227 protein-coding genes and 4 pseudogenes are annotated in these 227,721 nt (G+C 65.6%); 120 read left to right on the top strand and 111 right to left on the bottom strand.

Going from position 1 to position 227,721, the window contains the following annotated elements; all coding sequences use genetic code 11:
- Positions 1-2: 2 nt before the first annotated feature.
- The 8 genes from SKC41_RS18505 to SKC41_RS18470 all read right to left on the bottom strand — a co-directional run bounded on the left by SKC41_RS18505 (position 3) and on the right by SKC41_RS18470 (position 11,646).
- Positions 3-2,090, bottom strand: coding sequence for a substrate-binding domain-containing protein (locus SKC41_RS18505; protein ID WP_442931705.1), 2,088 nt, complete (start codon positions 2,088-2,090; stop codon positions 3-5).
- A 68-nt stretch (positions 2,091-2,158) separates the two neighbouring features.
- Positions 2,159-4,357, bottom strand: coding sequence for a malate synthase G (locus SKC41_RS18500; protein ID WP_330979148.1), 2,199 nt, complete (start codon positions 4,355-4,357; stop codon positions 2,159-2,161).
- A gap of 285 nt (positions 4,358-4,642) precedes the next feature.
- Complete coding sequence (locus SKC41_RS18495) at positions 4,643-5,683, bottom strand: hemolysin family protein (RefSeq protein ID WP_330979147.1); 1,041 nt, start codon at positions 5,681-5,683, stop codon at positions 4,643-4,645.
- Entirely contained in the window at positions 5,680-7,050 is a 1,371-nt protein-coding gene (locus tag SKC41_RS18490; RefSeq protein WP_330979146.1) for a hemolysin family protein, read from the bottom strand. The genes SKC41_RS18495 and SKC41_RS18490 overlap by 4 nt, the downstream gene beginning before the upstream one ends.
- Before the next feature lie 183 nt (positions 7,051-7,233).
- The gene (locus SKC41_RS18485; RefSeq protein ID WP_330979145.1) at positions 7,234-8,670 is read right to left on the bottom strand and encodes a GuaB1 family IMP dehydrogenase-related protein; all 1,437 of its coding nucleotides are present in this window, start codon (positions 8,668-8,670) and stop codon (positions 7,234-7,236) included.
- Positions 8,671-8,697: 27 nt separating this feature from the next.
- Positions 8,698-10,164 carry an NADP-dependent phosphogluconate dehydrogenase gene (gene gndA / locus SKC41_RS18480; protein WP_330979144.1) on the bottom strand — a complete coding sequence of 489 codons (1,467 nt, stop codon included), beginning with the start codon at positions 10,162-10,164 and terminating at the stop codon, positions 8,698-8,700.
- 100 nt (positions 10,165-10,264) lie between these two features.
- On the bottom strand, positions 10,265-11,215 hold the full coding sequence (locus SKC41_RS18475) for a M56 family metallopeptidase (RefSeq protein ID WP_330979143.1): 951 nt from the start codon (positions 11,213-11,215) through the stop codon (positions 10,265-10,267).
- 38 nt (positions 11,216-11,253) lie between these two features.
- Positions 11,254-11,646 carry a BlaI/MecI/CopY family transcriptional regulator gene (locus SKC41_RS18470; RefSeq protein WP_090602292.1) on the bottom strand — a complete coding sequence of 131 codons (393 nt, stop codon included), beginning with the start codon at positions 11,644-11,646 and terminating at the stop codon, positions 11,254-11,256.
- Between the two features lie 335 nt (positions 11,647-11,981).
- On the opposite strand from SKC41_RS18470, the gene SKC41_RS18465 reads away from it, so the two are divergent.
- Positions 11,982-12,404, top strand: coding sequence for a PaaI family thioesterase (locus tag SKC41_RS18465; RefSeq protein WP_330979142.1), 423 nt, complete (start codon positions 11,982-11,984; stop codon positions 12,402-12,404).
- A gap of 11 nt (positions 12,405-12,415) precedes the next feature.
- On the opposite strand, the gene SKC41_RS18460 is transcribed toward SKC41_RS18465, so the two are convergent.
- Together SKC41_RS18460 and SKC41_RS18455 are read right to left on the bottom strand one after the other, a co-directional pair.
- Positions 12,416-13,804 (bottom strand): NAD(P)/FAD-dependent oxidoreductase, encoded by a 1,389-nt coding sequence (locus SKC41_RS18460; protein ID WP_330979141.1) that lies wholly within the window; start codon positions 13,802-13,804, stop codon positions 12,416-12,418.
- 293 nt (positions 13,805-14,097) lie between these two features.
- Positions 14,098-14,775 carry an SDR family oxidoreductase gene (locus tag SKC41_RS18455; protein ID WP_330979140.1) on the bottom strand — a complete coding sequence of 226 codons (678 nt, stop codon included), beginning with the start codon at positions 14,773-14,775 and terminating at the stop codon, positions 14,098-14,100.
- A 255-nt stretch (positions 14,776-15,030) separates the two neighbouring features.
- On the opposite strand from SKC41_RS18455, the gene modA reads away from it, so the two are divergent.
- The 7 genes from modA (at position 15,031) to SKC41_RS18420 (ending at position 20,812) form a co-directional block, all read left to right on the top strand.
- Positions 15,031-15,816, top strand: a complete 786-nt coding sequence (gene modA / locus SKC41_RS18450; protein WP_330979139.1) for a molybdate ABC transporter substrate-binding protein — start codon at positions 15,031-15,033, stop codon at positions 15,814-15,816.
- Positions 15,817-15,825: 9 nt separating this feature from the next.
- On the top strand, positions 15,826-16,620 hold the full coding sequence (locus SKC41_RS18445) for an ABC transporter permease (RefSeq protein WP_330979138.1): 795 nt from the start codon (positions 15,826-15,828) through the stop codon (positions 16,618-16,620).
- A 3-nt stretch (positions 16,621-16,623) separates the two neighbouring features.
- Positions 16,624-17,748, top strand: a complete 1,125-nt coding sequence (locus tag SKC41_RS18440) for a sulfate/molybdate ABC transporter ATP-binding protein (protein WP_330979137.1) — start codon at positions 16,624-16,626, stop codon at positions 17,746-17,748.
- Between the two features lie 98 nt (positions 17,749-17,846).
- The gene (locus tag SKC41_RS18435) at positions 17,847-18,893 is read left to right on the top strand and encodes an alanine and proline-rich secreted protein Apa (protein ID WP_330979136.1); all 1,047 of its coding nucleotides are present in this window, start codon (positions 17,847-17,849) and stop codon (positions 18,891-18,893) included.
- 77 nt (positions 18,894-18,970) lie between these two features.
- Positions 18,971-19,270: a GlsB/YeaQ/YmgE family stress response membrane protein gene (locus tag SKC41_RS18430; protein ID WP_330979135.1), complete on the top strand. Its 300-nt coding sequence runs from the start codon at positions 18,971-18,973 to the stop codon at positions 19,268-19,270.
- Positions 19,271-19,455: 185 nt separating this feature from the next.
- Positions 19,456-19,734, top strand: a complete 279-nt coding sequence (locus SKC41_RS18425; protein ID WP_096287812.1) for a GlsB/YeaQ/YmgE family stress response membrane protein — start codon at positions 19,456-19,458, stop codon at positions 19,732-19,734.
- 55 nt (positions 19,735-19,789) lie between these two features.
- Positions 19,790-20,812: a zinc-binding alcohol dehydrogenase family protein gene (locus SKC41_RS18420; RefSeq protein WP_330979134.1), complete on the top strand. Its 1,023-nt coding sequence runs from the start codon at positions 19,790-19,792 to the stop codon at positions 20,810-20,812.
- A 1-nt stretch (position 20,813) separates the two neighbouring features.
- On the opposite strand, the gene SKC41_RS18415 is transcribed toward SKC41_RS18420, so the two are convergent.
- From SKC41_RS18415 to SKC41_RS18395, 5 genes are read right to left on the bottom strand one after another with little or no spacing between them, the layout of a single operon-like run.
- Positions 20,814-21,584 carry a CPBP family intramembrane glutamic endopeptidase gene (locus SKC41_RS18415; protein WP_330979133.1) on the bottom strand — a complete coding sequence of 257 codons (771 nt, stop codon included), beginning with the start codon at positions 21,582-21,584 and terminating at the stop codon, positions 20,814-20,816.
- Between the two features lie 37 nt (positions 21,585-21,621).
- Entirely contained in the window at positions 21,622-24,009 is a 2,388-nt protein-coding gene (locus tag SKC41_RS18410; protein ID WP_330979132.1) for a phosphoketolase family protein, read from the bottom strand.
- Between the two features lie 46 nt (positions 24,010-24,055).
- Entirely contained in the window at positions 24,056-24,904 is an 849-nt protein-coding gene (locus SKC41_RS18405) for an SDR family oxidoreductase (protein WP_330979131.1), read from the bottom strand.
- 42 nt (positions 24,905-24,946) lie between these two features.
- Positions 24,947-25,417 (bottom strand): DUF427 domain-containing protein, encoded by a 471-nt coding sequence (locus SKC41_RS18400; protein ID WP_330979130.1) that lies wholly within the window; start codon positions 25,415-25,417, stop codon positions 24,947-24,949.
- Between the two features lie 28 nt (positions 25,418-25,445).
- Entirely contained in the window at positions 25,446-26,354 is a 909-nt protein-coding gene (locus SKC41_RS18395; RefSeq protein ID WP_330979129.1) for an undecaprenyl-diphosphate phosphatase, read from the bottom strand.
- 132 nt (positions 26,355-26,486) lie between these two features.
- Between SKC41_RS18395 and SKC41_RS18390 the strand changes: the two genes are divergently transcribed.
- The 3 genes from SKC41_RS18390 (at position 26,487) to SKC41_RS18380 (ending at position 32,643) form a co-directional block, all read left to right on the top strand.
- Positions 26,487-28,880 carry a CoA transferase gene (locus tag SKC41_RS18390; RefSeq protein ID WP_330979128.1) on the top strand — a complete coding sequence of 798 codons (2,394 nt, stop codon included), beginning with the start codon at positions 26,487-26,489 and terminating at the stop codon, positions 28,878-28,880.
- Between the two features lie 47 nt (positions 28,881-28,927).
- Positions 28,928-30,412, top strand: coding sequence for an acetyl-CoA acetyltransferase (locus SKC41_RS18385; protein ID WP_330979127.1), 1,485 nt, complete (start codon positions 28,928-28,930; stop codon positions 30,410-30,412).
- A gap of 107 nt (positions 30,413-30,519) precedes the next feature.
- Positions 30,520-32,643, top strand: coding sequence for an NAD(P)H-binding protein (locus SKC41_RS18380; protein ID WP_330979126.1), 2,124 nt, complete (start codon positions 30,520-30,522; stop codon positions 32,641-32,643).
- 44 nt (positions 32,644-32,687) lie between these two features.
- On the opposite strand, the gene SKC41_RS18375 is transcribed toward SKC41_RS18380, so the two are convergent.
- The 7 genes from SKC41_RS18375 to SKC41_RS18345 form a co-directional block, all read right to left on the bottom strand.
- Complete coding sequence (locus SKC41_RS18375; protein ID WP_330979125.1) at positions 32,688-33,422, bottom strand: DUF72 domain-containing protein; 735 nt, start codon at positions 33,420-33,422, stop codon at positions 32,688-32,690.
- Positions 33,419-34,063: an endonuclease gene (locus tag SKC41_RS18370; protein ID WP_330979124.1), complete on the bottom strand. Its 645-nt coding sequence runs from the start codon at positions 34,061-34,063 to the stop codon at positions 33,419-33,421. Before SKC41_RS18370 ends, SKC41_RS18375 begins: the two co-directional genes overlap by 4 nt.
- 36 nt (positions 34,064-34,099) lie before the next feature.
- Positions 34,100-34,432 (bottom strand): TfoX/Sxy family protein, encoded by a 333-nt coding sequence (locus tag SKC41_RS18365; RefSeq protein WP_330979123.1) that lies wholly within the window; start codon positions 34,430-34,432, stop codon positions 34,100-34,102.
- A gap of 40 nt (positions 34,433-34,472) precedes the next feature.
- The gene (locus SKC41_RS18360; protein WP_330979122.1) at positions 34,473-34,862 is read right to left on the bottom strand and encodes a nitroreductase family deazaflavin-dependent oxidoreductase; all 390 of its coding nucleotides are present in this window, start codon (positions 34,860-34,862) and stop codon (positions 34,473-34,475) included.
- Between the two features lie 216 nt (positions 34,863-35,078).
- Positions 35,079-37,397, bottom strand: coding sequence for an endopeptidase La (gene lon, locus SKC41_RS18355; RefSeq protein WP_330979121.1), 2,319 nt, complete (start codon positions 37,395-37,397; stop codon positions 35,079-35,081).
- A gap of 100 nt (positions 37,398-37,497) precedes the next feature.
- Positions 37,498-38,046: a CGNR zinc finger domain-containing protein gene (locus tag SKC41_RS18350; protein ID WP_330979120.1), complete on the bottom strand. Its 549-nt coding sequence runs from the start codon at positions 38,044-38,046 to the stop codon at positions 37,498-37,500.
- Positions 38,047-38,099: 53 nt separating this feature from the next.
- Entirely contained in the window at positions 38,100-39,335 is a 1,236-nt protein-coding gene (locus tag SKC41_RS18345) for an alpha-hydroxy acid oxidase (RefSeq protein ID WP_330979119.1), read from the bottom strand.
- 18 nt (positions 39,336-39,353) lie between these two features.
- Between SKC41_RS18345 and SKC41_RS18340 the strand changes: the two genes are divergently transcribed.
- Positions 39,354-39,788, top strand: coding sequence for a DUF1810 domain-containing protein (locus tag SKC41_RS18340; RefSeq protein ID WP_330979118.1), 435 nt, complete (start codon positions 39,354-39,356; stop codon positions 39,786-39,788).
- Here the strand turns inward: SKC41_RS18340 and SKC41_RS18335 are convergent.
- From SKC41_RS18335 to SKC41_RS18325, 3 genes are read right to left on the bottom strand one after another with little or no spacing between them, the layout of a single operon-like run.
- Positions 39,785-41,098: an alpha-amylase family protein gene (locus tag SKC41_RS18335; RefSeq protein ID WP_330979117.1), complete on the bottom strand. Its 1,314-nt coding sequence runs from the start codon at positions 41,096-41,098 to the stop codon at positions 39,785-39,787. The genes SKC41_RS18340 and SKC41_RS18335 overlap by 4 nt on opposite strands.
- A 9-nt stretch (positions 41,099-41,107) precedes the next feature.
- Positions 41,108-41,644 carry an alkyl hydroperoxide reductase gene (locus SKC41_RS18330; RefSeq protein ID WP_330979116.1) on the bottom strand — a complete coding sequence of 179 codons (537 nt, stop codon included), beginning with the start codon at positions 41,642-41,644 and terminating at the stop codon, positions 41,108-41,110.
- A gap of 25 nt (positions 41,645-41,669) precedes the next feature.
- Entirely contained in the window at positions 41,670-42,257 is a 588-nt protein-coding gene (locus tag SKC41_RS18325) for a peroxiredoxin (protein WP_330979115.1), read from the bottom strand.
- A 102-nt stretch (positions 42,258-42,359) separates the two neighbouring features.
- Between SKC41_RS18325 and SKC41_RS18320 the strand changes: the two genes are divergently transcribed.
- The 4 genes from SKC41_RS18320 to SKC41_RS18305 all read left to right on the top strand — a co-directional run bounded on the left by SKC41_RS18320 (position 42,360) and on the right by SKC41_RS18305 (position 45,333).
- Positions 42,360-43,295: a hydrogen peroxide-inducible genes activator gene (locus tag SKC41_RS18320; RefSeq protein WP_330979114.1), complete on the top strand. Its 936-nt coding sequence runs from the start codon at positions 42,360-42,362 to the stop codon at positions 43,293-43,295.
- Between the two features lie 87 nt (positions 43,296-43,382).
- The gene (locus SKC41_RS18315; protein WP_330979113.1) at positions 43,383-44,084 is read left to right on the top strand and encodes a hypothetical protein; all 702 of its coding nucleotides are present in this window, start codon (positions 43,383-43,385) and stop codon (positions 44,082-44,084) included.
- A 9-nt stretch (positions 44,085-44,093) separates the two neighbouring features.
- Positions 44,094-44,537, top strand: a complete 444-nt coding sequence (locus SKC41_RS18310; RefSeq protein ID WP_330979112.1) for a TIGR03618 family F420-dependent PPOX class oxidoreductase — start codon at positions 44,094-44,096, stop codon at positions 44,535-44,537.
- 37 nt (positions 44,538-44,574) lie between these two features.
- Positions 44,575-45,333, top strand: a complete 759-nt coding sequence (locus tag SKC41_RS18305) for an enoyl-CoA hydratase/isomerase family protein (protein ID WP_330979111.1) — start codon at positions 44,575-44,577, stop codon at positions 45,331-45,333.
- A 33-nt stretch (positions 45,334-45,366) separates the two neighbouring features.
- Here the strand turns inward: SKC41_RS18305 and SKC41_RS18300 are convergent, their stop codons facing one another.
- Positions 45,367-45,564, bottom strand: a complete 198-nt coding sequence (locus SKC41_RS18300) for a (2Fe-2S)-binding protein (protein WP_330979110.1) — start codon at positions 45,562-45,564, stop codon at positions 45,367-45,369.
- 227 nt (positions 45,565-45,791) lie between these two features.
- Between SKC41_RS18300 and bfr the strand changes: the two genes are divergently transcribed.
- From bfr to SKC41_RS18255, 9 genes are all read left to right on the top strand, one after another.
- The gene (gene bfr, locus SKC41_RS18295) at positions 45,792-46,280 is read left to right on the top strand and encodes a bacterioferritin (RefSeq protein WP_330979109.1); all 489 of its coding nucleotides are present in this window, start codon (positions 45,792-45,794) and stop codon (positions 46,278-46,280) included.
- A gap of 89 nt (positions 46,281-46,369) precedes the next feature.
- Positions 46,370-48,466, top strand: coding sequence for an MDR family MFS transporter (locus SKC41_RS18290; RefSeq protein ID WP_330979108.1), 2,097 nt, complete (start codon positions 46,370-46,372; stop codon positions 48,464-48,466).
- 42 nt (positions 48,467-48,508) lie between these two features.
- Entirely contained in the window at positions 48,509-49,003 is a 495-nt protein-coding gene (locus tag SKC41_RS18285; protein WP_330979107.1) for a carboxymuconolactone decarboxylase family protein, read from the top strand.
- Positions 49,004-49,033: 30 nt separating this feature from the next.
- Positions 49,034-50,377, top strand: a complete 1,344-nt coding sequence (locus tag SKC41_RS18280; protein ID WP_330979106.1) for a glutamine synthetase family protein — start codon at positions 49,034-49,036, stop codon at positions 50,375-50,377.
- Positions 50,378-50,379: 2 nt separating this feature from the next.
- Positions 50,380-51,501, top strand: coding sequence for an amidohydrolase family protein (locus SKC41_RS18275; RefSeq protein ID WP_330979105.1), 1,122 nt, complete (start codon positions 50,380-50,382; stop codon positions 51,499-51,501).
- Between the two features lie 68 nt (positions 51,502-51,569).
- Positions 51,570-53,048 carry a multicopper oxidase family protein gene (locus SKC41_RS18270; RefSeq protein ID WP_330979104.1) on the top strand — a complete coding sequence of 493 codons (1,479 nt, stop codon included), beginning with the start codon at positions 51,570-51,572 and terminating at the stop codon, positions 53,046-53,048.
- A 115-nt stretch (positions 53,049-53,163) separates the two neighbouring features.
- Positions 53,164-53,997, top strand: a complete 834-nt coding sequence (locus tag SKC41_RS18265) for a lysophospholipid acyltransferase family protein (RefSeq protein WP_330979103.1) — start codon at positions 53,164-53,166, stop codon at positions 53,995-53,997.
- Complete coding sequence (locus SKC41_RS18260) at positions 53,997-54,431, top strand: SRPBCC family protein (RefSeq protein ID WP_330979102.1); 435 nt, start codon at positions 53,997-53,999, stop codon at positions 54,429-54,431. The genes SKC41_RS18265 and SKC41_RS18260 overlap by 1 nt, the downstream gene beginning before the upstream one ends.
- A gap of 207 nt (positions 54,432-54,638) precedes the next feature.
- The gene (locus SKC41_RS18255; protein WP_330979101.1) at positions 54,639-54,953 is read left to right on the top strand and encodes an adenylate/guanylate cyclase domain-containing protein; all 315 of its coding nucleotides are present in this window, start codon (positions 54,639-54,641) and stop codon (positions 54,951-54,953) included.
- Between the two features lie 988 nt (positions 54,954-55,941).
- Here SKC41_RS18255 and SKC41_RS18250 read toward each other — a convergent pair.
- Positions 55,942-56,115 carry a 5'-phosphate oxidase gene (locus SKC41_RS18250; RefSeq protein ID WP_330979100.1) on the bottom strand — a complete coding sequence of 58 codons (174 nt, stop codon included), beginning with the start codon at positions 56,113-56,115 and terminating at the stop codon, positions 55,942-55,944.
- 1,916 nt (positions 56,116-58,031) lie between these two features.
- Positions 58,032-58,475: a limonene-1,2-epoxide hydrolase family protein gene (locus SKC41_RS18245; protein ID WP_330979548.1), complete on the bottom strand. Its 444-nt coding sequence runs from the start codon at positions 58,473-58,475 to the stop codon at positions 58,032-58,034.
- Between the two features lie 80 nt (positions 58,476-58,555).
- Here SKC41_RS18245 and SKC41_RS18240 point away from each other — a divergent pair, with 80 nt between their 5' ends.
- On the top strand, positions 58,556-59,470 hold the full coding sequence (locus tag SKC41_RS18240; protein ID WP_330979099.1) for a dienelactone hydrolase family protein: 915 nt from the start codon (positions 58,556-58,558) through the stop codon (positions 59,468-59,470).
- Here the strand turns inward: SKC41_RS18240 and SKC41_RS18235 are convergent.
- The 7 genes from SKC41_RS18235 to SKC41_RS18205 form a co-directional block, all read right to left on the bottom strand.
- Positions 59,467-60,789, bottom strand: coding sequence for a cytochrome P450 (locus tag SKC41_RS18235; protein WP_330979098.1), 1,323 nt, complete (start codon positions 60,787-60,789; stop codon positions 59,467-59,469). The genes SKC41_RS18240 and SKC41_RS18235 overlap by 4 nt on opposite strands.
- 55 nt (positions 60,790-60,844) lie before the next feature.
- A complete protein-coding gene (locus tag SKC41_RS18230; RefSeq protein ID WP_330979097.1) occupies positions 60,845-61,261 on the bottom strand; it encodes a lipoprotein LpqH in 417 nt (138 codons plus the stop codon).
- A 10-nt stretch (positions 61,262-61,271) separates the two neighbouring features.
- Complete coding sequence (locus SKC41_RS18225; RefSeq protein ID WP_330979096.1) at positions 61,272-62,105, bottom strand: SDR family oxidoreductase; 834 nt, start codon at positions 62,103-62,105, stop codon at positions 61,272-61,274.
- A 1-nt stretch (position 62,106) separates the two neighbouring features.
- On the bottom strand, positions 62,107-62,580 hold the full coding sequence (locus tag SKC41_RS18220; RefSeq protein ID WP_330979095.1) for an SRPBCC family protein: 474 nt from the start codon (positions 62,578-62,580) through the stop codon (positions 62,107-62,109).
- A 37-nt stretch (positions 62,581-62,617) separates the two neighbouring features.
- A complete protein-coding gene (gene rpfC, locus SKC41_RS18215) occupies positions 62,618-63,028 on the bottom strand; it encodes a resuscitation-promoting factor RpfC (protein ID WP_330979094.1) in 411 nt (136 codons plus the stop codon).
- A 133-nt stretch (positions 63,029-63,161) separates the two neighbouring features.
- Entirely contained in the window at positions 63,162-63,749 is a 588-nt protein-coding gene (locus SKC41_RS18210) for a chorismate mutase (RefSeq protein ID WP_330979093.1), read from the bottom strand.
- 13 nt (positions 63,750-63,762) lie between these two features.
- Positions 63,763-64,752, bottom strand: coding sequence for an esterase family protein (locus SKC41_RS18205; protein WP_330979092.1), 990 nt, complete (start codon positions 64,750-64,752; stop codon positions 63,763-63,765).
- Between the two features lie 638 nt (positions 64,753-65,390).
- Here SKC41_RS18205 and SKC41_RS18200 point away from each other — a divergent pair.
- Positions 65,391-66,512, top strand: a complete 1,122-nt coding sequence (locus tag SKC41_RS18200) for a DUF7159 family protein (protein ID WP_330979547.1) — start codon at positions 65,391-65,393, stop codon at positions 66,510-66,512.
- A 4-nt stretch (positions 66,513-66,516) separates the two neighbouring features.
- On the opposite strand, the gene SKC41_RS18195 is transcribed toward SKC41_RS18200, so the two are convergent.
- The 4 genes from SKC41_RS18195 to SKC41_RS18180 all read right to left on the bottom strand — a co-directional run bounded on the left by SKC41_RS18195 (position 66,517) and on the right by SKC41_RS18180 (position 70,443).
- The gene (locus tag SKC41_RS18195; RefSeq protein WP_330979091.1) at positions 66,517-67,446 is read right to left on the bottom strand and encodes a class I SAM-dependent methyltransferase; all 930 of its coding nucleotides are present in this window, start codon (positions 67,444-67,446) and stop codon (positions 66,517-66,519) included.
- A gap of 96 nt (positions 67,447-67,542) precedes the next feature.
- Positions 67,543-68,103 carry a YceI family protein gene (locus SKC41_RS18190; RefSeq protein ID WP_330979090.1) on the bottom strand — a complete coding sequence of 187 codons (561 nt, stop codon included), beginning with the start codon at positions 68,101-68,103 and terminating at the stop codon, positions 67,543-67,545.
- Positions 68,104-68,116: 13 nt separating this feature from the next.
- Entirely contained in the window at positions 68,117-69,130 is a 1,014-nt protein-coding gene (locus SKC41_RS18185; protein WP_330979089.1) for an alcohol dehydrogenase catalytic domain-containing protein, read from the bottom strand.
- Between the two features lie 26 nt (positions 69,131-69,156).
- Positions 69,157-70,443 (bottom strand): cytochrome P450, encoded by a 1,287-nt coding sequence (locus SKC41_RS18180; protein ID WP_330979088.1) that lies wholly within the window; start codon positions 70,441-70,443, stop codon positions 69,157-69,159.
- A gap of 301 nt (positions 70,444-70,744) precedes the next feature.
- Between SKC41_RS18180 and SKC41_RS18175 the strand changes: the two genes are divergently transcribed.
- From SKC41_RS18175 to SKC41_RS18165, 3 genes are read left to right on the top strand one after another with little or no spacing between them, the layout of a single operon-like run.
- On the top strand, positions 70,745-71,143 hold the full coding sequence (locus SKC41_RS18175; protein WP_090602432.1) for a hypothetical protein: 399 nt from the start codon (positions 70,745-70,747) through the stop codon (positions 71,141-71,143).
- The gene (locus SKC41_RS18170; RefSeq protein WP_330979087.1) at positions 71,140-71,439 is read left to right on the top strand and encodes a hypothetical protein; all 300 of its coding nucleotides are present in this window, start codon (positions 71,140-71,142) and stop codon (positions 71,437-71,439) included. Before SKC41_RS18175 ends, SKC41_RS18170 begins: the two co-directional genes overlap by 4 nt.
- 55 nt (positions 71,440-71,494) lie before the next feature.
- Positions 71,495-71,728 carry an Rv1893 family protein gene (locus SKC41_RS18165; RefSeq protein WP_330979086.1) on the top strand — a complete coding sequence of 78 codons (234 nt, stop codon included), beginning with the start codon at positions 71,495-71,497 and terminating at the stop codon, positions 71,726-71,728.
- A gap of 6 nt (positions 71,729-71,734) precedes the next feature.
- On the opposite strand, the gene SKC41_RS18160 is transcribed toward SKC41_RS18165, so the two are convergent.
- The 3 genes from SKC41_RS18160 to pstS form a co-directional block, all read right to left on the bottom strand.
- Positions 71,735-72,865 (bottom strand): nitronate monooxygenase, encoded by a 1,131-nt coding sequence (locus SKC41_RS18160; RefSeq protein WP_330979085.1) that lies wholly within the window; start codon positions 72,863-72,865, stop codon positions 71,735-71,737.
- A 117-nt stretch (positions 72,866-72,982) separates the two neighbouring features.
- Complete coding sequence (locus SKC41_RS18155; RefSeq protein ID WP_330979084.1) at positions 72,983-73,447, bottom strand: hypothetical protein; 465 nt, start codon at positions 73,445-73,447, stop codon at positions 72,983-72,985.
- Positions 73,448-73,621: 174 nt separating this feature from the next.
- Positions 73,622-74,731: a phosphate ABC transporter substrate-binding protein PstS gene (pstS, locus tag SKC41_RS18150; RefSeq protein ID WP_330979546.1), complete on the bottom strand. Its 1,110-nt coding sequence runs from the start codon at positions 74,729-74,731 to the stop codon at positions 73,622-73,624.
- Between the two features lie 245 nt (positions 74,732-74,976).
- Here pstS and SKC41_RS18145 point away from each other — a divergent pair, with 245 nt between their 5' ends.
- Positions 74,977-76,917, top strand: coding sequence for a flavin-containing monooxygenase (locus SKC41_RS18145; protein WP_330979083.1), 1,941 nt, complete (start codon positions 74,977-74,979; stop codon positions 76,915-76,917).
- Positions 76,918-76,944: 27 nt separating this feature from the next.
- Positions 76,945-77,970: an alcohol dehydrogenase catalytic domain-containing protein gene (locus SKC41_RS18140; RefSeq protein ID WP_330979082.1), complete on the top strand. Its 1,026-nt coding sequence runs from the start codon at positions 76,945-76,947 to the stop codon at positions 77,968-77,970.
- Here the strand turns inward: SKC41_RS18140 and SKC41_RS18135 are convergent.
- The 3 genes from SKC41_RS18135 to dtd are packed head-to-tail and all read right to left on the bottom strand — an operon-like array spanning position 77,967 to position 80,191.
- On the bottom strand, positions 77,967-78,758 hold the full coding sequence (locus SKC41_RS18135) for an HAD-IB family hydrolase (protein WP_330979545.1): 792 nt from the start codon (positions 78,756-78,758) through the stop codon (positions 77,967-77,969). The genes SKC41_RS18140 and SKC41_RS18135 overlap by 4 nt on opposite strands.
- Positions 78,759-78,781: 23 nt before the next feature.
- Positions 78,782-79,705 carry a class I SAM-dependent methyltransferase gene (locus tag SKC41_RS18130; RefSeq protein WP_330979081.1) on the bottom strand — a complete coding sequence of 308 codons (924 nt, stop codon included), beginning with the start codon at positions 79,703-79,705 and terminating at the stop codon, positions 78,782-78,784.
- Positions 79,706-79,759: 54 nt separating this feature from the next.
- Entirely contained in the window at positions 79,760-80,191 is a 432-nt protein-coding gene (gene dtd, locus SKC41_RS18125) for a D-aminoacyl-tRNA deacylase (protein ID WP_330979080.1), read from the bottom strand.
- A 38-nt stretch (positions 80,192-80,229) separates the two neighbouring features.
- On the opposite strand from dtd, the gene SKC41_RS18120 reads away from it, so the two are divergent.
- Together SKC41_RS18120 and SKC41_RS18115 are read left to right on the top strand one after the other, a co-directional pair.
- Positions 80,230-80,535 (top strand): MTH1187 family thiamine-binding protein, encoded by a 306-nt coding sequence (locus SKC41_RS18120; RefSeq protein WP_330979079.1) that lies wholly within the window; start codon positions 80,230-80,232, stop codon positions 80,533-80,535.
- 93 nt (positions 80,536-80,628) lie between these two features.
- Positions 80,629-81,909 carry a competence/damage-inducible protein A gene (locus SKC41_RS18115; protein ID WP_330979078.1) on the top strand — a complete coding sequence of 427 codons (1,281 nt, stop codon included), beginning with the start codon at positions 80,629-80,631 and terminating at the stop codon, positions 81,907-81,909.
- A gap of 1 nt (position 81,910) precedes the next feature.
- Here SKC41_RS18115 and SKC41_RS18110 read toward each other — a convergent pair whose 3' ends face one another.
- On the bottom strand, positions 81,911-83,182 hold the full coding sequence (locus SKC41_RS18110; protein ID WP_442931704.1) for an MFS transporter: 1,272 nt from the start codon (positions 83,180-83,182) through the stop codon (positions 81,911-81,913).
- Positions 83,183-83,238: 56 nt separating this feature from the next.
- Here SKC41_RS18110 and SKC41_RS18105 point away from each other — a divergent pair, with 56 nt between their 5' ends.
- The gene (locus SKC41_RS18105) at positions 83,239-84,306 is read left to right on the top strand and encodes an amidohydrolase family protein (RefSeq protein WP_330979076.1); all 1,068 of its coding nucleotides are present in this window, start codon (positions 83,239-83,241) and stop codon (positions 84,304-84,306) included.
- A gap of 70 nt (positions 84,307-84,376) precedes the next feature.
- Positions 84,377-84,778: a phage holin family protein gene (locus SKC41_RS18100; protein ID WP_330979075.1), complete on the top strand. Its 402-nt coding sequence runs from the start codon at positions 84,377-84,379 to the stop codon at positions 84,776-84,778.
- A 4-nt stretch (positions 84,779-84,782) separates the two neighbouring features.
- On the opposite strand, the gene SKC41_RS18095 is transcribed toward SKC41_RS18100, so the two are convergent.
- Positions 84,783-85,565 carry an enoyl-CoA hydratase/isomerase family protein gene (locus tag SKC41_RS18095; RefSeq protein WP_330979074.1) on the bottom strand — a complete coding sequence of 261 codons (783 nt, stop codon included), beginning with the start codon at positions 85,563-85,565 and terminating at the stop codon, positions 84,783-84,785.
- Between the two features lie 251 nt (positions 85,566-85,816).
- Here SKC41_RS18095 and SKC41_RS18090 point away from each other — a divergent pair, with 251 nt between their 5' ends.
- Positions 85,817-86,236 carry an anti-sigma factor antagonist gene (locus SKC41_RS18090; RefSeq protein ID WP_330979073.1) on the top strand — a complete coding sequence of 140 codons (420 nt, stop codon included), beginning with the start codon at positions 85,817-85,819 and terminating at the stop codon, positions 86,234-86,236.
- Here the strand turns inward: SKC41_RS18090 and SKC41_RS18085 are convergent.
- From SKC41_RS18085 to SKC41_RS18065, 5 genes are all read right to left on the bottom strand, one after another.
- Positions 86,220-87,185 carry an FAD-dependent oxidoreductase gene (locus SKC41_RS18085; RefSeq protein WP_330979072.1) on the bottom strand — a complete coding sequence of 322 codons (966 nt, stop codon included), beginning with the start codon at positions 87,183-87,185 and terminating at the stop codon, positions 86,220-86,222. The genes SKC41_RS18090 and SKC41_RS18085 overlap by 17 nt on opposite strands.
- A gap of 2 nt (positions 87,186-87,187) precedes the next feature.
- Positions 87,188-87,739, bottom strand: a complete 552-nt coding sequence (locus tag SKC41_RS18080) for a hypothetical protein (RefSeq protein WP_330979071.1) — start codon at positions 87,737-87,739, stop codon at positions 87,188-87,190.
- 71 nt (positions 87,740-87,810) lie between these two features.
- Positions 87,811-88,305 carry an SRPBCC family protein gene (locus SKC41_RS18075; RefSeq protein WP_330979070.1) on the bottom strand — a complete coding sequence of 165 codons (495 nt, stop codon included), beginning with the start codon at positions 88,303-88,305 and terminating at the stop codon, positions 87,811-87,813.
- Positions 88,305-88,946 carry a nitroreductase family protein gene (locus SKC41_RS18070; protein ID WP_330979069.1) on the bottom strand — a complete coding sequence of 214 codons (642 nt, stop codon included), beginning with the start codon at positions 88,944-88,946 and terminating at the stop codon, positions 88,305-88,307. Before SKC41_RS18070 ends, SKC41_RS18075 begins: the two co-directional genes overlap by 1 nt.
- Before the next feature lie 18 nt (positions 88,947-88,964).
- Positions 88,965-89,447, bottom strand: a complete 483-nt coding sequence (locus tag SKC41_RS18065; RefSeq protein WP_330979068.1) for a carboxymuconolactone decarboxylase family protein — start codon at positions 89,445-89,447, stop codon at positions 88,965-88,967.
- Between the two features lie 194 nt (positions 89,448-89,641).
- On the opposite strand from SKC41_RS18065, the gene SKC41_RS18060 reads away from it, so the two are divergent.
- From SKC41_RS18060 to SKC41_RS18050, 3 genes are read left to right on the top strand one after another with little or no spacing between them, the layout of a single operon-like run.
- On the top strand, positions 89,642-90,331 hold the full coding sequence (locus SKC41_RS18060) for a hypothetical protein (protein ID WP_330979544.1): 690 nt from the start codon (positions 89,642-89,644) through the stop codon (positions 90,329-90,331).
- Positions 90,332-90,338: 7 nt separating this feature from the next.
- Positions 90,339-91,784, top strand: coding sequence for a class I adenylate-forming enzyme family protein (locus tag SKC41_RS18055; protein WP_330979067.1), 1,446 nt, complete (start codon positions 90,339-90,341; stop codon positions 91,782-91,784).
- Positions 91,785-91,792: 8 nt separating this feature from the next.
- Positions 91,793-92,506, top strand: coding sequence for a hypothetical protein (locus SKC41_RS18050; protein ID WP_330979066.1), 714 nt, complete (start codon positions 91,793-91,795; stop codon positions 92,504-92,506).
- Here SKC41_RS18050 and SKC41_RS18045 read toward each other — a convergent pair.
- Together SKC41_RS18045 and SKC41_RS18040 are read right to left on the bottom strand one after the other, a co-directional pair.
- Positions 92,503-93,462 (bottom strand): NAD(P)H-dependent flavin oxidoreductase, encoded by a 960-nt coding sequence (locus tag SKC41_RS18045; RefSeq protein WP_330979065.1) that lies wholly within the window; start codon positions 93,460-93,462, stop codon positions 92,503-92,505. The two genes, SKC41_RS18050 and SKC41_RS18045, sit on opposite strands and share 4 nt — an antisense overlap.
- A complete protein-coding gene (locus tag SKC41_RS18040) occupies positions 93,459-93,851 on the bottom strand; it encodes a tautomerase family protein (protein WP_330979064.1) in 393 nt (130 codons plus the stop codon). The genes SKC41_RS18045 and SKC41_RS18040 overlap by 4 nt, the downstream gene beginning before the upstream one ends.
- Before the next feature lie 95 nt (positions 93,852-93,946).
- Here SKC41_RS18040 and SKC41_RS18035 point away from each other — a divergent pair, with 95 nt between their 5' ends.
- Positions 93,947-94,822, top strand: coding sequence for a LysR family transcriptional regulator (locus tag SKC41_RS18035; protein WP_330979063.1), 876 nt, complete (start codon positions 93,947-93,949; stop codon positions 94,820-94,822).
- Positions 94,823-94,898: 76 nt separating this feature from the next.
- Here SKC41_RS18035 and SKC41_RS18030 read toward each other — a convergent pair whose 3' ends face one another.
- Positions 94,899-95,498, bottom strand: a complete 600-nt coding sequence (locus tag SKC41_RS18030) for a TetR/AcrR family transcriptional regulator (protein ID WP_330979062.1) — start codon at positions 95,496-95,498, stop codon at positions 94,899-94,901.
- A 111-nt stretch (positions 95,499-95,609) separates the two neighbouring features.
- Between SKC41_RS18030 and SKC41_RS18025 the strand changes: the two genes are divergently transcribed.
- Positions 95,610-97,175, top strand: a complete 1,566-nt coding sequence (locus SKC41_RS18025) for a phytoene desaturase family protein (protein WP_330979061.1) — start codon at positions 95,610-95,612, stop codon at positions 97,173-97,175.
- Positions 97,176-97,179: 4 nt separating this feature from the next.
- On the opposite strand, the gene SKC41_RS18020 is transcribed toward SKC41_RS18025, so the two are convergent.
- Genes SKC41_RS18020 through SKC41_RS18005 form a run of 4 tightly spaced genes read right to left on the bottom strand, consistent with a single transcriptional unit; the run spans position 97,180 to position 99,621 of the window.
- Positions 97,180-97,725, bottom strand: a complete 546-nt coding sequence (locus SKC41_RS18020) for a YbhB/YbcL family Raf kinase inhibitor-like protein (protein WP_442931703.1) — start codon at positions 97,723-97,725, stop codon at positions 97,180-97,182.
- A gap of 41 nt (positions 97,726-97,766) precedes the next feature.
- A complete protein-coding gene (locus tag SKC41_RS18015; RefSeq protein WP_330979060.1) occupies positions 97,767-98,210 on the bottom strand; it encodes an SRPBCC family protein in 444 nt (147 codons plus the stop codon).
- A 44-nt stretch (positions 98,211-98,254) separates the two neighbouring features.
- Positions 98,255-99,259, bottom strand: coding sequence for a zinc-binding dehydrogenase (locus SKC41_RS18010; protein WP_330979059.1), 1,005 nt, complete (start codon positions 99,257-99,259; stop codon positions 98,255-98,257).
- Complete coding sequence (locus SKC41_RS18005) at positions 99,259-99,621, bottom strand: ArsR/SmtB family transcription factor (protein WP_330979058.1); 363 nt, start codon at positions 99,619-99,621, stop codon at positions 99,259-99,261. The genes SKC41_RS18010 and SKC41_RS18005 overlap by 1 nt, the downstream gene beginning before the upstream one ends.
- 21 nt (positions 99,622-99,642) lie before the next feature.
- On the opposite strand from SKC41_RS18005, the gene SKC41_RS18000 reads away from it, so the two are divergent.
- Complete coding sequence (locus SKC41_RS18000; RefSeq protein ID WP_330979057.1) at positions 99,643-100,353, top strand: MBL fold metallo-hydrolase; 711 nt, start codon at positions 99,643-99,645, stop codon at positions 100,351-100,353.
- On the opposite strand, the gene SKC41_RS17995 is transcribed toward SKC41_RS18000, so the two are convergent.
- On the bottom strand, positions 100,350-100,724 hold the full coding sequence (locus SKC41_RS17995) for a hypothetical protein (protein ID WP_330979056.1): 375 nt from the start codon (positions 100,722-100,724) through the stop codon (positions 100,350-100,352). The two genes, SKC41_RS18000 and SKC41_RS17995, sit on opposite strands and share 4 nt — an antisense overlap.
- A 313-nt stretch (positions 100,725-101,037) precedes the next feature.
- Between SKC41_RS17995 and aceA the strand changes: the two genes are divergently transcribed.
- From aceA to SKC41_RS17975, 4 genes are all read left to right on the top strand, one after another.
- Positions 101,038-103,338, top strand: a complete 2,301-nt coding sequence (gene aceA, locus SKC41_RS17990) for an isocitrate lyase ICL2 (RefSeq protein ID WP_330979055.1) — start codon at positions 101,038-101,040, stop codon at positions 103,336-103,338.
- Between the two features lie 260 nt (positions 103,339-103,598).
- Positions 103,599-103,829 (top strand): hypothetical protein, encoded by a 231-nt coding sequence (locus SKC41_RS17985; protein WP_330979054.1) that lies wholly within the window; start codon positions 103,599-103,601, stop codon positions 103,827-103,829.
- Between the two features lie 155 nt (positions 103,830-103,984).
- A complete protein-coding gene (locus tag SKC41_RS17980) occupies positions 103,985-104,371 on the top strand; it encodes a hypothetical protein (RefSeq protein WP_330979053.1) in 387 nt (128 codons plus the stop codon).
- Between the two features lie 191 nt (positions 104,372-104,562).
- Positions 104,563-105,729: an LLM class flavin-dependent oxidoreductase gene (locus SKC41_RS17975; protein WP_330979052.1), complete on the top strand. Its 1,167-nt coding sequence runs from the start codon at positions 104,563-104,565 to the stop codon at positions 105,727-105,729.
- Here SKC41_RS17975 and SKC41_RS17970 read toward each other — a convergent pair.
- On the bottom strand, positions 105,713-107,287 hold the full coding sequence (locus SKC41_RS17970; RefSeq protein WP_330979051.1) for an FAD-dependent monooxygenase: 1,575 nt from the start codon (positions 107,285-107,287) through the stop codon (positions 105,713-105,715). The two genes, SKC41_RS17975 and SKC41_RS17970, sit on opposite strands and share 17 nt — an antisense overlap.
- 125 nt (positions 107,288-107,412) lie before the next feature.
- On the opposite strand from SKC41_RS17970, the gene SKC41_RS17965 reads away from it, so the two are divergent.
- Positions 107,413-107,706 carry a hypothetical protein gene (locus SKC41_RS17965; protein ID WP_330979050.1) on the top strand — a complete coding sequence of 98 codons (294 nt, stop codon included), beginning with the start codon at positions 107,413-107,415 and terminating at the stop codon, positions 107,704-107,706.
- Positions 107,707-107,720: 14 nt separating this feature from the next.
- Here the strand turns inward: SKC41_RS17965 and SKC41_RS17960 are convergent, their stop codons facing one another.
- A complete protein-coding gene (locus SKC41_RS17960; protein ID WP_330979049.1) occupies positions 107,721-108,167 on the bottom strand; it encodes an SRPBCC family protein in 447 nt (148 codons plus the stop codon).
- 243 nt (positions 108,168-108,410) lie between these two features.
- Here SKC41_RS17960 and SKC41_RS17955 point away from each other — a divergent pair.
- Both SKC41_RS17955 and SKC41_RS17950 read left to right on the top strand, forming a co-directional pair.
- Positions 108,411-109,551 (top strand): annotated as a pseudogene (locus tag SKC41_RS17955) (serine hydrolase domain-containing protein).
- Positions 109,552-109,584: 33 nt separating this feature from the next.
- Positions 109,585-110,676, top strand: coding sequence for a serine hydrolase domain-containing protein (locus SKC41_RS17950; protein WP_330979048.1), 1,092 nt, complete (start codon positions 109,585-109,587; stop codon positions 110,674-110,676).
- Between the two features lie 26 nt (positions 110,677-110,702).
- Here the strand turns inward: SKC41_RS17950 and SKC41_RS17945 are convergent.
- The 3 genes and pseudogenes from SKC41_RS17945 to SKC41_RS17935 all read right to left on the bottom strand — a co-directional run bounded on the left by SKC41_RS17945 (position 110,703) and on the right by SKC41_RS17935 (position 114,123).
- Positions 110,703-112,248 (bottom strand): annotated as a pseudogene (locus SKC41_RS17945) (allophanate hydrolase).
- Positions 112,245-113,651, bottom strand: coding sequence for a TIGR00366 family protein (locus SKC41_RS17940; protein WP_330979047.1), 1,407 nt, complete (start codon positions 113,649-113,651; stop codon positions 112,245-112,247). The pseudogene SKC41_RS17945 and the gene SKC41_RS17940 overlap by 4 nt, the downstream one beginning before the upstream one ends.
- Positions 113,652-113,745: 94 nt before the next feature.
- The gene (locus SKC41_RS17935) at positions 113,746-114,123 is read right to left on the bottom strand and encodes a hypothetical protein (RefSeq protein ID WP_330979046.1); all 378 of its coding nucleotides are present in this window, start codon (positions 114,121-114,123) and stop codon (positions 113,746-113,748) included.
- A 94-nt stretch (positions 114,124-114,217) separates the two neighbouring features.
- On the opposite strand from SKC41_RS17935, the gene SKC41_RS17930 reads away from it, so the two are divergent.
- From SKC41_RS17930 to SKC41_RS17915, 4 genes are read left to right on the top strand one after another with little or no spacing between them, the layout of a single operon-like run.
- Complete coding sequence (locus SKC41_RS17930; protein WP_330979045.1) at positions 114,218-116,047, top strand: fatty acyl-AMP ligase; 1,830 nt, start codon at positions 114,218-114,220, stop codon at positions 116,045-116,047.
- A 40-nt stretch (positions 116,048-116,087) separates the two neighbouring features.
- The gene (locus SKC41_RS17925; protein WP_330979044.1) at positions 116,088-116,744 is read left to right on the top strand and encodes a hypothetical protein; all 657 of its coding nucleotides are present in this window, start codon (positions 116,088-116,090) and stop codon (positions 116,742-116,744) included.
- 20 nt (positions 116,745-116,764) lie between these two features.
- A complete protein-coding gene (locus SKC41_RS17920; RefSeq protein WP_330979043.1) occupies positions 116,765-117,229 on the top strand; it encodes an STAS/SEC14 domain-containing protein in 465 nt (154 codons plus the stop codon).
- 33 nt (positions 117,230-117,262) lie between these two features.
- Positions 117,263-118,015 (top strand): YqjF family protein, encoded by a 753-nt coding sequence (locus SKC41_RS17915; protein ID WP_330979042.1) that lies wholly within the window; start codon positions 117,263-117,265, stop codon positions 118,013-118,015.
- A gap of 4 nt (positions 118,016-118,019) precedes the next feature.
- Here the strand turns inward: SKC41_RS17915 and SKC41_RS17910 are convergent, their stop codons facing one another.
- Positions 118,020-118,787 (bottom strand): SDR family oxidoreductase, encoded by a 768-nt coding sequence (locus tag SKC41_RS17910; protein ID WP_330979041.1) that lies wholly within the window; start codon positions 118,785-118,787, stop codon positions 118,020-118,022.
- Between the two features lie 58 nt (positions 118,788-118,845).
- Here SKC41_RS17910 and SKC41_RS17905 point away from each other — a divergent pair, with 58 nt between their 5' ends.
- Complete coding sequence (locus tag SKC41_RS17905; protein ID WP_330979040.1) at positions 118,846-119,325, top strand: nuclear transport factor 2 family protein; 480 nt, start codon at positions 118,846-118,848, stop codon at positions 119,323-119,325.
- Here SKC41_RS17905 and SKC41_RS17900 read toward each other — a convergent pair.
- A complete protein-coding gene (locus tag SKC41_RS17900) occupies positions 119,322-120,077 on the bottom strand; it encodes a DJ-1/PfpI family protein (protein WP_330979039.1) in 756 nt (251 codons plus the stop codon). The genes SKC41_RS17905 and SKC41_RS17900 overlap by 4 nt on opposite strands.
- A gap of 30 nt (positions 120,078-120,107) precedes the next feature.
- Positions 120,108-121,058 carry a GlxA family transcriptional regulator gene (locus tag SKC41_RS17895; protein ID WP_330979038.1) on the bottom strand — a complete coding sequence of 317 codons (951 nt, stop codon included), beginning with the start codon at positions 121,056-121,058 and terminating at the stop codon, positions 120,108-120,110.
- 120 nt (positions 121,059-121,178) lie between these two features.
- Between SKC41_RS17895 and tpx the strand changes: the two genes are divergently transcribed.
- On the top strand, positions 121,179-121,676 hold the full coding sequence (tpx, locus tag SKC41_RS17890) for a thiol peroxidase (protein ID WP_090602569.1): 498 nt from the start codon (positions 121,179-121,181) through the stop codon (positions 121,674-121,676).
- Between the two features lie 7 nt (positions 121,677-121,683).
- Here the strand turns inward: tpx and SKC41_RS17885 are convergent, their stop codons facing one another.
- The 5 genes and pseudogenes from SKC41_RS17885 to SKC41_RS17865 all read right to left on the bottom strand — a co-directional run bounded on the left by SKC41_RS17885 (position 121,684) and on the right by SKC41_RS17865 (position 128,095).
- Entirely contained in the window at positions 121,684-123,318 is a 1,635-nt protein-coding gene (locus SKC41_RS17885; protein ID WP_330979542.1) for an AMP-binding protein, read from the bottom strand.
- 27 nt (positions 123,319-123,345) lie between these two features.
- Positions 123,346-124,767, bottom strand: a pseudogene (locus tag SKC41_RS17880) (AMP-binding protein); the annotation flags it as partial.
- Positions 124,768-124,824: 57 nt separating this feature from the next.
- Positions 124,825-125,901, bottom strand: coding sequence for an acyl-CoA dehydrogenase family protein (locus tag SKC41_RS17875; RefSeq protein ID WP_330979037.1), 1,077 nt, complete (start codon positions 125,899-125,901; stop codon positions 124,825-124,827).
- Positions 125,902-125,908: 7 nt separating this feature from the next.
- The gene (locus SKC41_RS17870) at positions 125,909-127,141 is read right to left on the bottom strand and encodes an acyl-CoA dehydrogenase (protein WP_330979036.1); all 1,233 of its coding nucleotides are present in this window, start codon (positions 127,139-127,141) and stop codon (positions 125,909-125,911) included.
- A 12-nt stretch (positions 127,142-127,153) separates the two neighbouring features.
- Complete coding sequence (locus tag SKC41_RS17865; RefSeq protein ID WP_330979035.1) at positions 127,154-128,095, bottom strand: enoyl-CoA hydratase; 942 nt, start codon at positions 128,093-128,095, stop codon at positions 127,154-127,156.
- A gap of 221 nt (positions 128,096-128,316) precedes the next feature.
- On the opposite strand from SKC41_RS17865, the gene SKC41_RS17860 reads away from it, so the two are divergent.
- The 5 genes from SKC41_RS17860 to SKC41_RS17840 are packed head-to-tail and all read left to right on the top strand — an operon-like array spanning position 128,317 to position 134,929.
- On the top strand, positions 128,317-129,426 hold the full coding sequence (locus tag SKC41_RS17860) for an LLM class flavin-dependent oxidoreductase (protein ID WP_090602582.1): 1,110 nt from the start codon (positions 128,317-128,319) through the stop codon (positions 129,424-129,426).
- A 28-nt stretch (positions 129,427-129,454) separates the two neighbouring features.
- Positions 129,455-131,989 carry an FAD-binding oxidoreductase gene (locus tag SKC41_RS17855; RefSeq protein ID WP_330979034.1) on the top strand — a complete coding sequence of 845 codons (2,535 nt, stop codon included), beginning with the start codon at positions 129,455-129,457 and terminating at the stop codon, positions 131,987-131,989.
- A gap of 22 nt (positions 131,990-132,011) precedes the next feature.
- A complete protein-coding gene (locus SKC41_RS17850; RefSeq protein ID WP_330979033.1) occupies positions 132,012-133,070 on the top strand; it encodes an alpha/beta fold hydrolase in 1,059 nt (352 codons plus the stop codon).
- A 15-nt stretch (positions 133,071-133,085) separates the two neighbouring features.
- Entirely contained in the window at positions 133,086-134,162 is a 1,077-nt protein-coding gene (locus tag SKC41_RS17845) for a 3,4-dihydroxy-2-butanone-4-phosphate synthase (RefSeq protein ID WP_330979032.1), read from the top strand.
- Complete coding sequence (locus tag SKC41_RS17840) at positions 134,159-134,929, top strand: SDR family oxidoreductase (RefSeq protein WP_330979031.1); 771 nt, start codon at positions 134,159-134,161, stop codon at positions 134,927-134,929. The genes SKC41_RS17845 and SKC41_RS17840 overlap by 4 nt, the downstream gene beginning before the upstream one ends.
- Before the next feature lie 11 nt (positions 134,930-134,940).
- Here the strand turns inward: SKC41_RS17840 and SKC41_RS17835 are convergent, their stop codons facing one another.
- Positions 134,941-136,134 (bottom strand): TetR/AcrR family transcriptional regulator, encoded by a 1,194-nt coding sequence (locus SKC41_RS17835; protein ID WP_330979030.1) that lies wholly within the window; start codon positions 136,132-136,134, stop codon positions 134,941-134,943.
- A 55-nt stretch (positions 136,135-136,189) separates the two neighbouring features.
- A complete protein-coding gene (locus SKC41_RS17830) occupies positions 136,190-136,582 on the bottom strand; it encodes a limonene-1,2-epoxide hydrolase family protein (RefSeq protein ID WP_330979029.1) in 393 nt (130 codons plus the stop codon).
- 548 nt (positions 136,583-137,130) lie between these two features.
- Here SKC41_RS17830 and SKC41_RS17825 point away from each other — a divergent pair.
- The 16 genes and pseudogenes from SKC41_RS17825 to SKC41_RS17750 all read left to right on the top strand — a co-directional run.
- Positions 137,131-137,304, top strand: a pseudogene (locus SKC41_RS17825) (cytochrome P450); the annotation flags it as partial.
- Positions 137,301-137,705 (top strand): nuclear transport factor 2 family protein, encoded by a 405-nt coding sequence (locus SKC41_RS17820; RefSeq protein WP_330979028.1) that lies wholly within the window; start codon positions 137,301-137,303, stop codon positions 137,703-137,705. The pseudogene SKC41_RS17825 and the gene SKC41_RS17820, both read left to right, overlap by 4 nt.
- Positions 137,702-137,899, top strand: coding sequence for a ferredoxin (locus tag SKC41_RS17815; RefSeq protein ID WP_330979027.1), 198 nt, complete (start codon positions 137,702-137,704; stop codon positions 137,897-137,899). Before SKC41_RS17820 ends, SKC41_RS17815 begins: the two co-directional genes overlap by 4 nt.
- Before the next feature lie 303 nt (positions 137,900-138,202).
- Positions 138,203-138,976 carry an MlaE family ABC transporter permease gene (locus tag SKC41_RS17810; protein WP_330979541.1) on the top strand — a complete coding sequence of 258 codons (774 nt, stop codon included), beginning with the start codon at positions 138,203-138,205 and terminating at the stop codon, positions 138,974-138,976.
- Between the two features lie 9 nt (positions 138,977-138,985).
- Positions 138,986-139,834, top strand: coding sequence for an ABC transporter permease (locus tag SKC41_RS17805; protein WP_330979026.1), 849 nt, complete (start codon positions 138,986-138,988; stop codon positions 139,832-139,834).
- 4 nt (positions 139,835-139,838) lie between these two features.
- Positions 139,839-141,194: an MCE family protein gene (locus SKC41_RS17800; protein ID WP_330979025.1), complete on the top strand. Its 1,356-nt coding sequence runs from the start codon at positions 139,839-139,841 to the stop codon at positions 141,192-141,194.
- A 40-nt stretch (positions 141,195-141,234) separates the two neighbouring features.
- A complete protein-coding gene (locus SKC41_RS17795; protein WP_330979024.1) occupies positions 141,235-142,263 on the top strand; it encodes a virulence factor Mce family protein in 1,029 nt (342 codons plus the stop codon).
- Complete coding sequence (locus tag SKC41_RS17790) at positions 142,260-143,531, top strand: virulence factor Mce family protein (protein ID WP_330979023.1); 1,272 nt, start codon at positions 142,260-142,262, stop codon at positions 143,529-143,531. The genes SKC41_RS17795 and SKC41_RS17790 overlap by 4 nt, the downstream gene beginning before the upstream one ends.
- Positions 143,528-144,817, top strand: a complete 1,290-nt coding sequence (locus tag SKC41_RS17785; RefSeq protein WP_330979022.1) for a virulence factor Mce family protein — start codon at positions 143,528-143,530, stop codon at positions 144,815-144,817. The genes SKC41_RS17790 and SKC41_RS17785 overlap by 4 nt, the downstream gene beginning before the upstream one ends.
- Entirely contained in the window at positions 144,817-145,962 is a 1,146-nt protein-coding gene (locus SKC41_RS17780) for a virulence factor Mce family protein (protein WP_330979021.1), read from the top strand. Before SKC41_RS17785 ends, SKC41_RS17780 begins: the two co-directional genes overlap by 1 nt.
- Entirely contained in the window at positions 145,963-147,390 is a 1,428-nt protein-coding gene (locus SKC41_RS17775) for an MlaD family protein (RefSeq protein ID WP_330979020.1), read from the top strand.
- A gap of 45 nt (positions 147,391-147,435) precedes the next feature.
- Positions 147,436-148,038, top strand: coding sequence for a mammalian cell entry protein (locus SKC41_RS17770; protein WP_330979019.1), 603 nt, complete (start codon positions 147,436-147,438; stop codon positions 148,036-148,038).
- A gap of 89 nt (positions 148,039-148,127) precedes the next feature.
- On the top strand, positions 148,128-148,610 hold the full coding sequence (locus SKC41_RS17765) for a hypothetical protein (RefSeq protein ID WP_330979540.1): 483 nt from the start codon (positions 148,128-148,130) through the stop codon (positions 148,608-148,610).
- Positions 148,611-148,620: 10 nt separating this feature from the next.
- On the top strand, positions 148,621-148,998 hold the full coding sequence (locus SKC41_RS17760; protein WP_330979018.1) for a DUF732 domain-containing protein: 378 nt from the start codon (positions 148,621-148,623) through the stop codon (positions 148,996-148,998).
- 89 nt (positions 148,999-149,087) lie between these two features.
- On the top strand, positions 149,088-149,681 hold the full coding sequence (locus tag SKC41_RS17755) for a CAP domain-containing protein (protein WP_330979539.1): 594 nt from the start codon (positions 149,088-149,090) through the stop codon (positions 149,679-149,681).
- Positions 149,682-149,964: 283 nt separating this feature from the next.
- Positions 149,965-150,276 (top strand): DUF4333 domain-containing protein, encoded by a 312-nt coding sequence (locus SKC41_RS17750; protein ID WP_239719835.1) that lies wholly within the window; start codon positions 149,965-149,967, stop codon positions 150,274-150,276.
- Here the strand turns inward: SKC41_RS17750 and SKC41_RS17745 are convergent.
- The 3 genes from SKC41_RS17745 to SKC41_RS17735 are packed head-to-tail and all read right to left on the bottom strand — an operon-like array spanning position 150,273 to position 152,506.
- The gene (locus SKC41_RS17745) at positions 150,273-151,232 is read right to left on the bottom strand and encodes an NAD(P)H-dependent flavin oxidoreductase (protein ID WP_330979017.1); all 960 of its coding nucleotides are present in this window, start codon (positions 151,230-151,232) and stop codon (positions 150,273-150,275) included. The genes SKC41_RS17750 and SKC41_RS17745 overlap by 4 nt on opposite strands.
- Complete coding sequence (locus SKC41_RS17740; RefSeq protein ID WP_330979016.1) at positions 151,229-151,609, bottom strand: NYN domain-containing protein; 381 nt, start codon at positions 151,607-151,609, stop codon at positions 151,229-151,231. Before SKC41_RS17740 ends, SKC41_RS17745 begins: the two co-directional genes overlap by 4 nt.
- A gap of 21 nt (positions 151,610-151,630) precedes the next feature.
- Positions 151,631-152,506 (bottom strand): alpha/beta fold hydrolase, encoded by an 876-nt coding sequence (locus SKC41_RS17735; RefSeq protein ID WP_330979015.1) that lies wholly within the window; start codon positions 152,504-152,506, stop codon positions 151,631-151,633.
- 88 nt (positions 152,507-152,594) lie between these two features.
- On the opposite strand from SKC41_RS17735, the gene SKC41_RS17730 reads away from it, so the two are divergent.
- Together SKC41_RS17730 and SKC41_RS17725 are read left to right on the top strand one after the other, a co-directional pair.
- The gene (locus SKC41_RS17730) at positions 152,595-153,041 is read left to right on the top strand and encodes a winged helix-turn-helix transcriptional regulator (RefSeq protein WP_330979014.1); all 447 of its coding nucleotides are present in this window, start codon (positions 152,595-152,597) and stop codon (positions 153,039-153,041) included.
- A 101-nt stretch (positions 153,042-153,142) separates the two neighbouring features.
- The gene (locus tag SKC41_RS17725) at positions 153,143-154,327 is read left to right on the top strand and encodes an acyl-CoA dehydrogenase family protein (RefSeq protein WP_330979013.1); all 1,185 of its coding nucleotides are present in this window, start codon (positions 153,143-153,145) and stop codon (positions 154,325-154,327) included.
- Between the two features lie 12 nt (positions 154,328-154,339).
- On the opposite strand, the gene SKC41_RS17720 is transcribed toward SKC41_RS17725, so the two are convergent.
- Together SKC41_RS17720 and SKC41_RS17715 are read right to left on the bottom strand one after the other, a co-directional pair.
- Positions 154,340-155,125 carry a PE domain-containing protein gene (locus tag SKC41_RS17720; RefSeq protein ID WP_330979012.1) on the bottom strand — a complete coding sequence of 262 codons (786 nt, stop codon included), beginning with the start codon at positions 155,123-155,125 and terminating at the stop codon, positions 154,340-154,342.
- 116 nt (positions 155,126-155,241) lie between these two features.
- Positions 155,242-156,063 (bottom strand): alpha/beta fold hydrolase, encoded by an 822-nt coding sequence (locus tag SKC41_RS17715; protein WP_330979011.1) that lies wholly within the window; start codon positions 156,061-156,063, stop codon positions 155,242-155,244.
- Positions 156,064-156,122: 59 nt separating this feature from the next.
- Between SKC41_RS17715 and SKC41_RS17710 the strand changes: the two genes are divergently transcribed.
- The gene (locus SKC41_RS17710; RefSeq protein WP_330979010.1) at positions 156,123-157,025 is read left to right on the top strand and encodes an NAD-dependent epimerase/dehydratase family protein; all 903 of its coding nucleotides are present in this window, start codon (positions 156,123-156,125) and stop codon (positions 157,023-157,025) included.
- Positions 157,026-157,031: 6 nt separating this feature from the next.
- Here SKC41_RS17710 and SKC41_RS17705 read toward each other — a convergent pair whose 3' ends face one another.
- Complete coding sequence (locus SKC41_RS17705; RefSeq protein WP_330979009.1) at positions 157,032-158,339, bottom strand: hydroxyacid-oxoacid transhydrogenase; 1,308 nt, start codon at positions 158,337-158,339, stop codon at positions 157,032-157,034.
- Positions 158,340-158,351: 12 nt separating this feature from the next.
- Positions 158,352-158,924, bottom strand: coding sequence for a TetR family transcriptional regulator (locus SKC41_RS17700; protein WP_330979008.1), 573 nt, complete (start codon positions 158,922-158,924; stop codon positions 158,352-158,354).
- A 71-nt stretch (positions 158,925-158,995) separates the two neighbouring features.
- Between SKC41_RS17700 and SKC41_RS17695 the strand changes: the two genes are divergently transcribed.
- The 4 genes from SKC41_RS17695 to SKC41_RS17680 all read left to right on the top strand — a co-directional run bounded on the left by SKC41_RS17695 (position 158,996) and on the right by SKC41_RS17680 (position 162,792).
- The gene (locus SKC41_RS17695; RefSeq protein WP_330979007.1) at positions 158,996-159,808 is read left to right on the top strand and encodes a class I SAM-dependent methyltransferase; all 813 of its coding nucleotides are present in this window, start codon (positions 158,996-158,998) and stop codon (positions 159,806-159,808) included.
- Positions 159,801-160,661, top strand: a complete 861-nt coding sequence (locus tag SKC41_RS17690; RefSeq protein WP_330979006.1) for a lysophospholipid acyltransferase family protein — start codon at positions 159,801-159,803, stop codon at positions 160,659-160,661. The genes SKC41_RS17695 and SKC41_RS17690 overlap by 8 nt, the downstream gene beginning before the upstream one ends.
- Positions 160,662-160,743: 82 nt before the next feature.
- Complete coding sequence (locus SKC41_RS17685; protein ID WP_330979005.1) at positions 160,744-161,214, top strand: hypothetical protein; 471 nt, start codon at positions 160,744-160,746, stop codon at positions 161,212-161,214.
- Positions 161,215-161,337: 123 nt separating this feature from the next.
- Positions 161,338-162,792, top strand: a complete 1,455-nt coding sequence (locus SKC41_RS17680; protein ID WP_330979004.1) for an aldehyde dehydrogenase family protein — start codon at positions 161,338-161,340, stop codon at positions 162,790-162,792.
- A gap of 64 nt (positions 162,793-162,856) precedes the next feature.
- Here SKC41_RS17680 and SKC41_RS17675 read toward each other — a convergent pair whose 3' ends face one another.
- The 3 genes from SKC41_RS17675 to SKC41_RS17665 all read right to left on the bottom strand — a co-directional run bounded on the left by SKC41_RS17675 (position 162,857) and on the right by SKC41_RS17665 (position 166,018).
- Entirely contained in the window at positions 162,857-163,111 is a 255-nt protein-coding gene (locus SKC41_RS17675; protein WP_330979003.1) for a hypothetical protein, read from the bottom strand.
- Positions 163,112-163,227: 116 nt separating this feature from the next.
- The gene (locus tag SKC41_RS17670; RefSeq protein ID WP_330979002.1) at positions 163,228-164,682 is read right to left on the bottom strand and encodes an amino acid permease; all 1,455 of its coding nucleotides are present in this window, start codon (positions 164,680-164,682) and stop codon (positions 163,228-163,230) included.
- Positions 164,683-165,004: 322 nt separating this feature from the next.
- A complete protein-coding gene (locus SKC41_RS17665) occupies positions 165,005-166,018 on the bottom strand; it encodes an NADP-dependent oxidoreductase (protein WP_330979001.1) in 1,014 nt (337 codons plus the stop codon).
- Between the two features lie 135 nt (positions 166,019-166,153).
- Between SKC41_RS17665 and SKC41_RS17660 the strand changes: the two genes are divergently transcribed.
- From SKC41_RS17660 to SKC41_RS17650, 3 genes are all read left to right on the top strand, one after another.
- Entirely contained in the window at positions 166,154-166,993 is an 840-nt protein-coding gene (locus SKC41_RS17660) for a class I SAM-dependent methyltransferase (RefSeq protein ID WP_330979000.1), read from the top strand.
- 159 nt (positions 166,994-167,152) lie between these two features.
- Positions 167,153-168,004, top strand: coding sequence for an LLM class flavin-dependent oxidoreductase (locus tag SKC41_RS17655; protein ID WP_330978999.1), 852 nt, complete (start codon positions 167,153-167,155; stop codon positions 168,002-168,004).
- 53 nt (positions 168,005-168,057) lie between these two features.
- A complete protein-coding gene (locus SKC41_RS17650; protein WP_330978998.1) occupies positions 168,058-168,717 on the top strand; it encodes a hypothetical protein in 660 nt (219 codons plus the stop codon).
- A gap of 9 nt (positions 168,718-168,726) precedes the next feature.
- Here the strand turns inward: SKC41_RS17650 and SKC41_RS17645 are convergent, their stop codons facing one another.
- The 3 genes from SKC41_RS17645 to SKC41_RS17635 form a co-directional block, all read right to left on the bottom strand.
- A complete protein-coding gene (locus SKC41_RS17645) occupies positions 168,727-169,554 on the bottom strand; it encodes a glycoside hydrolase family 16 protein (RefSeq protein WP_330978997.1) in 828 nt (275 codons plus the stop codon).
- Positions 169,555-170,115: 561 nt separating this feature from the next.
- A complete protein-coding gene (locus SKC41_RS17640; protein ID WP_330978996.1) occupies positions 170,116-170,811 on the bottom strand; it encodes a GntR family transcriptional regulator in 696 nt (231 codons plus the stop codon).
- Between the two features lies 1 nt (position 170,812).
- The gene (locus SKC41_RS17635) at positions 170,813-171,454 is read right to left on the bottom strand and encodes a carboxymuconolactone decarboxylase family protein (protein ID WP_330978995.1); all 642 of its coding nucleotides are present in this window, start codon (positions 171,452-171,454) and stop codon (positions 170,813-170,815) included.
- 248 nt (positions 171,455-171,702) lie between these two features.
- On the opposite strand from SKC41_RS17635, the gene SKC41_RS17630 reads away from it, so the two are divergent.
- A complete protein-coding gene (locus tag SKC41_RS17630) occupies positions 171,703-172,500 on the top strand; it encodes a glycerophosphodiester phosphodiesterase (protein ID WP_330978994.1) in 798 nt (265 codons plus the stop codon).
- Here the strand turns inward: SKC41_RS17630 and SKC41_RS17625 are convergent.
- On the bottom strand, positions 172,497-173,186 hold the full coding sequence (locus SKC41_RS17625) for a cutinase family protein (RefSeq protein WP_330978993.1): 690 nt from the start codon (positions 173,184-173,186) through the stop codon (positions 172,497-172,499). The two genes, SKC41_RS17630 and SKC41_RS17625, sit on opposite strands and share 4 nt — an antisense overlap.
- A gap of 110 nt (positions 173,187-173,296) precedes the next feature.
- Between SKC41_RS17625 and SKC41_RS17620 the strand changes: the two genes are divergently transcribed.
- Positions 173,297-173,980 carry a class I SAM-dependent methyltransferase gene (locus tag SKC41_RS17620; protein WP_330978992.1) on the top strand — a complete coding sequence of 228 codons (684 nt, stop codon included), beginning with the start codon at positions 173,297-173,299 and terminating at the stop codon, positions 173,978-173,980.
- On the opposite strand, the gene SKC41_RS17615 is transcribed toward SKC41_RS17620, so the two are convergent.
- From SKC41_RS17615 to SKC41_RS17600, 4 genes are all read right to left on the bottom strand, one after another.
- Positions 173,961-175,037, bottom strand: coding sequence for a prenyltransferase (locus SKC41_RS17615; protein WP_330978991.1), 1,077 nt, complete (start codon positions 175,035-175,037; stop codon positions 173,961-173,963). The two genes, SKC41_RS17620 and SKC41_RS17615, sit on opposite strands and share 20 nt — an antisense overlap.
- Complete coding sequence (locus SKC41_RS17610; protein WP_330978990.1) at positions 175,024-175,782, bottom strand: class I SAM-dependent methyltransferase; 759 nt, start codon at positions 175,780-175,782, stop codon at positions 175,024-175,026. The genes SKC41_RS17615 and SKC41_RS17610 overlap by 14 nt, the downstream gene beginning before the upstream one ends.
- Positions 175,776-177,032: a glycosyltransferase family 4 protein gene (locus SKC41_RS17605; protein ID WP_330978989.1), complete on the bottom strand. Its 1,257-nt coding sequence runs from the start codon at positions 177,030-177,032 to the stop codon at positions 175,776-175,778. Before SKC41_RS17605 ends, SKC41_RS17610 begins: the two co-directional genes overlap by 7 nt.
- A 328-nt stretch (positions 177,033-177,360) precedes the next feature.
- A complete protein-coding gene (locus SKC41_RS17600; RefSeq protein WP_330979538.1) occupies positions 177,361-177,984 on the bottom strand; it encodes a TetR/AcrR family transcriptional regulator in 624 nt (207 codons plus the stop codon).
- 61 nt (positions 177,985-178,045) lie between these two features.
- Between SKC41_RS17600 and SKC41_RS17595 the strand changes: the two genes are divergently transcribed.
- The 5 genes from SKC41_RS17595 to SKC41_RS17575 all read left to right on the top strand — a co-directional run bounded on the left by SKC41_RS17595 (position 178,046) and on the right by SKC41_RS17575 (position 182,719).
- Positions 178,046-178,858, top strand: a complete 813-nt coding sequence (locus SKC41_RS17595; RefSeq protein WP_330978988.1) for an SDR family NAD(P)-dependent oxidoreductase — start codon at positions 178,046-178,048, stop codon at positions 178,856-178,858.
- A gap of 1 nt (position 178,859) precedes the next feature.
- Positions 178,860-179,312, top strand: a complete 453-nt coding sequence (locus SKC41_RS17590) for an SRPBCC family protein (RefSeq protein WP_330978987.1) — start codon at positions 178,860-178,862, stop codon at positions 179,310-179,312.
- A 143-nt stretch (positions 179,313-179,455) separates the two neighbouring features.
- Complete coding sequence (locus tag SKC41_RS17585; protein WP_330978986.1) at positions 179,456-181,009, top strand: GMC family oxidoreductase; 1,554 nt, start codon at positions 179,456-179,458, stop codon at positions 181,007-181,009.
- 95 nt (positions 181,010-181,104) lie between these two features.
- Positions 181,105-181,896, top strand: coding sequence for an alpha/beta hydrolase (locus tag SKC41_RS17580; protein WP_330978985.1), 792 nt, complete (start codon positions 181,105-181,107; stop codon positions 181,894-181,896).
- Positions 181,897-181,918: 22 nt separating this feature from the next.
- The gene (locus SKC41_RS17575) at positions 181,919-182,719 is read left to right on the top strand and encodes a DUF1906 domain-containing protein (RefSeq protein ID WP_330978984.1); all 801 of its coding nucleotides are present in this window, start codon (positions 181,919-181,921) and stop codon (positions 182,717-182,719) included.
- On the opposite strand, the gene SKC41_RS17570 is transcribed toward SKC41_RS17575, so the two are convergent.
- From SKC41_RS17570 to SKC41_RS17555, 4 genes are all read right to left on the bottom strand, one after another.
- Complete coding sequence (locus SKC41_RS17570) at positions 182,692-183,603, bottom strand: alpha/beta fold hydrolase (RefSeq protein ID WP_330978983.1); 912 nt, start codon at positions 183,601-183,603, stop codon at positions 182,692-182,694. The two genes, SKC41_RS17575 and SKC41_RS17570, sit on opposite strands and share 28 nt — an antisense overlap.
- A gap of 194 nt (positions 183,604-183,797) precedes the next feature.
- Entirely contained in the window at positions 183,798-186,023 is a 2,226-nt protein-coding gene (gene katG / locus SKC41_RS17565) for a catalase/peroxidase HPI (RefSeq protein ID WP_442931728.1), read from the bottom strand.
- Positions 186,020-186,460: a Fur family transcriptional regulator gene (locus tag SKC41_RS17560; protein ID WP_330978981.1), complete on the bottom strand. Its 441-nt coding sequence runs from the start codon at positions 186,458-186,460 to the stop codon at positions 186,020-186,022. The genes katG and SKC41_RS17560 overlap by 4 nt, the downstream gene beginning before the upstream one ends.
- Before the next feature lie 72 nt (positions 186,461-186,532).
- The gene (locus SKC41_RS17555) at positions 186,533-187,792 is read right to left on the bottom strand and encodes a L,D-transpeptidase (RefSeq protein WP_330978980.1); all 1,260 of its coding nucleotides are present in this window, start codon (positions 187,790-187,792) and stop codon (positions 186,533-186,535) included.
- Between the two features lie 133 nt (positions 187,793-187,925).
- Here SKC41_RS17555 and SKC41_RS17550 point away from each other — a divergent pair, with 133 nt between their 5' ends.
- Both SKC41_RS17550 and SKC41_RS17545 read left to right on the top strand, forming a co-directional pair.
- The gene (locus SKC41_RS17550) at positions 187,926-188,708 is read left to right on the top strand and encodes a hypothetical protein (protein WP_330978979.1); all 783 of its coding nucleotides are present in this window, start codon (positions 187,926-187,928) and stop codon (positions 188,706-188,708) included.
- 59 nt (positions 188,709-188,767) lie between these two features.
- Positions 188,768-190,279 (top strand): FAD-dependent oxidoreductase, encoded by a 1,512-nt coding sequence (locus SKC41_RS17545; protein ID WP_330978978.1) that lies wholly within the window; start codon positions 188,768-188,770, stop codon positions 190,277-190,279.
- Between the two features lie 8 nt (positions 190,280-190,287).
- Here the strand turns inward: SKC41_RS17545 and SKC41_RS17540 are convergent, their stop codons facing one another.
- Positions 190,288-191,340: a class I SAM-dependent methyltransferase gene (locus SKC41_RS17540; RefSeq protein WP_330978977.1), complete on the bottom strand. Its 1,053-nt coding sequence runs from the start codon at positions 191,338-191,340 to the stop codon at positions 190,288-190,290.
- An 85-nt stretch (positions 191,341-191,425) separates the two neighbouring features.
- On the opposite strand from SKC41_RS17540, the gene SKC41_RS17535 reads away from it, so the two are divergent.
- Positions 191,426-191,830: a PPOX class F420-dependent oxidoreductase gene (locus SKC41_RS17535; protein WP_330978976.1), complete on the top strand. Its 405-nt coding sequence runs from the start codon at positions 191,426-191,428 to the stop codon at positions 191,828-191,830.
- A gap of 46 nt (positions 191,831-191,876) precedes the next feature.
- Complete coding sequence (locus SKC41_RS17530) at positions 191,877-192,689, top strand: MOSC domain-containing protein (protein WP_330978975.1); 813 nt, start codon at positions 191,877-191,879, stop codon at positions 192,687-192,689.
- Here the strand turns inward: SKC41_RS17530 and SKC41_RS17525 are convergent.
- Together SKC41_RS17525 and SKC41_RS17520 are read right to left on the bottom strand one after the other, a co-directional pair.
- Positions 192,686-193,426 (bottom strand): cutinase family protein, encoded by a 741-nt coding sequence (locus SKC41_RS17525; RefSeq protein ID WP_330978974.1) that lies wholly within the window; start codon positions 193,424-193,426, stop codon positions 192,686-192,688. The genes SKC41_RS17530 and SKC41_RS17525 overlap by 4 nt on opposite strands.
- 206 nt (positions 193,427-193,632) lie before the next feature.
- Positions 193,633-194,181: a thioredoxin family protein gene (locus SKC41_RS17520; RefSeq protein WP_330978973.1), complete on the bottom strand. Its 549-nt coding sequence runs from the start codon at positions 194,179-194,181 to the stop codon at positions 193,633-193,635.
- Positions 194,182-194,295: 114 nt separating this feature from the next.
- Between SKC41_RS17520 and SKC41_RS17515 the strand changes: the two genes are divergently transcribed.
- Entirely contained in the window at positions 194,296-195,228 is a 933-nt protein-coding gene (locus SKC41_RS17515) for a DMT family transporter (protein ID WP_330978972.1), read from the top strand.
- A 6-nt stretch (positions 195,229-195,234) separates the two neighbouring features.
- On the opposite strand, the gene SKC41_RS17510 is transcribed toward SKC41_RS17515, so the two are convergent.
- Positions 195,235-196,413, bottom strand: coding sequence for a glycosyltransferase (locus SKC41_RS17510; protein ID WP_330978971.1), 1,179 nt, complete (start codon positions 196,411-196,413; stop codon positions 195,235-195,237).
- Between the two features lie 91 nt (positions 196,414-196,504).
- A complete protein-coding gene (locus tag SKC41_RS17505) occupies positions 196,505-197,146 on the bottom strand; it encodes a cutinase family protein (RefSeq protein ID WP_330978970.1) in 642 nt (213 codons plus the stop codon).
- A gap of 184 nt (positions 197,147-197,330) precedes the next feature.
- Between SKC41_RS17505 and SKC41_RS17500 the strand changes: the two genes are divergently transcribed.
- Positions 197,331-198,185 (top strand): LLM class F420-dependent oxidoreductase, encoded by an 855-nt coding sequence (locus tag SKC41_RS17500; RefSeq protein WP_330978969.1) that lies wholly within the window; start codon positions 197,331-197,333, stop codon positions 198,183-198,185.
- Positions 198,186-198,232: 47 nt separating this feature from the next.
- Positions 198,233-199,732, top strand: a complete 1,500-nt coding sequence (gene zwf / locus SKC41_RS17495; protein WP_330978968.1) for a glucose-6-phosphate dehydrogenase — start codon at positions 198,233-198,235, stop codon at positions 199,730-199,732.
- Between the two features lie 10 nt (positions 199,733-199,742).
- On the opposite strand, the gene SKC41_RS17490 is transcribed toward zwf, so the two are convergent.
- Positions 199,743-201,374: an L-lactate permease gene (locus tag SKC41_RS17490; protein WP_330978967.1), complete on the bottom strand. Its 1,632-nt coding sequence runs from the start codon at positions 201,372-201,374 to the stop codon at positions 199,743-199,745.
- Positions 201,375-201,563: 189 nt separating this feature from the next.
- Here SKC41_RS17490 and SKC41_RS17485 point away from each other — a divergent pair, with 189 nt between their 5' ends.
- Positions 201,564-202,007 (top strand): nuclear transport factor 2 family protein, encoded by a 444-nt coding sequence (locus SKC41_RS17485; protein WP_330978966.1) that lies wholly within the window; start codon positions 201,564-201,566, stop codon positions 202,005-202,007.
- Between the two features lie 85 nt (positions 202,008-202,092).
- The gene (locus tag SKC41_RS17480) at positions 202,093-202,920 is read left to right on the top strand and encodes a class I SAM-dependent methyltransferase (protein ID WP_330978965.1); all 828 of its coding nucleotides are present in this window, start codon (positions 202,093-202,095) and stop codon (positions 202,918-202,920) included.
- 87 nt (positions 202,921-203,007) lie between these two features.
- On the opposite strand, the gene SKC41_RS17475 is transcribed toward SKC41_RS17480, so the two are convergent.
- Positions 203,008-203,574 (bottom strand): FKBP-type peptidyl-prolyl cis-trans isomerase, encoded by a 567-nt coding sequence (locus tag SKC41_RS17475; RefSeq protein WP_442931700.1) that lies wholly within the window; start codon positions 203,572-203,574, stop codon positions 203,008-203,010.
- 236 nt (positions 203,575-203,810) lie between these two features.
- On the opposite strand from SKC41_RS17475, the gene SKC41_RS17470 reads away from it, so the two are divergent.
- The gene (locus SKC41_RS17470) at positions 203,811-204,167 is read left to right on the top strand and encodes a DUF732 domain-containing protein (protein ID WP_442931699.1); all 357 of its coding nucleotides are present in this window, start codon (positions 203,811-203,813) and stop codon (positions 204,165-204,167) included.
- A gap of 20 nt (positions 204,168-204,187) precedes the next feature.
- Here SKC41_RS17470 and SKC41_RS17465 read toward each other — a convergent pair whose 3' ends face one another.
- Positions 204,188-205,000, bottom strand: coding sequence for an NlpC/P60 family protein (locus tag SKC41_RS17465; protein ID WP_330978963.1), 813 nt, complete (start codon positions 204,998-205,000; stop codon positions 204,188-204,190).
- A gap of 247 nt (positions 205,001-205,247) precedes the next feature.
- Here SKC41_RS17465 and SKC41_RS17460 point away from each other — a divergent pair, with 247 nt between their 5' ends.
- The 4 genes from SKC41_RS17460 (at position 205,248) to SKC41_RS17445 (ending at position 212,800) form a co-directional block, all read left to right on the top strand.
- Positions 205,248-205,526, top strand: a complete 279-nt coding sequence (locus tag SKC41_RS17460) for a hypothetical protein (protein ID WP_330979536.1) — start codon at positions 205,248-205,250, stop codon at positions 205,524-205,526.
- A gap of 286 nt (positions 205,527-205,812) precedes the next feature.
- On the top strand, positions 205,813-208,116 hold the full coding sequence (locus SKC41_RS17455; RefSeq protein ID WP_330978962.1) for a putative bifunctional diguanylate cyclase/phosphodiesterase: 2,304 nt from the start codon (positions 205,813-205,815) through the stop codon (positions 208,114-208,116).
- Between the two features lie 260 nt (positions 208,117-208,376).
- Positions 208,377-210,527, top strand: coding sequence for an EAL domain-containing protein (locus SKC41_RS17450; protein WP_330978961.1), 2,151 nt, complete (start codon positions 208,377-208,379; stop codon positions 210,525-210,527).
- Between the two features lie 227 nt (positions 210,528-210,754).
- Positions 210,755-212,800, top strand: coding sequence for a serine/threonine-protein kinase (locus tag SKC41_RS17445; protein ID WP_330978960.1), 2,046 nt, complete (start codon positions 210,755-210,757; stop codon positions 212,798-212,800).
- 125 nt (positions 212,801-212,925) lie between these two features.
- On the opposite strand, the gene SKC41_RS17440 is transcribed toward SKC41_RS17445, so the two are convergent.
- Positions 212,926-214,038, bottom strand: coding sequence for a quinone oxidoreductase family protein (locus SKC41_RS17440; protein ID WP_330978959.1), 1,113 nt, complete (start codon positions 214,036-214,038; stop codon positions 212,926-212,928).
- A gap of 21 nt (positions 214,039-214,059) precedes the next feature.
- Here SKC41_RS17440 and SKC41_RS17435 point away from each other — a divergent pair, with 21 nt between their 5' ends.
- The 3 genes from SKC41_RS17435 (at position 214,060) to SKC41_RS17425 (ending at position 216,042) form a co-directional block, all read left to right on the top strand.
- Positions 214,060-214,713 carry a TetR/AcrR family transcriptional regulator C-terminal domain-containing protein gene (locus tag SKC41_RS17435; RefSeq protein ID WP_330978958.1) on the top strand — a complete coding sequence of 218 codons (654 nt, stop codon included), beginning with the start codon at positions 214,060-214,062 and terminating at the stop codon, positions 214,711-214,713.
- On the top strand, positions 214,706-215,179 hold the full coding sequence (locus tag SKC41_RS17430) for a lipoprotein LpqH (RefSeq protein ID WP_330978957.1): 474 nt from the start codon (positions 214,706-214,708) through the stop codon (positions 215,177-215,179). Before SKC41_RS17435 ends, SKC41_RS17430 begins: the two co-directional genes overlap by 8 nt.
- A gap of 257 nt (positions 215,180-215,436) precedes the next feature.
- Positions 215,437-216,042: an LGFP repeat-containing protein gene (locus SKC41_RS17425; protein ID WP_330978956.1), complete on the top strand. Its 606-nt coding sequence runs from the start codon at positions 215,437-215,439 to the stop codon at positions 216,040-216,042.
- Positions 216,043-216,066: 24 nt separating this feature from the next.
- On the opposite strand, the gene SKC41_RS17420 is transcribed toward SKC41_RS17425, so the two are convergent.
- The 4 genes from SKC41_RS17420 to SKC41_RS17405 all read right to left on the bottom strand — a co-directional run bounded on the left by SKC41_RS17420 (position 216,067) and on the right by SKC41_RS17405 (position 220,069).
- Positions 216,067-216,891, bottom strand: a complete 825-nt coding sequence (locus tag SKC41_RS17420; protein ID WP_330978955.1) for a DUF1906 domain-containing protein — start codon at positions 216,889-216,891, stop codon at positions 216,067-216,069.
- A gap of 166 nt (positions 216,892-217,057) precedes the next feature.
- Positions 217,058-218,743: a GMC family oxidoreductase gene (locus tag SKC41_RS17415; RefSeq protein WP_330978954.1), complete on the bottom strand. Its 1,686-nt coding sequence runs from the start codon at positions 218,741-218,743 to the stop codon at positions 217,058-217,060.
- 238 nt (positions 218,744-218,981) lie between these two features.
- Positions 218,982-219,500: a MarR family winged helix-turn-helix transcriptional regulator gene (locus SKC41_RS17410; protein WP_330978953.1), complete on the bottom strand. Its 519-nt coding sequence runs from the start codon at positions 219,498-219,500 to the stop codon at positions 218,982-218,984.
- Positions 219,501-219,577: 77 nt separating this feature from the next.
- Positions 219,578-220,069 carry a beta-class carbonic anhydrase gene (locus SKC41_RS17405; RefSeq protein WP_330978952.1) on the bottom strand — a complete coding sequence of 164 codons (492 nt, stop codon included), beginning with the start codon at positions 220,067-220,069 and terminating at the stop codon, positions 219,578-219,580.
- 217 nt (positions 220,070-220,286) lie between these two features.
- Between SKC41_RS17405 and SKC41_RS17400 the strand changes: the two genes are divergently transcribed.
- The 7 genes from SKC41_RS17400 (at position 220,287) to SKC41_RS17370 (ending at position 224,769) form a co-directional block, all read left to right on the top strand.
- Positions 220,287-221,807, top strand: a complete 1,521-nt coding sequence (locus SKC41_RS17400) for an aromatic/alkene/methane monooxygenase hydroxylase/oxygenase subunit alpha (RefSeq protein WP_330978951.1) — start codon at positions 220,287-220,289, stop codon at positions 221,805-221,807.
- 5 nt (positions 221,808-221,812) lie between these two features.
- Positions 221,813-222,064 (top strand): toluene-4-monooxygenase system B family protein, encoded by a 252-nt coding sequence (locus SKC41_RS17395; RefSeq protein WP_330978950.1) that lies wholly within the window; start codon positions 221,813-221,815, stop codon positions 222,062-222,064.
- Positions 222,051-222,386 carry a Rieske 2Fe-2S domain-containing protein gene (locus SKC41_RS17390; protein ID WP_330978949.1) on the top strand — a complete coding sequence of 112 codons (336 nt, stop codon included), beginning with the start codon at positions 222,051-222,053 and terminating at the stop codon, positions 222,384-222,386. The genes SKC41_RS17395 and SKC41_RS17390 overlap by 14 nt, the downstream gene beginning before the upstream one ends.
- A complete protein-coding gene (locus tag SKC41_RS17385) occupies positions 222,383-222,694 on the top strand; it encodes an MmoB/DmpM family protein (protein ID WP_330978948.1) in 312 nt (103 codons plus the stop codon). Before SKC41_RS17390 ends, SKC41_RS17385 begins: the two co-directional genes overlap by 4 nt.
- 3 nt (positions 222,695-222,697) lie before the next feature.
- Positions 222,698-223,687 (top strand): aromatic/alkene monooxygenase hydroxylase subunit beta, encoded by a 990-nt coding sequence (locus SKC41_RS17380; RefSeq protein WP_330978947.1) that lies wholly within the window; start codon positions 222,698-222,700, stop codon positions 223,685-223,687.
- A 136-nt stretch (positions 223,688-223,823) separates the two neighbouring features.
- On the top strand, positions 223,824-224,390 hold the full coding sequence (locus tag SKC41_RS17375) for a dihydrofolate reductase family protein (RefSeq protein ID WP_330978946.1): 567 nt from the start codon (positions 223,824-223,826) through the stop codon (positions 224,388-224,390).
- 136 nt (positions 224,391-224,526) lie between these two features.
- Positions 224,527-224,769 carry a hypothetical protein gene (locus SKC41_RS17370; protein ID WP_330978945.1) on the top strand — a complete coding sequence of 81 codons (243 nt, stop codon included), beginning with the start codon at positions 224,527-224,529 and terminating at the stop codon, positions 224,767-224,769.
- Positions 224,770-224,938: 169 nt separating this feature from the next.
- Here the strand turns inward: SKC41_RS17370 and SKC41_RS17365 are convergent, their stop codons facing one another.
- Complete coding sequence (locus SKC41_RS17365) at positions 224,939-225,133, bottom strand: hypothetical protein (RefSeq protein ID WP_330978944.1); 195 nt, start codon at positions 225,131-225,133, stop codon at positions 224,939-224,941.
- Between the two features lie 419 nt (positions 225,134-225,552).
- Here SKC41_RS17365 and SKC41_RS17360 point away from each other — a divergent pair, with 419 nt between their 5' ends.
- Together SKC41_RS17360 and SKC41_RS17355 are read left to right on the top strand one after the other, a co-directional pair.
- Positions 225,553-226,347: an SDR family oxidoreductase gene (locus SKC41_RS17360; RefSeq protein WP_330978943.1), complete on the top strand. Its 795-nt coding sequence runs from the start codon at positions 225,553-225,555 to the stop codon at positions 226,345-226,347.
- A gap of 38 nt (positions 226,348-226,385) precedes the next feature.
- Positions 226,386-227,309, top strand: a complete 924-nt coding sequence (locus SKC41_RS17355) for a helix-turn-helix transcriptional regulator (RefSeq protein ID WP_330978942.1) — start codon at positions 226,386-226,388, stop codon at positions 227,307-227,309.
- Positions 227,310-227,721: the final 412 nt, after the last annotated feature.

Genomic DNA, 227,721 nt, shown 5'->3' with positions numbered 1-227,721 from the left:
CGTCAGCTCAAGAATGTGCTGAGCGCGTTGGCCAGGTCGGGGGAGGCCGAGGTCACCATGTTCTGATAGCTGCCACCGCTGAGCTGGGCGACCGCTTCCCAGGTGGGGCGGTCCGGGTCCGCGCCGAAGTCGATGACGTTGACGGCGATCGGCTTGGCCGGGTCGGTGCTGGTGCGGATGAAATTCTGCAGTCCGGGCCCGTCGAGGGATTGGTCGGTATGCGGCCCAGCCGTGATCAGCAGAATCGAATTCGATTGTCCAGCACGGTAATTGGTCTGCATGTCCTGGTAGAGCATGCGCAGCGTGGTGAACGAGACCGCCCCGCCGGCCGAGGAATACTGCTTGTCCAGCGCGGCCGCCAGGGCCGCCGTGCGGGGCTGGCCGTTGACCGGGTCGGACAGCGGGCCGGTCGCCACATCCGAGCGGCCCTCGTGGCCGTCGAACGTCCACAATCCCAATATCGTGGTCGGCGGTAGCGCTTTGATCCGGTCCTGCAGCGCCGCGATCACGTTGGCCAGCCGGGTTTTTCCGCCTTCATCGCCGGGCATGGACTGGTCCAGCATGATCGTCGCGGCCAGCCCGCTCGACGGCGCGGCCATCGCATCGGCCAGCGTGGCGCGCATGGCGTCGTCGCCCACCGACAGCGTGGCAGGCAGTGCGGCGAAACTCGTCACCGAACTGCTCGGCGATTTCACGCCGTTGACGCGGAAGCCGGCCTTAGCCAGCTTCGCGAGTTGATCGGGCTTGCGCATGAAGTGGGCGAACTCGCTGGCCGCCGAGGTCTGTTCCTTCGATAGCCATGAACCGCTGAGCAGCACCGTGGGGTAGTCGGCGACCGGCGCCGGCCCCTGCGGCAGCCAGGAAGCCAACGTGTTCTTGGCGTCCGACAGCGATTCGCCGCGCTGGAACAGCTGTTGCTCGGTGGTGATCACGGCATGCACCGGGGCGGTAGCGGGGTCACCCTGCTTCAGCAGTGCGTTCATTGCCTCGGTGAGCGTGTTGTCGGCCAGTTTGGGTTGGGCGCTCGTCAGCGCGCGCAGGGCGGCGATGCCCTGGGTGGGCGGTGCGCCGGAAGGTGCCGACGCGGCCGCCACCGCTTCACCCGCCAAATAGGACGCGTCGCTGTTGCCGCTCGTCGGCAACGCCAGTCGCAGCGATCCCCACGCCGGTAACTTCAAGCCCGCCAACGCGGTTGGATTGGTCTGCAGGCCGGGCAGGGCACCCCAGTTTTGGTTGGAGAGCGCCTGCTGCAGTTCGGGCCGAACGGCGAGCAACACCGGCGACGTCACCAGCGAACGGCTGTCGCTGATCGTCTTCTGGCCGGCGGCAGCGGCCAGTCGGGCGGCCGACACCGAGCTGCCCGGGATCCACAGCGCCGGTTGGGAACCCAAATCCGCCGGCCACTTGCCGATGAAGCCGGCGATGACGGCGTCCGAGCCGGCCGGTTTGACGTCCACCACCATGCAGTGGTCACCGACCGGGCCGGCCGAGGAGTTGTAACTTTCCGCGAACGGCCGCACCTGGTCGACGATCGACGGATCGACAACGACGGCAACGGTTTCCTTGCCTCCCACGCAGCGTGCGGCGGCATTGTGCGAGCGATGCGACAACGCGTCGCCGAAGAAACTCCACAGAATGACGGTGCCGACCACCACGATCACCGCGACCAGGGCCACGATCACGCCGATGCTGACTCCACGTCGCCCGCCGGCGCTGCGGTGCCCGCCGCGCCAATCGCCGAGGACGCGGCCCTGCTTCGGTTCCTCCGGCTCCGAACTGGCTGGCCGAGAAGGGAATTCGGGGTATTCGTCGTCGACGCGGTCGGCGCCATAGCGGTCATCGTCGTCGTCGGCGGCGGCGGCGGGGAAATCCTCGTCGGCATAGTCGTCGTCTTCGTATTTCTCGTCGTCCGCGAAGTGCGCGTCGACGTCCTGCTCATCCCCGTCGTCGTCGGAGTAGTCGTAGTCGTCGTCGTCGAGGTCCCGTGGGTCCGGCCTGTCCCGTTCTTCTTGGTAGCGAGACACCAGGTCACGGGCGGTGAACTTGGTCGTGGACTCGTCGGAAGGCTCGTCGGCCGATTTCCCGGGCATGCTGTGCCTACCCATTGCGGCGCCCGCTGCCTTTCCGTCGAATCGTCATCTGTCCCGGTGAGCCCGAATCAGGCACCGGCGCGGGCTTTGAGCTCACGCCGTCGCCGATGCAGGATCGGCTCGGTGTAGCCGCTGGGCTGCTGCGCGCCGGACAGGATCAGTTCTTGGGCGGCCAGGAACGCGATACTGTCGTCGAAGTTGGGCGCCATCGCGTGGTACGCCGCGTCGCCGGCGTTCTGCTGATCGACCAGCGGGGCCATCCGCTCCAGGCTGGCGCGGACGTCTTCGCTGGTGATGATGCCGTGGCGCAGCCAGTTCGCCAGCAGCTGGCTGGAGATCCGCAACGTGGCGCGGTCCTCCATCAGGGCCACGTTGTGGATGTCGGGCACCTTCGAGCAGCCGACGCCCTCGTCGATCCAGCGCACCACATAGCCCAGGATGGACTGGCAGTTGTTGTCGACTTCCTCGCGGATCTCCTCGGGTGCCCAAGCCAGTTCCTTGGCCAGCGGAATGGTCAGCAACTCATCGATCGTCGTGCGCTTCTTGCCCTCGAGCTCCTTTTGCACGGCGAACACATCCACCTGGTGGTAGTGCATCGCGTGCAAGGTGGCAGCCGTCGGCGACGGCACCCACGCGGTGGTGGCGCCGGCCTTCGGCTGGGCGATCTTCTGCTCGACCATGTCGGCCATCAGCTCGGTCATCGCCCACATGCCCTTGCCGATCTGGGCCTTGCCGGAGAATCCGGCCGCCAGCCCGATGTCGACGTTGGCGTCTTCGTAGGCCTTGATCCAGGTGGTGTTCTTCATCGCACCCTTGCGGATCATCGGACCGGCCTCCATCGAGGTGTGAATCTCGTCGCCGGTGCGGTCCAGGAAGCCGGTGTTGATGAACACCACCCGGTCGGCGGCCGCTTTGATGCAGGCCTTGAGGTTCAGGGTGGTGCGGCGTTCCTCGTCCATGATGCCGACCTTCATCGTGCCCTGCGGCAGGCCCAGCACGTCCTCGACGCGGCTGAACAGCTCGCAGGTGAACGCCACCTCGGCGGGTCCGTGCATCTTCGGCTTGACGATGTAGATCGAACCGGTACGGCTGTTGGCCAGCGGTCCGTTGGCGTCGCCGGTCTTGAGTCCGTGGATCGCGGTCAGACCGGTGAACAGCGCATCCATGACGCCCTCGAACACCGCGACTTCTTCGCCGTCGGCCTCGGTTCTGACGATCGCGTCGTTGGTCATCAGGTGCCCGACGTTGCGGACGAACAGCAGGCTGCGCCCGGGCAGGGTCAGCTCGCCGCCGTCCGGGGTGGCGTAGCTGCGGTCGGCGTTGAGCACGCGGGTGAAGCTCTTGCCGTCCTTGCTGACCTCTTCGGACAGGTCGCCTTTGTTCAGGCCCAGCCAGTTGCGGTAACCCAGCACCTTGTCGTCAGCGTCGACGGCGGCCACCGAGTCCTCGAAGTCCATGATCGTGGTGATGGCGGATTCCAAGACGACGTCCTTGATGCCCGCGGCGTCGGTCTTGCCGATCGGCGACTCGGGGTCGATCAGGATCTCGATGTGCAGCCCGTGGTTGACCAGCAACACCGACCAATTGGGCGAGCCGAGCTCGCCGCTGTACCCGACGAATTTCTCCGGGCTGGCCAGCTCCGTGGACTCCGCCCCGAGGGCGACCTTCAGCTGGCCGTCGTCGATACTCAAACCCGTGGCGTCCACCCACGAGCCCGACGCCAGCGGCGCCGCCTGGTCGAGGAAGTTGCGGGCGTAGGCGATTACTTTGTCGCCGCGAATCCTGTTGTAGCTACTGCCTTTTTCGGCGCCGTCGCTCTCCGGGATGACGTCGGTGCCGTACAGGGCGTCATACAGGGAACCCCAGCGGGCGTTGGCCGCGTTCAGCGCGAAGCGCGCGTTGAGGACCGGCACCACCAGCTGCGGGCCGGCGGTCGTGGTGATCTCGTCGTCCACCCCGGACGTGGTGATCGTGAAGTCGTCCGGTTCGGGCTGTAGGTACCCGATGTCGGTGAGGAATTGGCGGTAGGCCTCGGCGTCGAGCGGTTCGATGACGCGCTGCCGGTGCCACTTGTCGATCTGGGCCTGCAACTCATCGCGGGTGTTGAGCAAACTCTGGTTCTGCGGGGTGAGATCGGTGACCACCTTGTCGACGCCGGCCCAGAAGCTGTCGGGGTCGATGCCGGTGCCGGGCAGCGCCTCGTTGTTGACGAAGTCGTAGAGCACTCGGGCGACGCGCAAATTCCCCGCCGACACGCGGTCAGTCATTTTTCTCCTCCATAGTTGCCTCATTGGTCCCACTCGACTCCCGACTGGCCCCAACTAGCTACGCCGTCAGCCTACCGGCCGACGGCCCGATCGATCCCCGGCGTTCAACCCGCAGTCGCAGGTCACGGTGCGGTGGACGGGCTTTGCCGCGGGCTTCCCGATGGGCCCTGGGGAGCGCCTTCTGGCAACGCGTGTTCCGCCGCCGCACCCTGCCCTTCGCCCCTTCTTGGACTGGCGCCGTTCAATCATACGGGCTGGCCGGGGCCCCTTTGGCGGGCGGCGGTTTCAATGCGCGTCGCGCATGCTGCCGACCAGATCCTCCATCAGGTCCTCCATCGCCACCATGGCTACGACCCCGCGGCCGTCGGTCACCAGTGCCAGATGACTGTTGGTGCGACGCATCCGCGACAGGGCATCGGCCAGCGGCAACGTGATGCTCACCCGCGGCAGCGGGCGTACCAGCGAGAGGTCGATGACAGTCTGCGGATCGTCGCCGAGCGGCAGCATGTCCTTGATGTGCAGGTACCCGATGAATCTGCCGTCGGCGGCCGCGACGGGGAAGCGGGAGTAGCCGGTCTGCGTCAGGGCGCTTTCGACGTCGCCGATGGTCGGCCCGGACCCCGGGGCCGCCGCCGGCACCGCGCGGACTTCGTCGAGGGGGACGGCCACGTCGCCGACCACGCGACTGCCGATCTGCAGCGCCCGGGTCAGCCGGGTGTGTTCCTCGGGGTCCAGCAGGCCTTCGGACACCGATTCGGCGATCATCGCGCTCAGCTCGTCGGGCGAGACCGTGATGTCGAGCTCGTCTTTGGGTTCCACGCGCAGCAGGTGCAGGATCGCATTGGCGCATTTGTTGTAGAAGACGATGAACGGCCGGGCGACGCGCACGTACGCCAGGTAGGGCGGCACCAGCAGCATCGCGGTGCGCTCGGGGCCGGCCAGTGCGATGTTCTTCGGCACCATCTCGCCCAACAGCACGTGCAGTATCACCACCAGCCCCAGCGCGATCACGAATGACAACGTGTGTCGTAACGCCAGGGGAATCCCGGTCAGCCCGAAAGCCGAATGCAACAGGTTGGCGACCGCCGACTCACCGATGCGGCCGAGCAGCAACGAGGCCACCGTGACGCCCAGCTGCGAGCCGGCCAGCATCGAGGCCAATTGCTCACCGGCGCGGATCACGGTGACCGCTCGCTTCTTGCCCTGTTCGGCCAGGGCTTCGAGCCGGTCGCGCCGGGCGGAGATCAGCGAGAACTCCGCGCCGACGAAGAAGGCGTTGGTCGCGATCAGCAGGATCGCCAGCAGCACTCCGAGCGTGTCGTTCATCGCTGGCCCTGCTCGGCGTGTGTTTCCCGGTGGCTGCTCAGTTCGGTCAGCACGACCTGATCGATCCGTCGGCCGTCCATCCGGATCACCGTCGCCTGCCAGCGAATTTCGCTGTCCAACAAGCCGTCTCCGTCGAGCGCGGTCAGCTCGACGGTTTCGCCGACCACCGGGATGTGACCGAGTTCGCGCAGCACCAGGCCGCCGATCGTTTCGTACGGACCTTCCGGAGCCCGGTAGCCGGTGGCGGCGGCCACCTCGTCGGTGCGCAGCAGTCCCGAAACCTGCCAGCCGTTGCCCGCCGCGACGACATCCGGTGTGGCGTCGTCGTGCTCGTCGCGCACGTCGCCGACGATCTCTTCGATCAGGTCCTCGACCGTCACGATGCCCGCGGTGCCGCCGTATTCGTCGACGACCAGCGCGGTCTGCAATGGGTTGGCCCGGATCTCGGCCATCACCGCGTCCCCGTCCAGGGTCGACGGCACCACCGGCACCGACTGCACGAGCGTGGTCAGCAGCGTCGACGCGCGTTCGGCGCGCGGAACATTGAAGACCTGCTTGACGTGCACGATGCCGACGGTTTCGTCGAGATCACCGTCGACGATGGGGAAGCGGGAGAACCCGGATTCGGCCGCCGTGGCGATCAGATCCCGAACGGTGTCGTCGGTTTGCAGCGCCACGATCTTCGACCGCGGCGTCATCAGCTCCTCGGCGGTCCGGGAGCCGAACTGCAGCGACCGCCGGACCAGCGCGGCGGTGGCGGGATCCAGGGCTCCGGCGCGAGCCGAGCTGCGCACCAGCGAGAGCAGCTCCTGCGGCGAGCGCGCCGACCGCAACTCCTCGGCCGGCTCGATACCCATCTTGCGCACGATCCAGTTCGCCGCGCCGTTGGTCAGCCGGATCACCGGCGTGAACAGCAACGAGAACGTCAGCTGGAAACCGGCGACGGCACGCCCGGTCGACAGCGGCCGCGACACGGCCAGATACTTCGGGACCAGCTCGCCGAAGACCATCGACACCGAGGTCACGATCACCATCACCATGAACGCGGTGATCCCGTCGGCCAGCTGATCCGACATGCCAAGGGCGTCCAGCCAGGGGTGGGGTAGGTCGGCGACTATCGGATCGGTCAGATAACCGGTCACCAGGGTGGTGATCGAGATGCCCAGCTGGGCGCCCGAGAGCTGGAAGGACAGCCGATCCTGGGCGCGCTGAATGTAGCGGTCGCGCCGACCGCCCTTGCGGGCGTTGGCGTCGACGGTGGAGCGGTCCAGCGCGGTCAGCGAGAATTCGGCCGCCACGAAGACCGCATTGCCGAAGATGAGCAGCGCGATGGCGAGCACGCTGACGAGGGTGACGGTGAGGTTCATGGCGGGCGCGGCTATCGCGGTGGCCGAGGAGACGAAAGTCGAGCGGATTTCCGCTTTACCCGGATGCCGACGGGCTCGACGGGTGCCTGCGGCACGTCATCCCTTTCGGTTGATGCCGCGCAGCGCGCAGCTGCGGGCGTGCAGATCTAGAAATTCACATGGTAGCGAAGACATCTGGCCCGATTACCAGCCCAGTGGCAGCGGGTGGCCCTCGGCGAAGCCCGCGGCCGACTGCACGCCGACGACGGCTTGCTTGTGCAGCTCCGCCAGGGTCGTGGCACCGACGTAGGAGCAGGTGCTGCGCAGGCCCGAGGTGATGTGGTCGATCAGGTCCTCGACGCCGCCACGGTCGGGGTCCAGCCCCATCCGCGACCTCGAGATGCCCTCCTCGAACAACGCCTTGCGGGCACGGTCGAATGCGCTGTCCGCGGCGGTGCGCGCCACCACCGCCCGCTTGGACGCCATCCCGTAGCTCTCCTTGTACGGCTGGTCGTCGCGGTCGCGCATCAGGTCGCCGGGCGACTCGTAGGTGCCGGCGAACCACGACCCGATCATGACGTTCGACGCCCCGGCGACCAATGCCAGCGCGACGTCACGCGGATGCCGCACCCCGCCGTCGGCCCACACATGCCCGCCGAGTTCCCTTGCGGCAGTAGCGCATTCGAGCACAGCAGAGAACTGCGGGCGCCCGACACCGGTCATCATCCGGGTGGTGCACATCGCGCCGGGCCCGACGCCGACCTTGACGATGCCGGCCCCCGCGCTCAGCAGGTCACGGGTGCCCTCCGCGGACACGACATTGCCGGCCGCCAGCGGCAGACCCAGTTCCAGCGATGCCACCGTCTTGATCGCGTCCAGCATTCGTTGCTGATGCCCGTGCGCGGTATCGATGACGAGCATGTCGACGCCGGCTTCGGCGAGCGAACGGGCTTTGGCTCCCACATCACCGCTGATGCCGACCGCCGCGCCGACGCGCAACCGGTCCACGGCGTCGGTATTGGGGATATAGAGACCGGCACGCACCGCTCCGGTTCGGGTCAGGACGCCGGCGAGCTTGCCGTCCGCGGTGGTGATGACGGCGACCTCGATCGGCGCGTGATCCAACAGGTCGAAAATCTTGCGCGGCTCGGTGCCTAGCGGGGCGCTGACGAAGTCGGACACGGCCACGTCGCGCACCCGGGTGAAACGATCCACCCCGAAGCAGGCCGCCTCGGTGACCAAGCCGATGGGGCGGCCCTCGAAGACCACCACCGCGGCGCCGTGCGCCCGCTTGTGAATCAGCGCGAGCGCGTCGGACACCGAATCGTCGGGGGACAGCACGACCGGGGTGTCGAGCACCAGGTCCCGGCTCTTCACGAACTCCACGGTCCGTTGGACCGCCGTGATCGGCAGATCCTGCGGCAGGATCACGATGCCGCCGCGCCGCGCGACCGTCTCGGCCATCCGCCGCCCGGCCACCGCCGTCATGTTGGCGACCACCACCGGGATCGTCGTGCCGGAGCCGTCGCTGCTGGACAGGTCGACATCGAACCGCGACGCGATATCGGACCGGTTCGGCACGATGAACACGTCGTTATAGGTCAAGTCGTAGCCGGGCCGGTCGCCGTTCAGAAACTGCATCGCACTCGCCCCCTGGTATTTCTCCCGCTACGCCGGTACTTCGCTGCGATCGCCACTCCACAGCGTGTGGAAACGCTTGTCCGGGTCTTCGTCGATGCGCCCGTAGGTGTGGGCGCCGAAGAAGTCGCGCAGGCCCTGGGTCAGCGCGGCCGGCAGCCGCTCGGTGCGCAGGGCGTCGTAGTAAGACAGCGCCGAGGCGAACCCGGGGATCGGAATGCCCAGCTGCGTGGCCGTCACCACGACGCGGCGCCAGCTGTCGATCGATGCCTCGATGGCTTCGCGGAAGTAGGGCGCGACGATCAGCGACGGCAGGTCGGCGTTCTCGTCGAACGCCTCTTTGATGCGGTTGAGAAATTTGGCCCGGATGATGCAGCCGCCGCGCCAGATGGTGGCCATGTCGCCGGGGGTGATGTTCCAGTCGTACTCGATGCTGCCGGCCTGGACCTGGTTGAAGCCCTGGGCGTAGGCGATGATCTTCGACGCGTACAGCGCGCGGCGCACATCCTCGGTGAACTGTGGTGCGTCGGACGGCGTCTTGCCGAGATCACCGGAGGCCAGTCCCGTGGTGGCCTTGCGCTGAGCCACCGAACCCGACAGTGCCCGGGCGAAGACGGCCTCGGCGATACCGGTGACCGGCACGCCGAGGTCAAGCGCGGATTTCACCGTCCAGCGGCCGGTGCCCTTCTGCTCGGCCTCGTCCAGGATCACGTCCACCAGCGGCTTGCCGGTCTTGGCATCGATCTGTTTGAGCACCTCGGCGGTGATCTCGATGAGGTAGCTGTCCAGGTCGCCCTTGTTCCACTCGGCGAAGACGTCGGCGATCTCGGGTGCGGACTTGCCCAGTCCGTCGCGCAGCAGTTGGTAGGCCTCACCGATCAGCTGCATGTCGGAGTACTCGATGCCGTTGTGCACCATCTTCACGAAGTGCCCGGCGCCATCGGGGCCGATGTGGGTGCAGCACGGCACGCCATCGACGTGCGCGGAGATCTCCTCGAGCAGCGGCCCCAGCGATTTGTAGGACTCGGCCGGTCCGCCCGGCATGATCGACGGACCATTGAGCGCACCCTCCTCGCCGCCGGAGATACCGGCGCCGACGAAGTGCAGCCCACGCTCCCGGATCGCCTTTTCCCGGCGGATGGTGTCGGTGTAGAGGGCGTTGCCGCCGTCGATGATGATGTCGCCCTCTTCCATGGCGTCCGCGAGTTCGTTGATCACCGCGTCGGTGGGATCGCCGGCCTTGACCATGATGATGACCCGACGCGGCTTCTCCAGCGCGTCCAGGAACTCTTCGATGGTCTCCGAGCGCACGAACTTGCCCTCGTCGCCGTGTTCGGCGAGCAGTGCGTCGGTCTTGGCGATCGACCGGTTGTGCAGCGCCACGGTGTAGCCGTGGTGCGCGAAGTTGCGGGCGAGATTCGAGCCCATGACGGCGAGCCCGGTGACGCCGATCTGCGCGGTACCAGTCTTCGAATCCTCGGAGTCCGGGACACTCATGTCTTCGCCTCTCAGGTTGGAGAACTTCTGCTACACGGTTTCCGTCACACTGTGGCACAGCGGAGTTGCGGTCCGCCAAAGGGATTCGCGGTGGCCTGCGCTAGAGGTTGAACAGTCGCTTGAGTTCGGTGAGCCAGGGCACCGCGAGTGCGATGGTGGGCACCACCAGAACGGCCGCCGCGGCCAAGTACGCGGCCGCCGAAAGCAGCACGCTGTTGCCCCGCCCGGACAACCGGCGCACCCGCACCACGGTGCTGGGACCACCCGCGGCCAGCGCACCCGACGGTGCCCGCCCGGCTGCGCAGGCCACCAGTGCGCGGGCCAGGGGAGTGCGCCCGGCCGCGCGCACCGCGGCGTCGTCGGCGAGCAGCTCGACCAGCAGCTGCACCGCGCCCAGCGCATTGGAACTGCGGACCAGCCGCGGGAACGCGGCATGCACCGCGGTGAACGCCTCCAGAACCAGGTCGTGCCGGGCACGCAGATGCGCCCGCTCGTGGGTCAGGATGGCCGAGACTTCGTCGTTGTTGAGCTTGGTCAGTGTTCCTTCGCTGACCACGACCCGGCTGCGGACGCCCGGCAAGCAGTAGGCCAGGGGCTGGGCCACCTCCAACACACGCAGGTCGCGGGTGCGGGCACAGGGTTGGGCGAGGGCCGCGTCGTGCCCGACCCCCACAAGGTCGACCAGCATTCGGTGGTGAGCCCGCCGGCGGCGATTGGCGATGGCGACTCGCAGGACGGCAACCACCAGACGCACACCGACCAGCACGGTCAGCGCGAAGGCGGCGATGTAGGCCGTCCACAGCGGCCAGCCGAGCCGCCCCGCGGCGCCGACGACGCTGGCGGTGGGCCGGCCGTCGGGACCGGGCATGAGGATGCGGGTGGTAATCGCGATACCGGCGCTAAACGCGGAGAGTACGGCGGCCACGGCGATGGCTTGCCAGAGCACCATCGCCGCACGCGGGGCACGCAGTGGCCAGGACGCTCGCGCTAAAAGGGCTGGCGCTGGGCCAATCAGCAGTACCGCGAGGAAGGTAAAGGCCAGCGCGGACACACCACCAGTGTCCCTCAGGCCGCCGGTCTAGCGCCAGCTCATGGCGTATTGCGTTGATTTGCTTCCAGTTCGGCGAGCGCCCGGCGCAGCGCTTCGGCCTCATCGGCGCCAACGCGCTCGACAAAATGCACCAATGCGGCTTGCCTGCCGCCGGAGTCCTCGGCCTGTGACAGCGCATCCACCATCAGCCCGGCGACCAGCTCGTCGCGGCCGTGCACGGGTGCGTAGCGGTGCGCCCGGTCGTCGCGGATCTGGGATACCAGGTTCTTCTTGGCCAGCCGCTGCAGGACGGTCATCACCGTGGTGTAGGCGAGGTCGCGGCGCGCGGACAGGGCTTCATGCACCTGACGGACCGTCTGCGGTTCGGGCGTGGACCACAGGTGGTCCATCACCGCGCGTTCCAGATCCCCCAGCCGTGTCAACTTGGCCATAGTTCGTTCATCTCCATCAGCGTTGGAACAAGCGTACTCCGGCTTACTACCGGCGGTCGTAAAGACAGCCGGGCTATTCGTCCATCCAGCCACCGGTACACGTGTACCCGGTCGGCGTAGTTCACAGCCTACCTCTTGCAAAGTTAGGGCAGCCTTGCCTATACTTGCGGAGGTCGAGCGCAACAGACCGCCGGAGTGTCCTGAGGGCTGCAGCGACCCCCGGTCTACTCGATCGGCGAGCCCCGTGCCTCAGTGCACGGGGCTCGCCTGTTCTTTGCCGGCACTTCGCGACCGACCGTGATCACCGGATTTGGCGATGGTGTAGACAACAGAGCGTGTCAACGCCACCAGACGCGGTGATCCCGCCCGGTTTCACCGCACCATTCGATACCGAGATTGGCCTGCGATTCACCGAGCTCAGCCCGGACGGTGCCCGCGCCCAGCTCGAGGTCACGCCCAAACTGCTGCAGCCGGCCGGCCTGGTCCACGGCGGTGTCTACTGCTCGATGGTGGAGAGCATGGCCAGCGTGTCGGCCTATGCGTGGCTGGCCACCCAGGGCGGCGGCGAGGTGGTGGGCGTGAACAACAACACCGACTTCCTGCGGTCGATCGGATCGGGAACCGTCTACGGCGTCACCGAACCGATTCACCGGGGCCGGCGCCAGCAGCTGTGGTTGGTCACCATCACCGACGACAACCAGAAAGTCGTCGCCCGCGGGCAGGTGCGGCTGCAGAATCTCGAGCCGCGCCAAGGCTGATCAGGCGGCGGCTAACTCGCCCGTCTGGCGGCGGCGGGTCGCTTCGCCTCCGCGGCCAGCACCGCAAGTTGTTCGATGCGGGTGCGCGCGAACGCCTGCTGCTCGGTGATGGTCAGCTGCCCACGCTGGGTGCTGAGGAAGGTCACGGTCCAGGACAGCAACGTGCTGATCTTGGTCTTGAACCCGACCAGGTAAACCAGGTGCAGCACCAGCCACATCAGCCAGGCGATGAAACCGCTGAATTCCAGCGGCCCGACCTTGGCCACCGCCGAAAAGCGCGACACCGTGGCCATCGAACCCTTGTCGAAGTACTGGAAGGGCTCTCGCTCGGCCGGGTTGGCGCCCGCGAGTTCGGCTTTGATCGTGCTGGCGACGTACTTGGCACCCTGGATCGCGCCCTGCGCGACTCCCGGCACGCCCTCGACCGCGGCCATGTCGCCGATGACGAAGACGTTCGGATGTCCGGGGACGGACAGGTCGGGCAGCACCTTGACCCGCCCCGCACGGTCGAGTTCGGCCGCCGACTGGTCTGCGAGGTCACCGCCCAGACCGCTGGCCTGGACACCCGCGGACCAGACCTTGCAGGCGGACTCGATGCGTCGAATGGTGCCGTCGGAATCCTTCACGGTGATGCCGTTGCGGTCGACGTCGGTGACCATCGCGCCCAGCTGGATCTCGACGCCCATCTTCTCCAGTCGAGCGCGCGCCCGGGTGCCCAGCTTCTCGCCGAACGGTGGCAGCACCGCGGGTGCGGCGTCGAGCAGAATCACCCGCGCCCGGGTGGAGTCGATGTGCCGGAACGAACCCTTCAAGGTGTGGGTCGCCAATTCCGCGATCTGCCCTGCCATTTCGACGCCGGTCGGTCCGGCCCCGATGACGGTGAACGTCAAGAGCTTGGCCCGTCGTTCCGGATCGCGAGACCGCTCGGCCTGCTCGAAAGCGCTCAGGATTCGCCCCCGCACCTCAAGTGCGTCATCGATCGACTTCATGCCCGGGGCGAACTCCGCGAACTGGTCGTTGCCGAAGTAGGACTGTCCCGCGCCGGCGGCGACGATCAGGCTGTCATAAGGAGTTTCGTAGGTGTGACCCAGCAAGTCCGATACGACGAACTTGCCGGCGAGATCGATGTGTGTGACGTCCCCGAGCAGCACCTGGACATTGCGCTGCCTGCGCAGGACGACCCTGGTGGGCGGGGCGATGTCGCCTTCGGACACGATGCCGGTCGCCACCTGATACAGCAACGGCTGGAACAGGTGGTGGGTGGTGCGGGCGATCAATTTGATGTCGACGTCGGCGTGCTTGAGTTTCTTTGCCGCATTGAGTCCACCGAATCCCGATCCGATGATGACGACCTGATGGCGTCGTTTCGGATCAGCTGTGCCTTCTTGCTGGGGGCTCATTGCTTTGGATGCTCCTGGTGGGGCTTCGTGTCGCGCGGTATCAGTTAGCTATAACGCTAGTCACCCCGTCGGCCCGAAACAGGTAGTAAGCCTGTGTAATCAACCACACCGATCCGTTGCCGCTGGTCGCACCAACGTGATTCGCGTCATGTCCGCCACCGAATGCGACCTCGGTTACATGCCGAACAACGGCCGCACACCTTGGTCTTAAACAGTTCGGCAACGGTTTGCGGGGTTTGCGCGTCACCAAAACCCCAGGCGCACAGGGAATCTGGTCCCCGGCCTAATGCTCTCTAGGCGAAACGAGCGAGGGAGCCGTGGCTGACGTGCAGGGTCTGGCCGGTGATGTGGCGGGCCGCCGGGGTCGTCAGGAACAACGCCAACCGCGCGACCTCTTCGGCGACGGAAGGTGTTGTGCGCGAAAGACCTTCGTAGCCGGCCTGGGCGCTGCGCCCGCTCGCGACGGCGTTGACGGTGATTCCGCGAGTGCCGAAAATGCCGGCCTGACCGGAGATCCAGCTCGACAGCGTCGCCTTGATCGCGGCGTCGACACTGGCCGCGGGCGGGTTTTCCGGCACGACGCTGATGATGGAGCCACCGGAGCGCAGGTGGTCGCCGACGGCTTGCACCGTCAGCACAGCGGACAGCACGGTCGCCTCGAGCGAACTGCGCCATACGGCGGCGGTGTCGGACAGCGAATAGGTGCGCGGGTCGCCATCGCTCCAGCCGCTATCGGGCACATTGACGATGGTGTCCAGGTGATGGGGGAACAACCCACGCGCCTCCTCGAGGCTGGCCGGGTCGGTGGTGTCGCAAACGATCGCGTCGACGTCGAGCTCTTTGGCGGCGATCTCGAGATCGCTGCGCCGCGCACCCACGAGGGTCACCTTGTGACCGCCATCGCGAAATCCCTCGGCTACCGTTCGCCCCAGGTCCGTGTCGCCGCCGGTGACCAGCACCTCCACTGCCATCCTCCTCGTGTTCGACGTTGAACCCAGGCCCTGGCATTCACCAGCGTTAACGCTCTGCTCGGCGATGTGTTCGTGGTTCCGATGGTGTCACGCCACAGGACCGATGCCTGGGATCTCAGCGCGTATGGCGTCAATCTACGCCGAATGTTACTGGACAGTAGTTCTAAGGGGAAACTAAGGACGCGCGACGCGCGGACAATTTTCGATAACTCTTTGGTCGTCACTGCTCACCCTGCCGCAAGCTAGGGTCTGACCATGCGTGGGATCGGGGTCCTGGCCGGGTTGGGATCCACGATGCTCATCGCGGGCATGGTCGCCTGTAGCTCGAAAGCACCGTCCTCGTCGCCCGGTCAGTCGTCGTCACCGTCGGGCTCGATCGTGGTGTTCGCCGCGGCCTCGCTCAAGGCCGCGTTCACCCAGCTCGGTCAGCAGTTCAAGACCGACAATCCCGGTAGCGGCGTCGAATTCGACTTCGCCGGTTCCGCCGAACTCGCCACCCAGCTGACTCAGGGTGCGAGCGCCGATGTGTTCGCGTCGGCGGACACCGCGCAGATGGACACCGTCGTCAGGGCCGGGCTGCTCGCCGACAACCCTCAGAACTTCGCCGCCAACACCCTGGTCATCGTCACCGCGCCGGGCAATCCGAAGAGCATCGGTTCCTTCGCGGACCTGGCCAAACCGGGCGTCAACGTGGTGATCTGCCAGCAGCCGGTGCCGTGCGGGGCAGCGACCCAGCGCATCGAAGACAGCACCGGGGTGCATCTCAACCCGGTCAGCGAGGAACCCAGCGTGACCGATGTCCTCAACAAGGTCACCACCGGGCAGGCCGACGCCGCGCTGGTCTACGTCACGGACGCGAAGAACGCGAAAGACAAAGTCGCGACGGTGAACTTTCCCGCGGCCGCAGGTGCGGTCAACGTCTATCCCATCGGGGTGTTGAAGAAGGCGCGACAGCCGGCGACCGCGCAGAAGTTCGTGACCCTGGTGACGTCGGATGCGGGCCAGAAAATTCTGGCGCAATACGGCTTCGCAAAACCCTGACCCGCGACCGTGCGCCGGCCCACGAACCTGCCCCGATGGGTGTATGTCCCTGCCGCCGTGGGAGCCGCGTTCGTGGTGTTGCCGCTGCTGGCGATCGCGATCAAGGTCGACTGGCCGAACTTCTGGTCGCTGATCACCAGCGCGTCGTCAAAGACGGCGCTGCTGCTCAGCCTCAAGACCGCAGCCGCGAGCACCGTCCTGTGCGTGCTGCTGGGGGTGCCGATGGCACTGGTGCTGGCCCGCAGCACGGCGCTGCTGGTGCGGCTGCTGCGGCCGCTGATCCTGCTGCCGCTGGTGCTGCCGCCGGTGGTGGGCGGTATTGCGTTGCTCTACGCCTTCGGCCGGCTCGGACTGATCGGGCACTACCTGGAGGCCGCGGGCTTGCGCATCGCCTTCAGCACCACCGCCGTCGTGCTGGCGCAGACCTTTGTCTCGTTGCCGTTTCTGGTGATTTCCCTCGAGGGCGCGGCCCGTACGGCGGGCTCGAATTATGAGGTGGTCGCGGCCACGCTCGGGGCACGCCCCAGCATGGTGTGGTGGCGGGTCACCCTGCCGCTGCTGCTGCCCGGACTGATGTCCGGCGCGGTGCTGGCGTTCGCCCGCTCGTTGGGCGAGTTCGGCGCGACGCTGACCTTCGCGGGTTCGCGCCAAGGGGTCACCCGCACTCTGCCACTGGAGATCTATCTGCAACGGGTGACCGACGCGAATGCCGCTGTGGCACTGTCGATTCTGCTCGTCGCGGTGGCTGCGCTGGTCGTGCTCGGCCTGGGCGCTCGCCGGTTGACCGGAACAGCGGCGAGGTAGCCGGTGAGCGAGCTGCAGCTTCGCGCGGTCGTCGCCGACCGCCAGTTGGATGTGGAGTTTTCGGTGTCCCCGGGCGAGGTGCTCGCGGTGCTCGGACCCAACGGCGCGGGTAAGTCGACCGCCCTGCACGTCATCGCCGGTCTGGTTCGCCCCGATGAGGGCGTGGTGCGGTTGGGGGATCGGGTGTTGACCGACACCGCCGCCGGGATCGACGTGGCGACGCACGACCGGCGGGTCGGGCTGCTGCAGCAGGACCCGTTGCTGTTCCCGCACATGAGCGTGGCCGCCAATGTGGCGTTCGGGCCGCACAGCCGTCGTGGCCTTGTCCGGTCGGCCCGCGCCAAGGCGAAGCAGACGGCCCTGCACTGGCTGCGCGAGGTGGATGCCGAGCAGTTCGCCGACCGCAAACCGCGGCAGCTGTCCGGCGGTCAGGCTCAGCGGGTGGCGATCGCGCGGGCGTTGGCCGCCGAACCCGACGTGCTGCTGCTCGACGAACCGCTGACCGGGCTGGACGTCGGGGCGGCCGCGGCCATCCGCGCGGTGCTGCGGACCGCGGTCGCGCGCAGCGGCTGCGCGGTCGTTCTGATCACCCACGACCTGCTCGACGTGTTCACCCTGGCCGATCGGGCGCTGGTGCTCGAGGCCGGCAAGATCGCCGAAGTCGGCCCGGTGCCCGAAGTGCTCACCGCGCCGCGCAGCCATTTCGGGGCCCGCATCGCCGGCGTCAACCTGGTCAACGGAACCATCGGGCCCGACGGCTCGCTGCGGACCCGCTCCGGCGCCCGCTGGCACGGAACCCCCGCCGGGCAGCTGGGCGCCGAGCTGACCGACGGGCAGGACTCCATCGCGGTGTTCGCCCCCAAGGCGGTGGCCGTGTACCGGGACCTGCCGCACGGCAGCCCCCGCAACTGCGTCGACGTCACCGTGACAGAGCTGGACATTCGCGGACCCGCGGTCGTGGTGCGCGGCGAGGAACAGCCCGGCGGCGCCCCGGGGCTGGCCGCCGAGATCACCGCGGAGGCCGCCGCCGAGCTGCAGCTGACCCCCGGAGACCGGGTGTGGTTTTCGGTCAAAGCGCTCGAAGTGGCGCTGTATCCGGCGGCACCGCGACGCGCCCACCCGCAGTGAACTGCGCAGACTCACCGAAGGTTGCGCTCCGGCAACATCGCGCGCATCGCCAGCACGGCATCCTTGCGTCACAGCGGTAACACGGTAGGTTCGTCGCCATGGATCAGGTGGACTCACACTCGACACGTCGCAAAGGCCTGTGGGCGACGCTGGCGATCGCCACGGTGACCAGTGCCAGTGCCGTCACCTTCGCGTTGCCGGCCCCCGCAAATGCCGATCCCGAGGTCCCGACTCCGGTACCGGCAACGACCACCGCCCCGGCCCCGGGCGCACCCGCACCCGCGCCGACGACCGCGGCACCTGCGCCGGGCGTCCCGGCACCCGCCGGACAGCCGGCAGCCGGCGACCCGAACGCGCCGGTGCCGCCGCCGCCCCCGCCGGTGGACCCCAACGCGCCTGCGCCGCCGCCGCCCGTCGACCCCAACGCCGCCCGGATCACCAACGTGGTCGGCGGCTTTAGCTACCTGCTTCCCGGCGGATGGGCCGAGTCGGACGCCTCGCACCTCGACTACGGTTCGGCGCTGCTCAGCAAGATGGTCGGTCCGCCGCCGCAGCCCGGTCAACCCGCGCCGGTTGCCAACGACACTCGCATTGTGATGGGGCGCCTGGACCAAAAGCTCTATGCCAGTGCGGAAGCCAACGACGCCAAGGCCGCCGTCCGGCTGGGCTCGGACATGGGTGAGTTCTTCATGCCGTATCCCGGCACCCGGATCAATCAGGAATCGGCCCCGCTGACCGGCGCCAACGGGATCACCGGAAGCTCGTCGTTCTACGAGGTCAAGTTCAGCGATCCGAGCAAGCCCAACGGACAGATCTGGACCGGCGTGGTCAGCGCTCCCAATGCGGCCAGCGCCGCCGGGCCGCCCCAGCGCTGGTTTGTGGTGTGGCTCGGTACCGGCAACAACCCGGTCGACAAGGTCGGAGCCAAGGCACTGGCCGAGTCGATCCTGCCGTTCACCGCACCGCCGGCGCCGGGCGCGCCGGGTCCGGCTCCGGGCGCACCCGGCGCGGCGCCAGGGGCTCCGGCGGCACCTGCTCCGGGAGCCCCCGCACCCGCGCCCGGCCAGGCACCAGGCCAGGCACCCGCCAGCGAGGTCACTCCCACCCCGAGCCCGGCGCCGCAACAAACGTCGTTTAGTGCCTGACCGGTAACCGGGGTATACCGCTTCGACTGCCCCGGACTTTAGGCTGAGCTCTGGCAGCGAACTGCAAGGAGACTCGCATGGATGTCATGGCGGCTACCGAGTACCTGGCCCGATCGACCACGACGACGAGCGTCGGCCTGATCGGTTACATCATCATCGGCGGCCTTGCCGGGTGGGCCGCGGGCAAGATCATGAAGGGTTCCGGCTCCGGAATCTTGATGAACATCGTGATCGGCGTGGTCGGCGCACTGATCGGCGGCTTTTTGCTGAGCTTCTTCGTCGACACCGCGGCCGGCGGCTGGGTCTTCACCTTCTTGACCGCGTTACTGGGGTCGGTGATTCTGCTCTGGATTGTCGGCCTGGTGCGGAGGAGCTGAACGACGGGGCCGCCTGTGGCAAATCCGCTGCGGCGCTGATCGGCGATCCGCCGGGCGGTTTGCGAGTCGCCGCACTGAGCCGAATTACGTTATCGGAAGTGGTATTTCGCCGAGGCGGTTGAGTTGGCTCCGACGGGGTATACGGCCCTACGTCCCGTCTGTCAGTTAAATCGAAGGAACCGGTCATGATTCTGCATATCGTCTGGCTGATCGTCTTGGGTCTGATCGTCGGCCTGGTCGCGCGCCTGCTGGTGCCGGGCAAGCAGCCAATGGGCTGGGTCGCCACCGCACTGCTGGGCATCGTCGGCTCGTATGTCGGCGGCACCCTGGGCAGCATCGTCTTCCCACCGCACCAGTTCGATATTCATCCGCCCATTCAGCACTCCTTCCTGGGTGCGCTGGTTGGCGCGGTGATCCTGTTGTTGATCTACAAGTTCGCCACCTCGCGCACGAAGACCCTGTAGGACCAAGGCCTTTGGGCCCGTGCGGATCGCCGGCGCATAGCGGCATGATGGGGTGATGGCCTCAGCGACGACCACGATGAACGCGTGGCGGGTGCGCCGGCCCGGCCCGATGGTCACCGACCCGCTGGAGCGGGTCACCACGGAAGTGCCGCGGCCGGCGCCCTCGGAGTTGCTGGTGGCGGTGCGGGCCTGCGGGGTGTGCCGGACCGACCTGCACGTCACCGAGGGTGACCTTCCGGTGCACCGCGAGCACGTCACCCCCGGCCACGAGGTCGTGGGCGAGGTCGTCGAGGTGGGCGCCGACGCCGGTGATGGGTTCGAGGTGGGGGACCGGGTCGGCATCGCCTGGCTGCGCCATACCTGCGGTGTGTGCAAATACTGCCGCCGAGGTGACGAGAACCTCTGCCCCCAGTCCCGCTACACCGGCTGGGATGCCGACGGCGGGTACGCCGAATTCGCGACGGTTCCAGCCGCTTTCGCGCACCACCTGCCGAGCGGTTACAGCGACAGCGAGCTCGCGCCGCTGTTGTGCGCCGGCATCATCGGATACCGTTCGCTGCTGCGAGCGCAGCTACCGCCGGGCGGCCGGCTGGGCATTTACGGCTTCGGCGGCAGCGCGCACATCACCGCCCAGGTCGCGTTGGCCCAGGGCGCCGAACTGCATGTGATGACCCGCGGCGAGCAGGCCCGCGAGCTGGCGCTGGCTCTCGGCGCCGCCTCGGCTCAGGGAGCGGCGGATCCGCCACCGGTGCCGTTGGATGCCGCGATCCTGTTCGCGCCGGTCGGCGACCTGGTGCTGCCCGCCTGCGAGGCGCTGGACCGCGGCGGCACGTTGGCGATCGCCGGAATCCACTTGACGGATATCCCGGCCCTGAACTATCAGCGTCACCTGTTCCAGGAGCGCCAGATTCGCTCGGTCACGTCGAACACCCGGGCCGATGCGCGCGAGTTTCTCGACTTCACCGCCCGTCATCGCATCGAGGTGACGACGCCGGAATATCCGCTCGATCAAGCAGCCCAGGCACTGAGCGATTTGGCCGACGGTCGCATCGCCGGGGCAGCGGTGCTGCTGGTGTAGGTCAGGCCGACAGATGCCAGACCAGGGCCGCGGCCAAGGCACCCAGCCCGTTCAACGACCAATGCAGCGCGATCGGCGCGATCAGGCTGCCGCTGCGCCGACGCAACCAGCTGAACACGAAGCCCGCACAGCCGGTCGCCACCACGGCCAACGTCACGCCGGCGACCATGCCGACGAACCCGCCGCCGAACACCCGGGTGAAGCCGACGTTGTTGCTGGTCAGCCCGAGCGACGTGGCGACGTGCCACAGGCCGAACAGCAACGAGCCGACGAGTGCGACCCCACGGAATCCCCAGGCCCGATGCAGCGCGCCGTGCAGCACACCCCGGAAGGCCAGCTCCTCGGGAATGACGGTCTGCAGCGGAATGATCACCATCGAGGCGATCAGCGCGCCCGAGACCGTCGCATAATGGCTGTTCAGGAACATCGGCCGCGTCATCGGGAGCAGCACGCCGACGGCGATCACCGACGCCACGATGGCCACCGCGGCCAGCGCGTAGCCCAGCCCGGAGCGCCAGTGCTCCCGGCCGAGCCCCAGGTCGACCCAGTCCAAACCAGTGGCACGCATCAACACCACCAGCCCGACGGCTGCCACCGGCACCGTCGCGACACTCGCCCACGGCGTGGTGAAGTGCGCGATCAGGTTCGTCAGCACCAACACCGCGACCACCACGGCAATGTCGAAGTACAGCCGCAGCCGGTGCAGCGCCGACAATTGCGACACCACCGGATGCAGGTCAACGGCATCGAAGGCCGCGGCGTGCTCAGACATTGCGGCCGAGTTTACCTGCGCGTCTCCGGCGCCCAGGTCACGACGACTGCACAGATTCCCACTTCCAGTGCGCGATCTGCGGGTCGTCCTCCCCGTGCTCGCGGGTGTAGCGGCGGGCGTTCAGCCGCGCGTCTACCATCCGCTGCCGCAGCAGCGCGGCCCGGCCGGCCAACCCGTCGACCCGGTCGATGACGTCGATGACCAGATGGAAGCGGTCGAGGTCGTTGAGCATCACCATGTCGAACGGCGTCGTAGTGGTGCCGCGCTCCTTGAACCCGCGGACATGGATGTGCGGGTGATTAGTGCGGCGATAGCACAGCCGATGGATCAGCCACGGATAGCCGTGATACGCGAAGATGACCGGCTTGTCGCGGGTGAACAACGCGTCGAATTCCTTGTCCGGCAATCCATGTGGGTGCTCGGAGTCCGGCTGTAGGCGCATCAGGTCGACGACGTTGACCATCCGCACGGCCAGGTCGGGCAGCTCGCGGCGCAGGATGTCGGCGGCGGCGAGCGCCTCCTGGGTGGGGACGTCGCCGGCGCACGCCAACACCACGTCGGGTTCGCCGGTCGCGGTGCTCGCCCAATCCCAGATCCCCAGGCCGCGGGTGCAGTGTGCGATCGCGTCGTCGATGCCGAGGTAGGACAGGGCGGGCTGCTTGCCGGCGACGATGACGTTGATGTAGTCGCGGCTGCGCAGGCAGTGGTCGGCCACCGACAGCAGTGTGTTGCCGTCCGGCGGCAGGTAGACGCGCACGATCTCGGCGCGCTTGTTGGCGACCAGGTCGATGAACCCGGGGTCCTGGTGGGACGCGCCGTTGTGGTCTTGGCGCCACACATGCGAGCTCAACAGGTAGTTCAGCGACGCGATCGGTTGCCGCCACGGCAGTTCGCGGCTGGTGGCCAGCCATTTCGCGTGCTGGTTGAGCATCGAGTCGACGATGTGCACGAACGCCTCGTAGCAGTTGAACAACCCGTGCCGCCCGGTGAGCAAATAGCCCTCCAGCCAGCCCTGGCACAGGTGCTCGGAGAGCACCTCCATCACCCGGCCGTCCGGGGCGAGGCCTTCGTCGTCGGGTTCAGTCCGCGACAGCCACACCTTGTCGGTCGACTCGAACACGGCCGACAGCCGGTTGGAGGCGGTTTCGTCGGGCCCCATCAGCCGGAAGCGGTCGGGGTTATGGGTGATGACGTCGCGCAGGAAGGTTCCCAATACCCGGGTGGCCTCGTGGGTGGACGCGGCCGGCTCTTCGACCGGCACCGCGTAGTCCCGGAAGTCCGGCAGATCCAGCTCGCGCAGCAACAGGCCGCCGTTCGCGTGCGGGTTGGCGCTCATCCGCCGGTGCCCCTTCGGGGCGAGCTCGCGCAGCTCGGGGCGCAGCACGCCACGGGAGTCGAACAACTCGTCGGGCCGATAGCTGCGCATCCACTCTTCGAGTTGCGCGCGGTGCGCGGGGTTGTCGTGCGTCTCGGACAGCGGAACCTGGTGGGCACGCCAGGTGCCCTCGACGTGCTTGCCGTCCACCTCCTTGGGCCCGGTCCAACCTTTCGGCGTGCGCAGCACGATCATCGGCCATACCGGTCGATCGGTCTGCTGGCCGTCGCGTGCAGCGCTCTGGATGCCGGCGATGTCGTCGAAAGCGTCGTCGAAGGCGGCGGCCAGCTCCCGGTGCACGGTGGCCGGGTTGTCGCCGGCGACCGTGATCGGCCGATAGCCGTAGCCGCGCAGCAGCGATTCGAGTTCGGTGTGCGGGATGCGGGCCAGCACGGTCGGGTTGGCGATCTTGTAGCCGTTGAGGTGCAGAATCGGCAGCACCGCGCCGTCGACGGCCGGGTTGAGGAATTTGTTCGAGTGCCAGCCGGCCGCCAGCGGACCCGTCTCGGCTTCGCCGTCGCCGATGACGCACGCGACCACCAGGTCGGGGTTGTCGAACGCCGCACCGAACGCATGCACCAGCGCGTAGCCGAGTTCACCGCCCTCGTGGATCGATCCCGGGGTCTGGGCGGCCACGTGACTCGGGATGCCGCCCGGGAAGGAGAACTGTCGGAACAACCGGCGCAATCCCTCGGCGTCCTCGCCGATACCGCTGTAGATCTCGGTGTAGGTGCCTTCCAGGTAGGCGTTGGCGACCAGGCCCGGACCGCCGTGACCCGGTCCGGTGACGTAGATGACATTGGCATCGCGATTGCGGATGATCCGGTTCAGGTGCGCGTAAATGAGGTTGAGCCCGGGCGTGGTGCCCCAATGTCCCAGCAGCCGGGGTTTGACGTGGTCAGCCGTCAGCGACTCTTTGAGCAGGGGATTGTCGAGCAGATAGATCTGCCCGACCGACAGGTAATTGGCGGCCCGCCAATACTTGTCGATCAACGTGAGTTCGTCGTCGGAGAGTGCTTCGGGCGCGATTGTCGGGGTTTGCAGGCTCACGTGCCCGATTGTCCGCGCCGACGATGAAAGTCGCTACGCGAGACGGTCACTCGTCGCCGCGTGCGCGGTTCTCGTAGGCCTTGCGCTTCTCGACGTCGATGTCGTCGGTGAAGACGTGCTCACCACCGAGGAGACGATTGATGCCCTCCGACAACCCGCGTGGCAGGAACTTCTGCGAGGCGATGATCGCCCCGGCCAGCCGGGTGACCCGAACCCGCGGCTTGGGGTGGGCCACCAGTTTGATGATCGCGTCGGCGATATCGGACGGTTCGGCGTTTTTGATGCCCTTGGCTCCCTGGGTTCCGGCGATCAGTTCGGTGTTGACGAAGGTCGGATTGACGAGCGAGAACCGCACGCCGCTGCCCCGGTACTCGATCCTGGCCGCGTCGGTGTAGCCGATCACGGCGTGTTTGCTGGCACAGTAGGTGGCCGCGCCGGGGATGTAGGTCTCCCCGGCAAGCGAGGCGACGTTGATGATGTGGCCTTCCTTGCGCGGGATCATCCGTTCCAGGGCCAGCTTGGTGCCCACCATGACGCCGAAGACGTTGATGTCCAGAATGCGCCGGGTGACCGCATCGGGCTCTTCGATGATGCGGCCGAGCGGCATGATGCCGGCGTTGTTGACCAGCACGTCGATCGGGCCGAGCTGACGCTCCACCTCGTCGAGGAATTCCGAAAACGAGTGCGAGTCGGTGACATCGAGTTTGCCGTACACGTCGAGGCCGAGGGCGGCACCCGACTCCTTGACCCGGACCTCGTCGATGTCGCCGATCGCGACCTTGGCGCCCAGATTGTGCAGTGCGGTCGCGGTGGCCAGCCCGATTCCCCGTGCGCCGCCGGTGATCACGATGACCTTGCCCTGGACTTTGAGGCCGATGGATGCCGTGTCTGCCATCCGGCTAGCACAGCACTCGATGTCGTGCCGCGCAATGATCCTTCACCAGCCCGCCGAACCGGGGACACCCTTGAACGGCCCGATGACCCAGCTGGTGATCCAACCCCCGTAAAAGCCACCGGGCTGCGCGGTGACGACCTCGCCGTTGACGGTGCACCGGTCGACGGCGGCGGCCATCACGGCCAGCGCACCGGCGATCGACTCGAAGCCCGGGGTCGGGTTCCGATAACTCCACGCCGCCCTGGGGGCGACGACGTCACCGCCGACCAGGTCGTAGTAGCTCGCCCGGCCTTTCCATTCGCACCACGAGCTACCGGATGCGGAGCGCACCGCGCCGTCGGCGAACGCGTCACGCGGCAGGTAATACGTCGGCGGGTGACTGGTCTCGAGGACTCGCCAGGAGTGGCCGGTCGAGGCAATGATGTGGCCGCCCAGCTCAACGGTGATCGAGCCGGTGAATGGCTCGACGCGCGGAGGCCGCGGGTAATCCCACACTGATTCCTGATCGCTCATCTCAAGACACCTTGTGCTAGTACTCCCGCTACCGCAACGTCAACCAGGCGAGGCTGCCGGCCCCGAACACCGCGCAGTAGATGGCGAACGGGATCAGGGTACGGGTTTCGAAGTACCGGGTGAGGAACCGCACCGCCAGATAGGCACAGACAAACGAGGCGAGGCTGCCGGCTAGGACCTGGCCGGCTATCCCGGCGCCCATCGGCCCGAACAGATCGGGGATCTTGTAGACGCCGGCGGCCAGGATGATCGGCGTGGCCAGCAGGAACGAGAACCGCGCCGCGTCTTCGTGGGACAGCCCCCGCCACAGACCGGCCACGATCGTGATGCCCGATCGGCTGATCCCGGGGAGCAGCGCAAGGATCTGAGCGCTGCCGATCAGCACGCCCCGGCCGAGGGGGACCTCGGCGAGCCGCGAGTCGACGGCCTCGCCGCCGTGCGCGGATTGGCCGGCGGCCGAGGGCTGATCCGCCACGGCACGGCGGCGCAGCAGCTCGCCAACGTAGAGGGCAATTCCATTGAGCAGCAGGAACGCCGCGGCCGGAATCGGTTTGCCCAGCGTGGTGCGAAACAACTTCTCCAGGAACAGGCCCGCCAGTCCCACCGGGATGGTGGCGGCCACGATCAGCCAGGCCAACCGCTCGTTGGCCGTCCGGATTCGACGGCGCTGCACCGACGATACGAATCCGGCCAGCACCCGCAGCCAATCGCGCCAAAAGAACACCAGCAACGCGGCGGCGGTGGCGACGTGCAGGCCGACGATGAACGCCAGGTACGGGGACTGCGGTGCGGAGACGTCCAAGTCGCGCGCCCATTGGCCGCCGACCAGGGCCGGCACCAATATCGAGTGACCGAGGCTCGACACCGGGAATAGCTCGGTCACGCCCTGCGCGGCGCCGACCAAAAGCGCTTCGACGTAACTCAAGTGCGCACTCACGGACCGATTCCTCCGTTCCTCGGCGGACAACAAACTACGCAGCGTAGCCGGTCGACTCGGCCGATCCGAAGCCCATCCGAACCAGGTTGAGCGGCTGCGCATTTGGCCACACAGGGCCGGTACGGTGGGCGGATGGCCGATAAGTTGCTCGCCGCGGTGCGCATCGTCGACTTGTCCGGCGGCGTCAGCGACACGGTGACTCGCCTGCTCGCCGACCTGGGAGCAGACGTCGTCACAGTGGAACCTCCGGGCGGCAGCCCCGCTCGTCACGACCGGCCCACGCTGGCCGGTGCCAGCATCCCGTTCGCCGTGCACAACGCCAACAAACGCAGCGTGGTGCTGGATTCGCGCGACGACGACGACCGCCGCAGCTTCTTCGAGCTCGTCGGGGGAGCCGACATCGTCGTCGACGCGGCGGATCAGGCCGCCGCGTTCGGCACCTCGGCTGCCGAGTTGGTCGATCGCTACCCGCATCTGGTGGTGCTCTCGATCACCGACTTCGGCGCCACCGGTCCGCGCTCGTCGTGGCGTGCGACCGACCCGGTGCTCTTCGCGATGTCCGGCGCACTGTCGCGGTCCGGACCGACCGTCGGTACCCCGGTGTTGCCGCCCGACGGCATCGCGTCGGCCACCGCCGCCGTGCAGGCGGCCTGGGCGGTGCTCGTCGCCTATTACGACCGACTACGTTGCGGCACAGGCGATTACATCGACTTCTCGCGTTTCGACGCGGTCGTGATGGCGCTCGACCCGGCATTCGGCGCGCATGGGCAGGCCACCGCGGGACAGCGCACCAGCGCGTGGCGGGGCCGGCCGAAAAACCAGGACCCCTACCCGATCTGCCCGTGCCGGGACGGCTACGTCCGGCTCTGCGTGATGGCGCCGCGGCAGTGGCGTGGCCTGCGCCGCTGGCTGGGGGAGCCGGAGGAATTCCAGGACCCCCGCTTCGACACCCTGGGCGCCCGGTTCGCCGCATGGCCGCAGATCAGCGTGCTGGTCGACGCGTTGTTCGCCGACAAGACCATGAAGGAGCTGGTTGCCGAGGGACAGGCGCACGGCGTCCCGATCTCCGCGGTGCTGACGCCGTCGCGGATCTTGGCCTCCGAGCACTTCCAGGCCGTCGGCGCGATCACCAACGCCGAGCTGGTGCCCGGGGTGCACACCGACGTGCCCACCGGATATTTCGTGGTCGACGACGAACGCAGCGGCTTCCGGACTCCCGCTCCGGCCGCCGGAGCCGACGAACCGCGCTGGCTGGCCGACCCGGTGACGGCAGTCCCGTCGGGCGGGTCCGGCGAGTACCCGTTCAAGGACCTCAGAATTCTCGACCTGGGCGTGATCGTCGCCGGGGGCGAGCTGAGCCGGCTCTACGGGGACTTGGGCGCGCAGGTCATCAAGGTCGAAAGCGCCGACTATCCCGACGGGCTGCGGCAGTCGCGAGTCGGCGCGGTGATGAGCGAGTCGTTTGCCTGGACCCACCGCAATCACCTGGCGCTGGGCTTGGACCTGCGCAGCGAGCAGGGCAACGAGATCTTCCGCCGGCTGGTCGCCGAGGCCGACGCGGTGTTCGCCAACTTCAAGCCGGGAACGCTTACCTCGCTTGGGTTTTCATTCGAAACCCTGCGCGAGATCAACCCCCGCATCGTGCTCGCGGGCAGCAGCGCGTTCGGAAACCGGGGGCCGTGGAGCAGGCGCATGGGCTACGGCCCGTTGGTCCGTGCCACCACCGGAGTGACCAGTCTCTGGACGTCCGAGGAAGCTTCCGCCGAAGCTCGTGCCGCCGGGGCCCGGCATGCGTTCTACGACGCGACGACCATCTTTCCCGACCACATCGTGGGGCGGGTCACCGCGATCGCCGCACTGGCCGCCCTGATCCGCCGTGATCGGACCGGCGACCCGGCCCATGTCCACATCTCGCAGGCCGAGGTCGTCGTCAATCAGCTCGACACCCTGTACGTCACCCAGGCCGCACTGGGAGCGGGCGCCGCGGTCTGCGACGACACCAGCGTGCACGCGGTCTACCCGTGCGCCGGCGATGACGAGTGGTGCGTGATCTCGATTCGCTCGGACAGCGAATGGCGCTGTCTCACCGTACTTTTCGAACAATCCCAGCTGGCTGACGATCCGCGCTTCGCGACGGGTCAGGCGCGGACGGCCCATCGCGCGGAGTTGGTGCGGCTGGTCGCCGCGTGGACTCGCACGCGAACCCCGGCACAGGCCGCCGAAGCGCTGCAGGCGGCCGGGATTGCGGCCGGCCCGATGAACCGTCCACCGGACGTCCTCGCGGACCCGCAACTGGTCGAGCGCAAGCTGCTCAGCGACATGGTGCATCCCCTGGTCGAGCGGCCGCTGCCGGCCGAGACCGGGCCGGCGCCGTTCCACCACATCCCGCCGGCCCCACAGCGGCCCGCACCCTTGCCCGGTCAGGACACCCGGGAGCTCTGCCGGAAGCTGCTGGGTATGAGCGCCGAGGAGATCGACCGGCTGATCGCCGATCGGGTGCTGTTCGCGGCCGCCGACAGCACGTAATCACACCGCCGGCGGGGCCCGTGCCGTCGCCACGATAAATTCGTCTGATGCCCGTCGACCCCAAAACACCGGTGCTGATCGGCTATGGCCAGGTCAACCACCGCGACGAGATCGACCCGCAAACACGTTCGGTCGAACCCGTCGACCTGATGGTCGCCGCAGCTCAGATGGCCGCCGACGCGCAGGTTCTGCGGGCAGTGGACTCGGTCCGGGTGGTCAACGTGCTGTCGGCAACCTACCGCGACGCCGGGCTGCTGGTCGGCGAGCGGATCGGCGCACCGAGGTTCACGACGCTGTACAGCCCGGTGGGCGGCAACGTGCCGCAGACACTGCTGAATCAGGCCTGCCTGGACATCCAGCAGGGTCGTGCCGGGATGGTGCTGCTCACCGGCGCCGAAACCTGGCGCACCCGGCGGGGGCTGAAGGCCAAGGGCGGCCGGCTCGAGTGGACGGCTCAGGACGAATCCGTGCCGATGGCACAGGTCAGCGGTGAGGACGTGCCGATGGCCGGCGACGCCGAGCTCAGGATCAGGCTGGACCGGCCGGCCTATGTCTACCCGCTGTTCGAGCAGTCCCTGCGCATCGCGAACGATGAGTCGGTCGAGGAGCATCGCGACCGCATCGGGGAGCTGTGGGCGCGCTTCAATGCCGTCGCGGTCGGCAATCCGCACGCCTGGATCCGAAAACCCGCGACCGCCGCCGAGATCGCGCAGCCCGGCCCGCACAACCGGATGATCAGCTGGCCCTACACGAAGTTGATGAACTCCAACAACATGGTCGATCAGGGCGCCGCGCTGGTCCTGACGTCGGTCGAGCAGGCCGCCCGCCTGCACGTCCCGGAAGAGCGCTGGATCTACCCGCACGCCGGTACCGACGCCTACGACACCCCGTCGATCGCGGAGCGCCACGAACTGCACCGGTCGGCGGCCATCCGAATCGCCGGTGCGCGGGCACTGCAGCTGGCCGGCCTGGGCATCGACGACGTCGACTATGTCGACCTGTACTCGTGCTTTCCGTCCGCCGTTCAGGTGGCGGCCGCCGAGCTCGGATTGAGTACCGACGACCCCGCCCGGCCGCTGACGGTCACCGGTGGCCTGACCTTCGCCGGCGGCCCGTGGAGCAACTACGTGATGCACTCGATTGCCACGGTGGCCGAACTGCTGGTGGCCAATCCCGGAAGACGCGCCCTGATCACCGCCAACGGCGGCTACCTGACCAAGCACAGCTTCGGGGTCTACGGCACCGAGCCACCAGACGAATTCCGTTGGGAGAACGTGCAATCCGTGGTGGACCGGGAACCGATCCGGGAGGCGTTGGTGCAGTGGGAAGGCGTCGGCACGGTCGAAGCGTGGACGACGCCGTTCGATCGCGACGGGCAACCGGAGAAGGCTTTCGTTGCGGTACGCACGCCCGACGGATCCCGGGCGCTGGCGGTGATTGCCGACCCCGACGCGGCGCAGGCAACTGTTCGTGAAGATATCGGTGGCGCCAAGGTGGCCGTCACCGCGGACGGCAACGCCACGCTGCAGTAGCCCGGCGGGGAAAAGACCAGGCCACGGTGCCGTTCACTCAGTAACGGTCGCGCAGCGATAGTGGCGCGCATATTGTCGAATCAGACGTTGGGGGAGGTGAGCCCCAGGTGCACACCCTGGTTACCGACGCCACCGGCACACTCGGGCGGCTGGTTGCACGGCAGCTGATTGCTGCCGGGCATTCGGTTACCGGCATTTCGCAGCACCCCGACGCGCGTCTGGACCCCGCGGTCGAATTCGTCTGCGCATCACTGAACGACCCCATCCTGCAAGAACTGGCCGACCAAGCCGACGCGGTGATCCATCTGGCCCCGGTCGAGCCCGACGCACCCGGCACCGCGGGCATCAACGGTGTGGCGCATGTGACGCACGCGGCCGGACGCGCCGGCGCGCGCCTGCTGTTCGTATCCCAGGCCGCCGGCGCCGCCGACGTCTACCAGCCGGCCGAGGACCTGGTGTCCACGAGCCTGGGGCCAAGCCTGATCATCCGGATCGCACCGCCGGTGGGCCGCCAGCTCGACTGGATGGTGTGCCGCACGGTGGCCACCGTGCTGCGCACGAAGGTGTCCGCGCAACCGATGCGGGTGCTGCACCTCGACGACCTGGTGCGCTTTCTGGTCTTGGCGCTGAACACCGACCGCACCGGCATCGTGGATCTGGCCACTCCGGACACCACCAATGTGGTGACCGCTTGGCGACTGTTGCGCGCCGTAGACCCCAGGTCGCGAACGCATCGGATCCGCGGCTGGCCGCAGCCGATTCCCGAGGTGGATATCGTTGCCGCCCAAGAGGATTGGCAGTTCGAGTTCGGCTGGCCGGCCTTCGATGCGGTCGCCGACACCGCGCGCGGACTCGTCGGCCGCAAACTCGGCGCCGGCGGCGCGACCAGCCACGGCGTGCAAATGGCGCTTCCGGTGGAGGTCTTCCCGCGTCCCGCACCATCCGACGAACTGCACAGTGCCGCGCCCGAGGGCGTCGAGGGCGAGTTCGACGACCGCATCGATCCACGATTTCCGGTATTCGCCACCGACGGCCTCGCCGAGGCGTTGCCCGGGCCGCTGACCCCGATCACCCTGGACGTGCAGTTGAGCGGACTGCGCACCGCCAGCCGGGTGATGGGCCAGGCGCTGACGCTGGGCGGTGTGGTCAACGAGGAATGGGGCAGCAGGGCCATCGCCGTGTTCGGTCACCGCCCCTATGTCGGGGTCTCGGCCAACGTCGTCGCCGCCAACCAGCTGCTCGGCTGGGATGACCAGGCCCTCGTCAAGCGCACGTTGGTCGGTCAGCCGCAGGTCGCAGATGTGCTGCCATTCGGCCAGCCCCGGCTGGCAGCCGGAGCGCTCGGATCGGTCGCCAAGGCGGTCGCCACGATGCGATCGCTGGCCCTGATGCATCATCTCAAGGCCGACACCCGGGCCTACAGCGCCGCCGCGTACGCCGAACATGCCGATGCGACACAACTGAGTCTGTTGCCCGACGCGGGCCTGGGCGTGCGAGTTCGGTTGCTGCGGGACCGCATTCACCAGGGCTGGATTCTCACGGCGCTGTGGTTGATCGACTCCGGTGTCACCGCGGCGGCACTCGAACACACCGCGGCGGGCTCCCGCGTGCCCGGAGTGAACGCGATCATGCAAAGCGACCGCGTCACCGACGTGAGCGCCGAGCTGACCGCCGCGCTGCGTGCCGACCCGCCTCTGCGGGCGATGGCCGCCGAAGGCAACCTCGCCAGCATCCGTGCGCTGTCGCCCCCGACCGCTGCGTTGGTGGATGCCGCGATAGCGCAGATCGGGCACCGCGGGCCCGGAGCGGGCGAGCTCGCCAGCCGAGTCTTCGGCGACGACCCGGCGATGCTGTTGACCGCGGCCGCCGAAGCGGCCGGCGAGCCCACCGAACCAGACCCGCCCGCGACGCTGGTCCAGCGAATCGCCACCAACGCCCGCGTCTCGCGCGAGCTCGCCCACGACACCACCCTGCGGTTCACCCATGAGCTTCGAATGACGTTGCGCGAGCTGGGATCTCGGCGAGTCACGGCCGACCTGATCGACGTCGTCGATGACGTGTATTACCTGACCTGCGATGAACTGGTGACCATGCCGGCCGACGCCCGGCTGCGGATCAAACGCCGCCGCGCCGAACGGGAACGCCTGCAGGCCCAGCACCCGCCGGATGTCATCGACCACGACTGGGTGCCCGTCGAACCGCCGTCAGCCCAGCAGATCAGCGAGCGGTGAGGACGGGTCGGCCCGCTTGTCGGGGTCGTTCCACTCGCGCCGGACTAACTCACCAGATCCCGCAGCGCGAGCGCGTTGCGGACGGCGTGGCCGCCCAGGTCGTTGTTGAAGTACATCCACACGTCCCTGCCCTCGCGGTCCCATGCGACGATCCGGTCCGCCCAGGACCGCAACTCGCCGTCCGGGTAGGAACCGGCGTAGAGCGGTTCCGGGTCCGGGCCATGCATGCGGATGTAGACCAGATCGGTGGTGGCGCGCGGTATGCAAGCCAAACCCGCACCGCTCATCACCACGTACGCGGCGCGGTGGCGTTCCAGCAACTGGTAGACGGCAGGGTCGTCCCAAGACGGGTGGCGCAACTCGACGGCCACCCGGATCGATGCCGGCACGCGATCCAGGAATGAATCCAGTCGCGCCTGAGATGCACTGTCGCGCTGCCATTCTGGATGCACCTGGACCAACAGCACACCGTGACGGTCTCCCAGCAGATGCCAACACCGTTCGAACCGCTCGATCCACGGCTCGGGCGAGCCCAGCCGGCGATAGTGGGTCAATCCACGGTGGGCCTTGACCGACATCGTGAAGCCGGGAGGCAGCTGGTCGCGCCATCGGGTGAACGTCGAATCCTTCGGCCAGCGGTAAAAGCTCGCGTTGAGCTCGACGGTGTCGAAAACCTCCGCGTATCGGGCGAGCCGGCGCGCGGATGCCGTTCCGCGCGGGTAGAGCACCTCGACCCAGTGGTCGTAGGACCACCCCGAAGTGCCGATCCGAACGGTCAACCGGCCATCCTGCTACGCAAGTCCTTATCCAGCGACGCGCGGACGAGCGCGGCGGCCAACCGCGCGTTGGCCCGCGGCGCCAGTGCTCCCAGCTCGGCCGGTTCGGCGGGCAGCCCCAGCGTCTTCGCCGTCCCAGTGGCACGGTCGTCGAAGTACGGACGGACCCACGGCCAAACGTCCTGCACCTCGCGCAGGTAGATGTCGGCGCCGGTATCGCCAATTCCCTTGAATTCCTTTAACATTCGCCTCGCCTGAGCGGCATCGTGATGACTGCGCTGGGCGATTTCACGCAGATCGCCGAAGTACTCGTCATTCACCCGTTGCGCCATCTCGGTGAGCCGGGTCGCCGAACTTTCGTCGTAGCGCACGTAGTGAGCGCGGCCGAACGCGTCGATCATCTTTTGCCGGTCGGCCGCCAGGACCGCCTTGGGCGTGCGCAGGCCCGCCTTGAACAGCTCGCGCGCCCCACGCATCGCGATAGCGGCATCGATGGGCTTGCTGGCAAGCATGCACAACACCAGCAGTTGAAACAGCGGCATCGGTTTATCGCTGATCCGGATTCCCGCCTCATCCGCGTACGTGCTGCCGCCGGCCTCAAGCACGCGCCGCACCAGCTGCTTGGACCTGTCCGACTTGCTCATAGCTCGGCGCGTACCCGCCACGCGCGCCGGCAAACGTTACTTCGGTGGCAGGCTGCACGCGTACCCGACGCCGCGGTCGACCCAACTCGCAAGCTGGCGTTTGGTTTTCACGCCCTCGGCGGCGACCCGCAACCAGCCCCGGGTTTCGCGGCCGGCCATCACCATCGGGCTGACGTGAGGGCGATCGAGCAGCTTGGCGGTGTCCTCCGGCGGCACCCGTACCATCAATCCGCCCTTGCCGCTGGCCGCGACCGCCATATTTCCGCCGACGAGGAAAGCCAGCCCGCCGAACATCGACTTCTCGTCGACACCGCGGTGCCGTGCCAGCAATTCGCGGATCCGGTTGGCGAGTTCCAGGTCGTATGCCATGCGTCGACGCTAGTCGTGCGCACCGACACCCGCGGCCGGGTCAGTCCAGGTCGACCCGAATGGTGAGCAGCTCGCTGCCCATCATGCGCACCACCGCGCTGTTGAGCCGCGGCAGATTGCCCAGCCGCTGCACCGCGTCGTCGTCGGGCAACAGGTGAGCGGTGCCGTTTCGCCACTGACCACCTAGGCGCAGCCGTACACCGGGGTGGGCCTTGATGTTGCGGACGTAGTCCGAGTGCTCGCCGTGTTCGGAGACCATCCAGAACTGGTTGTCCACCACCCGTCCGCCGACGGGGGTGAGGCGAGGCTGCCCGCTCTTGCGGCCAGTCGTTTCGAGCATGGTCACCGGCAATTGCCGACCCACCGGATTGACCACCAACCGTTGAACGCGATGCACTACTTGCCGTTTGAGATCGCCGAGGCCGCTCATACCGCCCATTCTGCAGTACCCGGCAAAACGATTTTGCTGCGCTATCCCGGCCTGGGTCACGAGTCCGCAGAATGCGGGCAGCCGCCCCCTCGCGAGGGCGGCTGCCGCGGTGACTTTTATGCCGGGTAGCGAACGAACGCACCGTTAGGCGTCAGATACACACCCCAGGCCTGCTCGTTCGGGTTCCACACCACCGGAAATTCGCCCGGTACATGGTCAGGCCGCCACCGTTGCGGAGTGCGTGACCGGTTCCAGTGCCTGCGCGACGATCTCCGCGACGTCGGTCATCGGCTTGACGGTCAGCGCCCCGAGCACTTCGGCCGGCACGTCGTCGAGATCCGGCTCGTTTCGCTGCGGGATGAAAACCGTTGACAGACCGGCACGTTGGGCGGCCAGCAGCTTCTGCTTCACACCACCGATCGGCAGCACCCGGCCGTTCAGCGTGACCTCACCGGTCATGCCGACGTCGGAGCGAACCTGACGCCCGGTGGCCATCGACACCAGTGCGGTAACCATCGTGACACCGGCCGACGGGCCGTCCTTGGGCACCGCGCCCGCCGGCACGTGCACGTGAATGCGCCGGTCCAGCGCCGTCGGGTCGACAGCCAATTCGGCCGCATGGGAGCGGACGTAGGACAGCGCGATCTGCGCCGACTCCTTCATCACGTCGCCCAGTTGACCGGTCAGCTGCAACCCGGGCTCACCATCGGTGGCCCCGGCTTCGATATAGAGCACATCGCCGCCCAGGCCGGTGACAGCCAGCCCCGTGGCAACGCCCGGCACCGCGGTGCGTTCGGCCGACTCCGGCGTAAACCGCGGCCGGCCAAGGTAATCCACCAGGTCGGGCTCGTCGATGATCACCGGTTCATCGGCGATCTTGGTCGTCACCTTGCGCAGCGCCTTGGCCAGCAGCCGTTCGAACTGCCGAACCCCCGGCTCGCGGGTGTAATCGGCGGCGATCTTGCGCAGCGCCGCGTCGGTGACGGTGACCTCGTCGCTGGTCAACGCGGCCCGCTCCCGCTGCCGTGGCAGCAGGTACTCGCGGGCGATGGCGACCTTGTCGTCCTCGGTGTAACCGTCGATGGCAACCAGCTCCATGCGGTCCAGCAGTGCCGACGGGATGTTCTCAATCACGTTGGCAGTAGCCAAGAACACGACGTCGGACAGGTCGAGGTCCAGATCCAGGTAGTGGTCGCGGAATGTGTGGTTCTGCGCCGGGTCCAGCACCTCGAGCAGTGCCGCGCTCGGGTCGCCGCGATAATCGGAACCGACCTTGTCGATTTCGTCAAGCAGCACAACGGGATTCATCGAACCCGCCTCGCCGATCGCGCGCACGATCCGGCCGGGCAACGCGCCCACGTAGGTGCGCCGGTGGCCACGGATCTCGGCCTCGTCGCGCACACCGCCCAACGCGACACGCACGAACTTGCGGCCCAGCGCCCTGGCCACGCTCTCACCCAGCGACGTCTTACCGACCCCGGGCGGACCGGCCAGCACCATCACCGCGCCCGAGCCGCGGCCGCCCACAACCTGCAGCCCACGCTGGGCGCGCCGCGAACGCACCGCCAGATATTCGACGATGCGGTCCTTGACGTCGTCCAGCCCGTGATGGTCGGCGTCCAGGATGCCCCGCGCCGCCGCCAGGTCCGTCGAGTCCTCGGTGCGGACGTGCCACGGCAGGTCCAGCACGGTGTCCAGCCAGGTACGAATCCAGCCGCTTTCCGGGCTCTGGTCGCTGGCGCGCTCCAGCTTGCCGACCTCGCGCAGCGCGGCCTCACGGACGTTGTCGGGCAGCTCGGCGGCCTCGACCCGGGCCCGGTAGTCGTCGGACCCGTCGGGCTCGCCCTCACCCAGCTCCTTACGAATCGCGGCCAGCTGTTGGCGCAGCAGGAACTCCTTCTGCGTCTTCTCCATGCCATCGCGGACGTCCTCGGCGATCTTGTCGTTGACCTCGACTTCGGCGAGGTGGTCGCTCGTCCAGTCGATCAGCACGCGCAGCCGCTCGGCGACGTCCACCGTCTCCAGCAGCTGCCGCTTCTGCACGTCGGTCAGATACGACGCGTAGCCCGAGGTGTCGGCCAGCGCCGACGGATCGGTCAGGCTGTTGACGTAGTCGATGATCTGCCAGGCCTCGCGCCGTTGCAGCATGGCCAGCAGCAGCTTCTTGTATTCCGCCGCCAGCGTTTTGATTTCGTCGGTCGCATCGACGTCGTCGACCTCGGTCACCTCGACCCACAACGCCGCGCCGGGCCCGCTGGCTCCCGCGCCGATCTGCGCCCTGCGCTCGCCCCGTACGACGGCGGCGGTTCCGCCACTGCCGGCGATGCGTCCGACCTGGAGAATCTTGGCGATCACACCGTGGGACGGATAACGGTCCTCGAGACGGGGGGCGATCAGCAGTTCACCGGACTCACTGGCCCGCGCCGCGTCGACAGCCACCCGAGCGGCATCGTCCAGCTCGATGGGCACAACCATTCCGGGCAACACGATCGTGTCGGTGACGAACAGCACCGGCACTGATTTAGGTTCAGACATCCATACTCCCAAAGGTTTAGTCTGTTGCGCTCAACCTTTGCCGGATGGTTTTTGTTCCCGACGGTGCCCGGACCGGCGGTGTGACCTGGCTCAATCGGCTTCAGTTAGCCGCAGCGCGCTGGCGCGCCCGGAAGGCCTGAACCTTGACTTTATTGCCGCAGGTGGCCATGCCGCACCAGTGCCGGTTCTTCGCCCGGGAGGAGTCGACGTAGAGCAGCGAGCAATTCGGGTGATCGCACCGCTTGACGTCGTCGATGTCGGGGCCGGCGAGCAGGTCCAGTAAATCCGCGGCCAGGCTCGCGATCAGTTGTGGCGCGGTGCCCCCGCGCGACGTGTCGCCGTTGGGGAGCAGCCGCGGTGTCAGCGCAGGGCGCGAGGCCTGCGTGTTCAACAGGTCGACATCTGCCGGCTCGGGCTCGCGGCCGTCCAGCCGCGCGGTGGCAGTGCGGTAGATCGCTTCGCGCACGGCGATCGCGGTGGCCAGATCGTCGTCGGTGACCTCGATGCCGGCATCCACCAATCCCGCCTGCACAGCCCATTCCGATAGCACCGCAGGCTCGATCAACCGCTCCTCACGAGTGGTGTTGCGGTGTTTCATCGTGCCCGCGAAATTGAGGCAGGCCCGGCCGCATACGAACCCGAATTTCACGTAACCACCTTGGCAGGTTTCAGCCAACCCCGCAACAGCTCGTGCGCACCGGCCTACTCGACTGGTGCCAGCCGCCGCAGCTGCGTGACGTGGGCGGGGGAGAGCTCCTCAAGACTGCGCACGCCCAGCAGCCGCATCGTGCGCAGCACCCCGCTCTCCAGGATGTCGATCGCACGGTTGACCCCCGCCTCGCCACCCGCCATCAGCCCGTAGAGATAGGCACGCCCGACCAGCGTGAACCGTGCGCCCAGCGCGATCGCGGCCACGATGTCGGCGCCCGACATGATGCCGGTGTCCACCAGAACCTCGGTGTCCTTGCCCAGCTCGCGTGCCACCGCCGGCAACAGATGGAAGGGGACCGGGGCCCGATCCAGTTGGCGTCCACCATGATTGGACAACACGACGCCGTCGACGCCGTGCTCCACGGCAGCCCGCGCATCGTCGAGCGTCTGGATACCCTTGACCACGAGCTTGCCCGGCCATTGCTCCTTGATCCAGGCCAGGTCGTCGAAGGTCAGGCTGGGGTCGAACATCGTGCTCAGGTACTCGGCGACGGTGCCCGGCCAGCGATCCAGCGACGCGAACGCCAGTGGCTCGGTGGTCAGCAGGTCGAACCACCACTTCGGGTGCGGCACCGCGTCGAGCACCGTGCGCAGCGTCAGCGACGGCGGGATCGTCATCCCGTTGCGGCTGTCCCGGAACCGGGCCCCGGAGACCGGCACGTCGACGGTGGCCAGCAGGGTGTCGAATCCTGCGTCGGCGGCGCGCTTGACCAGCGCCATCGACCGGTCGCGGTCCTTCCACATATATAGCTGAAACCATTTGCGGCCCTGCGGGACCGCGGCCACCAGGTCTTCGATCGCGCAGGTGCCGAGCGTGGAGAGCGAAAACGGGATGCCGGCCTTGGCCGCCGCCGCTGCTCCGGCGATCTCGCCTTCGGTCTGCATCAACCGGGTGAATCCGGTCGGCGCGATCCCGAACGGCAAGGCGACGGCCTGACCCAGCACGTCCCACCCGGCGGTCACATTGCTGACGTCGCGCAGGATCGTCGGGTGGAATTCGATGTCGCGGAAGGCTTGTCGGGCACGCTCTAGCGACAACTCGTCCTCGGCCGCACCGTCGGTGTAGTCGAATGCCGCCTTGGGGGTTCGGCGTTTGGCGATGCGGCGCAGATCCTCGATCGTGAATGCCGCGCTGAGCCGACGTGTGGTCGCGTTGAACTGAGGCCGCTTGAATTGCAGGAGCGGGGCCAGGTCGCGGGCTTTGGGCATGCGTCGTTTGACGGCCATGTATGTCACCGTAGTCATATGGACTCGGCGGACGATCCCTTCGATCTGACACGTTTCGTTGTCGCACAGGAGCCGGTCTACGGCAGCGTCGTCGAGGAGCTGCGGGACGGACGAAAACGTGGTCACTGGATGTGGTTCGTCTTCCCGCAGCTGCGCGGCCTGGGCAGTAGTCCGACGGCCGTCCACTACGGCATCTCGTCGCTGCAGGAGGCTCGCGCCTATCTCGGGCATGAGGTGCTGGGGCCGCGGCTGCATGAGTGCACCCGGCTGGTCAATCGGGTGCGGGGTCGCTCGATCACGCAGATCTTCGGTACACCTGACGATCTCAAGCTGCGTTCGTCGATGACGTTGTTTGCGCTGGCGACCGACGACCGCCAGGACTTCCTCACGCTGCTCGACATTTACTACCGCGGTGAGCAGGACGCCCTGACGCTGGCCCAGCTAGGCGACTAAGCGGGCCGCAGGATTCGCCAGCCATGCGGCTCGACGGTCACCTCTGCGACGACGTCGCTGGGTGGGGCCGCCGATCCGGCGACCACCTCGGCGCGCGCCGGCCCGAGCTCCGCCAGCACCAGCCGCAGCGGCTCGTCGTCGATATTGAGCGCAACCACCAGCGCATCGTCGCCGCCGCGCGTCTCGTAGACGTAGTGCCGGTTGGCCAGCCGCAACGACGTGGTGGTGGCGGAATGGAGCCAGGGGTGGCGACGGCGCAGTCCAACCAGGAACTGGTGCAGTCGCCACACCTCAGCACCAAAGTCGTCCAATTGCAAAGGGGGAGAACCGAACTCCGGGCGTATCGCGTCGTCGCCGCCGTAGCGTTCTTCTTTGACGGCGCGAAACCCGAACTCGTCGCCGGCGTACACGCTGGGCACACCCCCTATCGTCAACAGCAGCACCAGCGCGTGCGGGAGATGATCGGCGTTCTCCAGCCGGCTGGCGATTCGGGTGACGTCGTGATTGCCGATGAACGTCAGCGGCGCGAAGCTGGCCAGAAACGTGCTGTGGCGCTGCAGTGCCCAGTCCAGCTCGAAGAAGTTGCCGTCGTTGAGGCCACTCCAGATGGCCTTCCACAGTTCGTACTGGGTGGCGGAGTCGAAGGTGGCCGCCTCGACGATCGCGGCATAGTCGCCGTGGATCAGTTCGCCGACGAACCAGGCGTCCGGATGCCGCTCGCGCACCCGCGGTAACGTCGCCGCCCAGAACTGTTGCGGCACTGCATAAGCCGCGTCCAATCGCCAGCCATCGGCGCCGCGCTGCAACCAGTGCGACATCACGTCCGCGACGTAGTCGACGACTTCCGGGTGGTCGTGATTGAGGGTAATCAGCTCGGAATGTCCCTCAAAGGTGTGAAACCGCCCGGGACGACCCCGAAACCAGCGCGCCGCCGTATCGTCGTGCGCCGCATCGAGGTAGCGTCCGAAGTCCACCCCGACATGGTTGAAGACACCGTCGAGCAGCACCCGCAGCCCGCGGGCTCGGGCCTCGGCTATGAGGTAGTCGAAATCGCCGTCGTCGCCGAGCCGAGGGTCAATCCGGTAATGGTCAGTCGTGTCGTAACCGTGTGTGCGCGAGGCAAAGATCGGCCCCAGCGCAACTCCGGAAGCCCCCAGCTCGATGGCGTGATCGAACCACTGCGCAAGCCGCCGCAATCGGTGTTCGCCGGGATCTGCCTGCGCCGACCCCTTGGGCGTGGGAAACGCTCCCACGAAGCCCAAGGGATAGACCTGCCACCAGATCGCGTGCGCTACCCAGGATGCGGTCACCGGCGACGATCAGCCGACGCCGGCCAGTGTTTGCGCGGTCGTGATCGCTTGTGCCACACCAGAAACGATCGCTGCGGCCTTCAAGGCTTCCAGGATCACCTCACGATCCACGCCGGCCTCACGAAGCGTGTGCTCGTGTGCCACAACGCAGTGCGAACACCCGTTGATCGATGACACCGCGAACGACCACAGCTCGAAATTCGCCTTGTCCACGCCCGGATTGCCGATGATGTTCATCCGCAATCCGGCCCGCAGGTCGTCGTACTTACCGTCTAAGAACCCGCGGCCACGGTAGAACACATTGTTCATGCCCATGATCGACGCGGCACCCAGAGCCGCCTGGTACGCCTCGGCAGACAGATTGTCGGCTGCCTCGGCCCCAAATTCGGCCAGCACTTGGGTGTTTCGCGTTGCCGCCGCACTGGCCAGCAACGTGCCCCACAACTGTTCGTCGTTGAGCACGGTGGTCCGCGCGATCGAGCCCAGGTTGAGCTTGAGGTCCTTGGCGTATTCCGGCAGCGCTTCCTTCAGATTCTCGATGCTCATCACAAACCTCCAGATCGAGCCGAAATTACGCCGAGGCCTTAAGCAGTTCTCCGGCGTTCAGCGTCGGGTCGCCCTTGCGCCAGTTGCAGGCACACAGCTCGTCGGATTGCAGAGCGTCCAGGACTCGCAGCACCTCGTCCACGTTACGCCCCACGGATCCCGCGGTCGCCGAGACGAATTGGATCTCGTTGTTGGGGTCGACGATGAAGGTGACGCGGTCGGCGACGCCGTCGGCGTTGAGCACCCCCGTGGCCAGGGCCAGCTCGCGCTTGATGTCCGACAGCATCGGGAACGGCAGCTTCTTGAGGTCCTCGTGCTGGGCACGCCACTGGAAGTGCACGAATTCACTGTCCACCGAGACGCCGAGCACCTGCGCGTCGCGATCCTCGAACTCGTCGTTCAGCTTGCCGAACGCGGCGATCTCGGTCGGGCACACGAAGGTGAAGTCCTTGGGCCAGAAGAACACGATCCGCCACTTGCCCTCGTGGCCGTCGCTGGAGAAGGTCTTGAAGTAGTCCTCGGGTTGCTGGGCGTCGACCTTCGACAGGTCGCCACCGATCAGCCCGGTGAGCTCGTAGGCGGGAAACTGGTCGCCGATCGTCAACAGTGTCACATCCGCTCCTTATCTGGAATTAGTCAAGATTAAGTGTCTGTCACCATGTTGCCGGGAGCGGTGTCTGAAGTAAAGGTGATATATCACACTATACTTATAGCCATGACCGATAAGAGTTTTCAGCCCACTCTGGCCGGGCTGCGGGCGTTCGCGGCGGTGGCCGAGAAGCATCATTTCGGCAGTGCCGCAACGGATCTCGGTGTCAGCCAGTCGACACTCTCGCAGTCGCTCGCCGCCCTCGAAATGGGCCTGGGCACCCACCTCGTCGAGCGTTCGACGCGGCGTGTCCGCTTGACACCGGAAGGCGCGCAACTGCTGCCGCTCGCCCAAGCCGTGGTCGAGGCGGCGGAGGCGTTCACCGCCGCCGCGGGGGGCACCTCGGATCCTCTGCAAGGCACCCTGCGCCTGGGCATGATCCCCACGGTGGCGCCCTACGTCTTGCCCACCGTGCTGACCGGCCTCTCCAATCGCCTTCCCGCCCTGACCCTGCGGGTGATCGAAGACCAGACCGAGCGACTGCTGACCGCACTGCGCGGCGGGGCCCTGGATGCGGCCCTGATCGCACTGCCCGCCGATGCCACCGGACTCACCGAGGTGCCGATCTACGAGGAGGACTTCCTGCTCGCGGTTCCGCCCGGCCACCCGCTGTCCGGCAAACGCCGGGTACCCACCTCGGCGTTGGCGGAACTGCCGCTGCTGCTACTCGACGAGGGACACTGCCTGCGCGATCAAGCCCTCGATGTCTGCCAAAAAGCCGGTCTGCGAGCCGAACTCGCCGACACCCGGGCCGCGTCGCTGGCCACCGCGGTGCAGTGCGTGACCGGCGGGCTGGGGGTGACGCTGATCCCGCAGAGCGCGGCACCCGTGGAGGCCGCCCGCAGCCAGCTCGGGCTCGCGCAGTTCGCGTCGCCGCGCCCGGGCCGGCGCATCGGACTGGTGTTCCGCTCGTCGAGTGGCCGCGACGAATCGTATCGGCGACTTGCCGCCATCATCGGCGAGTCGGTCGGCAGCGAACAGCAGGTGCGTGTGCTCAGATAGCCGCATTCGGCAGCGGCTGCCAGTGCGTCCACGAGCGCGCCGGCCACTCCACTCAGCGTTCGGTGGTGCCGGCGGTAGGTTCTGCCTATGGAAAAGGTGATCGCGGTGCTCAGGCGCACGGATGCGGACGACAATTGGGCCGCTCGCCAACGGGGGCCGGTAGCCGACGCATTGTTGGGCCTGGGCCTGCCCGGGCTGGCCGTCAACGTGAAAGACGGTGCGGTGCGGCATTCACTGATGACGTTGACGACCATGGATCCACCGGCCGTTGCCGTCGTGAGCATGTGGACGCAGCAGTGCTACGGCGCACAGATGACCAAGGCGTTGGCGATGCTCGCGGCCGAATGTGAACAGCTCGCCGCTTACTTGGTCACCGAGTCGGTCCCGCTGCCTTTTCCCGGTGGCGACCCCGGCTCTCGCACAACAGGTTTCGCCAATATCGCGCTGCTGCGCCGGCCCACAGAGCTGGACCAGGCGACCTGGCTGAAGCGCTGGCAGCTCGACCACACTTCGGTGGCCATCGAGACGCAGTCGACCTTCGGTTATACCCAGAACTTGGTGGTACGGGCGCTGACTCCAGACGCGCCGGGAATCGCGGGCATCGTCGAGGAGTTGTTCCCGATCGAAGCGGTGTCCGATCTGAAGGCGTTCTTCGGTGCCGCCGACGACGACGACCTGCAGGACCGGCTGGGCCGAATGGTCGCCAGCACAACCGCGTTCGGCGCCAACGAGAACATCGACACGGTGCCGACCAGCCGCTATGTGTTCAAGGCAGCCTTTGGAACGTGAGGACCGGAAATGACAACACTCAAGGACGCTGTGGCGCTCGCGGCGACGGAAAGCGGACTGGCGGTGATCTCGACGGTTCGCGCCGACGGAACCGTGCAGGCATCGCTGGTCAACGTCGGATTGTTGCCCCACCCGCACACTGGTGAGTCGGTCCTCGGCTTCACCACCTACGGCAAAGTCAAGCTCGCCAACCTCCGGGAGCGGCCGCAACTGGCCGTCACGTTCCGCAACGGCTGGCAATGGGCGACCGTCGAAGGCCGCGCAGAGCTGGTCGGTCCCGACGACTCGCAGCCGTGGCTTGCCGACACCGACCAGTTGCGGCTCCTGCTGCGCGACGTCTTCACCACGGCCGGCGGAACCCACGACGACTGGGACGAGTACGACCGCGTGATGGCCATGGAACGTCGCGCCGTGGTGCTGATCGCGCCCACCCGCGTCTACAGCAACGGGTGAGCTCGGGCCGGACCCGCGGCGAGGTTAGGCTGCAGCGGTGACGTTGCTGACCGATGACACCAACCGGGTACGCACCCTGACGCTGAACCGGCCGGAAGCGCTCAACGCCTTCAACGAAGCGCTCTACGACGCCACGGCGGAGGCACTGTTGGCCGCCGCCGACGATCCGGAGATCGCGGTCGTGGTCTTGACCGGGACCGGGCGCGGCTTTTCTGCCGGCACCGATCTCGCCGAGATGCAGGCGCGCATCGCCGACCCCGGCTTCACTGCGGGCAAACACGGATTCCCCGGCATGATCGACGCGCTGAGCGCGTTTCCCAAGCCCCTGATTTGCGCCGTGAACGGCGTCGGAGTGGGGATCGGCGCCACCATCCTCGGCTACGCCGACCTGGCGTTCATGTCGTCGACGGCGCGGCTGAAGTGTCCGTTCACCAGCCTGGGGGTGGCCCCCGAGGCTGCCTCGTCGTATCTGCTGCCACAGCTGGTCGGCCGGCAGAACGCCGCCTGGTTGTTGATGTCGTCGGAATGGGTGGATGCACAGGAGGCCTTGCGGATGGGCCTGGTCTGGCGGGTCTGCGAGCCGGAAGAGCTGTTGCCCGAAACCCGTCGATACGCCGAAGTCCTTGCCTCCCGGCCGGTTTCGAGCCTGATGGCGGTGAAACGCACGATGACAGAACCGATACGGCCCGAGATCGTGGCCGCAACCGCACGCGAGAACGCGTATTTCGCCGAGCTGATGGGCGCTGCGGCCAACGCCGCGGCCCTGGCCGATTTCGCGGGACGAAAGAACAGCTGAAGCACTGAGCGGAATTAACGAAATGCGACGCGTCTAGCGCGCCACCGCGGATTCGAGTTCGGCGTCGACTTGCTTCGACCCCTCGATGATCGCCCGCAGCGTTCGCCGGCACCGCCCGCAGTCACCGCCGGCGCCGCACAGCGCGGCCACTTCCTTCGAGGTGGAGGCACCGCGGGCAACGCACTCGGCCACGGTGTGATTGGTGACGCCGACGCACAAGCACACGTACATCAGCACTCCTCCCATTCACCCGCACTAGCCCGAACAGGCCTCACATTAAGCGAGTCTACCCTAAGTAGGTTAGACGACCCTAACTCCTAACGGGCATATCGGCCAGTGAGCGCAGCCATACCTTGCTGGAACAATTCCAATTTGCGTGGCAAAGTGCTGCTTGGCCGGCACGGTGAACCCCAGCCGGTCACCCGCGGCCCGCAGCCACGACCACCGGAGGAGTGATCATGCAAGGGGATCCAGACGTTCTGCGTCTGCTCAACGAGCAGTTGACCAGTGAGCTGACCGCGATCAACCAGTACTTTCTGCACTCGAAGATGCAAGAGAACTGGGGCTTTACCGAGGTTGCCGAGCACACGCGCGCGGAGTCCTTCGACGAGATGCGCCACGCCGAGGCGATCACCGACCGCATCTTGCTGCTGGACGGCCTGCCGAACTACCAGCGCCTGTTCTCGCTGCGCATCGGTCAGACGCTGCGCGAGCAATTCGAGGCGGATCTGGCAATCGAATACGAGGTCTTGGCCCGTCTCAAGCCCGGCGTGATCATGTGCCGCGCAAAAGAAGACAGCACCAGCGCCTTCTTGCTGGAGAAGATCATCGCCGACGAGGAAAACCACGTCGACTATCTGGAGACGCAGCTTCAGCTGATGGAGAAGCTGGGCGAGCCGCTGTACTTGGCACAATGCGTGTCCCGTCCGCCGGGCTCGATCGCGTAGTCCCGATGTGAATTGAGTGACCCGCGGCGCGATTGCCGCGGGCTGACCCTGGGCACCCGTTAGCATCGAACGCCGACGGGAAGGCAGGCATGACGAGCCCGAGAGCAACATCCAGCGTGGCAACTCAAGCCAACCCGGTCGTCGTGGATCCAGCGGCCAGCGGTGCGCTGATCACCCCGCAACGTCGAAACCTGATCTTCGTTGCGGTCGTGCTCGGGATGCTGCTCGCGGCGCTGGACCAGACCATCGTCGCGACCGCCCTGCCGACCATCGTCGCCGACCTGGGCGACGCCGGCCATCAGTCCTGGGTCGTCACCAGCTACCTGCTGGCGTCGACGATCGTCACCGCACTGGTCGGCAAGCTCGGTGACCTGTTCGGCCGCAAACGCGTGTTTCAGGCCGCCATCGTGTTCTTTGTCGTCGGGTCGGTGTCGTGCGGGCTGTCCCAATCGATGGCCATGCTGGTGGGGTCGCGGGCGCTGCAGGGCATCGGCGGTGGCGGGATCACCGTCACGGCCAGCGCGCTGATCGGAGAGGTTGTCCCGCTGCGTGAACGTGGCCGCTACCAAGGCATTCTGGGTGCGGTCTTCGGAGTAACGACAGTCGTCGGCCCGTTGCTTGGTGGCTACTTCACCGATTACCTGACCTGGCGGTGGGCCTTTTGGGTGAACGTGCCGATCTCGGTGCTCGTCATCTTCGTTGCGGCAGCGGCTATTCCGGCGCTGGCGGCATCCACCAAGCCCGTCATCGACTATGGCGGAATAGTGTTGGTCGGCCTGGGCGCCGCCGGCCTGACCCTGGCGACCAGTTGGGGCGGCACCCTGTACCCGTGGGGCTCGCCGACGATCATCGCATTGTTCGTCGGCGCCGCGGCGGCGCTGGTCGCCTTCGTCTGGGTCGAAAGTCGTGTCCCGCAGCCGATCCTGCCGACTCGGCTGTTCGCCAGCCCGGTGTTCACGGTCTGCTGTGTGTTGTCGTTCGTGGTCGGTTTCGCGATGTTGGGGGCGATGACGTTTCTGCCGACCTACATGCAGTACGTCAACGGCGTATCGGCGACGACGTCGGGGCTGCGCACGCTGCCGATGGTGATCGGGATGCTGATCACCTCGACCGGCAGCGGCACCCTGGTCGGCAAGACCGGCCGCTACAAGATCTTTCCGGTCACCGGTACCGCGCTGATGGCTCTGGCGTTTCTGCTGATGTCGCGGATGACCCCGTCCACCTCGGCGCTGGTTCAGTCCCTCTATCTCGTTATCCTGGGGGCCGGCATCGGATTGTCGATGCAGGTGCTGGTCCTCATCGTGCAAAACACCTCGAACTTCGAGGATCTGGGTGTCGCGACCTCGGGTGTGACATTTTTCCGCACCATCGGCAGCTCGTTCGGCGCCGCGATCTTCGGTTCGCTGTTTTCGAACTTCCTCGACGGCCGGATGCCCGCGGCCCTGGCGGCCAGCGGCGCAGCGCCCGACGCGGTGAGTTCACCGGGCGCCCTGCATCGACAGCCACATAATGTGGTCGCCCCGATCGTGGCGGCCTATTCCGAGTCACTGAGCGAGGTGTTTTTCTGGGCCGCACCGGTGGCCCTGGTCGGGTTCGTCCTCGCTTTGTTCCTGCGGGAGATCCCGTTGCGCGACATCCACAACAGCGCAATCGATCTCGGCGACGGATTCGGGATGCCGACGACCGACACTCCAGAACGGCTGTTGGAGAATGCGATTGCGCGCATGCTGCGTGGTGACCCCGGTGTGCGGTTGCGCAGCATCGCGATGCGGCCCGACTGTCGGCTCGACGTGGCCGGGTTGTGGGGCGTGATGCGCATCTATCGCTTCGGGCAAATGTATGGGACGGCCCGCCTCAGCGATATCGGCGAATCAATGCGGATCCCGTTCGAGGTCATCGAGCCCACCTTCGGTCGCTTGGTCGCCAGCGGCTACGCGCAACGCGACGGCGATCACATGTGGCTGACCCCGGCCGGGGCCCAGCAAGTCGACTATGTCTATTCGTTGCTGTTGGGCTGGATCGTCGACAAGCTGTCGCGCTCACCCAGCTATCAGGGCCGACCGGACCGCCGCGAAGTGGAAACCGCGCTGCAACACATCGCCCACCGCGTTCTGGCTCAACGCGATTGGCACGACGACGCGCCCAGTACCGGCCGGCTGGAGGCGGGCACCGGCAGCAGATACTAGAACGTGTTCCAAAAATCGTGGGCGCGGGCGTACCATCACGCCATGAGCCGAATCGGAACGTTCGCTGACGACGACATCTACAGCTGGGCCACGAAGTCTCCCGACCTCGGCGGCGCGATCGCCAACTTCAGCCAGGCCGTGTACACCAAGAACCGGCTGCCGATGCGCACCCGTGAAATCGCGCGCGCCGTGATCGCCCACGACAACGAATGCACCGTGTGCATGAACACGCGCGACGCCGACGGGCCGGCCGCGGGCGTCGACGAAGAGCTGTACGAGCACGCGCTGGAATGGCGCACGTGGCCCGGATTCAGCGAACAGGAGCGACTGGCCGCCGAGTTCGCGCACCGGTTCGGCACGGAACACACCAAGTTGCGCGATGACGAAGACTTCTGGAGCCGGGCAAACGAACACTTCACCGAGGAGTTACTCGCCGACCTCGCCATGTCCTGCGCCCTCTGGGTCGGCATGGGGCGGATGCTGCGGACCCTCGACATCGGCCAGACCTGCATGCTGACCCTGCCGAGCCGGGCATAGTCGCCCACCGCATCCGCCGATAAGGCGGCGATGACAGCCACCCCCCTCGCCGCGGCCTCGGTCGCCCAGCTGGAGGCCGAGGGCGTCGACACCGTGATCGGCACCGTGGTGAATCCGGCCGGGCTCACCCACGCGAAGGCCGTGCCGATCCGGCGCACCAACGCTTTCGTCGATCCCGGCCTGGGCGCCAGCCCTTCGTGGCATGGGTTCGCCATCGACCAGACCGGTATCGCGTTTACCGAAGACGTTGGTGTGATCGGTGATCAGCGCGTGCGCATCGACTTGTCGGCGCTGCGCAGCATTGGCGACGGGTTGGCGTGGGCGCCCGGCTCGTTCTTCGAACAGGACGGGACACCGGTTTCGGCGTGCAGCAGGACAACGTTGCGTCGGGTCGAGGTCACACTCGCCGCAGCGGGTATCGAGGCGGTGATCGGCCATGAAATGGAGTTCGTTCTGGTCGATCCGGACGGCGGTCGGCTGCCGTCCACGCTCTGGGCGCAATACGGTCTGGTCGGTGTACTCGAGCGCGAGGCGTTCATCCGCGATGTCATTGCAGCAGCGGCGAGCAGCGGGGTCGGGATCGAGCAGCTCCATCCGGAGTACGGGGCCAATCAGTTCGAGATCTCGCTGGCGCCACTGCCGCCGGTGGCCGCCGCCGACCAATTGGTACTGACCCGCATCATTGTGAGCCGCGCCGCCCGCCGCCATGGGCTGCGCGTCAGCCTGTCGCCGGTACCCTTCGCCGGCGATGTCGGATCCGGTGCGCACCAGCACTTCTCGCTGATACGGCCGGAGGGTCCGCTGTTTTCCGGTGGCGGGGCGGCCGCAGGCATGACACCCGCGGGGGAGAGCGCGATAGCAGGCGTGCTTGCCGGATTGCCGGAGGCACAGGGCGTGCTGTGCGGATCGATCGTGTCCGGTTTGCGCATGCAACCTGGCAACTGGGCGGGAGCGTGGGCCTGCTGGGGTACCGAGAATCGGGAGGCCGCAGTGCGATTCATCAATGGCGGGGTAGGCAAGGCGAATGTCGAGGTGAAAATCGTCGATCCCTCGGCGAACCCGTATTTCGCGTCTGCCGCGATCCTGGGTCTCGCACTCGACGGAATCCAGCGCAACGCCGCACTACCACCGGAAACCACCGTCGACCCGGCAAAGCTGTCCGATTCGGAGCACCAACGTATCGGCATCGTACCCCTCACCCAAAACCAACCAGATAGTGTTGCCGCACTGGATAATTCGGAACTGCTACGCACCATTTTGGGCAACGCCGCGGTCGACGTGATCGTCGCGGTCCGGCGCCTGGAACACGAGCGCTACGGCGACCTCGGCCCCGAGCGGCTGGCCGACAAATTCCGGATGGCGTGGAGCCTGTAGCGGTGACGGACTCGTCGACTCTCGCCGACCACATCGGCGAAGTGGCTTTGATCGACCACCACGTCCACGGATGCTGGTTGGAACCGGGGGATCGGCGACGGTTCGAGAACGCCCTCAACGAGGCCAATACCGAGCCACTGACGGGCTCGGGTTTCGACTCACAGCTGGGCTTCGCGGTGCGTGCCCACTGCGGCCCTCTCCTCGGATCGCCGAAACACGTTGATCCACACGACTATTGGGAGCGCCGCAGCGCATTTACCGAAAGCGAGCTGGCGCGCCTGTTTCTGCCGGCCGCCGGAGTGAGCGACTGGCTGGTGGACACCGGAATCGGATCGGGCGCAACAGATATCTCGCAATTGTGCGCACTGTCCGGAAACCGTGTACACGAGATCGTTCGCCTCGAGCAGGTGGCCGAGCAGGCCGCCTCGGCGCCCGGCGATTATGCGTCGGCATTCGCCGAGATCCTGCACGAACGTGCCGCCGGTGCCGTTGGCACGAAATCGATCCTGGCCTACCGCGGCGGTTTCGAGGGCGACCTGACCGAGCCGCGCGCGGCCGAAGTAGCCCGGGCCGCGCAGCAGTGGCGGGATCTTGGCGGAACCCGGTTACAGGATCGAGTTCTGCTGCGTTTCGGGTTGCACCAGGCGTTGCGTCTCGGCAAGCCGCTGCAATTGCACGTCGGTTTTGGCGACCGGGACTGCGACCTGCACAAAGCCAATCCGCTATACCTGCTCGAGTTTCTACGCCAATCCGGCGACACCCCGGTCATGTTGCTGCACTGCTATCCCTATGAGCGCGAGGCGGGCTACCTCGCCCAGGCTTTCAACAACGTCTATCTCGACGGCGGATTGAGCATCAACTACCTGGGCGCTCGGGCGCCGGCGTTCATCGCCCGTCTGCTGGAGATGGCACCGTTTCACAAGATCCTTTACTCGTCGGATGGCTTCGGGCCGGCGGAATTGCACTATTTGGGCGCGGCGTTGTGGCGCAGGGGTATCCACCGCGTACTGAGCGGTTTTGTCGACGACGGCGAATGGTGCGAACGAGATGCAATGCGGGTTGTCGATCTGATTTCCCACGAGAACGCGGCTCGCGTCTATCGTCTCGACGCTCCGGGCCACTGAGGCCGAACTCCGACTATCGTGCACAGCGGGGAGATGGCGAGGCGTCGGTTCCCCAGACAAGGCGTTTCGTGGATAGACGTGACTTCCTCAAATGGGCCGGGCTGGCGGCAGTAGCCGCCGGTCCCGCTCAGGTCGGAGCAACCGTCGCCTGCTCGCGGACGGCTGCACCATCGCCGCCCAACGGCAAGGCCGAGTACACCCTGCGAATCGGCACCGGCACCGTCCAATTGGCCCCCGACCAGATTGTCTCCACCACGGTCTACAACGGTCAGTTCCCCGGTCCGCTGGTGCGCTTGAAAGAAGGCCAACGGACCTGGGTGGATATCTACAACGACACCGACACCCCCGAGCAATTGCACTGGCACGGCCAACAGCTCGGTGTGGACGTCGACGGCGCCGCCGAAGAGGGTACGCCGTATATCCCCGCGCACGGGATGCGGCGGATCACGTTTGTACCGGGCCCGGCGGGCTTCCGCTTCTATCACACCCACGTGGTCCCGCGTGCCGACCTGTCGCGGGGCCAGTACGGCGGCCTGGTCGGTCCGGTCTACGTCGAACCCAAACAGAATCCCGGCGCCTACGACCAAGAGATCTTCTTGACACTCAAAGAATTTGAGCCCAGCTTCAGCCACGGGGGTGACATGGCCAGCGATTTTCTGGCCGGCACTGAAGACCCGGCGCTGAAAGAGAAAGGCGAAGCGGCGATGCGGGCCTCCCAGGCCCGCGGTGAGCCACCCGGGTATGAAGTCGGCTACGCAGCATTCGCCGTTAACGGGCACAAGCTAGGCAGCGGCGATCCCATCCGGGTCCAGGCGGGGCAGCGGGTGCTGCTCCATGTCCTCAATGGCAGCGCAACCGAAAGCCGCAGCCTGGCCCTGCCCGGCCACACCTTCACCGTGGTCGCGCTGGACGGCAACCCCGTGCCGAATCCGGCGCGAGTCCCGGTGCTGTGGCTCGGCGCCGCCGAGCGGATCTCGGCGGTGGTCGACATGACCGCTCCGGGAGTGTGGGTGCTCGGCGATCTCTCCGACGACGACCGTGGCCATGGCATGGGTGTGGTCGTCGAATATGCCGGTCGAGGCGGGGAGCCACTATGGACACCGCCCCCTCCATTCCAATGGGACTACCGCCTTTTCGCGTCGGGCACTCCCACCGGGGTCCCGCCACCGGACCGCACCATCGAAATGCTGATCGAGAAACGTAACGCGGCAGCCGATGGCTTCAACATCTGGACCTTGAACGGCTCCTCATTCTCAATGGACAGCAACACACCCGTACTCGATGTGCAGCGCGGCGGGCGCTACCGGCTGCGCTTTCGCAATGCCACCGACGACCTGCATCCGATGCATTTGCACCGCCACACCTTCGAAATCACACAGTTCGCCGGCACTCCGACGGCCGGCGTGCACAAGGACGTCGCGATGCTCGGCGGCTACCAGAGCCTGGAGATCGATTTCGTCGCCGATCAGCCCGGGCTGTCGCTGCTGCATTGCCATCAACAGATTCACATGGACTACGGGTTGATGTTGCTGCTCAACGCCGCCTAGCTGCCGGGGTGCAACATTGTGGTGCAACGCTTTTCGGCCGTTTCACGAATGACGGTGTGAAAGACCGTTAATCCGGGTAGTCGACCCCGAGGCACGCTGAGGACAGGACGCGGACATGGGGCTCGTAGGAGAGGCGATTGACTGGACTCGCCGGCAGGTCGTGTCCAGAGTCCCCAAGGCCGACCTCGACCAGCGAGATCCCGACTACATCCGCGACCAGCTGCCGGGCACCTGGCTGCTCGCGTCGCTGTACTTCCGGGCGGACGTCAAGGGGTTGGATCGGATCCCCAACGAAGGTCCGGTGCTGATGGTCGGCAACCACAGCGGCGGCAACGTGCCCCCGGACACCTTCGTATTCACGCTCGCGTTCTGTTCGTACTTCGGCGTCGAGCGGCCGTTTTACCAGCTGGCCCACAACCTCGTCGTCTCAGCACCGCCGCTGGGCTGGCTGCGCAAGTTCGGCACCGTCGCCGCCAACCCCGAAAACGCCCGTCTGGCACTGGATTCCGGCGCGGCACTACTGGTGTATCCCGGCGGAGACTACGAAGTGTTCCGGCCGTCGTGGCAGCGCCACAAGGTCGACTTCGGTGGGCGGATGGGATACGTGAAGCTAGCCCGGGAGGCGGGCGTACCGATCGTCCCGGTCGCCGCCGTCGGAGGCCAGGAGAGCGCGCTGTTCCTCAACCGCGGGCAGTGGCTGGCCAAAGCACTGATGGCGGATAAGTTGCTGCGGCTCAAGAGCATTCCGATATCGCTGGCACTGCCCTGGGGCTTGAACATCGGCGACCTGGCGGGCCACATACCGCTACCCACCAAGATCGCGATCGAGGTGCAGGAACCCATCGACGTCGATGGCGATGACCAAGCGGTGCATGACAAGGTCATCGCCAGTCTGCAGGGCGCCGTCGACCGGCTTGCCGCCAAACGTCGTCTGCCGGTGATCGGCTGATGCGCGTCGAACGCCGATGCGTCATCCAGGCGGACCGCGAGGCCGTGTGGAAAATCGTCAGCGACCCGGACTGCTACCCGACCTTCATGACGAACCTCGAACGTTGGGAAGCGGCGAACGAGCAGGCTGCCGGCGTAGGTGCCCGCTATACCGTCCATTGGAAGATCGGGTCGGTGCCGGTTGGCGGCCTGATCGAGGTGGTCGAATTCGACGAACGCCGCGACCTGGCGTGGGTGGGTATCACCGGCGTCACGCTGCGGGGGCGCATCCGGCTGCGAGACGGGGCTGCAGGCCAAACGCGAGCGACTTTCCGGCTGTCGTATCAGGCACCGGGTGGAATCCTGGCTTATGTGGCCGATCGAATCGCAGTGCGTCAGGTGGGCCGCACGCTGTCCGACACACTGAGGTGCCTCAAGCAACTCGCTGAGTCTTAGTCGATTCGTCTCCCCCCGACAGCGCCCGTTGTCATTGCGATCGCCGTTTTGCGGGCTGTTCGATGCACTGGCCACCCAGCAGACCATCGCCGATCTACGGCGCGATTACGCCGTGGCGCTGGTGGAGATGGTCGACGTGCCGGCGCGCCGCGACCGTGTCGACCAGGTGGCACCGGACGCCGCCGCAGCACGGGCTTGCCGGCACTGTTGGGCAACATCGGCGCGGAGCAGATGCGCAGCTCCACCGCGATCGGGGACCCCATGAATCTGGCCGCGCGGCTGCAGAACCTGGCCGAGCCGGGTCAGGTGGTGGTCGGCCCCAGCACTTCGGCGGCGCTCGATACGAGCGCCCGGGTCAGCCGGCATGGCTGGGTGAAGGTCAAAGGCAAGCGTGACCCCGTGCGGCTTTTGTGTGCTGCGCGAATTAGCTTCATAGCGACGGTTTTTCATGTGGTCGCCGTGCAGTTGGCGCAATGGACGAAATGGCACCGCCGGCACGAAACTCATTGGCAGGCAGGATAAAAACCCCTCAGCGGCGCCGACGCCGTCCTCCGTGGTGCGCGTCCACACCACGAAATCCGCACGGTCCCACTCACCATTGATTGCGGTCAATTCACCTGCATTCCAGGCTAGGGACCAACCGATTCAGGGCGCACCGCTGCGCTGCGCCCGACGCGTGACGGTCACCGGACACCCGCGCCGAAAGCTATTGCACCACAGCGCTGCCGAGCTGACGGCGGCACATTCGTTCGCGTCTTACCCCCCAACGAACACACCCTGCCCGCACGCACGTGCAGACGCCCAAAGGCGTTGGGATAGAACGTATCCGCGATAGGGGCTGCCGTGGTATGCATCCCTGTCGAAAGACCGCCGACCGAGCACGCGATGGCTGGGCCCAGGGGTCCAAAGCGAGGGATCCGCGATAATCCCTGCTCGCACAGGGATTATCGCGGAGTCACCCCACGATTGGTGAGCGCGGTGCTACGGCGTGAAGACTAGGCCGGAGCCACCTGGGTCGATGGTGAGCGGGATCGTGCACCCTGATGCCGTAAGCGCGGTAAAGCCGAGGATCAAGGCGACGACAAATTTACTGCTGAGACGTGACATGGTGTTGCCCCCGTTCGTCTAAGGACAATCTGTTACCAGAGAGCCGATCTGCTGCCCGAGACACACGTACAATACGACGCCAAAGAGCTTGATCACGAGTGTTTTCCCGAAATCGCCGCAAATTTTTTCGCCTCTTGCATTCAATCGGTACGATTCTGAGGCGCCTCCCAGGCAAGCGGTATGTCGCTTCTAAATCTGTTGTCGCACAATGCTTTTCAAATCAAGATCACTGGGAAATGGACTGGCACAAAGGATGCGGTCCGGGCGCGACCGGAAAGTCGGGCGGCGACACCGCGTGTCCGCGGCCGCAAGGGCCCAATTCGGGGCTACGCCGGGCTACTCCGAGACGCCACAACGCGGCCGCGAGCGGTTCTCAGACTGCTTTCACGATGAGCAAGGACGGCTAGCTCCAGTGCGGCGGCACTTCATTGCCCGGGCAGTCGGCGTAACGGCAGTTAATGTCGCGCACCCGCTTGCGGATGACCTTGCCATCGCTGTCGCGGATGTACTCAACCGTCGCCTCGGCTGCCCGTCGACAATGCGGGCAGGCCTCCATTTCGGTTTCAAAACGCGGCATCACGTCCTCCTCCCCGTCGCGATGTAATTGAAGCGTCGCAGATCATCACGCCGTATGTAGCGGTAGGCCGATGGACACTGTGGATCCCGTTTCAGCTGGTGCCCAGCACGACGAAATCCATTTCGAACACGGTGAGCTAGGAACCCCCTCTTCTTCCCCCTAGTGGCCGCTCGAGTTCGACGTCGGCAGGTGCATCACACCCTACGAGTAGTTAGCCAGGCGCACGCGGGCGATGGGGAACTGCCGTTTATGGATGCTCCTACCCGGTCGCCGCGGCCGCCACGATGGCGCTGACGGCCTCTGAGCGGCACTCAGGGCGCAGTCTGTCCGGGCCGCGGATCAACCCCCGGCCCGGACAGACGACAACAGCGCTAGGCACGCTGTGAACGTGCCGGCGTGCGGTGCTTGGCGCACCAGCCGCGCTCGCTAACCCCCGCAGGCGATCAGCCGGCCCCGTATGCCTGCCCGCTGCGCGCGGCGACGACCCGCACCGTGCGGACACACATGATGCCTACCCGAGGGCGTCATGTCGTGCAGGACCCCGAACCGTAGCAAACCACTCAGTGAGTGTTGACCGACGTGTGAGAGGTGCGCAGCGCGAGAAGCCACGCGGGCTTACGTCGAGATGTTGATGAGCGACAACACCGGCGTGCATCCGGTCGCCGCAACCGCGGTAAAGCCAAGGATTACGGCAACACTGATTTTGCTGGTTACACGTGACATAACGCACTCCATTCGTCTCTGTTTCCACCCGGCTCAGGTTGGAGCCGGGCTTATGGCGTCAGGAGGCGCAAAAAACGGCCGCTCCCGACTCCGAACAACAATTAGCTGGCATGAAGGCGCCCACCATCGCATTCAGACCCGATTCGGCCGGTGCCGATACTAACCCGAGATCTGGCAGACATGCCACCTTTACCAAGAAGTAATGAGCACGTGTCGCGGAGGCGAACAACGTCTAGGCGCGGATGACCACCGGAAACGGGTGATGAAGTGGACTTTTATCCGATATAAAGTCGACGGGGCGAAATGATCTCCGCAAAAATCCGCGTTGCCGAAAACCCAACAAGGTTGTCGGAGCATCTCGCGCTCAGAAAGAGATCGACGAATACGTCGGCGAGCATCCGGAGGTCATCATCGCGGCAGAGGCGAGATTGGGGGAGGCCGAATTTGCTGAATGCGGCTGCCGTTGGGCACTCCGTTCATCGAAGTCTAACCCGGCTCAAATAGAGCCGGAGTGGCAGCGACGTCAGGAGGCGCGAGAAGGCCATTCCAAACCGGTAGCTGAAACTAAGGCCCGGACCACCGCATTCAAACCCGAACCGATGCACTTGCTAGCCAAGAGAGGTTGTTGTGCCAGGTATCCGCAAGTAACTGCGGCTGTCAATGAACACAACAAATGGGCCTGGATCCGCACCCTGCGACACCGTGCGTAGCAAACTCATATGCCCCGCGGGCGTCGGAAATCAGGAGATATCCGCGCCGCCCTACTGCGGCGTTGGACTCGTCGTCGGTGAACACCGGCCGGTTCGCCGACGACGGCCCGAAGCGCCGAAGACTCCTCGCGTATCAGGGCATTAGAAGGAGAAAAGCGACAGGACCGGCGAACATCCGGAAGCCGTTACGGCCGTGAAGCCCAGGATCAAGGCGACACCGATTCTGCTGGTTATGCGCGACATTGCACTCCATTCATCCAGTTATCACCCGGCTCTGGCCAAGCCGGGTCGCGGCGTCAGGAGGCCCAAAAAATGGCCGCTCCCGACTCCGAACAACAAATAGCTGGCTTGAAGGCGCCCACCACCGCATTCAGACCGATTCGGCCGGTGCAGATCATAACCGAGATCTGCTGTATCCCGCTAGATGATACTCACGGGTAACCACTAGCTCCGTAATTTGTCCATTAGCGAATGAAAGACGGTTCAGATCAGACCTGTAGCATCGAAAACCCAGGACGTATCGGCATTCGCCAACGCCTCGAAGTGGTTCGGCGGCGCGAAGCTGACCAGGCTGTTCATGTCCCAATAGTCTTTCCAGACCGTGATCTTGCCGTCGACGACCTTATGTACCGTGACGAATCTCAGCACGCCTTGTTCCCCCGAGCTGAACGTCCAGGTTTCCGAGTGTTCATACATCACGTCGGTGCCGTTGGAGAGCAGCACACCGTCGTGGTTCTCGTAGCCCGCCAAGTTCTCGAGTCCAATTTTGAGGCGTTTCACGGTGTCTTCGGGCCCGCGCGCCGACACCGCGGGAACCGGCATGTCGACGTAGAGGCAGTCGTCTGCCAAGAACGTCTTGACCGCATCCCAATCCCGCCGCGAAAGCGCTCGCCACAGCCCGAGTACGACATCTTCGACCGCGATCATAGAAACTTCTGTCATAGCGGCAAATAAACTCGCTCCCCGCACGGGTGTCAACCACGATGCCGCAGCGGATACTCGCGAAGGTGAACCCGCTGAAGCGCTATATCGCCGACGAGATCGCGACCGACCACATCGACGGCCTGCTGACCAGACGCGAGGCCATGCGGCGGCTAGCACTGCTCGGGTTGGGGACCGCGGCGGCGGCTGCACTGCTCGCCGCCTGCTCCGCGGTTGCAGAACAGGACGAGACCCCGAAACCCGCGCCGGCACCCGAAACCTCAACTGGCTCAGCACAACCGCCCGGCATGGCAAAGGCACTGCCCACATCGCCGATATCGTGGGCGGGGTCAACGGGTCGACTGCAAGGCGCTTGGGCGCAGGCCGCCGATGCCAAGGGCGCCGTACTGGTCATCCACGAGAACAAGGGACTCAACGACTGGGTGCGATCGGTTGCCGGCCGGCTGGCCGGGGCCGGGTATTCGACGCTGGCGATCGACCTGCTCTCGGAGCAAGGTGGGACCGACGCGTTCCGGGATCCCGCGGAGGCGACCGCGGCGCTCAGCGCCATCGCGCCGGAACAGTTCATTCACGACATGAACTCCGGCGTCGCCGAAGTGAAACTTCGCGCACCCGCGCGCAAGGTTGGGGTGGTGGGTTTCTGCTTCGGTGGGGGACTGGTGTGGCAGCTGCTGGCCGCCGGCGCGTTGGGAGTGTCGGCTGCCGTGCCGTTCTACGGGCCGTTGCCGCCCAACCCCGACTTCACCGGATCCAAGGCGGCGGTGCTGGGGATTTACGGTGCGCTGGACACCCGGGTCACCGGCTCGCAAGCGGCGGCCAAGGCCGCCTTGGACCGGTTCGGTCTGGTCAACGACCTGGTAGTGGAACCCGGCGCCGACCATGCCTTCTTCAACGACACCGGTCCCCGCTACAACGCCACCGCCGCGGCCGACGCCTGGCAGCGCTTGTTGGACTGGCTGAGCCGCTACCTGAATCCCTAGACGTCGACGGGAGCCATCGATTGCGCCCGCCCGAGCGCCACCGGCAGATTCGACCAGCCCCGCAGCACCCGGGTGTCCCGGCGGGTCCCGGCACCGGCCGCCCGCACCTCGGGGAAGCGATCGAAGAAGGCCCGAAGTCCCACCTCGCCCTCGGTACGGGCGAGAGCGGCGCCCAGGCAGAAGTGCCGGCCCCCGGAGAACGCGAGATGCCTTCCCGCATTAAAGCGTTCGATGTCGAACCGATGCGGATCGGGGAACACGGACGGATCCCGGTTGGCGGCAGCCAGATAGAGCAACACCACGTCGCCTCGGTTGATCGGCCTACCCACCAGCTCGACGTCGTTAACGGCCTTGCGCACGGTGAGTTGTACCGGTGAGTCCAGGCGCAATATCTCTTCGACGGCGTTGGGCCATAACTCGGGACGCTCACGCAACGTCTCGAGATGCTCGGGCGCGTCGAGCAGCATGCGAATTCCGTTGCCCAACAGGTTAACCGTGGTTTCGAAGCCGGCGGCCAACACCAGCGCGGCAATCGCGATGAGTTCGGTTTCGTCCAACCGTGTTTCCGCCGGGCCACTTTCGGCGGTCTGAATCAGCTGACTCATCAAGTCGTCGCCGGGGGAGCGCCGCAGGTGCTGCAGATGGTCGACGAGCCAGGCGTTGAATCCGGCGATCCCCTGCTGGACCGTGCGGTATTGGCGCCACGGCAATCCGACGTCCAGACTCGGAGCGGCCAGTTCGCCGAACTGCAGGACGCGCGGCCGGTCTTGTTCGGGCACACCCAAGATGTCGCTAATGATGGCGACCGGAAGTCGCGAGCAGTACCGCCCGACGACGTCCACCACACCGGACTCGTTGGCCAGCTCGTCCAACAGGTTGGCGGCCGTTTCCTCCACTCGGTCACGCAGCGCGGCAACCGCCCGCGACGTGAACACCGCCGACACCGTCTTGCGGTAGCGGGTGTGATCCGGCGGCTCGGTGGCCAGCAGCGACGGGGCGCGCAGCGGATGCAGCAGATCGTCGCGCGCATGGCGCTCCAGCCACCGCACCGGTGCCGGCAGATTCGATCCCAGCACCAGGACCCGGAAGTCGTCGGATCGCAGCAGGCTGTGGACGACCTCGTGGTCGACCGCCAGATAGCCGACGCGGCTGCGCACCATCGGGCCCATCGCGTGGAGTTCGTCGCAGAAAGGCACCGGATCGGCGGCCACGGTGGGGTCGGCGATCAGCCTGGCCTGCATGTCACCGCGACGGAGCCCCAGGGACGCGACGCCCCGAATGAACCCGTGCATCGCGAGCCAGTGCAACCACTCCTTCACGGCGCCTCCCTGGGCAGACAGCTGGTGTTGGAAAAAGCCTAGGCCGGATTTCTTCTCAGCACTCCGCGGTGATCTTGAAGTCCGTGGTGATGACCTTGTTGGGGTTGCTGCTGTTGATGCCGTAGGCGCTGCCGGTGATGGTGTACGCCCTGTTGGTGACGTCGACGTGCGCGTCGCCCACCCCGCCCTGCCAAAAGCTTCCGGTGAACCCGTCGACGTTGCGGATCTTCACCCATTGCGGGATGGCCCGATCAGCGCTGAGCAGCACCACGGCCTCGACCTGGCCGTCGCGGTCGGGAATGTTGATGGTCCGGTAGGACTGCAGCTGCGTGCACGCCGGCGGACGCGCCGCATGGGCGGCCCCGTTGATGGTCAGATGCGCGGCGGCACGCGGCGTGGTCTGGGGCTCCGCGCAGCCCGTGACGCCGGCGGCCAGCACACATGCGGCCGCGATCCACCCGTATTGCGCCATTCCAGCTCCTCTACTGCCGCTTCGGCATCAGCCCCGGCAGCGATTTGGCGATGCGACCTCGGACGAACTCGGGGCTCAGGCCGTTGAGCAGGTCGATCATCCGAATGCTCTTCGGCACGTACCAATGCAGCCGCTTGGGGTTGTGATAAGCCTGCCACGCGGCTTCGGCCACGCTGGCCGCCGGCATCAGCCGCATCAAGCCCTTCTTCGGCGCGGTGGCGCGCAACTGCTCACCGGTCATCGGCGCACCGCCGTCGGCGGAATGGTTGGGCGTCGTGGTCAGGATCGCGGTGTCGATCAAACCGGGCAGCACGTCGGCGACGCGCACACCGTGGCGCTGCCATTCCACGCTCAGCGCTTCGGTCAGACCCTTGACCGCGTGCTTGGTCGACGAATAGACGGCGATGCGCGGCATCCCGTAGGTGGCCGACGATGAAGACGTCGAGAACATCAGGCTGCCCGGAGTCTTCTTCAGATAGGGCAGTGCGCCGTAGGCGCCGGTCAGCACCGCTTTGTAGTTGACCTCGACGACGCGCATCGTGGCGTCGTAGGGCACGTCTTCGAACCAGCCGGACTCACCGATCCCGGCGTTGTTCCACATCATGTCCAGCCCGCCGCCGGCATTGCCGGCGCAGAAGTCGCCCAGGGCGCCCTCCAGATCCGCCTTGACCGTGACGTCGACGGTGCGTGTCCACAGGCGTTCGTCGCCCAGCTCCCCGGCGAGCCCGCTCAGGCCGTCGGCATTGCGGTCCACGGCGCCGACCCGCCATCCGTTGGCGTGGAAGAGCCTGACCCCTTCACGGCCCATCCCACTGCCCGCGCCGGTGATGAAAACGGATTTCACCTCAGCCCGCCTCGACCACATCTTTGATGCGGTTCAGCGTCTTGGTCATGTCGCGGACATTGCGGCGCTTACGCAGAAAGCCGCCCAACAACCAGTAGATCCCGAGCCACGGCGCGGGGCTGAGCCGGAACGACTCGGTGACGTCTGTGCCGGCACCGGACGGCGCCAGACGGTAGTGCCAGTTATTGACCGGCTTGTCGCCGAGTAAGACCGTGAAGCCGAATTCGCGGCCGGGCTCGCAGGCGGTTACTTTGCAGACCGTCCAATAAACCGGGCCGATCTCATTTCTCTTAACATGGCCGCGGAATTTGGCACCGAGGGCTGGGCCTGTCGCATCACCCAGCCACTCGGCTTCAAAGACCTCCGGCGAGAACTTCCCGGTGTTGCGGACATCTGAAATCAAGTTCCAGATCTTGTCCGCGGGTGCCGCCATATGTACTGTCGCCGAACCTTCCATGGCCCGATCCAAACACATGGCTGAGCGTGAACCTAGGCCGCGCCCGAATTGATCATCAGTGCGGGACGGCTGCCTGGATGAGGCCGTTGATGATCTCCTTGATGCCCTGGGCGGGGTGCGAGTACCACCCGATCGGCAGGCCCGAGTTGGCACCGCACTTGGGCCACGGCTCCACGCCCTGGTCGGCGAAAAGCCGGTTGGCAACCGCGATTTGCTGCTCACGAGAGGCTGCGGCAGGATTGCCGACGCCGCCGTAACTTGCCCAGGTGTCCGGCTTGAATTGCAGCCCGCCATATGCTCCGTTTCCGGTGTTAGCATGCCAGTTGCCGCCGGACTCGCACTGCGCGATTGCGTCCCAGTTGGGAGTGGGCGCCGCGCCGGCCTCGGCGGTCGCCGGGCCAAGCGTCGCTGCGATGAAACCGCCGACGACGGCGTACTTCACGAGAGGCTTCCCCAAGTTTCTCATGTCAAGCAATTCGTCACGTGTGCAGAAAGCGTTACCGATTTGATTGATTCACGAGATAAGAAATTTATGGCATTTCTATGGCATTGAAATTGGCCTGTCACCCACCAACGACGGCTTGTCGCAGGCCAGATTGTTAAGTGCAATAAGACTGAGTCGCCAGCGCCAGGGCCTGCTGATAGAGCCTGTCTAACAGGCGGGCGTGGGTCACGGAGACCCTCGCGGCGTCGAGTTGCGGGCCGCAGGCCGGCGAGTGCAGAAGGTCCCAGTGGACCACGATCTGGTTCAGCATCGTCTGGTTGAGACCGTCGATCGTCGACCGTGACACCGACAGGTCGGGCGCACCCGCGGGCGCGCTCGCCGGGTTGAGCTTCCACTCCGCGAACCGGGTGTGCTCGATCGCCTCGGTGGCGTTGATCTGGTCCCCGAACACCCGGCTGACGTAGTTCGGGTCGATGTGCTCACCGGCGGCATCGGCGCTCAATTTGGCGAGTTGCTGTTGCACGCGGTCCGGATCCTCGACGGCAACGTGGGCATTCCATTTGTAGGCGGCCACCGCCTCGGCAACCTGCAAGCGCTGCGCGGCCGCATCGACCAGCTCCGTCAGCGCGCTCGTGTCGGCTCGCGCCTGGGTAGCCAGCAGCGTGGCGGCAGGCAGCGCGGCCAGCAGTGCCCTTAACGCACTACTGCGCCTGACGATTGCCGTCAAGCGCAGTAGTGACATCGGACGATAGGGGTTATCCACCGCCTCCGGGGGTCGCACCCAAGGTGTTCTGCAGGTCACCCTTCATCGCGTTCAGCTGCGCGCCCCAGTACTCCCAGCTGTGGGTTCCGTAGTTGGGGAAGTTGAACACGGCATTGTGGCCGCCCGCGGCGTTGTAGGCGTCTTGGAACTTCTTGTTGACGCCGATCATGAAGTTGCTCTCGAGGAACGTGGCCGGAAGGTTGGCGCCGCCCAGTTCGTTCGGAGTCCCGTTGCCGCAGTACACCCAGAGCCGGGTGTTATTGGCGACGAGCTGGCCCACGTTGACCAACGGGTCGTTCCGCTGCCATGCCGGGTCGCTGTCCGGGCCCCACATGTCTTCCTTCTTATAGCCGCCGGCGTCACCCATCGCCAGGCCGATCCAGCTCTGCCCGGTGGACGGGCTGAGGTAGCCGGACAGCGAACCGGCGTAGACGAACTGAGCGGGGTGGTAGATCGCCAGGTTCATTGACGAGGCACCCGCCATCGAGATACCGACCGCCGCGCTGCCGTTGGCTTTGACGCCCTTCTCCGACGACAGGTACCCGGGCAGTTCGCTGGTCAGGAACGTCTCCCACTTGTAGGTCGAGCAGCCGGCCTTGCCGCACGCCGGGCGGTACCAGTCGGTGTAGAAGCTCGACTGTCCGCCAACCGGCATGACGATCGACAGCCCGGACTTGTAGTACCACTCGAACGCGGGGGTGTTGATGTCCCAGCCGTTGTAGTCATCCTGGGCCCGCAACCCGTCGAGCAGGTACACCGCGGGCGAGCCGCTGCCGCCGCTCTGGAATTGAACCTTGATGCTGCGGCCCATTCCTGCCGACGGCACCTGCAGGTATTCGACGGGCAGGCCAGGTCGCGAGAATGCACTCGCGGTGGCTCCGCCTCCGGCAAGACCGATCAGACCCGGCAGGGCCACAGCCGCTGCCGCACCGACCAAAAGCCGGCGCCCCCAGGCCCGGATCTTCTCGCTCACGTCTGTCATACCTGCGCCCCTTGTCGGTCGTACGTAGTCGCGTGGTGCCCTCGGCAGAATTTACCGTGTAAATAGCTGAAATGTCGATTGGGACGCGTTGTCATCCCGGTTTTGTTTCGGCTGGCGCCAAAAATTGTGCGTGCGCGATAACTGATCGCGATAGCCCGCGCCCGGTTCCGTGTCCTCCTTCGGCGCTCCGGTCGCGCAAAACGCCAGGTAGCGGGTGCGCAGTAAAAGCGAGGCGCTCGGCAAGTGGTATGTGACAACGTCGGCTACAAACGTTGGCAATTACGGGGGACCGCCGATTTCGACACGCGCCACGCTGCCCGCCAATCGGACGGACGGTGAGGGGGATTGACACGTGGTACGACGGGGGACCGCCGCCGGTGAGCCGGTGCCGGGCCGCTTGACGCGGTCGACAATTAGTTCGATTCCGTCGCCGGTGTTTGGGTACGCGCGAGTTTTCGCCGGATCTGAGATCGGTGCAGCCGAACCCTCCACGACCGCGTAGGCTCTCTCGGAGCAAGCCGATGGAGACCGAACGCTAACCGGTCCGTTCCGGCCCTCACGAATCACCGCGCCGCGGACTTGATGGTGCGTGACGGTTCGGCAGGGCTGCGGAGTCCGGGATGATTGAGGTGCAAACTTTGGACACGGTACTAGGGCTATCACTGACGCCGACCACCTTCGGGTGGGTCCTCGCAGAGGGACACGGCGCCGATGGCACCATCCTGGACCACCAGGAATCGATGCTTCACGCCGAAGACGGCGTGGCCGCCGTGGGTACCGCAGAGCAGGTGGCACAAGAGGTCTTGCGGGTGGACGCGCAGGCCAGCTCGAGCGATCACCATCTGCGCGTTGTCGGGGTGACCTGGAACGACGAGGCGGCCGCCCAGGCCGCACTGCTGTTGGAGGCGCTGACCGACGCCGGGTTCGACAACGTGGTGCCGGTTCGACTGCTCGAGGCGGTCGAGACCCTGGCGCGGGCGATCGCGCCCGTCATCGGGTACGAGCAGACCGCGGTGTGCGTGCTCGAACACGAATGCGCGACGGTCGTCATGGTCGACACCCATGACGACGACACCCAAACGGTGGTCAAGCACATCACCGGTGGCTTCGACGGGCTGCGCTCCTGGTTGACCGGAATGTTCGACCGCAGCGGATGGCGCCCGGGCGCCGTAGTCGTCGTCGGCGCGGACAGCGACATCGATGGATTTTCCTGGCAACTCGAAAAGGCTTTGCCGGTGCCGGTCTTCGCCCAGACCATGGCGCAGGTGACAGTCGCGCGCGGCGCGGCGCTGGCCGCCGCCCGAAGCACCGAGTTCACCGACGAGCGACTGATCCCGCAGATCAGCGAACCCACCCCGGCCGCGGCGCCGCGGCGACCCGGGCACTTGTCCTACGCCGGCGCGGTGACCGCGTTGGCCGCGGGCGCCATCACTTTTGTCTCGTCGCTGGCGGTTGCCGTGGGCATTCAGTTTGCTCCCGAGGCTGGACGCGCCGCGGGCACGCATGTCGTGCACGAGCAGACGCCGCCCGTTGCCGAAGCCGTGACGCCCGCGGTGGCACCGCCGGCGGCCGAGCCTCCCGCGCCCCGGCCGGCTGCCGCCGGTGAACCGGTTTCGAAGCCCGGCGTACCGGATGAGGGCGTTGCGGCCGAGCAGCAGCCCGACCCGAATGGCCCGCAGCCGTACTTGACCAGGGTGCTCGAACACATCCCCGGCGACACCGGCGATCCGACGACGCCCGTCGCGCCGTCACAGCCGTAAGCCCCTAGGGCTGCCGAATCGCGGTGCAGTAGTAGGTGCCGTCGGCCAAACTTCCTGCGGTCGCGGGTATTTCGGCTAGGCCGTTGGCCGCGAACAATTCATTCAGCGTCTTGGATTCCGTCTGCCAGCCGTGGCGATCCAGGTATGTGGCAACGTCGTTGCGCTCGACGTCGTAGCGCAAGTCGGCGAGTTGCACATCGAATCCGTGCGCACGCCAACGCTCGCCGGCGATCGCAACCATGTCGGGCGCCGGCTCACCGTTTTCGTCCGGCCGGTTACCGAAGATCTCGGCAGCAAGCCGACTTCCGGGTGTGCTGAGACCGGTGATGTTGTCCAGCAAGCGATCCTGCGCATCCGGCGGCAGGAACGCGAGCAGCCCCTCGGCAATCCAAGCGCTGGGCTGGTCGGCGTCAAAACCGTTTTCGCGCAATGCTGTTGGCCAATCATGCCGCAGATCGATCGGCACCACGCGCAGCTCGGCGGTCGGCCGAGCATCCAGATCCGCCAGCGTGGAGTTCTTGAACTGCATCACCTCGGGCTGGTCGATCTCGAACACCGTCGCCCCCGCCGGCCAAGACAATCGGTAGGCCCGCGCATCCAGCCCCGACGCCAGGATGACGGCCTGACGGATACCCGCGTCCATCGCGTCCCGGAAAAACGCATCGAAGTACGGTGTCCGGACGCTCATCAGATCGGCCATCCGCTGCAAACCCCACGCCTCGTCGGCGACGTCGATATCGGCCGCGTCGATCTCCCCGTTGGCCCATCGCGCGAGGAATTCGATACCCACGGCCCGCACCAGGGGCTCGGCGAAGGGATCGTCCATCAGCGGCCGGTCGGCCCTTGTGGCGACGGCCCGGCCGGCAGCCACCATGGTGGCCGTCGCCCCGACGCTGGTCGCGAGGTCCCACGAATCGTTTTCTGTACGAGGCATTTTGATCCCTTTCGACGAGACAAGGCAATAGATATTTAGCGGCGGTAACTAATCCTCACCGAGGATACACGCGCCGATGGGTAGTGCCGGTGGAGCTCAATCGTCCTTGGCGTGAACCGCGGTGAAAGTCAGCGTCACGTCGTCGGCGACCTGCACCGAGCCCATCAGCAGCGAGTACGGCTTGATGCCGTAGTCGGATTGACGCACCGTGGATTCGGCGGACATTCGCCATGAATCGCCGAGATCCTCTGTGTGCAAATCGATTACGTGTTCGTGCTGTTTGCCGTGAATCTGAAGCGTGCCGGTGAGGAGGTAGCCGTTCTCGCTCTCCTCAATGACGTCGGCAAAGAAGCGGATCTCGGGGAAGCGATCGGCGCCCAACGAGCGCAACGCGTTCGACCGAACCAGCGCTTTCTCCGGACCCGAGAGGCCCTTGACGCCACCCTGGCTGCCGACCACCTCGAACGAGTCCGCCTCGACCGCGAGCTCGGCCGCAACGGGATCGGAGCCGGCCCATCGCACCGTCGCCTGCCAGCGAGTCATCGCGATCGTGAGGCGATGGCCCATCCGCGCGGCCCGGCCCTTGACACCGGTACGCAGCTGCAGTTCGCCGTCAGCGGCGTCGAGCGTCCACACCGAGCCTCTTTCCGGGGTCACATCCCGACTGTATTCACATGGTCAAAACGGTGCGGTAGTGCGCTCGCCCTTGCTCAATCGCCGCGTAGCCGTCGGCGGCCTGCGCCAGCGGCAACTCCTCGATCCACGCCCGCACCCCCGACAGCACCGCGAAATGCATGGTGTCTTCGATGTCTTTCGAGGTGCCGGACGGATGCCCGACGATGCTCACACCCGGCGTGATCAGCTGTACCGGACTGATCGGCAGCGGATCCGTGGTGACGCCGATGGTGATCAATTCGCCCCTGGGCAGCAACCCGCCGACGGTGTCGGCCATGGCCGCGGAGTTCGAGGCGGTGGCCAGCACGACCGTCGCGCCGCCCAGCGCCTGTAACGCTTCCGCGACGTCACCGCTGGTGGAATCGATGTAGTGATGGGCGCCCAATTTCCGGGCATCGGATTCCTTGGCACTGCCCCGGGCAATCGCAATGGTCTCGAAGCCCATCGCCCGGGAGAACTGCACCCCGAGATGCCCGAGTCCGCCGACGCCGAGAATCGCGACCCGGTCACCGGGCAAAGCCTTGGTGTGACGCAATGCGTTGTACGTCGTGACACCCGCGCAGCCCATCGGGGCCGCTTCCACATCCGACAGCTCGGCCGGTATCCGGGCCAACGCATTGGCGGGCACCGTCACCGACTGCGCGTAGCCGCCGGGGTACTGCCAGCTCGGAACTTTCATGTTCGCGCAGTGAATGAGGATCCCTCTGCGGCAGGCATCGCAACGGTTGCAGTTTCCGCCGAACCAGCCGACGGCGACACGATCACCGACCGCGAAACCCTCCACGCCCTCACCGAGTTCGGCTATGGTTCCGGCGATTTCGTGCCCAAGGGTGAGCGGCCAGGTCATGTTCGGGAAGCCGCCGTTGGCGAACGCACGGTCGGTGCCGCACACGCCACAAGCCGTGACCGTCAGCCGTACCTCGTCACGGCCGGGTGGTTTCGTCTGAACCTCTGCCAGTTCCAACGACCCGCCAGGAGACCGCATTTGGACGGCTTGATGTGTCGGCAAGGACTACCCCCGGTCAGATCAGTGTGTCAATGGGCGACAGGGCACTGCCCGGACCCGTTGGTATGGTAGTCGACCTGCCAGTGCTTGATGCCGTTGAGCCAGCCCGATCGCAACCGCTCCGGCTTACCGGCGGATTTGATGTCGGGCATGGCGTCGGCGATCGCGTTGAACATCAGGTCGATGGTCATGCGCGCCAGGTTCGCGCCGATGCAGTAGTGCGCGCCGGTCCCGCCGAATCCCACGTGCGGGTTCGGATTGCGCAGGATGTTGAACGTGAACGGGTCCTCGAAGACGTCCTCGTCGAAATTGGCCGAGCGGTAGACCATTACCACCCGTTGGCCCTTCTTGATCTGCACTCCGGACAGCTCGTAGTCCTCCAGCGCGGTGCGCTGAAACGACGTGACCGGGGTGGCCCACCGGACGATCTCGTCGGCCGTGGTGGCCGGGCGTTCCCGCTTGTACAGCTCCCACTGATCGGGGAAATCGGTGAAGGCCATCATGCCCTGGGTGATGGAGTTCCTGGTCGTCTCGTTGCCGGCCACCGCCAGCAGGATGACGAAGAAACCGAACTCGTCGTCGGAGAGCTTGTGGCCGTCGACGTCGGCCTGGATCAGCTTGGTGACGATGTCTTCGCCGGGGTTTTGCGCCCGGTCCGCGGCCATCTGCATCGCGTAGGTAATCAGTTCGACCGAGGCGCCCATCGCGTCGTTGCGGGCGAATTCGGGGTCCTGGTCGCCGACCATCTGGTTGGACCAGTGGAACAGCTTCATGCGTTCCTCCTGGGGCACACCCATCAGCCCCGCGATGGCCTGCAGCGGAAGCTCACATGACACCTGCTCGACAAAATCGCCGGAGCCTTCGGCGGCCGCGGTCTCGACGATCTGCCGGGCGCGCACGTTCAGGTCCTCGCGCAGCCGCTCGACGGCACGGGGCGTGAAGCCCCGGGAGATGATTTTGCGCAGGTGGGTGTGCTGCGGGGCGTCCATGTTGAGCAACACGTACTTGCCCGTCTCGCGCTGCTCGCGGACCGTGCCCTCGCGGTAGCGGGGCAAGGCGGTGTTCTCCAGGCTGGAGAACACGTCGCTGCGCAGCGAAATCTCTTTGACGTCCTTGTGTTTGGAGACCACCCAGAAGCCGCCGTCGTCGAACCCGCCGCAACCGTCGGGCTGTTCGTTCCACCAGATCGGCGCGGTGCGTCGCAGCTCGGCCAATTCCTCCACCGGCAATCGCTCGGCGTGGATGTCCGGATCGGTGAAATCGAAGCCCGGAGGCAGATTCGGGATCGGCCCGGTGGTCGTCTCAGTAGTTGACAAGGCCCCACTCCTCGATACGAAGTCTTCTAGTCGTATGTCTTGTGCCAAATAAACCACTGCAACACCACCGTTGGGAAGGATTGACACAACATCGACCGACCAAATTGCAACATGTTCAGCGGCGATGAGTGGTGACGACGCCGTCCCGGCGCCGGACGGCCCGGCCGCGACGCCGGGCGGCGGGTGCGCAGCCGGCGGCCGGTCGGCCGGGCCTTGTGGCCCGCGACACAATCGATATGCTTTTGTCCAGGTCACCGGCGCACCGAGGGGCAGGTGACGGTAACGGAAGGGTGGGAGGCGCATGATTCGCGAGGTACTCGCCGTCGCTGCGATCACGGGTGGGGCCATCAGCGTGGCGCCGGGGGCGGCAGCCGGTTACGAGGGCGACGTCCCAAACATGAACTATCAGGCCTCGCTGGGTGCACCGTGCGACAACTACGAACGCTTCATTTTCGGACGCGGCCCCAGCGGCCAGGCCGAGGCCTGTCACTTCCCGCCGCCTAACCAGTTCCCGCCGGCGACCACCGGCTACTGGGTGATCTCGTACCCGCTGTACGGAGTACAGCAGGCCGGCGCCAAGTGCCCGGGTCCGCAGACCGCGGCGCAGTCGGACCGCGGACTGCCGATGCTCTGCCTGGGCGCGCAAGGGTGGCAAGAGGGATGGTTTACCGGCGCGGGGTTCTTCCCGCCTTCGGGATGACGATCATGCGCGAACGTCGGCCGGCGCACAGTCCGATACCCCGGTGGCTGCGTTTCGTGCTGGCGTCCGACCGGGCCGGCTCGGCCTGGTACATCGGGACGGGCTTCTTCTTCGCTCCGGTGCTCGCGGTCTTGTCGCCGTGGCCCGCCGTCACCGCCGCGCTCTGGGCGGTGATCGGGTTGGCGGGGCTATGGCTGGGTCTGCTCGGGATCGCGATGGCCGTCGGGCTGGCGCGAATCCTGCGCTCCGGCGCCGAGATCCCCGAGGACTATTGGCGCTCGCTGGTCAATTACTGACCCTCTAAAGTCGTACCGAAGTTCTTTCCAAGTCCCGCAACGATAGGAGATTCCGGTGGCGGTCAACCCCAGAGACGCCGTGGACGCGGTCAAGGACATCGCGACCAATGCCGTCGAAAAGGCTTCGGACATCGTCGAAAACGCCGGCGACATCATCCGCGGCGACCTCAAGGGTGGGGTCAGCGGCATCGTCGAGAACTCGATCGACATCGCGACTCACGCGGTGGAACGAACCAAGGAAGTCTTTACCGGCGGCAAGTACGACGTAGACGAGGTCGACGAGGACTAGCCTCGATCAGACGCTGGCCGCCTCATTGAGCTCGTCGAGCTTGTTGGTCGCTTCCAGGTACTCCTGCACCCAGCGCTCGATCACGGTCGAGGTCTTCTCCACCTTGCTGAACTGCCCGACGACCTGACCGACCGGGTTGAACGCCACGTCGACGGACTCGTTGGGGTAGCGGTTCGTGGCGCGCACGGCCATGCCGGAAACCATGTACTGCAGCGGCATTCCGAGGGGCTTCGGGTTGTCCGGCTTCTCCCACGCCTCGGTCCAGTCGTTGCGCAGCATCCGGGCCGGCTTGCCGGTGAACGACCGGCTGCGCACGGTGTCGCGGCTGCCGGCCTTGACGTAGGCCGCCTGCTGCACCGGCGTGTTCGAGGATTCCTCGACCATCAGCCACTGCGAGCCGGTCCACGCGCCCTGGCAGCCCAGCGCCAACGCCGCGGCGATCTGCTGGCCGCTGCCGATGCCGCCGGCGCCGAGAACGGGGACCGGGGCCACCTCCTTGACAACCTGCGGCCACAGCACGATCGAGCCGACCTCGCCGCAGTGCCCGCCGGCCTCGCCGCCCTGGGCGATGATGATGTCGACGCCGGCATCGGCGTGCTTGCGCGCCTGCGAGGGGGAGCCGCACAGCGCGGCCACCTTGAGTCCGGCCTCGTGAATGTGCTTGATCATGTCCGCCGGCGGGGTGCCCAGCGCGTTGGCGATCATCTTCACCTTCGGGTGCTTGAGCGCCACCTCGACCTGCGGCGTGGCCGTTGCCTCGGTCCACCCGAGCAGCTGCAGGGTGTCGCCGTCGCTGTCCTCGATCGGCACGCCGTGGTCGGCGAGGATCTTCTTGCCGAAGTCCAGGTGCTCCTGCGGAACCATCTTGCGCAGCGTCTCGGCGAGTTCTTCTGCGGACTGGCCCGAGTCCATGCCCTCGTACTTGTTCGGGATCACGATGTCGACGCCGTATGGATGGTCGCCGATGTTCTCGTCAATCCAGTTGAGCTCGATCTCGAGCTGCTCGGGCGTGAAGCCCACCGCTCCGAGCACGCCGAACCCCCCGGCCTTGCTGACCGCCACCACGACATCGCGACAGTGCGTGAAGGCGAAGATCGGGAACTCGATGCCGAGTTCGTCGCAAATAGGGGTGTGCATTACAACTCCTGGGATGCTGGCCGAATTGGAACGTGTTCTAGTTTAGTACGCGCGCCCATGACGTGGCCAGGGGCCCCTGACTAGCACACCGCAACTACGACGCGTCGCCCCCAGGCGTCAGATCACCAGGGCCCGGGCCACCCACAGGAGCAGGAACGCAAGCATGCACCCGACGCAGACCAGGTGATCGCGGCAGACCGACCGCGCCAGGCGGCTTTGCTCGGCCGCGCTGTCGGTGCGCTGCCCCAGCCGGATCGCGTCGGGAACCGTCTGCGTCATCGCCAGCATGATCGGGATGCCGGCAAGCCCGGCCGACAGCACCAGTACCCAAGCGGGATCGCGCCCCAAGGTTGCCTGAAATCCGAACGCGCCCAACAAAATCAACATCACCACCGCGATCAGCCGGCTCATCGGGCGCGACGTGGTGGTCGCGCGGTGGTAATACCCCGCGATGGAAGCGAGCACCGGCTCGGGCAATTCCTCGCCGGCCGATCGATGTAACAGAACCTGGACGTCGAACATCAGATCCATCCATAAAACGGCGAAGAGGAAGCCGCTGCAGGCGGTGAGCAATGCGGTCATGCTCATCCACCTCCGGTTCGCGCCAAGGCGGGCGCGTCGACCAACACCGTCGGCCGCGCGACCGCGCACCGGCGACAAGTCGTTTTATTGTTTCGCAGCAGGCCGAATAGTCACAGACCTCGGTCCGGCGAATCTGCCGGCCATCCGCCGATTGGAACAGGTTGCACTACAGCGTCACGCGACCGCATTGACCGAAGCCAACAACCACGATTTCCATGCGGTGGGAATCGGTATGTATCCGTTGTCCGCCAGGCCTTCCTGGCCGGCACCGAGCGCGCTCTCCAAGAATGCGCGCACCGCCGTGCCAACCTGCGGGTCCGCGTACTTCGAGCAGACGATCTCATAGGTCGCCATCACAATCGGGTAGGCGCCGGACTGCGTGGGGTTATAGAACGACACGGTGTCGAGCACCATGTCATTGTCCCGGCCGATGACGGCGGCGCCCGAGATCGTCTTACTCACCGAGTCGGCGCTGATCGATACCGGATCCGGACCGGCCGGGGTGACGATCTTCGCCATGTTCAGATTCTTCGCCTCGGCGAACGACCACTCGTTGTAGGTGATCGCCCCTTCGGTGGCCTTGACCGCCGACGAGGTGCCGTCGTTGCCTTTGGCGCCCTCGCCGGCACCGCCGTTGAACGCCTTCCCGGCACCCTTTCCCCACACGCCCCCGGACGCGGCGTCGAGGTATTTCTGGAAGTTGTCCGTGGTCCCGGACATGTCACTGCGGAACACGACGCGAATCGGTTCGGCCGGCAGCGTCACGCCCTTGTTGAGTGCCTGGATCGCGGGATCGTTCCACGTGGTGATGGTTCCCTTGAAGATCTTCGCCGCCGTCTGAGCATCGAGATTCAGCGAATTCAAGCCCTTGACGTTGTAGGTGATCGCGATCGGCCCGAATACCACCGGCAGGTCCCACGCCGGTGAGCCGCAACGCTCCTGGGCCGCCGCGTACTCACTGCCAGCCAGCGGTGAGTCCGAGCCGCCGAAATCGGTTTGGTTGCCTGTGAATTCACTGATCCCGGCACCCGAGCCATTCGCGGTGTAGTCCAGGGTCTGACCGGGGCACGCTTGTTCGAACGCCTTGATGAACCGGGTCATTGCGTTGGCCTGCGCCGTCGATCCGCTCGCTTTCAGCTTCGCCTTCCCACCGCAATTCACCTTCACCGGCGAGGTCGGCGTTGTCGAATTCCCCGCGGCATTGTTGTCGCCGCCGCATCCTGATAAGAGCAGTGCACCGGTGACCGCAACACTGAGCGCGGTGCCAAATCGGTTGCGCTTCAATTCCGTTCCCATCTGTCGCGACGAAACGGGAGCGCCGCCGCGCTGTCCGCGGCGCACTAACCAGCCATCTCTGGCAGTCACGAAGCAGATATTAACAAGGTTCACACCTGCCAAAATTTGCCATCCGACGTCGAGGAAGTGACGACCCTTGATCCGCTCCGTCGCCTGCGGGTAGCGTAGTGCTGCCAATTACGAAACGCTGAGTAGCGTAATAGCGTCCCCCCGTCCACGAAAGGAATGGCTCGATGCGAAGCCCCTACTCCGGCCGCCCTTTCACCACCTCAACGCCGGACATCGCGGCGGCCTTGCGAGACGTCAGCATTCCCACGCTGCTGTTGTCGCTCGTCCACATCACCGGCGACCCTCGCTTCATTCGCGACTACAAGCAGATGGGCATCTTCCTCAACGAGGTGCAGGGGTTCATGTCGGAGGAGGACAAGGCCCGTGCCCGCGCCGAGGCGCTGACCGTGATCACCGAATATCGCGACCGCGGCTGCCCCGAGCCGGAGCCACTGAGCCCGGAACTCATCCGGGAAATGATGGACTGGGCCGCCTGCGAACATGTTCCCGACGACTACCAGTCCCTGGTCGCCGAGGAACTGGACCTTGAGGGCGCCGACCCACGCCGCCCGGCGGCAATACCGGCCGAGCGAGCCGCCGAACTCCCGGTCCTCGTCGTCGGATGCGGGGAATCAGGGCTGCTGGCCGGCGTCCGCCTTCGGCAAGCCAATATCGGATTCACGATCGTGGAGAAGAACGCCGGGCCCGGCGGGACGTGGTGGGAGAACAGCTATCCCGGAGCCCGGGTGGATGTGGCCAACCATTTCTATTGCTATAGCTTCGAACCCAACAACGACTGGACACACTTCTTCGCCGAGCAAGACGAGCTGCAGCACTACTTCACCAAGGTGATGAAGAAGCACGACCTGGCCGAGCACATCCGCTGGAACACCGAGGTTCTCGGTGCCGAATGGGACGACGACGCCGGAATCTGGAACGTCACGCTGCGCGCCGCCGACGGACAGACCAGCACGCTTCGGGTACGTGCCCTGATCACCGCGGTCGGCCAGCTCAACCGGCCGCAGATCCCCGATTTCGCTGGCGCCGAAAGCTTTGCGGGGCCGTCTTTTCACTCCGCGGCCTGGGATCATTCGGTCGACGTCAGCGGCAAGCGAATCGCCCTGATCGGCGCCGGCGCCAGCGGTTTCCAGATCGCGCCGGCCATCGCCGAGGACGTCGAGCACCTCACCGTGTTCCAGCGGACCGCCCAGTGGATGTTCCCCAACGCGATGTACCACGACGAAGTCGGTGACGGCGTGCGCTGGGCGATGAGTAACCTGCCGTTCTACGGACGGTGGTACCGCTTCCTCGTCCTGTGGCCCGGCTCGGACAAGGGCCTCGACGCCGCCGAAGGCGACCCGAACTACACGGGCGACGATGCCGTCAGCGACATCAATGCCGCCGCGGCGATGATGTTCTCGCAGTGGATCACCAGCCAGGTCGGCGACGGCCCGGACTCCCAAGAGCTGTTGGCCAAGGTGATGCCCGACTATCCCGCCTGCGGCAAACGCACGCTGCAGGACAACGGCAGCTGGCTGCAGACCCTGCAGCGCGACAACGTCGAACTGGTGCGCACCGCGATCCAGCAGATCACGCCCCGCGGCGTCGTCACCGAGGATGGGGTCGAGCACGAGGTCGACATCATCGTCTACGCCACCGGCTTCCGGCACACCGACGTGTTGTGGCCACTAAAAGTGACCGGCCGCAACGGAATTGACTTACACGAAATGTGGGGGAGCCGCCCGTATGCCTACCTGGGCATCACGGTTCCGGATTTCCCCAACTTCTTCATCATCTACGGGCCCGGCACCCACCTCGCCCACGGCGGCAGCCTGATCTTCCAGTCCGAACTGCAGATGCGCTACATCGACCAGTGCCTCGCACGACTGGCCGACGTCGACGTGCACTCGATGGAACCCAGGGCCGAAGCCGCAACCGACTGGCACCAACGGACGCAGACCCAGATCAAGAAGATGGTGTGGTCGCATCCCGCGGTCAAACACTCCTACTTCAAGAACGCCGACGGCGAGATCCACACGGTCAGCCCGTGGCGCCTCAACGAATACTGGGCCGCGGTGCGCGAGCCCGATTGGTCCCAATTTATTGTGCGACGCCGCAGTTCGTAATTCGACCAGGAAAGTGAGCACAGCACTATGCGCACGGTAGTCGTCGATGGCCCCCGCAACATCAGGGTCGACACCCGTCCCGATCCCGTCCTCCCGGGCCCCGACGGCGCGGTCGTCGAAGTCACTGCCGCCGGCATCTGCGGATCCGACCTGCACTTCTACGAGGCCGACTTTCCGATGCCCGACCCGATCGCGCTGGGCCACGAAGCGGTCGGCACCGTGGTGGAGGTCGGGCCCGAGGTGCGCACCGTCAGGGCTGGCGATCAGGTCATGGTGTCGTCCGTCACCGGCTGCGGTAAGTGCCCGGGGTGCGCGACCCGCGATCCGGTCATGTGCTACTCCGGTTTTCAGATCTTCGGCGGGGGCCTGCTCGGTGGTGCGCAAGCCGATCTGCTGGCCGTGCCCGCCGCCGATTTCCAGCTGCGCAAGATGCCCGATGGCATCAGCACCGAACAGGCTCTGCTGCTCACCGACAACCTGGCCACCGGCTGGGCGGCGGCGCAACGCGCCGACATTCCGTTCGGCGGCAGCGTCGCGGTCGTCGGGCTGGGCGCGGTGGGCTTGTGCGCGCTGCGCAGTGCCCTTTTTCAGGGTGCTGCAACGGTTTTCGCGATCGATAAGGTCGATGGCCGCTTGGCCCGCGCGGCAGGCTGGGGCGCGACGCCGGTCAAAGCACCGGCCCTCGAGGCGATCATGGCGGCGACCGGCGGACGAGGCGCCGACGCGGTGATCGATGCCGTCGCCACCGATTCCTCCCTGACCGACGCGATCAACATCGTCCGGCCCGGTGGCACCGTCTCGGTTGTCGGTGTGCACGATATGAATCCGTTCCCGCTCAACGCCTTGGGCTGCCTGATTCGCAGCACGAGCCTTCGATTCACCACGGCGCCGGTGCAGCGCACCTGGCCGGAGTTGATCCCGCTGCTGCAATCGGGCCGACTCGACGTCGACGGCATCTTCACCACGTCAATGCCCCTGGACGAAGCGGCCAAGGGCTACGCAACAGCCGAGTCGCGATCCGGTGACGACGTGAAGATTCTGCTGAAGCCCTAGTCGGCGTCTCGCGGCGACTCACGGCGAACGTGGTTCGCCAGGTAGCGCAGCGTCCGCATCGGCCGGCGCCGCACCGAGGCAAGCCACATCACCGGCCAGCCGTGCGCCGCGGCCGCGGCGGCCAGGCCCGAGCGGGGATTCACCGGTCTCGGATAGCCGACCACCGACATCGACGCGGCATCCTCGTCGCCATCGGCGTAGAAATAGCTATGTTGCACCGCGACATCGTTTTCAGTGCAGAACTGTTGCACCGCAGCAGCTTTCGTCGTGCCCCACACGATCGGTTTGACGATTCCGCCGGTGAGGCGCCCGAGCGCGTCCAGCTCGAAACGGTTGCACTGCACGTTGGAGATGCCGAGAAAGCGCGCGACCGGCAGCGCCTGAATCGATAGTGCCGACGAACTCAGGACCACGGTATGCCCGCGTTCCTGATGCGCTCGCACGATGTCGCGCATATGCGAATACAGGAGTGAGGCAACACGTTCGACGAACAACCGCTCGCCCAGCTCGTCGAGCTCGAGCAGTGATTCGCCTTGCAGATATCCGGCGGCCCGGACGATGAGGCGCTCGAATTCCAGGCGGCCGAATCGATAGCGCAACGCGGCATCGAATACGCCGACCAGCTCACCAAGTCCGACCTGCCGGCGCCGGATGCGGTCGCCGACATGGACCGCGGCGGTGAAGCCGTCGACCAGGGTGCCGTCGAGATCGAAGAATGCGCCGACTCGCGGTCCTGGTGCACTGGCCGCGATCTCGGCGACGGCGTCGGCGGGCGAGAGCATCGTCATAGTCACCACGTCGACTCCATCCGCTACCGGCTAGCCGTTATGTACTGCGAATGCATGAAACTGTCGATCTTCACGTCGACAGCGGGTGGTGTCATGCCGTAGCCGGCCTGTAGGTCCAGGGTGTTGCGGACGGGCCCGACGGTCCAGCCGTGCGCGGCCAGCCATTCGGCGGGGTCCCCCTTGGGCTCATACGTCAGGGCGGAGAAGTCCACATCGCCGGACATGTTGACCCCGGGGTGGTTGGTTTCCAGCGCTTCGAGCTGATCGTGGTCCAGTCGCGATCCCAGTGCACCGATGGCGATTCGGCTGCCGGGTGCGCTGAGTCCGCTGATCCGGGTGAACAGCGTGTTCTGGGCTTCGTCGGTCAGGTAGGGCAATATCCCCTCGACCGACCACGCGCTCGGCCTTTCGGTGTCGAAGCCGGCCGCTTCCAGTGGCCTGGACCAGTCGGTGCGCAAGTCTGCGGCGACCTCAACCCGCGACGCCTTGGGCACCGCGCCGTACTCGCCCAGCACACGAGCCTTGAATTCCAGAACTTTCGGCAGGTCGATTTCGAAAACGATTGTCGCGGATGGCCATTGGAGGCGATACGCGCGAGAGTCCAGTCCCGCGGCGACGATCACCGCTTGTCGGATACCCGCGTCGGTCGCGGAGGTGAAGAAGTCGTCGAAAAACCGCGTTTGCACACCGTAGAGACGCGGAAACGCGGTCTCGTCGTCGGTGCTTCCCGGATTGGCAAGCGCACCGGCCAAATACGGGTCCTGCGAAGCCTCGATGAACACCTTCGCGTATTCGTCGCGGACCAGCGGCTGCGCGCTCACGGCGTGCACGGCGCGCCATCCCGCCACCAGCAGAGCGGTGTAGCCGACGCTGCTGACGATGTCCCATTGGTCGTCATCGGTACGGAGCGAGCCGAATTCGGGCCCAGATTCAGGCGCAGTGCTCACGGTCGCCCCTCCTGTCTCGATCAACCAGGATCCACGGTACCTGCGAGGGCGCGTTCAGAGTTCAAGAATCACCGTTACTGGCCCATCGTTGACCAATTCGACCTGCATATTCGCCCCGAACACGCCGGTTTGGACGCGGGCACCCAAGCCGCGCAACGCCTCCGCGAACGCCGCGACCAGTGGCTCGGCGACCGCAGCGGGAGCCGCCGCGTTCCAGGACGGCCGGCGGCCCTTCGCGGTGTCGGCATAGAGCGTGAATTGGCTGACCACCAGGATCGGCGCATCGATATCGGCCGCGGACCGTTCGTCGGCGAGAATGCGGAGGTTCCAGAGCTTTTCGGCAAGGCGGCGGCCCTTGTCGGCATCGTCGCTGTGCGTGACACCGACGAATGCCAGCAGCCCCTGACCTTCCGGCCGGATGGCACCGACCAGCTGGCCGTCGATGGCCACCGCTGCCGACGAGACCCGTTGCACCAGAACCCGCATAGTTCGATGCTGCCAGGCGCGATGGGTACGCTCGACGCGTGTCTGTCCTTGTCGCCTTCTCGGTCACCCCGCTCGGCGTCGGCGAGGCCGTCGGCGAGATCGTCGCCGAAGCGGTGCGAGTGGTGCGCGACTCCGGGTTGCCCAACAAGACCGATTCGATGTTCACCGTGATCGAGGGCGATACCTGGGAGGAAGTGATGGCGGTCGTGCAGCGCGCCGTCGAGGCCGTCGCCGCTCGCGCCCCCAGGGTCAGCACGGTGATCAAGGCGGACATCCGCGCCGGCGTCGCGGACGCGATGACCCGTAAAGTCGCGACGGTCGAGCGCTACCTCGCCGAGGGCTAGCCTCGAGTGTGCGTCCAGGGCGGCCGCGACCGGCGTGTCGCCGCCGTCAGCGCACACTCGACGCCATTACCGCGTCCACGCGCCAGTAGGCTCATGCCGGTGAGCGCACGCGCAGGCATCGTCGTCACCGGAACCGAAGTCCTCACCGGACGCGTCCAAGACAGAAACGGCCCGTGGATCGCCGACCGGCTGCTCGAACTGGGCGTAGAGCTGGCCCACATCACCATCTGCGGTGATCGGCCCTCCGACATCGAGGCGCAACTGCGCTTCATGGCCGATCAGGGCGTGGACCTGATAGTCACCAGCGGGGGATTGGGCCCCACGGCCGACGACATGACCGTGGAGGTGGTGGCACGGTTCTGTGAACGCGAGCTGATGCTCGACGAAGTAGTCGAAGACAAGATCGCCAATATTCTCAAAAAGCTTATGGCGCACTTTGATTCGGAAAGCTTCGACGCGGTGCGCGCCGCCAACCGCAAACAGGCCATGGTTCCCGCCGGCGCACAGGTGCTCGACCCGGTGGGAACCGCGCCGGGCGTCGTGGTGCCAGGAAAGCCCACGGTGATCGTGCTTCCCGGCCCGCCGCGTGAGCTTCAGCCGATGTGGCACAAGGCCATCGAGACACCGGCGGCGCGCCACGCGATCGCCGGCCGGACGATCTACCGTCAGGACACCATCCGGATGTTCGGGCTGCCCGAGTCGGGGCTGGCCGAAACACTGCGTGACGCGCAGAATTCCGTCGCGGGATTCGACGCGCTGGAGATCACCACCTGCCTGCGGCGCGGCGAGATTGAAATGGTCACCCGCTACGAGCCCGGCGCGGCGCAGGTCTATGCCCAACTGACCCAGTTGCTGCGCGAGCGGCACGGACAGCAGCTCTACTCCGAAGACGGATCCCAGGTGGACGATGTGGTCGCGCGGCTACTGGCCGGGCGCCGGATAGCCACCGCGGAATCCTGCACCGCGGGACTGGTGGCCGCACGGCTGACCGATCGGCCCGGATCGTCGGCCTACGTGATGGGCGGCGTGGTGAGCTACTCCAACGATGCGAAGGTGCAGCTGCTCGGCGTCGATGCGGCGCTGATCGACGCACACGGCGCGGTGTCCGAACCGGTGGCCGAGGCGATGGCGGCCGGCGCATTACGCCGTTTCGCCGCGGACACCGCCGTCGCGATCACCGGCATCGCCGGTCCCGGCGGGGGAACACCGGAGAAGCCGGTGGGCACGGTGTGCTTCACCGTTCGATTGGCCGAAGGACGCACAGACACCCGCACGCTGCGACTACCCGGGAACCGCTCCGATGTCCGCGAACGCTCGGCGACGGTCGCGATGCACATGCTGCGACGCGCGCTGAGCGAGCAGGCGTCGCTCTAGATCATTTGACTTCCGTTGGCAGGAACGCGGTTTCGGCGGTGCCGAAGCGAAGTCCGGTCGCGTCCTTACCGATGAACGTCAGGAATGCCACGGCACATAACACCGGCACAATCGTGGCGGCCAGCGCGAACGGATAGCCGTGCGTCTCCGCCAGTCGTTCCTGGATAGGCAGGTTGAACGCGGCGAGCAGATTGCCGAGCTGGTAGGTCACCCCGGGGTAGAGGCCGCGGATGGCGTCCGGCGACAACTCGGTCAGGTGTGCGGGGATCACACCCCAGGCGCCCTGCACGCAGACCTGCATCAAAAACGAACCGAGACACAGCATCGCCGCGGTGCGCGAGTAGGCGAACAGCGGCACGATCGGCAACCCCAGGATCGCGCAGAAAATCACGGTGTAGCGGCGGCTGAACCGTTGCGACATCGTGCCGAAGAACAGACCGCCGGCGATGGCACCGATGTTGTAGACCACCACGATCCACTTCACCGTCACGCTGTCGAGGCCGGCGCCGTGGTTGGCCGTTGAACCCAAGAACGTCGGGTAGACGTCCTGCGTGCCGTGACTCATCCAGTTGAAGGCCGTCATCAACGCCACCAGATAAAAGAATCGGCGGACGATCTTGCCGTCGCGCAGCACGTCGGTGATTTTGGTATTGGTCAGCTTCATCCGATCCTGGGCGGCTTCCCACACCTCGGACTCCTGCACCCGGTAGCGGATGATCAGGCTGATCAACGCCGGGATGATCGACAGACCGAACAGCCAACGCCACGACAGGCCCAGCCAGTCCATCACCAACAGCGATCCGATACTGGCCAGCAGATAGCCGAAGGCGTAACCCTCCTGCAGCAGCCCCGAGAAAAAGCCCCGCCGCTCGACGGGAACCTTCTCCATCGCGAGCGCGGCGCCAAGTCCCCATTCACCGCCCATGCCAAGTCCGTACAGCATCCGCAAAATCATCAGCACGGTGAAGTTGGGCGCGAACGCGCACAGGAAGCCGACGATGGAGTAGAAGATCACGTCCACCATCAGCGGGGTCCGCCGACCGACCCGGTCGGCCCACAACCCGAACAGCAAGGCGCCCACCGGGCGCATGATCAGGGTGGCGGTCGTGACGAAGGCGACCTCGGCCTTACTGATGTGGAAGGTCTTTGCGATATCGGCATAGACGAACACGACGATGAAGTAATCGAAGGCATCCATCGTCCAGCCCAGCATCGCGGCAATGAACGAATTTCGCTGGTCGGCGTTGAGCCGTTGAGTTGTCACGTGAAGCATCGTGGCGCACCGCGAGCCGTTTGACCATCCGCTGCGCCGGAGTAAGTTCCGGATATATGCGAATCATCGATGCCGATGGACATGTCGCCGAGAATTCCTCGCTGGCGATCGAAGCGATCAAGCGTTGGCCCGACCACGTCAAGCCCAGCACAGACCGGCGCCTGCGGCTGATGATCGAAGGCCGCAACTATCCGGAGGATCGCGGCCCGGGCGCCGGCTGTCCGCCCGAACACGGAATCAGCAAGTCGCCCAACATCAACTGCTCGTCACCCGACGGCGTGCTGGGCGACGCCGACCGCGATCACATCGACACGATGGTCCTGTACCCGAGCCTCGGGCTCTGCGCGCCGAGCCTCGAAGACCCGGAATTCGCGGCGGGATTCGCGCGGCTCTACAACCAGTGGATCGCGGATTACTGCGCCTCGTCGGGCGGCCGGTTGCGCGGCGTGGCAGTGACCCCGATCGAGCATGGGCAGCTGGCCATCGACGTCATGACCGAGGCCAAGGACCTCGGGCTGGTGGCGACTCTCGTCCCGCCGGCGCTCAAGTCCCGCAACCTGGACCATCCCGACCTCGACGCGTTCTACGCCGCCGCGGTGGAACTCGGGATGCCGCTGGGCATACACGGAGCGCCCGGAATTCATCTACCCAAAATCGGCGTGGACCGCTTCACCAATTACATCCAGGTGCACTGCATCAGCTTTCCGTTCGACCAGATGACGGCGATGACAGCGATGGTCTCCGGCGGCGTCTTCGAGCGCCATCCCAAGCTGCGCGTCGCCTTCCTGGAAGCGGGCGCCGGCTGGGTTCCGTTCTTCATGGACCGCCTGCACGAGCACTACGAGAAGCGAGGGGATTGGGTCGAACGCGGCTGGCGGCGCGACCCGCACGAATACCTCTCTGCGGGAAACATCTTCGTGACGTGCGAGCCGGAAGAACCGATCCTGCCCGGCGTGATCGACGTGCTGGGCGCCGACTTCATCATGTTCGCCAGCGACTACCCGCATTGGGACGGCGAGTGGCCGGAGAGCACCAAGCACCTGCGCACCCGCGCGGACATCAGCGAAGAGTCGCGGGAGAAGATCGCCAGCCGCAACGCCCAACGCTTTTACGCGCTTAACTGAATCTGACGCCGATCGGCAGGGGCCGAATGGCCCTGCCGGGCATTCCATTCGAATGGCAGGATCTTGCGGCATGGGCCCATTTCTGCTTCGCGCCGCCTTGACGGGTTTTGCCATGTGGATCGTCACCCACTTCGTCCACGGACTGACCTTCGTCGGCGGCAATACGCCGCTGGAACGGATCGGCATCATCTTCGTCGTGGCCCTGATCTTCGGACTGGTCAACGCGTTCATCAGGCCGATCGTTGCGTTCTTGTCCATCCCGCTGTACATCCTGACCCTTGGCCTGTTCCACATCGTCGTCAACGCGTTAATGCTCTGGCTCACCGCACGGATCACCGAACACACCACGCATTGGGGACTGGCGATCGACCACTTCTGGTGGACGGCGATCTGGGCCGCGATCCTGTTGTCGATCGTGAGCTGGCTGCTGTCGCTGGTGGTCCGCGACGTCGACCGGCACACGCGCGGCTGATCCCTCAGCGCGCCTGCCATCGCGGCGGTCGCTTCTCGGCGAAGGCGCGCGGCCCCTCCTTGGCGTCCTCGGTCGCGAAAACCCGGTCGCTGTGCCGAGTCTCGTTGTCGTAGGCCGCTTCGAGGTCGAGCGTCAGCCCTTCGACCGCGGACTGCTTGGTGGCATAGACCGCGAGCGGCGCGTTGGCGGCGATGCGCTGCGCATAGTCGTAGGCGGTGTCCATCAACCGCTCGGCCGGCACGACTTGGTTCAGCAGCCCCATTGCCAGGGCTCGCGGCGCGTCCACCATGTCGGCGGTCAGCAGCAGCTCCATCGCCAAGGCGTAGGGGATCTGCCGCGGCAGCCGCACCGTGCTGCCGCCGCCGGCGAACAAGCCGCGTTTGGGTTCCATCACGGCGAACCGCGCTTCGGGCACCGCGACGCGGATGTCGGTGCAGCCCAACATTTCAAAGCCACCTGCGACACATGTTCCGTTCACGGCTGCGATGATCGGCTTGTACACCGGGAAGCGATGCAACACCGCATGAATTGCGTCGAGTGCGTCCCAGCCATCGGGCTTGGGAAGGTAGCCGGTGAGTTCGGGAATGAATTTCTTCAGATCCGCTCCGGTGCAGAAATCTCGCCCGACGCCGGTGACGACAGCAACCCAGGCGCCGTCGTCGTCACGGAAGCCGGCCCATGCGTGAGCCAAATCGCGGAAATGTTCCATATCCAGCGAGTTGCGTGTCTCGGGACGGTTGATCGTAATGGTGGCAATGTGAGCGTTAAGCGCGTAATCGATGCTCACGGTTGTTCCACCGTTTCGGTTCGTCGTTGCTACCGTTCTTGAAATAGTAAGGCTTTCAGTGACCTTGGCCGTCAGCCGGGCGCAGTAAAACCGGTGGATTTGCACAAATTCACTCGGTAAATCTCAATTGCACATACGCTTAGCAACGACGTGAAAACCGACAGGGTCGGTTTGACGACAACCCTGCCGGCCTTCTCGGGACGAGGACGGCGTCGCCCGATACTGCCCACCACGAACGGGATGTCGCAGAGATGGACACTGCCTCAATTGGAATCGCACGGCCCAACAACGGGTCCTATCTCGGCCATGTGCCAAGCGGCTTGCGCACGGTTACCCGGCGCACCGGTTCCTCGGTAGTCGTCCATGTCGGCGGCGATATCGACGCCAGCAACGAGACCGCGTGGCAGGACGTGCTGAGCCGCGGTGCCGCCGAAACCGTCGCGCCCGGTCCGTTCGTAATCGACGTGTGCGACCTCGATTTCATGGGCTCATGCGGTTATGCCGCGCTGGCGCACGAGGCGGCGCAGTGTCGCAGTCGCGGCGTCACGTTGCGACTCGTTACCAGCCAGCCGATCGTGGCCCGGACCATCGCCGCCTGCGGACTGCGTCCGTTGCTGCCGACGTACGCGTCCGTGGAGACAGCACTATCGCCGGTCAGCGATCACGGCTGACCAGCCGCACCACATCGCGCGCGCAACCCCAGGACAACGTCACGCCATTGCCACCGTGCCCGTAGTTGTGGATGCAGCGCGCCTTCCCGACTGGCTCGGCTTCGAGCCGCACGGCGGGACGATCGGGCCGTAGCCCGGTAATCGTCTCGAGCACCTCGGCCTCGGCAAGCCTCGGCTCGATCCGGCGGCAGCGTGCCAGGATGCGCTCGGTGATGTCGGGTTCGGCGGTGGTGTCCCAGCGATCCGGGATGCTGATCCCGCCACACACCACGCGCCGTGGGTGCGGGAAGTAGCACACCCATTCCGGGCCATTATTGATCTCTAGAAACAATTGCCGCAGACCAGGATTGGCGAGGATGACATGCTGGCCGAACAGCGGCCGCACCGTGTCGTCGCCCACCAGCGCCCGGGCGCCGAGACCGGAACAATTGATCACGATCGGCGCGGCGTCGGCGGCCTCCAGCAGTGACCGCACCGGGTGCTCCTCGATCTCGCCGCCGGCCGCGGCGAGTCGCTGCGTGAGGTAGCCGAGGTAGTGCGGCATGTCGATCATCGGGAGGGTCGCGCGAAACCCGACCTGAAATCCATCGGGCAGATCGGTCGGATCGGCCGGCCGCAACTGCGGGATCAGCTGCGCCGCGGACGACATCGCCTCGGCCGCGGTCAATTCGCCGACGCCGAGCGCCGGCGCCAGCTGCACCCCGGTATCGGGATCGGCGGCCAGTTCGCGAAACACTCCCAGCGAATGTTGGGTCCACGCCATTGTCTTGGTGGCGCGTTCGGCCGGTCGCGGCGGAGCCCAGACCGCACCGGCCACTACCGATGTCGTCTGCTTGGGCATTGCGGCGGTCCACACCCGCACCGGCCACCCGGCTTCGGCCAGGCACAGGGCCGACGTCAGTCCGCAGACTCCCGCACCAACGACGACAATCTGTTCCGTACTGGCCACGGTCAGGTGCCGGGTACCCGCATTCCGTTCGGCCCGAGCAACCCGTTGAGGGTGCCCAGGGTGCCCTGCAGTTGGGCGCCCGCAACCGGCCCGGGGACGTCGGCGGGTGCAGTAGCGTCGGGCGTCAGCTGCCAGGGTTGGCAGCCGTCCGTCTTGAACGCCTTGTCCGTCGGTTCGATCTTGACCACCTGCGGCTTTTTGGTGAGCGAGTTATCGATCAGGGCGCCGTCCGGGTTGGCCGTCCGCTTCCAGTAGCAGGTGCCGTTGCCGACCGGGCCGCCGCTGCTGTAGATGCCCGGCACGATGTCGGTACCCACCGCGTAAAGGCCGTCCTTGTCCATGACCGTCTTCGGCGCGCCGCCCGGCGGCGCGGGTGAGGGCGACGCCGCAGGCGCCGCCGACGATGGCGCGGCCGATTGCCCGGGTGTCGGCCCCGGCGCCGGACCACGTGTGTCGTCCGGGTCGGCGCTGGCCACGACGGTGGACGCGGCGGCCCAGCCCGCGACCATCAGACTCGCCGCAGCCAACCGTGCCGCAGTAGGTACTCCGCCCATAGACACCGAGGGTACCGGGGTCAAGAACCTAATTCACATCTCAGTGAGATCGGCCGAGCAGCATCGAACGCCTAGGGCAGCCGCCGGACCTTGCCGGCGTAACCGAGCGCGTGCTCGTAGGTGTCGAGGTTGTCCCGCGAAATCCTGGCGTGCACCGGGCGCTCGAGAAAGAAACGCAGCACCGGGTTGTAGGCGTGATATGTCTCGTGAAACGTCAGCACGGTGGTGCCGTCGGCCTGCTCCTCGAGCTGGTGATATCCCTCGGCCCGCGACCACAGCGGCGCGCCGACGGCGATGTAGCGCGACAGCTTGTTGAGCTCGGCTTCGGTCACCGTCTCCCACGACCGCGCCCGGCCGCCGGACAGGAGGTACCTGGGGACCGGGAAGACGCAGGTGCGGACCAGGCCCTCACCGGCTTCGTTGCCCTCGTTCAGGATTTCCATGCTGCCGGTCGGCCACTTGAGCACTCGCGGGCGCGGCGCGTTCGGTGGCACCGGGGGATGCAGCACGCGCCACACCTTTTTCGGCGGCGCGTCGACGTGGAATCGCACGGTGTAGGACTGCATCAGCTATTTCCATCAGCCGGTTGCCAGCTGTTCCAGAAGGTGATGGTCTCCGCGGGCGGCCGCTTAGCCGGGCGGAAGTCCGTGCCGATCGTGTAGGCCACGGGGAACAGTGCGGCCTGCGTGACCGTCGGCGGAATGCCAAGCAGTTCGGCCACCTCCTTCTCCTTGAACAGATGCATCGTCGTCCACACCGAGCCGAGCCCGCGCGAGCGCAGCGCCAGCAGAAAACTCCAGCCCGCCGGGATGATCGACGCCCAGGCCGCCGCGGCGATGCCCGGCTCCGCCGAGTCGATGCGCTGGTTCAGACAGGGGATGACATGCACGGGAACCCGTCCCAGCGTTTCGGTCAGGCTCATCGCGCTCTGGTAGACCCGCTGCGTCTGCGGGTCGGTCGCGTTGTCGACCGCGTACGCGAGATACTCCGAGCCGATACTGCGGTAGATCTCGGCGATGGCCGCGCGCTTGTCCGCGTCGGTGATCACCAGCCAGCGCCAGTCCTGTGTGTTGCTGGCCGTCGGCGCCTGCATCGCCAGCTGGATGCACTCCAGAATCACCTCGCGGCCGACCGGCCGGGTCAGGTCGAGACGCTTACGAACCGACCGCGTGGTGCTCAGCAGTTCATCGACGGTGGCGATGTCCATTGGTTCCTTCCGAGTTGGTTAGAGGTCGATGGCGCAGGACTGGTCGACGCCCAGCACGGTCAGGGAACGTCCCAGGCCGAGAAATACCGCCACGCACAGCGTGAGATCCAGGATCTCCTCGTCGGAGAACGATTCCCGAAGTCGTTGGAAGAACACGTCATCCATCGACGCATGGTCGTTGGCGAACCGCTCCGCGAACTCGATGGCGAGGCGTTGACGTGGTGTGTACCCGGGGTAGTCGGCGTAGGCGGCGACGTTGTCGTACAACTCGGGCGCGACACCGGCGTCCAGCACCGACTGTGCGCGAAAGCCCGAGCAGGCCACGCAATCGTTGATCTGCGCAATCCGCATTCTCGCCAGCTCGCGCTCGTCGGCCGGCAGGATGCTCTGCTGATAGGCGCCGCGGATCATCCGTTCGACCATGCCGCCGAGCGGTGGCCGCAGCGTCCAGATCATGGCGGCCTCGCCACCCGGGCCCTCCGGCACGTCAAGCCTTGCCATGGGAGAACTCCTGCCCGGTAAGGACGGTACCGAGTTGAGCAAACCAGATTCTCAAGTCGGCTGTCTAGGTCGGGCGACTAGGCGCAATTGTGCGTATGACTAACCCGGCCTGGACGTGTCAATCCGCCGGGGTTACCGTCCGTTGAGCGGCGTTGCGCCCACCGCCGCGAATGGGAGGTCTGTGCGTGCTGTTCATGCACGAGCTGCACACGGTCCGCGGCCGTAAGGAAGACGAGTTCGAAGCCGCGTTCCGGGACGGCTGGATGCCTATGCTCGGGCGCGGCGACGATGCCCGGTTGCTTTGGTACGCCAACCAGGCGCACGGCAGCGGCCCCGCCTACACGGTCGTGACCGTGACCGCCGTTCGCGACGGCGCGGCGTGGGAGAAGCTGACCCTGCGAGTGCAGAAGGGCGATCTTCAGGACTGGATGCGCGGGCTCGACGAACTCCGCCACGAGGTCGCCGCAAAGCTGCTGATGCCGCTGCCCTGGTCACCGCTGCTGGACGTCCAGTTCGGCGACGTGCCGGTCGACGGGCGAGAGCACGAGATGACCCTCTACATGGAAGACACCATGTGGCCCTACGAGGACAAGTTCGAGGAGTACATCGTCCGCTGCGGCGACGTGTACGCCAGGAGCCTCCAGGAGCCGTCGTCCATGCTGACGATGCATGCGGCATTCCAGCCCGCCCTCGGCAGCCATGTGCGACGTGAGGTGATCCTGATGCAGCGCATCAGCCGTCCGGACGCGCTGCTCGACCTGCTCCGCAGCCATATCCCCGCCGAGTACCGCGCGCCGGGCACCTGGATGTACGACGCCCTGGACCTGCGCGACCAGTGGACCAGCCGGTTGCTGCGCACCTCCGAGTGGTCACCGCTGTATTAAGCCGCGTATGAACATCGGGACGATCCACGACGGCGCCGCCAGCGGGGATCCCGCCCGGGCCGCGTTGATCGTCGGCGGGCAAACCGTCAGTTATGGCGAGCTGGCGACGGCAGTACGGCAGTGTGCTGCGAGCCTGGCCGCCCACGGGGTCGCGCCCGGACAGGGCATCGCCGTCGTCGATGACGCAAGCCTGCTGTCGATCGCCGCATTGCTCGGCGCGGCACGAATCGGCGCCGCACCCGCACTGATGAATCCCGCGCTGACACCGCCGGAATTGCAGGGGCTGCACAAGAATGCCGAGTGCGCCGACGTGGCTGTGGCCGGCGCGCAGTACGTCGAACGGGTCCTGGACGCCGGTGTCCCCACGGCATTGACGCTGACCGAGCTGCTGGGCCGACCGGTTCCCGGCGACGACGCCGTCGCCGTGGATGCCGACGACCGCGACGCGTTGATCCTATTCACCAGCGGCACAACGGGACTCCCGAAACCCGTCAGCATCAGCGGCCGCCAGCTCACCCGGCGCATCACCGGGATGTCGCGTCCCTTCCGGGCCGCCGCGAAACCCTCGGTGAGCATGCTGACCGTCCCGCTGTTCCACGTCGGCGGTGCGCTGGGCGTGCTTGGCAGCCTGTATTCGGGCAACACGGCGGTCGTGCAAACGCGGTTCGGCGCCGGCGAATGGCTGCGCCTAGTGGCAGAGCACCGCGTCAGCACAACCTTCATGGTGCCGACGATGCTGCAGCGGATCATCGACCATCCCGACTTCGCGAGCACCGATCTGTCGTCGCTGATCGCCATTGCCTACGGGGCCGCGGCCGCGCCGCCGAGTCTGGTGCGCAGGGCGATGGCGGTGCTGCCGCACGTGGCGTTGGCCAACGTATTCGGCCAGACCGAAACACTGGGCGCTTACACGACTTTGATGCCCGACGAGCACCGCGACCCGGCGCGCGCCGGCTCCGTCGGCCGCGCCTTACCCGGAGTCGAAGTGCGTGTGGTCGACCCCGATACGGGCAACGACGTCGAGACGGGGGCGGTCGGCGAGTTGTGGGTGAACACCTCCCAGAACGTCACCGAGGGCTGGCTGCGCACCGGCGATCTCGCCCGCCAAGATGCCGATGGCTACATCTTCCCCAGCGGCCGACTGAAGGACACAATCAATCGCGGGGGAGAGAAATTCGGACCGATCGAGGTCGAGGAAGCATTGCGCTCACATCCGGCAGTCAGTGACGTCGCCGTCGCCGGGATCGCCGACGACGAGTTGGGGCAACGAGTCGGTGCGGCAGTCGTGGCGTGCGCCCCGGTGACACTCGACGAGTTGCGGGCACACTGTCGGGAATTGATCGCCTACTTCAAGCTCCCCGAGCGATTGGCGGTCATGGAAAACATCCCGTACAGCGCAACCGGCAAGGTCAACCGCGATCAGCTCGCCACCCTGATCGCCGATGAGGCCTAGGAGTCCAAGTGCTGTTTCTGCATGAGACCCACAAGGTGGTGGGCACCCGGGAAGACGAATTCGAGGCCGCTTATCGCGAGGGTTGGATGCCCACGCTGGCCAATGGCGACAATGCCCGACTGCTCTGGTACACCAACCATGCCCACGGCACCGGGCCTTCCTACACCGTCGTCACGATCACGGGCATCACGGACGGTGCCTCCTGGGAGAGGCTGGCGCAGCGCGCCCAGCACGGCGATCTGCAACCGTGGATGCGCGAACTGGACAACCTGCGCCACGAGGTGACGGGCAAGCTGCTGTTGCCGGTGGAGTGGTCGCCGTTGCAGTCGGTCGATCTTTCGACCGTGCCCACCGACGCTGGAACTCATCCGCTCAGCCTCTTCATGGAAGACACCGGCTGGCCGTCGGCGCCGCTCGACGACTACATCCGCTCCTGGAACGACATCTACTATCGGCCGCTGTCCGCGGCCCCGGCACGCATGCGCATCCTGGACATCCAGGCCTGTTTCCAAATAGCGCACGGAAGCCATCAGCGACGAGAAGCCGTGCTGTGGCAGAAGATCGACGACTCCAACAACTACGCGGCGCTTGTCCATCTGCTGACCAAAGAGGTGCCTCCCGAATACCGCGGGCCCGGCAGCTACATGTTCGAAGCGCTCAAGTATCGCGATCAGTGGGAGAGCCGGTTGCTGCGGACGTCGAACTGGTCGCCGTTGTACTAGGCCTCACGACCCAGAATCCGGACGGCGTCACGCGCCATGTCGCGCACGATGTCGCCGGCCGGTCGAATATCGCGGACGAGTCCGATCGCCTCGCCGACGAGTATGGCAGCGGCATCGAAATCCTCTGCGGCCACGGCCTTCTCGAAGGTCTCCACCGCTTCGGGCAGGGCCGCCGACAGCTGGTCCTCGTTTCCGTGCCAGGTGTCGAGGAATCGGTTGCCCAGCGCTCGCGCATTGTAGTCGGCGGGCCAATCAAGCTGTCGCACAACGTCGTACACCCTGGTTCGGAAAGTATCGTCTCCGCTGGCCGCCACGACCCGCTGGTGAGCCCGTGGCGACACCAGCGCTTCGGTGCTGGCCCACAACCTGGTGCCGACCAGCCCACCGTCGGCCCCCAGCGCCAATGCCGCCGCAAGCCCACGGCCGTCGGCGATACCGCCGGCCGCCACCACCAGTGTTGCGGGAGAACGCGCGGCGACGAGGTCGACGACATCGGGCACCAGCGTGAAGGTGGACCGGACGGTCATGCCGTGGCCGCCCGCCTCGCCGCCCTGCGCGACGACGATGTCCGCGCCGCTGTCCAGGGCCGCGCGCGCGTGCTCGAGGTTCTGCACCTGGGCAATCAGCACAACGTCCGCGGCCCGAACGCGTTGCGCGAATGGCCGAAGATCACCGAACGACAACATGATTGCGGCCGGCTGACGCTCCAGGGCCTGATCGAGCAGTTCGGGCCGTTGGGCCAGGCTCCAGGTGATGAACCCGCATCCGACCAACGCGGCCCCGGCCTGGTCGAATTCGCGCCGCAGCCAATCGGCGTTGCCGTACCCACCACCGATCAAGCCAAGCCCGCCGGCCGCCGTCACTGCCGCCGCGAGTCGGCCGCCGGAGGCCATCGCCATCGGCGCGAGCAGAATCGGGTGTTCGATGCCGAACAACTCGGTCAGCCGGGTGTTCACTGCAGTTCCCCGGTGAGGAACTGCGCCCGACCGTGACCGAAAGACCAGTCCTCGTCTCCGTTTTCGGCGATCGACACGATCAGATCGGCCGGGTCGACCCCGCATCGCCGGGCGAGGTTGGTCGCCAACAGATCGTAGAACCGCTCCTTCATGGCGCGGGTGCGTCGGCGACTGATCACGTGCACAATCACCAGCCGAGCCGAGCGCTCGATGCCCAGACCGGTGTCCCAGGCCACGATCTCGTGCTCGGGGTGGGTCCGCACCACCTGGTACCGGTCACCCGGCGGCACCGCGAACGCTCCGATGACGGCGTCATGCGCGGCGTCCAGCAACGTCTGAACCTCCGACGGGGTGCGCCCTTCGATCAGGTCGATGTACAGCAACGGCATTTTCTCTCCTCTGGTCCATACGCCTCGGGTACGACGGTAAGGCCACGACAAACGGGAGTGAAATGCCTGTCGCACGACATCTATGCTTGTCAGGCATGGGCGTGCTGGACAGCGGCCGAGTGGAGTTGCGACACCTGCGGGCGTTCGAAGCGGTGGCGCGATTGCAGTCCTTCACGCAGGCGTCCGATGAGCTCACGATCACCCAACCCGCGCTGACCCGCACCATCCAGCAGTTGGAAGACGCGCTCGGCGTCACCCTGCTCGATCGCAGCTCCCGGCACGTCGAGATGACCGACGCCGGACGGACGTTTTTCGAGCACGTCGAACGGGTGCTGGCCGAATTCGAGCGCGGCGTGGATGCCGTGCGGCGTCAGGCGAGTATTCGCCTCGGGTTCAGTTGGTTGTTGCCCGACCCGTGGGCCCAAGACACCGTCGCCCGATTTGAACGGGCCAGCGCAACGACGGTCAGTTTGATCCGCACCGACGATGCGCTGGCCGCGGTGCAGCAGGGGAGAGTGAACATCGCGGTGGTGCGCGGCCAGGTGGCCTCGACCACCGTGCGGGTCGTGCACCTGTTCAACGAGGCACGGGTGGCGGTGTGCTCGGTGCACTCCCGCCTGGCGCGGCAGGCGCAGTTGGATTGGGCCGACGTCCCGCGATGGCCACTGGTGGTCAACGTCGCCAGCGGCACCACCGGACCGTGGTCGTGGCCGGCGGGCGAGGGCCCGCGAACTGTCGTGGAGACATCGAATTTCGACGAGTGGATCGAATCGGTTGCCGCCGATCGTGGCATCGGGGTTATCCCGGACGTCGCCGTCCGGCGCAACATTCATCCCGGCGTTCGGTTCATCCCATTGCGGGGCGCACCGCAGAGCCCGGTCGCCCTGGCCTTCCTGCCGCGCGCCCGCAATGCCGAGCTACGCCGCTTCGTGGAGGCCGCGGTGGCGAGCGCCGCTGCCTATGACCCCTGAAATCTGTTGTGCACTAATGCGTTTCGATGTTCATCCACGGCCTGCAGCGGCCCCCATCGCGAACGCCGACGGCGGATCAGGCCAGCGATGCCAGACCGGAGCGAACCAGATCGATACTGGCCGCCACCAGCTCGCCGAGGTCGTCGGTACAGCCGTTGCGGCCCCACTGCTCCACTGCCACAACGAGAGCCGCCGCCAGGGCCGAGCCCGCGACCTTGGCACCCAGTTCGATGTTGGGCACGTCCGGATTCCGCTTGTTGACGAAATCGGTCAGCACGGCGGCGAACGAGGACTGCACCACCCGCAAGTGGCCGGCGATCCGTTCGGCAGTGATCAACTCGGTGCGCGCCGTCGCGGCCTGCCGGACCACTTCGAGGTCGTGCGGGAAGGCCGCAACACTGGACAGCACCGCGTCGAAGAGCGACTCGGAGGCCGGTCGTTGCGCAAGAGCCTCGGCCAGCCATTCCAACTGCGACTCGTAGTCCTGGAACAGCACCGACTCCTTGGTCGGGAAGTGCCGGAAGAAGGTGCGTTCGGTAACACCGGCCTCGGCCGCCAGCTCGGTGACCGTCACGTTCGCAAAGCCTTTGCGGGCGAAGCTTTTTAGCGCGGCTTGGCGCAACGCCTCGTGTGTCGAGCGGCGGCGCTGCTCGTGGCGATTCATCGGAACGGTCATGGCAGGCCGATCGTATCTCACCGTTTGCGTCAGAACTGACATCTTCCAATTGTGTCAGTACTGACATATTCTTGTCACGCGCACACCACCGACGGAGGGCAGGCCAAGACCATGAGCACAACGACATACGACGCAATCGTGGTGGGCGCCGGACACAACGGGCTGACCGCCGCGGCGATCCTGCAGCGCGCCGGCCTGCGAACCGTGTGTCTGGAAGCCAACACCTACGCCGGCGGCATGGCGGCGACGGTCGAATTGATCGACGGCTTCCGCTACGAGATCGCGGGCTCGGTGCAGTTCCCGACCGCGAGCCAACTCACCAAGGACCTCGGACTCGACACGCTGCCCGCGATCGAGCCCGAGGTGATGTCGATCAACATCGGCGAAAACGGTGAAGAGCCGATGGTCTTCTATCGCGACCCGATGCAGTTGATGGCTCATCTGAACGACAAGCACGGCATGGAAGCCGTCACGGGGATGGCAGAGCTGATCGGCTGGAGCCAGGCGCCCGCACGGGCGCTGGGCCGCTTCGATGTGTGCCAGCCGCCCAAGACGATCGACGAAATGTACGCCTGCGCAACCAATGACGCTGAACGCCGAGCGATTCACGAGATGCTGTTCGGCTCGGCGATGGACGTGATCGACCGCTACCTGCCGGACCAGGACAAGCATTCGGTGATGCGCGGCATGCTGGCGTTCCTGGCGGTCAACTCCACCTATCGCGGCCCCTACACACCGGGCAGCGCGGCGTGCCTGGCATTTGCGCTGGCGGTACCCGACGACAGCACCGCGATGATGACCAAACTCAAGGGCGGTATCGGCGCGCTCACCGAACACCTGCGCGAGCTCTTCGTCTCGCACGGCGGAGAGATCCGCTTCCGCACCAAGGTCGAGGAGATCCTCGTCGAGAACGGGAAGGTGACCGGCGTACGCCTGCGCGACGGTTCGACGGTCTCGGCGCCGATCGTGGTCTCCAATCTTTCGCCCGATGTGACGCTCACCGAACTCATTGCGCCCGAACATGTTCCGGCAGAGTTGGTCTCACGTGTGTCCGGACGCGATCATCGCGCCTCATTCGTGCAGCTTCATTTCGCACTCGACGGGCTGCCCGAGTTCGCACCACCGTATGAGTTCCTCAACGAAGAGGGCATGCAGCAGTCGGTCGGGATCTTCGGCTCACCGGAAACCCAGCAGCGGCAGTGGGAGATCTGCCGGCGGGGCCTCGTTCCGGACAACCCGTCGATGGGCATGCAAATCCCGTCGGTGCACGATCCCGCGATGGCGCCACCCGGCAAGCACGCGGCCAGCGCATATGCTTACGCGTTTCCGGTCGAAGTCGACCGCGACCAGCACGGCCACCTGAAAAACGCTATGGCACAGCGTGTTATCGACAAGATCACCAAATTCGCGCCGAACTTCAAAGACATCGTGATCCGTCATATCACGTTCGCGCCGTATCACATGAACACCATGTTCGGCGCCCCCGCCGGGGACTTCTGTCACGGTCTGTTGCACCCGGATTTGATGGGACCCAACCGTCCCGGCCCGAAGGGCTTTCTGGACATGCCGATTCCGATCGATGGTCTATACCTGGGCGGCGCGGGATGCCACGGCGGCCCGGGTATTACGTTCACTCCCGGCTACAACGCGGCCTATCAGATCCTGGACGACCGGTAGCCGATCAGCCGCCGAACGTTCCGGTCAGCTGGGCCTGGGCGGTCGCGGCGTCGGCGATGGTCTGCGCGGCTCGCGCACCGGCCAGTCCGCCGGGGAGCTGGTAGTCGTTGGGAAGCTGGTAGAGCGTGAAGCGGTAGTGATGGGTGCCGGTGCCCGCGGGCGGACAGGGTCCCTTATAGGCGGACTGGCCCGCCGTGTTCGGCAGCGTGCTCCCGCCGCCGGGCGTCTGACCGTCCGAGGTGCTGCCGGATCCCAACGGTATCCCGGTCACGATCCAGTGGATGTACACCCCGTTTACTGCGTCCGGATCGTCGACAACCAGTGCCGCCCCCAGCGGCGCCGACCACGTCAACGGCGGCGCGACATCGGCCCCTTTGCAGGTGTATTGCGCAGGTATGGGCGCGCCGTTCGCGAAGGCCGGACTGCTGATCGTCAACGGCGCGCCCGGCGCCGCGCTCACAACGGCGGCGCCACCGTTGCCGGTCACCGCAAGCATCAATGCCAGTCCGCCGATGGCCAAGCCGATTCGCCGAGCAGCGCTGCACGCCATACCGACCAGTGTCGCCAACTGCGGCCCGAGAGGCTAGCCGTCTAGCCGCCCTTTTTGACTTCGAGCACTCGCTCGCGAAGCCCCTTGGTCGCGGTGTCCATCAGACCCTTGGTTCCCTTCCTGATCAGAAACCCGGGCACCGGCACCGTGAGATCCACGGTCAAGTCGAAGCGGACCCTGGTGGAATCGCCGTCGGGGGTGAGCGTGTACCGGGCGTCCTGTGCCCGTTGCTGTTTGGCTCTCACCAGCGTCCAGCTCACCCCGTCGTCGTGCACGGTGTAGGCGAGCTCCTGTTCTTCGCTGATTCCCACGATCTTGACGACCTGCCGGGATCGGATGGGATGTCCCTGGTCATCGCGCTCCAAGACTTCGACTTTCTGATGAGCCGATGACCACTCGGGCAAGGATTCGATATCGAAGAGCACGTCCATGATCTCGTCGGGAGTCGCCTCGATAACGAGTTCGCGTGAATCGGAGACAGCCATCCTCGGAAGATAACCCGGTGCCGCAGCTGCCCAAACGGGTCGACCTACGGCACCAGAACCACCTTCCCGATGTTCTCGCGCGCCGCCAGGATCCGGTGCGCGGTGGGCGCTTCGTCGAACGGGACGGCCGCATGCACGATCGGCGCGATGGTGCCGTCGTGCAGTGCCTGGTTCAACGGAGTGATCCACGGCTCCAGCGTGCCGCGGTCGTCCCACAGCCGCAGCATGTTCAGGCCGATCACCGTCTTCGACTCGGAGAGCTGGTCCATCAGATTGAATCCGCGCAGCATCGACAGCACCTGCGGGGCCGCCCGGCGCAGCGAGCGCTTCTCACCCTCTTGCAGCGACGAAACGCCGTAGCCGACAAGCCTTCCGCCGGGTCGCAGCAATCGGTACGACCGTCGCAGCGACGTGCCGCCGAGGGCGTCGAGGATGAGGTCGTACGGGCCGACGTCCTGCCACCAGCCGTCACGGCGGTAGTCGATCGCCCGGTCCACGCCGAACTCGGCGAGCTTGCCGTGTTTGCCCGGCGATGCGGTGCCGTGCACTTCGGCCCCGGCGGCCTTGGCGAACTGGATGGCCGCGGTCCCAACGCCGCCGGCCGCGGCGTGAATCAACACCCGCTCACCGCGGCGCAGCGAACCGTAGCCGTGCAACGCCGCCCACGCGGTTGCGTGGTTGACCGGGACCGCCGCGCCTTGTTCGAAGCTCATCGCGTCGGGCAGTGCCACGGAATCGCTCGCGGCCACGTTGACGGTTTCGGCATAGCCCCCGAATCGTGTTCCCGCCAACACCCGTTCGCCGACACGGTCGGGGTCGACGTCCTCGCCGACGGCCGCGACGACGCCGGCGACTTCGTAACCGACGACCGCCGGAAGTTTTGGAGCATCGGGATACAGCCCGACGCGGGCGAGGTGATCGGCGAAGTTCACTCCCGCGGCCCGGACCGTAACCTGCAACTGACCCCGCCCGGGCGGGGGTGGGTCCGGGCGCTGCTGCACCTGCAAGACCGACGGGTCTCCGTGCTTGGTGATCACGACAGCGCGCATCACGATTCCTCTGCTGCGTCGGCCAGCGCGGCCAGCCGTCCGCGCCAGAACTTCGCGAAGGGGTGCAGCCACTCGCCGAGTTCGGCGAGTGGCTCCGGGGTGAGGCGGTAGATCCGGCGGCGGCCTTGCGGCTCGTCGGCGACCAGGCCGGCGTCGCGCAGCACCTTGAGGTGCTCGGCGACCGCGGGGCGGCTGAGGTCGAAACGCTCGCTGAGTTTCCCCGCGGAAAGTTGCTGCCGAGTCAAAATCTCCAACAGTTCGCGTCGCACCGGATTCGCCAAGGCGAGAAAAACGCGATCCGAAGTGCCCACGCCCAGCACTATATGTCGGAAATTCCCGACACGTAAATCGCCCTGCGCCATCCGCCCGCTAAATTGCTGTTTATGCGATTCACCTGGGAACGACTGACCACCAGCGTGCACCGCTGCCGGCTTCCGTTCTGCGACGTCACCGTGGGCTTGGTGCGCGGACGCGCTGGCGCACTACTCGTCGATAGCGGCACCACGATGACCGAGGCGGCCGCGATCGACGAGGACGTCCGACAGCTGACCGGAGGCCCAGTCACACATATTGTGTTGACGCACAAGCATTTCGACCATGTACTGGGCTCTTCGTATTTCACCGACGCCGAGATCTACTCCGCGCCGGAGGTTGTCGATTACCTGTCGTCGGCCCACGACCAGATTCGCGCCCACGCCCTGAGTTATGGTGCGGACGCCGCCGAGATCGACCGGGCAATTGCGGCGCTGCGGCCGCCGCAGCACGGTGTCTACGACGCGGTTGTCGACCTCGGCGACCGCGACGTGAGAATCACCCACCCGGGGCGCGGCCACACCACGTCGGACTTGATCGTGGTGGTGCCCGGGTTGGACGAGCACGATCACCGCGTCGTGATGTTCACCGGTGACCTCGTCGAAGAGTCCGCCGACCCGTTCGTCGATGCCGACTCCGATGTGGCGGCCTGGCCGACGACGCTCGATCGGGTGCGGGCGATCGGTGGACGAGAAACGATCTACGTCCCGGGCCACGGCAAGATCGTCGACGCGGAGTTCATCCGCCGCCAACGAGCTTGGCTACAACAACGTTCGGGCTAGGCGGTCGCGACCGTGCACGCGGCGATGAGTGCGTCCGGATCGGTCACGCTGAGCACCAACGAGCGCAGCGCCACCGATCTCAGCGGGACTTTCGCCGTTACCGGCGGCTCGATGGTCAATGCCACTAATCCTTTGCCCGAACCGTTGACCAGCCAGCGGCCATTCGAGTAGTGCACGCCCGCGGTGAACGTGCGCTCGTCGGAGGCTTCGGCGCGGGTGATCGACGCGATCGGGATATGGGCGTCGAACGCCCAGCCCATCTTGACGTGGAGCGTCCCGTCAACGACGCTCACCTCGCTGGTCTTGGGCCCGAGTCCCAGCGGCGTAGACAACAGCACATACCAACGCTCGTACCGCAATTCCGTCTGCACCGGACAAACCTTACTCGAAGTTTGCTGGGTCGGCTTGTTTTCGTTGATTTATTCGTCTGCGCAGTTTGCTGTTCCGGGTGCCGAACCGGAGTCCGCGGAAACGTCACGGCGAAAGACTTGCCGAAAAGCGTTGCACCGCAATCTCTTAGGTGTTCCACACGCACGCCGGCGCGCGGCGCAGCCATTCGGAGTACGCCGTGTGACAACAGTTTTGGCCCGGCTCGGCAAGCGGCGAATTACCCATGATTGAAATCTCAGGTACAGGGATAGACTCACGGTCAGCGGACTCGCGCTGGAAGGGGAGCGTAAAGCCATGGCCATCATCGACGCGGACACTGAGGTCCCCGCACCGTTCGACGAAGACGTCGCCGCCACGCAGCGATACTTCGACGATCCACGCTTTGCCGGAAAGACGCGCCTCTATACGGCCCGCCAAGTAGTAGAGCAACGCGGCACGATACCGACCGACTACCCCGTGGCCCGGGAAGCCGCCGCGGCCTTCTATCCCCGCCTGCGTGAGCTTTTCGCGGCGAAGAAGAGCATCACCACCTTCGGCCCGTACTCGCCCGGGCAGGCCGTGAGTATGAAGCGCATGGGCATCGAGGGGATCTACCTCGGCGGCTGGGCAACCTCGGCCAAGGGGTCCACCACCGAAGACCCGGGGCCCGACCTGGCCAGCTATCCGCTGAGCCAGGTGCCCGAGGATGCCGCGGTGCTGGTGCGCGCGCTGCTGACCGCCGACCGAAACCAGCAGTACCAGCGGCTGCACATGAGCGAGCAGCAGCGTGCGGCGGCCAAGGAGCACGACTACCGGCCGTTCATCATCGCCGACGCCGACACCGGCCACGGCGGTGACCCGCACGTGCGCAACCTGATCCGCCGCTTCGTGGAAGTCGGCGTGCCCGGCTACCACATCGAAGACCAACGTCCGGGCACCAAGAAGTGCGGTCACCAGGGCGGCAAGGTTTTGGTGCCGTCCGACGAACAGATCAAGCGCCTCAACGCCGCCCGCTTCCAGCTCGACGTCATGCGGGTACCAGGCATCATCGTCGCCCGAACCGACGCCGAGGCGGCGAACCTGATCGACAGCAACTCCGACGAGCGCGACCAAGCGTTCCTGCTCGGCGCGACCAACTTGGACATTCCGTCCTACAAGGCCTGTTTCCTGGCGCTGATGCGGCGCTTCTACGAGCTGGGCGTCAAGGAGCTCAACGGCCATCTTCTCTATGCGCTCGCCGACGGCGAGTACGGCATCGCCAACGCCTGGCTCGAGCGCCAGGGCATCCTGGGCCTGGTCTCCGATGCGGTCACCCAGTGGCGGCAGGACGGCCAACACTCGATCGACGACCTCTTCGACCAGGTCGAGTCGCGGTTCGTCGCCGCCTGGGAGGACGACGCCGGGCTGATGACCTACGCCGATGCCGTGGCGGAAGTGTTGGCATTCGGCGAAAGCGAACACGACGAACCGGCGACCATGAGCCCCGACGAGTGGCGCAAGTTCGCCGCCCGGACGTCGCATTACGCGGCTCGCGAGAAGGCCCGCGAGCTGGGTGCCGCGCCGGACTGGAGCCCCGAGCTGGCCAGGACGCCCGAGGGCTACTACCAGGTGCGCGGCGGCATTCCCTACGCGATCGCCAAATCGCTTGCCGCGGCGCCGTTCGCCGACATCCTCTGGATGGAGACCAAGACCGCGGACCTGGCCGACGCCAAGCAGTTCGCCGACGCGATTCACGCCGAGTTCCCCGACCAGATGCTGGCCTACAACCTCTCGCCGTCGTTCAACTGGGACACCACCGGCATGACCGACGAAGAGATGAAGCAGTTCCCGGCGGAGCTGGGCAAGATGGGCTTCGTCTTCAACTTCATCACCTACGGCGGGCACCAGATCGACGGCGTCGCCGCCGAGGAGTTCGCCACCAACCTGCGCCAGGACGGCATGCTGGCGCTGGCCCGGCTGCAGCGCAAGATGCGCCTGGTCGAGTCGCCCTACCGCACGCCGCAGACGCTGGTCGGTGGGCCGCGCAGCGACGCCGCGCTGGCCGCGTCGTCGGGCCGCACCGCGACCACCAAGGCGATGGGCAAGGGCTCGACCCAGCACCAGCATCTGGTGCAGACCGAGGTGCCCAAGAAGCTGCTGGAGGAGTGGCTGGCGCTCTGGAGCGAGCACTACCAGCTGGGCGAGAAACTTCGGGTCACGCTGCGGCCCCGCCGCGCCGGCTCGGACGTGCTGGAGCTCGGGATCAGAGGCGAAGGTTCTGACCCTCAAGAACAGCTGGCCAACGTCGTCGTCGACCCGATCAAGGACCGGCACGGCCGCAGCATCCTGCAGGTGCGCGACCAGAACACCTTCAGCGAGAAGCTGCGCCAGAAGCGGCTGATGACGCTGATCCACCTTTGGCTGGTGCATCGCTTCAAGGCCGATGCGGTCTATTACGTGACGCCGACCGAGGACAACCTGTATCAGACCGAGAAGATGAAGTCGCACGGGATCTTCAGCCAGGTCTACCCCGAGGTTGGCGAGATCATCGTCGCCGAGGTGAACAAGCCGCGCATCGCCGAGCTGCTCAAGCAGGATCGGGTGGCGCTGCGCAAGCTGATCACCAAGGAAGACTAGCCGGCACGGCCGACCGGCCCGCGAAACTGTTTGGCGGGCCAGGATTTCGTGATGCCGCGGGTTCACCGCGCCGCGATTAGTGCTCTTGACGGACGACGGCGTCGTTGTGCTGTACGCGCACTGGGCGCGCAGCGCGATAACCGCCAAACGTGAAAGCAATCACACTGGGCACTTTCGCTTTTAGCAACAGTTGCATAGGTGTACATTAGCTATTGGACAGACGTGCAGCAAACCGAACAGAACGGCGAAAGGACACTTCGATGAAGTCTTCAACCAAGATGACGATCACGACCTTCGGTGCGGCGGGCGCACTCGCACTTGTCGTCGGAGTCGGCGGCGTCGGGCCCAGCCCAGCCGCGGCCGCCGCGCCCGCCCCGGTGACCCACTCTTCGTCGAGCCTCACGGCGGCGAGCCAGAACGTGGCGGTCGCGCCCGGCAGTGTGCACAAGGCAGTCCTCGTCGCCTGCATCTCGGGCCTCAACTGCGGCTAGGCACCCACCCCACATCACCCCACATCCAAGCAACCGGTGGCCCATCTCGACTACGAGATGGGCCACCGGCATGTCCGCTGCAAAGTCGCGCGGTTTGCGAAAGGCACCAACGGGTACCAACGAATGAGTTCGCTGAGTGTCGGGAGGGGAGTCTGATGAGAACGGAAGCTCGGACCGCAGTTGCGCTTTTCGGCGGTGCCGCCATGCTCGTTTTGACGGTTGGCTGCGGCGGAGGCGGCAACAAGGCACCTAGCGGCACCACAACTACGACGTCCACCACGACGTCCAGCGTCGCGCCGTCAACGGCCCCGGATACCGGCGGACCGACCGGCGGTGGCGGACCGGGCGGCGGCGGTGGCACCGTGCCCGGCGGACCGACCGGCGGTGGCGGACCGGGTGGCGGAGGCGGCAGCGTTCCGGGCGGTCCCACCGGTGGTGGCGGCCCCGGCGGCGGTAGCGGCAGCATCCCCGGCGTCGGAGGTGGCGGCGGCGGACCCGGTGGTGGCGGCGGTTGCGTCGGCAACATCTGCGGTGGCACCTGACCGCGCATTGCGCCATTAACACGTGCTTGCGGTAGCCGAGGGGGTTAGGTCGACCTGTGACCCCCTCGGCTGAGCAAATCTCCGCCCCACGCGGCGGCGGAGACAACCCACGACGTCGCGCCGTTGATCTGTTCACCGCGTCGCCAGCCTGAGTTATGGTTCTCCGCAACGTGACTGCAAGGAGACCTTCAATGGCGAAGCTCAGGTTCGGATATTTCATCGCGCCGTTCCACCGCGCGGGCACCAACCCGACGCTGGCCATCCAGCGCGACCTGGAGTTCGTCCAACACCTCGACGCGCTGGGCTTTGACGAAGCGTGGATCGGCGAGCATCACTCGGCCGGCAGCGAGATCATCGCGTCGCCGGAGATCTTCATCGCTGCCGCCGCCGAGCGGACCAAGCGGATCAAACTCTGCACCGGGGTCATCTCGCTCTCGTATCACAACCCGCTGTGGGTCGCCGACCGGCTGATGATGCTGGACCACCTCACCCATGGCCGAGTGATCGGCGGGGTGGGCCCCGGCTCGCTGCCCAGCGACTCGTCGATGATCGGGCTGACCCCGACCGACACCCGGGAGCTGTTGGACACCAACCTCGACATCGTGGTCCGACTGCTGCGGGGGGAAACGGTGAGCGCCAAGACGCCCACGCATGAACTCCACGACGCCAAGCTGCAGCTCGCCCCGTACTCCGACGGTGGGGTTCCGCTGGCGGTGGCCGCGGTCGCTTCCCCGACCGGCGCCCGGTTGGCCGGCAGGCACGGCATCGGCTTGCTCTCCATCGGCGCGACGCTGACCATCGAGGGCTTCAATGCGCTGCAATATCACTGGGACATCGTCGAAGAACGCGCGGCGGTGTTCGGCACCGAGGTCGATCGCCGGAACTGGAGCCTGGTCGGGCCGTTCCATATCGCCGAGACCGACAAGCAGGCGCGCGAGGACGTGAAATTCGGTCTCGAGCCGTGGTTCCGGTACTTCCAGAAGGTGGCCGCGTTCCCGCAGATGACCATGCCGGGCGAGCAGATCGACGAGATGATCGACGTCATCAACGAGAACGGCGCGGGCGTGATCGGTACCCCGGAGCGGGCGCGCGCGCAGGTGCAGCGAATGTGGGATCAGTCCGGTGGGTTCGGCTGCATGCTTCAGATGGGCCACGAGTGGGCCAATCCGGTGGCCACCAAACGGTCCGCCGAATTGTTCGCCGCCGAGGTGATGCCGCACTTCCAGGGTCAGGCGCAGCCGACGCTCGATGCGGCCGCGCGGGCCAGCGCAGCGCGCGAAGGGCTGGCGGAGTCGCAGAACCAGGCCGTCGAGCACATGACCAAGAAGTACCAGGACGAGCTCAACTCGAAGAAGTAGTCGCGCCCAGCCCGAACCACCGCGCGAGCGCCCGGCGAAGTTCCGCGACATCGGGTGCCGCTGCCGACGATGCCCACGCCACATAACCGTCGGGGCGCACCAACAGTGCGGTGGCCGACACGTCGCCATCCGGTTGTCCGACGGCGATCGTTAACTGGTCGGCGGCGTCGGTGACCGCGGCGGCCACGCAGCCGGAGTCGGTGAGATCGATGAGCAGGGGCCGACCGGTGCGGGCCAGCTCCGCCACGCGTCTGGCCTCACCGCCGTCCGTCACGCCGAACTCCGGCACCCAGTGTCCGGTCAGCGGATGTGCATGCGGGTCTGTGTCGTAACGGTTTTCGGCCCCGGATATCAGGTTGCTCAGGCGGCGGGCGATATCGGCATCGGTGAGCAGCTCGGAAAACAGTTGCCGCAGCGCGGTGACCTCGGGCCCGGGCCGCACGAGTGCCAGCTGCGCGCGGCTGTGCATGATGACCCGTTCGGCGGCGGGGCGGCGTTCGGCTTCGTAGGTGGCAAGCAGGGCGGGCCCGACGTGCCCACGCAGGACCGCGGCAAGCTTCCAGCCGAGATTCACCGCATCCTGCAGGCCCAGGTTGAGTCCCGGCCCGCCCATCGGGGAGTGGACGTGCGCGGCGTCGCCGACCAGGATCACCCGTCCCGCTTGATACCGCGACGCGATCCTGGAATTGATCCCGGTGAACCTGCGCAGATCCAGCGGCGCGTCGGGTGACACGGGCCGCAGCGGCACATCGGCACCCAGCACCCGCTTGGCGCTGGCCTCCAGTTCGGCCAGGCTCATCGGTGGTTGGTCGTCGATGTCGGCCAAGGGCTCCTCGCGGGCCGCTCTGTCCAGCTCGAAGACAATCATCGCCGCGCGGCCCCCGAGCGCGCCGTAGGCGAACACGCCCTGATCGGCCCGATGGAACTGCAGCGGCGGCACTCGGCCGAACCCGGGAATGTCCAGTCCGCCGCTGACCGGGTCGATCCAGTCTGCGGGCGGAAGTACGTCGAATCCCATGCGAGCGACGAGGTCATACGACGACATCCCGGGGAAATCGATGCCGGCCAGCTTGCGCGTCATGCTGGTGCCGCCGTCCGCGCCGATCAGATACTTGGTGCGCAGCGCGTAGGTGTGGCCGGGCCCGGCGACGTCCACCGTGACACCGGCGGCGTCCTGGTCGAAATCGGTGAGCGCGTGGCCCCATCGAATGTCGACGTCGTGTTCCAGAGCCCGATCGGCAAGCGCCTGAACCAGCTTGGGTTGCTGAACGGGAAGCAGGAAGACCTGCGAGTCGGTCATCGACGTGAGATCCAACGGGAGGGCCGCGAACATCGGGCGAGGGTTGAGCCGCGGCGGGTCCGAGGTTCCCGCGAGGACGCCGTAGAGGCCGCGGTGGTCCAGGATTCGAACCCCTTGTCCGATAACGCCGTTGGCTCGCCGCATGGGGTTAGGGCCGGGCATCGGGTCCAGCACCACCGGACGGATCCCGTTCAATGCCAGTTCGCCGGCCAGCATCAGCCCGTTCGGGCCGCCACCGGCGATGACGACGTCAATCACTTAGGCCAGCTTAATAGTGGGGAGGCGGGTCGACAAACGTCGGCACGACTGACAGCGCCGGTTTTCATAGTGCGGCGCTAGCCGCTTCCCAGCTCAGAGCTAAGAACGCGGCGCATACCTGGAGCATGAGCACCCCTCGTCAGAAGCAGTTCATGCGGATCGTCTTCGCCGGCGTCGCGGGCATCGCGATACCGGCCTTTGTCGACGCGGCCCATGCAGAGGTCACCACCGGCACGTTCGGCCACATGCGCTTCGCCGCCGACGACAACGACGACGCGCAACTACAACAGCAATTGGCCCAGCAGCAGTTGCTGTTGTCCGAGCAGCAGGCCGAGCAACAAAACGAAGCGGCGCAGCAGCAGTTTCAGCAAGACATGCAGCAGGCGCAGCTAACCGAACAACAGGCCAACAACCCCTAGCCCGCGCCGCCAGATCAGCGCTCGGCCGCCTTCACCAGCCGATCCGCGAGAAGCTTGACCGCACCGCCCAGCGCCGCGCGCGTCGCCGGCCCGGTTCCGCGAATTCTCTCGACGAACGATCCCGACCAGCGGATGTCGGTACCGCCGGCCGCGTTGGGCGTCAGGACCACCTCGCCCAGGTAATCCTTGGCCGGAGACGGCCCGACCAACTTGTAGACCTGTCGGCGATCCTGCTCGTACTCGACGATCTCCTCGCGCGCCAGGATCGGAGGCACACCGATCTGACGAATCGCGCCTACCCCGCCCGGCGCCGGGTCACCTTGGCGCGCCCAGCTCGAGCGCAGCACCATCGGTTTGGCCCAGCTCGACCAATTGGCGCCGTCCGCCAGCAGCCCGAACACCGTTGCGGCAGGCGCACTACAGGTCCGATTGACTTCGAACGAAAACTTGCGACCCGACATAGCCGCGTACCCTACCGCCACCGCCACGGACCCGGTCCCGGGGTGCGGACCTGGGCCGACGCTCGCGCGAAGGCCGGTGAAATCCGGCACACACGGCTGCCTCACGTGCATACTCACCGTGTGCGGGTTCCGGGCGGTAGCGGGCGAACGAGGCCAGACACCGGGCGGGAATTCCAATGCGTGATGAAAAACTTTGGTGGACAGATGATTTCGAGCCGACCGTCTGACTTCGGAGGGCGTGGCGTGGGGTGCCTACTCCGTCGGCACACGCGAGTATCGCTGGTGGTGTGCGCGGCCGTCTTGTCGCTCAGCGGCTGCGACAAGGTTACCGTTACGCCCGCGTCGAAAGCGCCCACCTCTACCAGCAGCGCCGCCGTCACCACCAACGACAACCCGCTGGTCAAGGCCAACAGTCAGCGGGTGCTCGACGACGCGGTCAACGCCACGACACCCGGCTGCTCGGCCGCAGTGGGGTCCAAGGGCACCGTCGTGTGGACCGGAGTGCGCGGCATCGCCGACACGGCGACCGGCGACAAGATCACCCCCGACCCCCGACACGGTGTTCGATGTCGGCTCGGTGTCCAAGCAATTCACCGCCACGGCCGCCCTGTTGCTCGCGGACGCGGGAAAGCTCACCCTCAACGACACGCTCGCCCAGCATCTGCCGGAATTCCCTAGCTGGGCCGCCACCGTCACGATCACCCAGTTGATCCACCAAACCAGCGGTATACCCGAATACGAAGGGCTGCTGGCGAAGCAGGGGTTCGCGGTCAGTGACCGGACCACGCAGCAGCAGGCGCTGCAGGCGGTGGCGGCGGTGCCAAAGCTGAATTATCAGCCGGGCAGCCAATTCCGGTACTCCGACTCCAACTATTTGTTGCTCGGCGAGATCGTGCACCGGGTGTCGGGGCAGCCGCTGCCGCAGTTCCTCAGCACGGAAATCTTTGGCCCGCTCGGCCTGGGGATGGTGATGGATCCCGTCGGCCAGGTTCCACACAAGGCCATCTCCTATGCCGGCGGCAGCGACGGATACCGGATGACCACCTCGGCGTGGGAACAGATCGGCGACGGCGCGGTCCAAGCCTCGCCCAGCCAGCTGGTTCAGTGGGGTGACAACTACCGAACCGGTCGCGTGGGTGGGCCCAAGTTGCTGGAGGCGCAGCTGGCCGGGGCGGTGGAGATCGGGCCCGGCATCCCGGTGCACTACGGCGCAGGGATTTATATCAAGGCCGACGGCACGCTCGACCACGACGGCGCCTCGCCCGGCTTCGTCACGGCATTCCGCGTCAGCAAGGACCGGCAGACGTCCATCGCCGTCAGCTGCAACACCGACGACCAGATCCCGGAAGCCCTGACCGACTCGTTGGCGAAGCTCTGGATGTAGTGGATTGCGCGCAGACACGCCATCATTCACGGTATGGCGAAACGGCCGGCGCTCCTTCTCGCAATCGCGTTGTTGCTCGGCGCCTGCGGCAGTGGTCAGCACGCCGCGCCGAAAACCAGCCCGGCCGTACCGGTTAACGCTGATGCCGCGAAGGTGGCGAGCCAGAAAGTTCTCAACGACGCGATCGACGAAGCGGCTCCGGGGTGCTCGGCCGCGGTGGGCGTCAAGGGCAAGGTCGTCTGGACCGGGGTGCGCGGCCTGGCCGACGTGGCGGCCGAGGCCCCGCTGACTTCGGAGACCGTGTTCGATATCGCGTCGGTGTCCAAGCAGTTCACCGCCTCGGCGCTGCTGTTGCTCGTCGACGCCGGCAGGCTGACGCTCGACGACGCGCTGTCCCGGCATCTGCCCGAGCTGCCGGCCTGGGCGGGCATCGTCAACGTCGGACAACTGATGCACCAGACGAGCGGCATCCCCGACTACGTCGGACTGCTGGAGGCGCAGGGGTATCAGTTCGGCGACCGCACCACCCAGGATCAGGCGGTGCGCGCGGTCGCCGCGATGCCGAAGCTGAAGTTCGCACCCGGCTCCCAGTTCGAATACTCGAACTCCAATTATCTGCTGCTCGGCGAGATTGTCCGCCGGGTGGCGCGGGAACCGTTGCCGCAGTTCCTCGCCGAACAGATCTTCCATCCGCTCGGCCTGGCCATGGTCCTGGATCCGTCGGGGCCGATTCCCGGCAAGGCCGTCGGCTACGAAGCGGACAGCGACGATTACCACGCCACCGCGACCGGCTGGGAACAGGTCGGCGACGGCGGCATCCAGACCACGCCCACCCAACTGGTCGACTGGGCCGACAATTACCGAACCGGCCGGGTGGGCGGCACCGCATTGCTCGGCGCGCAACTGAGCGGGGCGGTGCCCACCGATGCGGGCGGTGGTGACCGCTACGGCGCGGGAATCTTCCTGCTAGCCAACGGCACACTCGATCACGACGGCGAATGGGGTGGATTCGTGACCGCGTTTCGGGTGAGCAAGGACCGGACGACGTCCGTCGCGATCAGCTGCAACACCGATGAGCAGGACCCCGAAGCCCTGGCCGGTTCGATCGCGAAACTCTGGATGTAGTTCGCTACCAAAACTTTTCGCCGCCGTCAGCCGGTCACACCGGTGACCGTACGGCCGTCCTCGAGTTCGAGATTGGTCAAAGCCATCGGCGCGGGCAAGGCGGCAACCAAACTTCCCAGGCCGGCTTCGGAGATCCGGAACAATTCACCCGGCCGGGCGTCGGGCGTCCGGATGTGTTCGACGAACCGGGCGCCCAGTCGGTTTAGCTGCCGATGCAGTGGCTGTCCGAATACCGCTAGTTCGACCCCGCTTCGGACCAACGGTTCCGAGGCGGTGCCGGTCAATCGTGCGCCGATGTCGGCAGCGATTTGGTCGTTGAAGGCGGGGACCACGATCGTCACGCCGAACGGAGTGCCGGCAGGCGTCGGCGCGACGGGCACGGTGACCGCGGCCATGTCGAGCAGATTGCAGAAATTGGTATACGTGCCCATGCGACGGCTGATCCCGACGGGATCAGCGCTTACCTCACTCAGCGAGGGATGTTCGGTGGTGGTGGGCAGCAGCAACGCGTCGAAACCGTCGAGCAGGCAAGCGGCATCGGCCCGTGCCCGTACCAACGCGTCCAGATCGGCGGCGAAGGCCGGGCCGGTGACCTCGCGCGCCGCGGTAATGATCGACGCGACAACGGGATCCGCGCTCGCCGGTGCGGTGTCGAGGAATGCGCCGACGGCCGCGTATCGTTCGGCGACGATCGCGCCGTCATAGAGCAGCAACGCGGCATCCAGCAGGACGGAGATATCGACGGGCTGGACGCCGAACCCGGCGTCGTTCGCACGACGTACCGACTGCGCGAACGCCTCGCGGTAGCCGGGGCGCAGCGCGGCGAGGTTCGCAGCTTCCGGGATCGCCAGCCGTGGGGCGTCCGGCGCCGCGAGGCGAACGTCGGCGGGCCACCGGCGGCTGCGGGGCTCGCGCGGATCGGGTCCGGCCATCACGGCGACCGCGGTTTCGGCCAGAGCGAGGTCGGCCGCCAGCACGCAGACCGCGTCGTAGCTCGCGCAGGCCGGGACGACCCCATGGGTGGGGATGATCCCGAGGGTGGGTTTGATGCCGACCAGACCGTTGAGCGCGGCGGGGACCCGAACCGATCCGGCGGTGTCGGTGCCGATGCCGATATCGGCGATGCCCAGCGCCACGGCGACGGCCGAACCCGAACTCGACCCTCCCGAGACCAAGTTCGGATGACGCGAATTACGCACGGCGCCATAGGGACTGCGGGTGCCGGCCAACCCGCAACCGAATTGGTCGAGATTCGTCTTACCGAGCACGACGGCCCCCGCGTCGCGGAGCCGTTCGATGGCGACCGCGGTGGTCGCCGGCTGGTACGCGAACTCGCGGCATCCCGCGGTGGTCGGTAGACCCGCCACGTCGATGTTGTCCTTGACCCGCGACCACCAGCCCCGCCAGGGCCAACCGCTCACCCGCGGCCAGGCGGTGTTCGACGGCCACGGCATCGTCGAGCACGTCGGCCTGTTCGCGCAGCGTGATCCAGACCTCGGGCCGGTCGGCCTCGGCGATGGCGCGATAGGCGGCGGCCACCCGCGCGGTCGGTGACAGACGCGTCGACTTCACAAGACGTGCGGGGCGATGAGAACCGCGGCCCCGGACACCGCGAAACCGATCAGGAACGCGATCACCGTAAAGCCCATTACCTGACGCACGTTGAGCTTCGCGATCGCGAGCACCGGCAACAACCAGAACGGCTGAATCATGTTGGCGACACCCTCGCCGACCGCGACCGACATCGAGATCAGCCCCAGGTAGGCCGGCGAATGCTGGCCGATGGCCAGCGCCGAGCCCACCGCGATGGGCCCCTGCACCGCCCAGTGCCCGCCGCCGGACGGGACGAACAGCGAAATAATAACGGAGCCAACGAATGTCAGGAATGGCAGCGTGTACTGATCGGCGCCGCGCACCAGGGCCTCGGCGAGCACCGTCTGCAGCGCGCGACCGGATCCCACCGGCAAATAACCCAGCAGGCCGGCGATTCCGCCGTACAGGGGATACTGCAGCAGCAATGGGCCGGACACTTTCGCCGCACCGGAAAACGCGCGAATAAAGCGAATCGGCGTGCCATGCAGCAACGCACTGGTGACGGTGAACAACATGATCATCGACGAGATGTTCAGCGCGAAGCCGCTCAGCACGAAATACGTTATGCCGGCCGCGAATACGAGGGCGTTGAGAATCCAGAGGCTCTCCAGCCGCTCGGCGAACGTCGGCGGACCCTGGGGCGGATCCGGTACCGGCTCTTCGTCGAACACCGCCGGGTCGGGTTCGAGGCTTTCATCGGGCTCCATCCGCCAGATCGTGGCGGCGACCAGCGCGACCATCGCGACCACGGCGACCCAGCTGTAGGGCTGGAAAATCGTCAGCTTCAACGGCACGATCAGTCCGGTCATCTTGTGAATCACGTTGATGGGGCTGGTCGTATCGGTGTTGGCCAACGCGATCGATGACGACAATCCCTGCGTCCAGACCAGGTAGCCCATAAACCCGGTCGCGATCAGGTAACCGAAATGCACGTTGGGGAGCCGCTTTGCGACCTGTCGCGCGACCAGTGCACCTGCCACCAGGCCCAGCCCCCAGTTCAACAGCGAGAAGAGGCTACTGACGCCGAAGCACAGCAGGGCCCCTTGCACCTGGTTCGTCGGCTTGCCGGCGAGTGCGATGATGGCCCGTTTCACGATGGGTGCCTCGGCCAGCGTGTAACCCGTGACCAAAATCAGCACCATCTGGAACGCGAAGGTGAAGATGTTCTGCGCTCCCCATACTCCGCCGTACCACGCTTTGAGGACCCCGGTAGGCGTCGCACCCCGAACGAGTAAGGCAACAAGTGCGACCACGATCAGAGTCAAAATGACCGCGAACAAATACGGGTCCGGCATCAAGCGTTCGACATACCGGACGCACAGCATCGTGAATCGCTGCATGAGGCCGCGACGCCCGACATGTTCTTCTCTTGTGGTCGTCATTGGGCCGCCTTTACCGCGCGGGGTGCACGCATCGTGCTCTCGTTGAATAGGGGAAACGCTCAGGTAACTCTAGATTGGTTGCCGCCGCGTGGCCCTAAATGAACTCGTAGACAAAGACAACGACGATTGCCACCGCCAGCAGAATCAGGCTCGCGACGATGGCGGCGCGAACACCGCGGGACTGGCGATGAAACCAGTGCTGCAGTTGGGAAAAGCGCCAATCCGTCCACGCGTAGGCGCGCGCGGCCCAAAGCGCTTCGACCGCGAGCAAGCGAAAAGCGACCAGCAGCGCGGGGATCCCGACTTCGGGGAGCAACACGATCAGCGGAATGGAGGCGACGAGCAGCACGCCGCCCAGGACGGCAAGGCTCACCCGAACCGGCATCGCCTTGGCCCGCCACCGAGTGCGATAAGCGAGCACTCGGGCCAATGCGCCCTCGCGCGTCTCGGGGTGCTGATCGGCAGAGTCCACGTTGCTCCTCAAGGCCCCCGCGGCGGTGTCGACTCGGACTCTAGCCGACGGCCGGATCCGAAGCGCAGTATCGCGGCCCACCTAGACTGCGGATATGGATGACGGTTCCCGACAAGACTCCGTGGCTCCAAAAGGCCTGCTACGAATAGAGGATTGCCTGGACGCCGCCGGCGAGATCTCGTTGCCGCCGGGAACCACATTGATTTCTCTGATCGACCGCAACATTCGAAATGTCGGCGATTCCATCGCGTACCGCTACCTGGATTACGCCCGCGCGCAAGGCCACGCCGTGGAAGTGACCTGGGCCCAATTGGGTGTCCGATTGGCAGCCGTCGCCGGACGCGTCCAGCAGTTCGCGGACGACGGCGACCGGGTGGCGATTCTGGCGCCGCAGGGCATCGACTACGTCGCGGGGTTCTACGCCGCGGTCAAGGCGGGAACCATCGCGGTGCCGTTGTTCGCGCCCGAGCTGCCGGGCCACGCCGAGCGGCTGGAGACGGCACTGCACGATTCCGAGCCGAGCGTGGTGTTGACGACCTGCGCGGCGAAAGACGCAGTCGAAGAATTCCTGGCCCAGTGCGCCCAGCTGCGCCGGCCGCACGTCGTCGTCATCGATCAGATCCCCGACTCGGCGGGGGAGTCGTTCGTCCCCGTGGAGCTGGACAGCGACCGGGTTTCCCACTTGCAGTACACGTCCGGTGCGACCCGGCCGCCGGTCGGCGTCGAGATCACCCACCGGGCCGTGGGAACCAATCTGACGCAAATGATTCTGTCGATCGATCTGCTGAACCGGAACACCCACGGGGTGAGCTGGCTGCCGCTCTATCACGACATGGGGCTGTCGATGATCGGCTTTCCCGCGGTGTACGGCGGGCATTCCACCCTGATGTCACCGACCGCGTTTGTGCGCAGGCCGCAGCGATGGATCCAGGCGCTGGCCGCGGGGTCGAGGGAAGGCAACGTGGTTACCGCCGCACCCAACTTCGCCTACGAGTGGACGGCACAGCGCGGTCTGCCTGCCGCCGGCGACGACGTCGACCTGAGCAATGTCGTGCTGATCATCGGCTCCGAGCCGGTCAGCATCGAGGCGATCGCGACGTTCAACAAGACGTTCGCGCCGTACGGGTTGCCGCACACCGCATTCAAGCCCTCGTACGGCATCGCGGAGGCGACGCTGTTGATCTCCACGATCGAGCCGAGCGCCGAGGCGAAGGTCGTCTACCTTGACCGTGCCCAGCTGGGCGCGGGTCGCGCGGTGCGGGTCGGCGCGGACGCGCCCGGCGCGGTGGCGCACGTATCGTGCGGTCGGCCCGCTCGTAGCCTGCGGGCGGTGATCGTCGACCCCGACACCGCCGATGAATTGCCCGACGGCATGGTCGGCGAAGTCTGGTTGCAGGGCGACAACGTCGGCCGAGGCTATTGGCGGCGCCCCGAAGAAACCGAGCGGACATTCCACGCACATCTGCAGTCGCGGCTGGCCGAGGGCAGCCGTGCCGAAGGGTCGGCGGCCGACAGCTCGTGGCTGCGGACCGGCGACTTGGCGGTGTATTTGGACGGCGAGCTCTACGTCGCCGGCCGCATCGCAGACCTGGTGGTCGTCGACGGCCGCAACCACTACCCGCAGGACATCGAGGCCACCGCCGCCGAGGCGTCGCCGATGGTCCGACGCGGCTACGTGACGGCCTTCTCGCTGCCGGACGACGGTGGCGTGGTGATCATTGCCGAGCGTGCGGCGGGCACCAGTCGCGACGATCCGCAACCGGCGATCGCGGCGATCAAGGCCGCGGTATCGCACCGCCATGGCCTGACCGTGTCCGACGTTCGCTTGTTGCCGGCCGGCGCCATTCCCCGCACCACCAGTGGGAAGCTGGCCCGCCTGGCCTGCCGCGCTCAATACCTCGGTGGTGCACTGGGCTCGCATTAGCAACTCGGCCGCACGACGCTCCCGGTGGCATCCTGGCCATATGGGTCTGATCATCCGGCTGGCGGAGCTCCTCATTCTGCTGCTGCCGCTGGTGGGCCTGGCTATCGGCGCGGTGCGCGCCTTCGGCGCGAACAAGCGGCGAGCCGCCGACGCGCCAGAGCCCACGGCGCCGCTGCCCGAACCCACCGCCACCAGTCAAGCCGCGCAATGGCGATCGCTGCGACGGATCCTCGACGAACACCACCGCACCGACACCCGCTGGCTGGAGTACGAACTCGACTTCGCCAAGCTGCTCGACTTCCCGCTGATGACGAATCTGCGCGATCCGCTCACCGTCGCCTTTCACAAGGCCAAGCTGCGCGCGGACCTGTTGCGACCCGTCAAGGCCGAGGATCTGCTCGACGACCGCGAATCCGCCGCGCGCTATCAAGTCGCCGTCGAGGATTACGTGACCGCGTTCAACGTCGCCGAGGCCGAGGCAATACGCAGACGCCGCAACGACTTCTCCCGCGATGAACAACAGCGCATCACGCGCGCCCAGCGCCTGTTGCGGATGGCATCGGACGCAGCCGCCGCGCCGCGGGAGCGGCAAACCGCCTACGAGTCGGCCCGCAAAGAACTCGATGGGCTGATCGTGTTGCCCGCCACTACGCAGGCCAGCATCGAGCGGGGAATCTCCGGTGAGATTGAGGGTTAGGGCCTTTCAGGAGCTGCGTGATGCCTTTGGACCCTTATCAACACCTGTCGGCGCTCGGCATCATGACCGCATCGCCATCATCGGCGACCAATACCGCGATCATCGAGGAGCCGGGCATGATCGAATACGATTTGGACAAAGAGCATTCCATCTTGGAGGTGCGACCGAAGGCCGCGCTCGACAAGCAAGATTTCGTCGCACTCGCGCAAGCGGTTGACCCCCTGATCGAGGCCCATGGCGACCTTGCCGGCCTGATTATCAACGCGGCGTCGTTCCCGGGTTGGGACAGTTTTGGGTCGATGATCACCCACCTGCGTTTCGTTCGGGACCACCACCGGCACGTCAAGAAAATCGGGGTGGTGACCGACTCGCAACTGGGGGATGTCGCCGAGCGTCTGGCCCCGCATTTCGTGTCGGCCGAGATCCGGCATTTTCCCGCTGGACAACTGGAGGAAGCGCGGCAGTGGATGCTCGACGGCTCCTGATGCGTTGAGCCGTGGGCGTGTCACGATGATGAGATGACCGCACACGGGCAACCTGATGAGTCGCTCGCCGGTTATCCGGTCATACCGCCACCGCTGCCAGGCCCGGTCACCTTCGACCAACAGTGGAGCGACCTGACGTTCGTGCATTGGCCGGTCCAGCCCGACACCGTCGCACACCTGTATCCACCGGGGACGCGTCCCGACGTTTTCGCCGACGGGCTGACCTACGTGGCGTTGGTCCCGTTCATGATGACGAGCACGAAAGTCGTTACCGCACTGCGGCTTCCGTACTTTGGCAGCTTCGCCGAGACCAACGTCCGGCTGTACTCGATCGACGACGCCGCTCGACACGGCGTCCTGTTCCGGTCACTGGAAACCGCTCGCCTGGCCGTCGTCCCCGTCACCCGGATCGGCCTCGGCATCCCCTACACCTGGGCCAAGATGCGGATAACCCGCGACAGCAACCACATCACCTATGACAGCGTGCGGCGGTGGCCGCGCCGCGGCCTGCGCACCCGGCTGACCGTCGCCGTCGGCGACGAGGTGGAGCCGACGCCGTTGGAGGTCTGGCTCACCGCTCGCTGGGGCGCGCACACGCGCTGGGCCGGCCGGACGTGGTGGGTGCCCAACGCGCACGGACCGTGGCCGCTGCGCGCGGCCCACATCCTCGAGCTGACTGACGAACTGATCGACGCCAGTGCGGTGCCGCGAGCCGGCGATCGAATGCGCGGCCTGTATTCACCGGGTGTACGAACCCGCTTCGGCCGCCCGTGCCTGGTTCAGTGAGTTCTCACGGGATGGTGTAGCCGCCGTCGATCACGACGTCCGAACCGGTCATGTAGCTGGACGCGTCGCTGGCCAGGTAGACGTAGAGGCCGACGAGTTCCTCCGGCCGGCCGATGCGGCCGAGCGGAATCTTGGGCTCCCACAGCCGGTGATATTCGGCCATCGGTTCGACGAGCTCGGTGAGGATGTAGCCCGGGCTGACGCTGTTCACCCGGATGTTGTGCGGCGCGAGCTCGACGGCCATCGCCTTGGTCAGGTGGATGACCGCGGCCTTGGAGGTGCAGTAGTGGCCCGCCTGTTGCGGAACGTTGATGATGTGGCCGGACATCGAGGCGGTGGTGATGATGGCGCCGCCGCGGCCCTGTTTGACCATCGCGCGGGCCGCCGCCTGCGCGGTGAGGAAGACGCCGTTCACGTTCGTGTCCTGGATGGCCTGGAATTCCTCCGGCGACATGTCCAGCATCGCTTTCAGATTGATGATCCCGGCATTGCAGACGGCAATGTCGATGCCGCCCATCTCCGTGATCACCTGGTCGACCATGCGGTTCACCTGATCGGGTTGGGTCACGTCACAGGTGATCGGCACGACCTTGTCACCGGCCGCAGCGAGCTCGGCGGCGACCTCCGCCAAGACCTCGGTATGGCGTGCCGCAATGGCCACTTGTGCACCGGCTTGCAGATAGGCCTCGGCCACCTTTTTGCCGATACCGGTGGACGCTCCGGTCACCAGAGCCGTCCTGCCGCGCAAGTCAAACAACTCCAACACGCTCATGCGATATCCCTATCCGGACGGGCCCCGTAAAACCAGAACACGTTCTAGTGTGTCCGCTATGGGCAACTTCAGCAGAGCCGAAATCGAGCAAGCCGTCGAGCACTACACAACCGTGGCCGAAGAGTGCAGCGCCTCCGGCGACTGGGCACCTTTTGCGGATTTGTTCACTGAGGACGTTGTCTACATCGAACACCACTACGGCGTCTTTCACGGCCGCGAGGCGGTCCGGGAATGGATCGTCGCCGTCATGGCGCCGTTCCCGCACATGCGCTTTCCCAGCGACTGGATTGCCTACGATGAGGAGAATGACGCCGTCGTCATCATGATCAAGAACCTGCTCGACCACCCGACCGACCCGAACGGGGAACCGTTCTGGTTCCCGAACTGGACTCGACTGGTCTACGCCGGCAACGGCCTGTTCTCCAGCGAGGAAGACATCTACAACCCCAACCGCGACGCGCCGGGGGCCGTCGCGGCGTGGATGGAAGCGGGCGGGCAGTTCGCGTCCACCGAGTTCCTGCAACCCAACGCGCACTAAGCCTTCGGAGAAACCGCGGCGAGGTCCGGCTGTCGCTTGCGGCGCCGTGACCGGACCGCCGACAGTGCCTGATCCCAGGCGATCATCGTCGTCGCCTTGAGGTTGGCCGGCTTGGCGCTGTCCTTCGAGAGCAGTGCGGTGGCAGCGGCTTTCGTGGTTGCCGACGCCTTCGACATGTGACCGGAGTCGAACGGTGGCTGCGGGTCGTATTCGATCGCGAGCTGGATCGCCTTGGCGCGGCCCTCGCCCCCGATCTCAGCGGCCAGCCGGAACGCGAGGTCCAGTCCCGCGGACACGCCGGCACTGGTGATGACGTTGTCCTGGCGCACGACCCGCTCGTCGCTGACCGGGATCGCGCCGAATCCCTTCAGCATCGGGATCGCCAGCCAATGTGACGTCGCCCGGCGGCTCTCGAGCAGGCCGGCCGCGGCCAGGATCACCGAGCCCGAGCACACCGACGCCGTCCAGCTCGCGTTTCGATGCGCCGAACGCAGCCAGTCCAGCAGCACCTCGTCGCGGGCATGCACCGGAGTCGACGGTCCGCCGGGCACGAGAATGACGTCGGGCGAGGGGGTTTCGGCCAGTGAATGCGTGGCGCCGATGACCAGTACGCCGGAGTCCGCGGTGATCGGCCCGGACTCGTGCCAGACGAACCGCACCTCGGCGCCGGGCAGATTGCGCAGCACTTCGTACGGTCCGATCATGTCCAGCGCGGTGAATCCGGGGTAAGCCACGAAGGCGATCTGGGTCATCGGTGCGGTCCTCTCTGATCAGCAATCAACTTAGGCAAACGTCTTGCGGTACTGGTCCGGAGAAACACCGATACGACGAATGAAGTTGCGCCGCATGGTTTCTGCGGTGCCGAAGCCGCATCGGGCCGCGATCGCGACAACGGTGTCGTCGGTTTCTTCCAACTGCCGGCGGGCGGCTTCAGTGCGGACCCGTTCGACGTAGTGACCGGGCGCCTCGCCGACCTCATCGGTGAACACCCGAGTGAAATGCCGCGGACTCATCGTTGCCCGGCGAGCCAGATCACCGATGCTGTGCGCGGCTCCCGGCTGCGCCTCGATGGCCTCCTGCACCTCGCGGATGCAGACGCGTTTGGCGCGCGGCACCCATACCGGCGCCGCGAATTGCGTCTGCCCGCCGGGGCGGCGCAGATACAGCACCATCCAGCGGGCGACGGTCTGCGCGGTCTCGGTTCCGTGGTCGTCCTCGACCAGGGACAGCGCGAGATCGATGCCCGCGGCGACACCCGCGGCCGTCCACACCACCTCGGAGCTCCGCACGAAGATCGGATCGGGATCGACCTCGACGTCGGGGAACTCTCCGGCCAGCCGCTCGGCGAAGGCCCAGTGGGTGGTGGCGCGGCAGCCGTCCAGCAGCCCGGCCTCGGCGGCGAGAAAGGCGCCCGTGCAGACGGTGACGACGCGGCGCGCGCTGCCCGCGGCGGCTTTGATCCAGGTCACCAGGTCCGCGTCGTGCCGAGCGGCGTCGACGCCGCCACCGCCGGGCAGCACGACCGTGTCGATCTGGTCGTCCGGATCGGGCAGCGGGGCGCCGACGAACGCGAGGCCGGTCGGGGTGGTGATCGGCCGGCCCGGCACCGAGGCCAAGACGACGTCGTATCCGCCGTCGGTCAGCAGCGCTGCGCCGGTGAACACGTCGTAGGGCCCGACGACATCGAGTGCCTGCACACCCGGAAAGCCGACGATAACGACCTTGCGAACCATGGATTCAGTGTTGGCCCAACCAGGGTATGTCGTCTAGGCCTAGTACCCCACGAATCAGGACATCGACTCCGAGCCGGACCTGATCCCGGGTCGCTCAAGCGGCCTTGGCAGACTGTGCCCATGGCACAGATAACCCTGCGAGGAAACGCGATCAACACTGTCGGCGAGCTTCCTGCCGTCGGATCCAAAGCTCCCGCCTTCAATTTAACCGGCGCCGATCTGGGTGTGGTCAGCAGCGACCAGTTCAGCGGTAAGTCCGTGCTGCTGAACATCTTTCCGTCGGTCGACACCCCGGTGTGTGCGACCAGCGTGCGGAAATTCAACGAGCGTGCCGCCGGCGGCGGTGCAACCGTGGTGAACGTGTCCAAGGATCTGCCGTTCGCGCAGAAGCGGTTCTGCGGCGCAGAAGGCATCGAGAACGTCACCACGGCCTCGGCGTTCCGCGACAGCTTCGGCGAGGACTACGGCATCACGATCGCCGACGGTCCGATGGCCGGGCTGCTCGGCCGGGCCGTCGTGGTGATCGGCGCCGACGGCAACGTTGCCTACGCACAACTGGTGCCCGAGATCGCCGAGGAGCCCGATTACGACGCGGCACTGGCAGCGCTGGGCGCCTAGTCTCGGGTCATAGTCCCAGTAGCCGGACCGTTTCGGCCCGCATATCGACCTTGCGAACCTTCCCGGTGACGGTCATCGGGAACTCGTCGACGATGTGGATGTAGCGGGGGATCTTGTAGTGCGCGAGTTTCCCGGCGCAGAAGGCCCGTAGGGCTTCGGCATCTAACGGTGGGCGGTCTGGCCGCATCTTGATCCAGGCACAGATCTCCTCGCCGTACTTGGCGTCGGGAACACCGACGACTTGCGCGTCATCGACGTCGGGGTGGGTGTGCAGGAAGTCCTCGATCTCGCGCGGATACACGTTCTCCCCGCCGCGGATGACGACGTCTTTGATGCGCCCGACGATCGCGCAGTAGCCGTCGTCGGCCATCACCGCGAGATCGCCGGTGTGCATCCAGCCGTCGCGATTGATCACCTCGCGGGTTTTGCCGTCATCGTGCCAGTAGCCGAGCATCACCGAGTAGCCGCGAGTGCACAGCTCGCCGGGCTGACCCCGCTTGACGATCTCGCCGCTGCTCGCGTCGATGACCTTGATCTCGACGTGCGGATGAACGCGGCCGACGGTTTCCGTTCGGTGGGCGAGGTCGTCGTCGATCCGGGTCTGACAGGACACCGGGGACGTCTCGGTCATTCCGTAGGCGATCGACAGCTCCGACAGGTGCAGTTCGTCGACGCAGCGCCGCATCACCTCGACCGGGCACGTCGCGCCGGCCATGATGCCGGTCCGCAATGACGACACGTCGCGGCGGCCAAGGTCGGGGTGGCCGAGGATCGCGATGAACATCGTGGGCACGCCGTAGAGTCCCGTGCAGCGCTCGGTTTCGATCGCTTCCAGCGTCGCGGCGGGATCGAACCCGGGCGCCGGAATCACCATGGTGGCCGCGTGCGTGGTGCAGCCCAGATTGCCCATCACCATGCCGAAGCAGTGGTAGAAGGGCACCGGGATGCACAGCCGGTCCCCGGGTCGAAGCCCAATGCATTCGGTGACGTAGTACCCGTTGTTGAGGATGTTGCGGTGCGACAGGACCGCCCCCTTGGGGGAACCCGTTGTGCCCGAGGTGTATTGGATGTTGATCGGATCCCAGGGTTTCAGTCCGGCCAGCCGGCAACGCAATTGGTCGCCGGTTACCGCATCGGCTCGCAGTCGCAGCCGCTCCCAGTCCTCGGTGCCCAGGAACACGACATCCGACAATTCGGGGAGCTCGGCGCGTATATCGGCGATCATGATCCAATAGTCGGACGTTTTGAACGTCGTCGCGGACACCAGCAGCCGAGTCCCCGAATCGCGCAGCACATGCGACAACTCGTACGTGCGGTACGCGGGGTTGACCGAGACGAGGATCGCGCCGACCTTTGCCGTGGCGTACTGAAGGATGGTCCATTCCGGGCAGTTGGGCGACCAAATTCCTACCCTGTCCCCGGTCTGAATGCCGGCCGCCATCAATGCGCGGGCCACACAATCGATCTCGGCGTTGAGCTCGGCATAGGTCCACCGCCGCCCGCCGGCCACGTCGACAAGCGCCTCGGAGTCCGGATAGCTGCGCACGGTGCGCTCGAAGTTCGCCCCGATCGTCTCTTCGAGCAGGGGAGTGTCGACCGGACCGGCGTCGTAGGAATCCGCGGCGCTGTACCGGAGTCGCAGCTCGTTCTTGAGCACCTTGCCGTTGGCGTTGCGCGGCAAGGCTTCCACAACCACGAGCCGGCGCGGCCGTTTGTAGGCAGCAAGGTGCACGCGGCAGTGCGTCTCGATTTCGTCGTCGGTCGGCGGATTCGCGGGGTCGCGCGGGACGATCACTGCGATCGGGATCTCGCCCCATTTCGGGTCGGGCGCTCCGATGACCGCGACCTCGGCGACCTTGTCGTGCGCTGCCACGACGTTCTCCACCTCGGCGCTGTAGATGTTCTCTCCGCCCGAGATGATCATGTCTTTCCTGCGGTCGACGACATAAATGTAGCCCTCGCCGTCCTGGCGGACCAGATCGCCGGAATGAAACCAACCGCCCCGAAAGGCCTCGGCGGTCTCGATCGGCCGGTTCCAGTACTCCTTCATCAGAAGCGGCCCGAGGTACACGATCTCGCCGACTTCGCCCCGCGCAACGTCGTTCATCTCGTCGTCGACGATGCGGACCTCGACGCCCAGCATCGGGGTGCCCACCGATCCGATCTTGCGGATCGCGTCGTCGCCGCGCAGCAGGCACGTGATCGGGCTGCACTCGGTCTGACCGAATGCGGCGATCACCTCGGCGCGCGGAAAGGTCTCGAACATGGTGCGCAGCAATGTGGTTGACGCGGGCGCCGCGCCCCACCACACCCGACGCAGCCGGTCGAGGTCGCAGGACCGAAGGTCGGGCAGCGCACACACGAGCTGCCATTGGGCCGGCGTCATCCAGCACGACGTGACTCGCTCGGCGGCGATCATCCGCATGGTGGCCTCGGGGTCGAAGCCGCCCGATGGCGGGACGACGACGGTGCCGCCGGTCAGGAACGTCGGCAACATCCCCGAGACTCCGGCGACATGGAACAGCGGCGCATGCGCCATCCAGCAGTTGTCGTCCGCACCGAGACCCAGGGTGGCGATCACACTCACCGCGTGCAAGTACAGATTGCGGTGGCTGATCACCGCGCCCTTCGGAAAACCCGTCGTACCCGAGGTGTACATGATGAACGCGGACGCCTCGTCCGCGACTGCGACTTCGACCGCACGGCCCTCTGCCGCAGCGACCAGGTCGTCCAGGTGGTCGCCGATCGTCAGAACGGTCTGCACCGACGGTGCGTTGGTGTGCGCCCGCGCGACGGCCGGTGCGCACGCCGAGTCCACGACCACCACGACGGAGCCACTGTCGGCGAGCACATACGCGATCTCGTCAGCGACCAGACGGAAGTTGACCGGCACTGCCACGGCGCCCAGGCGCAGCGTTGCAAGCCAGACTTCCACTAGCTCAAGACAATTCAAGCCGACCACGGCGACGCGGTCGCCCGGCGCAACCCCGTTCGCCGACAACACATTCGCCAGCCGGGTCGTCCGATCGTCGAGTTGCGCGAACGTACACCGCCGGCGCGCATCGACCAGCGCGAGGTTGTCGGGCCGCACCCGTGCGTGGCGAGCCAGCACGTCGCTGAGCGTGATGCCGGTGTCAGCCACGGATTCCTACAGGCCCGCACGGTCGGCCAGCAGCGCCCGGTTCCGGGTGCTGCTGCCGAACAGTGCCTCGGTGCTCTTGGCCCGGCGGAAGTACAGGTGCAGATCGTGTTCCCACGTGAAGGCGATGCCGCCGTGGACTTGGATGGCGGTTCCGGCGCACAACACATAGGTATCCGCGGCCTGGGCCTTCACCAGCGGCGCGGCGACCTGCAGCTCATTTCCGAGGGCAGCGCTCATCGCGGCGAACATCACCGCCGCGCGGGTCGCATCGATCTCGATCAGCATCTCGGCGCACGCGTGTTTGACCGCCTGAAACGACCCGATGGGACGGTCGAATTGCTCTCGACTGCGGGCATATCCGACCGCAAGCTCGAGACACGCCTCGGCGCCGCCGAGCATCTCGGCGGCCAGCAGCACCCGCGCCACGTCCAGCACCCGTTCGACGTCGTCGGTGGAGCCCGCCGACAAGGTATCGGCCGGAGCCTGCACCAGCTGCAGCGTCGCGACGGGGCGGGTGATGTCGAAGGAGGGCAGGCCGACGACCGCGACCCCGGGCGAGTCCGCGCTGACGACATGCAGACGCACACCGTCATCGGCCAACGCCGGCACCACAAAAAGAGTGGCGAGCCCGCCGTGCAATACCGGGGTGCACTCGCCGGTGAGCACGACCCGACTGCCCTGGCGCTGCGCGCGTACCGTCGCCGCCGACGCGTCGGTCACCCGGTGGCCGCCGGCCGCGAACGCGCCGATCTGATCGCCGGAAAGCAGGCCGGGCAGCAGGCGTTTGCGTTGCTCGTCATCACCCAGCCGGAGAATCGCCTCGATCGCGAACGTCGTAGCGGCGAAAGGAACCGGAGTCAGCGTGCGTCCCAATTCACCGAACGCGATGGCGGTTTCGACGACGGTGGCGCCGGTGCCGCCATATTCGAGCGGTGTGTGCAGCGCCGGCAGCTCCAGCTCGGTGCACAGCCGTTTCCAGAGCCGGCCGTCGTGGGTCGCTTCTCGGATGCGGGTGTGCTCGCGAAGGAAGCCACGCAGCGACGCGCAGAAGTCGTCTTGTTCGGCGCTGTAGCGAAAGTCCATTGAGGTTTCAGCCTTGCCTGGCTTCCGGACGTGGTTCCTTCGGGAGCCCGAGTAGTTGCTCGCCGATCAGATTGCGTTGTATTTGCGAACTGCCGGCATAGATCGTGGCGGCCCGAGAATAGAGCAGCTCATCCATCCAGCAGGCGGGGGAGTTGGGCGTGCCCGCCTCCGGGACCAGGCGCGCCCCACCGTTTCCGGGCCCGACCGGGCCGAGCGCGTCCAGTTCCAGGATTTCGGCGGCGAGATCGGTGTAGCGCCGGAAGTATTCGCTCCAAATGACTTTGGTGATCGCGGCCTCGGCACCGGGCAACCGCCCGTTCAGCGACAAAGTGAGGCCACGGTAACCGCGGTAGCGCATGATCTGAATCCGGGAAAGGCACCACGCCAACTCATCTCGAATATGCGGGTCGGTGTTCATTCCACGTTCGCGCGCAAGTGCGCACAGCCGCTCGAAGTCGCGACCAAAATCGATGGCCGCGGTGGTGAGTTGCGAACTGCGTTCAAACCCGAGCGCCGTCATCGCGGTTGGCCATCCGTTACCCACCCCGCCCACTACGTTGGCGGATCCGGTGCGGGCATCGGTGAAGAAGACTTCGCTGAACGACGAGTGTCCCGCCGCGTTGACGATCGGGCGAACCTCGACGCCGGTTTGTTCCATCGGCACCAGCAAGAAGGAGAGCCCTTTGTGCTTGGGCACGTCGGGATTCGTCCGCACCAACACGAAGATCCAGTTGGCGGTGAGACCGGCCGACGTCCAGATCTTCTGACCGTTGATCAACCACTGATCGCCGTCGAGCACGGCTCGGGTCCGAACCGATGCCAGATCCGAGCCGGCGTCGGGCTCCGAGAATCCCTGGCACCAGCGATCTTCGCCGCTGAGGATGCGTGGCAGAAAATGCTGCTTTTGCGCCTCGGATCCCAACGCGATCAGTGTATTGCCCAGTAAATCAATACCCAGCAGGTCGTTTTCGGCCCGCTCGGGCGCGCCGACCCGGGCAAACTCTTCGGCGAGCACCACCTGTTCGATGGGCGACAGACCGCCCCCGCCGTATTCCGGCGGCCAGGACACGGCAACCAGGCCGCTGGCCGAAAGCGCGCGCCGCCAGCGCAACTCGAATGCCTCGCGCTCGGCCGGCGACAACGCGCCGGCTCCCGACCAGCCGGCCGGGAGGTGTTCAGCCAGGAATGCACGAATCTGGTACCGGAATGCTTCGGCTTCGGGCGGGTAAGTGATGTCCATTGCGGGCCTGGATCACGGCCGTTGTTTGGATGCGGGCAGGATCTCCGGCGCGGCACGCCAGTCGTCGAGTCCGTACTCGACCGTTCCGTACGACAGCTTCCCGCCAGTGACTTCACCCCAGTGGGCGTGATTGAGCTGGTGGATCTTGAAGCAGCCGTCGAGTGCGGTGGTGAATCCCATGGCATCGACCGTCTGGTTCACCGATTCCTTGATCAGCAGTGCGGCCACGGTGGGGACCCTTGCGATGCGGCGGGCGAATTCGATTGTGTTGGTGCTTAATTCGCTTGTCGCAAAAACCTTGCTGACCATTCCCAGCGAGTGCGCTTCGTCGGCACCGATGCAGTCGCCAGTGAGCAGCAGCTCCTTCGACTTGCGCGGCCCAAACTCCCACGGGTGGCCGAAATACTCGACGCCACACATGCCCAGGCGCGTGCCGACGACGTCGGCGAACACGGCGTCCTCACTTGCGACGATCAGATCGCAGCACCAGGCCAACATCAGGCCCGCGGACAGCACCGTGCCGTGGACCTGCGCGATGGTGATCTTGCGGAGATTCCGCCACCGCTTCGTATTTTCGAAGTAGTAGTGCCACTCCTGACGATTGCGCGACTCCACCCCGCCAAACGTTCCTCCGTTGCATTGGTAGCTGGGGTGTTGACCCGGGCCCGGTGCGCGTTCACGGACATCGTCAGCGGATCCGAGATCGTGGCCGGCGGAGAAGGCGGGGCCCGCTCCCCGCAGGATCACGACCCGGACCGTGTCGTCAGCCTCGGCGAGCTCGAAGGCGGCCCCCAACTCGACCAGCATTCCGCGCGTCTGCGCGTTTCGCTGTTTCGGGCGATTCAGGGTGATCGCCGCGATTCGACCCTCGTCCAGCGTCTCATATCCGATGAAGTCGAATTGCGACTCGGAACTCTTCCGGCGATCGACCGGATGGAGTCCGTTGACGTTCATGGCGGCTCCTTTTACTGCCTACTTCCCCCTGAACGGGTGACCTGTGCGAGGTTACGCGGCACGCCCTCAAGATGTCCATAGTCAATACGCGCATATCTGAGCGTCTTCTGGGTAAAGTCCCAAGCAAATTGGCTCTTGTAAGTAGCGAAGTATCTTGCTAGTACTGTGGTATACCTAGAGCACCAGCTTCGCGGCCCACGAGAATCGAGAAGGGTTGACCCATGGAGATCGGAATATTCCTGATGCCGGCCCACCCACCGGAGCGCTCGCTGTACGACGCCACCCAATGGGACCTCGACATGATCGAGCTGGCCGATCAACTCGGGTACGTCGAAGCGTGGGTCGGCGAACACTTCACGGTGCCCTGGGAGCCGATCTGCGCCCCCGACCTGCTGTTGGCGCAGGCACTGCTGCGGACGAAGTCCATCAAGCTCGCGCCCGGCGCACACCTGCTGCCGTATCACCACCCGGTCGAATTGGCCCATCGGGTGGCCTATTTCGATCATCTCGCTCAGGGCCGATTCATGTTGGGCGTCGGAGCAAGTGGAATTCCGGGCGACTGGGCACTGTATGACGTCGATGGCAAGAACGGTGAGCATCGCGAGATGACTCGTGAAGCGCTCGAAATCATGTTGCGCATCTGGACCGAAGACCAGCCCTGGGAACACCGCGGAAAGTACTGGAACGCCAACGGCATCGCCCCGATGTTCGAGGGCCTGATGAAGCGTCATATCAAGCCCTTCCAGAAGCCGCATCCCCCGATCGGGGTTACCGGGTTCAGCGCGGGCTCCGAGACACTCAAGCTTGCCGGCGAGCGCGGCTACCTACCGATGAGTCTCGACCTCAACACCGAATACGTCGCGACACATTGGGACGCAGTGCTAGAAGGCGCGGCGCGCAGTGGCCGGACTCCAGATCGCCGTGATTGGCGCTTGGTCCGTGAGGTTTTCGTCGCCGAGACCGACGAGCAGGCCTTCCGCTACGCCGTCGACGGCACGATGGGGCGCAACATGCGCGAATACGTGCTGCCGACATTCCGCATGTTCGGCATGACCAAGTTCTACAAACACAACCCGTCGGTGCCCGACGAGGACGTGACGCCGGAATACCTCGCCGAGAACACCTTCGTGGTCGGCTCCGTGGAGACGGTGGTCGACAAACTCGAGGCCACCTATGACCAGGTGGGCGGGTTCGGGCACCTCCTGGTACTCGGATTCGACTATGTCGAGAACCCGGGCCCCTGGAAAGAGTCCCTGAGGCTGCTGGCTGAAGAAGTCATGCCCAAACTCAACGCCCGCATCGCCAAGAAACCCCTCGCCGCGATCGTCTAGCGGTCGCCGGCCGAAAGAGAGCAAAGCAATGGCGGATCGCGAAGTAACCGTCGGGTACTCGGACGGAACACACAAGACGATGCCGGTGCGGGAGGACCAGACGGTCCTTGACGCCGCCGAAGAACACGGCGTAGCGATCGTCAGCGAATGCCAAAGCGGAATCTGTGGCACGTGTGTGGCCAGCTGCGCCTGGGGCCAGTACGAGATGGGCCGCACCGAGGGTCTTTCCGATGTGGAGCGCGATGCACGAAAGATTCTGACCTGTCAGACTTTTGCCACTTCAGATTGCCGGATCGAACTGCAGTATCCGGCCGACGACAACGCGGCGCGCCTGGTCGCGTGTGACGCAGTGGTGACCGCGGTCGACTTGCTGTCACCCAGCACCGCCGTGTTGCGGGTGCAGGTCTCGTCCAGGACGGGCGCACTCGACTACCAGGCGGGTCAGTTCGCCCAACTGCGGGTGCCCGGCACCAACACGTGGCGCAACTACTCCTACGCACATCCCGCCGACGGCAGCGGTCAGCTCGAATTCATCATCCGGCTGCTGCCGGACGGGGTGATGTCGAACTACCTGCGCGATCGCGCGAAGCCCGGTGACCGTATCGCGCTGCGGTGCAGCAAGGGCAGCTTCGGTCTGCGCCCCGTGGTCCGGCCGGTGATCCTGGTCGCCGGCGGCACGGGTTTGTCGGCGATCCTGGCGATGGCCGAGAGCCTGAGCGCCGATACGGCCCACCCCGTCTATCTGCTCTACGGAGTGACGTCCAGCGAAGACCTGTGCAAGCTCGACGAACTCAAGGCGCTGCGAGACCGGGTGACGGCGGTCGAAGTGCACGTCATCGTCGCGCGCCCGAGCCCCGAATGGCATGGGCCGATCGGCCTGGTCACGGATCTCCTGGACGAGCGGATGCTGTCCGGAGGCGACGCCGACGTCTATTTGTGCGGACCGGCTCCGATGGTCGAAACAACCCGAACATGGTTGGACAACAACGGTTTCCATCGTGTGGGGCTCTACTACGAAAAGTTCGTCCCTAGTGGGGCAGCGCGGCGGCGCAATCCGGTCCACCTCGACCCGACAAGCATCGACATTGCCGAGGTCCGCCGGCGCGGCCGCGGGACCGCGGTAGTCATCGGCGGCAGCATCGCGGGCATAGCCGCCGCGAAGGTACTCAGTGAGACCTTTGATCGGGTCATCGTTCTGGAAGCCGACGATCCGCACCGTCGGCGAGAGGGCAGGCCGGGCGCGGCACAGGGCTGGCACCTGCACCACTTGCTGACCGCCGGTCAGATCGAGTTGGAGCGCTTCTTTCCCGGCATCGTCGACGACATGGTGCGTGAGGGCGCGTTCAAGGTTGACATGGCAGCCCAGTACCGAATCCGGTTGGGCGGAAGCTGGAAGAAGCCCGGCACCAGTGACATTGAGATCGTCTGTGCCGGAAGGCCGTTGCTAGAGTGGTGCGTACGACGCCGCCTCGACGGCGAGCCGAAGATCGACTTCCGCTACGAGTCGGAGGTGGACGACCTCGTATTCGACCGCGCGAACAACGCCATCGTCGGAGTTGCCATCAGTAAAGACGGTGAATTCGAGGTGGTGCCGGCCGAATTCGTCGTCGACGCATCGGGCAAGAACACCCGCGTGCCGGAATTCTTGGATCGCATCGGCGTCGGAGCGCCCGAGGTCGAACAAGACATCATCAACTGCTTCTATTCGACGATGCAGCACCGCGTTCCGCCGGAGCGGCAATGGCAGGACAAGGTCATGGTGATCTGCTACGCGTATCGTCCCTTCGAGGACACCTACGCCGCGCAGTACTACACCGACAGCTCGCGCACGATCCTTTCGACATCCCTGGTCGCCTACAACTGTTACTCGCCGCCGCGCACCGCCCGGGAGTTCCGCGAATTCGCCGATCTGATGCCCTCGCCGGTGGTGGGCGAAAACATCGACGGGTTGGAACCGGCTTCTGCGATATACAACTTCCGCTATCCGAACATGCTCTGGTTGCACTACGAGAAGAAGCGCCACCTGCCGCGCGCGCTGCTTGCCGTCGGGGACGCCTACACCAGCGCCGATCCGGTATCCGGCTTAGGTATGAGCTTGGCGCTAAAGGAAGTTCGGGAAATGCAGCTGCTGCTGGCCAAATACGGCGCGGGACACCAAGACCTGCCGCGCCGCTACTACAAGTCGATCGCGAAGATGGCCCACACCGCCTGGTTCGTGATCCGCGAACAGAATCTGCGCTTCGACTGGATGAAAGACGTCGACAAGAAGCGTCCGTTCTATTTCCGCATCCTCACCTGGTATATGGATCGTCTGACGGAATTGGTGCACGACGATCTCGACGCGTACCGCGAATTCTTGGCCGTCCTGCATCTTGTCAAGCCCCCGCTGGCGCTGATGACACCCCGGATGGCGAGTCGGGTCATCGGCAAGTGGGCGCGGACGCGGTTGTCGGGGCAGAAGACGCTGATCGCACGCAACTACGAAAATCGCACCGTACCAGCAATCGATGCCGCAAACTCGCTCGTAGCCGTAGGTAGTTCGGCACCGGGCCACACCCGATAGATCCTCGACAAGAAAGGCGAAGATGTCGCAGGTTCACCGTTTCTTGGACTGCCGAGGCACCCGGATTCATGCTGTCGAAGACGGCCAGGGTCCGCTGGTGCTGTTGCTGCACGGTTTTCCGGAGTCCTGGTACTCGTGGCGTCATCAGATTCCCGCACTGGCCGCCGCGGGGTACCGGGTGGTGGCAATCGATCAGCGCGGCTACGGACGTTCGTCGAAGTACCGCGTGCAATCGGCCTACCGCATCAAGGAATTGGTCGGCGACGTGCTCGGCGTCGTCGACGCTTACGGTGCCGACAAAGCCATCGTGATAGGTCATGACTGGGGTGCGCCCGTCGCGTGGACGTTCGCCTGGTTGCATCCGGACAGGTGCGCCGGCGTGGTCGGGATCAGCGTTCCGTTCGCGGGTCGCGGCGTGATTGGCTTGCCGGGCAGCCCCTTCGGTGAGCACCGTCCCAATGACTATCACGTGGAGCTCGCGGGCGAAGGCCGGGTTTGGTACCAGGACTACTTCTCCGCGCAGGACGGGATCATCGCCGAGATCGAAGAGGATGTGCGAGGCTGGCTGATCGGGCTGACCTATACGGTCTCCGGCGAAGGGATGATCGCGGCCACCAAAGCAGCGGTCGACGCGGGCGTCGACCTGGCATCGATGGATCCCATCGACGTGATCCGCGCCGGCCCGCTCTGCATGGCCGAAGGCGCACGGCTCAAGGACGCCTTCATCTACCCGGAATCGATGCCGGATTGGCTCACCGACGCCGATGTCGACTTCTACGCGGGCGAGTTCGAGCGTTCGGGCTTCGGTGGCCCGCTGAGCTTCTATCACAACATCGACAACGACTGGCACGACCTGGCCGATCAGGAAGGTGAGCCGCTGACGCCGCCCGCGTTGTTCGTCGGTGGCCAGTACGACGTCGGCACCACCTGGGGCGCCGAGGCCGTCGACCGCGCACCCGAAGTGATGCCGAATTATCGTGGGACCCACATGATTGCCGATGTCGGGCACTGGATTCAGCAGGAGGCGCCGGAGGAGACCAACCGGTTGCTGCTCGATTTCCTTGGCGGGCTGAGTAAGTAGGTAGGTGGATTCTCGATGAAAACCACCGATGTGCGGGTGCTACGCGCGATCACCGCGATGGCGACCGGCCAACCCGTTGTCGTCAACGATGATTCGGGCGGCGACGGCTACCTTGTCTTCGCCGCCGACGCCGCAACCCCTGCGCTGCTGGCCTTCATGATTCGCCATACCTCCGGGTATGTGCGCGTCGCACTGCCGGGTTCCGAATGCGAGCGGCTGAACCTCCCGCCGATGTGCCACCGGAGCACAGCGCTCTGCGTGTCAGTGGACGTTCGCGGGACGGGCACGGGAATCTCGGCAAGCGATCGTGCGCGCACCATCGCCGCGCTGGCATCCGGTGTATCCGAGGCTTCGGATTTCCTACGTCCGGGACACGTGGTCCCCCTGGAAGCCGGCACGGACGGGGTTCTCGTCCGGCCCCGGCCCGCCGAGGCAGCCGTCGACCTCGCGAGCTTGGCGGGCCGGCGGCGCGCTGCCGCGCTGTGTGAAATCGTCTCGCGGCGCCATCCCGCGCTGATGGCGTCCGGCGTCGAGCTGACCGAATTTGCCGTCGAACATGGGCTGCCGATCGTCTCGATCGGTGAGCTGGTGGCGTACCGGCGCCGGACCGAACCTCAGGTGATTCGGCTGACGCAAACCATCCTGCCCACCTGGGCGGGCGATTCGCGGGTTATCGGCTTCCGCGACGCACACGACAGTGGCGAGCATCTGGCGATGATCATCGGCTCGGCCGGCCCCGGAGTGCCTGTGCCGCTTCATGTTCACGTCGAGTGCCTGACCGGAGATGTGTTCGGCTCGAAGGTGTGCGGATGCGGCCAGGAACTCAATGGCGCGCTGGCGCGGATGTCCGCCCAGGGGAGCGGTGTGGTTGTGTACCTGCGTCCATCCGGACGGCCGGGGGCCTGTGGCCTGTTCGCCCGGCACGACGCCGCCCATGGTGACCCGATGCCAGAGACCGTCGCGTGGATCTTGCGCGATCTCGGGTTGTACGCCCTAAAACTCTCCGACGACATGCCAGGATTTGGCCTTGTGATGTTCGGGGCGATTCGTGAGGACGGCATCGGAACTCATACGTTGGCGGCGGCGGGTTGAGCCATTCAGACCTGGCCGGTAAGGCCGCGATCGTCACCGGCGCGGGAGCCGGCATCGGACTCGCGGTGGCGCAGCGACTCGTCGCCGAGGGGTGTGGCGTGCTGTGCGCGGACATCGATGGCGGCGCCGCCGATACCGCCGCGACCAAGATCGGTTCTGGCGCAATCGGTTATCAGGTCGATGTCAGCGACGAGCAACAGGTCAGCGGCATGGTCGACGCCTGCGTCGAATCGTTCGGCGGCGTGGACAAGCTAGTCGCCAATGCCGGTGTCGTTCATTTCGCCCCCCTGATCGAGACGCGGGTCGAAGATTTCGATCGTGTCATCGCGATCAACCTGCGCGGCGCCTGGCTGTGCACCAAACATGCGGCGCCGCGAATGGTCCAGCGGGGCGGGGGAGCCATCGTCAACATGTCCTCGCTTGCCGGCCACATCGGCGTGGGCGGCAGCGCGGCGTACGGTGTGTCCAAGGCCGGCATCAGCCACCTCAGCCGCGTCACCGCCGCGGAACTCCGTGCGTCCAATATCCGCGCCAACGCGCTGTTGCCGGCATTCGTTGATACCCCGATGCAGCAGATCGCGATGACGATGTTCGACGAGACACTCGGAGACGGCGGCGCGCGCGAGCTGATTTCCCGCTTGCAGGGGCGGATGGCCGCACCCGAGGAGATGGCCAGCATCGTGGCGTTCCTGTTGTCCGATGATGCATCGATGATCACCGGAACCACGCAGATCGCCGACGGCGGAACCATCGCCGCGCTGTGGTGAACCGTCGCGATTCAGGACCGGCTGGTCAGGATGGATAAGGCAATCGCGGTGAGTTCGTCCGCGACTCCGACGTATCGCGTGAGATGCCATGTGCGAGCGACGTCTTCGATAAAGCTGATCGCCGCCGCCACCAGCAGCCGCCCCTCGACGAGGGTGGTCTCGGGGACCAGCTCGGCGATCAGCTCGATCCAGACGGTTTCGCGGTCGGCCTGATTTCTCAGATATCCGTCGCGCACCTCGCCAGAGGCGTACGAGATTTCGGTGATCGAAACGGCAACAAGGTCGGGAGCATCCAGGCTGATCCGAACGTGCCCCTGCACCAGACTATGAAGACGTTGCGCTGCTTCAGAATTCGCGTGGATAGCACGGATACACTCGAGGCTCCGCCACTCGTCGAGGCGGCGGATGAGCGCATCCAAGATGGCCTGTTTCGATGAGAAGGACCGATACAGGCCAGGACCGGCGATCCCGGCGCCCTTGCCGATTTCACTGGTGCTGACGGCCGGATATCCCTGCGCGCGGAACAGTCGCGCACCGGCGGCGAGCAAGGTCTCGTAGCGCGAGAACAGCACCCCGTCCTCGTCCCGCGCGGCCTCTAGCGGTGTCAACTCCGCGACGGGAGGCGTCTTGGCCGCAGCCATACATGCTTGGTACAGGCGCTCTTTGAGTTGATCGGCCGGAAGCGTGAGGTTGTGCCTGCCTAGGCCGGTCAGCGTGCTCGCGACCGCCCACGCGCGCAGCTCCGCGTGCAGCGGGCTCAGGCCGGGCACCTCCAAGACCACGTTGTCGCGCATTCCGGCAACGATCGTGTTGATCCGGCGACGCACCTGTGCCCGGTCGGCCTCGTTGAGGTAACGGGCCTCGCGCTGCCACAACACGGTCAGGGACCGCGATGCCACGGCCGCGGCGATGTGGTCGGGCAGATCGGCGCTGAGCGGCCGGGGTGACGGCTCGGCCTCACCGGCGGTCAGGCGACGCGCGATTTGATACTGATCCTGACCGGTCCGGATCGCCTCGGCGAGCAACGCCTGCTTGCTGTCGTAGTGGCGATACAACGCGCGCGCGGTGACTCCCGCCGCCTCGGCGATGTCCTCCAACTTGACCGAATGGAAGCCGCGTTCGATGAACAGCCCGACGGCCTGGTCCAGAATCTGCTGCTTTCGGTCTTTCGGGCGGCGCCTAACGGGCTGGGAGACGGTCTCCATCGACTCCGACCCCCTTCGTGCGCGTTCGAATTATCAATCCTGCCAGATGCATCGGCTACAGCTTCATTCCGCTCTGCCGCTCGAAGTCCGCGAGATCAAAGTAGTCGCTGAAGCGGGCGATCTTGCCGTTCTTGACCTCGAACACGCCGGTCACCGGGAGTATGACTTTGCGGCCGTCGTTCATCGTGAAGTAGTCGATGCGTTCGGCGAGCACCAGACCCGGCTCGGCGGCCAGGCTGAGGATGTCCAGCTTGGCATCGGAGAACGCGTCCAGAAACGCCTGGAAAACCGCGCGGACACCGTCGATGCCCTCGATCGGATCGACAGGCACATTGTGGTAGACCGCGTCGTCGGCAAAACCGGCGCAGATGCTGTCCAAGCTGCGCCCCTGCCAGGACCCGAGAAAGTCTCGGACGAGCTTCTCGCTGGCTTCCTTGGTATCGGTCATGCGAACGGATCCTCCTCAGCGCATTACCGCCAAGATACATTATTTGGAATATATAAGCGATAGCAGTGTCATTCACCCGATATCGCACTAGTAGATCCGATATCGGTGATGGACATATGCCAAGTGTGGCGGGAATGGCCGAGCGTCGGGGCCGACCGCTGCACGACGGCACTTCCCCCGTTCGGGGCACCAAGACTTCTCCTTTGGGGTCTGACCCTGGCATCGCCGCGGTGATTGCATTGCCAATCATGAGTTTCTTCACCGATTGCAGTGAGATCGACAAATACATCGGGGGCGTCTTTCGCGACGCGGGCGATCACCCGCAGTCCGGGCCCAAGTTCCGCGCCGCCAACATCGTGCTGCGGGTCTTCTATACCGATCCCGCCTACGAACTGACCGTCGCGCTGCGCGAGGACTTCCAAGTCATCTGCGGCCCAAGCGATCTGAAACCCGATATCACGATGACGATGCCCGCCGATGTGGCAGACCGGTTCTGGCGCGGGGACTACAACCTCACCGTCGGCCTCGCCACGGGCCAGATCAAGGCTCACGGGCGGCACTTCTGCCTCGGCGCTTCGCTGGCCCGCCTGGAGGTTATGGCGGTGCTCAATGCCGTGCTCGATCGTTACCAGTCGATCGGTCTTACCGACGACCCCGGCACCAAGCAGACCGCCAGCCTGCTGACCCACGCCTATGTCCGTCTGCCCCTTCACCTTTCATGACCACCAACGAGTCCCGCAATATCGCGGCCACCAGGGCCATTTACGCCGCGGTCCCCGCCGGCGATCTGCCAATCGCGCTGAGGTATCTCGATCCCGAGGTGCGGATTACCTACTATGGCACCGAGACGATCCCTTACGCAGGCGATTACCACGGCATCGATGAAGCGACGATGTTCTTCACCAAAGTCGGGGAGAACATCGAGATCGTCGAGATGGAGGAGTGGAAGTTCATCGCCCAAGGCGACGAACTCGCCACCTGGGGCCGGCAACGCTTCCGGCGGCTCGCCACCGGGCACGAATGGGAATCCGAGTTCGCGCATATCATTACGCTGCGCGACGGCCGTTGGTTGCACTTCCGGGATTTCATGAACTCGGCGCTCACCCTGCAGGCCTTCTCATGAAAGTCGCTGCGGACCGCGAGATCTGCATGTCCGCCGGAATGTGCGTGATGACCGCCGAGGAGTTCTTCGATCAGGACGACGACGGCGTGGTGCTGCTCGTCTCCGACGAGGTTGCGGACACCGACCTGGCGCGCCGGGTGCGGAACGCGGTGAACCTGTGCCCGTCGGGTGCGCTGCAGTTGGTTCCGGAGTGACCCGTTCGACCAACGTGACACGGCCCGGAGGCGGGTCTCGAAACTGGGCCCTAGACAGCCGGGCACCCGGCCGCCCGTCCGGCGTTGCAGCGGTACTAACAAAATACATCATCACGCATAAATGGTCTCTTGCTTCGCTATATACGGATATTTCAGCGCTAACCATGCGTATTGGCTATGGACATGATGGCTCGCCTCCGCGTACCCTCGCGGATGTCACTCGTCCACTTCGACCTGTCCGGGGGGCCACGTGAGCAACTCCACCCGACGAAACGGCGTCGAATCCAGGCGGTGTACGCCGCGATGGTGATGGTGGTGGGTCAGGCAGCAAAGCCGGTCCGCGCGATGGGCGACTTCTTCGTGATGTCTGTGGAGACGTTCGTGTCCATCTTCAGGCCACCGTTCGCGTGGCGTGAATACCTCCATCAGTGCTGGTTTGTGGCGCGGGTGTCGACACTGCCGGGGGTGTTGATGACGATCCCGTGGGCGGTGATTTCGGGCTTTCTCTTCAATGTCCTGCTGACCGATATCGGCGCGGCAGATTTTTCCGGCACCGGCTGCGCGATCTTCACCGTGGACCAAAGTGCCCCGATAGTCACGGTATTGGTCGTAGCCGGCGCGGGGGCCACCGCCATGTGTGCCGACCTGGGCGCCCGCACCATCCGCGAGGAACTCGACGCGCTGCGTGTGATGGGCATCAACCCGATTCAAGCGCTGGCGGTTCCGCGGGTGTTGGCAGCCACCACCGTCTCCCTGGCCCTGAGTTCGGTGGTGACCGCGACTGGCCTGATCGGCGCGTTCTTCTGTTCGGTATTCCTGATGCACGTCTCGGCGGGTGCGTGGGTGGCGGGTCTGACCACCCTTACCCACACGATCGACGTGATCATCTCGATGATCAAGGCGACTTTGTTCGGGCTGATGGCGGGGCTGATCGCCTGTTACAAGGGCATGTCGGTCGGTGGGGGCCCGGCGGGCGTCGGCCGGGCGGTGAACGAGACCGTGGTGTTTGCCTTCATCGTCTTGTTCGTCATCAACATCATCGTCACCGCCGTCGGTATGCCGTTCATGGTGTCGTGAGGTGAACCGATGACGGTCAGCGTTCCGAGCAGAACAAACGTACAGCGCATTTCCAGATCTGTTGCGGGCGAGTGGAATCGAATGGGCTCGCAGGTGCGATTCTATGTCAGCACCATCGCGGGGATCCCCGACGCAGTCATGCACTACCGAGGCGAGCTGCTGCGGGTGATCGCGCAAATGGGTTTGGGCGTCGGGACTCTCGCGGTGATCGGCGGTACCGTCGTCATCGTCGGGTTCTTGGCGATGACGACCGGCGCAATCGTCGCGGTGCAGGGCTACAACCAGTTCGCCTCCGTGGGTGTGGAAGCCCTGACCGGCTTCGCATCCGCGTTCTTCAACACCCGCGAGATTCAGCCGGGAACCGTCATGGTCGCACTGGCCGCCACCGTCGGCGCCGGCGCCACCGCCCAGCTGGGTGCGATGCGGATCAACGAGGAAATCGATGCGCTCGAGGTGATCGGGATCCGCAGCGTCAGCTACCTGGCCAGCACACGGGTACTGGCGGGAGTGGTGGTGGCGATCCCGCTGTTTTGCGTCGGGCTCATGACGGCCTATCTCGCGGCCCGCATCGGGACCACGGCGGTCTATGGGCAGGGCTCCGGTGTGTACGACCACTACTTCAACACATTCCTGCGCCCGACCGATGTGCTGTGGTCGTCGTTCGAGGTCGTCGTCGTCTCGCTGATGATCATGCTGGTGTGTACCTACTACGGGTACACCGCACACGGCGGGCCTGCCGGCGTCGGCGAAGCCGTCGGCCGCGCCGTGCGCGCCTCGATGGTTCTCGCCTCGATCGCGATCGTCATCATGACGCTGGCCATCTATGGCCAGTCCCCTAACTTCCACCTGGCGAGCTAGTGGCATGAGTCGCGGGCCCGGAAAACACCGTCTGCACGACGCGTGGTGGACGCTGATTCTGTTGGGGGCGATCGGTGTGGTTGTCCTCGCGACGGCGATGTCCTTCAGCGGCACCCTGCGGTCCTACGTACCGGTGACGCTGACCGCGGACCGGTCCGGGCTGGTGATGGATACCGGCGCCAAGGTGATGCTGCGCGGTGTCCAGGTGGGCCGGGTCAACCAGATCGCTGACGACAAGAACGGGACCCGCCTCAAGCTCGAGATCGAGCCCGATCAAATCCGTTACATCCCAGCCAATGTCGAGGCCCAGATCAGCGCCACCACCGCGTTCGGCGCCAAGTTCGTCGACCTGGTGATACCGCAGAATCCGAGTCGCGCACGGTTGTCCGCCGGGGCCGTCCTACATTCGAAGAACGTCAGCACGGAGATCAACACCGTCTTCGAGAACGTCGTCGACCTGCTCAACATGATCGATCCGCTCAAACTCAACGCGGTGCTGACCGCGGTAGCCGACGCCGTACGCGGCCAGGGGGAGCGGATAGGCAAAGCCACCACCGACCTCAACGACGTGCTGGCGGCGCTCAACGAGCGCAGCGAAACGATCCGGGGGGACTGGCATGCCCTTAAGACCTTCGGCGACACCTATAGTGCCGCCGCCCAGGACATCCTGACGATTCTGAATGCCGCAAGTACGACCAGCACGACCGTCGTGAATCACTCAAATCAACTGGATAAATTGCTGCTCAACGTCATTGGCGTAGCCAATTCCGGCGCCAATCTGCTTGGCTACAGCAGAGATAATCTCGTCGCATCGGTCAACATCCTCGAACCGACCACGAACCTGCTCCTCAAATACAACCCCGAGTACACCTGCTTCCTGCAGGGCACCAAGTGGTATCTCGACAACGGCGGCTATTCGGCGTGGGGTGGTGCCGACGGGCGCACGCTGCAACTCGACGTCGCACTGTTGTTGGGCAACGACCCGTACGTCTTTCCGGACAACGTGCCGCTGGTCGCGGCCAAGGGCGGTCCCGGTGGAAAGCCGGGGTGCGGATCACTGCCTGATGCCAGCAGGAACTTCCCGGTCCGCGAACTGGTCACCAACACCGGGTGGGGGACCGGGCTCGATATCAGGCCCAACCCCGGCCTCGGGCATCCCTGCTGGGCGGACTACTTCCCGGTGACACGCGCGCAACCCAAGCCGCCCTCGATCCGCCAGTGCATTCCCGGGCCGGCGATCGGGCCGAACCCCGGAGGGCCGCCCTACGGCGCGGCGCTGTACGGACCGGGTGGAGTACCGCTGTGGCCCGGGGTGCCGCCTGCTCCGCCGCCCGCCGAGCCAGGTCCACCGCCGCCGTGACCCCGGACACGACCACCAAAAGCCAAGCAGGAGAGGAACGATGCAGGAGAACCTGAAAGGCGTCGCACTGCGCCTGGGAATCTTCCTGTCGGTGTGCCTGCTGACCGGCGGGTTACTGTTTGCCGTCTTCGGCGAAGCGCGTTTCGGTGACGGCAAGACGTACTACGCCGAGTTTACCAACGTGTCCAACCTCAGGGAGGGCAAGCTGGTGCGCATCGCCGGCGTCGAGGTCGGCAAGGTCGAAAAGATCTCCATCAACCCGGACGCGACGGTGCGCGTTGAGTTCACGGCCGACAATTCGGTGACCCTGACACAGGGAACCGAGGCGGTGATCCGATACGACAACCTGTTCGGCGACCGCTACCTGGCGCTGGAAGAAGGCGTCGGCGGACTGGCCATACTTGCTCCGCGCCAAACGATTCCGCTCGCCCGCACCAAGCCTGCGCTGGATCTCGATGCCCTGATCGGTGGTTTCAAGCCACTGTTTCGTGCACTGAACCCCCAGCAGGTGAACGCGCTCAGCGAACAGCTATTGCAGATGTTTCAGGGGCAGGGTCCCACGATCACGTCATTTCTCGGTCAGGCCGCCGCGGTGACCAACACCTTGGCGGACCGCGATCAGCTGATCGGACAGGTCGTCAACAACCTCAACGTGGTTTTGGGTTCGCTTGGGGGCCAAAGCGATCGGTTGGACAAAGCGGTGGTGTCGTTGTCGCAATTGGTGCACGGGCTCGCCGAACACAAGACCGACATCTCCAATGCAGTGGCCTACACGAACGCGGCGGCCGGCTCGATCACCGACTTGCTGTCGCAAGCTCGCGCGCCGTTTTCGAAGGTGGTGCACGAGACCGATCGGGTCGCCGACATCGCTCTCGCCGATCGCGACTACCTCGACAATCTGCTCAACACGCTGCCGGACAAGTACCAGGCGCTCGTTCGCCAGGGCATGTACGGCGACTTCTTCGCGTTCTACCTGTGCGACGTCGTGCTCAAGGTCAACGGTAAGGGCGGCCAACCCGTCTACATCAAGGTCGCCGGTCAGGCCACCGGACGGTGTGCACCGAAATGAAATCATTCGGCGAACGCAACCGGCTGGCCATCGGCGCCGTCGGCATCGTGGCAATCACCGCAATGGTGGTGGCCGCACTGCAATACCAGAACCTGCCATTCCTCGATCAGGGCAAGACCGTCTCCGCGTATTTCGCGGACGCGGGCGGGCTGCGAACCGACAATACGGTAGAAGTCTCGGGCTACCCGGTGGGCAAGGTATCCAGCATCGAGCTCGACGGGCCCGGCGTGCGGGTGACATTCAACGTTGACGACAACATTCGGCTGGGCAACCGCACCGAGGTGGCGATCAAAACCAAAGGCCTGCTGGGCAGCAAGTTCCTCGACGTGATGCCGCGGGGCGAGGGCCGGCTCGAGGGACCCATCCCGATCGATCGGACGACGTCGCCCTACCAATTGCCGGACGCACTCGGCGATTTGGCCACCACGATCAGTGGACTGAACACCAACCGGCTGTCCGAATCGCTGGACACCATGGCGCAGACCTTCGCCGACACCCCGGCGGATTTCCGGAATGCCCTCAAAGGAGTGGCCCGCCTCGCCCAAACGCTCGACGAGCGCGACGCTCAACTGCGTGGCCTGCTAGACAACGCGGCCAAAGCCACCGGGGTGCTGGCCAAACGGACCGACGAGATCGTCACGTTGGTGCGCGACACCAATGCGGTGTTGGCGCAGCTGCGGACACAAAGCTCCGCGCTGGATCAAATCTGGACGAATATCTCGGCGGTCTCGCGGCAATTGCAAGGATTTATCGCCGAGAACCGCCAGCAGCTGCGGCCGACCCTGGACAAGCTCAACGGCGTTCTGGCAATCGTTGAGAGCCGAAAAGAACAGGTACGCAAGGCCATTCCGCTGATCAACAGCTACGTCATGTCGCTGGGCGAATCGCTGTCGTCGGGCCCGTTTTTCAAGGCTTATGTGGTGAATCTGCTGCCGGGACAGTTCGTTCAGCCGTTCGTCAGCGCCGCGTTCTCCGACCTGGGGCTGGATCCGGCGACCCTGCTGCCGTCGCAGCTGACGGACCCGCCGACCGGCCAGCCCGGAACCCCGGCGTTGCCGATCCCTTATCCGCGGACGGGCCAGGCCGGCGAGCCGCGGTTGAATCTTCCCGATGCGATCACCGGCAACCCCGGCGATCATCCGTGCGGTCCACCCGGGGTGCCGTTGCCCGGCCCCGGCTGCTATCCCTACCGGGAGCCGCAGCCGGCCCCGCCGCCCGGCGGTCCACCGCCCGGGCCACCAGCGTTGGCGCCGGGAGGCCAACGGTGACAACGAAACTCCGGCGGTCTCGAACCGTGTTGGCGACCACCCTCATCCTGGTGCTCGTCGCGGGCGTGATCGTAGCGATGAGAAGCGCGGGTGCGGCCGCCCGCATCGTCGTGGTCGCGTACTTCGACAACAGCAACGGCGTGTTTGCCGGGGACGACGTGCGCATCCGGGGCGTGCCAGTTGGCGCCATCCTCAAGATCGAGCCACAGCCACTGCGGTCCAAGATCACCTTCTCGTTCGACCGTAGGTACCGAGTCCCCGCCAACGCCACGGCGGCGATCCTGTCGCCCCAACTGGTGTCGGGCCGTGCGATTCAGTTGACGCCGCCCTATGCCGGCGGGCCCACCATGGCCGACGGGGCGGTGATACCGCAGGACCGCACCGTGGTACCGGTCGAGTGGGACGACCTACGCGCACAAGTTCAGCGGTTGACCGAATTGTTGAAGCCCACCCGGCCGGGCAATGTGAGCACGCTGGGTGCACTCATCAACACCGCCGCCGACAACCTGCGCGGGCAAGGACCTACCATCCGCGACGCCATTATCAAGCTGTCGCAGGCAATTTCGGCGCTCGGCGACCACAGCAAGGACATCTTCTCCACCCTGAAGAATCTGTCGACACTGGTGACGGCGTTGCACGACAGCGCGGATCTGCTCGAGCAGCTCAACTCGAACCTGGCCTCGGCGTCCTCGCTGCTGGCCGATGATCCCAACAAAGTCGCTCAAGCGGCCGAGGACCTCAACGCGGTTGTCGCAGATGTGCAGAGCTTCGCCGCCGACAACCGCGAGGCGATCGGCACCACATCGGACAGGCTCACGTCGATCAGCAAGGTGCTGGTCGACAGCCTCGACGACATCAAGCAGACCCTGCACATCAGCCCGACGGTATTGCAGAATTTCAACAACATCTTTGAGCCATCCAACGGTGCGCTGACCGGCGCCCTGGCCGGCAACAACATGGCGAACCCAATCGCGTTCCTGTGCGGCGCAATTCAGGCCGCCTCGCGGTTGGGAGGCGAGCAGGCGGCGAAACTCTGCGCGCAGTACATGGCGCCGATCGTGAAGAACCGTCAATACAACTACCCGCCGATTGGCGAGAACCTCTTCATCGGGGCGCAGGCGAGGCCCAATGAGGTGACCTACAGCGAGGATTCGATGCGGCCCGACTTCGTTCCGCCCGCGACGAACGCGCCACCACCGGCTCCCGGCCCGCCGGTGGACGCGACGGTGCCGACCGACCCCGCCGCGGGCCTGCGCGGCATGATGATGCCGCCCGGGGGTGGCTGATGAGAACCGTGCGCGATTGCGCGGCGAGTCTGTTGGCGGTTGGGTTCGCGATATCCGGCTGCGGTTGGCAGGGACTGAATTCGTTGCCGCTGCCCGGAACCCAGGGCGAAGGGCCGGGGTCGTTTGTGATCCAGGCGCAAATGCCGGACGTGAACAACATTCAACCGAACTCACGCGTCCGCGTTGCCGACGTCACGATCGGCCACGTGACGAAAATCGAGCGTCAAGGCTGGCATGCATTGGTGACCATGCAGCTTGGCGGTGGCGTCGCCCTGCCCGCCAACGCGACGGCCAAGATCGGCACCACCAGCTTGCTAGGCTCCTACCACATCGAACTGAACCCGCCGAAAGACGAAGCGCCACAAGGACAACTGCGCGACGGCTCCGTCATTCCGCTGGCGCACGGCGGCGCCTACCCCAGCACCGAGCAGACCCTGGCGGCGCTGTCGTTGGTGCTCAACGGGGGCGGCCTGGGTCAGGTACAGGACATCACCGAGGCGTTGAGCACGGCGTTTCGCGGTCGTGAACACGACGTGCGCAGTTTGATCTCGCAGCTGGACAAATTCTCGGCCAACCTCAACGACCAGTCCGGCGACATCATCGCGGCGACGGAAAGCCTGAACCGCGTGGTCGGCAAGTTCGCCGCCCAGCAACCGGTGCTGGACCGCGCTTTGGCGACCGTCCCCGATGCCCTCGCGGTGCTCAACGAGGAGCGCGACAAACTCGTCGCTGCGGCGGACCAATTGAGCAAATTCAGTGCCCTGACCGTTGATTCGGTCAACAAGACCAAGACGAATCTGATCAAGGAGCTACATCAAGTCGGGCCGGTGCTGGAATCCCTCGCCAACGCGGGACCGGCCCTGACACGATCGCTTTCCCTGCTGGCGACCTTCCCGTTTCCGAACGAGACGTTCCAGAATTTCCAGCGCGGCGACTACGCCAACCTGACCGCGATCGTCGACCTCACGCTCAGCCGAATCGACCAGGGTCTGTTGACCGGCACTCGATGGGAGTGTCACCTGACCCAGCTGGAGCTGCAGTGGGGTCGTACCATCGGCCAGTTCCCCAGCCCGTGCACCGCGGGCTATCGGGGCACCCCCGGCAATCCGCTGACCACGCCGTATCGCTGGGATCAGGGGCCCTAGATGCTGCATCTACCGCGACGAATCATCGTGCAGCTGGCCGTTTTCACCGTGATTGCGCTGGCCGTGCTGGCGATCACCTTCCTGCACTTCGTCAAGCTGCCGACCATGTTGTTCGGCGTCGGCCGTTACACGGTGACGATGGAGCTCCCGGAATCCGGCCGGCTCTATGGCACCGGCAACGTCACCTATCGCGGCTTCGAAGTCGGCCGGGTGGAATCGGTGGGCCTGACCGACACCGGCGTGCAGGCAGTGCTTTCCCTGAAGTCCGGTATCGACATTCCGTCGGACCTCAAAGCCGAGGTGCACAGCCACACGGCGATCGGCGAATCCTATGTGGAGCTGTTGCCCCGCAACGCGACGTCGCGCCCGCTGAAGGACGGCGACGTCATTGCGCTGGCTGATACCTCGGTGCCGCCCGACATCAACGCCCTTCTCGGCGCGGCGAATACGGCGCTGGGCGCCATCCCACACGAGAACTTAAAGACCGTCGTCGACGAGTCGTACACCGCGGTGGGCGGGCTCGGTCCGGAGCTTTCCCGGCTGATCGTCGGCACCTCGGATCTGGCGAGCGATGCTCGTAAGAATCTCGACCCGCTGACGGCGCTGATCGACCAGGCGCAGCCGGTACTCGATTCGCAGAACCACACGTCGGACGCGATTGCCGGGTGGGCATCACACCTGGCCACGGTCACCACTGAATTGCAAACCCACGATTCAACTGTGGCCAACGTCATCGATCAGGGCGGGCCCGCCTTGGGGGAGGTACGTCAACTGATCGAGCGCGTGCAACCCACCTTGCCGATCCTGCTGGCGAACCTGGTCAGCGTCGGCCAGGTCGCCCTCACCTATCAAAATGACCTCGAGCAATTGCTGGTGGTATTCCCGATGTCGATCGGTGCCGAGCAGGCCGGCATTCTCGCCAACCTGAACACCAAGCAGGCCTACCGCGGTCAGTATCTGAGCTTCAATCTGAACCTCAACCTGCCGCCACCGTGCACCACGGGATTCCTTCCGGCCCAACAGCAGCGCGTCGCCTCGGCCGAAGACTACCCGGGCCGCCCGGCCGGCGACCTATACTGCCGAGTCCCGCAGGATTCGCAGCTCAATGTTCGTGGCGCCCGGAACATCCCCTGTGAAACCGTGCCCGGCAAGCGCGCGCCGACCGTGAAAATGTGTGAGAGCAACGAACAGTATGTGCCGCTCAACGACGGCTACAACTGGAAGGGCGACCCCAACGCCACGTTGAGCGGTCAGGACATCCCGCAGCTGCCGCCCGGGCCGGCGCCGCCAATCGCGGCCGCTCAGTACGACCCGGCGACCGGCACCTACACCGGGCCCGACGGGCGTCAATACACGCGATCCGACCTGGCTCAAACCGCGCCGAAAGACAAGACATGGCAATCGATGCTGCTGCCGCCGGGGAACTGACGGTGATGACAAGACTCACCCAGCATGATGCGGATGGAGGACGGTATGTCGCTACTGACTGAGTCGGAACAGGTGCACGTCGAGCACCTCGAGGCCGATCCCGGGGACCAACACGTCGAACCCGATGCGGCAAAGGCGGATGCCGCGCCGCCGACCCGGCTGAAACGATCCGCGCCGCATTACGCGGCACTGTTCGGTGTGGCCGTCGCCGTTGCACTGGCGGTGCTGTTGTGCTGGTTGGGCTTTCGTGTTCACCAGGCACAGCAGGGGCAGGCCGAGCGCAGTCAGTTGCTGCACGCGGCCCGGCAGGGCGCGCTGAACCTGACGACCATCGACTATCGGCATGCCGACGCCGATGTGCATCGCATTCTGGACGGGGCGACGGGCGAGTTCTACAACGACTTCTCCAAGCGCTCACAGCCGTTCATCGAGGTACTGCAGCAAGCCAAGGCCGTCACGGTCGGCACCATCACCGAGGCGGGCCTTGAGGCGCAGCACGTCGGCGGCGCCGACGCGCTGGTTGCGGTGTCCGTGCAGACCTCGAATGCCGGTGAAAGCGACCCGGTTCCGCGGGTGTGGCGGATGCGGATCACCGTGCAGAAGGTGGGGGATCAGGTGAAGGTCTCCAATGTCGGATTCGTGCCGTGAGCGCGCTGGACTCGCCACCGGTGGGCGAGCGTTCTGACACCGAAACCGCCGACACGCCGGAAACCGATCGGAGCCCGGCGCGGCGCCGTATCGGCTGGTCGCGGCTGATCGCCTACGCGCTGTTGCCCGCGCTGGCGTTGTCACTGGCCGGCGGCGCGGGTCATCTGAAATGGCGGGCGGCCTGCGTGCACGACGACGCCGCTGCCCGTGCGCAATCCGTGCAGGCCGCGACCGACGGCACCGTCGCGCTGCTGTCCTATCGGCCCGACACCGTGCAGCAGGATCTCGAGGCAGCGCAGGGCCGGCTGACCGGTACATTCCTGAACGCCTACACGAAACTGACGCACGACGTGGTGATCCCCGGTTCGAAGCAGAAGCAGATCTCCGCGGTGGCCACCGTCCCCGGCGCCGCGTCGGTATCGGCCGCCACGGACCACGCCGTCGTGCTGCTCTTCGTGAACCAGACCGTCATCGTCGGCCAGAACGCGCCGACCAACACCGCATCCAGCGTCCGTGTGACCCTCGACAAGATCGACGGACGTTGGCTGATCTCACAATTCGACCCGATCTGAGCGCACAACCATGCAAACGCGTCTGGGCCCAGCCGAAAAGCCGTTCGCGGCGGCGGCTTTGGCAACTGCATTGTTACTCCCGACGGCGGTGGCGCCGCGCGCGCACGCGGACACGGTGGCCTATCTGGTCAACGTGACGATGCGGCCCGGCTATCACTTCGCCAACGCCGATGCCGCCTTGAGCTACGGACACAGCATCTGCGACAAGGTATCTCAGGGCCGCAGCTACGCCCAGGTCATGGGCGATGTGAAGGCCGACTTCAACACCGCCGACGAATATCAGGCCTCCTACCTGATCAGCCAAGCGGCTAACGAGTTGTGCCCCGCGCTGATCTGGCAACTACGAAACTCCGCAGCCCACTACCGACCGCCGGCCGCGGGCGGCTGACGGAGCCAATCGGAAGGAAAACCGACATGCGTCATCGACCACTGGCCCTGCTCGCCTCGCTGTGCACCGCCACCGGTGCCGTGTTCGGTATGCCCACCGCGCAGGCCGACAACAAGCGGCTCAACGACAGCGTGGTGGCCAACGTCTTCACCGTTCAGCATCAGGCCGGCTGCACCAATGACGTGAAGATCAATCCGCAATTGCAATTCGCCGCCCAACGGCATGCGGTCGACGTCCTCACCAACCGAAACCTCAACGACGACATTGGCTCTGACGGGTCCACGCCGCAAGACCGCGCGAACGCCGCCGGTTTCCACGGGCGGGTAGCCGAGACGGTCGCGCTCAATCCCGCGATCGCGATCAGTGGCATCGAGCTGATCAACCAGTGGTACTACAACCCGGGGTATTTCGCGATCATGTCCGACTGCGCCAACAGCCAGATCGGGGTGTGGTCGGAGAACGCGCGGGATCGCACCGTCGTGGTCGCCGTCTACGGACAACCCGACCGCCCTGTTGCCGTGCCACCCAGGGGAGCACCGCCGCCCGCTGTAGCGCTACAGGAGAATGTCCCACTTGATCCCAGTCCCGACTATGACGCGAGCGACGAGATCGAGTACGGCATCAATTGGCTCCCGTGGATCCTGCGTGGCGTGTATCCGCCGCCGGCGATTCCGCCTCAGTAGGGCGAACCGGCACAGCTGTGCGTCCGGGTAAACGGCAGCCAGTAGACGCCCGGGCCGTCGCCGGGGCGTCCCGGGCCGGACCAACCGCCTCGCGGGAGACGCCGGGGAGCTAATGGCGGTCACCGTATCCGGCTCCGACGCCGGTTTCCGGACAGCGTGAACATTGGTTTGCAGCGCGGGCCATCCGCCGCTTCTGAGCTGTGGTGTCGGCACTGGGCCGTGTTAGCCTGTCGATTCCCGTCGCGCAAGCCTCGGGCTCGGCAGACAAAGGAGTAACCGCGCAATGATGCGTTTCGTCCAAGCCGCGTCCGCGGCCGTGCTCGTCAGCGCGATTGCGGTGCCGCTGGCCGGCTGCAGCAGCAAGTCGACGGTCAAGCCCGATGGCGCAGCGCAATCGGTGGTCGACGTCGTCGCCAAGCAGACCGGCTTTCGTCCCGCCGATGTGCACTGCCCGGACGGTGTAGAGGCCAAAGTCGGCGTCCAGTTCGACTGTCACTTCACCGGCCCGGAGGGCAAGGAGTACACCGCCAACATGAAGATCACCAAGGTCAACGGCGAGCAGGTCGACTTCGCCGTCAACACCCACCCAAGCTAGGGCTGGCCGGGCCGCAGCCGATCGGCGGTGGCGGCCAGCACCTCGCGGCACCCGGCCCACATTTGCTTGATGATCTCGGCGGCCGGTGGGAGGTCGTCGATCCGGCCGGCGACCTGACCGGTGTTGGCGACACTGGCGTCCATATCGCCCTCGAAATAGAGTCGCTGGACGCGTTGCAACGCCGCGCCACCCTGCTCGAAAGAGGCTGACTTGTCCAGCTTTTCGGCGGCCGGAGTCCGGATGACACGCATCATTCGCTTGCCGTCCAGCGGCAGCAACACGGTGCCGGTCTCGTCGGCCGCCACGACGGCTTGTTTGAGGTTGCCGTGCACCGGCGAATCCGCCGAAGCCAGCAACCGCGTGCCCATCTGAACGGCTTCGGCACCGAGCACGAACGCGGCGGCCATCGATCGGGCGTCGCAGATCCCGCCGGCGGCGACGATCGGGATGTCGACGTGCGCGGCCACCAAAGGCAGCAGCACCATCGTCGACGCCCCGAACCGGTTCTTGAACCCGCCGCCCTCGACCCCCTCGACGACGAGGCCGTCCACGCCGGCGTCGACGGCTTTCTTGGCCGCTGCCAGGGTGCCCACCACGTGGAACACGGTGATGCCCGCGTCGTGCAGCCGCTCGGTGAACAGCGCGGGGCTCCCGGCCGAGGTGGTGACGAACCGAATGCCGTTGGCGACAAGCAGGTCGACGACCGCGAGGTCACGGTTGAACAGCAGTGCGATGTTCGCGCCCACCGAACCGCTGGTGAGGGTGTGCACCCGCTGAATGTCGGCCCGCCCCTGATCGGAGGTGGTCTCGATGATTCCCAATGCGCCGGCATTGGACACCGCGGCGGCGAGCTGAGCGCCGGCGATGTAGGTCATCGGCGCCTGGACGATCGGGATGTCGATCTGCGCGAGTTCGCAGACTCGGTTGGTCGCGGGCTCGACCCGGCCGGTGGTCATCGGTCCCGCGGATCGACGAGCTGGCGGAAGCGTTCCGCTCCGATGACGGAGGCACCGAGGCTTCGCACCCGGTCGGTCAGCGCCCGATCGGACGTCACGACCCGGATCTCGTCCGGTCTGGGGTCGGCGTGAACCAGTCGGACGATCTCGTCGTCGGCCGAGTTCGCGGCCGCTTTGGGCGCATGCGCGATCTCGATCACCGTCGACGTGATGGGAGTCGAAGGCGGTCGCTCAAACACCACCGTCACCGTGTCTCCTCGTGCGCTGGCCCAGTTGTCCAATCTGTCTACCAAAGCGACCATCGCACCGTCACGATCCCGCCACCAACCGTCGGGGCGGCTCCCGATGACGTTCATACCGTCGACGATCCAGCGCACCAGCCCACAGTAGGGCCGCCGCTACTCTGTGCTCCGCGCCAGGATGTCGGCGGCGATTCGCTCGGGGATCTCGATGTGGGGGCAGTGGCCGGCGTCGTCGTACTCGATCAGATCGGCCGCCGGCATTCGGTTGTGAAGTTCCTCGGCGATCGCCGCACCCGACACCGGATCACGCATGCCCCAAAGGAACGAGAGCGCGACAGCGGTGCGAGTCAGTGCGCCTTCGAAGCGAACCTTATTGGCGGCACGTTCTGGTATGTAGCGCAACAGCTTTCGCTGAATGTCGCGTCCGGGATCGTTTTCCCGGAACGCGTGATAGTGCAGCACGGCGAGTTCGCGGTCGAGTGGATGCTCGGGGGAGAACACCTCACCCCAGGTGCGAACAAACATCGACTCGGTGAAGACCCGTGCCAGCAGCGCCCCCACCACCGGAATCAGGCTGGCGCGCTGCGCGATTCGTGGCCGATATCGATCGGCGAAGAGGCCGGCGTTGAGAAGGATGCATCGCTTGATGTCCGCACCCCCTTCTTCCCGACGGGCGAGCAGCTCGGTTGCCACGATCGCGCCGTAGTCGTAGGCGACCACCGTCGGCGCCGACGCAGCGTATGCGGCGATGACCGCCTGGGCCAGGTCGGCCTGTTCGAACACGCTGTAGCGGTGTCCGAGCGGCTTGTCGCTCGCGCCGTAGCCGAGGAAGTCGAAACTGATCACCTCGTGGTGGCGTGCCAACTCCGGCTCGATCGCCGACCATTCGAACGACGACGCGGGAAACCCGTGCAGCAGAATCAACGGCGCGCCCTGGCCAACCCGACGGACGAAGACCCTCCGCGGCGTACCGCGCAGGGTCATTACCACCGTCTCTCCGCCGTTGCGCCATTCTTCCAGTGCGGTGGTCATACGCCCTCCCGACGATCAGTCTCAATTCGAGACCAAACGCTAACAGGAGTGGTCTCTTTTTGAAACCGCTGCAGGTACGATCGGTGCCATGCGCTACGAGGAACTCGCCGATTTCCCCTGCTCGATTACCAGGCCGCTGGTGGTCCTGGGGGATCGGTGGACGTTACTGGTCCTCAAGACCGCGTTCAACGGGGTCCGGCGTTTCAACGCTTTCCAGGCCGCTCTCGGAATTTCGCGCAGCAGGCTGCAGGACCGGCTCGACCGCCTCGTCGAGCACGAGATCCTGACCAAAACGAAGTCCTCCGACGGCAATTACGAGGAGTACCGGCTCACCCGAAAAGGCCAGGACGTCTATCCGGTGTTGATGGCGCTGCGCGACTGGGGCGATCGGTACATGGCCCCGGACGGACCGCCCGTGCACTTCCACCATCGCGACTGCCCAGGTGAGGCGCACGTCAGCCTCGCCTGCGACGTGTGCGGCAACACCCTTACCGCGCGCGATGTCGACCCCGTCCCGGGGCCCGGGCTGCGCTGAACACTAAAGGCGCCAGTAACACGCGATTTCGATGGCTAGACACTTTGGGTAATTGGTACGGTCACCGGTATCAGTTCCCGGGATCGACAAGGAGAGCGCCGATGACGTCGTTAGCCGATACGAGGGACCGCGTGGTTTCGCTGGCTCGCGGCATGCGCGACCTCGTGGCCGAGCAAGCCGCGGAGTCCGAGCGGATCCGCACGCTTTCCACGCCGATCGTGGACCAGATGTGGGCCAGCGGACTGATGTCGTCGTTCAATCCCGCGGTGGCCGGCGGTCTCGAGCCGTCGTTTACCGAGATGATCGAGACTTGGATCGAAATGGCTTGGCAGGACGGCTCATTCGGGTGGGTCGGCATCGCCAATCTGCCGTCGTCGTTCGCCGCGGCGGCCTATCTGCCCGACGAGGGCTTCGCCGAGGTGTTCACCAGGCACGACAACCGCGTGACACTGGGCGGCCAGTTCTTTCCCAATGGACAGGGGATCGTCGTCGACGGCGGTTATCAGCTAAGCGGCTCGTGGAGTTTCGGTTCCGGCATCGGCCATTCCGAATATGTAGCGGCCGGATTTCTGCCGCTGGACAACGGTGAGATGCGTTGGATCAGCGAAGGCCTGCCCGAGATGCACGTGGCCGTGCTGCCACGAGACCAGGTCAGCTTCAACGACGGATGGCATGTCCAGGGACTCAAGGGAACCGGGTCCTACGACTACAGCGTCACCGATGTGTTCGTCCCGGCCGGCCGCACCTTCGAACTGTTCGCCCGCAGGCCGCATCGCGGGACGTCGCCGGCCACCCGGATGGGCCTGATGCCGGTCACCGCCGCCGGCCACGCGTCGTGGGCGCTGGGCGTGGCCAAGAGCATGCTCGACGACGTGCAGGAACTCGCCGCTACCAAATTCCGGATGAGCGACATGGCGTCTCTGGCCAGCCGTCCCACCTTCCAAAAGGGCCTCGCGCACCATCGCGCGGCCTGGCGCGCGGCGCGCCTTCTGGTGCTCGACGCCTTCACCACCGCCGAGGCCGCGGTGGCCGCTGGCGACGACCTCACCCCGGCGTTGCGCGCGGATATGCGGGTAGCCGCTGTCTACGCGACCGATACGGCGCGAAGCTGCGCCGAATGGGCCCACCTGGTGGCGGGGACCAGCTCGATCCGCGAGGGCACCCGACTCGAGCGCGCGTTCCGCGACATCTACACCGGCACTCAACACGCCTTTATCAGTGAGAAGGTGGCCATCGACGCCGCGCAGATATGGCTGGGCATCATCGAGGACCAGCCGGGGCTGTAACGCGGCAAGCCGCTAAATCAGCTCCCCGCCGGCGTGCTTGCCTTCGGCATCTTTGCCGTCCGGGGTGCCGTCGTCGGTCAGCGAGGACGCCAGGGCTGGACCCGTTCCGCCCGCTGCTGCTCCGCTCGCGCCCGCTGCACTCGCGGCGGCTCCGCCGGCAGATGCACCGCCTGCCGATGCGCCGCCCAAACCACCCTGACCGACCGAACCGAGCGACGAGCCCAGCGAGCTGAGGGTGCTCAGCGGCGCGCTGCCGGCGCTGAGCAGTGTTGATGCCGCGCTCATGGCCGTAGGCATCGAGGCCGCCCCGGCCGCGGGGGCCGGCGCGACGGCCGCGCCTTCGACCAGGTTGGCCAACGCCGGGGTGCGGGCCGGCGTTCCGGCCGCGCCGGGCACCGTTTCGGCCCGCAGCAGCCGGGTGGCCGGAGCCGGACTGGCCAACGAACTCGACATGGGCGCGCCGGCGCTTTCGAACGCGACGGCGGTGGTGCGCGCCGCGTTGGTTTGCAGGGCGCCCGCGGCGGTCGCGTCGGTCTGGGCGTACATCCGGGTGATGTTCACCAACGCCGCGCCCGTCCGCGAAATCTCTTGGTGGGCGGCGGCGTGAGCGGCCAATGCCTTGCTGGCCTCGGCGGCAAACGCCATTGCGGCCTGCATCGAGACTTCCTCGGCGCCCGCGGGCACCAGCGCGGTCACCATCGGTGCCGCGGCGGCTCCGGCAGCCAAGGCGCCGGCGCCCATTGCCGTCAATTGGCCGCCGATGATGGCAACGGCCGGATCGTGCGACATGGATGTCATGTGCGTCCTGCTCCTAGCTATGTATGCGCCGGCACCGAGGCGGATTACATTGATTCTACCGAGGCGAGCGGCTGCCACAGGCACAAATTCTCGTCCGCACGGCGACGATGATCCGGTCAGAGGTGAGTCAACAACCGCTCGGTGAATTCCTCGGGATGTTCTCGGTGCATGAAATGCCCGCCGGGAACTTCCTCGACCACGTAGTCGGCCTCGAACATCCGGGCGGCGAACCGATAATCCGAAGGCTCGGCGACCGGATCGTCCAGTCCGGCAAAGGCAACCGTCGGCACCTTGATCCGCGCCTTCAGCGCCGCGCTCGGTATCGGGGAGAGCTTTCGGTAGTAGCCGAAGGCGGCGTTGAGACTCGCCGGATTCGCGAAGCTCGCACGCACGGCATCGAATTCGCTCGGATCCGGGTTCCAGGTCGGAGACCATCGCCGGTATATGGCGGGTAGCGCCGCGAAGTCGTTGCGCGCGAAGCGGTTCGGCGCCCCCGGCAGCTTGTAGGCCACGAAATGGCGCACGCCCCAGACCTTGCGCAACGTCGGTTTGAGGGCTGCCGGATGCGGAATGCCGATGACGAAAAGCTTTTTCACGCGATCCGGGCCCAGCGCGGCCGCGCCGTAGGCAGCTAAGGCTCCCCAATCGTGGCCGATCACGATGGCGTCGCGCGCCCCGAGCGCTTCGATCAACGCCAGCGGATCGCGGGCCAGGGTCTGTTGATCGGGGTCGCGGTCCGGGATCCCGCTGGGGTCATAGCCGCGCATGAAGGGACTCACCGCGCGATAGCCTTTGGCCGCGATCGCCGGGCGCAGCTGGTCCCAGGTATGCGCGGTGTCGGGGAACCCGTGCAGCATCAACGCGAGGGGGCCCGAGCCCTCCTCGAGATAGGCGAATCTGAGCCCATTCGCGTCGACGAACCGCACCGAATCTGCCATGACGCGCGCGACGTTACGCCGATGGTCGCGGCCACGCGAGCATCGCTTACCATCAGCGCATGCGCGGCTCAAAGATCCTGATCACCGGTCCGACCGGACAAGTTGCCACCCCCGTCGCCAAGGCGCTGGCGGCCGACAACGAAGTATGGGGCATCGCCCGGTTCACCAATCCCGCGGTTCGCGAGGATCTCGAGAAGGCGGGCGTGCGGTGCCAGACGGTCAACCTGGCCGCCGGCGACTTCGCCGGTCTTCCAAACGACTTCGACTACGTCCTGAATCTCGCCGTGGCCAAGAGCGGCCACTGGGACAGGGATCTGGCCGCCAACGCCGAATCCGTGGGACTGCTGATGGCGCATTGCCGTAGCGCAAAAGCCTTCGTGCACTGCTCATCTGGGGCTGTCTACGACCCGCCGGGCGACGAAGTCCGGACCGAGGACGCCGCGTTGGGTGACAACCACAAGCCGCTGTTCCCCACCTATTCCATCTCGAAAATTGCCGGCGAGGTCGTCGCCCGGACGATGGCGCGCGCCCTGAACGTGCCCACGACGATCGCCCGCCTCAACGTCCCCTACGGCGACAACGGCGGGTGGCCGTTCTATCACATGGAGATGATGCTGGCCGGCATCCCGATTCCGGTCCCGGCCGGCGGGCCGGCCCGCTACACCCCGATTCACGAGGATGACATCATCGCCAGCATTCCGAAGCTCTTCGCGGTGGCGTCGGTGCCGGCCACCACTCTCAACTGGTGCGGCGAACAGAACGTCAGCCTGCAGGAATGGTGCACCTACCTCGGATCACTGGTCGGCAAGGAGCCGGTGTTCGAGGAGAGCGGCCAGGCGCTGCGCGGTAACCCCACCGACGCCAGCCGGATGCGCGAGCTCGTCGGCCCCGCGACGGTCGACTGGCGTGACGGCATGCGACGCATGGCGATCAAGTTCCACCCCGAGCTCGTCAGCGCGTAAGCGCGGCTACCAGTAGCGCATCGCGGAGCCGAACAAATCGGCCAGCACCGGCTTGCTCATCTCGCGCGGCGCATTCTGCAGCAGGCGCTGCTGGGGGAAGGCGCCCTCGGTGAGGGCGGTGATGTCGTCGGGTGTGTAGCCCACCCCGCCAAGCCCATTGGGCATGCCCACCGCGCGCATGACGCGGATGAGTTCGGTGGCGAGCACCTCGCCCGCGTCGTCGGGTCCGGCGTCTCGGGTGTCGGCGCCCAGCAGCCGGGCCGCCTCGGTGTGCCGTTGCGGGCTGGCCTGTGCGGTGAACCGAAATACCGCGGGCGCGTTGACGATCACGGACATGCCGTGCGGCACCAGCGGCTCATCGTCCGGGTAGCCCGCGGGGTGGAAGTCCCGCACCAGCCCGGCGACCGCGTAGGCCATGCCGTGGGGCGCGTGCACGCCCGCATTGCCGAAGGCGATCCCTGCCAGCGTCGCGGCCCACATCATCTGCTCACGCGCCTCGCTGTCCGAGGCGTCTCGAACCGCCGGCTCCAAATTGCGGCCCAGTACCCGTAGCGCTTCGCTGCAGCCCAGGTCGCTCCACGGATTGGCGCCCTGACTCATCGGCCGCAGGCTGGGTCGCGGGGGAGCGGGCCGGTGCACGTAAGGGCGCGCGGTGTAGGACTCGAGGGCGTGCGACAGAACGTCGAGGCCCGCCGCGGCGACGACTCCGGCGGGCAGGCTCGCCGTGCAATCGGGGTCGACGAGCGCCTCGGTGGGCCGCAACGCGGGCGAGGCGATTCCGGTCTTGACCGTCAACGACAGCAGATCGAATATCGCGATGCCGGTGACCTCACTGCCGGTGCCCGCGGTGGTGGGACAGGCGATGTGCGGCTTGAGCGGTCCGGGAACCGGCGCGCCATCGCCAATGGGCGCGTTGACGTAAGCCAGGAAGTCCGCCGGGTAGGTGGCGTAGAGATTGGCGGCCTTGCACGTGTCGATGACCGACCCGCCGCCGAGCGAGACATAACCGTCGGGCCTCGCCTCCCGGGCGAAGCGCGTCGCCTCGGCGAAGGATGCGTCCGTTGGTTCCACGTGTACGTCGGTGTAGGTGACCACGTCCACACCGGCCGCGACCAGCGAGTCGCGTGCTGTGGCGAAGATGGGCAGGCCGGCCACTCTCGCATCGGAGAAAAGGGCCACCCGGCGCACACCCAGCGCGGCGGCTCGCTCACCCAACTCCGCGAGACAGCCGCGCCCGAACGTGATCCGGGAAGAATCGACGGTGAAGGCTCCGTCGCAGCCCTCGGCCACAGCCGGGAATTCGCAGCACCCCATCGCGACGGGAATCTACCGTTCTGGGGGTCTGACAACGCGGGCGGCCGCTTCGACGGCGGCGGCGCGACGGCTGGCGACAACGGCTGGATCCGCCGTTGCGAGCGCGGGATCGGGAAAGTGCGCCCAGCTCAAGCCAATCGCGAACAGCAAAACGATCAGCTGCTCGGGTTCCCACGCCGGATCGACATAACCTTCGGCCTGCGCTTCTCGCAGGGCGGCGATGGCCTTCTCGGGCGGATGCACGCCGTCCACCTCGGGTTTGTCGAGCGGAAAGCCCTCCAATCGCGCCCAGGTGATCATCCGGATGTGTTCGGGCCGGCGCTGCGCGAGATCGAAGACCCCGCCGACGAACTCGGGGACCGCATCGGGGCGCAGCTCGACGGCCCGAAAGAACTCGGCTCCGTCGGTGGCGACCACGTCGCGAAAGAGGGTTTCCTTGTCACCGAAATGTGCGTAGAGGCGTTCCTTGCTCGCGCTGGCAATGCGCGCGATGCGATCGACGCGCGCTCCGGCCAACCCGTACTGGGCGAACTCAGCGCGCGCCGCGGCGAGGATCTCGTCGCGGAGCTCCGTCGTGGATCGCACGAAAACATCATACGCAGACGAACTGGTTCGTTTGTTATAGTGGTGGCAACCAGACAGAAAGTGAGGCAATCATGAATGCAGCCAGTGTTGTCGAGCAGGCGATTGAAACGATGCCACGGGGAGGCCCCGAGGCGACCTGGTTGGACCGGCGTTTTCAGACGGACGCGTTGGAGTATCTCGACCGCGATGATGTCCCCGACGAGGTCAAGCAGAAGGTCATCGGAATGCTCGACCGGTTGGGCACTCTGACCAACCAGCACGAGAACTACGCACGCACCGCGCTGGAGCTCGTTGCCCACGTCCCGAATCCGCGCATCCTGGAACTTGGTGCGGGCCACGGCAAGCTGTCGGCGAAGATCCTGGATCTGCATCCGACGGCTACCGTCACGGTCAGTGATCTGGACCCGACCTCGGTCGCCAACATCGCCGCCGGCGAGCTGGGCAACCACCCGCGGGCGCGTACCCAGGTCGTCGACGCCACCGCCATCGACGCCCCCGACGGCTGCTACGACCTGGTCGTGTTCGCGCTCGCATTTCACCACCTGCCGCCGGCGGTCGCCTGTCGCGCAATCGCCGAGGCCACGCGCGTCGGCAAGCGGTTCCTGGTCATCGACCTCAAGCGACAATCGCCCCTGCGCACCTTGCTGCTTCCGGTGACCGCCCTGCCGATCAATCTGGCGCGCATGCCATGGTCCTGGATCTGGCCGGGCCTGCACGACGGATTCATCAGCGCGCTGCGCGCCTACAGCCTGTCGGCTCTCGAGACGCTCGGCCGGGCCGCGGATCCGGGAATGCGAATCCAAACATCGTCCGCGCCAACACGGTTCGGTCCACCGTCAAACATTGTCGTCTTCTCCCGTCCCCAGTTGCCCGACCATGACTGACGGCACCGACCTGGCGGCCATCATGGAGCCGAATCGGCGGGTCCAGACTCTGCGCACCGTGCTCGACACGATGACCGAACGGCTCCGCCCCGTGGTCGAGCTTTGCCGGCCCTATGTCGACGGTGCGGAGAATCTATCCGGCGACGGACGATTCCTGTTGGTGGGCAACCACACTCAGGCCGGTTCCGAGATATTCATGATCTCCGACGCGGTGCGGCGGAAGATCGGCAGCCGGGTACGGCCGCTGGCCGACCGGAATTTCGGGCGCATGCGCGGGCTACCCGCCGATCTGATCGCGGCATTCGGCGGGGTGGTCGGCGCACCGGAGACCGCGCGCGAACTGATGGCCCACGACCAGACCATTCTGGTGTTTCCCGGCGGAGGGCGCGAGATAGGGAAATTCAAGGGCGAGGAGTACACGTTGCAGTGGCGGGGACGCTCGGGCTTCGCTCGGCTGTCCGTGGAAAACGGCTACCCGATCGTGCCGGCCGGTCTGGTCGGCGGCGACGACGTGTACCGCAGTTGGACAACGCGTGACGGTCTCTACGCGAAATTCAGTGCAGCACTCAGCCGTAAGTTAAACGGCCGACCGGACATGGCGATGCCACTGCTGCGGGGAATCGGCCCGACATTGATCCCACGACCGCAGCGCATGTACCTGCGCTTCGGCGCGCCGATCGACACCAGCAGGCCGCTTGGCATCGGGTTGTCGGAATGGGTAGAGGTCGTGAAGGGCCAAACTCAGCGTGCGCTTGAACAAATCCTGGTGGAGTTGCAGCAGCTTCGAGAGGCCGATCCATATCGCGGACTCAACCCGCTGGCGTGGCGCGAGGCGATCGCGCCCGGACACTGAGCCTTGCCCGGCGGAGTCCAGACAACCCGAAAACTGCGCGGCGCGAATGGCGGCAGAGTTGGCCCACGGGCATGATGCACCCATGCCGCTGTACGTGCGTCACACCCGGTCGGCGCGAATCGTCGAACTGCCGCGCCGGATTTGCGGCCAGTTGGCCGAGCACGCCGCGTCCCGTCAAGTCGACCTCAACGATGTCCAGGTTTGGCTGACGCATAGCGAAAACCCGCCGGCCAGTTCGGCGTTCGGCAAGCTGCTGCGGCGGCGCGCCAATCCGGCCGATCCCGACGAAGAGCACTGGACCGCGGTGGTGCTGCATCCGACGCAACTGCTCGTGGCCACCGACGGGGCAAGGCGCGGGACCACGGTCATTTCGCTGCCGTTGGCGCAGGCGTCGATGACCACCGAGGCGGTCTCCGGCGATCCCGCCGGATTCACGATTACCGGCTTCGGCGGCGAGCAAACCGGCAGTTACTACGTCGGGCTGGGGCCCGAACCCGATGCGGCCGGCTGCATTTCGGCGGTGCACGGGGCGATCAGCGGGGCCAAGCGCTAGACCACGCCGAGCCGGCCGACACGGCGAAATCTTGACCGGGCTACGATCGCAATGCTAAGCAGGTGCTCAGCATACGGGCACGGGAGCGCCGGGCTCGATCAGGGTTGATCGGGAAGGGAACACATGACTCTGCAGGCAGTACTGGACGACCTAAGTAAGCGCACCGGCTCGGGTGAGGTCATTCCGATCATCAATCCCGCGACCGAAGAGATCATCACCGAGTTCACCGACTGCGGACCGGAAGCGGTGGACGAGGCGGTCGCCCGCGCGAAGGCATCCTTCGAATCGGGCGTCTGGTCGCAGCTTCCCGGACGCGAGCGGGCCAAGGTTTTGTGGCGGATCGGGGAGTTGGTCGACGAGCACGCCGAGGAGTTCGCCCAACTCGACTCGCTCAACACGGGCATGCCCCTGATGCAGGCACAGTTGCAGATGTCGACGGTTTCGGAGTTCTTCCGCTACTACGCCGGCTGGTGTACGAAGCTCAACGGCGTCGCCTACGACGTCAAGACCGACGGCATCGCGTCGGACGCCTACGTGGACATGCACGCCTACACGCTCAAGGAGCCGTACGGCGTGGTGGGGCTGATCTTCCCGTGGAACGGCCCGATCTTCAACGCGAGCGCGAAGCTTGCGCCGGCCCTGGCCGCGGGCAGCAGCCTGCTGGTCAAGCCCGCCGAGGAGACGCCGCTGTCGGCAGTGCTGTTGGACCGGCTCATCCACGAGGCCGGCGTTCCCGAGGGTGTGGTCAACCTGCTGACCGGATACGGGCACACCGCGGGCGCGGCTATCACCGCGCACGCGGGAGTCGAGAAAGTCGCCTTCACCGGGTCGACCGAGGTTGGCAAGGAGATCGTGCGGGCATCGGCCGGCAACCTGAAGAAGGTCACGCTCGAACTCGGCGGCAAGTCGCCGGTGCTGATCTTCGACGACGCCGACATGAACAAGGCCCTGATGATGGCGTCGCTGGGCATCTTCGTGCACTCCGGCCAGGGCTGCGTCTGCGGATCGCGGATCTTTGCCCAACGCGGCGTGTACGACCAGGTCGTAGAAGGCATCTCCATGATGGCGAATACGTTCAAGCTTGGTGCTCCGAGCGAGGAAGGCTGCGTCAGCGGCCCGCTGATCAGCCAGAAGCAGCTGACCCGCGTGATGGGCTTCATCGACGAGGGCAAAAGCGACGGCGTCGAGGTGGTCACCGGCGGCTACCGGCTGGACCGCAAGGGTTACTTCGTGCACCCGACGGTGCTCACCAACGTTGACACGGGCATGCGGCTCTACCAGCAGGAGATCTTCGGGCCGGTCGTCACCATCCTGCCGTTCGACGACGAGGACGAGGCCGTGGCGCTGGCCAATGACACGACATACGGCCTGGCGGCCACCGCGTGGACGCAGGATGTCAGCCGGGCCCACCGGATGCTCAAGCGACTGCAGGCCGGCAGCGTCCAGGTGAACTGCCAGTTGGTGTTCGACCACGACGTACCGTTCGGCGGCCACAAGCAGTCGGGCTGGGGACACGAGTTCGGCAAAGAGGGCATCGACATCTACCTGAAGACGAAGTCGGCCTGGATTCAGCTCTAATATCCGCTGCCACAACAAGATAGCTCCGAACCCATCCGGGTTCGGAGCTATCTGCCCCTCAGACTCAAGACGTTCTGTTGTACCGAGTCAGGAACCCGATGGACGCCACCGCCGCGGCGGTGCCGATCACGCCCCACAGCACCAGCTGGAAAGCCATCGCTCCGAAGAACCAGCCGAACGTCATTCCGATGTAGAGCATCCAAATCAGCCGGAAAAAGCTCCAGACTGCAACCAGGCCGGTGCTGATCCCGATGTACAGGCTCCGTTGGCGATCGACGCGATTGATCTGCTCTTGGATGCCGGTCGGCACGATGTTCATTTGCTGTCTTCCTTTCGTGGGGCGCCACCTCCGTGGCGGCGTCGATGCGATAAGTACAGACACCCACACCGGCTACCGATCCCAACAACGTCGGTGACCGACGGGCCACGCGCAGGTCAGGATGCCTGCGCGGGTTCCTCGATCGGGCCGTTCATCTCGACCAAGAAGTGGCGATAACGCTCGGCGTGGGCGGGGCGGCGCCGGATGACCAGCCATCCGGCAGCGAGCAACACGAACCACAGGGGGAACCACGCCAGGGCGATCAAGGTGTCCTTTTCCGTCGTGAGCGTCCACGTGACGAAAGCGAAGAACGCGAGGACGACCCAGCACATCACCCGCCCACCGGGCATCTTGAAGGCAGAGTCCGCGTGGCGTTGTGCGTGCCGGCGGCGATAGACGAGGTAGCTCATCGGGATCATCGCCCAGACGAACATGAAGAGCAGCGCCGAAATGGTTGTCACCAGGGTGAATGCACCGATCACGGAACCGCCGACGTGCAGTACGGGGATGGCGGTCAGCAGCAGTGCGGCCGTCACGAACAGGGCAGACGCCGGCACGCCGCCGCGGTTCAGCCGGCGGAAAACCGCCGGGGCGCTCCCTTCGTCGGCCAGACCGTAAAGCATGCGGCCGGTGGAGTACATCCCGGAGTTGGCGGAGGAGGAGGCCGCGGTGATCACGACGAAGTTGACGATCGACGCCGCACCGCCAAGTCCGGCCAGGGAGAACATCGCGACAAACGGGGACTGGTTGCTGTCGAACCGCCGCCATTCGACAACGGTGAGGATCACCAGCAGCGCACCGATATAGAAGATCGCCACGCGCAGCGGCACCGCGTTGATCGCGCGAGGAAGAGTGCGACGCGGGTCAGCCGTCTCGGCCGCCGCGGCGCCGACGAGTTCCACGCCCACGAACGCGAAAAACGCGACCTGGAATCCGCCGACCATGCCCGCGAAGCCCGTGGCGAAGAAACCGCCGTTGTTCCAAAGGTTTTCGATCGTCGCGGGATGTCCCTGCGGCGAAACGAAATTGGTTGCCAGCAGGAGCGCTCCGACGACCATCAGGCTGATGATCGCGACGATTTTGATTAAGGCGAACCAGAATTCGATCTCCCCGAAGTTGCGCACGCTGAACAGATTGATGAGCAGGATCAGAACACCCGCGATCAGCGCCGGCACCCATGCCGGGAGACCGGGCCACCAGAACTGTAGGTAGCCCGCGATCGCGACGAGTTCCGCGATGCCCGTGACGATCCAGGCGAACCAGTACGACCACCCGACGAAAAACCCTGCCGCGGGCCCCAATAGGTCGGCCGCGAAGTCGACGAAGGACTTGTAGTTCAGGTTCGACAACAGCAGCTCGCCCATCGCGCGCAGCACGAAAAACAGGAAAAAACCGATGATCCCGTAAACCAAAACCACCGATGGGCCGGCCCGGGAGATTGTTCGCCCGGCGCCCATGAACAGACCGGTCCCGATCGTTCCTCCGATCGCGATCAACTGAATGTGACGGTTGGACAGGCCTCGGTGCAGCTGGGGCACAGCAGGATTGAGCTCGGCGACGTCCTCGACCATGTGTCACGTCCTAGTGGTTCCAAGCTGTCGGTAGCCACCAGCTAATCAGTGCTGTAGCCAAACACGATAATTCCCATCTTCTCGTGCCGCTGCCGACCACGCCGATTGTCAATCGACGTAACGCTCAGCTGCGTGGGCTCGTTGCGGCGAGCAAAGAAAGCCGGTGCGGGGACAGCGGGTCACGAGGTCTGACCAGCAGCACGCGATCGACGCCGTCGCTTGAACTCAACGCGCCGGGCGCCGATCGCGACCGGCTGATGCGCGACGCGGTGCGTGCCTACGGATCACTCGAAAGTTCTCGTCGTGGCGAGGCTGTAGGGTCCTAACTCGACGTCTTGACCACCAGCTTGCCGACGTTTTTGCCGTCGAACAGCATGTTGATCGCCGTCGGCAGCTGTTCGAAACCCTCCACGACCGTCTCGAGTGGGGTCAGCTTGCCCGCGGCGATCAGCCCGGCGATTTCGCTGATTGCCTCGGGTGCGCGGCCCAGGTGGTCCAGGACGATAAAGCCCTGCAGCGTCGCGCGCTGGATCAGCAGGTTGCCGAATGCGCGCGGTCCCGGCGGCGGGTCGGCCTCGTTGTAGCCGGAGATCAAACCGCACAGCGCCACGCGTGCGCGAATGTTGAGGCGCGCGAAGACCGCGTCCATGATGACGCCCCCGACGTTCTCGAAGTCGACGTCGATGCCGTTGGGTGTGGCCGCTCGCAGCTGGGCGACCCAGTCGTCGGCGCGGTAGTCGACGGCCGCGTCGAAGCCGAGCTCCTCGGTGAGCAACCGGCACTTGTCCGGGCCGCCGGCGATCCCGACAACGCGTGCGCCATCGGCCTTGGCAAGCTGGCCGGCGACCGAGCCCACCGCGCCCGCCGCGGCCGAGACCACAACGGTCTCTGCAGGCTGCGGCTTGCCGATGTCGCGGATCCCGACCCAGGCGGTGAGCCCGGTCGTCCCGAGCGCGCCCAGGTAGGCGCTGGGGGAGATGCCTTCAGCGACGTCGACTCCGAACAACGGCATCGTGTCCGACGCGACTACGTACTCCTGCCAACCGACGAGACCCTGCACGATCTGGCCGACCGAATAATTGGGGTTCTTCGATTCCACGACGCGGCCGAGCCCGCCCGCACGCATCACCTCGCCGATACCGACCGGAGGCAGGTAGGTCGGCGTGTCATTGATCCAGGTCCGGTTGGTCGGATCGAGCGAGATCCATTCGACACGCACCAGCGCTTCGCCATCCCCGATCTCGGGGATCGCCTCCTCACTGAGCTCGAACGTGTTGGGGCCGATGCGTCCGGAGGGGCGCTCACGCAATAGGAAGCGGCGATTTCGATCAGGCATGAGCGCACGCTACCGGACGCTTATCTCCGGATCAATAGCCATGAAAGCTATTGGGACACAGCGCTTTACAAAAGATTTCGCGGTATCTGAGCTCGCGTCGGGCGCGTTCGGGCGGCGAATGCTATAACCCAACATATGGCGGAACACACCATCACCCACGTTTCCGACACCGCCCGGTGGACGGCATTGCATCGGGCAACCGAGTCTGCTCGCCCCGACGCGCTGTTTCACGATCCGCTCGCCGGGATGCTGGCCGGTGAACATGGCCGCGCGATCGTCGCCAACGTGCCCCGGTCGACGCGCAATGGCTGGTGGCTCGTCGCGCGCACCAAACTGATCGACGATGCGATTGCCGAGGCCATCGCCAACGGTTGCGACCGCGTGTTGAATCTGGCTGCCGGCCTGGATACCCGGCCTTATCGGTTGGACCTTCCCGCCGAGCTCGGGTGGGTAGAGGCGGATTTGCCGGCGTTACTCGCGGAGAAGACACAACTGCTCGCCGATCAGACACCGCGATGCCGGTTGAGCCGTACGGCCGTCGACCTCGCCGACCCGCAGGCCCGGGACGCATTCCTCGACGACGCGCTGGACGGCGCGCAGAAGGCTTTGGTGCTGACCGAGGGCCTCGTGATGTATCTCGACGACGCCGACGTCGTCTCACTGTCGCGGGCGATCACCCGGCCCGAGGTGGCCTGGTGGATGCTCGACTTCGCCGGTCCGGGTCTGCGAAAGATGATGAACAAGAAGATGGCGGGCCTGCTGGAAAATGCGCCGTTCCGATTCGCCCCGGAAAACGGCGTGGCCTATTTCGAAGAGCTGGGCTGGCGCACCGTCGAAGTGGAATCGCTGCTTGTCGCCGCCCAACGATTCCATCGCTTGCCGATGATCATGCGTCTCGCGGCATGGCTGCCCCAACCGGATCCACGCCACCCCGGCGGCAGGCCGTGGAGCGCGGCGGCTCTACTGACCCATTGAGCCAACTAGCAACCTGCGCAACCGATTTCGGCGCCTTGGCCGACACACCGATCGTGCGTTTCTTGAATGCGGCGCGTCTGGCACCTTACGATCGGGGGACAAGATCGGAATGCGGACTGTTCCCCTGCCAAAGTGCGGCGACGATCTTAGGATCGCGATATGCAGATCTCGGTCAAATTCGACTTGAGCTTCCAATACCGCGAGCTTGAGCAGTTGTGGCGCACCGCGGACCGCCTGGGTTTCGAAGCCGTGTGGGATTACGACCATTTCTACGGACCGGGGGAAAACACCGACCCGAATTATGAGGGCTGGACCACGCTGGCCGCGATGGCCGCGGTCACCAAGCGCGCGCGAATCGGCTGCCTGGTGTCCAGCGTGACGTTCCGGAACCTGGCGCTCATGGCCAATATGGCGGTCACCGTCGACCACATTTCCGATGGACGCCTCTACTTCGGCATCGGCGCCGGCTGGATAGAGGCCGAACATCGCGGGTACGGAATCGAGTTTCCCGGCCCCGGCACCCGCGTCGCGATGGTCGACGAGGCGCTGACCGTGCTTCGCAGGCTCTGGACGCAGGAATCGGTCACCTTCAACGGGCAGTTCTTCACCCTCGAGGACGCGCTGTGCGAGCCCAAACCCCTTCAGCAGCCACACCCGCCGATCGTGATCGGCGGGAGCGAGCCGAAGATGCTGCGCGTCGTCGCGCGTCACGCCGACATGTGGAATATGCCCGGACACGAGGGGCCGCAGCGATGGGGTGCCGTCAACGCACAACTCGACGAGGCGTGTGCCGAACTGCAACGCGCGCCGGCCGAGATCCTGCGCTCGGCACAGCTGTCGCTGCATCCGGGCGAAGCCGGCCAGGTGGATGAACAGCTCGCGTTGTTGCCGGAGTTCGAGCGGCTCGGTTGCGAGCAGATGGTGCTGGCGTTCCGCCAGCCACCAAGCGAAGCACTGCTAAAACGCTGCCTAGCTCTGGATTCCGGCATGCGGCCGATCGCGGCGGTATAAGCCACGCGCGTTCGCCATTCACATTGCGGCCAACGTGGAGGATTGTTAGCTCGGTGAGCGCGTGGCGAGTTGCTGTTGGGCCAGTCGTCGTGATGTTGATGGTCGGGTTCGCCGGACCGGTATGGGCCGATCCGCCGCCTACCCAGCAGATCACCACGGTGGCCGTCGGATCCAAAGGGCAGGCCGTCAACGGCTACCGCGAAATGCCTACCGAGGGCAATGTCCCCTTCGTTGAGGGCTGCGAAGCGTCGCCCTCGGCGGTGGCCGACGACGTCTACTCGTGCGCCCCGAGCGCGGCCGGCGCCGGCACCTGTTGGCCGTCGACGCCGGGATCGCTGTTGTGCGTAGACGATCCGTGGGACCAGCGTCTGCATCGGGTCACCTACAACGGTCAGCTGCCGCCGGTGCGGCCCCCGGCGTCACCAGAACCGTATGCGCTGGCCCTCGACGACGGCACCCGCTGTTCGCTGCGCAACGGCGGGGCCTGGGGCGGCCGAGACGATGGGTATGTCGGCGCCTATTGGTGCGGGAATGCCAGCGCCGGTCTCGTCGTCCTGTGTCTCCAAAACGCGCCGACCTGCATAGACGACCGAACGGGACCGACGTGGACGGTCAAAATCGGTCAACTGGGCGCGCCCGGCGCCCACCTTCCGCCACCGCAGACCCGCGCGGTAGCGAGCGCGTGGTTCGCCGGGGACCGAATCCCGGGCTGACGCCGCCGGCTACCAGACGCGTATCCAGTCGACGAGCATGTCGGCGGGGTAGGTGCCCGGCCCGGGATCGCCACCGCCGGAGCCGGCAACGGCGAGGTTGAACACCGGATACACGGTGTAGCCGGGGCCGTTGAACGGCCAATCCGGCAGCGAGCTGGCGGGTACGTCGAAATACGGCTGGGCGCCGTCGGAATAGTCCTTCCAGAACCTGATGCCGGCCTCGTCCCACTGGCATCGCCAGGTGTGCCAGGCGCTGTCGACCGCGATGTTGTGGGTCTTCCACTCGCCGCCGTTCGCCTTGGCGTGGACGGTGGTCGCCGACGGCCAGCTACCGTTGCCGTACCACTCCATCACGTCGATCTCGCCCTGATCGTCGTTGCCGAGCCAGTAAGCGGGCCAGGCGCCGGGGGTCAGGCAGTTCAGTCTGACCCGGGTTTCCCAGGTGTGGCCGACGCCGCCGCGCCACAGGCTTTGTACCTTGCCGCTGAAGTAGGTGGGGCCCTCTTTTGCGGCACGCAGGACGAGGTTGGAATTGCCGTCGACGAACACGTTCTTGCGGTCGTCGCGGTACTGCCCGATGTGCTCGGGCAGCTCCCAATACGTCGGGTCTTTGATCGTCTCGCGAGCTTTCGCGATCGCCCACTTCGACGGGTCGGGGGCCGAACCGGCCGGACCGTCGAATTCGTCGGAGAATATGTAGTTCCCGGCTTGCCCGCTGGGCGCGCCTGGCGGTGCGGTCCGCCCCGGATAAGCCCTGGCCGCAGGGATGGGGAGCGCGGCGGCCAGCACGCCGATCCCGGTCGTCAGCATCATCCGGCGACGGTCCATCTCAGGCATAAGCAAGCGACGATAGCAGCCCGGCGCTACGGGGTCGAAACAGAAATCGTGTCGGTGGCCGTCGCTAACATTTGGATCGCTGCCGCCCGAAACGGACGGCGGAACGGCACTAGCTCGGGATTTGGGATGAATTCACGGTCAATTCTCATGATCACGCTTGGTTTGGTCTCAGGATTGCCTGGGCATCCTGGATACGAACACATAACACGTCCATAGCTTTGCGGTTGAGTCGGTTGGTCTGAAAGGAGTTGACAAACATGGCGAATGCACCGGGTTCGACGGTTATTTTCCTTCAGTCACATCCGGCTTGGATCGCAGCCCAGCGACGTGAGCGTGAGTGCGCCGAATCCATGCGTCGTCACCCGTCATTTCGGGGCCGCCGAGGCGCCGCCGGGGTTGACCACGCGGTCGCCGCTGGTGGCCGTCACTTCACGGTTTATTCGAGCGGCGACACTCCCGCGTAAGCAATTTGGGCGGCCCGATATTCACCGATCGGGCCGGGCCCGTAGCGCAATCACGAACGCATCACCGCCCGCCTATCAGGACAGCGCCTGATGTCGATCACGAGGCATGAGTTTCGGCTTCGAGGTGCGCGTGCGATCTCAATGCCAGAACACAGTCGCGGCCTTGCATGATGTGCTCGGCCATCAGAGCGCCGGCCCGCTCGGGTTCACCGGCCGCGATCGCGTCACGCACCATTCGATGGAACAGGTTCGAGCGTTCACTATCGGCCCGCGATTGGTGCCGGAACACCTGATATACCAACGGAATATCAACCGCGTGCACGAGTAGCACAGACAACCTTCGATGGCGCGAACCCTTGACGACGCAGTGATGAAAGGCACTGTTGGCAGCCGTGATTCGGCGCAAACCCGCATCCAGCGAGCCGCCCGACACCAACTCGATTCCCGCGTCGAAGTCCGCGATCGCGGCGTCGAGAGCTGCGATGCCCTCGGCATCCATCCGCGCGGCGGCACGCTCGGCGGCCAGCGATTCCAGCCTGGCGCGTAGCTCGTAGTGGTCGCGGATGTCGGCCTCGGACAGCGTCGCGACCACCGCGCCCCGATTGCGCTCGATGACGACCAGGCCGTCGGCGGCCAAGGCCCGCAATGCTTCTCGTACCGGGGTGCGGGACAGATCGAACATCTCGCCGATTCGCTGCTCAACCAGCCGGGAGCCCGGCTCGAAGTCTCCCTCGGCGATCGCGCGACGGATTAACCGGTAAGCCACGTCCGACCGACCGTCGATCTCGGTCATCTCAGTCACCCCCGGACGTCGCGGCGCCGATGTCGAGCACGCCGCCGCCCTCGGGGTCGTCGACCTCCACAATCGGGTCGTCGACGTCGTCGAACTCCAGGCGCAGCGCCCGCGACATGATCGCGTGCATGACGTACATGGTTGTGGTGTAGGTAAATTCGAGGATCTCGGTATCGGTGAATACTTCGCGCAGTTGGGTGAACAACCGCTCGGGCACCCGACCCTGTTGGCCCGCAAGGCAATCCGCGTAGGCAAGCAGCAGGCGCTCGGTGTGATCAAAGCAGTCGGCGGTCTCCCACGAAGGGATGGCAGCGATCTTCTCCTCGGATATCCCCGCCGACCGGCATGCCTTGCAGTGTTGGGAGTACACGAACTGGCTCCCGACCACCCAGCCCGCCCTGATCTGGCCCAACTCACGATGATCGGGCCGGATGCTGACCTCTTGGCGATACAGGCGAAAGCCTCGCACCGCATGGCGCAGGGCGGCGGGGGACTGCGCCATCACCGTCCACCAGTTCCCCGAAGTCCCGCCGACGGCGCCCGGTTGGGCCACGGGATCGCGGTCGCCGAACATGAAGTCGTACATCTTCAGCGTGAACTCGTCGTCGACCTCACCTCTGGGAACGGGATTCAGGCGCGGCATTGCGGGTCCTCTCGGCGGGTGCAGATTGCATTCAATCCCAGCCTCAGCGGCCACGTCAATGCAGTTCGCAGCTCGGCTGCGCCCCGGATTGCGTACAGTCCGGCCTCGATCAGGGCCGCGGGCCGGCGAGGGTGATGGACCGCGAAAGCATCGCCGATCTCGGCCAGGGTGGTGCGGCGGTCGTGCGGCGGTCGAAATTCGACAGGTTTCGCCGGCCGATCCCGGTCGTGCGACGTAGCCTTAGCCCCATGAGTCACGGCGACGAGCCAGCGTGCGAGTATCTTCGCGGAGCCGGGCGAATTGCCATGGCACACAGGGGATTCACGTCGTTCAAGTTTCCGATGAACACGATGGGCGCGTTTGACGAGGCCGCCAAGCTCGGATTCCGCTATATCGAGACCGACGTCCGGGCCACCCGAGACGGTGTGGCGGTGATCCTGCACGACCGCCGGCTCCCGGCACAATGCGGGCTACCGGGCACGATCGACCGCCTCGCGTGGCGGGATGCCCGCACGGCGGATCTCGGTGCGGGGCAGACGATCCCGGCGCTAGAGGAGCTCCTGGTCGCGCTGCCGGCGATGCGGGTCAATATCGATATCAAAGCCGAGTCGGCCATCGAGCCGACGGTCGAGGTCATCGAGCGGCTCAACGCGCACGACCGGGTACTGGTCACGTCGTTCTCCGACCGGCGTCGCCGCCGCGCGCTGGGCCTGCTGTCCAAACGGGTCGCGAGTTCGGCGGGCACGGTCGCCTTCCCGGCGCTCGTGGCCGCGAAGACACCGGCCGGCCGCGCGTATGCCTGGCGGATGCTGCACGACAGCGACTGCTTACAACTGCCGCCGCGGCTGGGTCGCCTGCCGGTCATCACGCCGGCGCTGGTCCGGGCCGCTCACGCCGCGGGACGTCAGGTGCACGCATGGACGGTTGACGACCCGGCGGTCATGCGTGCGCTACTCGACATCGGCGTGGACGGCATCATCACCGATCGCGCCGATCTACTTCGCGACGTGCTGATCGCCCGCGCTGAGTGGTCGCCGCTGAGCTAGAGCTTGCTTGCTGCGAAGTCGGCGGCCTGGTTCGCCATGCCCGCCCCGACGTACGCGCTAGCCAGATGCTGTGGCCAGTTCTCTTGCCAGGTGTTCGGGTCCGCGGGGTTGCAGATTGGGTCGGCGCCGTGGCACAACTCAATCGTCCGGTCGTTGTAGGTCGGGTTGAAGTTCGTGATCGGGCCCACCCACTGGCTTCCGTTGCCGAACAGCGCGACGGCCGCGATGTGCTGATCCATGCCCGCCGGCAGGGGGCTGTCGAACCCGAACGCGCCGATCGGCGCGGCGAGCACCACGTCGGTCACCGCCGCTCCGAGTGAGTAGCCACCCAGCACGAGTCGGGTGTCGGGGCAGTTGTTGGCCATGTCCTGGATGTGGTGACTCATGTCGTTGGCGCCGATATCGACCTGCGTATCAGCGGGGTACTTGACGGCATACGAGCCGAAGCTCCGGTTTCCAACCTTCGAGGAAAGCGCGTTAATGAACGCGTTGCCGAGCACACCGGGCCCCGGCGACTCGTACCGGCCGCGGGCGAACACCACCTGAACCGCAGGACAGCTGGCCGACGCCGACGGCAGGGCACCCGACGTCCGGGAGAGGACCGCGGGAGCCAGTATCAGTGCGCCTGCGATCACGACCGCCGCGAGGCACACACCACATGATTTACGGAGAAGTAAAGCGCGCACAGCATGATGTTAGGACGAACTCGCCGCCTCCGCCTGGCAGGGTGACCCGCTCTTTGCACCGAGTTTGACCACGCTGTTGGTCGAAGCACGCCGGACGATAGGTTCAGCTGATGAGCAACACCGACACGAGTGCACCCGAGCGCTTGTTCGCGCTGGCCGCGCAGGTCACGGGCTTCATGCCAGAGGACGAAGGGCGCGCGCTCTATGACGCGGCGCTGCGGTATCTGGACGGCGGTGTCGGTGTCGAGATCGGTACCTATTGCGGCAAATCCACCTTGCTGCTCGGTGCAGCGGCACAGCAGACGGCCGGTGTGCTGTACACGGTCGACCATCACCACGGCTCCGAGGAACATCAGGCCGGCTGGGAGTATCACGACGCCTCGTTGGTCGACGAGGTCACCGGACTGTTCGACACCCTGCCCACGTTTCGTCGCACGCTCGATGCGGCCGGACTGGACGACCACGTGGTCGCCATCGTGGGCAAGTCTCCGGTCGTGGCCCGCGGGTGGCGGTCACCGCTGCGGTTCTTGTTCATCGACGGTGGCCACTCCGAGGCCGCCGCCACCGAGGACTTCAACGGATGGGCGAAGTGGGTAAGTGTGGGCGGGGCCCTGGTCATCCATGACGTGTTTCCCGATCCAACCGACGGCGGGCGGCCACCGTATTACATCTATTGCCGCGCGATAGATTCCGGCCAATTCCGGGAGATCCACGCGCTCGGCTCGCTGCGGGTGCTCGAACGCATCGGCGGCCGGGTGGGCGAGCCGATCGAAATTACCGACCAGGGCCGGTAACGACGCACTCGCAATCGAAGTCGGTCTGCAGACCCAGCGGCAGGTCGTCGCCGCGGAAGATCCCCGCACCCGGGGTGGTGTCCGACAGCGCATCCGCCGCCAAGATCACCGCCGCGCCCGTCCACGCCGTGCGCTCTTCGGGCCAGCGCTTCCCGTCGGCGAATACCAAGCCCGTCCAATACGAGCCGTCTTTTTCACGAAGGTGCTGCATTGCCGCGAATTGCTGGTGAGCGACCGGTCGTTGACCCATCGCGTCGAGCGCCATGACCAACTCGCAGGTTTCGGCGCCGGTCACCCACGGCCGATCGTCGACGCAGCGGATGCCAAGGCCGTCGACGACAAAGTCGTCCCAGCGGTGCTTGATGCGGGCCGCCGCCCCCGGACCCCGCAGCGCGCCGCCGAGGATGGGGTAGTACCAGTCCATCGAGTAGCGGTCTTTCTCGGTGAACGCCTCTGGATGCGCGACCAGCGCATGGCCCAGCCGACCCACGGCCAGCTCCCATTCGGGTTGCGGATCGTCCACCAGGGCGGCCAGCGCCAACGCACACCGGATGCTGTGATACACGCTGGCGCAACCGGTCAGCAGAGCTTCGCGCACCGGTCCCGTTTCGCCTCGCGCCCAACAGATCTCGCCGTAGCCGACCTGCAGGTCGATGACGAAGTCGATGGCCTTGTGTACCACCGGCCACATCGATGCGGCGAAGGACATGTCACCGGTGACCGACACGTAATGCCAGACGCCGGTGGCGATATAGGCGCAGAAATTGCTATCGCTGTTGGCGTCTTCGATTGTCCCCGAACGAAATTGGAGAGGCCAGGATCCGTCACGCCGCTGATTACGGCGACTCCACTCATAGGCGGCTCGGGCCGGTTCCAGTAATCCGGCCGCGGTGAGCGCCATGGCCGATTCGACGTGATCCCACGGGTCGGTGTGACCGCCGTGGAACCAGGGGATGGCACCCGATGACTCCTGCTCGGCGGCGATGGACAGGGCTGTCTGGCGACACTGCTCCGGACTCAACACACCCGGAACTGCCGGCGGGTTATATCGACGCAACTGAATACCCCAGAGTTGCTTCGGTTCCCGCCTTCTGCGCCTTGGTGAAGTACATCGCCACGCTCTTGCCCACCAGCGGGTTGAGCACCGACTCCGCGATCCGGGTGAGCCTCGGCCGCCGCATAAGGTCCCACACCAGAAGCTTGTGGTAGGCGGTCACCGCCGGGTGATCGGTATTTTCAACTCCGACAGCACATTTCAGCCACCAGAACGGTGCATGTAGTGCATGCGCATGATGCGAATGCGTCAATTGCAGGCCATTGGCCGCGATCTTGTCCCGCAGCTCACTAGCCCGGTAGATGCGGATGTGGCCGCCCAGGTTGGCGTGATATTCGTCGGACAGCAGCCAGCACACCTGTTCGGGAAGCCAGCGGGGCACCGAGACCGCCAGGGTGCCACCGACTTTGAGCACCCGGATCAACTCCGCGATTGCCGCGTCGTCTTGGGTGACGTGTTCTAGAATTTCGGATGCGATGACGCAGTCGAATGTCTCGTCTGGATACGGCAAGCTCAACGCATCGCCGACGACCGCCTCCGCCGTTGCCGCAGCGGGCGCTTCGCCGTTTTCGGCCATCGCGCGAAGAATTGTTTCCACGGACTTCAACTCGGCCTCGTCACGGTCGAACGCGATGATGTCGGCACCGCGGCGATACGCCTCGAACGCATGCCGACCGGCTCCGCAGCCCACGTCGATCACCTTGCTGGACGGGCCGATGCCGAGCCGATCGAAATCGACCGTCAGCATTGCAGTTCGCCTTCGGTGAGGGCACTTCGTGCAATCGCCCGCTCATAGATCCGCACGGTCTGGGCGGCGACGGCTTCCCAGCTGAACACGCTGACGGCGCGCGCCCGTCCCGCCTTGCCGAGGCTGCGGCGCTTTTCCGGCGAGTCGAGGAGCTCGCCGAGTGCGCGGGTCAGCGCGTCGACGTCGGCGGGCGGTACCAACTCGGCGCAGGCGCCGTCGGTCCCGAGGACCTCGGGCAGCGCACCTACCCGGCTCGCGACGATCGGGGTCCCACTCGACATCGCCTCCACGGCGGGCAGCGAAAACCCTTCGTAGAGCGACGGTATGCAGGCGACCTCGGCCGAGGCGAACAGGGCGGCCAGCTCGGCGTCGGTCAGCCCACTGGTGATGTGGACGATGTCCGAGATCCCCAGTTCTGCGATGAGCTTGTGGGTGGGCCCGTTAGGTTCCACCTTGGCGACGAGCCGCAACTCGACATCGCGGTTCACCCGAGTTTTAGCGACCGCGTGCAGCAGGGTACTGACGCCCTTCAGCGGGGTGTCGGCGCTGGCGATCGCGATCACCCGGCCGGGCTGGCGTGGACCCGAACCCGGCTTGAACAGCTCGGTGTTCACCCCCAGCGGCACCACGTGCAGCTGCTGGGGCAACACCCCGAAATCGGAGATGATGTCGGCGGCCGACGACGACGAGACCGTCAAGAGCTCCGGGATCTGTCGCGCCACTTGTTGCTGCATGTCCAAGAATCCATACCAGCGGCGTACCAACGGCTTTCGCCACCACTTGGCCGCGGCGACGTCGAGCACCCGGTCACGGGTGATGGGGTGGTGCACGGTGGCCACCACCGGCATTCCGGTGGCGGCAATGGTCAACAGGCCGGTTCCCAGACTCTGGTTGTCGTGGACGACGTCGAATTCGGATGCGCGCTCGGCCAACAGGCGCGCGGCGCGCAGCGTGAAAGTCCGCGGCTCGGGAAAGCCTGCCGTCCACACGGTCAGAAGTTCCCGGAGGTCGATCGAGTCGTGTATCTCGCTGGGACGGGGGATCCGGAACGGGTCGGGCTCTCGGTACATATCGAGGCTTGGAACCTCGGTCAATCGCACCCGAGGATCGAGCAATTCCGGATACGGCTGCCCGGAAAACACTTCGACATCGTGACCAAGTTCCACCAGACCGTGGCTGAGATGTCGTATGTAGAAGCCCTGCCCGCCGCAATGGGTCTTACTACGGTAGGACAGCAAGGCAATTCGCATACTCAACTCTTCTTTGCTGGTTTAACGAACGCGGAGGGCGCCGAATCCATTGCGATCAACGGGCTCCCGAATCCCGTGACAGCAAACTGGACATGTGTCCAGACTATAGTTCGATCAGCTAATCGACGCAACGCGCCATCGGTGCCCTTCAATACTAGGTAGCGGCGATTTTCGTTCGTCGGCGAGGTCCGCTGGATAACTGTTCCCGGTCGCGCGGAGCCAACCAAGGGTCGGAACATGTTGTGAGCCAATGGGCTGAGCCGTGCTGGACCCGATGGCACCTTTGTTTGCTGGGTTGGCAACCGATGGTCTCGCCGACGCATCCGGTTCAGCGATCGAACAGAGCGGACAGGGCGTCGGAGACCATGTCCTCGGGGTCTTGGTCGATCTCGACATTCCGTAGCTCGCCCTCGATGGTCAGCGATGCGATGCCATGCACGAGCGACCAGAGCGGTCCGGCCACCTCGCGCGGTTGTCGGCCGCGCAGCACGCCGGCGGCCTGGCATCCGGCGATCGCGTCAGGCAGGACTCCGAAGGCTTGACTTGCGGCGACAGCCAGGCTCGGATGCTTGGTTTTGTCGGTATCGGCGCCGAACATGACCCGATACTGGTCCGGATGGCCGATGGCCCAGCGGACGTAGGCGCGGCCGATTTCGATCAGCTTGTCGGTCGGCCCGGACGCGGCATCGGCGCCGGCGGTCAATGTGGCGTGGAGGTCGAGAAACCCCTGCTCGGCAACGGTAGCGAGCAGGTGGGCCTTGTCGGTGAAGTGACGGTATGGCGCCGCGGCGCTGACGCCCGCCCGCCGGGCCGCCTCGGTCAAGGTGAAACCCTTCGGCCCCCGCTCAGCCACCAGCGAGAGCGCGGCGCTGGTCAGCGCTCGTTTGAGGTCACCGTGGTGGTAGCTGTCCCGGCGGGTCTGCGCCGCCGCCGGAGCCTTCTTTCCGGACATGTTGACGACATTAACATGCTGGTCTATGTTAATTGCATTCACATCATCGAAGGGAGCGAAAATGTCATCTCCATCGAGCACCGGCTGGGCGGTGATCACGGGTGCCAGCTCGGGGTTCGGCGCGGTCTTCGCCGACCTGCTGGCCAAGCGCGGCTTGTCATTGCTGCTGGCCGGACGTGACGAGGACCGGCTTAACGCGGTCGCGCAGCGGGTCCGTCAGGCGGCCCCCGTTGAGGTCGAATTGGTCGTCGGCGACCTCGGTGCCGCGGACGGCGTCGATGCCCTCGCGTCCCGCCTGGCGGGGCGGACGATCGAGGTGCTGGTCAACAACGCCGGTTTCGGCACCTACGGCCGATTTGCAGAACTGGACGCCGACCGCGAGCACGAGCTGGTGGCGGTCAATGTCGACGCTCTGGTCCGCCTCACCCACGCGGTGCTGCCCGGCATGCTCGCCCGCCGTCGCGGCGGCATCCTCAACGTCGCCTCCACCATCGCGTTTCAGCCCGGGACCTATCAGGCCACCTACGGGGCCTCGAAGGCGTTCGTGCTGTCGCTCAGCCAGGCCCTGTGGGCCGAATGTCGCGGCTCGGGCGTCACGGTGACCGCGTTGTGCCCAGGACCCACCCGGACGGGGTTCGTCGATGCGCTGGGATCGGATGTCTCGCATACCGCGGTCTACCGGCACCTGGCCGCGCCCGAACCGGTGGCGGCCGCCGGGCTGCGCGCGCTCGACCGAGGCCGCGCCGTCGCGGTTCCCGGGTGGCGCAACCGGATCATGACCGCCGGCGGCCGCTTCTCACCCGGTTGGCTTTCGGCCTTGATCAGCGCCCGCATGTTGCGGCCCGCGGCCGCGACGACACACGCGAGCCGTTGAGATGTCCGGCAAGGTCTTCACATTCGTGGTCAGCCGAACGACACGCGCATCTGCCGCGACCTTGTTTCGCCTGGAGACCGACGGCGCCCATTGGTCCGACTGGGCGAAACCACTTATCGCCCAGTCGAGCTGGGAGCGGCAGGGAGATCCGGCACCCGCCGGCATCGGAGCGGTACGCAAAGTGGGGATGTGGCCGATGTTGATGCGGGAAGAGACGATCGGGTACGAACAGGACCGCCGGCACGTTTACCTGCATATCGGGCCCCCACTGCCGGCGCGTAACTACCGGGCCGAGATGCTGTTAACGCCCAATCCGGCAGGAGGCACCGAGATCCGCTGGACCGGGTCCTTCACCGAAAGTCTGTGCGGCACGGGCTACATTATGCGCACTTTTCTGCATGGCGTGGTCGGCTTCCTTGCTAATCGCCTAGTGAAAGCCGCTGAGAGGTTATAACTCTCAGCACAGCACCAACCTTCCCGGCTTCGACTCCGAATTGCTATCAGTCATGCGGGAATTCGCGAAACCGGTGAACTATCCGGCTCGACCCCGCGTGGCTAGGTATCAAGCGCTATACCAAGCGACTCGGAGGAGCCATCGTGAATGTTGTGTTGAAGCCGCGGTACGACGTGATCGTGTGCGGTGCGGGGTCGTCGGGTTCGGTGATCGCTCGGCGGTTGGCGGAAAACCCCGACGTATCCGTTCTGCTGCTGGAAGCCGGTGGCAGCGATGACGTCCCCACCGTCACCGAGGCGAACCAGTGGCCGCTGAACCTGGGCGGTGAGCGCGACTGGGGCTTCGTATCCGAGCCCGACCCCAGGCTGTACGGGCGCTCGATCGGTTTCTCGATGGGCAAGGTGCTCGGCGGCGGTTCCAGCATCAACGTGATGATCTGGGCGCGCGGGCACCGCAGCGACTGGGACCTCTTCGCCGCCGAATCCGGCGAACCGGCCTGGGGCTACGAGCCGGTCCTGGAGCTGTACCGGCAGATCGAGGACTGGCACGGCGTCGGCGAACCGGACCATCGAGGCAGGGGAGGACCGGTATTCGTTCAGCCCGCTCCCGACCCGCATCCGGTCGCGTCGGCGGCGGTGAAAGCGGCCAGGACAGTGGGGATCCCAACATTTCAGAGCCCCAACGGTCGCATGATGGAGGAAATGCGCGGTGCCGGCATCACCGACGTGCGCCGCCATGGCGAGAAACGCCTGTCGGTATACCGCACCTATACGGCGCCGTATGAGGACAAGCCGAATCTCACGGTAGTGCCGCATGCCCTGGTGACGCGGGTGACATTCGAGGGGAATCGGGCCACGGGCGTCGAAATCCGCCATGGCGGCGCCGTGCATCACGTAACCGCTGACACCGAGGTGGTGTTGTCGCTCGGGGCGATTCACACGCCCAAGGTGCTGATGCAGTCCGGCGTCGGGGATGAAGGTGAACTGCGCCGTGTCGGCATCACAGTCCGCCAGCACCTGCCTGGGGTTGGGCGCAATCTCCAGGACCACTTCGGTTTCAGCTGCGTGTGGGAGTTTCCCGACGACGTACAGGCCAACTCCGAGGCGGGCGCGACGTTGTTCTGGGACTCCGGACTCGGTGGTCTCGACGGGCCGGATCTGTTCGCCTGCGTGGGGTCCTTCGCCCTGTCCACGCCAGAGAATACTGCGAAATATGGCCTGCCAGCGAACAGCTGGACCTTGTTCGGATCCCCCACGCATCCGAAAAGCCGCGGCCGGGTGCGACTCACCGGGCCCGATCCGCACGACCCGATTCAGATCGAAGCGAACGCGCTGTCGGATCCGCACGATGTCAAGACGGGGATCGCCTGCATCGAAACCCTGCGCGAAATCGGCAATTCCGCGGAGCTGCGGCCGTTTATGACCAGGGAAGTCATGCCGGGCAACCTGACCGGCGACGAGCTGGAAACGTACTTGCGCAATGCGGTGACCACGTATTGGCACGAATCAGGAACGGCGAAGATGGGCCGCGACTCGATGTCGGTGGTCGACGGACGTCTCAACGTCTACGGCGTCGAGAAGCTGCGCGTCGCGGACGCGTCGATCATGCCGCGCATCACCAGCGGCAACACGATGGCACCTTGCGTCGTGATCGGTGAGCGCGCCGCGCAGTTCATCAAGGCCGAACATCGGCTCTGACATCAAAGGATGTCAGGCCGCAGATCAGTCCGCCGCGCATACTGCAACGAATCCACAACAACCAATCATCAACGCCTCGACAGGAATTCGAAGTCATGTTGGAAGTCATCGACAAGGGTCAACCCAGCAAGGAGCACCCACACCCCTTGCTTTTCGTGCACGGCGCGTTCCAGGGCGCATGGAGCTGGGATGTGCACTTTCTGGACTACTTCGCCGAACGCGGGTTTCGTGTCGTTGCGCCCAGCTACCGCGGCCACGGTCGTAGCCCGGTGGACAAACCGATGCGTTTGTGTTCGATTTCGGACTTCGTCGCCGATATTTCTTCCATCGCGAACAGGATTGCACCACAACCGATCCCGATCGGACATTCGATGGGCGGATTCATTGTGCAGAAGTATCTCGAAAACAACGACGCACCGGCCGGGGTGCTGCTCGCATCCGCACCGCCGCGCGGACATCTGCGGCCCATGCTGCGGACAATGCGCCAACGGCCTTGGGGCTGCACGAAATTCGCATTCACTGGCCGGCCCAGCGACTTCTACGGGGGGACGGTGGCAGGGGCGCGCGAGCTGTTCTTCAGCGAAGAGACACCCGAATCCCTCGTTAGCGACGGCACCGAGCGACTTCAGCCGGACAGCACGAGGGCGATCCTCGGCGACATGGTCGCACTCAATCTCGTCAACACCGCACGCGTCACCACGCCGGTTCTGGTGCTGGGGGGAGAGCGAGACATGATCTATCGCCCCGCCGACGTGCACGCGACGGCCCGGGCCCACGGAACCCAACCAATGCTGATCCCGAACATGGGGCACGAGATGATGCTGGAACCGGGATGGGCCACGGCCGCCGGCCGCATCCTGTCGTGGCTGCAGGAGCGGGGACTGTAGCCCGTTTTGTTACGCTCGCGCGGTGTCCGATACGGCTGCACGAGGTGGTCGCGGCGAACGGCGGTCTGTCTCTCGGCGCGAGGTCCTCAAGTACGCGCTGTCACCGGCGCTGCTGAGTCTGGCCGCAACCGTCGAGGCGCCCACCTCGTCGGCCGCCGACATCCAGCTGATTGACTTTGCGGAGAAGAGGATCGCACCGGACGAGATCAAGGCGGCGGGGTACGCCGGGGTGATCAACTACGTCTCCGCGGAGCGGCCGGGAGCCCATTTCGAGGCCAAGCCGATCACCCGCGAGTACGCGGACTCGTTGCGCGGGGCGGGCCTGCAGATCGTCAGCAACTTCCAGTACGGCAAGCCCGGATGGCCGGCCACCCCGTCGGATCTGACCCGCGGACACGACGGCGGGGTGGCGGACGCGCAAACGGCTCAGCAGCTGCATGCCGCGGCCGGCGGACCGAACTCGGCGCCGATCTTCTTCAGCGTCGACGACGATATCGACCAGAACACCTGGAACAGTCTTGCCGTCGAATGGTTTCGGGGAATCAACTCGGTCCTCGGCGTGGGCCGCACCGGCATCTACGGCCACTACAACGCGTGTGGGTGGGCGATCAGGGACGGGGTGATCGGCAACTCGTCCAGTGCGGGGCACCGCTGGGCGTGGCAAACCCGGTCATGGTCGCACGGCCAGCGCGAGCCGATGGCCGTGCTGTACCAGGCGGTCGTCAACAGCCCGTCGAATCCCGGCCCGCTGCTGGGCGGCATCAATGTGGATGTGGACGACGTCCTCGCGGCCGACTACGGACAGTGGGAACTCAGCCGCTGAGCCGCGCCTACATGCCCAGCGGCACCGAATCGCCGGTCGCCCTGGGGCGTCGTCGAGGCGATGAAGTTTTCCAGGATGTCCGCCACGGCCATCGGCGCCTCCACGTGCGGGAAGTGCCCGACGCCCTTGAGTACCTCGAGGCGGCTGCCCTCGAGCGCGTCGTGGGCGGCGTAGGCGTGCGCGACGGGGATGATGCGGTCGTGGTCTCCCCAGATCAGCACCGTGGGCAGGCCGGCGGCGACATGCAGTTTGTTCAGCGCGCTGACGGCCTGGCCGCGATAGTCCACCACCGAGCGCAACGTCCGCAAGAACGCCTGGCGGGTGCCGGCATCCGACAGCGAGCTGTACGCATACCACATCTGGCCGGCTCGCGGCGCCTGGATCCCCGCCGAAGTCAGCCACGACCCCAGCTTGTTGCCGAGGGTCAGCACCGGTTGCGGGGCGACGATGGGCAGCACGAACTCGGCGCCGGGCGCGGACAGCAGCCGTAGCACCGGGCTGAGGTCAGGGCCGAGGCCGCCACTGCCGATCAGGACCAGCCGCTCGCAATAGTCGCGGTGCTGATGGGCGAACTGCATAGCGATACCGCCGCCCAGCGACTGCCCGACCACAGTGGCGCGGGCCACCCCGAGTTCGTCGAGCAGATCGCGCAGGAAGACCGCGAACGCTCCCAGCGAATAGTCACCGCGCGGTTTCGCCGACATGCCGTGCCCGAGCAGGTCGGGGGCGATCACGCGATATTTCTTCGACAGCAGCGGGATGAGCGCCTGCCAGGTCGCGGAACTGCCGGCCATCCCATGGATCAGCAGCAGGACGGGGCCTTGCCCGGCGTCCCGGTAGGCGATTCGGTCGCCATGTAGTTCGAGGTACATCAATTCGCTCATGTCGACGATTTACCCAGCCTTGGTAGTTAGAACGCATCGGTCGTATCCGGAGTACCCAACTTACGCCTCCGTAGGTTACTCGCGGGTAATAGTGTGGCGGGCCTCACGCGGCACGCACGGCTCACCCAGACGAACGGCACCCCGCGAGCAGGACGCTCACGGGGTGCCGTCTGGTGCCGACGATCAGGCCGGTGTCACTTCAGGTCGTACCGATCGTTGTTCATCACCTTCACCCACGCCGCGACGAAGTCCTCGACGAACTTGCCCGCGTTGTCGTCCTGCGCGTACACCTCTACCAGCGCGCGCAGCACCGAGTTCGATCCGAACACGAGATCGTTCGCGGTTGCGGTCCACTTGAGCGCTCCCGAGGCCCGATCGCGGCCCTCGTAGACGTTCTCCGTGGTCTCCGACGGCTTCCACTCCGTGCCCATGTCGAGCAGGTTGACGAAGAAGTCGTTGGTCAGCGCGCCCGGCCTGTCGGTGAACACGCCGTGCTTGTTGCCGCCGTGGTTGGCGCCAAGGGCACGCAGCCCGCCGACGAGCACGGTCAACTCCGGACCGGTCACCCCGAGCATGTAGGCCCGCTCGACCAGGAGCTGCTCCAACGGGGCCTTCTCGCCCGGCCGGGCGTAGTTGCGGAAGCCGTCGGCACGCGGTTCGAGCACCGCGAACGACTCCACATCGGTGCTCTCCTGCGAGGCATCGGTACGCCCCGGCGCGAAGTGCACCGAGATGTCGTACCCGGCCTCCTTGGCCGCCTTCTCGACCGCAGCCGAACCGGCCAACACGATCACGTCGGCCAGCGAGATCTTCTTGCCGCCCGAAGCCGAGGCGTTGAAGTCCTGCTGGATCTTCTCCAGCGCGGGCAACACCTTGGCCAGCTCCGAGGGCTCGTTGACCTCCCAATTTCGTTGCGGCTCGAGACGAATCCGCGCCCCGTTCGCGCCGCCGCGCTTGTCGGTGTTGCGGTAGCTGCCCGCCGCCGACCATGCGGTCTTGACCAGCTGGGGAACGCTCAGGCCGGACTCGAGCACCTTCTTCTTCAGCGCGGCCACGTCCTTGTCGTCGACCAACTTGTGGTCGACCTCCGGCACGGGGTCCTGCCACAGCTGCGGCTCCGGAATCCAGGGCCCGAGGTACCGGCTGATCGGCCCCATGTCGCGGTGCAGCAACTTGTACCACGCTTTCGCAAACGCGTCGGCCAGCTCCTCGGGGTGGTCCAGCCAGCGCCGCGTGATGTCACGGTAGATGGGGTCCTCGCGCAACGACACGTCGGTGACCAGCATGGTCGGGGCGCGACCCGGCCCGCCGAACGGATCGGGAATGGTACCCGCGCCGGCGCCATCCTTGGCCGTGAACTGCCACGCATCGCCGGGACTCTTGGTCAGCTCCCACTCGTAGCCGTAGAGGGTCTCCAGGAAGGTGTTGTCCCACTTGGTCGGGGTGGGCGTCCAGACCACCTCCAGGCCGCTGGTGATGGCGTCCTTGCCGCTGCCGCTGCCGTAGGAACTCTTCCAGCCCAGCCCCTGCTGCTCGATCGGGGCGCCCTCCGGCTCGGGACCGACCAGCTCGCCGCTCGCGGCTCCGTGCGTCTTGCCGAAGCTGTGGCCGCCGACGATCAGGGCCGCGGTCTCCTCGTCGTTCATCGCCATCCGGCCGAAGGTCTCACGGATGTCGATCGCTGCGGCGACTGGATCCGGCTTGCCTTCGGGGCCTTCCGGATTCACGTAGATCAGACCCATCGTGGTCGCACCATAGGGTTGCGCAAGGTCGCGCGTCCCGGAGTAGCGCTTGTTGGTGCCCAACCATTCGCCCTCTTCACCGAAAAGGATCTCTTCGGGCTCCCAGACGTCTTCGCGGCCGAACGCGAAGCCGAAGGTCTTGAATCCCATCGACTCCAGAGCGACATTGCCGGCGAAGACAATCAGGTCGGCCCAGGAGAGCTTGTTGCCGTACTTCTTCTTGATCGGCCACAGCAGCCGGCGGGCCTTGTCCAGGCTCGCGTTGTCCGGCCAGCTGTTCAGCGGGGCGAAACGCTGCATGCCTTGGCCGCCGCCGCCGCGGCCGTCGAAGATGCGGTAGGTGCCCGCGGCGTGCCAGCTCATCCGGATGAAGAAGCCGCCGTAGTGGCCGTAGTCGGCGGGCCACCAGTCCTGCGAGGTGGTCATCAGTGAGACCATGTCAGCCTTGAGCGCGTCGACGTCGAGCTTGGCGAACTCCTCGGCGTAGTCGAAGTCGTCGCCGAGCGGGTTTGCCTGGGGCGAGTGTGGATGCAGCTTCGAGACGTCGACCTGGTTGGGCCACCAATCCCGATTCGTCAGGGGAGCGCCTTCTTTCGGGGTTGGCGCAGCGATTGTGGGATTTTCGCTTTCGGACACAACATTCCTTTCGGTGTTAGGTGAAACGGGGCTGTGAATCAAGAAACTGCGGTCGAGCAGTCGGGGCATACGCCCCAGTAGATGACTTCGGCCTCATCGAGCACGAAGCCATCGAGAACGTTGTCGTCGTCGAATGGGGTCAGGCAGGGGGCATCGCCGACCGCGCAGTCGACGTCGGCGATCACGCCGCAGGACCGGCACACGACGTGATGATGGTTGTCGCCTACCCGGGACTCGTAGCGCGCGACCAACCCGGACGGCTGGATGCGCCGGACCAGGCCCACCGCCGTCAGGGCATTGAGCACGTCATACACGGCTTGGCGGGAGACGTCGGGGAGACCGATCCGCACCGAAGAGAAGATCGTCTCGGTGTCGGCGTGGGGATGGGCGTGCACTGCCTCGAGGACGGCGAGCCTGGGCCGGGTCACGCGCAGGTCGGCCATACGCAACCGCTCCGCGTAGTCCGACGTTGACGACACAAGGCCAATATGGCCCACTTATCTGGAATCAGTCAAGAGTTTCTGCAGGCAACACCCCGTAAAGATTTGGGGTCAGGAACCTGGCTTCACGGCGCTGCCGGCGCGCCACTGGTCCCAGCTGAGCGTCCAGTCACCGTTTTGGGCCAGCCGCAATGGTGGCCCGCCGCTGTTGCGGATCTCGACCACATCACCGGGCACGGAGAAATCGTAGAACCACTTCGCGTTGTCGCCGTTGAGGTTCAAGCATCCGTGTGAGGTATCGGTGTGTCCCTGCGCCCATACCGTTGCGTCCAGCTGGTGCAGATAGATGCCGTCAATGCTGATTCGGGTGGCGTAGTTGATGGTCTCCCGGTAGCCGAGGCGAGAGTTCTTGGGCAGCCCGAATGTCGAGGAGTCCATCACCACGGGGTTGCCTTTGTCGAGCACGGTGTAGACACCCGAGGGGGTCCACAGCGAAATGCTCTGCGCACCGACCGTCTCCGTGCCGCCCATCCCCATCGAGGTGGGCATGGTGCGAATCAGAGCACCGTTGCTGAAGACGCTCACCATCTTGGTGGCATCGTCGGCGATCGAGACGTGTGCGTCACCGATCCGGAACGACACTCGGTTGTCTTCCTGCCCGAATAGGCCGTCGCCCAAGGCAATCCCGTAGATCTTCGCTTCGGCGGTGACGGTGGTGCCGGGCGCGTAGTAGTGCTCCGGTCGCCAGTGGGCGTTCTGCGCATCGACCCAGAACCATGAGCCCTGCACCGCCGGGTTCGTCGTCACCGTCAATCGCCGCTCGGCGGCGGCGCGGTCGGAGATTTTTTCGTCGAAATGGGCCACGATCACGGTGCCGACCCCGTAGATGCCGCCGTCTCGCAGCGCGGTCTCCGAAGTGGCGGTGAACGACACCTTCGTCTGATTTGACGGCTGCAGCGTGGCGAACGACGAAACTTGGTTTGCCACAACGCCGTCTGCGCCTCGACTGCTGACGTTCAGCGTGTAGGTGCGTCCGTAGCCCAGGGGGGTCGTGGGCTTCCACACAGTGTTGTCCGGCGTCATCACTCCCTCAATGGACTTGCCGGCGTCATTGACCATGCGGACCTCGGTGAGCGTCCCGTTCTCGGATTTCACCTGCACCGGCGAAATGGGGTCGACATCTCGTGCGTTGACACGGGGAGTAAACGAAATCGCCGGACCCTCAATAACTTTCGCAGAGCAATTCGGGCAGCGCGGAGATGCGGCGATCTGAATCGTGGCGCAAAGCCCGACCACGACGAATACGCACAGCAAGACCCGGTGCGCCGGTCGAAGCCGCCGGAAGAATTCAGCAACGTTCCTGGGGTTCATCGAGATGCGCATCCTTGGGGGTTTCTCATCAGCCGGCTCGAGGTTGAACCCGCGCGCAGACAACGTCGCGTAACAAGTAGCCCCGCAGGCGCGTCCTGAAACGTCCTCGCCCGTTGCGGGAGAAGATGGGGTCATGGCCGACGACGAACTCGACACGCTGTATTCGGGGCAGCCCAGTACCTTCACGGCCCAGCGCACGGAATTGTCCGCGGCCGCTCGGCGCCGAGGCGACGAGGCCGCCGCCCAACGGATCTCGGCCAGCCGCAAACCGACCACCGCGGCCTGGGTGGTCAATCAGCTTGCGATCAGCGACAAGGACGTCACACGGCGCCTTGCCGACCTGGGCGACCGGCTGCGCGCCGCGCACGCGGCGATGGACGGCCACCGCATCCGCGAGCTGTCCGGCGAACAACATCGACTGATTCAAGATCTGGTTCGGGTGGCATTCGACATGGCCGGCATCAGCGCGTCCGCCGCGGTGCGTGAGGACGTCACGAGCACGCTGCAGGCCGCGATCGCCGATCCCGAGGTCAGGGGGCGACTCGGGCGGCTGGACCGCCCCGAACAATGGTCGGGCTTCGGCGCATACGGTGATGCCGCCGAACCGGCGCCCGTCAAACCCCGCGAGAAGGGGCGCGAGAAGGGCCGCGAGAAGGACATTGATCGCCGGTTGGAGAAGCTCACCGCGGCGGTTGCCGCCGCCGAGCAAGACAAGGCCGACGCCGACGACAAGCTGGCGCAATCGAAATCCGCAAGGGAGACGGCCCGCGAGCGTCGTGACGAGGCGCTTGTCGACCTCCGCAAGGCGGAACGCGAGCTCGACCGCGCCGAAAAGAACTACGGCAAGGCACAACAAGCCAGCCACGATGCCGCCGAACTGCTCCGCGAAGCCAAAGCGCTCCTGCAGCAACGCTAGCCACGGATTCTGAGCAGCGGCCGCGTTTCCGGGTGGCAACGCCGGGTATCAGGCCAGCCATGACTTCTCTGTGGCTCGCCGATCGAACCCAACCGCCGTGGACTGCGAGCCAACTCGACGATGGGTCCCACTCCGCCGAGATCATCGTGGTGGGCGCCGGCATCACCGGCCTGATGACGGCTGTCTTGCTGGCCCGCGCCGGCAAGGAGGTGATGGTGGTGGAGGCGCGCAGCGTAGGCGCCTGCGCCACCGGCAACACCACCGCCAAGATCAGCCTGCTGCAGGGCACCCATTTGTCGAAGGCGTTGCCGCGGCACGGCAAGGAGCTGGCCCGCGCCTACGTGGACGGCAACCGGGAGGGCCAGGGCTGGATAGTCGAACACTGCCGATCGCGCGGCATCGCCGTGCAACACGAGGACGCCTACACCTACGCCCAGTCCGCCAAGGGGGTGCCGTCGGCGCGTTTGGAACTGAAGGCGTGCCAGGCGGTTGGGCTGCCCGTCGAGTGGGCCGACGACGCCGATGTGCCGTTTCCGTACCACGGCGGGGTGCGGCTGCCCGACCAAGCGCAATTCGATCCGATGGAGTTCCTGGACTCGTTGGCCGCCGAGCTGCTCGACCGCGGCGGACGACTGGTAGAGCGCACCAGGGTTCGGCGGGTGTCCAGTCGCGGCAGCAAGGTGCAGGTGCAGGTGAACGACGCCGCGCAGCGCGACATCGAACTCGAGGCCGGCAAACTGATCCTTGCCACCGGGATCCCGATCCTCGATCGCGGCGGATATTTCGCGCGAGTGAAGCCCAGCCGCTCGTACTGCCTAGCGTTCAAGGCGCCGGGCGACATCCCCCGCCCGATGATGATTTCCACCGACTCACCGACGCGTTCGGTGCGCTACGCTCCGGTCTCGGACGGGGAGCTGTTGATCGTGGGCGGTGCCGGACACACCGTAGGCCGTGAGAAGAGTCCGGCCAAGGCCCTGGACGAACTCTCATCGTGGACACGCAACCACTTTCCGGGCGCGGAGCAGACTCATTTTTGGTCGGCACAGGACTACACGCCGATCGACCATCTGCCATACGTGGGTCCGATCCTGCCGAATAGCGAAACCATCTATATTGCAACGGGTTTCAACAAGTGGGGCATGACCAACGGCGCCGCCGCGGCGCTGGCGCTGACGGGCCGCATCCTGGGTGGCCGGATGGACTGGTCACGCGCGTTCGCCAGCTGGAGCCCGCACGAGCTGACAGGACTGCTGACCGCGATGCAGGCCAACCTCGAGGTCGGATTCGACATGGCGAAAGGCTGGATCACCCCGGCCACCCGCATCGGCCGGCGCCGCCCCGGGCCCGACGAGGGCGGCGTCGTAAGCGGACTCCCATGGCAGTTGGAAGCCAGGAGTCGCGTCGACGGTACCGAACACCGCGTTTCGCCGGTCTGCCCGCACCTTGGCGGGATAGTGAATTGGAACGACGCCGACAAGGCCTGGGAATGCCCACTACACGGTTCGCGATTCGCGCCGGACGGTACGCTACTGGAAGGGCCGGCCACCCGAGACTTGACTGCGTCCCACTGACGCATTTGTCACACTGACTCACCCACCTTCCGGTATACAAGCCAGCGCAACTCGATGGGCGAATCCTCACGCTCGACATCGAAAATGTCTTGGCCACTGGCCCATCCGTCGAACCATGCCGTGGGCGGCCACGCGCCTTCCGGTAAATGGGCTTTCTCGTACTCGTACGCCGACTCGTCGGAAACGAGTTCAAGCGACAGTCCGGCGGCGGCTTTTTCGACCTCGTCGCGGGTGAAGATCATGGTGTGGCATTGCTGCCCGAGTTGTCGCGCGGCGTCGTCGGGCGTGTAGCCCTCGCGCGGCAGGAATGCGTTGAACACCAAACGTCCACCGACGGCCAGACACTGCGCGGCCAGTTCGAACATGCCGCCCAGCTCCTGCGGGGTCCGGAAGTCCGGTACCACTTCGGAGAAGACGACCAGCTGAAAGTCGCCGCTAACGCCCTCCATCGCCACAAAGACATCGCTTTGGATGACGTTGATATCAAGTGAATTTCGCGTGGCTTCCGCACGAATGATGTCGGCGAACTTCCCGGCCAGCTCGACGGCGTCGACCGGGTGCCCACGCTTGGCCAGGGCGAGGGCGTTTCGCCCCGTGCCGGCGCCAACGTCGAGTATCCGATAGGTGCTCGGATCGTCGGCTTCATTGGCGAGCGACCAGACACGTGCATCGGGTTCGGTGCCGAACAGCGAACCCTCGCGGGTGTCGACCCAGCTGTCGTAATCGGCCCCGATCGTGGCCCACTGAGGTTTGACGCGGTAATTCAGCGTCGTGCCGAATGGTGAATTGAACTCTATGACGATGTTCGACCGCGACGAAGCCTTAAAGGCTTTCGCCAGTTCGCCTTCCAGCACCGCTCTGAGCTGAACGGTTTCTTCGTCTGTGTACCGTATGCCCAAGCCCGCAAAGACGGTCGTACACATTCTGACGTACTCGTCGAGCATGCCCGGAACGGCCGGTACATGGAGCCGACCTTCGGACATAGTTCGTCGGTGCAACCGCCGGGCCATCGCTTCGCGCAGCATCGCCGGCTCGAAAGATCTGCGGTCGCGATCCTCCATCAGACTCTTGTACACGACTCAGGTTCTGGCCGCACAATGGGGCGCGGGATAGCCGGCGAGCTAATCGCGGCCGAGAGGGGAAACCATGAGCGACGATGCGAATGCCCAGTTGGGTGCCGAGAAATTCGTGTCCTTGACGACGTTCAAGCGCAACGGTGATGCGGTCGCGTCGCCGATGTGGATCGTCGCCGATGGCGCGCGGCTCTCGGTGTGGACGCCGGCGGACTCGTGGAAGGTCAAGCGGGTTCGCCACGATCCCCGGGTCACGCTTGCGGCGTGCGGCCGAACCGGGAAGGTCGCGCCCGGAGAGCCCGTCTTCGCGGGGACCGCCGAGGTGATCACCGACCCGGGGGAGGTCACGCGCATCGAATCGCTCGTCAAACGCAAGTACGGCTTGGAATTTCGCGTGGTGACCTTCATCGAAGCGATCGCGGCCCGCGGCCGAAAGCCACGGTTCGTCCTGCAGATCACACTGACACCCAGCGGGTGAACCGCAGCGATGAGCCGCGTCGAAGGCTGTGCCGAGCTGGTGGAAGATGGTCAGCATGCAGGTCGAGAGTTTGCACCGCTATCCAGTGAAATCAATGCTCGGGGAGGACGTCGAGACCTTGTTCGTCGACGAACGCGGCGCCGAGGGAGACCGGCGGCTCGCACTCGTGGACAGCGCGACGGGGCATGTGGCCAGCGCCAAGCAGGCGCGGCTATGGCGTGATCTGTTGAAGTGCACTGCCATCGGGGATTCCGGCCACGTCAGCATCGGGCTGCCCGACGGTACAACGGTCGCCGCCGACGATCCGGACGTCAACGAGGTGCTCTCGCGGTTGTTGGGTCGCTCGGTCCGACTGGTCAGTAAGCGCCCCGACGGCGCGACGGTAGAGCGTCCGGACCCGGAGAAGCTGCTCGAGCTCGGGTTGGACGCCGAAGTCGCCGGCCGCATCCTGGAAATTGGACTGGGGACGCCGGGAGATTCATTTACCGACGATGCTCCGCTGCACGCGATCACCACCGCCACTTTGGACCACATCGGGGTCGAAGCCTTGCGTTACCGGCCGAATCTCGTGATCGCGACGCCAGCCGACTGCCCGCCATATGTCGAAAATGATTGGGTTGAACGGGAATTAGGCGTTGGCACGGTGCGGCTGCGCGGCCTGGAACTCACCCCACGCTGTGTGGTGCCGACACTCGAGCACGGGCCACTGCCGAAAGCTCCACAGGCGCTGCGGACGCCCGCCGCCGAAAATCGTTTGCAAGCAGGCAGTTGCGGGGTGGCAGCATGCGCGGGGATCTACTTCAAAGCCACAACTGCTGGTGTCATCCGGGTGGGTGACCAGGTCACCCTCGACCCCTAGTTGTCGAAGCTACTGGGCGCCCGCACCACTGTGGCCGGCCCGGCCGGGCCGGTGTCGATTCGGCTGGCGGCAAAGGACGCGCCCTTGTCGATCATCGTGCCGTCGTCGGCGTAAGTGTTGTGGGCGGCGAAGTTCATGCCGTCCGAACACACCGGGTCCTCGTTCGCGCACACCTTGATCGTCTTGGCCTGGTAGGTCGGTCCGATGACCACCGGTGGCTCACCGAGGAAGTTCATGGCCCGCACGTTGGGCGTACCGAAAAGCACCACCGCGGCGACATGGTCGGCGATTTCGGGCGCCAGTGGCTTTGGCACGGTTGCCGGGTCAACACCGGCGGGCACCGAGTCTGACGTCACGAAACCCATGACCGCCGCGCCCTGGGAAAAGCCGCTGAGCACCATCTTGGTCTTGGGGCAGCTGGCCGCCATCGACACGACGTGCGCGCCCGCGTCCCGAATGCCGTCCAGCCCGGTGTCCCACTCATTGCTGGCGGGGTAATTGACCGCATAGACGTCGACCGACTTTCCACCCTCGCGTCCGCGCAGGTTGTCGATGAAGGCCTGCCCGGTCGGACCGACCCCCTCCGGCTCGCCGGTACCGCGGGCGAACACCACCTGAACGTCGGGGCATGGCTCGGCCGACGACCAGGGGACAGGTGAAAAGAGGACAGAGGCACCAAGACTCACAGTTATCGCGGCCGCGGGCCCCACGAAACGAATGACGTAACCGGCAATCATGTCCGAATAATGCCCATCTCTGCCGATCACCAAACGAGTGATATTCCACACGCGTTCGTAGCAAACCCGCCCAGCGAAACTGCAGTGACGTGCTTGCCGTGTGAACAGCGCACGGCCGCAGTCGATTTCACGCCCAGACAACGGAAGTAACAGGGAGCGAACAGAACAGGGGAGAATCTATCGCGCGTCGTCGGCGTGCAGTCGGCTCAACGCCATTTGATGCCGCACCCGATCGACGGCCGCTGATCCGCGTTGACCGGCCGTCCGGCCAGCACCGCGTCGACGGCTGCCCGGACGTCGGCGCCCGTTACCGGCAGGTCGTTTTTGGGGCGGGAGTCGTCGAGCTGGCCACGGTAGACGAGTCGGCGCTCGCCGTCGAACACGAACGTGTCCGGCGTGCACGCCGCGGAGAAGGCGCGGGCAACGTCTTGCGTCTCGTCGTACAGGTACGGAAACGTCCAGCCGTGGTGACGGGCCTCGGTAACCATCTGGTCGGGGCCATCCTGCGGGTACGTGACGACGTCGTTGCTGGAAATTCCCACCATTGCGACGCCTTGCTCGGCGAGGTCTTTGCCCAGGGCCGCCAGCCCCGGCGCGACGTGCTTGACGTACGGGCAGTGGTTGCAGATGAAGGCGACGACCAGCGCCGGGCCGGTGAGGTCGTCGAGGCTGACCAGGTCGCCTGTTGCCGGGTCGGGCAACGTGAACGGCGGCGCGGGGGTGCCGAGGGCGAGCATTGTTGACTCGATAGCCATGCCCGCCAGAGTAGTCCGCGGGGCCCGGCCACCACGGCCGATCGCGGGTGCGGAAGGCTGCACCCCGTGTGGCCAGAGTTAGCGGCGTTGCAATCCGGGGTACCAGCCCGAAACATGGGGTGGGTGATATCGCACGCCGTCGCGATCTTCTCGGGGTTACTTGCCGCGTTTTGGGCAGCAGTCGGCATCGTCGTTCGACAACGCGTCGCCCAAAGCGTCCCAAAAAATGATGGGGACCTGTCCCGACCGACGGTGACCAGCGTGGTCCGCCAGCCGTTGTGGTGGGCTGGGATTCTCGCCGCGGTCGCCGGCTATGTGTTCCAGGCCCTGGCCCTGGCAAACGGATCCCTACTGCTGGTGCAACCGCTGCTGGTGTCGTCGTTGCTGTTTGCCCTGCCGCTCAGCGCGAGGCTGTGCCATCAGCGCATCACCGGAGCCGAATGGGCTTGGGCGATCGTGTTGACCGTGGCGCTGGCGGCGTTCGTACTCGTCGGTCAACCCCGCGAGGGCCATCACCGTTCGCCGATCCCGTCGTGGACGATGGCGGTGCTGCTCACCGCGCCCCTGGTCATCGTGTGTCTCGTCGCGGCCCGGCGCACCCACGGCCGCACCCGCGCCATGCTGCTGGCGGTCACGGTGGCGGTTCTGCTGGGCATGGTGGCCGTATTGACGAAGATCTGCACGCACCGCTACGCCGTCGGCGGATGGCACGGACTCCTGAGCGTGCCGGCTCCGTACTTGCTGGTGGTGCTGGCGGTGGCGGTCACCATGGTGCAGAGCTCGGCCTTTCACGCCGGCGCGTTACAGGCCTCGGTGCCGCTGATGCTGGTGGGGGAGCCTGTCGTCGCGGTGATGCTCGGAGTGATCGTGCTCGGCGAACACCTTGCGGTGCGCGGCTCGGCAGCGATTGGCCTGCTCGTCGCCGTCCTCGCGATGGTGGTATCCACCGTCGCGTTGGCGCGCGACCAGGCGCCCGGTGTGAGCCATCCAGCCGCCAAAGATGTTGGCACACGGTGTACTAACGAAGACGATGTGATCATCACGTAGGCCGTGCTATCGCGGTTGCTTGACAGCGGCCTGCTCCAGCAGATCGACAGCGCGCCCAAGGCTTTCGTCAGCTTTACTCATCAGCGTGGCAACTTCGTGGGCCCGAGCCGCGCGTTCTGGGGAGAGGATGCCCTGCAGGTCGGCGATCACCGAGTCCAGGGTGCTTTCCATAAAGCCCCGTCCGGAGCCAACTTTCAGCTCTGTGACCCCTTCCGCCCAGACCGGCTGATCAAGCCAGAACCACAGAATCAAGGTGGGAACTCCGGCCCGCAGACCCGCGGCCGTGGCCCCGGCACCGCCATGGTGGACAACGGCGCGGCACACGGGAAAGACGGCGGCGTGGTTCACCTCGGCCACGACCTTCACGTGCTCGACGTCCGGGAGACCGGCAACGTCGTTCGGGCCGGTGCACACCAGCGCCCGCTCACCGACCCGCGCGCAGGCCTCGCTGATCACCGCGACGGTCTCCATGGGCGAGGCAAGCGGCGTGCTGCCGAAACCGAAGTAGATCGGTGGCGTGCCGTCGGCGATCCACGACAACACCTCGTCGTCGGCGTCGGCCGGCAGCCCCAGCGTCAGCGCGCCGACGAACAGCGGCGAAGCATCCGAGTCCAGCCACTCGGCTGCCGTTCCCGGCAAGCAGATCTCGTCATATGCCTGGAGCTCCACCGTCGGCCGGGCCGAGTCCCCGGCGACCTCAGACAATCCGAGCGCGCGCCGCTGAGCGTCGTCGGTCTCCTTGGTGATGTGCGGACCGAATTCGCCGGACGCCAAAATCCGCGCCGGGAAATAGTGCAGCGCGCCGAGCGGAATGTCGTGATACTCCGCGACGTTCGCGGCCAGACCCTGCTCGTTGAAGGCGGCGACCAGCAGGTCGGCTCCGTCGGCCAATGCCGTCAGCGCCGTACTCTTTTCGGCCTTGATCTCGTTGACATGCTGGGCGATGTCGGCCCACATCGTGACCGGGTTCGAGATCTTGCCGAAGAACGCCGCGGCGAAGTCCATCTGTTCGCGCGTGTCCCGGCCATACGCGACCGCGGGCAGCCCCGCGGATTCGACGAAGGCCACCATGTTGGGCGCGACGGCCATCTGCACGTCGTGACCGCGTCGCATCAGTTCCCGGCCGACGGCGGCCAGAGGCTCGACATCGCCGCGACTTCCATAGCCGGCCAGCACGCATTTCATCGGCGAAACCTCACTTGCGGTGCTGCTCGTCCGTGCACCAAATCTGCTCTGTTGGCTGCGATCCGCCGCGCGGCGCTGCGCGACGGCGCCGTCAGCGGATCCTGTTGGCCGCGAACGTCGCGGCCTGGTTGGTCATCCCGGCCTGAATATACGAAACATGCGCCATGATGTTCCCTCCACCGGAGCAGATCGGGTCGTCAGGGGCGCACAAGCTGATGGTCTTGGCGGTGTAGATCGGGTTGATCGTCGGAAGCGGCTGCCCGCCCCACAGCATGCTCGAGAATTGACTGGTCGGTTCGCCGAAGAGGGCAACCGCGGCGACATGGTCAGCCACCGTGGGCGGCATCGACTGAGTGGCCAGATCGATCACCGTCGAGCCCTGCGAGTATCCGCCGAGAACGAGCTTGGTGTTGGGGCAGTTGGCGACGGTGCCCTGGATGTGACCGCTCGCGTCGTCGGCGCCCGCCGGAGCACTGGCGTGGTAGTCGTCGTTGGCCGGGTAGTTGACCGGGTAAACCCCAACGGACTTCCCGCCGAGCTGCGAAGTCAGGGAGTCGGTGAAGGCTTGGCCGATGTTCCCGAGGCCGGGCTCCTGGTGGGTACCTCGAGCGAACACCACCTCGACGTCAGAGCAGGGATCGGCCGACGCGACGGGTGAAATCGGCGTGCCAACCAGGGCCCACATCATCGCTGCCGCGACGCCGACAATTCGAACAAGCCTTTGTGCACTCATTCTCAAATGCTGACATACCGACCGAGACGGCCGTACCGGCGGCTGGCTTTACCCGGGTGCGGACGGGCTGGGGCGGGCCTTATACAAAATGAGGTACTTGCCGGCGGGAAGGACGGGAAGGAACTGCATGTTCGCTCAGTTTGAGCGTAGGTAACCGTCCTGGGGTTTTGAAAGGCTAGGAAGCGTGACCGACTCGACGAGCGGGATTACGGCCGCTGCGACATCCGCGGACCGGTCCAGGCCGGTGCGGATAGGCGTCCAGCTCTGGGCGGGCGGAACACCGGACTACCCGACGTGGCGCCAGGCCGTGTTGCGCGCCGAAGAGCTCGGCGCTGACGCCATCTTCGGCTACGACCACTTTCACAAGCCCTTCGTCGACATCGTCGACGGTGCCCCGCAGCTCCAGGACGAACAGCCGGAGGTCAACAACTTCGAAGCGTGGACGGCCCTCGCGTCGTGGGCCGAGATCACCCGTCGAGCCGAGATCGGATTGCTCGTCAGTGGGATGCCGTATCGCAACCCCGACCTGGTTGCGGATATGGCACGCACGGTCGATCACATCAGCGGAGGGCGCTTGATCCTGGGCCTCGGTGCGGGCTGGTACCCGCACGACTTCATCGCCTACGGATACGAATACGGCACCGTGAGATCGAGGATGGACCAGTTCGACGAAGGCTTGCAGCGCATCGAATATCGGCTCAAGCATTTGACTCCCGGCCCGTTGCGTCAGATCCCCATCCTGATCGGCGGAGGCGGTGAGCGGCGCACCATTCCCGCCGCCGCGCGCCATGCCCATATCTGGCATAGCTTCGAACCCATCGACGAATTCCGTCGCAAGAACGATCTCCTCAAGCGGCTTGCCACCGAGGCCGGGCGCGACGAGGCCGGCATCGAACGCGCGATGGCGTGGACCGATGCCAAGACGGCCGATGCCTTCCTCGACGAGGGCGTCACGCTGTTCACCACCGAAATCCATCCCGACGGCAGCGGTTACGACTTCTCCGAGCTGGAGACGATGCTCGCCTGGCGCAGTCAATAACGACGCCAGCGATGCGCACTCGGCGCGACAGTGGAAGTATCACGGGCGTGGCCGAGAAGAAACCGCAGACGATCTCTTACCCGGCGCCAGACTCGCGTCCGCGCCGCCACGACTACGCCCCACTGGACCCCCACGTCATCATCCTCTTCGGCGCGACGGGCGACCTGGCCAAACGCAAGCTGCTTTCCGGCTTGGCCTACTTGGATCAGTCCGAGCTCGCGCCCGACATCCAGGTCGTCGCGACATCCCTGGAAGAGCTGAGCGACGACGAGTTCCGGGATATCGCCAAGAACGCGATCGACTCGTACGGCACCCACAAGCTATCGCCCGAACAGTGGGCCGACTTCTCGAAAAACGTCACCTACGTCCCGCAGGGCGCCGGGCCGCAAGCCCTCGCCAACGCGGTCGCCGAAGCCGAAGCCAACCTGGGCCCGAAAGTGCGCCGACTGCACTATCTGTCCGTCCCGCCGAAAGCGGCACGCGACGTCATCACCACGCTGCGCGACGCGAATCTCGTCGAGCGCTCCCGAGTGGTGATGGAAAAGCCATTCGGCACCAACCTGAAAAGCGCGGTGGCCCTCAACGACTTCCTGCACGAGACGTTCGATGAATCGCAGATCTTCCGCATCGACCACTTCCTCGGCAAGGAGGCGGCGCAAAACATCCTCGCCTTCCGCTTCGCCAATGGACTGTTCGAACCGATCTGGAATCGCAACTTCATCGACCACATCCAGATCGACATTCCCGAAACCCTGGGTCTTGATCAGCGCGCGAATTTCTACGAAAGCACCGGCGCCTACAAGGACATGGTCGTCACACACTTGTTCCAGGTGATGGCGTTCGTGGTCATGGAGCCGCCCACCGCCCTCGAGCCGTATGCCATCAGCGAAGAGAAGAACAAGGTGTTCCGCTCGATGCTGCCGGTGAAGACCTCCGACGTGGTGCGCGGTCAATACAACGGGTACCGCGAGGAGCCCGGGGTGGCAAACGATTCCGACACCGAGACCTTCATCGCGCTCAAGGTCGGTATCGATAATTGGCGTTGGGCCGGCGTGCCGATCTACCTACGCACCGGCAAGAAGATGGCCGAGGGCATCCGCATCATCTCGATCGCATTCAAAGAGGCCCCGCGCAGCATGTTCCCGCCGGGATCGGGAGTGGGGACCCAGGGTCCCGATCACCTGACGTTCGACCTGGCTGACAACTCCAAGGTTTCGCTGTCCTTCTACGGCAAGCGGCCCGGTCCCGGGATGAAGCTGGACAAGTTGTCGATGCAGTTCTCCTCCCGCGAGATCGATACGGCCGACCAGACACTGGAGGCCTACGAGCGGCTCATTCTCGACGCCATGCGCGGTGACCACACACTGTTCACCACCGCCGAGGGCATCGAATCACTATGGGAGCGTTCGGCAGAACTGCTCACCGACCCGCCGCCGGCCAAGGTGTATCCGCCCGGAACCTGGGGCCCCAACGCGATTCACCAGTTGATCGCCCCCAACGCATGGCGATTGCCGTTCGAGCGGGGCTGGCGCGAAGCCAGGACCTAGCCGTCGAGTGTCAGAGCACCATCCACGACAGCACCGAGGCTTGCAGTCCGGACAGCACGCAGATAAAGACCAGGAAAACTACGCTCCACAGGACCACACGGCGGAAGATGTCGCCTTCCTTGCCGTGCACGTCGACCGCCGCGGCCGCGATCGCGAGGTTCTGCGGCGAGATCATCTTGCCCAGCACGCCACCGGAGCTGTTGCCCGCAGCCATCAGCAGGGGGGAGAGCCCCGCCTTGGCCGCCGCGGTCACCTGCAGGGCGCCGAATAGGGAGTTCGATGAGGTATCGGACCCGGTCACCGCGACGCCGAGCCAGCCCAGAATGGGGGAGAGCAGGGCGAAAGCGCCACCCGCCCCGGCCATCCATGTTCCCAAAGTGATGGTCTGCCCGGAGGCGTTCATCACGAAAGCCAGTGCCAGCACGGCCATTACGGTCAGGATCGCCCAGCGAAGCTGATACAGCGTCACCCCATAAGCCTTGATCGCGCCCGCCGCCGACAAGCGCAACACCACCATCGCGATGATGCCGGCGACGAGCATCTGGGTGCCGGGCGTGGTCAGCAGGTTGAAGGTGAAATTCGGAAGCGTCGATGGCCTGCCCTTCGCGGTGAGCAAGTGCAGTCCCGGCCAATGCACGGTGTGGGTCGCGTAGTCGAGATGCTGCTTCACGATTGGGAACTGGCAGAACACGAAGATGCCAATGATGATCGCGTAGGGCGCGTAGGCGCGGACCACCTCGGCGCGCGGCTCGGGCCGCTCGGGGCTCGCGGCGAAGGGGCCCATCGGGTCCGCGGCGCCCCCCGCCACCACCGCGGCACGTCGTGCCGTTTGCGGACGTTTGACACGCAGCAGTAGCACTACGGCGCCGGCGGACAGCAGCGAGGCCACCACGTCGGCCAGCGGCACCGACACGTAGTTCGAGGTGGCGAATTGGCCGATGCCGAAAACGACGCCCGCGGTGAGGGCCACGGACCAGGTCTCCCGAATTCCGCGCCGGCCGTCGACGATTGCGACCAGAGCCAGCGGGACGAAGACGGCAAGGACGGGAGTTTGACGCCCGACCATCGCGCCGAGCGTGTCGCTCGACAATCCGGATACGTTGCCGAGAACGATGATGGGTGTGGCCATCGCCCCGTAGGCGACCGGCGCGGTGTTGGCGACCAGCGCCAGCACGGCGGCCTTGAGCGGTTCGAAGCCCAGCGCCAGCAGCATCACCGAGGTGACCGCCACGGGCGCGCCGAATCCGGCCAAGGCTTCGAGCAGCGCACCGAACGAAAACGCGATGATGATCGCCTGGATCCGGTGGTCGTCGCTGATGCTGGCGAAGCTCCGCCGCAGCACATCGAAATGTCCTGTCTGCACCGTCATCTGATACACCCAGATTGCGTTGATCACGATCCAGAGGATCGGGAAGAACCCGAAGACGGCGCCCTCGCCGCCGGCGAGCAGCGCCTGACCAATTGGCATGCGGTACAAGACAATTGCGACCGCGAGTGCCACACCCAGCGATAGCAGTGAAGCCGCCCACGCCCGCAGGCGCAAAACGCCCAGCATCACGAACAGCATCGCCAGCGGTAAGGCCGCCACGAGGGAGCTCAAACCCAGCGAGTGAGCAAGGGGATCCAGGATCTGACGATACATATTGGCACCATATGAATCACCGGCCACGCCATGCCGACGATCAATGAGCTGACAACCACGAATGTCCGCAAAAGATTTAGAGGTTGGTTAAATCAATCGATTTATTTACGGGTAGAGTCTCCACCAGCTTCCACGCCGGCAGCCTGCCGGCCGCAACCGATGAGACCGGCGAACAGCAAAGGAAGAGAGATGTCACAAGGGGTTGCCGCAAAGAACGACACCGAGCAGCTGGTGCTCGACTTCATCCACGCCTTCGACGGGCAGACCATCGACGTCGACGCTGCGATCGCCCTGGTCGCGGAGGACTTCATGTGGCAGCTGCATGTGCCGCTCTCACCCGTGATCGCCGGACGCGACGCGGCGCGCGCGGAGCTGGAAAAGCACAACAGCCTGTCGACGGGAATGATCGACGGGAGCGAAATCCGCACGATCGTGTCGACGGGTGACACTGTCGTAGTCGAACGAATTGACGTGAATTCATTGGGCGGCGGCGAGCCGGTCACGTTCTATGTCGTCGCGGTCTTCGAAGTCCGCGACGGCGCGATCATTCACTGGCGTGAGTACTGGGACACCAGCCACGTCGCAAAGCAGATCGGCATCGAACCGGCCCACATGTTCGACGCCCTGGCCTAATCGGCCGGCACATCGCGTTTTGCGGCTGGAGGCCGAGCGCTGCGAATCTGGCTGCATTGCAACAGAACAGATACTGTCGTAACCGATGACTTCCGGCACTTCTGGCGACGCGCAGACCGGGGCCGCCGCGACATACAACGCGGCGGCGGATGCGTTCGACGATCCGGCGAACACGTTCTGGGCCCGTTTCGGCCACGCGACCGTCGACCGGCTTGCATTGCGACCCGGCCAGCGTGTGCTCGACGTGTGTTGCGGCAGCGGCGCTTCCGCGATACCGGCGGCACAGATCGTCGGACCCGGCGGCTCGGTGCTCGGCATCGATCTCGCCGAACGGTTACTCGCGCTGGGCTGCGCCAAGGCCGACACGTTGGGGCTGCGCAATATTGAGTTTCGCTCCGGCGACATGCTCGACCTGAAGCTGCCGCCCGAAAGCTTTGACGCCGTCATGTGTGTTTTCGGTATTTTCTTCGTACCCGACATCGGCGCCGCTGTGCGGGAGTTGTGGCGCAACGTGCGCCCGGGAGGCAAGCTCGCGATCACCACCTGGGGACCGCGTTTTCTCGAGCCCGCCAATACGGCCTTCTGGGAATCGATTCGCCAGGTTCGGCCGGATCTCTACAAGGGGTTCAATCCGTGGGATCGCATCTGCGATCCGGCGTCGTTGGGTGACGCCTTGCGCGAGGGCGGGGTTGCGGAGGCCGAGATTGTCGCCGAATCCGGCGCGCACGCGATCACATCGCCCGAAGCATGGTGGGCGGCGGTACTGGGCTCAGGTTACCGTGGCACCATCGAGCAGCTCTCACCGCAGGATCGCGACCGAGTGCACACAAACAACCTCGATTATGTTCGGAGCTCTGGGATTACGAGTGCCGAGACCAACGTCGTATACGCGGTCGCCAACAAGGATCGATGATAAGACAACTAAAGCTGTTGGGCAGCAATGCTTTACGATACTCGACTGCAAGCCAGTGGCATGTGCTGCTTGTCATGCCTACTCGGCTTAGCCAGCCGCGGTGAGGATTTTGATCGCGAAGATCAGCGAATCGCCCGGCCGAATGCCAGCGCTGGGCTGACCTTCCGGGTAGCCATCCGCGGGGACCATCGCGACGGCGACCGTTGAGCCGACCTTCTGCCCTGCGATGGCCTTCTGAAAGCCGGGCACGACCCCGGTAAGCGGGAAATCAACCGGGGCACCCCGGTCGAAGCTGCTGTCGAACACGGACCCGTCGCGTCCGTTGACGCCCATGTAGCAGACGGAGACCTTGGCCGTGGGTGAGACCACCGGCCCATCTGCGACATGCAGCGTGTGTACCTGGGTCTGGTTCACGCTGAACGGCGCGGTCACCGTCACCCGGGGAGCGGTCGTATCCGTGGGTCCGATGACGGCGATGCTGCCGGTTGTCCCCGAGAGAGTCCAATCAGGTGTTCCACCTACCGGCGGTGCTGCGGTCGGGCACGAGCCGGCCGCGGTTGCCATACCCGATCCAGCGAGCATCAGACCGGTAGCCGCGACGCAGGCCGCGGACACGATCGAGGAGTACACCCGGAGAGACTTCACCGGCGTCACGCTACAGCCACGTGCTCGTGCGGCGGCGCGGACCCGGGTTCGTTGATCGAGCTGCCGCACGCTTCGGGCCGCCTATGCCATCAAGAAAGTCGTCGCCGAGCCAATAGTGTTGCCGCATTCGTCGGGACGTCGCCAATTGATGAGTCACCGGGCTACCCATTCGCTATTGTCCATACTTGCGCTGCTTTGCATGCACTGGCGCCCGTGCTAACGCGAAAAGAACGGAAGGGAATCAAATGCCCTCACCTCGCTGGTTCGCTGGACTCGTGATCCCCATGATGGCCGGCGCTGCACTGGTTAGCAGCGCCGCGACTGCGAACGCAGTTACTCCCCAAGACGAGGTGTACCTCAATCAATTGCGCGCCGTCGGCCTGACCTGGCCGCCTCAGACGGAAGAGGCGCTCATCGGCGAGGCGCACCTCATCTGCTACGACCTCACCTGGGGCTGGACGCCGCAGCAGATCGCCGATGAGGTCCATGCCCACTTGGACAAGCGGAGCGTGACGCTGCCGGATGTCGGAACCATGGTCAACGCCGCACACTCGACCTATTGCCCGGGCAATGTGTGCGACGCTCCGTCGCTGTGCACCTGACTAGCTGAACGGGGGGCCGCTCAACTGATCGGCCGCCACGCACCAAGGACAGCGGACCGGTACCAGCCCTGGCGATTTCGAATCTGGACTCCGATCACATTCTGGGCACTCACGCGGCTGTCGACAATGTGTTGGTCATCGATGTAGATGACCACATGCGATGCTTGGCTCTCACTTCCATTGGGATGCAGATAAATTAGGTCTCCCGGCGCAAAGCTCCCATCTTTGGGGATGCGAGTGCCCATCGGGCCCGCCTTGCCGTCGTATTGCTGATGGACATCGCCGTTGAACTTGATGCCCAAACCGTAGTTGTAGACCCACGCAGTGAAATTGGAGCAGTCCAAGCCTCGCCCGGCGCTCCAGGCAATCGGCTCATTCGGGGTGTCGGTGTCCGGATTCTCCTCGACGGCACCGGCATGGGTCGAAGCCGGCGGGTCCCACCCGGGAATGTGATGGTGACGGTATTGCAGCCCAAGCGCATTGTCGGGAGCGTTGATGTAGCGCATGGCCGTAGCCAGGATTCGTTCCCGTTTCCAGGTGTTGGCATCACAACCCGCGCCCGGCGGGATAGCCGGCGGAGGCAACGCATCCGCTGCTGGTCCCCAGCCCTGGTTCAAGTAGCGCCCCTCGGCACTCGTGCGATACCAGTCGGAAAGCGGAACTGGGCTTTGCGGCAGCGCGTCACGGCTAGCGAAATCTGCCGTCAACGAATCTCGGGTGCACGAGAAAGGGTAGGTCTCACCGGTGTCGCCTAGCGAGACTCCGACTGGGCCGCCGGTCAGCACCCAACCGGCTACGCAGACGGCGAACAGAACCGGGATAGCGAGCTTCATTCGATGGGTCAACGTGCTCCCTGCTCAGTCGAATGGTCGGCGCTGACGAAGCAATATTAGGAGGGGCACCGGATGAGCAACCGGTTCTGGCCGATTGAAAATGACCAGCCGGTTCGCTGCACGACGTTGCTGAGGCCGCCGAGGACGACGGGGTTGACCTCTATACCCGGGCGCGGTTCGATGATCGATAGACCGCGAGGGGAGACCTGTAGTGAGAAGTGTTCGCCATCTTGCTGCCGTCGTCATGATGACGTTGGCCTCGATGGCGGTCACGACGATCGCGACGCCGGCGGTGAGTTCGGCCGACTGCGCCGACGGCCAATGGTGGGATCCAACGGGCAAGGTCTGCCGGCCGCTCGGTGTCGGGCCGCAACCGTTGGCTTGTGATTCGGGTCAGTGGTGGGACCCGACGGCCAATGTCTGTCGCCCGCTCGGCGTCGGGCCGCAACCACTGGCTTGCGACAACGGATGGTGGTGGGATCCGGGCGCTAATGTATGCCGCCCGCCGGTGCTGCCGCCCGGCTGATTCCGCCCGGATCAGGGGTTCGGCAGGATCCGCGCGCCAACGCCATCCCCGCAACGTCTTTCCCACCGACATCGAACAGGTCGGCGCGAGACACCCGCCAAAGTCGACTGGGTGACCTCCAGGTACTCGATTCGACGGAACAGGCCACCAACACCGAGGCCGCGCGGCAACGGGAAACAATTCCGAACGTAGGAATTCAATACCGGATAGCCAATTTGCGATTGAACACCCGGAGACGCCCAATTAGGTGATAACGGTCCAGCCGTCAAAATAATCTGCAAGGATATTGAGCTTCAACGCCGCGGGAGGGGGCGCGTTGTCGTTTCGGGGTCGTCGCCTGCAGTTGGGGCTATCTGCCGTCGTGGTCGCTGCGGCAGCGTTCAACGCGCTTGCCCTGTGGGGACTGGCGACGGCGCAACGCGTGCAGTTTGTCCTCGAAGCAGCGCTGTGTGTTGGCGCGTTACTCGTCGGGCTCGTCGTTGTGGCCCGGGTATCCGGCCTGTCACGATGGTGGCGACTATCCCTTCTGGCAGCGATAGCCACCTTTCTGGCCGCGGAATCTCTCGCGCTGCTGGCCGGCGGCACCCGCCCCGGCGGAACCGCACCAGAGCCTGCCGTCGTCGGCTACTTTGTCGCCGGCCTCTTGTTCTGCGTGGCGATGCTGCTCCTCGTGCGGGCCGGCCGCTATTACGACGTCCCCACCCAAGTACGCGGGTGGCCGGCGGTCATCACGACCATTCTCGACGGACTGGTGAGCACGCTGGCGTTTTGCCACCTGGTGTACGTAGCCCGCTTGGGCGCCGAGCACGGCGCCGCGCTGCCTCGCTCAACGGACACCGGGGTCGTCTGGGGGATCGCCGGTGTCGAGCTCGTCACGGTGGTGGGCGCGGTTCTCCTCGCGATGTGGTATCCGCCGTACCGGCCGGGCCGGGCGAACTACATGCTGCTCGCGGCCGCGGTGATCACACTCGCCTCTTCGGACAGGCTGCTCGCCTACCTTCGCAGCGTCGGTGTCGCCGCACTGGATCTGTGGGTCGGGATCGGATTCGTGATGGCCCCGCTGTTGGTCGCGTGGTCCTTGCTCGTCCTACCTCCGAGGCCCCGCCCTCACGACGACGAACAGACCACGAACTGGGCACGGCTCACCCTGCCCTATGTGGGCTTCATGGGCAGCACCGCCCTGCTCACATTTCAAGTGCTGGTCGGACGGGGGATCGACGCACTGTTCGCCAGTACCTATTTGGCGATGGCGTTGCTCGTCGCGACCCGCTACGTGGTGGCGATGCAGGTGCAGCGGATGCTGACCGCACAGCTTGTTGACGCCAAACGCCGGCTGGCCTATCAGGCTCACCACGACGCACTGACCGGGCTACCCAATCGATTGCTGTTGGCCGAGAGGCTGGACGAAGCGATCCGCGATGGCCCGTTCGTGTTGATCTTCGTCGACATCGACGACTTCAAAGAAGTCAATGACCGGTTCGGGCACGCGGCCGGCGACGAGTTGCTGTGCGCGATCAGCGCGCGCCTACAAAATTGCCTCGGCCCGCCCGACACGCTGGCCCGCATCGGGGGAGACGAGTTCGCCATCCTCACTCCCAGCGCTGTCGACGCACCGGAAATGATCGCCGACCAGCTCCGGGTCGCTCTTCGAAGTCCGTTCTCGGTGCATGGGACTTCGGTGCGGGTGCGAGCAAGCATGGGACTGGTCAGCCCCGGTTACGACGACGGTGCGCCAACCTCCGACGATCTGCTCAGGCAAGCCGACATCTCGATGTACACCGGAAAGCGGCTGGGCAAGGACACGGCCGTGGTGTACCGCCCGGCGTTCACCGTTTCCGAGGATTTTACGACAGCGCTGCGCCAAGCGAATGGCGCTGTCCCGCAAGGCTTTCAGCTCAAGTATCAGCCCGTGGTGGCTCTCCCAGACGGCAGGCCGGTCGCGGTGGAGGCACTTGCCCGCTGGACGGCGCCGAGCGGGATACAGATTCCTCCCCAAACCTTCGTCTCGCTGGCTGAAGCCAACGGCATGGGAGCCCAACTCGATGCCCTGGTGCTCGATCAGGCGTGCGCGCAGATCCAAGCCGCGGGCCTCGAACTGGACGTTCACGTCAACATCGGTGCCGCGCGGCTCGGCAGCCTTGATTTCGAACGTGCCGTCAGCCGCACTCTCGCGCGGCACGGGCTATCGCCGCATCGACTCGTCTTGGAGATCACCGAGACGGTCCCCATTGTCGATCTCGCCGATGGAGCTGCCGCTATCAGACGTTTGAACGAACTAGGCATCCGACTGGCGTTGGACGATTTCGGCACCGGGTACAACTCCCTGACCTACCTGCATGAGCTGCCCGTGCAAATCGTCAAGCTCGACCGTGGCCTCGCGGCGGGCGTCGAACCGGAACGAAACCTCACGCTTTACCGGTCGGTCATCGGCTTGTGCGAAGCGCTGGGACTCAAGGTGATCGCCGAAGGGATCGAAACCGCCGAGCAGGCGGACACGGTGTTCATGGCCGGATGCGGATTGGCACAAGGCTATTTGTTCGGGGCCGCATCCGCGCTCGCCGATCTCGCCATATCTTCCACTAGACGCTGAATACTGTTGCTGCACAACAGGAAATGCCGAATGCCTGCGGGGAAATTTCTGAGGCTGGTGAACAGACGCTAAACCCATTGCTAAACAACGGGATAGGGATAGAACCGGAGTCGGACGTGGGGAGCGGAATCGGAGTGGAATCTAACGAAAGCTTTCTCAGCTACACCGCCGATTAATCGCTCTGCTGACAATAGAACTCGGGCTGCAGTCACGCCGGCAAATCAATACGGTTCCACCGCGGGCCGGATTACCATGTCGCTATGGGCGCCGAGGGCCAGGGTGCGCACCCAGCGAGCGACGGACCGGCTGATTCCATGGAGTTGGTTCGAACTCTCTTGGGCCTGTTGCGGCGTCGCCTAGGGCTTGATACGGCGTGGATCGCGTCGTTTTACCAAGGCATGCAAGTATTCGAGGTGATTGACGGCGACGCCGACGCCCTGGGGGTCTCGCCCGGCGACCGATCATCGTTGTCTGGGTCCTATAGCGTCCGCGTGATGGATGGGCGGCTGCCCGCCGTCATCCCGGACACGTCTGCCGATAAAACTGCCTCCGTTCTGCCCAGGACGCACAAATTGGGGCTGGGCGCTTATGTCGGCGTGCCCCTGCTCGGCCCGAATGGCTCTACGGTCGGAATGGTGGGTGCGGTGAGCCGAGAGGCGAAGCCGCATCTTGTCGATGTCGACTTACGAATTGTCAACAAAATGGCCGACCTCATCGGCGCCTTGATGGAATTGCCGGTGGACTCGACGAAAATCCGCGCCGAGCAGCGCGAGGGGATCCGCCGAGTGGTGGCCGAACGCGATTTCGAGGTCATCTTCCAAGCGGTTCACGATGTCTCGACTGGCAAGGTTGTCGGCGTCGAAGCGCTCGCGCGCTTCCCGTGCGAACCATTTCGCCCCGATCTCGTTTTCGGTCAGGCGGCCCTGTTGGGCTTGGATATCGAGTTGGAGACCGCGGTCATCGCACGCGTCCTATCGCTGCTGCCGCAGCTGCCCAAGGATGGGTTCGTAGCGGTGAACATCTCTCCATCGGCGGCGCTGCTGACGCCGTGGACCGAGCTGCTCGCCGAGGTCGACCCGTCACGTCTCGTGCTCGAAATCACCGAGCACGATGCGGTCGAGAACTACGACGCTCTCGACGAGGTGCTCGAAGCATGCCGGGCACGCGGTATGCGGGTGGCGGTCGACGACGTGGGTGCCGGCTTCTCCTCGTTCTCGCACGTGCTGGAGTTAGCACCAGAATTCATCAAGATCGATCAGTCCATCACTCGCAACATCGATGCCGACGACGCGCGGCGTCGACTGGCTCAATCCATTGCCGAATTCGCGGGGCAGATCGGCGCGACCGTTATCGCCGAGGGTGTGGAGAGCCAGGGCGAACTGGACGCCATAAGTGCTGCCGGCATCCCCTGGGCGCAGGGCTACCACCTCAGCAGGCCCCAGTCCCACACGCACGGCTTTGCGGCCTGCGGGGCCGTCGCCGAACCGGTCGATCAGTCCTTCGCTGTTTTCGACCTGCTCGGAGAACGACGGTTCGAGCTGGCACTGACGCATTCACCCATCGGCATGGCCGTCGTGGGCCTCGACGGCTCGTTCCAGCGCACCAACCGGGCGCTGCGGACAATACTCGGCTACAGCCGAAAGGCACTGGCAGGCCTTACCTTCCAGGAGATCACCCATCCCGAGGACCTGGATGCCGACCTGGCTCTGCTCGCCGAGTGCCTCGCGGGGCGCCGCCGCAGTTACCGCATAGACAAGCGCTACGTCGCCGCCGATGGACGCATCGTGTGGTGCGATCTCACCGCCGTGCTGGTGCAAGGCCATCGCAACCAGCCTCGTTGCTTCGTCTCACAAATCCTCGACGTCACCGCGGATCGCATGCGAGAGGCCGACTTGGCTCGCCAAGCCACCACCGACACCCTGACGAAGATTGCCAACCGCTCCGCTGCCTGGAGCCAGCTCGAGCAACTCGACGCGGCCGACAAGGGCTACGGCATCCTGTTCTGCGACATCGAGCAATTCAAGTCCATCAACGATCGATGCGGCCACCGAGCTGGCGACGAACTGTTGATTGAGGTCGCGGACCGCCTACTCGCGGCCATCGCAGATGATGACCTCGTCGCCCGCTGGGGCGGCGACGAATTCCTGGTTATCACCAACGCCATTGACGATCGCGCGCTCACGCTCCTCACCGACCGAATAACAGACCGGGTGCAACGGACACCGATCACGCTCGCCGACGGTACGGCGATCCCTATCGTTCTCACGATCGGCTCCGCAGCACACCGACCGGGAGACGGCCGATCTATAGATGCTGTCCTAGAGCACGCCGATCAGGCCATGTACGAGCAACGGCGTAGCCAAACCGCTGTCTTTCGCCTCGCAGCCGGTCAACCCGATCCGCACACTTGATGATGTAATCCTGCTGTGGGACAGCATCTTTAGCGGCAATGATTGGAGCGGCGTCAGTGATATCAATGTATTGTCCTGCGCTGCAACATAATTGACGCTACAACGGAATTCAACGGCGGTATCCCTCCTTCTTGATTTATGCGCGGCGCCGACGTCGCAACCGTTGCTGGTGTGCCGTACCGGCGGTGGACTATTGTGTTGCTGAACTGCAGCTGTCGGGAGGTTTCGTGGAAGGGACCCCGTTCGGCCGGTACCGCCTAATCACGTTGCTCGGCAGAGGCGGCATGGGGGAGGTCTGGCGAGCCTATGACACCGTCACCGATCGGATAGTCGCGCTGAAAGTACTCCCGGCGCATTTTGCTGCTGACAGGACGTTTCAGCAGCGATTCCGTCGCGAGGCCCACGCAGCGGCACGATTGAACAACCCCCACGTGGTGCCGATCCACACCTACGGCGAGATCGACGGGCGGCTATTCGTGGACATGCGGCTGATCGAGGGCCGTGACCTGGCAACCGTGCTGGCCTCCGCGACGATGTCGCCCGCCCGCGCGGTGCACATCGTCGAACAGGTGGCCCAGGCCGTTTATGCCGCGCACAAGATGGGATTGGTTCACCGAGATATCAAGCCCTCCAACATCTTGCTCGATGAACACGACTTTGCGTATCTGATCGATTTCGGGATCGCGCGCGTGGTGGGTGAGACCGGTCTGACCGGGACGGACGCGGTGGTCGGCACGCTGCGCTACATGGCGCCGGAGCGCTTCAAAGTCGGTCAGGCCGATGCACGCTCGGACATCTACGCGCTTGCCTGCGTGCTCTATGAGTGCTTGACGGGAGGCGCGCCATTTCCGGGTGACAGCATCGAGCAACAAGTCGCCGGGCACCTGTCGACCCCGCCGCCGCGACCATCCGACTCCGGCGCGCCGCTGGCGTTCGATGCGGTCATCGCGACTGGCATGGCCAAGGACCCTGAGCAGCGCTACGCCACCCCGATGGATATGGCACGCGCCGCCCGCGATGCGATCACGGTGCCATTACGCGTGCCGGACCCGAATGTGCAGTCGCACACCGTCACTGCGCCCGCACGCACCCAGGAGGCCTCCTGGCCGAGCGAGCCAACGCAGCCCGTGCAGAAACCATCGCACCGCGATCCGTCGCAGCCCATGGTGGGGAACCGCAAACGCGCCAAACGGCCATGGGCGGTCGCCGCGGTGATTGCGGTGCTGGTGGTCTCGGGCAGCGCGAGCGTATACCTCCTGCGCGCACACACATCGAGAACCGGATCTACGCAAACGACAACGGCCGGGCCGCCGCCGTCGGCGCCTAGCGGGGGAGGCGCGCCGAGTGCGGGAGGCACGCCGAGTGCGGGAGTGACGGCAGTGCCGAGTGGTCCGCCCACAATCGCCGCCTCGATACGGGTGGGAAACGGCGCCTTCGGCGTCGCGGTCGACTCCGCCGGACACAGCGTCTATGTCGCGAACACCGGTGCCAACACCGTCTCGGTGGTCGATACCGCCAGCCGCACGGTCACTGCCACCATCGCGGTGGGACGCCACCCGGTGGGTGTTGCCGTGGATCCGTCGACCCGAACCGTCTACGTCACAAACTTCGATGACTCCTCGGTGTCGGTCATCGACACCGCCAACGGTTCGGTTGTCGCCCGAATAGGCGTCGGGAGCCATCCGGGCGGGGTAGTGGTCGACCCGGATGCCCCGATCGCCTATGTCACTAACGGTGATAGCGCATCGGTTTCGGTCATCGACGCGACAACGCATACCGTGATTGCGACGGTGCCGACCGGAAAAGGTCCAAGCCGGGTCGCCATCGATCGAACCGCGCACCGCTTGTTAGTCACCACGACCGATCCAACGGTGACGGTCATCGACACCACGAACCGATCCGTCATCGGTTCAGTCGCGCTTCGCGTCCACCCAGCCGGTATCGCCGTCGATTCGGCATCGCATACCGCTTATATCGCCAGCGGCGATGATGCATCGGTGTCCTTCGTCGACACCATCAGCCTCGGCGTCACCGCGAGTGTGCCCGTCGGGCAACGCCCCGCGGGTGTAGCGGTGGACCCGCCGACAAACACCGCGTACGTTGCCAACTACAGCGGCGGGTCTGTATCCGTGGTCGACACCACGCGGCGCATCGTCACCGGAATCCTTGCCGTCGGCAACAATCCGCTCGCCATAGCCGTCGACCCAACCACGCACTTCGCCTACGTCACCAGCGATCTGAATCACGGCTCGCTGACAGTGATTCAACGCTGACGTCGGGGGCCGATGCGCACTCGGCTGTTTCATCAGTTCTCAACTGGGGCTTAGGTTCTGGGAGTCAGGCCACCGTGTTGGATATAGGGTCACGCCGTCCAGGGAGATGTGGCAACACGTCCTGCCTAATCGCTCGCCATCTTTAAGACCAGCTTGTGTCCGGGTGCGAGGCTGTCCAGTCTTCTGTGAGCCTCGACTACGTCTGAGAACGGCAACGCACTAACGACCGGACCGCGCAGACTGCCGTCGATGACCCGGTCCAGTTCGTCCTGCAGGATTCGTCGGTACTTGGCCGGCTGCAGCGCGACCAGCAGCGGCACCGAGCACAGGCGTTCACGCGGAGATGCAAATGTTCGTGCCAGCACCGCAGCGCCTCCCAGCGCCGCATCCCTACGGCCATGTCCGGGCCGTCCGCTCCACGCGGTGCGCACCACCGTGCCCCCCGGCAAGGTCACAGCCCGCACCAATGGACTGCCGGTGTGGTCGATACTGGCGTCGATTCCGCCGACGGCGAGATTCTGCACCAGCGCAGGCCAGTTCGGATCGCGGTAGTCCGCGACGGTAGCGCCGAGCGACTCGGCAGTAGCACGGGTGCGTTCCGACGCGGTACCGACAACTCGCAGCCCCTTCGCGGTCGCGCGCTGGGTGACAATACTGCCGACCGAGCCGGAAACTCCTTGTACGAAAAGAGTTCCCCCGCGAGGGGGAGCGGCGAGTTCGAGTGCCAGTGCGGCGGTAACGAGATCGAGCGGCAGCGCGGCAGCGCTCGTCGAGTCGAGCGCATCGGGCAGCGGTATCACGCGGTCAGCGGGGACATCCAGCTGCGTTGCATTGCTCCCCATCCGCGCCAGACATCCGACCACCCGCATACCCACGTCGAGTCCGCGACGAGCCGCGGCAGCGTTGACGTGTACGAGCACACCGACAAAGTCGTAGCCCGGGACGAAGCCCGATCGGGGCTGCAAGAGGTAATTCCCCGCACGCGCCATCGCGTCGGTCGACCCGACCGACGCGTGCGTCACGCGCACCCGCACCTTTCCGCGTCGGGGCCTACCCGGTGTGAACGTTTCGAAGCGAAGCACCTCAGGCCCGCCGAAGTGGCTGACCCGTGCTCGGACCGCATGCGGCTCAGTCACTGTGCCATCCCCACGGAAGCGGGGGAGACCGCGATCGGCCCGTTCATGTCTGTCATTACGCCTGCTATCGTCTTCCGTAAGCCTTACGAAACCGTAAGCCATACGGGAGTTGCGGTCAAGACCATGACGGATCAAGCGCGTCGCCGCTGGGGCAGCCTCAGCAGGGAGGCGGTCGTCGACGGCGCACTGGAACTCGTCGACACCGAGGGCCTCGAGGCACTCAGCATGCCCCGACTAGCCCGACACCTGGGGACTGGCGTGATGACCCTCTACGGCCACGTCACCAACAAAGCCGACCTCATCGATGCGATGGCTGAGCGGGTGCTGGCCGATTTGGACACCGTCGAAGGCCGGCCTGACGAGTGGGATCGCGCCCTGGCCGAGCACATGCGCCGCCTCCGGCAGGTGGTGCTTCGCCACCCGTCCCTGGGGGCGGTGCTCGCCGCCCGCGGCCTCGCGACGCCCTCTGTGTTGCGCGACCTGGAAGCCGGTCTCGGGCTGCTGCGATCGGCAGGCTTCGACCCACGGGTGGCGGTGCACATCTATTACGGATTGCTGACGTACACACTGGGTTTCCTGGCCTGGGAGATCCCGCGGGTGCACCGCCAACCCGAGGCCACATATCGCGAACAGTGGCAGAGTGCCCTCGCCGGCCTCCCGGCCGCCGAGTATCCCGCCCTTCACGAACTGGCCGACGAACTCCCTGACGCCGCCAGCGAGAACCAGTTCGAGGCCGGCCTATGCGCTCTCCTGCGCGGTTTCACAACACATGATTGACGACCTGTGTATCCGCAGAGCTACGGCTGCGATCATGCTTCTTGTTGCTAGCACGCAAGCCACGGCATGCGGGCATCGGCTCTCATCCAATACGGCTACCTCCGTCACCTCAACCACGATGCCCAGCAATGACGTTGCGGCGCAAAGGGACTCATTGACGTTGGCCGGCAGAGCTTTTCCGCTGCACGACGTCCAATGTCGCGGCATGAGCGGCGCGGTGCTCGTTACCGCTAAAACGCAGTCCGGTGAAAGTGTCATCGTCGACGCCGCGGGCGGCAAGCTCGAAACTCTGGACTTCACCGTCGATGGTATCGGCTACTTCTGGGAGCCGACATCGACTGGAGGAGCACCGACCCCAGTGCTGACGCAAGACGGTGACAATTACACGGTGACCGGCAAGATCAAACAGCTTCACGACTACACCAAACTCAGTGATTTCACGTTCAGAGCGACCTGCCCGCATTGAGCAAGGCCGGAAACCCCATAAGCCGTTGCAGCGCAGAATGTTTGACAATATAGCGCAACGTACTGGCAATCCGTCACGTTCGTAATGTCCCCTGCAGGGGGAGTGCCTTAGCTCCGCGGATGGCTGCGATGCCCCTCTCTTCCTCGTCGCCTATGACCGCGCTGTAAGTTCGTTCGGAGCTACCAGGACCTCGATGCCGCACGCAAGGAGTCAGCCGCACCTTGACCCACACCACTGGAAGGGGCTCGAGGAAGCCGATGAGGACGATCGCATACCGCCAAGCGGCAGTCGTCAGCCTGACCGCCGCGTTGATCACTGTCGGCTGCAGCAATGGCAAGAGCGTCAACGCGTCGGCACCGCCGCAGACCAGTGTGAACGCCACCTCCACGTCTAAGGCCCCAACGCAGCCCACCGAGGTGAAGCTCATCGGTGATGGTGGCGTCGAGGTGACTCTGACCGGCCCGATCGCCGCCAAGTACGCGTCGGCGACCGAGAGTCAGAGGCAGGCTCTCGGCAAGCCACTGACGGGTGACCGCAACGCCGGCACACGGCCGAGTGGCCTGGTATTCCAGCAATTCCAGGGCGGCGTGATCACCGCCAAGAATGACCGGGCCGGCGCGCCCGCGTACATCACCACGGGCAAGATCCGGGAGGCTTGGAATGTCCCACGTGACCCGGACGGCACGCCCGCGATCACCGGCAGTAACGGGTCGGCAGGTCCGCTGGGTTTACCCATGAGCGACGTGAACACCGTTGGTGATCTGCAAGTGTCGAACTTCGAGCACGGCAAGATCGAGTACAACCCAACGACCGGTCAGGTCGAGGTGACGGTAAACGGCAAGGTCGTAGCGTCCGGGCTCTAACTCGATCACTGCCGGCCGCAGCACCTATCGCACATCGCCACTTGGACGACCCGCATGAAGGTTCCACTGGCCACAGTCGGGAGCCAGGACGTCGTTGACGTCGACTTCGAGCCCGCCGACCTTCGGCCCGGGATTGGACGCGGTGCTCACGACGCGCTGGTAGAGAACAGCGGCGGGGTGGACCTGATTGCCGGACCAGGCTCGAGTTTGCCAGGCCCACCGGCGGCCGGGTGTGCTCGAAGACCCGATAACACCATCGGCCGCGGCCCACTGGCACACCTTGACGCCTCCGTAGACACCGGTGCGTTGAACTCCAAGAACCGAGTTGATTCCGCGAAACCATTGCAGCGCAGCGTGATTCCAGGTGTCGCGATCGATGTCCTCGTCAATGGTGAAGAAAATCGGCGCACTCTCGCCGCCGCCTGCCGCGGTGTGCAGCTGCCAGGCGGTGCGCGCGTCCGCGACGCCGCCCGCGTAGCCCCGCGCGAAGTCCGAAGGTGCCGACCCACCCGGCTTGCCGTATTGGTAGTTACTGACGATCACCAGGCCCGCGGCTTTTAGTGAGTCGGCGTAGGACCGAGTGATCGGCTTGGCGCCAAACGACGAGCCGGGACGTGACAACGAAACATAGTTGACCACTCCGCTATAGCCGGCAGCCCGGATTTGCTCGGCCGGAATCTGGCGCGCGGCAAAGTCGATCAGTTGGGGGGGAGCGACGGCGGCTGCCGTGGGGATGCCGGCTACTGATGCGGCACCCAGGCCGGCCAACGCGGCGGCGTAGCGCAGCGCGTCGCGCCGCGAAACTGTTCGCAGTCGCACATCGCTGGCCGGCGGGGGCAAACTCTGCATCGCGCGATGCTAACGATGTGACTGGTGTTATCGATAGACCTGCGCCAGCCGAAACGCGGTTGCATTCCCAAATAGATACCAATTGGTGACCGTTCGGCAATGACCTCGCAGGCCCGCGCGAAATAACCCGGCCCGCAAGAAGATTGATTCCTCGGCCTTCTCCGACTTATTCCACGATCGCCCGCGCCGCCCGCTCGGCGATGAGCATCACCGGCGCGTTGGTGTTGCCGGAAATGATGGTGGGCATAGCCGAGGCATCGACCACGCGAAGGCCGGCGACGCGATACACGCGACAGTCGGTATCGAGCACTGTGGCGGCCGACCGCGGATGGCCTTGTGCGTCAAAGGCTCCCATCGCACAGGTGCCCACCGGATGAAAAATAGTTGTTCCGAGTTCCCCGGCCGCCTCCTGCAGCTCTTCGTCACTCACCAGTTGCGGGCCGGGAAGCAACTCTTGGGGGCGGTAGCGGGCCAGCGCTGGCGCCGCCATGATCTGCCGGGTCATCCGCAGGCCGATCGCGGCAGTTCGGCGATCGGCGTCAGTAGACAGGTAATTGCAAGAAATCTTCGGGTTGGTCAGGGGATCTGCGTTCGCCATGCGCACATGGCCACGCGAGCTGGGTCGCAAATTGCAGACCGAGGGAGTGATCGCTCCGAACGGGTGCAGGGGTTCGCCGAATTTCGGCAAAGACAAGGGCTGCACATGCCATTCCAAATCGGCACTGCCTAGCGCGGGGTCGCTCTTGGCGAAAGCCCCCAGGGTGGAGGGCGGCATCGTCATTGGCCCCGATCGCAACAGCAGGTACTGAAGTCCCATGCCAGCCCTGGTGATCCAATTCCGGTACAGCGTGTTGACGGTAGGGGCACCCCGGACCCGGTAGATCGTTCGAATCTGCAGGTGGTCCTGGAGATTTTCGCCCACTCCTGGCAGATCGACGGCCACCGGCACTTGATGCCGGGCGAGCAGGCCCGCCGGGCCCAGACCCGAAACTTGCATCAGATGCGGCGAACCGATAGCCCCGGCGCTCAGGATGACCTCCCGGCGGGCTCGGACGTCGACGATTTGGCCACCTTTGAGCAACCGCAGGCCGGTGACGCGTTGCTGCGCCGTGGTCCAGGCACCGCGACGCTGATCCGCGTGGACCTCGTCGTCCATCAGAAGCCGCAAGGCCTGCGTCCGTGTGTAGACGGTGAGATTGGGTCGGTGGGCGATTGGATGCAAGAAAGCATCAGCCATTGACCAGCGGCGGCCGCGCCGCTGGTTGACATGAAAGTACGCACTGCCGGCGTTGACTCCCCGGTTGAACTCATCGACCGGGGAGATACCCACCTGGGCAGCGGCGGCCTGCCAGGCGTTCAAGATCTTCCAGCTCACACGCGGCCGCTCGACGCGGATCTCACCGCCGGCGCCGTGCCACTCGTCGGCGCCACCGAAGTAGTTTTCCAACTCTTTGTAGATCGCCAACGTCTCGCCTGGGCGGTCCACGCCACCCCAAAGCCATCTCTCGTCACCGGTAGCCTGCGCCCACAGGTCGTAATCGCTGGCCTGTCCGCGCATGTGGATCATCGCGTTGATGGACGAGCAGCCGCCGATCACACGGCCGCGCGCGTAGTGGATGCTGCGGCCGGCCAGGCCTGGGTCGGGCTCGGTCGTGAAGCACCAATCGGTGCGGGGGTTGGCGATTGTGTACAGATAGCCAACCGGCACCTTGATCCAGAACCAGTCATCTGTGCCGCCTGCCTCAATGAGGAGGACACGGCGATCGGGGTTGGCGCTGAGTCGATTGGCGAGCAGGCACCCCGCGCTGCCTGCTCCCACGATGATGTAGTCGAATTCGGCGACCGGGCTCATTCTGGTATCGGTCCTTCGGGCGTCGGAAGCGTGTCCTAGTGTGCGCGAACTAGTGTGCGCGAAGACCGGCTCAGTTTGGTTCGATTCGAGAGTCTTTATGTCGTTGCTTGCGGGGCGCGGCTAGGTCGGCGACCAACATAGTTCTCGCTGTGCCAACGCAATCGACAAATTATCGGAATGCATGGGCCCAAGACGGGCCGCCGGATCGGAGAGTGTCCTACGGGGAACGGGCGGGCAGTTAGACGGTGATGTGCTCGGAGCAGTCGACTCGCAGGTCCGAGATCGTCATTGCTGTGTCGTAGAACTTGCAGCGGTAGCTGCGCGTATCGGTCTGGGTTGTTTCCAGTTGGACGCAGGTGCTGCACGCACGGATGACGGGAAGCATCTGCGCGTCATGGAGTTTGGCCATGACGAGAAGGAGCGTGTCGAGCAGCTGTTCGGCTTCGGCACGGTCCAGTTTGGATGTCGCAATTTCTGCAGGCGCGGTCCAGCGTGCGAGCTCGGCCGCGGTTTTGCGGCCGGCCGGGGTGAGGGCGAGGTCGTGACGTCGGCGGTCATTGGGGTCTGGGGTGCGCACTACCAAGCCTTTGCGGATCAGTGCGGCGACGGCGTCGCTGACGGTGGGATCGGCGACGTTGAGTTCGCGGGCCAGCGTCGTGCTACGGGCTACCGGCGGCGGGCCGACGTAAAGCCAACTGAGTACCCGCATTTGGGTGCTCGACAGATCGTGGCTTTCGGCGGCCCGCCTCGCCAGCACGTGCAGAGCGTCGCCGATCCGGTCGAGTGCGGCGACGATCTTGGAGTCCAGACTTCGATGGCGTGCGCCTTCGGACTTCAGAGCACGACCTCGTTCAGTTTGCCGGTAGCGACGTCAAAGATGAAGCCGCGCAACGATTCGTGCTTGGTGACGAATGGGCTGGCCTCGATACGCCGGAGGGATTGACGCACGTCTTCTTCTAGGTCGGAGAAGGATTCGGCGGCCCATTCGGGTTTGATCCCGGTTTCGTCCTGGATGGTCTTCTTGAAATCGTCGTCAGTGAACGTGAGCATCCCGCAGTCGGTGTGGTGGATGAGGATGATTTCCTTGGTGCCCAACAGACGCTGGCTGATCGCAAGTGACCGGATCTCGTCATTGGTGATCACCCCGCCGGCGTTGCGGATGACGTGCGCCTCACCATCGCCGAGTCCCAGAATGCGGTAGACGTCGAGGCGGGCATCCATGCAGGCCACCACCGCCACGTGCTTGCTCGGCGGCAACGGCAAGGGGCCTTCGAAGGTGCTCGCGTATGTGGCGTTGTTGGCCACGTATTCGTCGGTGACTGTCACTGTGATCTCTTCCTTCCTACGTGTTTGCTGTCGTGGCGGTGTCGCTTCGGAGCGTAATAGCGGGCCCGCGCATGGCCCGACGTTGCGAATCACCGTGATCCTAACGGTTAGGAGTCCTTGACATTTATTGCATTATGTTCTCGTTCGCGTCATCAACGCAGCTCAACGCAGCTCAACGCAGCTCAGATCGCAGCTCACGCCCGACCAAGGACGACATATGCCCAAACTTGCCCGCAGCGACTGGTATGACCTGGCTCGCGACACCAACTGGACGTTTCGCTACGTGACCGAGGAGGAGGTGTTTCCCGAGGAGCTATCGGGCACGCACCGGGTGTCCTCGGAGGCCTGGCTCAAGTGGGACGAACCCTACAAAGTCGGATACCGCGAATATGTACACAATCAGGTCACCAAGGACACCACGACGTACTCACTGAAGAACGCCATCGGTCGCTCGAAGCTGTTCGAGCAGCTAGACCCCGGCTGGAAGTCGGTCATCGTGGCGCATTACGGCGCCATCACGATGCCCGAATACCTAGCCTCGATCGGTGAAGCGCGGATGGGCCGGTTCGGCCGTTCGGCGGCTTGGCGCAACACCGCGACCTTCGGCACCCTCGATGAGGTCCGCCACGGCCAGATCCAGGCGTTCTTCCCCTACGGCTTACTCGACAAAGAACCGCGAGGTGATTGGGCGCTCAAGGCTTTTCACACCAACAATTGGATCGTACTCGCGGTGCGCTATCTGTTCGACGACATGTTCGTCGCCAACGACGCATTGTCGATCGCGCTGCAGTTGACCTTCACCCTGGAGACCGGGTTCACGAATCTGCAGTTCCTCGGCATGGCCGCCGACGCCATCGACGTCGGCGACCTGGAGTTCGGCGCGCTGATCAGCTCGATCCAAACCGACGAGGCACGCCACGCCCAGCAGGGCGAGCCCACCATTAAGGTGCTCATCGACAACGGCGAGGCCGAGTGGGGACAGTTTCTCATCGACCACATGTTCTGGCGGTCCTGGCGCATCTTCGCTCTGCTGACCGGCCTGTCGATGGATTACTACACCCCGCTGGAGAGCCGGCGGATGAGCTTCAAGGAATTCATCGAGGACTGGGTGGTCAAGCAGTTCGCCGACCAGTTCCGCGACTACGGACTCGAATTTCCTTGGTACTGGGATGAATTCATCAACGAACTGACCTGGTATCACCATGCCATCCACTTGGGTGTGTGGTACTACCGGCCCACGGTGTGGTGGAACCCCGACGCCGGCGTCTCCGACGCCGAGCGACTGTGGCTGGAAGAGAAGTACCCCGGCTGGAACCGCGACTTCGGCAAGCAGTGGGACGTCATAACCGACAACATTCGCAATGGTGACATCGCCGCCACCTTGCCCGAGACCCTTCCGATCACCTGCAACCTGTGCCAGCTGCCGATCGTGCGCGCCGCCGGGGTGATCGTCGGCGCACACACCGATCCCGCTCCGCTGATACATGTGCACAACGACCGCAAGTACCTGTTCTGCTCAGAGCCGTGCCGGTGGATCTTCGCCCAGCGGCCCGACCGGTTCGCCGGCCACCAGTCTCTGATCGACCGCGTCCTGTCTGGCGAGATCAGCCCGCCCGATCTCGGCACCGTCTTGCAGTACTTCGGGCTCTCAGCCGAGGAGCAAGGCCAGGACGCCGACAACTACGGCTGGGCGCGCAACGGTGCGAGCACCGGATCGACCAACAGATCGAAGGACTGACAACCATGGCGCTGCTTCCCCTGACCGCGCTGTTCGAGGGCGACGTGCTCGAACTGCTCATCCCCGTCGATGACACCGACAGCGTCGAAGCCGTCAGCGCGGCGATCGCCCATCACGTGATCGGTCACCGCGTCGCCAAACGCGATGCCCCGATCCGGTTGCGTCACAACGGCAACGTGCTGGACCCGAACGCGCGAATCGGTGCATCCGGTGTCGGGCCACTGGACCACGTCGAGGCGTTCTATGACCAGCGCTAGCACCTGGACTCCGGTGGCCACCCTCGACGACCTCTGGGAGGGCGAGGTGGCCGAATTCGACGTGGGGGACCGGCCGATCCTGCTCGCCCACCTGCGCAGCGGAGAAATCCGCGCCTACGACGGCCTGTGCCCCCACGCCGGCTTCCCACTCGCCGACGGCGACGTCGAGAACGACGTCCTGACGTGCAGCGCCCACAGCTGGGTATTCAACCTCGCCACCGGCGCCGGGGTAAATCCGGCCAACTGCCGGCTGCACAGCCACCCGGTACGCATCGACGGTGACCAGATCACCGTATCGCTCACCGAAGGAGACGACCGATGACCGCCGCCGCCGAACAGGACAAACTCGTCGGACCCGTCGTACGCGGCTTCGACCCCGACATTGTCGCAGCGGTCACCGAAGCCATCTACACCGACAACCCCGACACCACCATCACCGTCGAGGACCACGCCGGCTACGTGCGCATCCACGCACCACGGTTCCTGCGCGTCACCCGCGCGAGTCTGGAAGCCGCTGCCGGACAAGCATTCCCGCTAGCCACCCTGGAACCGGCGCTCGTGGGTTTCGCTGGCCGGATCCGCTATGTCGGCGACGACGAACTGCACTGGTACCTGGACCGAGAGGACTGACCCATGACCACCGCACAACCTCGACCCCTCAAGACGTGGAGCATCGCCGGCAACACCCGACGCAAACCCACCGAATACGAAGCGGTTACGGGCAATTTCCACTATCACTTCAACCGCCAACCCGCCCCGTTCGACCTCGACCCAAACAGTGCCATCAACCGCTGGTACCTCAAACACCGTGAAGGCTCACCGCTGCAGGCCGAAAATTGGGAGGGCTTCCGTGATCCCGCCGCACTGAACTACCGCCGCTACATCGCACTGCAACACGACCGCGAGGTCTACGCCGAGGGTGTGGTCGACCACTACGAGGCACTCGATCACGCCGCCACCCTCGAGGCCGATTGGGTCGAGACCCTCAACCGCGTGTACATGCCGGCTCGCTACCTGCTCCACGTTCTACAGATCACCAGCCTCTACGTCGGTCAGCTAGCCCCCAGCGCCTACATCACCAACGCCGCGTTCTTCCAGGCCGCCGACGAACTACGGGCACTGCAGTGGATCGCCTACCGCGCCAAGTCGCTCTCGCTCATCCACGGCACTCAATTGGCCAATACCGAAGCGACACGGCGGATCTGGGAGACCGACGAGGCGTGGCAGCCCGCTCGCGAAACATTGGAGCGCCTGCTGCTGGCCTACGACTGGGGCGAGGCCTTCGTCGCGCTGAACCTCGTGGTCAAACCAGCACTCGACGCACTGCTCAAAGAAGCGTTCGTCGACCTAGCCAACCGCAACGGCGACGGCCTGACCGCCGCACTGTTGCAAGAATCCCGAGTCGACACCACCCGCAATCAAGCCTGGAACGTTGCACTCGCCCGCTACGCCCTGGCCGCTAACCCCGGCAACCGTGCCGTCATCGACGGCTGGATCGAAAAATGGCGTCCGCTGGCCGAACACGCCACGGACGGCCTCGCCGGCGCCCTACCCGATCCCGACGCGACCCGAGAGCGGGTTGCGCGCTCGGTCGCCGCACTGACCGCGCGGTGGGCCGGCTAAACACCCACACCACCCGGGGATACCTCTACCGTTCATCGCGCATCCGTGTGCGCGCCAACCGACGTCAACGATGGCGCATCTCGTCGCGATACCAATCCCAGAGATGAGTTTCGCCCTCGGGTGCAGTCTTATCCACATGGGCAAACTCATCTATGGCTTCAACGTGTCGGTGGACGGTTACATCGCCGATGCGCAAGGCAATATCGATTGGACCGATCCGAGCGAAGAACTGCACCAGTACTGGAACGACTTCGAGCGAGAGACCGCGTGCGCGTGCTACGGGCGCCGGCTCTACGAACTGATGTCCGCGTACTGGCCGACCGCCGACAAGGCCCCGGACGCCACCCCGACGATCGTCGACTTCGCCCACATCTGGCGCAACATGCCCAAGGTGGTGTTCTCGCGCACGTGTAAGTCCGTCGAGGGGAACTCCCGCCTGGAACGGGGCGACCCGGTCGAGGTGATAACGAAGCTGAAAGCCCAGACCGACGGCAGGCTGGAAGTGGGCGGGGCCACGCTGGCCGCACCGATCGTTCAGGCCGGTTTGGTGGACGAGTACCGGATCGTGATCGCGCCCACCGCCGTTGGCGGCGGCACCCCGTTCTTCCCAACACTGCCGTCATGGACCTCGCTGCGACTGTTGGAGAACCGCACCTTCCCGGGCGGCACGGTCCTGCTGAGGTACGAGGCCATCCACGACTGATCGCCCGTGTACTGGGACCGTTAGGGATCGTTACCGCAATCGTGATCTCGCACCCGTATCTTCGGATGTGCGAAAAGGCCGAAGCTTTCGGCCTTCCAATAACGCCTATCGGCGTCCGCGAGCCCGGGGGGCTGATATGACGACCGCAATCGCCGCGCACGACCTAATCGAGATAGACGCGGCCGACAGGCATGACGATGTCCTTCTGGCGGCCGCAAGAGTGAACGCAAAGGGCTGTCTAGGGGACGCCGTTGTCGAACTAAAGCCGCGCTGGCGACTCACGGAAGAAGAGATCGTGCGCGCGTCGATCACGGTGATTTTGGTGGCCCTTATGGCGGTGATTAGCGTCGCCGCGGTCGCGATCTTGACGATGGGCTAGCAGCGGCTACGGCTCGCGCGGCGAGCCCCGTCGGACGTGGTAGCGCCTTGCCGTATTCGATATTCGATTCCGCCGTATTCGTGTCGTTGGCGAAGTGTGGCGGAAGCCCTCACGACCGGCAAATGGTTAAAAGGGTTGAGTCATATGGTGATCCATCAGTGGCGAAAGCTCAGAACGGCGCGATGCTGAGGATGGCGATGGCCCCCAACCCGACGGCAATCAGCAGCAGGATCAGCCGACCGCGAGCCACCACCCGATACAAGGACACCGCGGCTATCAACGAGCCGCCCATTATCAGCGGTGGGCTGCCGCGGAAGAAACCGACCAGCAGATGCAGCTGATGACAGACCGTTGACTGGCACACGACCGCAACAATCCCACAAACTCGATGCGCCGTGTCGTCATCGTCCGCATGGGCAACCGGACAAGGGGGTCTCCGACAGTACCCGTACTACGGGGATCTCCTTGGCGTCTGGAAAACCGCCTACCTTGCTATGAGAGATGCCCGGCTTGAACAGAAGACAGAACACACCTTGCAATCCGTTGCCTTTGCCGCGGCCGCGGCCGCCAATCTTGTTGGGGGAGGCGGAGAACGCCGAACCCCACTGTTGGTGGCGCGTGCTACGTACTGCGAAGACGGCGATCTATCCGAAGTTCCGTCAGGTACTCGAGAAGACTGATCTCTTCCTCACCGACGCTCGGCACTAAGCGACCTTCGGCATTTCCCAGCTTGATGTTTGCCAATGGATGCGTGGTCCAAGCCACCAACGAGAAAGGTGACACGTGGTAAACAGCCAATTCACAACGCATACAGAGCTTTTCGACCTGAGCGGTAAGCACGGGCTGGTCACTGGTGGTACCAGGGGCATCGGGATGATGATCGCGCGCGGACTTCTCCAGGCGGGCGCCCGTCTGGTGATCAGCTCACGCAACGCAGAAGCGTGCGCTCACGCGCAGGATCAGCTGTCCGAATTCGGCGACGTGTTGGCTGTCCCCGCCGACCTGTCCCGGCACGAGGAGTGTGAGCGCCTCGCTGAGCTCGTCACGGCCGACTCGGGAAGTCTCGACATCCTCGTAAACAATGCGGGCGCGATGTGGGATGAGCCGTTGGAGACGTTCCCGGATGCTGCCTGGGACACGGTCATCGACCTCAATCTGAAATCGCCGTTTTGGCTAATGCAGGCGCTGCTACCGGCACTTCGCAACGCCGGAACCGCCGACGATCCCGCGCGGATAATCAACATCGGCAGCATCGCCGCCATCCACATTCCTGCGCGGCCCAACTATTCGTACTCCAGCAGTAAGGCCGCTCTGCATCAACTCACCAGAGTGCTCGCCAAGGAACTGGGCCCGCAGCACATCACCGTGAACGCGGTGGCGCCGGGACCGTTCCCGTCGACGATGATGGCGGAAACTCTCGAGGAGCTCGGGGAGGAGATCGCGGCGGCGGCCCCGCTGCGCCGGATCGGCCGCGCCGACGACATGGCAGGTGTCGCCGTGTTCCTGGCCAGCCGGGCGGGCGCCTATCTGACGGGCGCTGTCGTCCCCGTCGATGGAGGGATCGCCACGACCGCGTGAGACCGCCCGTCGGTTGTGGTGCGGCCTACGGTGGGTGAATGGATGTCACGCCAGATCTGCGTACCGAGATCCGGGAGTTTCTGCGGTCTCGTCGCGCCCGCATCGCGCCTGAGATGGCCGGCCTGCCTGCCTACGGTGGCAGACGCCGGGTCAAGGGTCTACGCCGAGAGGAGGTGGCGCTACTCGCCGGGGTCTCGGTCGAGTACTACGTGCGCATTGAGCGCGGCGGCCTGGCAGGCACGTCAGACGGTGTGCTCGACGCGCTGGCCACGGCCCTACAACTCGACGACGCGGAGCGCGATCACCTGTTCCATCTCGCACGCCAGTCCGGGGCGCCCGACGGTCGACGGCACCGCAGACCTACCGCGACGGTGCGTCCGGCGCTGCAGGAGGTGCTCGACGCCATGACGTGCGCACCGGCGTGTATCCGCAATGGACGCCACGATGTGCTCGCCATCAATCAGCTTGGGCGCGCATTGTATTCACCGGTGCTGGCCGACCCGCGGCGGCCGGCCAACACAATCCGGTTCGTGTATCTCCATCCGGCCGAGGCCAAGATGTTCTTTGTCGACTACGACCAGGCGACGCGAAATGCGGCCGCAGTGTTGCGCATGGAAATGGGCCGCAATCCGGACGACGAGGAGCTCATCGCCTTGGTGGGCGAATTATCGACGTGCAGTGAGCTATTCCGGCAGCAATGGGCATCTCAGGACGTGCGGCTGCACGGACACGGGAGCAAGCGTGTGAACCATCCGGTGGTGGGTCGGCTCGACCTAAATTTTGAGTCCATGGATCTGCCCACCGAGCCCGGCCTGCAGTTGAATGTCTACACCGCAACTGCCGGAGGACCGTCCGCCGAGAACCTGGCCCTGTTGGCGTCGTGGGCGAGCCAGGAGACGTTCGCGACTGAACCTCATGCCTGCGCCCAGGCCGGCAACCGTAAGTCCCTCCCTGCAACTTGACATAATGTCGCTTATCGGCATAAGCCGTATGCGGAGTTCGACCAGACCGTCGTCCAAGTCCCGACGCGCGCGCCACTTGAAGGAACTCCTCGACGGTCGGTTCGTGCGCGCGGTGTAATCGCCGACGGACGCCACGGCAAAGGACCGACCAAGGCTGGCGGGCTCGGTTCGACAACAGAGGTGACTCACGTGCGGCGGACGCCATACTCCGCAGTCCGGGTGCCCATCGCCCCTTCCCGCGCGATCACCCCCAAAACGTCACTGTGACGTATTGATCTGGGCGGCAGGGACTTTGGAGTACGTCACACAATCGGCGTTGTCCGTTCTCATTGATTCTGGGGCATTCTCATTGAATCTGGGGTAAGTGCGTGTCTTTCTCATTGAATCTGGGGCACGAGGCTTAGCGTTTATG

It is taken from the genome of Mycobacterium sp. 050128, from assembly GCF_036409155.1.
Lineage (GTDB): Bacteria > Actinomycetota > Actinomycetes > Mycobacteriales > Mycobacteriaceae > Mycobacterium.
The sequence above is the reverse complement of the archived record's forward strand: the minus strand, read 5'-3'. Positions and strand labels throughout refer to the sequence as shown.

Coding starts and splice junctions, on each gene's coding strand:
- SKC41_RS18505 (WP_442931705.1), bottom strand. CDS start 2,090: ATGCCCGGGAAATCGGCCGACGAGCCTTCCGACGAGTCCACGACCAAG.
- SKC41_RS18500 (WP_330979148.1), bottom strand. CDS start 4,357: ATGACTGACCGCGTGTCGGCGGGGAATTTGCGCGTCGCCCGAGTGCTC.
- SKC41_RS18495 (WP_330979147.1), bottom strand. CDS start 5,683: ATGAACGACACGCTCGGAGTGCTGCTGGCGATCCTGCTGATCGCGACC.
- SKC41_RS18490 (WP_330979146.1), bottom strand. CDS start 7,050: ATGAACCTCACCGTCACCCTCGTCAGCGTGCTCGCCATCGCGCTGCTC.
- SKC41_RS18485 (WP_330979145.1), bottom strand. CDS start 8,670: ATGCAGTTTCTGAACGGCGACCGGCCCGGCTACGACTTGACCTATAAC.
- gndA (WP_330979144.1), bottom strand. CDS start 10,164: ATGAGTGTCCCGGACTCCGAGGATTCGAAGACTGGTACCGCGCAGATC.
- SKC41_RS18470 (WP_090602292.1), bottom strand. CDS start 11,646: ATGGCCAAGTTGACACGGCTGGGGGATCTGGAACGCGCGGTGATGGAC.
- SKC41_RS18460 (WP_330979141.1), bottom strand. CDS start 13,804: ATGAGCCCCCAGCAAGAAGGCACAGCTGATCCGAAACGACGCCATCAG.
- SKC41_RS18455 (WP_330979140.1), bottom strand. CDS start 14,775: ATGGCAGTGGAGGTGCTGGTCACCGGCGGCGACACGGACCTGGGGCGA.
- modA (WP_330979139.1), top strand. CDS start 15,031: ATGCGTGGGATCGGGGTCCTGGCCGGGTTGGGATCCACGATGCTCATC.
- SKC41_RS18435 (WP_330979136.1), top strand. CDS start 17,847: ATGGATCAGGTGGACTCACACTCGACACGTCGCAAAGGCCTGTGGGCG.
- SKC41_RS18430 (WP_330979135.1), top strand. CDS start 18,971: ATGGATGTCATGGCGGCTACCGAGTACCTGGCCCGATCGACCACGACG.
- SKC41_RS18425 (WP_096287812.1), top strand. CDS start 19,456: ATGATTCTGCATATCGTCTGGCTGATCGTCTTGGGTCTGATCGTCGGC.
- SKC41_RS18420 (WP_330979134.1), top strand. CDS start 19,790: ATGGCCTCAGCGACGACCACGATGAACGCGTGGCGGGTGCGCCGGCCC.
- SKC41_RS18415 (WP_330979133.1), bottom strand. CDS start 21,584: ATGTCTGAGCACGCCGCGGCCTTCGATGCCGTTGACCTGCATCCGGTG.
- SKC41_RS18405 (WP_330979131.1), bottom strand. CDS start 24,904: ATGGCAGACACGGCATCCATCGGCCTCAAAGTCCAGGGCAAGGTCATC.
- SKC41_RS18400 (WP_330979130.1), bottom strand. CDS start 25,417: ATGAGCGATCAGGAATCAGTGTGGGATTACCCGCGGCCTCCGCGCGTC.
- SKC41_RS18390 (WP_330979128.1), top strand. CDS start 26,487: ATGGCCGATAAGTTGCTCGCCGCGGTGCGCATCGTCGACTTGTCCGGC.
- SKC41_RS18385 (WP_330979127.1), top strand. CDS start 28,928: ATGCCCGTCGACCCCAAAACACCGGTGCTGATCGGCTATGGCCAGGTC.
- SKC41_RS18370 (WP_330979124.1), bottom strand. CDS start 34,063: ATGAGCAAGTCGGACAGGTCCAAGCAGCTGGTGCGGCGCGTGCTTGAG.
- SKC41_RS18365 (WP_330979123.1), bottom strand. CDS start 34,432: ATGGCATACGACCTGGAACTCGCCAACCGGATCCGCGAATTGCTGGCA.
- SKC41_RS18360 (WP_330979122.1), bottom strand. CDS start 34,862: ATGAGCGGCCTCGGCGATCTCAAACGGCAAGTAGTGCATCGCGTTCAA.
- lon (WP_330979121.1), bottom strand. CDS start 37,397: ATGTCTGAACCTAAATCAGTGCCGGTGCTGTTCGTCACCGACACGATC.
- SKC41_RS18345 (WP_330979119.1), bottom strand. CDS start 39,335: ATGGCCGTCAAACGACGCATGCCCAAAGCCCGCGACCTGGCCCCGCTC.
- SKC41_RS18340 (WP_330979118.1), top strand. CDS start 39,354: ATGGACTCGGCGGACGATCCCTTCGATCTGACACGTTTCGTTGTCGCA.
- SKC41_RS18330 (WP_330979116.1), bottom strand. CDS start 41,644: ATGAGCATCGAGAATCTGAAGGAAGCGCTGCCGGAATACGCCAAGGAC.
- SKC41_RS18320 (WP_330979114.1), top strand. CDS start 42,360: ATGACCGATAAGAGTTTTCAGCCCACTCTGGCCGGGCTGCGGGCGTTC.
- SKC41_RS18315 (WP_330979113.1), top strand. CDS start 43,383: ATGGAAAAGGTGATCGCGGTGCTCAGGCGCACGGATGCGGACGACAAT.
- SKC41_RS18310 (WP_330979112.1), top strand. CDS start 44,094: ATGACAACACTCAAGGACGCTGTGGCGCTCGCGGCGACGGAAAGCGGA.
- SKC41_RS18300 (WP_330979110.1), bottom strand. CDS start 45,564: ATGTACGTGTGCTTGTGCGTCGGCGTCACCAATCACACCGTGGCCGAG.
- bfr (WP_330979109.1), top strand. CDS start 45,792: ATGCAAGGGGATCCAGACGTTCTGCGTCTGCTCAACGAGCAGTTGACC.
- SKC41_RS18290 (WP_330979108.1), top strand. CDS start 46,370: ATGACGAGCCCGAGAGCAACATCCAGCGTGGCAACTCAAGCCAACCCG.
- SKC41_RS18285 (WP_330979107.1), top strand. CDS start 48,509: ATGAGCCGAATCGGAACGTTCGCTGACGACGACATCTACAGCTGGGCC.
- SKC41_RS18280 (WP_330979106.1), top strand. CDS start 49,034: ATGACAGCCACCCCCCTCGCCGCGGCCTCGGTCGCCCAGCTGGAGGCC.
- SKC41_RS18265 (WP_330979103.1), top strand. CDS start 53,164: ATGGGGCTCGTAGGAGAGGCGATTGACTGGACTCGCCGGCAGGTCGTG.
- SKC41_RS18260 (WP_330979102.1), top strand. CDS start 53,997: ATGCGCGTCGAACGCCGATGCGTCATCCAGGCGGACCGCGAGGCCGTG.
- SKC41_RS18250 (WP_330979100.1), bottom strand. CDS start 56,115: ATGCCGCGTTTTGAAACCGAAATGGAGGCCTGCCCGCATTGTCGACGG.
- SKC41_RS18245 (WP_330979548.1), bottom strand. CDS start 58,475: ATGATCGCGGTCGAAGATGTCGTACTCGGGCTGTGGCGAGCGCTTTCG.
- SKC41_RS18230 (WP_330979097.1), bottom strand. CDS start 61,261: ATGGCGCAATACGGGTGGATCGCGGCCGCATGTGTGCTGGCCGCCGGC.
- SKC41_RS18220 (WP_330979095.1), bottom strand. CDS start 62,580: ATGTGTTTGGATCGGGCCATGGAAGGTTCGGCGACAGTACATATGGCG.
- rpfC (WP_330979094.1), bottom strand. CDS start 63,028: ATGAGAAACTTGGGGAAGCCTCTCGTGAAGTACGCCGTCGTCGGCGGT.
- SKC41_RS18210 (WP_330979093.1), bottom strand. CDS start 63,749: ATGTCACTACTGCGCTTGACGGCAATCGTCAGGCGCAGTAGTGCGTTA.
- SKC41_RS18205 (WP_330979092.1), bottom strand. CDS start 64,752: ATGACAGACGTGAGCGAGAAGATCCGGGCCTGGGGGCGCCGGCTTTTG.
- SKC41_RS18195 (WP_330979091.1), bottom strand. CDS start 67,446: ATGCCTCGTACAGAAAACGATTCGTGGGACCTCGCGACCAGCGTCGGG.
- SKC41_RS18175 (WP_090602432.1), top strand. CDS start 70,745: ATGATTCGCGAGGTACTCGCCGTCGCTGCGATCACGGGTGGGGCCATC.
- SKC41_RS18170 (WP_330979087.1), top strand. CDS start 71,140: ATGACGATCATGCGCGAACGTCGGCCGGCGCACAGTCCGATACCCCGG.
- SKC41_RS18160 (WP_330979085.1), bottom strand. CDS start 72,865: ATGCACACCCCTATTTGCGACGAACTCGGCATCGAGTTCCCGATCTTC.
- SKC41_RS18155 (WP_330979084.1), bottom strand. CDS start 73,447: ATGACCGCATTGCTCACCGCCTGCAGCGGCTTCCTCTTCGCCGTTTTA.
- SKC41_RS18145 (WP_330979083.1), top strand. CDS start 74,977: ATGCGAAGCCCCTACTCCGGCCGCCCTTTCACCACCTCAACGCCGGAC.
- SKC41_RS18140 (WP_330979082.1), top strand. CDS start 76,945: ATGCGCACGGTAGTCGTCGATGGCCCCCGCAACATCAGGGTCGACACC.
- SKC41_RS18135 (WP_330979545.1), bottom strand. CDS start 78,758: ATGACGATGCTCTCGCCCGCCGACGCCGTCGCCGAGATCGCGGCCAGT.
- dtd (WP_330979080.1), bottom strand. CDS start 80,191: ATGCGGGTTCTGGTGCAACGGGTCTCGTCGGCAGCGGTGGCCATCGAC.
- SKC41_RS18115 (WP_330979078.1), top strand. CDS start 80,629: ATGCCGGTGAGCGCACGCGCAGGCATCGTCGTCACCGGAACCGAAGTC.
- SKC41_RS18110 (WP_442931704.1), bottom strand. CDS start 83,182: ATGCTTCACGTGACAACTCAACGGCTCAACGCCGACCAGCGAAATTCG.
- SKC41_RS18105 (WP_330979076.1), top strand. CDS start 83,239: ATGCGAATCATCGATGCCGATGGACATGTCGCCGAGAATTCCTCGCTG.
- SKC41_RS18100 (WP_330979075.1), top strand. CDS start 84,377: ATGGGCCCATTTCTGCTTCGCGCCGCCTTGACGGGTTTTGCCATGTGG.
- SKC41_RS18090 (WP_330979073.1), top strand. CDS start 85,817: ATGGACACTGCCTCAATTGGAATCGCACGGCCCAACAACGGGTCCTAT.
- SKC41_RS18080 (WP_330979071.1), bottom strand. CDS start 87,739: ATGGGCGGAGTACCTACTGCGGCACGGTTGGCTGCGGCGAGTCTGATG.
- SKC41_RS18075 (WP_330979070.1), bottom strand. CDS start 88,305: ATGCAGTCCTACACCGTGCGATTCCACGTCGACGCGCCGCCGAAAAAG.
- SKC41_RS18070 (WP_330979069.1), bottom strand. CDS start 88,946: ATGGACATCGCCACCGTCGATGAACTGCTGAGCACCACGCGGTCGGTT.
- SKC41_RS18065 (WP_330979068.1), bottom strand. CDS start 89,447: ATGGCAAGGCTTGACGTGCCGGAGGGCCCGGGTGGCGAGGCCGCCATG.
- SKC41_RS18060 (WP_330979544.1), top strand. CDS start 89,642: ATGCACGAGCTGCACACGGTCCGCGGCCGTAAGGAAGACGAGTTCGAA.
- SKC41_RS18055 (WP_330979067.1), top strand. CDS start 90,339: ATGAACATCGGGACGATCCACGACGGCGCCGCCAGCGGGGATCCCGCC.
- SKC41_RS18040 (WP_330979064.1), bottom strand. CDS start 93,851: ATGCCGTTGCTGTACATCGACCTGATCGAAGGGCGCACCCCGTCGGAG.
- SKC41_RS18035 (WP_330979063.1), top strand. CDS start 93,947: ATGGGCGTGCTGGACAGCGGCCGAGTGGAGTTGCGACACCTGCGGGCG.
- SKC41_RS18030 (WP_330979062.1), bottom strand. CDS start 95,498: ATGACCGTTCCGATGAATCGCCACGAGCAGCGCCGCCGCTCGACACAC.
- SKC41_RS18025 (WP_330979061.1), top strand. CDS start 95,610: ATGAGCACAACGACATACGACGCAATCGTGGTGGGCGCCGGACACAAC.
- SKC41_RS18020 (WP_442931703.1), bottom strand. CDS start 97,725: ATGGCGTGCAGCGCTGCTCGGCGAATCGGCTTGGCCATCGGCGGACTG.
- SKC41_RS18015 (WP_330979060.1), bottom strand. CDS start 98,210: ATGGCTGTCTCCGATTCACGCGAACTCGTTATCGAGGCGACTCCCGAC.
- SKC41_RS18010 (WP_330979059.1), bottom strand. CDS start 99,259: ATGCGCGCTGTCGTGATCACCAAGCACGGAGACCCGTCGGTCTTGCAG.
- SKC41_RS18005 (WP_330979058.1), bottom strand. CDS start 99,621: ATGGCGCAGGGCGATTTACGTGTCGGGAATTTCCGACATATAGTGCTG.
- SKC41_RS18000 (WP_330979057.1), top strand. CDS start 99,643: ATGCGATTCACCTGGGAACGACTGACCACCAGCGTGCACCGCTGCCGG.
- aceA (WP_330979055.1), top strand. CDS start 101,038: ATGGCCATCATCGACGCGGACACTGAGGTCCCCGCACCGTTCGACGAA.
- SKC41_RS17985 (WP_330979054.1), top strand. CDS start 103,599: ATGAAGTCTTCAACCAAGATGACGATCACGACCTTCGGTGCGGCGGGC.
- SKC41_RS17980 (WP_330979053.1), top strand. CDS start 103,985: ATGAGAACGGAAGCTCGGACCGCAGTTGCGCTTTTCGGCGGTGCCGCC.
- SKC41_RS17975 (WP_330979052.1), top strand. CDS start 104,563: ATGGCGAAGCTCAGGTTCGGATATTTCATCGCGCCGTTCCACCGCGCG.
- SKC41_RS17965 (WP_330979050.1), top strand. CDS start 107,413: ATGAGCACCCCTCGTCAGAAGCAGTTCATGCGGATCGTCTTCGCCGGC.
- SKC41_RS17960 (WP_330979049.1), bottom strand. CDS start 108,167: ATGTCGGGTCGCAAGTTTTCGTTCGAAGTCAATCGGACCTGTAGTGCG.
- SKC41_RS17950 (WP_330979048.1), top strand. CDS start 109,585: ATGGCGAAACGGCCGGCGCTCCTTCTCGCAATCGCGTTGTTGCTCGGC.
- SKC41_RS17940 (WP_330979047.1), bottom strand. CDS start 113,651: ATGACGACCACAAGAGAAGAACATGTCGGGCGTCGCGGCCTCATGCAG.
- SKC41_RS17930 (WP_330979045.1), top strand. CDS start 114,218: ATGGATGACGGTTCCCGACAAGACTCCGTGGCTCCAAAAGGCCTGCTA.
- SKC41_RS17925 (WP_330979044.1), top strand. CDS start 116,088: ATGGGTCTGATCATCCGGCTGGCGGAGCTCCTCATTCTGCTGCTGCCG.
- SKC41_RS17920 (WP_330979043.1), top strand. CDS start 116,765: ATGCCTTTGGACCCTTATCAACACCTGTCGGCGCTCGGCATCATGACC.
- SKC41_RS17915 (WP_330979042.1), top strand. CDS start 117,263: ATGACCGCACACGGGCAACCTGATGAGTCGCTCGCCGGTTATCCGGTC.
- SKC41_RS17910 (WP_330979041.1), bottom strand. CDS start 118,787: ATGAGCGTGTTGGAGTTGTTTGACTTGCGCGGCAGGACGGCTCTGGTG.
- SKC41_RS17905 (WP_330979040.1), top strand. CDS start 118,846: ATGGGCAACTTCAGCAGAGCCGAAATCGAGCAAGCCGTCGAGCACTAC.
- SKC41_RS17900 (WP_330979039.1), bottom strand. CDS start 120,077: ATGACCCAGATCGCCTTCGTGGCTTACCCCGGATTCACCGCGCTGGAC.
- SKC41_RS17895 (WP_330979038.1), bottom strand. CDS start 121,058: ATGGTTCGCAAGGTCGTTATCGTCGGCTTTCCGGGTGTGCAGGCACTC.
- tpx (WP_090602569.1), top strand. CDS start 121,179: ATGGCACAGATAACCCTGCGAGGAAACGCGATCAACACTGTCGGCGAG.
- SKC41_RS17875 (WP_330979037.1), bottom strand. CDS start 125,901: ATGGACTTTCGCTACAGCGCCGAACAAGACGACTTCTGCGCGTCGCTG.
- SKC41_RS17870 (WP_330979036.1), bottom strand. CDS start 127,141: ATGGACATCACTTACCCGCCCGAAGCCGAAGCATTCCGGTACCAGATT.
- SKC41_RS17865 (WP_330979035.1), bottom strand. CDS start 128,095: ATGAACGTCAACGGACTCCATCCGGTCGATCGCCGGAAGAGTTCCGAG.
- SKC41_RS17860 (WP_090602582.1), top strand. CDS start 128,317: ATGGAGATCGGAATATTCCTGATGCCGGCCCACCCACCGGAGCGCTCG.
- SKC41_RS17855 (WP_330979034.1), top strand. CDS start 129,455: ATGGCGGATCGCGAAGTAACCGTCGGGTACTCGGACGGAACACACAAG.
- SKC41_RS17850 (WP_330979033.1), top strand. CDS start 132,012: ATGTCGCAGGTTCACCGTTTCTTGGACTGCCGAGGCACCCGGATTCAT.
- SKC41_RS17845 (WP_330979032.1), top strand. CDS start 133,086: ATGAAAACCACCGATGTGCGGGTGCTACGCGCGATCACCGCGATGGCG.
- SKC41_RS17835 (WP_330979030.1), bottom strand. CDS start 136,134: ATGGAGACCGTCTCCCAGCCCGTTAGGCGCCGCCCGAAAGACCGAAAG.
- SKC41_RS17830 (WP_330979029.1), bottom strand. CDS start 136,582: ATGACCGATACCAAGGAAGCCAGCGAGAAGCTCGTCCGAGACTTTCTC.
- SKC41_RS17820 (WP_330979028.1), top strand. CDS start 137,301: ATGACCACCAACGAGTCCCGCAATATCGCGGCCACCAGGGCCATTTAC.
- SKC41_RS17815 (WP_330979027.1), top strand. CDS start 137,702: ATGAAAGTCGCTGCGGACCGCGAGATCTGCATGTCCGCCGGAATGTGC.
- SKC41_RS17810 (WP_330979541.1), top strand. CDS start 138,203: ATGGTGATGGTGGTGGGTCAGGCAGCAAAGCCGGTCCGCGCGATGGGC.
- SKC41_RS17805 (WP_330979026.1), top strand. CDS start 138,986: ATGACGGTCAGCGTTCCGAGCAGAACAAACGTACAGCGCATTTCCAGA.
- SKC41_RS17800 (WP_330979025.1), top strand. CDS start 139,839: ATGAGTCGCGGGCCCGGAAAACACCGTCTGCACGACGCGTGGTGGACG.
- SKC41_RS17795 (WP_330979024.1), top strand. CDS start 141,235: ATGCAGGAGAACCTGAAAGGCGTCGCACTGCGCCTGGGAATCTTCCTG.
- SKC41_RS17790 (WP_330979023.1), top strand. CDS start 142,260: ATGAAATCATTCGGCGAACGCAACCGGCTGGCCATCGGCGCCGTCGGC.
- SKC41_RS17780 (WP_330979021.1), top strand. CDS start 144,817: ATGAGAACCGTGCGCGATTGCGCGGCGAGTCTGTTGGCGGTTGGGTTC.
- SKC41_RS17775 (WP_330979020.1), top strand. CDS start 145,963: ATGCTGCATCTACCGCGACGAATCATCGTGCAGCTGGCCGTTTTCACC.
- SKC41_RS17770 (WP_330979019.1), top strand. CDS start 147,436: ATGTCGCTACTGACTGAGTCGGAACAGGTGCACGTCGAGCACCTCGAG.
- SKC41_RS17760 (WP_330979018.1), top strand. CDS start 148,621: ATGCAAACGCGTCTGGGCCCAGCCGAAAAGCCGTTCGCGGCGGCGGCT.
- SKC41_RS17755 (WP_330979539.1), top strand. CDS start 149,088: ATGCCCACCGCGCAGGCCGACAACAAGCGGCTCAACGACAGCGTGGTG.
- SKC41_RS17750 (WP_239719835.1), top strand. CDS start 149,965: ATGATGCGTTTCGTCCAAGCCGCGTCCGCGGCCGTGCTCGTCAGCGCG.
- SKC41_RS17745 (WP_330979017.1), bottom strand. CDS start 151,232: ATGACCACCGGCCGGGTCGAGCCCGCGACCAACCGAGTCTGCGAACTC.
- SKC41_RS17735 (WP_330979015.1), bottom strand. CDS start 152,506: ATGACCACCGCACTGGAAGAATGGCGCAACGGCGGAGAGACGGTGGTA.
- SKC41_RS17730 (WP_330979014.1), top strand. CDS start 152,595: ATGCGCTACGAGGAACTCGCCGATTTCCCCTGCTCGATTACCAGGCCG.
- SKC41_RS17725 (WP_330979013.1), top strand. CDS start 153,143: ATGACGTCGTTAGCCGATACGAGGGACCGCGTGGTTTCGCTGGCTCGC.
- SKC41_RS17720 (WP_330979012.1), bottom strand. CDS start 155,125: ATGACATCCATGTCGCACGATCCGGCCGTTGCCATCATCGGCGGCCAA.
- SKC41_RS17715 (WP_330979011.1), bottom strand. CDS start 156,063: ATGGCAGATTCGGTGCGGTTCGTCGACGCGAATGGGCTCAGATTCGCC.
- SKC41_RS17710 (WP_330979010.1), top strand. CDS start 156,123: ATGCGCGGCTCAAAGATCCTGATCACCGGTCCGACCGGACAAGTTGCC.
- SKC41_RS17705 (WP_330979009.1), bottom strand. CDS start 158,339: ATGGGGTGCTGCGAATTCCCGGCTGTGGCCGAGGGCTGCGACGGAGCC.
- SKC41_RS17695 (WP_330979007.1), top strand. CDS start 158,996: ATGAATGCAGCCAGTGTTGTCGAGCAGGCGATTGAAACGATGCCACGG.
- SKC41_RS17690 (WP_330979006.1), top strand. CDS start 159,801: ATGACTGACGGCACCGACCTGGCGGCCATCATGGAGCCGAATCGGCGG.
- SKC41_RS17685 (WP_330979005.1), top strand. CDS start 160,744: ATGCCGCTGTACGTGCGTCACACCCGGTCGGCGCGAATCGTCGAACTG.
- SKC41_RS17680 (WP_330979004.1), top strand. CDS start 161,338: ATGACTCTGCAGGCAGTACTGGACGACCTAAGTAAGCGCACCGGCTCG.
- SKC41_RS17675 (WP_330979003.1), bottom strand. CDS start 163,111: ATGAACATCGTGCCGACCGGCATCCAAGAGCAGATCAATCGCGTCGAT.
- SKC41_RS17670 (WP_330979002.1), bottom strand. CDS start 164,682: ATGGTCGAGGACGTCGCCGAGCTCAATCCTGCTGTGCCCCAGCTGCAC.
- SKC41_RS17665 (WP_330979001.1), bottom strand. CDS start 166,018: ATGCCTGATCGAAATCGCCGCTTCCTATTGCGTGAGCGCCCCTCCGGA.
- SKC41_RS17660 (WP_330979000.1), top strand. CDS start 166,154: ATGGCGGAACACACCATCACCCACGTTTCCGACACCGCCCGGTGGACG.
- SKC41_RS17655 (WP_330978999.1), top strand. CDS start 167,153: ATGCAGATCTCGGTCAAATTCGACTTGAGCTTCCAATACCGCGAGCTT.
- SKC41_RS17645 (WP_330978997.1), bottom strand. CDS start 169,554: ATGCCTGAGATGGACCGTCGCCGGATGATGCTGACGACCGGGATCGGC.
- SKC41_RS17640 (WP_330978996.1), bottom strand. CDS start 170,811: ATGACCGAGATCGACGGTCGGTCGGACGTGGCTTACCGGTTAATCCGT.
- SKC41_RS17635 (WP_330978995.1), bottom strand. CDS start 171,454: ATGCCGCGCCTGAATCCCGTTCCCAGAGGTGAGGTCGACGACGAGTTC.
- SKC41_RS17630 (WP_330978994.1), top strand. CDS start 171,703: ATGAGTCACGGCGACGAGCCAGCGTGCGAGTATCTTCGCGGAGCCGGG.
- SKC41_RS17620 (WP_330978992.1), top strand. CDS start 173,297: ATGAGCAACACCGACACGAGTGCACCCGAGCGCTTGTTCGCGCTGGCC.
- SKC41_RS17610 (WP_330978990.1), bottom strand. CDS start 175,782: ATGCTGACGGTCGATTTCGATCGGCTCGGCATCGGCCCGTCCAGCAAG.
- SKC41_RS17605 (WP_330978989.1), bottom strand. CDS start 177,032: ATGCGAATTGCCTTGCTGTCCTACCGTAGTAAGACCCATTGCGGCGGG.
- SKC41_RS17600 (WP_330979538.1), bottom strand. CDS start 177,984: ATGTCCGGAAAGAAGGCTCCGGCGGCGGCGCAGACCCGCCGGGACAGC.
- SKC41_RS17595 (WP_330978988.1), top strand. CDS start 178,046: ATGTCATCTCCATCGAGCACCGGCTGGGCGGTGATCACGGGTGCCAGC.
- SKC41_RS17590 (WP_330978987.1), top strand. CDS start 178,860: ATGTCCGGCAAGGTCTTCACATTCGTGGTCAGCCGAACGACACGCGCA.
- SKC41_RS17580 (WP_330978985.1), top strand. CDS start 181,105: ATGTTGGAAGTCATCGACAAGGGTCAACCCAGCAAGGAGCACCCACAC.
- SKC41_RS17570 (WP_330978983.1), bottom strand. CDS start 183,603: ATGAGCGAATTGATGTACCTCGAACTACATGGCGACCGAATCGCCTAC.
- SKC41_RS17555 (WP_330978980.1), bottom strand. CDS start 187,792: ATGAACCCCAGGAACGTTGCTGAATTCTTCCGGCGGCTTCGACCGGCG.
- SKC41_RS17550 (WP_330978979.1), top strand. CDS start 187,926: ATGGCCGACGACGAACTCGACACGCTGTATTCGGGGCAGCCCAGTACC.
- SKC41_RS17545 (WP_330978978.1), top strand. CDS start 188,768: ATGACTTCTCTGTGGCTCGCCGATCGAACCCAACCGCCGTGGACTGCG.
- SKC41_RS17540 (WP_330978977.1), bottom strand. CDS start 191,340: ATGGAGGATCGCGACCGCAGATCTTTCGAGCCGGCGATGCTGCGCGAA.
- SKC41_RS17535 (WP_330978976.1), top strand. CDS start 191,426: ATGAGCGACGATGCGAATGCCCAGTTGGGTGCCGAGAAATTCGTGTCC.
- SKC41_RS17530 (WP_330978975.1), top strand. CDS start 191,877: ATGGTCAGCATGCAGGTCGAGAGTTTGCACCGCTATCCAGTGAAATCA.
- SKC41_RS17525 (WP_330978974.1), bottom strand. CDS start 193,426: ATGATTGCCGGTTACGTCATTCGTTTCGTGGGGCCCGCGGCCGCGATA.
- SKC41_RS17520 (WP_330978973.1), bottom strand. CDS start 194,181: ATGGCTATCGAGTCAACAATGCTCGCCCTCGGCACCCCCGCGCCGCCG.
- SKC41_RS17515 (WP_330978972.1), top strand. CDS start 194,296: ATGGGGTGGGTGATATCGCACGCCGTCGCGATCTTCTCGGGGTTACTT.
- SKC41_RS17510 (WP_330978971.1), bottom strand. CDS start 196,413: ATGAAATGCGTGCTGGCCGGCTATGGAAGTCGCGGCGATGTCGAGCCT.
- SKC41_RS17505 (WP_330978970.1), bottom strand. CDS start 197,146: ATGAGTGCACAAAGGCTTGTTCGAATTGTCGGCGTCGCGGCAGCGATG.
- SKC41_RS17490 (WP_330978967.1), bottom strand. CDS start 201,374: ATGTATCGTCAGATCCTGGATCCCCTTGCTCACTCGCTGGGTTTGAGC.
- SKC41_RS17485 (WP_330978966.1), top strand. CDS start 201,564: ATGTCACAAGGGGTTGCCGCAAAGAACGACACCGAGCAGCTGGTGCTC.
- SKC41_RS17480 (WP_330978965.1), top strand. CDS start 202,093: ATGACTTCCGGCACTTCTGGCGACGCGCAGACCGGGGCCGCCGCGACA.
- SKC41_RS17470 (WP_442931699.1), top strand. CDS start 203,811: ATGCCCTCACCTCGCTGGTTCGCTGGACTCGTGATCCCCATGATGGCC.
- SKC41_RS17465 (WP_330978963.1), bottom strand. CDS start 205,000: ATGAAGCTCGCTATCCCGGTTCTGTTCGCCGTCTGCGTAGCCGGTTGG.
- SKC41_RS17460 (WP_330979536.1), top strand. CDS start 205,248: ATGACGTTGGCCTCGATGGCGGTCACGACGATCGCGACGCCGGCGGTG.
- SKC41_RS17450 (WP_330978961.1), top strand. CDS start 208,377: ATGGGCGCCGAGGGCCAGGGTGCGCACCCAGCGAGCGACGGACCGGCT.
- SKC41_RS17440 (WP_330978959.1), bottom strand. CDS start 214,038: ATGGCTTACGGTTTCGTAAGGCTTACGGAAGACGATAGCAGGCGTAAT.
- SKC41_RS17435 (WP_330978958.1), top strand. CDS start 214,060: ATGACGGATCAAGCGCGTCGCCGCTGGGGCAGCCTCAGCAGGGAGGCG.
- SKC41_RS17430 (WP_330978957.1), top strand. CDS start 214,706: ATGATTGACGACCTGTGTATCCGCAGAGCTACGGCTGCGATCATGCTT.
- SKC41_RS17425 (WP_330978956.1), top strand. CDS start 215,437: ATGAGGACGATCGCATACCGCCAAGCGGCAGTCGTCAGCCTGACCGCC.
- SKC41_RS17420 (WP_330978955.1), bottom strand. CDS start 216,891: ATGCAGAGTTTGCCCCCGCCGGCCAGCGATGTGCGACTGCGAACAGTT.
- SKC41_RS17415 (WP_330978954.1), bottom strand. CDS start 218,743: ATGAGCCCGGTCGCCGAATTCGACTACATCATCGTGGGAGCAGGCAGC.
- SKC41_RS17400 (WP_330978951.1), top strand. CDS start 220,287: ATGCCCAAACTTGCCCGCAGCGACTGGTATGACCTGGCTCGCGACACC.
- SKC41_RS17395 (WP_330978950.1), top strand. CDS start 221,813: ATGGCGCTGCTTCCCCTGACCGCGCTGTTCGAGGGCGACGTGCTCGAA.
- SKC41_RS17390 (WP_330978949.1), top strand. CDS start 222,051: ATGACCAGCGCTAGCACCTGGACTCCGGTGGCCACCCTCGACGACCTC.
- SKC41_RS17385 (WP_330978948.1), top strand. CDS start 222,383: ATGACCGCCGCCGCCGAACAGGACAAACTCGTCGGACCCGTCGTACGC.
- SKC41_RS17380 (WP_330978947.1), top strand. CDS start 222,698: ATGACCACCGCACAACCTCGACCCCTCAAGACGTGGAGCATCGCCGGC.
- SKC41_RS17375 (WP_330978946.1), top strand. CDS start 223,824: ATGGGCAAACTCATCTATGGCTTCAACGTGTCGGTGGACGGTTACATC.
- SKC41_RS17370 (WP_330978945.1), top strand. CDS start 224,527: ATGACGACCGCAATCGCCGCGCACGACCTAATCGAGATAGACGCGGCC.
- SKC41_RS17355 (WP_330978942.1), top strand. CDS start 226,386: ATGGATGTCACGCCAGATCTGCGTACCGAGATCCGGGAGTTTCTGCGG.